This window comes from Pedobacter sp. BG31 (assembly GCF_042464845.1).
GTDB lineage: Bacteria > Bacteroidota > Bacteroidia > Sphingobacteriales > Sphingobacteriaceae > Pedobacter > Pedobacter suwonensis.
In genome coordinates, this window is the sequence record NZ_JBHNZK010000004.1 from 1 (window position 1) to 230,686 (window position 230,686).

Below are 230,686 nucleotides of genomic sequence, written 5' to 3' on the forward strand. Positions count from 1 at the left end.
AACTTCCAAATAAAATAATTTTTATTTTTCTGTTTGCTTTTTCTTCTCTCCCCCTGTTTCAATATGCCGGTGTTGACCAGCTTTCCGCTCTTCCGAACCGGGCTGCAAAGGTAGCAATCTTTTTCTCAACCGCAATATTTATTTTAAAATAAATCCTGCCCTCCATCTCTCTAAGCCATCTTTTCAACAAATCCCTTCCTCCGAAGCGGGATGCAAAAGTAGGAAAAATATCATTCCCCACAAAGATTTTGAAACGATTAATAGAGGTTTTAACGTAAGTTCATGGTTTTCAATGGGAAATATTTTTCGACTAGCCAAAACAATTATGCATTTTGCCTGTTTACAGCTATCTTTAACAGTTCCAGGATCTGATAAGCTCCGGTAGCCAGGACAACGAAAAGATCCTTCGGCTAAGCGTCCATTGACGTTATTTCAAAATCACTTATTAATGATCGACTGATGGAACTACGCATTTCCATCCAGCTAGGCCATATCACCGAATCTACGTTCTACTTAAATCCGGCCTAACAAATTTTTCGGGTTCCACTGACCAGGCCTTGCCACTGGCTTTGAAAGAAAACGGCGAAGCCCTCATGAATACCGATAAAAACCATCTCACACAATGAATAAATTTTCAGCCGGCATTTTATTAATGGTTTTCTATTGTTTTTATTTGTATTAATGAGCTCGGCAATGCCTCGGTTTTGTTACTTTTTGATGTCAAAAAGTAAGAGCCCTTCGGCGGCGGTGGACCTGTACCGATTTTTCATCGGTAGCCGAGGCAAGACCGCGCCGTAGAACAAAAAAACACAATTGTACGTCATTCATATTGATTTTTATACCACAAATTATCCCTCACTATGACGGATCAACTGGAGAAACCCATTAAAGCTTCCGAAGTTCCCCTGCGCCCGGCCACTTGAAACTTCGAAGAAACTGCCCACCTAAACCCGATAGCAGCGGAAAACCCGCAGCGCAGCGAGGATTTGGAGCAAATAGCGGGAACATGCTGATATAGTACCACTGACCCTGCTTTGCTAATAAACAACAGCACAATAAGTGAATAATTGAATTATCGGGATATTAAACAATAATTAATACTTTTACCTCTTAATAAACATCCTTATTAATGAAAATTGCGCTTAAAACATACTTACCGCTGCTCTTCATCTTTATGGCAAAGCTTAGCCAGGCCCAGAATTACAAAAATGAACTCGTGGTTATTACAGAAAATGACGCTTACATAGATATTACGAGCGATAAATATTACACTAATGGTTTTTTTATTAAATACAGGCATGCCTTAGATGGCAACAACCTGAAAACCGGACGTAGTAAGGAAGTTATTGGTTTCGAATTGGGCCAGAAAATATACAATCCTTATTATAGTTTTGCTCCGAACCCTGCCCTGCACGACCGTCCTTTTACGGCCTATCTTTATGGTGAGGCTAATTACAGCAGGTTCTATCAAAACAAACAACTCTTAAAGGTTTCGGCACAGGTTGGCCTAACAGGAAAGGATGCTCTGGGCGAAGAATTTCAGAAAACTTACCATAAACTCGTTGGCCAGAATCAAATTGCCGGCTGGGAATATGGACTGAATAGCGAACCCACGCTTAATCTTGGTATTGAATACAACAAACGCCTGCTGGCTACACCTAACGAAATATTTGATGTTACAGGAACTGCTTCGGCAGCAGCGGGCAATGTAATAACGAAAGCAAATGTTGGTGCATTATTCAGATTAGGAAAATTTAATGAAATGGATGGCTCAGCTGCATTTAACAGTTTGATAAGCAATCATCATAAAAATCATGCTAAACGTAAATATGAACTTTTCCTTTCGGTGGCACCACAGCTACACGCAATAGCCTATGATTCGAGCCTTCAGGGCGGTCTGTTCCTGAACGATAAGGGTCCGGTTACCTTTAAGCCGAAGCCCATGGTTTTTACCACGCAGGTGGGCCTAACTTTTAGCATCGCGCGCTGGACAGCCAATTATACCGCGACCTTTACTTCAAACGAGGTTCAACATAGTGCAAAAGGCTATCGTTATGCCTTTTATAGTCTTGCTTACCGTTTTAGTAAAAACTAATGAAAAAACAGCTACTCTTATTGTTGATTTTAGTCACCATAGGCTATTCATTTGCCAGGGCTCAGATGGCCCCAGAAAATCGTTCTATTATTTTTAAGCCCATATTTGGTACACATATCAATAACGATCAGGGACATTTGTTTCAGGATCAGATTACAGGTTTAGACGCGGCTTATTTTAAGGACATTAGCCAGAACGGCGATAAATGGATCGGATTCAGCGGGGCAAAATCTTACGGAATTGGCTTTGTTTTTAGGAATTTAAGTAAACTGAAAGGCACAAAAGATACATCGGCCAATGCCTTTGGGCAAATATATGGCTTAGTGGCCCAGATGGACTTTCAATTATTCAAAACCGGAAGGGCCAGATTTAACTTCACACCTGGTGTGGGCCTGGGTTACACAAACAAGTATTATTATAATAATACTAAAAACCGGTTTTTGGGAAGTGCGGTTAACGAAATCATTAAAGCAGATTTAGGTATGGAGCTGTCAGTCGGGAAGTACATTGATTTATTGGCTGGTTTCGGTTTTCTACATGCATCAAACGGAGGGGCTACTGTTCCCAATGGCGGATTGAATACCGGGAATGTTTACATCGGGCTTAAACTCAACAATCCAAAAACATTAACTGAGGAACGGAAAAGCACCTACACAACCTTACAGCGTAATTCGATTGAACTTAGTGTAGGGTTGGGCGCGAGGGGCGTATTTGAGAATAGAAATAAAAGCCTGTACAAAAGCGGGTTATATGCAGGTTATAACTTTTATTTGAATGATGTAATGTCGCTTAAGGCGGGTGCCGATGCCGTTTATTATTATACTACTTTCGATCCCAACAACTATGGTAATACATTTCAAAACTATGGCACTTCATATGATCAATGGCGAACCGGCATCAGTATAGGTGCTGACATTAACTTATGGCGGGTAACCGTTGCGGGACAGATCGGTAAATACATCCATTTCAATAGATTGATGGATAAAGCAACCTGGTATTGGACCTTTGGCCCAACTTTCAACATCACCCCACATTTGGGTTTACAGGCCAAAACCTATATGCATTTTGCCCAGGCCGATTTCGTAAACTGGGGTGTAGTTTATAGATTTTAATATTGCCCTGTGCTAAGCAAAACCAAGGTGCAGGCTTCAACAGGTTCTATACCGTGCAAGTCTAATAATTTCTCCAATTCAAAATTTTCGGTACCCGGATTGAAGATTACCCTTTTTGGTTTTGTAGATAAAATATAATCGTGGTATTGTGGCTGCAAAGCCGGACCGATGTACAAAGTGATGGTATCAATATCCTGATGGATTTCTCCAGGCTTTTCGATTTCAACACCTGCTACTTCCCCTTTTTTTATCCCAACATTAACAATGTCATGATTGAAACGCTTGAGCATATGGGCTGCCTTGTATGCATACCTGGATGGATCTGGCGATGCGCCGATAATTAAAGTCTTTTTCATAACAAAGGATTACACAGCCTAAAATTTCGATAATAAAGCAATCTGGCCGGAGTGATAGGCATGGTGCTGTGCCAGTCCACTTACAAGCTCCGCATTGGTTACCCCGGTGCCAAGCGCCGGATTTCGTTCATTTTTTACATCCTCATTCCACTGGCTGTCTTTTAAACTTTCGCAAAGGCGAATCAGTTCTTCGTTTGCGATCTTAAAATCAAAGATAATGCGTTCCCAAGCCTGGGCTGTGCGCTCTTCGGGTTCAGGCCAGTCACCCCTCTCAGGTTCAGCAGCTGGTTTGCCTATCAGTCTGGAAGAAACTTCTTCCGTCCATGCGGTTAAATGCAGGGCGATTTCAGCAATAGAATGCGCACCCGGAACAAAATGGCTAAACGCGCTTTCGGGATTAACATTATTGAGCGTTTGCATCACATGGTTACCATGCCAGGCATCGCCATTAAAAGCTTTTTTTATTTCGTTCGTAATATTAAACATACCCGGATAACAATTGGTACACTGTAAAAGTTTGTTAAGATGCGCTCAATATTGCATTTGCACAGTTGATTCCATCAATGGCTGCCGAAACAATTCCACCGGCATAACCCGCTCCTTCTGCACAAGGATATAAACCTTTTACCTGAGGATGCTGATAGGTTTCTTTATCTCTCGGAATCCTGACCGGTGAGGATGTCCTGCTTTCTACCCCAACCAGAATGGCTTCGTTTGTATAATATCCTCTAATTTTTTTCCCAAACAGGGGCAATGCCGCACGCAGACTATCAGATACGAAATTGGGCAGGATATTATCCAGCATCGAACTTTTGGTACCAGGCAGATAGGAGTTTTTTGGCAAATCGATTGATAATTTATTGTTCACAAAGTCGACCATTCGCTGTGCGGGAGCCACCAAATTACCGCCGCCGGCTTCAAAAGCAGCTTTTTCGATTTCAGACTGAAAATTTAACATTCTCAACGGATCATAACCCTGAACATCGTTTAATGTGACCTGAACCACAGTTCCGGAATTGGCGAAGGGATTATTCCGTTTAGATGGTGACCAGCCGTTAACCACAATCTCATTTTCACCGGTGGAACAAGGTGCAATGATTCCCCCGGGACACATGCAAAAAGAAAATGCGCCACGTGTACCAACCTGCTCAACCAAACTGTAATAAGCTGGCGGCAAAAATTCAGAGCGGATATCGCAATGGTATTGGGCCGAATCAATAATTGCCTGAGGATGTTCAATCCGGACACCTAACGCAAATGGTTTTGCTTCAATTAAGATATTTTTACTGTTCAATAATTCGTACACATCTCTTGCAGAATGACCTGTTGCCAAAATAATATCATCAGCAAACAACTTTTCTTCAAAATTTATCTCAACGCCTTTTACTTTTCCAAATTCGATCAAAATATCAGTCATCCTGCTATCGAACATCACTTCACCGCCGGCATTTAAGATCGTATTTTTTATAGATGTAATGATATGGGGAAGTTTATTGGTACCAATATGTGGACGGGCATCGATCGCAATATCGGCTTCTGCCCCATGGTTTACAAAAACCTGCAGTACTTTATTGATGTCACCACGTTTATTAGAGCGTGTATATAGTTTACCGTCAGAATAGGTTCCGGCACCACCTTCGCCATAACAGTAATTAGATTCGGTGTTAACCAAACCCTGCTTATTTATGGCAGCCAAATCTCTACGCCGCTGTTTAACATCTTTTCCTCTTTCGATAATAATGGGTTTTAATCCATTTTCGATGCATTGCAGTGCTGCAAACAAACCCGCCGGACCAGCGCCGATAATAATGACAGGTTTGGCTTCGCTTACGTTGGGATAGTTGATGTGATATACTTCGGGAACGGCTCCTTCATCTACAAAAACCCTTATCTGTAGACGAAAGATCACCTTTCTTGAACGGGCATCAATCGATCTTTTTAGAATTTCATAACCTTTTATCCTCGTTTCAGAAAGTTTTAAACCGGCCGCAAGTTTCTGTTTAATAACTTCAGTCTGCTCAACCTGATCAGGGAGCAAAGTAATTTCGATGTCTTTTTGCATAAATAAGTCAGGTTTTTATCCCGAACAGTTACAAAGATAAGCATCCGGAAAGAATATTTGTTGCTTTTGGAATGCTTCCTAAAACTTGTTGGATGATTAATGTTGATTTTTTCATTTTTTGAAAAGCAGTTCAGCATTCCATAGGTAAATCTCCTCCCGCTCTTCCTCCTGCCCCGGTGAAGGCCGGGGGCATCCGTTCGATCGGGTTTAGACGGGTTATTTCTGCTACTATTTTGGCTTTCCATGCTACGGGCATAATGTTATAGCCCTGATCGGAGCGGGCATTCTGATTAAGCACCAAGCTATATAATATTTTGGTGCGCTTGCTTGCTTCACAGGTTTTCATCCGGATAAAGCGGAGAGCAGGAACATCCGCTTAAAAACGTGGCACCTTGCGTTTCATAAAAAAGCTGTTAGATTGGATATTGGTTTAAAAGATGCTTGATGCTGTGGATGAATTCCGGTAAGTAGCTTGCCAACCTGTCATATAAATATACAAAGTGTAACAAAGGCATGCAATTTGATATCTAATTCGTAAATTGACCATCAATCAATTCTATTAAAAAGACAAAACCATAAAAATGAAAAGATTAATATTTGGATTTTTAGCTGCAGTTATTGCGGTGAGTACTTTAAGTTCATGCGGTTATAACAGCATGGTTAAACTCGACGAGAACGTTAAATCGAAATGGGGAACGGTGCAAACCCAGTACCAACGAAGAGCGGATTTGATTCCGAACCTGGTAGCAACTGTAAAAGGAGCTGCTAAATTTGAGCAGGGAACACTAACTGCAGTAACGGAAGCACGTGCAAAAGCAACACAGATGACGGTTAAAGCCGATGAACTGACTCCTGAGAATATCCAGAAATACCAGGCTGCTCAGGGACAATTGAGCCAGGCTTTAGGTAAATTATTATCAATTACAGAAAATTATCCTGAATTAAGGGCAACACAACAATTTAGTGATTTATCGGCGCAACTGGAAAGTACCGAAAACAGGATTACTGTTGCACGTAAAGATTTTAATGATGCAGTGCAGGAATACAATGGAAAAATCAGATCTTTCCCTACTAATTTAACAGCTGGGATGTTCGGATTTAAACCCAAAGGATATTTTGAGGCTGATGCTTCTGCCAAAGATGCACCTAAAGTAGAATTTTAATATTCCCGACACCACATACCAGGGTAGTGAATGTTTATGAATTGAACATTTATTACCCTTTTTACTTCATATAAAAATAAGTACATGTCGTTATTTTCAGATATTGAACAGGAAAAAATAGCAAATGCGATTTCCGATGCAGAAAGGGCAACCTCCGGAGAAATTAGAATCGCTATTGATAAACATTGCGCAGGCGATCCATACGAAAAAGCCACCGAATACTTTGCTAAACTGGATATGGATAAAACTGCAAAAAGAAATGGTGTGCTGATTTATCTGGCACATGCTGACCATAAATTCGCCATTATCGGCGATGTTGGCATTCACAAAGTAGTACCTGATAACTTTTGGGAAACGACTAAAATTGCCATGACAGCGCATTTTGCAAAAGGTAATCTGGCTGATGGTATTATTGCGGGTGTAGCATTGGCTGGAGAAAAGTTAGCCTTGTTCTTCCCTCCGCAAAAAGGTGATATCAATGAATTACCGAACGATATTGTTTTTATGGATAACCTTGAAAACAAATAAGAGATGAAGAAAATATTCCTTTTATCATTATTCAGTTTATTATTTGCTTTTGGTTTTGCTCAGGATTTTCCGGAAAAGCCTGGTACTTTGGTTAACGATTATGCCAATGTATTATCGGCCGATCAGAAACAGGAACTCGAAAATAAACTGGTAACCTTTAACGATTCGTCTTCTACACAGATTGCTGTTGCTATTTTAAAATCGGTAGGCGATTATGATATTAATGAGTATGCTGTAGAACTGGGCCGAAAATGGGGTGTTGGGCAAAGCGGCAAAAACAATGGTATTATGATCGTGGTGGCAGTTGGCGACCGAAAAATCTCTATACAAACCGGTTACGGCCTCGAAGGCGCCTTACCCGATATTTATGCCAAGCGTATTATCGATAATGATATTAAACCCAATTTTAGAGCAGGAAATTATTATGCAGGCTTAGATGAGGCTACTACATCCATTATAAAATATACCAGAGGAGAATATAAAAATGATAATCCGAAAGCTTCTTCAAAGAAAGGCGGCTCAGGTAGCATTGCCATCATTATCATTATTGTAATTGTGATTATCATCATCACGAGAAAAGGTGGTGGAGGCGGAAGCGAAGTTATTGGCGGACGAGGAGCATCTAACGCGCTTTTCTGGGCGATGTTGTTTGGAAGTGGCGGTGGCCGGAGCAGTGGTGGCTGGGGAGGCGGTTCTTCCGGTGGCGGAGGCGGCGGATTCGGTGGTTTTGGAGGAGGCAGTTTTGGTGGAGGGGGCAGCAGCGGAAGCTGGTAGCTTTAGTCCATAGTCCATAGTCCATAGTCCATAGTCCATAGTCCATAGTCCATAGTCCATAGTCCATAGATTGGAAAAGGTTTTGTTTTGAGTGTTACAGAACATTTTAAGTTTCCAACAAAATAACATTTCAACTTACATCCATGTACCGAAGAGATTTAATTACAGCTGAAATACAGAAACTGGCCCAGGTTTTAGCCCGCATCATGGGACTCAAATTAGAGGGTAAATTAACTGAAGCCGATCGACTTTTCGAAGAAACTATGGAAAGTGGTTTTCAATTGCCGAAAGAAATTTTAGAAAATGAAGATCTGTCTGTTTTTGAAAATTGGCTTGTGGCAAGCAACCTTCCTCCCGAAAAACTTGATTCGTTAAGCGAATTTTTATATTATGAGTTAGGCATAAGTCAGGAGCGTAACCAGACTGTTGCGCCAAAACTTAATTTTGTATATCAATACCTGTCGGATGAACATAAGATTGTACATTTGGTAAACCTGCACCGTCAGAAAACAATACAACAATACCTGCGCTAAACGCCAGCGCATGGCGCCAAACAAAATAAACAACATAAATTAAATGGTTATAGAAAAGTGGCAGAAAATTGCCTCTAAATATTTGGTACGCGAACAATGGGCTACCTTGCGCGTTGATGAAGTGAAACTTCCGGGTGGCGTAATAAAGGATGATTATTATGTTTTAGAATACCCGAATTGGGTAAATGCCATTGCGTTAACAGAAGAAGGAAAAATAATTATGGTACGCCAGTACCGCCATGCAGCCGATATCGTTTCCCTGGAAGTTCCAGGTGGCGTGATTGATGGTGACGAAGATCCAGAGTTTGCAGTAAAGCGTGAGCTGCTGGAAGAGACAGGCTACAGTTTTAAAACCTGTAAATTTATTGCCGAACTTTATCCCAATCCTGCAACATCGAACAACCGAACATTTACCTATTTTTTAACAGGGGGTATCAAAACCCATGAACAGCATTTAGATGAACACGAAATTTTAAATGTTGAAGAGTATACTGTTGATGAAGTAAAGCAACTGATTAATGAAAACAAAATAGCCCAGGCCTTACACGTTGCAGCTTTATTTTATGGGTTCCAGGAAATAGCCAAGGGCTTGTAAAATCTGAGACAGGCCCCTTATTCCCATCTCAAAAATTACAGGTAAAAAAAGCAGCCAGATGCTAAACGTCTGGCTGCTTTTATTATTAGCAATAAGCTCGTAAAAGTTTAGCTCATTTTCAATTTCTTTTGGATATCGTGTACGTAAGCTTTGAACTTTTTATCAGTATCGATTAAATCTTCAACGGTTTGGCAGGCATAGATTACCGTACTGTGATCCCGTCCACCAAAGAAAGCACCAATTGTTTTTAATGATGATTTAGTATGGCTTTTAGAGAGATACATTGAAATCTGACGAGCCTGAACAATTTCGCGTTTACGTGTTTGCGATTTCACCATATCAACAGGAACCTCAAAATACTCGCAAACCAATTTCTGGATGTACTCCATTGAAATTTCCTTTGAGGTATTTTTAATAAAGTTTTTCAACATCTGCTTAGCTAGCGCCAAATCAATTTCTTTTTTATTTAGCGTGGCCTGTGCCAAAAGAGATACCATAGCACCTTCTAATTCACGCACATTATTATCAATGTTGTGCGCAACATACTCCACCACCTCACCAGGTAACTCAATACCATCTGCATACATTTTCTTCCTTAAAATAGCGATACGCGTTTCCAGATCAGGAATTTGCAGATCAGCAGATAGACCCCATTTAAAACGACTTAACAAACGTTCTTCCAAACCGGCTAAATCTTTCGGTGCTTTATCAGATGTTAAGATTACCTGTTTGCCCGATTGATGCAAGTGGTTGAAGATGTGGAAGAAAATATCCTGTGTTTTTTCTTTACCTGCGAAGTTGTGCACATCATCCATAATGATTACATCCATTGCCTGGTAAAAGTTAACGAAATCGTTAATGGTGTTGTTTTTTAAGGAATCTACAAACTGCTGACAGAATTTCTCGCAGCTTACGTAAATTACCAATTTATCTGGCATACTCCGTTTAATCTCATTACCGATTGCCTGTGCCAGATGCGTTTTACCCAAACCAACTCCGCCATAAATCATTAAGGGGTTAAAAGATGTGCCACCTGGTTTAGCTGCTACAGCGTAACCTGCAGAACGCGCCAGGCGATTACAATCTCCCTCAATATAATTTTCGAAAGTATAGTTAGCGTTTAATTGCGGATCAACATTTAATTTTTTTAATCCAGGGATAATAAATGGGTTTTTAATATCCTTATTAATGGAAACCGGAATCGGCATCGATTGTACCTTTGCCTCCGCTCCATTTCCATTTGAGGGCATATTGGTAGTATAAGGATTACCGCTGTTTGATGATTTATCTACAACGATGTTATATTCCAACCTGCCATCCTCTCCAAGTTGTTTCTTTACGGTCTTGCGCAGCAAGCCCACATAATGTTCTTCAAGCCATTCGTAAAAGAACAAACTTGGCACCTGTATGGTTAAAACCTTGCCTTCCAATTTAAGAGCCGTTATCGGCTCGAACCAAGTTTTGAAACTTTGGCCCGGAATGTTATCCTTAATAATTTGAAGACAGTTCTTCCATACTTCTGTACAAGTTTTTTCCATTGCGATTTCTATAATTTATTGGTTAACAGTACCTATTCGAATTAAAGGGATGGTCCGTTTAGGGACTACGAATATTGACATAATTATCAACATTTTAAACAAAAATTTTAAATAAATCGTAACCTATTGATAGGTAATACAGTATACCTGTTAACCTCAATTTTTTATGTTGATAACTATTTATTAACACTGGTTATCCACATTATTCCCGATTTATCTCCAATATCCGTTCTTCACTTCGAACGGCTCCTGAAAAGCAAAATCTAAGCCATTTTTTAATCATGGTTAACCGTTTTAGCATTTTAGATTTTAAATAAACTGAGAATCAAAACCATAGCTTTGATAAATTAATATTGAATTAAAAATATGGCATAACATAGCTCCCGGCGTTTTATCACTGAATTAATTTTACAACAGTTTAGTGCTGATATTTTCATCATCGAAGAACGAAAATTTTTGTTACGTTGCGATTGTTTATCAAAAAGCAGAACACTTTAAAATTTACTTTCAAAGCAAAGCAAACACCAATGTGTTAAATATTCAGTTAATAAACGCCGAAAGTGGCTCTAAATACATCTGCAATTTCTCCAAGTGTAGCATATTTCTCAACGGCGTCAATGATCAATGGCATCAGGTTCGTTTCGCCTTTGGCCGCTTCTTTTAATTGCTGTAATGCTTGCTCAACCGCAAGCTGATCGCGGGTTGATTTTAAATGATCCAGCTTTTCGGATTGCAGCTTGCGGATGGAATCATCTATATTAAACACTTCGGTAAAACCTTCTTCCTCCTGGGTAAATTTATTTACGCCAACCGAAATCCTTTCGCCGTTTTCAATTTCCTTTTGATATTGATACGCAGCACCAGCAATTTCATTTTGCATATAATCATTTTCAATGGCATTAACTGATCCTCCCATAGCATCTATCGTATCGATATAAGCCCAGGCTGCAGCTTCTACCTCATCGGTTAGGCTTTCTACAAAAAATGAGCCTGCTAACGGATCTACCGTATCGGCAACCCCGCTTTCAAAGGCAATGATTTGCTGAGTGCGTAAAGCAATTTTCGCCGCCGATTCTGTTGGTAGTGACAATGCTTCGTCATAACCGTTGGTATGTAAGGATTGGGTCCCGCCTAAAACCGCAGCCATGGCCTGGTTGCTAACCCTGATTACATTGTTTAATGGTTGTTGCGCAGTTAAGGTTGAACCTCCGGTTTGGGTGTGAAACCTCAATATCTGGGCCTTTTCATCTGTCGCGCCCAGATCTTTGGTAATTTTTGCCCACATGCGCCTTGCGGCCCTAAACTTGGCTATTTCTTCAAAAAAATTATTGTGGCAGTTGAAGAAGAATGACAAACGTTTCGCAAAGATGTTAATATCTAAACCCTTATCTAAAGCAGCTTTTAAATAAGCTTTGCCATTGGCCAATGTAAAAGCAAGTTCCTGCACCGCGGTAGATCCAGCTTCACGGATATGATAGCCAGAGATAGAAATGGTATTCCACTTTGGCACTTCGTTACTGCAAAACTCAAAAATATCAGTGATCAAACGCATCGATGGCTTTGGCGGATAGATATATGTTCCCCTTGCTGCATACTCTTTAAGGATGTCGTTCTGTATTGTACCCGAAATCTGCTTTAAATCTGCACCTTGTTTTTTGGCCAGCGCAATGTACATGGCCAATAAAATTGAAGCCGTTGCATTGATCGTCATTGAGGTCGTGATGTCTTTCAGCTCGATACCATCAAATAAAATTTCAAGATCCTTTAATGAATCAATAGCCACTCCAACTTTGCCCACCTCTCCTTCAGCCATTTCGTGATCAGAGTCGTAACCAATTTGCGTGGGAAGATCAAAAGCAACGGACAAACCAGTTGTTCCCTGTGCCAATAAATAATGATAACGTTTGTTTGATTCTTCAGCGGTCGAGAAACCAGCATACTGCCGCATCGTCCATAAGCGCCCACGGTACATATCTTTCTGGATTCCCCTGGTAAAAGGAAATTCACCAGGCAGCTCTTTCATAGGCCTCGCTTCTGTATATAAGGCTTTTATTTCAATCCCCGAAGTAGTAGTATGCTTTTTCTCGCTCATTTGGTTAGTTTATTAGTTCAATGCTTCATTAGCCATTAGTCTTTTGTGCTTTACAGGCCCATAGCCAGCAGTTCGTGGTTACTTATCGAAACGGCTAATCGATAGCTGTAAAATCAGCTATGCACCAGATTTCATTTAACAACTAACCCTAAAACAGTTTATAAATATCTTTCTTGATCATCTCAATTGTTAAATCATACGGATTTTCATCTATACTGGCCATGTGCTGTAAAATTGCTTTACTGAGTTCGATCCCATTTGCATCGGCTGGTAAACCTGGCACCGCGTTATTGATCATGGCAATGGTATCATCTTTTAGTTTTCTTACCACTCCCCAGGTTACACTATCTATATACAGCTGTTGGGTAATGTTATGTTGATATTCTGCACGGATTTCATTTAAAATACCAGCTTGTAAAGTAGCGATGGCAATCCCTTGCTGATGCAACCGAACAAGCAAATTAGCAGGGTTAATACGGTCAACAAATATAATCAAACGTTCATGGGCCTGTAAGCGCAGGGGTAAAATCTGCGCCCGGCTCTCTTTGTTCAGTTCGATGGTTTTTAAGTTAAAAAAACGTTGAATATCGTTTCTTAAAATGTAATAAGTTGCCATTAAGGCCATAAAAATGCCTGCAAATAAGATTATTATATCAACTAAAATCTGTTGTGTATTCATAAGTATTGTTTAAGTACAGTAATATTAACCGCCTGCTAAAAGCAAAAATGTACATTATTATTTATATTTGTAACAGATTAAATTTAAATAACATGAGCACAACAGTTGATACAGCATTTGCACCAGTTAGTTTTTCCGAGGGGGCAGCCAAAGAGTTATATAAATTAAAAGATCAGCAGGAAATTGGCGATGATTACGGATTGCGCGTTGGCGTTGAAGGTGGTGGCTGTGCCGGCATGAATTACGTTTTAGGTTTTGATCAGAAAAAAGATGGCGATCAGGAATTTCTGATCAACGGCATCAAGGTTTTCATGAACAAAGCACACCAGATGTACTTAATGGGCATGATGATTGATTGGCAGGACGGCTTAAATTCGCGTGGGTTTACCTTCATTAACCCCAATGCAACCAGCACCTGTGGCTGTGGCACGAGTTTCTCGGCATAAATAAAATATTATTGTAACATATCATACAGTCCCCTTGTCTAAACATCGGGACTTTTTTTATTTTTACACATAAAGGTTTAAGGCAAAAGGTGTAGGGTACAAGGTTAAATCCCATCTCCATACTTAATACTCAATACCTGACCTGGCACTTACAATAAATGAATTACAGAGAAAACATCCGACTGGCATTAGAATCTATTAAAGCGAACCGCTTGCGTACCATGCTTACCGCCTTGATTATTGCCATTGGTTTAATGGCTTTGGTGGGGATTTTAACCACTCTTGATGCTGTAAAAAAAAGTATGACAGATGCTTTTAGTAGCATGGGAGCCAACTCATTTACCATCAGAAACCGGGGTACAGGAATTAGAATTGGAAACGGGAAAAGACCCAAACCTTTTAAAGCCATCCGTTACGAAGATGCCGTTAAGTTTAAAGATAGCCTGAATACCCCCGCTACCGTGGCAGTAAGTGTTTTTGCCAGTGGTGGTTCTACTATAAAATATGGTAGTTTAAAAACCAACCCAAATATTAACATTCAGGGAATTGATGAAAATGGTTTAGCCGCTCAGGGTTTAAACCTCTCACAGGGAAGAAATTTTAGCGTTTCTGAAATACAGTTGGGAAGTAATGTTTGTATAGTTGGTGGCGAAGTAGTTGAAAAACTCTTCAAAGATTCAGATCCCTTGGATAAGCTGATCAATGTAGGCAATAACCGATTTAAAATTGTTGGTATTTTGGAGAAAAAAGGATCGAGTATGGGCTTTAGTGGAGACAGGGCCGTTTATGTGCCGCTGTTGAAAGCAAAGCAGATTAATGCCAATGCCAATCCATCTTATACCATTACAGTAATGGTACCTAGTAATGACATGCAGGAAAACATTATTGGTGAATCTACTGCGCTATTCAGAAATATACGCAAAGTAAAGGTAAGCGAACCCAACAATTTCGAAATTACCAAAAGTGATGCCATTGCCCAAACCTTGTTCGAAAACCTGGCGTTTGTAGCCATCGGTGGTGTTGCAATCGGTATCATTACTTTAATTGGAGCCTCGATAGGTTTGATGAATATCATGCTGGTTTCTGTTACCGAACGTACGCGCGAAATTGGTATACGTAAAGCCATTGGGGCCAATCCAAAAGTAATCCGTCGCCAGTTTTTAATTGAAGCTGTAGTAATCTGCTTAATGGGTGGTGTATTCGGGATTTTTCTCGGCATTGTATTAGGAAACTTAATCTCCCTGGCCATGGGTGGTTCATTTTTAATCCCGTGGTTGTTTATCATTGGTGGTTTTGTATTATGTGTATTAGTTGGAATTTTATCTGGTTATTATCCCGCAAAAAAAGCTTCCAGACTAGATCCTGTAGAGGCGTTAAGGTATGAATAAACTGGTTCAGTAGTGCTGTAATCCGGGCCTAATGATAAGCTATAGCTTTAGACGATTTCTTTTGGTAAATTGCTGGCTTCTGCAGCACCAGCCAATTTAGAGGAGTAAATTTTATCAAGCAGCTGATTTAGGTTTTCCGCAAAGTCGAACTGCAGGTCTTCATGAAGTTTTTTGAATTTATTGATGGTTACCGCAACCGTTTTAATGTAATAAACACTAAAAAGCATCATAAAATCGCGGTAACCAAAAATTGACTTTTTATAGTCCAGAGGGATAGTATTTAGAATAAACAATTTTAGCTCAACCTCTCCAACAGGATCTTTTGTCACTTTGTAAAAATGATTTACAGCAGTGATCATCTTCCTTACTTTTACTAAGGCTTCTTTTGCATTCAGTTTTTTAAGCTCAGTAATCTGCTCCTCAACTTCAGCCTTAATCCTTTCTTTACGGTCTTCCAGATCCGTCTCATCCTCTAATAACTTATAATGAAGGTGTTCGGTAAGCACTTTATCTTTTGCTACCAGACGCAATAACAGCTTGTCTTTTTCTTTAACAGGCAATGCGGCAATAGCGGTTTTTAAATCTTTGTGCTCCGATAATTTCATTTAAAAAGGATTAGCCTTAATGTATTTTTCCCACTCCCAGGCAGAGCGCATCATTTCATTGATATCAAGGGCGGCCTTCCAGCCCAATTCGTTATTTGATTTCTCTACATCACCATAAATCTCCACAACATCTCCTGCCCTTCTTGGCCCGATTTTATAATCCAGTTTCTGTCCGTTTGCTTTTTCGAAAGCAGCAATAATCTCCAAAACTGAAAAACCTTTACCAGTACCGATATTGAACACATCGTAGTTACCGTTAGGATTCCCATCTTCTAATTTTTTTATAGCGGCAACATGTGCTTTTGCAAGATCAACCACATGGATATAATCGCGGATAGCGGAACCATCCGGCGTATCATAATCATTTCCGTGAACAGTAATCGGACCACGTTTTCCAATAGCTGATTGGGTAATAAAGGGAACAAGGTTTGCAGGCACACCATTTGGCAGCTCACCAATCAAAGCAGTTTCATGTGCACCAACCGGATTAAAATAACGCAAAGCGATTACACTTAGATCAGGCGTCACCGCAGCAGTTTCTGCCAGTATCTCTTCAGCAATCTGTTTGGTATTCCCATAAGGAGATTCTGCTTTTTTTACTGATGCCGCTTCGGTTACCGGCAAAGTATCTGGCTGACCATAAACTGTACATGATGAAGAAAACACAAAATTAATTTTCCTGTTAAATGAAGTAAGCAGGTTAATTAATCCGAAAAAGTTATTTTTATAATATTTTAAGGGTTGTTCTACCGATTCACCCACCGCCTTGTAAGCAGCAAAATGGATAATTCCATCTATATCAGCATGGTTTTCGGCAAATTCCCTTACTGCTTTTTCATCCTGTAAATCAATTTCATGAAAATCAAACCATTTACCGGTGATGGCATGCAGCTGGGTTAAAATCTTGATATTCGAATTAGAAAGGTTATCGATAATTACAACTTCGTATCCTGCGTTGTGTAATTCTACTACTGTGTGCGAACCGATATATCCTGTTCCGCCAGTAACTAATATTTTTGCCATTTTAACGGTTAAATGTGGTAAAATCTTTATGTTCTATTTTTTCCAAAGCCTCTGAAGACAAAGACTTAAAGTATTCGTATGTAATTTTTAATCCTTCTGCACGACCTATTTTTGGCTCCCAACCCAATAGCTCTTTCGCTTTTGAGATATCCGGCCTACGCTGTTTCGGATCATCCTGCGGAAGTTCCTTGTAAACAATTTTTTGTGTAGTACCTGTAAGCTTGATGATTTCCTCACAAAACTGTTTGATCGTGATTTCATCCGGATTACCAATGTTTACCGGCTGAGCATAGTCACTCATTAATAAACGGTATATACCCTCTATCAGATCATCAACATAACAAAAAGAGCGTGTCTGACTTCCATCACCAAAAACAGTTAAATCTTCCCCTCTTAAAGCCTGTCCGATAAAAGCAGGTAAAACACGTCCATCATTTAGTCGCATTCTTGGTCCGTAGGTATTAAAAATCCTAACAATTCTGGTTTCTACGCCATGGAAAGTATGGTAAGCCATAGTTATGGCTTCCTGAAAACGCTTGGCCTCATCGTAAACACCACGTGGCCCCACCGGATTTACATTTCCCCAATACTCTTCCGGTTGAGGATTTACATTCGGATCGCCATACACTTCTGAGGTTGATGCGATCAGCATCCTGGCGTTCTTATTACGCGCCAAACCCAAAAGATTATGTGTACCCAAAGAGCCTACCTTAAGGGTCTGGATTGGAATTTTAAGATAATCAATCGGACTTGCAGGTGAAGCAAAATGTAAAATATAATCTAGCTTACCTGGAATGTGAACAAATTTTGAAACGTCGTGGTTATAAAACTCAAAATTTTCCAGTTTAAACAGGTGTTCGATATTGGCTATATCTCCGGTAATCAGGTTATCCATCCCGATCACGTGATAATCCTCTTTTACAAAACGATCACAAAGGTGTGAGCCTAAAAATCCGGCTGCGCCTGTAATCAATATTCTCTTTCTACTCCCCAAACTTTCCGAAGGGAATTTTTCCTTTATTTCACTCATATTTTTTAATAATCTTATTCAATATATTTTTGATGTTATCCACAATAGTAAACAGGAGTTTATAGTCTTCTACCTTTGGCGTTATAATTATAGCCAAGATCGGTCATTTTTTTCAAATCGTATCAATTCCGCCCATCAAAAATGATTTTATTTTTCAGGCCGATTTCTCATTTTATTTTGATTAGCTAAAAGGCAGGCGGTGAAGTCTGTTTATCCATTAATATCAGTAAAACGCAAGGCTTTCATATATTTTAAGCTTTTTAAATATATTCCTTTTATCTTGGCACGAAGATATGAAATTACTTTACATCATCGGAATCTGGGGCTATACTTTACTCATCAGGATATTCTCATTATTTAATCCAAAGGCAAAATTGTTTATCAATGGCCGCAAAAATATCTTTACCTCGATTGCCCAGAAAGTTAATCCAGCAGAAAAACATGTATGGTTCCATTTTGCTTCTTTAGGCGAATTTGAACAAGGCCGGCCGGTTTTAGAAAAACTGAAAGCTCTTTACCCGACAAAGAAAATTGTAGTTACTTTTTTCTCACCTTCGGGATACGAGATTAGAAAAAATTATGCCTTGGCTGACGTATTTTATCTCCCGATTGATACTGCGGCTAATGCTAAACGTTTCATAGCAGCCATTAACCCTGAAATGGCGATTTTTACCAAATATGAATTTTGGCACTTCTATTTTAAGGAACTAAAAGCCAAGGGCATTCCTTTATATGTGATTTCCGGGATTTTCAGAGAAAGTCAGGTGTTTTTTAAATGGTATGGCAGTTTTTACCGGAACATATTAAAATCGGTCACCTACTTTTTCGTGCAAAATGAGGAAAGCGCAAACCTTTTAAAATCAATCGGATTAAATGATGTAACCATTAGTGGCGATACCCGTTTCGACAGGGTTTACGAAAATGCGCAATCACCAAAACAGCTCGATATTATTGAAAGCTTTATCGGTAGCGCCCCTACTTTAGTTTGCGGAAGTACCTGGCCCGAAGATGAAAAAATATTATCTGCATTACCTCGGCAATATCCGAATTGGAAATTTATCATTGCCCCACACGAGATCCACGAAAGCCATATAGAAAGTATTGAGAAACAGTTTTCAGTTGGCAGTGTACGGTTTTCAGTTTTCAGTTCCCAGTCAGAAGTCAGCAGTTCTCAACGCTCAAATCTAAAATCTCAAATCTTAATCATCGACAACATTGGTATGCTTTCGTCATTATATCAATATGGTAAGCTGGCCTATATCGGCGGCGGCTTCGGCATAGGTATCCACAACACTTTAGAAGCTGCGGCATTTGGGTTACCGGTAATTTTCGGACCTAAATACAATAAATTTCAGGAAGCAAAAGATCTTATTGCCATAGGTGCTGCGAGAAGCATAACATCAGCTGAAGAACTAATTGATGCCTTTAATGCTTTTGCAAGCGATCGACACGCAGCGAATGCGGCCAGCAAATATGTGGAGGATAAAAAAGGGGCAACAGGTCAGATTGTTTCTGTAATTACTAAACCAGATCAGCCTTAGCAATTTCTTCAACTATTTCGGATATACTTTGGTCAATAGAAACGGTAAATACATCCGGTTCATCTGCTTGTGGCTCTTCTAAGGTTTCAAACTGACTTTGTAATAAGCTGGAAGGCATGTATTGATGACTGCGTTTAACAATGCGATCGTGGATCAAATCGAAACTTCCTTTCAGATACACAAAATGTATGGATTTATTATCCGCTCTCAAGAGATCCCGGTAAGATTTTTTAAGTGCAGAACAAGCGATAATACAATTGCCTCCATTGTCAGCATGTTCACGGCCAACTTTAGCAATTAACTGTAGCCAATCTAAGCGATCAGCATCTGTCAATGCAATCCCAGCTGCCATTTTATCTACGTTCCGTTGCGAATGCAGGTTATCACCATCTATAAATTCTGCATTTATTTTTGGGGCCAGGGCTTTTCCGATTACTGTTTTACCACTTCCTGATACGCCCATTAAAATAATAAAACTTCCCATCGTTGATCTATTTTACCATTCCGGCCAAAGCCTCAATAAATACAGGACTATCGTTTAAACTTTCCACCAACTGAACATGTTCGCCACCCAACGCTTTAAATTCTTCGTGGTATTCTACCGTGATTTCGTAAAGCGTTTCCAAACAATCAGCCACAAAAGCCGGGCTAAAAACTAAAAGGCGTTTTTTGCCTTCGGCAGCCAGTTTCTTTAATACATCGGTAGTATAAGGCTGTACCCATGGTTCCTTACCTAAACGGGACTGAAAACAAACAGTATATTGATCTTTTGACAGGTTTAATTCCTGAGCGATTAACCTGGCGGTATCATGTCCCTGGGCAGAATAGCAGAATTTATTGGTATCATTTAATGTTTGGCAGCAATCGGCATTTTTTAAACAATAACTCCCGGTATGATCGCATTTTAAAAGCTGACGTTCTGGTAAGCCGTGGAAACTAAACAATACGTGGTCATAACTTTCTACGTTATGTTTCCTTGCATTTTCGGCAAAAACTTTTATCATTAATTCGTTATCGTGGAATGAATTAATGAAAGAAATGGGGGGAACTGTTGGCCATTTACTCACCAATTCCATCACCAGCTGCATTACCGAACCAGTACTGGCAGAAGCATATTGTGGAAACATGGGAATTACCTGTATACTTTCTACCAAACCTGCTTTTAAATTGGCCAGAGCAGAGGCAATAGATGGGTTTTGGTAACGCATAGCCAGTTCTACATGGTATTCATCACCTAATCTTTCCTGAAGCATTTTAGCCTGTATCCTGCTGTAAAACAGCAATGGTGAGCCATCTTCACTCCAGATTTCTTTATATAATTTTGCAGTTTTAGGACTACGGAAGGGAACAATAATACCTTTAACCAATAATGTCCTGTTCAGTTTGGGAATATCGATTACCCTTTCATCCATTAAAAATTGGTCTAAGTATCTTCTAACATCAGCTGTTGCCGGACTATCAGGTGTTCCTAAATTTACCAGTAAAATTCCCTTTTTGCTCATTTATACAAGAATATGTTTTGTGGCGCAAATATCGCCTTTTTATTGCTTTTTCCCTATGTAAAAATGTAATGGCCGCCATTTTTCGGTCAAAAAACTTGTATTGGCTACCTATTTATTAGAAAAGCGAAGATAGCACGTACATTTAAGTATTGCCCTACCTTCCCTACAATCTTTTTGTGGCAGGTAATGCTATTTAAACGTTCATACCTCAAAAAAGGATTTTCGTCCAGTCAGGTTTATGGACGCGGTTCTGTGCAAGTTTTTAACATTTTTAAACCTTATTAAAGGTGCTGTTTTTTAACGCTACTATCAATGTGCAGTCGGATTTTACCATCTGACAGTTGAATAAACAAGCAAAAGATTCTTTGGGAAATTAGAGGCTGTTTATTTGGTGTAAGATAATGGTGCTGTCAGATGTTTCCATCTGAAAGTTAAAATAAACAAAAGATCATTAGAAAAATCAAAAGATGGTTAATCTAGTGTCAGGCCGAAACATCTGACACTAAAACTAATTATATTACCTTTTCGTTTTATAAAGCTGCCACCATGGCATACCTGGCTTTTGATGGTGCTCAAAGTGATAACCAAAAAAGTAACAGGTTATAAAAGCTACAAAATGGTTTTTCTGTAACGTATTCGAATGGTATTCATTATCATGCTCTCCTTTATGAGGCAAATATGTTCCAAAATAAAAGAGTTGAAAAGTGCTTAACAAAGATGGCAGTACCCAAAATAGTAAGAGATTTTTTTCATTAATCCAGATTTTTAAAACATTAAAAGCTATGGCCATAATGGCCAATTGAATAATGGTAACATAATTTAACATAAAACGGAAATACCATTTCCAAAAGCCATGTGGCGCAAAATCCGGATCCTTTTCAGTATGTACATAACGGTGGTGTTGGTGATGTTTCGCGTACAAACGGTTATAAAAAAAACCGGCGTAGAGAAAAACAGATAGATAACCAATAAAATTATTTGCCTTTGTGTTCGGTGCTATTGTTCCATGCATGGCATCGTGGGCGGTTATAAACAAGCCGGTGTACAAGTGCATCTGAACAAAAACCATGAGATAAACCAAAGGATTGCTCCATTTAAAATCCCATATCAGCAAAAAATAAAGAGAAATAAACCAACAGGTAATTACGGTTAACGCAACCAATATTCCGGTATATGGATTTATCTTTTTCAATTTTTTATATCAAAATATGTGATCGTCATCTCGAGCGAAGTGCAACGAAGTCGAGAGATCTATCAAAGCAGATCTCTCCATTCCACTGCGTTACAGTAGAGATGACGATTCTACTATAGAATACTTATCAGATCTTCTTATAATCTAATACTGCTCCAAAGCGGCTTTAACATTCTCCATCAGCCACATTGGGGTAGAGGTAGCCCCGCAGATACCTACCTTATCGTTTTCAACAAACCACCCTTGCTCCAACTCTTCTACATTCGAAATGAAGTAAGAATTAGTATTATGTTTCTTACAAACATCATAAAGCACTTTTCCGTTTGAAGATTTCTTTCCCGAAACAAAAACGATCTTATCATAATGACTCACAAAATCTTCCAGTTCTTCATATCGGTTAGATACTTGTCTGCAAATGGTATCGTTGGCCTTAACTTCGTAACCACGACTCAATAATTCATCTTTAATGTGATAGAATTTATCGGTGCTTTTAGTAGTTTGGCTATATAAGGTAAATTTAGCCGGAAGCTCAACCTGATCTAATTCGGCCGAATCTTGAAAAACAATGGCTTTACCATCAGTTTGGCCTTGTAATCCGATCACTTCAGCATGGCCATGCTTACCAAAAATAAGAACCTGCTCATCATCATCATGCGAATTTTTAATCCTGTTCTGCAATTTAAGCACAACCGGGCACGAAGCATCTATTAATGTAAGGTTATTTTCTAAAGCCAGTTGATAGGTTGAAGGTGCCTCACCGTGTGCCCTGATCAAAACTTTTTCGTTCTTTAAGTTTTTTAGTACCTCATGATCGATGATTTTTAATCCGCGATTGGTTAAACGCGCTACTTCTTCATCATTATGCACAATATCGCCAAGGCAATATAAATAACCTTCGTTATCCAGAATGTCTTCTGCCATTTCTATAGCATATACTACGCCAAAGCAAAAGCCTGATGATTTATCGATGTTAACCTGTAAGTTTAGATTGCTCATTTTTTTCTAAGGATTAGTTATTTATCATGGTAGTGTCCCTTTGCAGAAATTACAAATACAGCAATAATCTCTTCATCAATTCTATAAACTAATCTATCTTTTTTATTTACTTGCCTTGACCAATAACCGGAAAATTCAAATTTTAACTGTTCAGGTGTACCTACGCCTGATTTTGGATGAATACTTAATTCTATAAAAATTCGCTGAAGTTTTTTAATGGAAGCTTTGTCTCCTGATTTAAAAATCTCAGCTAATTGCTTTTTAGCTTGATCTGTAATGTCTACAAAATACTTTCCCATATATTTTGAACATCCTTAACCCTTGTTAAACGTCCATGTTTTATATCTTCTTCTCCTTTGGCTATGTCATTTATGAATTCACGACTATAGCTCTTCTCTTTTTTAAAAGTTACATTTAATGCTTGTAAAACGGCCTCAACCGCCAAAAGCTGTTTTTTATTTTTAGGCTGTACGATTAGCGTTTCCATCATGCAAATTAATTAGAATTAACATACAAAATTAAGCAAAAATATTTGTTCCGGTTGTCATGTATAAGACAACAAAAAAGATTAGCTGTGAGGCAAACATAGTCACACCAATATATTTCTGCTGTTTCAAGCCTAAAGCATAATAAAACTTCAGCAAAATTACCGAAACAATAAACCAGGCCACATAATTCTGAACCGGAATTTCGTGCCAGTCCCAGTGCCAGTAATCGAACTTCATGGCCACCGGTTCTAAAAAGAAATCAAGCCCTACAAGTGCAAAGGCCCCTATAACCGATGCCAAAATACTATGCCTGATTTTTATACTTTTCATCATTTGTCCAATACTGAATATCAGGATCACCCAGTTTATACCCATTAGCAATGGAACTGCAGCAACTTTGTAACCCAGTGTATCGCCATAGTAGTAGCTGCCAAATATCTTTCCGGTATGTACGCCCAATACTTCGACTAAAAAGCCACAGAGAAATACTCCTGAAACGAACAATAATAATCTTTTTACATTGCCATTGTATGAAAAAACAATTATGGCAAACATCAGCAATAAATGAAAAGGGACTAGTTTTACAAAATAAGGCTGTGCAGCGGGGATTATGAAGCCAAACAAGCCAACTACATGAAAAACGACAATTATTGCAACTGCAATTCTTTTAACCTTTAAATCGTTTTGATCGTTCTGCCCTTCCATGTGCTCGTTTTAAAAATGTGTTTTTTTATAGAAATGAGTGAAATGATTAAGAAGAACAACATCTGTAACGGATGTAGAACCAGATTTATCAAAACACGCTGTCCGGATAAATAGGAAATCATCATTCTGCTTAATACTATTAAAGTTAATGGTAATACAAGTAAAGTAACATTAAAGTTTAAGATCAAAACCAATGGTCCTACCGTTACCAAAAGCTGGTAAAGTAATAATATTATGATGTTATTACCAAAACCTGCAAGTAAATTTTTACTAAAGCCATTTATGCTTTCGCTTAAATTCTTATACATCCTGCAATAAATCAATCCGTTGCCCAGAAGTGCTTCTGCATTAAATTTTTCCTGTTTTACCAGTTTCATAATTTCCACATCTTCCACAACATGATGTTTAACCCGCTCATGCCAACGGTTTTCTTTATAATTAAGGGCATTAAAAAACATACATTGCCCACTGGCTGCTGCAAAAGCCGGATTTTTAGAAAGCTTCACCAATCGCAAAGGCAATAAATTCAACAGGATAAAATGCATTAAAGGCACAGTTAACCACTCACCTATCGATTTCATTGTTTGGTTGGTAAAAACGCTGAGCAAGGTAAGGCTTCCAATTTCCATCCTGCTGATGAGGCTGTTGATCAATCCTCTTTTAATGGTTTCGTCAGCATCAATGAATAATAAGTATTTACCGGTGGCCAATTCGCTAAGCTGGTGACAGGCATAGTTTTTACCCAGCCAGTCCGGAGGTAACGCTCTACCACTTACCACCTTGAATTGCGGATTATCAAGGCAAAATTTTTCGACTACCCCGAAAGTATTATCGTTGCTGTTATCATCCAGAACAAAAACCTCATAATCGGTATAATCCTGATTTTTTATCGAAATAAGCAATTCTAAAATATTCTCCGCCTCATTTCTTGCAGGAATGAGAATTGAAACCAGGTCATGATGATGTTTAACAACCCTTGGCAACTTTGGGTTAGAAAGGAAATTGAAAACTGTAACCGAAACGCGGATGACCAGAAAAATTAAAACGGCGTAAATAAAAACTGTCATTCAATGAGTTGATTTTGTTTAACAACCGATTGATCGTAATGTTTATTATAGGCACTTTTTAGCAATTGCAAACTCACATACTCTTCAGTTTCCCAACGCTGTAAATAATTATAAACTGTAGGCTTTCTCCTGGCAAAATAATCGATAAAAGTAGCAGCAAAAATGATATTGATTTTTTTCTGGCTGGCATTAATGATCTGCATGACCCCTTTTTCAAAATTAATACCGTTTAAATGGTTAGAATACAATTTGCCTTGTGGAAATACCAGCACCAGGTTTGCAGGATTATCTAACAATTTGCCTGCATAGTTAAGCGTTTCCAGCACATCTTTACCTTTATTTTCGGCAGCAAAAGCACCTAAATACTTCAAAAAACCTATTTTAGTGTAGTTCTCGGCATTCACCAAAACATGAAACTGTTTTTTTAACACTTTTTTGTTGATGTAAAACAGAAAAAAACCATCCCACCAACTGAAATGATTGGCCAGGATCAAAATAGAAGAATCCGATTTTATTTCTACTGCATTATAATTGAATGCAGCAAAATCTTTTTTGATAATAAACTGAATATACCATGAGAAAAATTTGAAAATCAGATTATTTTTTCTGGGCTGATACATTTCGGAAAATTGCAAAAAATTGAGGTGAATTGCAAATGTGCGCTATATATAGATGATTAAAAAGATTGTTTTGATGAATTGATGGTCCTCCTTTTTAACAAGGATCAGCGAGATTCACATTTCTAATGCGATGAAAACTGTATAATAATTTCGCAATAAGCAATTTCACCACTTTTTTCATACATCCAAGTTCCAAACCAGGACTATAATCTTATTATACAAACGAATATTTGTTTATATTTACTGTAAATCTCCCAAATATTGCATTACCGATGGCATAATTTTATTGAAAGATTTAAATATCTGTTATTATGGGAGGAAGCAGATACATCATTACGGGTCAGCATCAAACTTATTTCATAACCTGCACAATAGTCGGTTGGATCGATTTATTTACGCGACCGGAATATAAAAACATAATTGTTGATTCGTTAAAGCACTGTATTGAGTGTAAAGGATTAATACTGAATGCTTGGGTTCTGATGACGAATCACATTCATTTTATTGGAAGATGTGAAGAGCCAAATAAAATGTCTGATTTTCTGAGAGACTTTAAAAAATTTACATCTAAAAAACTTGCAACAGCAATTAAGGAAATGCCTGAAAGCAGAAAAGATTGGCTTTTAGATAAGTTTAATTTTGAAGCTAGAAAAACCAATAGGGCCGAAAATTATAAAATCTGGCAAGATGACAATCATCCTATCGATTTGCAAGAAATAGATGCATATCAAAAACTACATTATATCCATGAGAACCCAGTTAAAGCTGGTATAGTTGAATCTCCTGAACAATATATTTACAGTAGCGCCAGGGATTATGTAGGAATTGAGGGTTTAATAAAAATTGAATTGATTTAAAGAGAGCGATAAAATCGCTCTTTTCACGCATCCTCGTTACAAACGAGGACGATATCGCAGTATAAAAAAACGCCAAAATTATGCTAAATCCAGGATAAAATTATGGTACTCGTTTGAAACGAGGATCAGAGAGATCCACATTTGTAATGTGGCGCAAGTACCTATAATATAAATAATTAAATAGGCGATAAAATCGCGTTTCTCATACATCCTCATTACAAATGAGGACGATATATCAATGTAAAGAAACGCCAAAATTATGCTAACTCCAGAATAAAATTATGGTCCTCGTTTGAAACGAGGATCAGCGAGATCCACATTTGTAATGTGGCGCAAATATCTAAAATATAAATAATTAAATAAGCGATAAAATCGCTCTTCTCATACATCCTCGTTATAAACGAGGACGATATTGAGTAGTTGTAGTACGCGTAACAATATCAGTTATATTATCCCATCGTCCATCCTACCTCTTCCATCTTACATCAATCCTAACTCAAATAAACCCGGTCTTCCTCACCTTCCACATCCATCACTACATCAACATGCTCTTTTAAAACGGTGGCAAGTTCAAGTCCAACAAAATCAGTAGCAATGGGAAAGATTTTATGGCTGCGGTCAACCAAAACCACCGTACGGATTTTTTTATGTGGCGTGTTTAAGAAAACACCTAAACCATAAGCAAGGGTTTTACCACTATTCAATACATCATCAACAATAATAATCACTTTGTTTTTCCAATGGCTTTCATCCAAATCTGTTGAAGCTACCAGTTTGCTGCTTTCCTTCTGCAGATCGATACGCAACAGGGTAAGTTTAAAGCCTGAAATCTTTTTAAGCACTTTCTCTAACCTTTGCGCTAATTTATAACCGCGGTCCCAAATACCGGCAAGTACCACTTCTTTTTCGTTCAGGTTATCTTCCAAAATCTGATAAGCGATACGATCTATTTTCTGCTGAATTTGTTTTTTGTTAAGAATAAGTAATTGCGATGCCATTGTATAATCGGATTGAATACAAAAAGAACGATTTTAAGGATGAAATTCAAACTATTTAAAAAATAATTTCGATCGTTTGCAACGTTTTCGCCAGAGATGCGTCTAATCTGTAACCAAAACGATAACCGAAGCTTGAGATGCAAATAATGCATTGCAACAGCTTCATAATCATTTAACGAAAAACAAATATGAAAATCCTTATCAAATCATCCGCCATCTTATTTATAGTGGCAGCTAGCTACATAGCTAAAGCACAGGAAACCAAAAGCTTCACAGTTAAAAACATCAACAGCATTGGGGTCAGTAGCGGAATTGATTTGTACTTAACCCAGGGTGGAAGCGAAAGTGTAAATGTAAAAGCTGATTCGGAAATATTAAAAGATATTGTTGTGGAGCAAAGTGGCAGCAATGTTACCATCAAATTTAAAGATGGTATCAACTGGGGAAGTATGTTTAAAAACCGTACCATTAAAGCTTACGTTAGTTTTAAAAGCTTAAATGCAATAGCAGCTTCGGGAGGTTCAGATGTTTTTACACAAAATCAGATCAAGACAGATAAACTTGCCATCCGGTCATCCGGTGGATCGGATCTGAAACTTAGTGTAGTTTGTAAAGATCTATCTATCCAATCAAGCGGAGGAAGCGACATTGATTTAAAAGGAAAAGCGGAAAATATGACCATTCAATCCAGTGGCGGTAGCGATATCGATGCTTATGAATTAATTGCAGATTATGCAAAGGTTCAGGCTTCTGGTGGTTCTGATGTAAATCTTTACGTAAATAAAGGCTTGGAAGCCAGTGCAAGTGGCGGTGGCGATGTAAGTTATAAGGGTAACGCGTCACTTAAAAAAACATCAAGCTCAAAAAGTGGGGATGTGCACCACGTAAATTAAAAGTTTAGTTTAGTTAATGATAGGCGCTGCTCTGTGGATGCAAGCAGCGTCTTCTTTATAAAAAATTCCCAGATACTCGAAGATTATACAGATTCTGGCTACTATTGCCATTGGCACATAAATCTTTACCCCTCCATCGTTCTACCCTCTACCTCTTTTATACGGATAATAAATAAAGTTAGCACCTTCAGGAACGATCACGAATACACACATAAAGTCTTCCGGTTTCTTATAAACTTTTAAGAATGGTTCTTTTTTCTCCTTGCTGATAATTCCTTTTTCTACAAATTCTTCTAAAGTAGAGGCTTGTATGGTCCAATTGGTATTGAGCTCTTCTTTATTTAAAATCACTTCACCAATATTTACCTCGTGCTGATGAGCAATGAAAATCGGATTCGCAGAAATCCCTTCAACCATAATCTCAATGGCTACTTCTTTGATCGCATCAGCATAAAACTCCAGGTCTTTTTCTAAACTTATCAGTGGACTTTCCTGTTTACGTTGTGGCGCCCCACTATCTTCTGGTGTTGCACTTAATAATTCTTCTCTATCCATTTCTTTGTTGTTGGAAGGTTTAAATGTTAGACCGTTTAAAGCCCATCAAACCTCTTCCATTTTACATTTTACGCCTTTAATCTCAAAAGTACCACATTCTCTACATGCTGCGTATGCGGAAACATATCTACCGGCTTAATGCGGGCTACATCATATTTTTCCTTTAACAGTTCGAGGTCTCTGGCCTGTGTTGCGGCATTACAGCTAACATAAACTATTTTTTCGGCTTCCATTTCTAATAATCTTTGCACCACATCTGCATGCATTCCCGCACGTGGCGGATCGGTGATTACTACATCAGGCTTACCATGGGCCAATATAAATTCGGAAGTAAGAATGTCTTTCATGTCACCGGCATAAAAGATCGTATTATCAATTCCGTTCAGTTCAGAATTGAACTTAGCATCTTCAATTGCGGTAGGTACATATTCTACGCCTACCACCTGTTTTACATTTCGGGCCACAAAGTTGGCAATTGTTCCTGCCCCGGTATACAAATCATAAACCAGTTCGTCGCCTTTAAATCCGGCAAATTCCCTGGTAATTTTATAGAGTTCGAAGGCTTGTTCAGAATTGGTCTGGTAAAAAGATTTTACCCCGATTTTAAAACGGATGCCATCCATCTCTTCGAAAATATGATCGCGACCAGAGAAAACCACGACATCCTGATCAAAAATAGTATCGTTTTTCTTTTGGTTAATAATATAAAGTAAAGAGGTAATTTGCGGGAATTCATTTTTTAGAAATCCCATTAAACCATCAACCTGTGTTTGTTCAGGATAAGCAAATACCACCGCCACCATTACTTCTCCCGTACTGGAAGTACGGATAATCAGGTTACGCAAAACGCCCTCATGGTTACGCAGATCGTAAAAAGACAAGTCATTTTCTAATGCATATTTACGGACAGCGTTTCTGATGGAATTGGAGGGTTCATCCTGTAAATAACAATGTTCGATATCTAAAATTTTATCGAAACGTAAGGGTACGTGAAAACCCAGTGCGTTCATATCAAAATCTTCATCGCGTTCTACATCAGTTTTCTCCAACCAACGTTTGTTCGAAAAAGTAAATTCTAATTTATTGCGGTAATATCTGTTTTTTGCAGAACCTAGAATCGGTTCTGTACCAGAGGTATCTATTTTGCCTAAACGTTGTAATGCCGCCTCAACATTTTTCTGCTTAAACTTTAATTGAGCATCGTAACCCATGTGCTGCCATTTACAACCACCACAGGTTCCGAAATGAGGACAAAAAGGATCAGTACGCAATGCTGATTTTTCATGCAACTGATCAATGATTGCTTCTGCAAAATTCTTTTTCTTTTTGGTCAACCGCACATCTACTACATCACCAGGAACAGCTTTATCCACAAAGATGACCAATTCATCAGCCTTACCAACACCTTTTCCTTCTTCAGCAATATCAATTATTTGTACGTTTGGAACAATAGTTACCGTACCAGGTTTTCTTCTACTCATTATTTTGCAAAGATAGGAAAAAAGAGGTTGAAGGTGTAGGATAGAAAGACAGAAGCTTAAAAACTGTCGGTCAAAAAGATTGAAACCAGCAATAAAGAGCGCGATAGACTGAAGAACCAGAAAAATCAAGCCATAACTTTCCACCAGGAAGCTGATGCTTCTTCAATAATTATGGCTTTAAAAAATTATTTTCCAAAAAATCTAAATGCTGCGTCCCAAAAGCCGCCCAACCAGTTAAATTTTAGGTCGAATTTTTCATCCACTTGTACAGAAAACTCTAGTATCTCCTTGCTCATGATAAAAAACGAATCTATTTAAGCAATAATACAAAATTCAGACCAAAAACCAAAACGGTATAGATTAATTTTCTGTTAATCTTTTATCAGAAAGATAAAGATTTTGCTTTCTTTCTTTTAATTTAAATATCCCACTGATTTCTAAATACTTATTTGATATTATAAACATAAATTCTTAACTTAATACATCATTTACATAAAAATGGAGGTTCAATATGAACGTTATCCGTAAAATTGAACATTGGGGAGATGTTCATCACGCAAAATGGCTGGATTATCTTCGGATTGTACTTGGCCTGATTATTTTTGGAAAAGGTGTTTCTTTTGTCAGCGACACTTCTGTGCTCCAGAACATGATTACACAAAACAACGTATTTGGTTTTTCAGGCATGTTGATCAGTGTTGCCATTCATGTTGTCGCATTTGCACATTTAGTCGGTGGTATTTTGATCACTTTAGGTTTAGTTACCCGCTTTGCAGTTGTTCTTCAGCTTCCAATTTTATTGTTTGCCGTATTTTTCGTTAACCTTACCCCAGGATTCTCACCCCTGAATTCAGAACTCTGGTTCTCCGTGTTAATTTTATTTCTTCTTATCATTTTTTGGGTAGTTGGCTCTGGACCACTATCGGTTGATGAAGGATTAAAACGTAAAATGGGAAAGCGTTACGACTAAACAACATTAAATTCTTAGTATCTTTCGTTTTTACTAATGATCATGAAAACTAAGATACTTTTTCTACTGCTTTTGGCGGGCGTTACCTGTTATGCGCAAAACACGACAGATGGATTTTTCAAAATGACTAGAGCAGGGTTTCAGGAAAAAAATGCCTACGAAACAACGGCCTTTGTAGAAAAATACTTTCGTGTACCTGGCAATACTGGCTTTAACGCCAGTATTCATTACGTCGAAAATATCCTTAAAAAGGCTGGTTTTGTAGAACAGAAAAAAAATGAGTTTGAAGCGCCCTTAACTTATCGGATTGAAAAAAGAGCGATGAAAAATAACACCTGGGAGCCTATTGATGCCAATATCGATATTATAGGTGAGACACAACCGCTTATTTCTTATAAAACTAACCGGAATATGATTCCCATCAACTGTGGCTCAACTGCTGCTGATGGTGTAACGGCTAACGTGGTTTACATCGAAAAAATAGTTTCAGCAGAAATAGAAAAGATGGATTTGAAAGGAAAAATTCTGTTTTCTGAAAATAATCCATCGCGTTTACTACAAATCGCAACTAAAGCAGGGGCCATTGGGGTTTTAGGCTATTCAATGCCAAAATATACCCAACCGGAAATTCATCAAACTTCCATTCAGTTTGGCAGTATGAAAGCCAATAGCGAAGTGTGGACATTGCTCCTTTCCTATGCAGCAAAAGAAAAGTTAAAAGCCGCTTGCCTAAAAGGTGATACTAAATTAAAGGTCAATATTCAGACTAAAATATATCCTTCCGAAGAATTAACCATTGTGGCAAATGTTAAAGGCAGTATAAATCCTAATGAACGTTTTGTTTTCAGTGCACATGTTCAGGAGCCTGGTGCAAACGATAATGCTAGTGGTGTCGGCACATTAGCAGAAATGGCAAGATTAACGGCAGAACTGTATCAGGCAAAAAAGATAAAACCTGAACGCAGCTTGACCTTTTTATGGGGCGATGAAATCGTATCAACAAGAAGATATATTACTGAAGATACCACGAGGGCGAGGGGCATTATGTGGGGAATGAGTTTGGATATGGTTGGCGAAAACACTAAAAAAACCGGTGGCTCTTTCTTAATCGAAAAAATGCCCGATCCATCAGCCATTTGGACAAGAGGCGCAGATAAACATACTGAATGGGGCGCTGGTGATGTGAGTGAGAAAGATCTTTTTCCGCATTATTTCAACGATTTTATTTTCGATATCTGTAAAGCACAGGGTAAATTTGCCAATTGGACGGTTAACTATAACCCTTTTGAAGGGGGAAGCGATCACACTCCGTTTTTACAAAATAAAATCCCGGGTTTGCTGATGTGGCACTTCACCGATGTTTTTTATCACACCGACAACGACAGAATCGATAAAGTTTCGGCAACGGAAATGAAAAACGTTGGTATAAGTGGTTTAACTGCAGCCTATACTTTAATTTCTGCAGATGAAAACACAGCTATTGCCACCGTTTCTCAAGTTAAAGGAGATGCGCTGATCCGCTTAAAAACAGAATTTGAGCTTAGCAAAAAAGCAATTGCGAATGGAAAATCGGCAGATGATGAGAAACATATTATTGAGGTTTGGGGCAAATGGTACGTTGATGCACTGGCAACAATCAACAAAATGGCAGTTAAAACAGAAACTACGAGAGTAGGTTCGTCCATTAAATTTGCCACTAATGAGATCGAAAAACAGACAAAAGCGTATCTGGAGGAATTGAGATAGGTTAATTTTTATAGTTGATTAAATTAATAATTACTTTAACCATCATTTCCTTTTCTTTAGGATCACTTTCTGCTATGAGTAAGGTGAGTGCAACCAACGCGTTATCGGCAATTCTTTTTGTGCCATCTTCTCGATAGAGCATTTTATTTTTATCTAGAAACCAAACAAATAAAAAGGCAGCAATCCGTTTATTGCCATCAGAAAATGAATGGTTTTTTACTACAAAATATAATAGATTTGCCGCCTTTTCTTCCATACTCGGATAAAGTTCTTCCCCATCAAATGTTTGATAAATGGTGTACAATGAACTTTTAAATGACTGATCTTTTTCATTTCCAAAAAGTTTGCTTCCACCAAATTTCACTCTCAAATCTTCTATTGCTTCAAGTGCAGAATTGTAATCTATTCTAAAATCACCCTTATGGCCAGAAACTTCATTTTCTAACTGCTGATGGTCGTAACGGTCAAGAACATCTAAAGCATAAACATAATCTGTAAGAATTTTAAAAGTATCTTTTAATTCTTCATTATTAAGCATGTGACTATTTTGAACAGCATTAACCAACTTAATGGCTTGCTTTAATTCAATGAGTTGCTGGCTTTGTTCTTGTAATCTTTTGTAATTTAAGGCATATCCATTTAGTAGATAATCTTTTAAAATCTGGTTAGCCCATATACGAAATTTTGTTCCCTCAACCGATTTTACCCGATAGCCAACTGATATAACCACATCTAAAGAATAAAATTCGATTTCTCTGCTAACTGACCTATTACCTTCTTTTTGAACTGTCAAGGATTTCTTGACAGTTGAACTTTTATCCAGTTCATTTTCAGTAAATATATTCTTAATGTGGAGACTAATATTTTGTTTAGTTTTGTTAAAAAGCAGTTGCATCTGCTGTTGAGTAAGCCAAACAGTATCATTACCGAAAACCACTTCTATTGCTGGCAGTCCTGCTTCATTTTTATAAATAATAATTTCATCCTTAGTCATTGCATCAAGTTAGTAAAATATTTATGCTATTTTCGTATTATGCCTAAACCAAAAGCCATAATTATCGGAGCCGGAATCGCGGGAATTGCTTCTGCCATTCGCCTCGCTATTAAAGGTTATCAAGTTGATGTTTTTGAAGCCAATTCAAAAGCCGGAGGTAAGCTAGGTGAAATAAAAATGAATGGTTTCAGGTTCGATGCTGGCCCAAGTCTTTTTACCATGCCACAATATGTGGATAAACTCTTTAAACTGGCCGGGAAAAATCCTGAAGATTATTTTAAATACACTAAATTAAACGAAATTTGCCGTTACTTTTATGAAGATGGTTTAAGGCTAAATGCTACCGCTGATATTGACAAATTTGCCCGGGATATTGAAGAAAAAACCCATTCAACCGCAGCAGAAGTAAAGCGTTATCTAAAAAAAAGCGAGACAATATACGAGGTTACACATCGCGTTTTTTTAGAAAGGAGTTTACATAAACTTAAAAGTTACCTGCATTGGGATACTTTAAAATCGATATTCCGTTTTGGTCAGATTGATGCTTTCAGAACACAGGCTAAGGCAAACGAATCATTTTTTAAAGACGGGCGTATTGCCCAGCTTTTTAACCGGTACGCTACATATAATGGTTCAGACCCCTATCAGGCACCAGCTACGTTGAATGTAATTCCGCATTTTGAATATTATTTTGGTGCTTTTATCCCAAAAGATGGAATGTATGGTATTGTAAGCGCTTTAGTAAAACTGGCCGAAGAACTGGGCATTAGGTTTCATTACAGCAAGAAAGTTGAAGAAATTCTATACACCGATGCAGGCAAACCTAAAATAAAGGGTGTTAAAGTTAACGATAAAACCTACAACGCAGACATCGTGATCTCTAACCTCGATATCTGGTTTACTTATAAAAATTTATTGAAAGGCATAGCAGAGCCGAAAAAACTATTAACGCAGGAACGAAGTAGTTCAGCACTAATTTTCTACTGGGGCATGGACAGCAATTATAGTGAGCTAGGCCTGCACAACATTTTCTTTACCGAAGATTATCAAAAGGAATTTAATGCCATCTGGAAAGATAAAACCGTGAGCAGCGACCCTACCGTTTACATTAACATCAGTTCTAAACACATCAGAACGGATGCACCAGCCCATGCTGAGAATTGGTTTGTGATGATTAATGTACCTGCCAATACCGGACAAAACTGGGATCAGTTGATCAAGGAAGCGAAGGTAAATATCATCAAAAAAATCAGCCGGATTTTAAACCGGAACATTGAAAAAGATATCCTTTGCGAACAGATTCTTGATCCTAGATCGATAGAAAGCAAAACAGGATCGTATCAGGGCGCTTTATATGGCAATAGCTCCAACAATCAGTTTTCCGCATTTTTAAGACACTCCAACTTCAGTTCTAAAGTGAAGAATCTTTACTTCTGCGGTGGTAGCGTACATCCAGGTGGCGGAATCCCATTGGCTCTATTATCTGCCAAGATTATTGATGATGATATTCGTTCAGTGGTTCAATAGTTCATTAGCCATTGGGTCAATGGTTTGATGGTCCATAGTTGATCGCTTACGACCTATCGCAGTATTGCTAAAAGCGATAAATCAACTGAAGACTAAAGACTATAGACTGCAGACTAACAACCTCTCTTAACGGCTTCCTCCAACTGCTCTCCATCAAGATCAAAAGCATCTACAATTATTTTCGCCCCGGTATAAAAAGGTTCACGTTCATGGAGTTTTTCTTTTATAAAGACCAGGAGTTGCTCATCATCCAAATCTTTAATCAACGGACGCTTTTGGCGGTTATGTAAGCGTGAAACCAAAGCAGCAGGTTCCATTTGCAGATAAACCGTAGTGCCATGTGCATTCATCCATTCCATATTATCGAAGAAACAAGGTAATCCACCTCCGGTAGCCACCACACAGCTTTCCGGATAGTTGAAGGTTTTAAGCATTTCACTTTCATAATCCCTGAAACCACTTTCCCCAAATTCTGCAAAATATTCTGCAATGCTTTTGCCTGTTTTCGTAACGATTTCGGCATCCAGATCAATCACCGGACATGCTAGACGGTGTGCCAGTTGTTTTGCTTTGGTACTTTTGCCGCAGCCCATATAGCCGATAAGGAAAATTTTCATGTGATTTCTGATTGCCGACCTAAAATAAATGGTCGCGTTTTAACATAATATAGTCGGTTACAGGTGGCGTAAACCCAGCCTTCTTTAATAAGGTTACCACCTGTCCGCGATGATAAGTAGTATGATTAAACAAATGAAATAAAATTTCATCTACACGGTTTTCATATTGATCCCCTCTGGAGTTCGAATATAAAACCCTTTGATCTAAAGTGTAATTATTCAATGCCTCTTTAATCAGTCTGAAATTTTCTAAAGAGATACTTTCAAAATTTTCTCTTGGATGAATATCCCAAACACCGTAAACCGCTTTTTTGCCAAAAATACGTTGCACCCAAATATGCTGTGCATTGAGCACATGGCTGAACAACCGTTCTGCATCAGGCAGTTCAATAGTTGCCTGCTTAAATATTTCGATAATCCGCCTATCGGCAAGTTCTGTATACTTAATGATTTCGTCTTCACTCATCGTACTTAGCTTAACTTAACCCTGGGATCAACATAAGCATATAAAATGTCGACCAGAATATTAATGACTACAAAAACAAAGGCAATAAAAAGAATTGATCCCATGACTACCGGAAAATCAGACATTTCTAGGGCGGTTACTGTTGTCCTCCCTAAACCGTTATAGCCGAAAATGTATTCTACAAAGAAAGAGCCTGCCAATAAAGATGCAAACCATCCTGAAATAGCTGTAATAACAGGATTCATGGCATTTCTTAAGGCATGCTTATAAATAATCGCATTTTTGCTTAAACCTTTCGCCTTTGCGGTTCTGATGTAGTCCTGCGCCAAGACATCCAGCATGGCGCTACGGGTTAACTGCACAATAATGGCCAATGGCCTTAACCCCAGTGTAATCATTGGTAACCACAAGTTCCTTAACGTTAGCACCTCTCCATTAAATGGATCGTAGGAATAAAGACTCCCATTCATTTTTAAGCCTGTAAAATCGCTCAGCACAAAGCCAAATAGCCAGGCAATAATAATTCCCGCGAAAAATGAAGGGGCGGATATTCCTAAAATAGCAAAGGCATTAGCTGTTTTATCAATCCACGAATCTCTATATACTGCAGACAGCACTCCCAGCAACACGCCTATTATGGTAGCAAAAATCATTGCTGTTAATGCCAGGATAAAAGTATTAGGCACCGTTTCGGAAAGAATCGCAGTAACATCTCGCTTAGTTTGGTAAGAACTACGCAGATAGGGCCATTTTAATGCCAGTACTTTTTGATCAAAAGTTATGAGTTTGGCGTAATGGTATTTCTGTTGACTGGCACTGTTATTATCCAAAATACTGACAGGCGATAAGTCGTTCAGATATAAAATAAACTGAACCGGCTTCGATCGATCTAAACCAAATTCTTTACGAACAGCCTCAAGTGACTGTACATCGGCCCGCTGACCCATTGTCATCCTTGCAGGGTCGCCGGGTAAAATGTTAAACAGCACAAAAACAACCAATATTACACCACCCATCACCAGCAGTCCATACATGAGTTTTTTTAGTGCATATCCGATCATGTTTATTTATCGAAATATTTCCGGCTGAGTTGGTCGAAAGTGGGTACATTATGGTAATGCCACTTATTGATCACTACTCCGTTTTTCATCAATAAAACACCAGGATTTGCCCTTACCATACTTTTTAGCGGAACGGCATCTGCAAAAAACACTTCTGAGAACAGGTTATTTTTTTTAATAAATGCTTGTGCATCCTGTGCCGAATTAGAAGTAAGCAATACTGTACGGATATTAAACTGTTGGGTGGCATTTAAGGCCAGTGCGTTTAATTTACCAATATCAGCTTCATTGGTTGTGTGCAGATCGTGAGCCACAAAAATTAAGTTATAGTATGGGTTTTCGATCAGTTCCTTTGTATAATCAGTTCCGGAAGCATCCGTAATGTTCAAATCTTTGATTTTAGGCTCAAATCCTTTTTTAACCAGCCTTTTTGCCGGTTCGCCGATAATTTCCCAATTGTTATCTTTCCAGATCTCCGTTTGAAGATAGGCTTTATCGCTCATGTCTTTTTCCTCTTTGGTTTTCTTATTTTTGAGGTGGTACATGATCTCAAATTCATCAGGCTTTTCTCCTGGAGGAATGACCATTAATGACGGAATATGTGCGCCAACTTTATAGGGCAGAAAATCAATAATCGGCAAAACATTGTAAGTATATAACCCAAAACCTAACGACACAAGTGTTACGGCAATGGCAATATTTCTTTGTGTTGCTTCTTTATTAAAAAGCGGCTGTATGTGGTGTTTATTTAAGAAAATTACCAAAATCAGCACCAAAAGCACCAGATCCTTGGTAAACGACTGCCATGGTGTAAGCGGGATGGCGTCGCCGAAACAACCACAACTGGTTACTACTTTAAATGCGGCAGATATAAAAGTAAGCAGGGTAAAAAAGATAATGAGCAGCAACAGGCCCCAGGCTACTTTTTTGCTCCAGAAACCCAATAACAATAAGGCACCGAGCACAATTTCTAAGGTACAAAGTAAAATGGCAATACCGGTGGCCATTCCACTCAGGAAATTCATATGAAAAACTTCAAAATATTCCTGTAGTTTATAGCCAAAGCCAAGCGGATCATTCGCTTTGATTAATCCTGAAAATATGAATAAAGCGCCGACAAAAATCCTGAAGAATCCTAAAACTATATTTCGCATCTATGTATCTATTTTAAAGGCTATTTTGCTATTTATTTCACGCCGAGTTTGATCAGTGCAAAAACAGAATAGTTCAACATATCCTGATAATTCGCATTAACACCTTCTGAAGCCAGCGTTTGGCCTTCATTATCTTCTATCTGTTTAACCCTAAAAATTTTCATTAAAATCAGGTCGGTTAACGAACTAATGCGCATATCTCGCCAGGCCTCTCCATAATCGTGATTCTTGGCAAACATCAAATCTTTGGTTTCCGTTACCTTATCGCCAAACCTTTTTTCAACTTCTTCAAAAGGCATTTCATTCGGGTCGCTTTCGGTTAATTCGAGTTGCATCATGGCAATCACGCAATAGTTTACAATCCCGATGTATTCAGATATCACACCCTCTCCCACCTTACTTACTTTTTTTTCTTCCAGGGTACGGATGCGCTGTGCTTTGATAAAAATCTGGTCAGTTATTGAACTTGGTCTCAAAATCCGCCATGCAGTTCCGTAATCTTTAGTTTTTTTTAAAAATAATGATCTGCAAACCGCAATCACTTCGTCAAATTCTGTAGAGGTATTTGTTTGTGCCAAAGCCAATAATTATTTAGTTTTTAGTGTATTTTTGTCGTGAAAAAACAAAAGCTAAAGATACATTTTTAAAGCGAAACCCAAATCCCGAAAGGGTTTATTATGGCAGAAAAAAACTTTTTTGAGCCCAAACAAAGCTTAAATATAAAAGGCAGACTTATCGACTTAAGCACGCCAAAAGTAATGGGAATTTTAAATATCACTCCTGATTCCTTTTATCACAACAGCCGTACAAAAACGATTGACGAAGCTTTGAGTAAAGCAGCACAATTTTTAAGTGAAGGGGCTACATTTATTGATGTTGGTGGTTACTCATCAAGGCCAGGCGCTCAGGATATCTCTACCAGTGAAGAAACAGACCGTTTGGTACCTGTGGTAGAAAGTTTGGTAAAAGCATTTCCGGAAGCGATTATTTCCATTGATACTTTCAGGGCAAAGGTTGCCCGGGAAACCATTGAAGCTGGTGCACATATCATTAACGACATTGCAGCTGGAAATCTGGACGGGCAGATGTTCGAAACAGTAGCCAGGCTGCAGGTGCCATACATCATGATGCACATGAAGGGTACACCACAAAATATGCAGCAAAATCCGGTTTATAATAATGTATTGCTCGAAGTGATCGATGATCTGGCAAAAAAAGTTGCTGCACTTAAAACCCTGCACATCCATGATGTGATTATTGACCCGGGTTTTGGCTTTGGGAAAACCACTGAACATAATTATGAACTGCTCAAACAAATGGAAGCGTTTAAAATCTTCAAACTTCCTGTTTTAGTGGGTTTTTCGAGAAAGGGAATGGTTTATAAAACACTTGGCATTACAGCAGCAGAGGCTTTAAACGGTACTTCAGTACTCAACACCATTGCGCTACAAAAAGGTGCGGGTATTTTAAGGGTACACGATGTGAAAGAAGCGGTAGAGTGTGTGCGGTTGGTGGAGAAGATAAAGGGTTAATCGGTCAATTGTTAAATCGGTTAATCGTACAAATAGCAAATTGCCTACGTCTGATAATTTCAATATCTTGTTAAATTGTAATTACACTCCAGTTCCTGATATAATCTAAACTAATTGTTATGCATATTTACTCATTTGAAAAATTAGAGACCTGGCAAAAAGCCAGGATATTTAGAAAAGATATTTATAATTTGACCAGGAAATTCCCGAAAGAGGAGGTATTTTGCTTAACAAGTCAGATCAAAAGATCTGCAAGCAGTATTGGTGATTGCTTAGCAGAAGGTTCAGCTAGAGTTACGCCTAAGGATAAAGCACATTTTATAACTATGTCTTATTCGAGTGCAATCGAAACGATCAACCATATTATTGGTGCGTATGACCTGGAATATATCAGTGAAGAAGAATATATTTCATTTCGACTAAAACTTGATGAATTAACCAATAAATTAAACGCTTTGCGTAAATCGATATTAAGAAATTAGGTTTTCTGCACCAGTTCTACAACTAACCGATTAACCAGTTTAAACAGTTAATCTATCCTGCTTGTAAACTGGAATCCGTTTTGCTATCTTGCCACTAATGAAAGGTTTTGATTTTGATTTCCTTAAAGTATCACCAACTGATATCGTTGATATCATTTTAGTGGCTTTATTAATTTACTATGTTTATACCCTGATCCGAAACACGTTAGCTGTTAACCTTCTGGTTGGGATGTTTATTATCACCGTTTTTTACTGGATAGTAAAGGCCCTGCACATGGAATTACTGACTGCCATTATAGACAGATTTATGAGTGTGGGGATTATTGCCCTTATTGTAATTTTCCACCCTGAAATCAGGCGCTTTCTTTTGCTGATCGGGAAAAATGCCTTTTTACAAAAAAACAAAGCCTGGTGGGGTTATTTATTTGGCCGGAAAGAAATTGAAAGAAACAATTTAACCCGTATAAAGCCTATTATCGATGCTTGTAAAAGCATGAAAAAAACGCGTACAGGAGCCTTAATCGTATTTGTTAAATTTTATGATGAACAGTTTTTTGCCAATAGTTGCGAATTTGTTGATTCCAAAATATCAAAACGCTTACTGGAAAGCATTTTCCAGAAAAACAGTCCGCTGCACGACGGCGCCGTAGTAATCTCTGAAAACAGAATTAAAAGCGCGAGTTGCATTTTGCCTTTAACAGATAATGACCAGTTGCCCCCTCAATTTGGCTTAAGGCACCGCGCAGGTATCGGCGTTTCGGAAACCACGGATGCGGTTGCCGTGATTATATCTGAAGAGACGGGAGAAATATCATATGCCAAACAAGGGCGTGTAAGAATGAATGTTTCTTTCGGCGAACTGGAAAAGTTGCTGAATAAAGATTTTTAAAGCACAAATTTTCACATTACTGTCATTCTGAACGCAGTGAAGAATCTTTAATCCTCTAGTCTTTCCGACTCTTCTCTAGTCTTAGCATCTCGCTAAGACCTGTTATTTATTTAATGTTATGGGGTTAAAGGAACAACCTAATTAAAGTCTTAGCGAGACGCTAAGACCAGCTGTGGGATTAAGGAGATTTTTGCTGAAATAAATCCGATAACTATCATCAGCATGACGATAAAGTAGAAGTCCCGTAAATAAAAAATAGTCATTTCATCAATTCATTAAACGCAAAATGGTGAATGTTGCCATTCACCATTTCATTATAATTTAAATCAGCTAATTACCGGTGTAATCCAATAATCTGCGCAATCATTTACTAGCAGTATTGTTCAAAAGCACCGATCAGGTTATCAGCAATCATTTGTGCTGGTCTGCCCTCAATCTGGTGGCGTTCAATCATGTGTACCAATTTACCATCTTTAAACAAAGCCATTGCGGGAGAAGACGGAGGGAAAGGCATCATATAACTTCTAGCCTGATCTACTGCTTCTTTTTCCATACCTGCAAAAACGGTAACCAATTTATCAGGATGTTTTTCGTGTGCTGCCGCTGCGCGGGCTGCCGGACGTGCGTTTGCTGCTGCACAACCACAAACAGAATTTACAACCACCAATACAGTTCCCTCGCCTTTAATCGCCTGATCTACGTCTGCTGCATTTTTTAACTCTTGAAAACCCACGTTGGTTAATTCCTTACGCATTGGCTCTACTAAATATTCTGGATACATTATCTTAGTTTTTTATTTACAATATCAATAGTACAAAAATAAGAAAATCGAATGGCATGCACCATCCGATTTATATTTTTAAGGTAAAATTAATAACCTATTTCATTCCTTTGATAAAATTATCAAACATTTGAGGGTTGGTAATCGCTCCCGCTATAATCAATATAAAGATCACAATAAATAATGCACTTAAAATAGTCGCAATCATTCCGCAGATCTTGCCTGCTTTTGCATTTTTATATGATGACTCGGTATATAAACCCGGATTAAGCTGATATTTTTTCATATCACCAGCACCTAATATCCAGGCTATTACACCAAATACTAATCCAAATATGCCGTAAAAACAACAGGCGGGGATAGCTATAATACCCAATACAAGTGCAGCTGTAGCATTTGGCAAATTCTGCTGACCAAAACCTCCACCTCCAAACTGGCCAAATGGTGGTGGCTGTTGAAAAGGCGGCGGGGTTACCGGCCCGTTCCCCAGGGGCTGAAATGGTGCAGGTTCTGACTGTTGACCTTTAGAAAGATCAATAGGTTTATTTTCTTGAGGGGTTTCCTGTTCTTCTGACATAGATATTTAGATCAATTGGTGAGTGTATATTTTGTAAATGTAATTGATTAAAATAATTACTGCAACCCCTGCAAAAACGATTTTTATCAGCTGCGCCCCAAATTTAAAGTCCAATTTTAAGTGAATCAAAGTAAATAATACCAGAAAAATAAGCGGGATTGTTGCAGGATAAAACTTAAATGATGCGGATAAATCACCTTTAAACAAAGCCAAAACGGAGCGCTGCAGGCCACAGCCAGGACAGTCAATACCGAAATGAGTTTTAAACGGACAACTAAAAAGATGTTCGCCCAACCATTCTAAAAAGGTTTTATGCGGTCGAGCCATTTATGTCAATTATTTTTCCCTGGCCATCTTTCCAGGCTTTATATCTTTCCAGATCTTTAAGCACCTGTCTGTACACCAGATTTAGAACGTATATGTCATCAATGAATCCCAGAACAGGCACAAAATCAGGAATTACATCAATTGGGGATAGGAAATAAATCAGTCCTCCTAAAATGGCGATGATCGATCTTTTAGGTATTTCAGTATAATCGCCATTTACATAATCTTTAGATACCGCAAAAAGTAGAACCAGTTTTGACCAGATTCCCTCCAATTCTCCTTTATTGCTTACGGCCTTACCTAAAGCATCTTTGATGGTATTGCTAGCTTTGGTTTTATCACTCAAGATTACCGAAGCTTTGCTTTGCGATTTCTTAAAGAAACCTAATATTTTTTCCCTGTTCAACTTCATGGTTTAGCATATTACAAATTAACGGCCAAAAGCATCATAGTTGTGTTCCGCATATCTGGTACAACGGCCTGATACTTTTCATCTAGTTTTATTAAAGCGCTTCAATAACTTTTTGTCAAAAGCGATGGCGATCAGTTTATCATTTAGTACATCCTCTTCGTAAAGCTGTTTCTTTTTTGGATCAAATACAAACCGGGCTAGAATTGGCATTCTATCTGCATAACTTTCGTGGAGGTTAAAATTATAGGTTTTGGAGTATCCATGCGATGGGTCGGTTTTAGGATTGGGGCTGCTCTCCAGCATAACACCATAAGAGGTACCACCATTTTTAACAATCCTTTCGTAGAGTCCTTTGGTAAGCTGTTTACACCGCGGAGAAGTTTCAACAATTTTATAGGCAATTTGTGCTTTGTAGCTTTCTTTTACCTGGGCTTTTGATTGGTATATTGATGATCCTAAAATAAAGAAAAAAAGTATGGTGTTTTTCATTTTGATTAGGTAATTTATAGCCGGTACACTAAAGAATAATTTATTTTATAAAAACCAATATTATTGAGAGCAACATCTATTGAAATAAACCTCTCCGAGGATCGTCATTGCGAGAAGGCTTTTTCAGCTGACGAAGCAATCTTTATAACAAGGATCATCAGCATGAAAGATTACATCGTCGTTCCTCCTCGCAATGACGACTTTTTAGGGTATCTGTCAATAATAGTATTCTGCAGCAGCGCTAAATGGTTTTCTACAGTTTCAGACTGTCATGTTTAAATCGAAGTTAAGCTGATTTCATCATCTCCAGAATATCATCTACATACTTACGCTCATTGGCTAACCGGGGCACTTTATGCTGACCGCCCAATTTATCTTTCGCCTTTAACCAGTTGTAAAAAGTGTGAGCAGGTGCATTATGTACTTTAGGACGGGCCAGCGCCATATCTTTAAAACGTTTGGCATCGTAATCTGAGTTTACCTCGCGCAGGGTTTGGTCCATCACATCCACAAATTTTTCAAAATCATCGGGCTGCTTATCAAATTCTATGATCCATTCGTGTCCGCCCGCCTTTTCATCCTTAAAGTAAATCGGCCCTGCGGTATAATCTTTTATTTCAGCGCCTGTTTGCTGGCAGGCTTTAGTTAAGGCCTGCTCCGCATTATCGATGATCACCTCTTCGCCAAAGGCATTAATAAAATGTTTTGTACGCCCGGTAATTTTTATGCGGTAAGGAGAAAGGGAGGTAAACTGAATGGTGTCGCCGATCATGTATCGCCATAAACCACCGTTTGTAGAAATAACTATCGCGTAATTTTTATGCAGCTCTACCTCTCCTAGCAACAGCGCCTTAGGATTTTCGTCTCCTATATTTTCCATCGGCACAAATTCATAGAAAATCCCATAATCAAGCATCAGCAACATTTCTTCTGAATGATCCTGATCCTGAATGCCGAAAAATCCTTCTGATGCGTTATAAGTTTCCAGATAATACATTTCAGCGGAAGGAATCAACTGTTTAAACTGTTCGCGATAAGGCGCAAAATTTACTGCCCCGTGGATATATAATTCAAGGTTAGGCCAAACTTCCAATAAATTTTGCTTTCCGGTAAGTTCGAGTACTTTTTTAGCCAATACGATGGTCCAGGTTGGTACGCCCGAAATACTGGTTACGTTTTCATTAATGGTGGCTTCTGCCATTCTGTCCATCTTGATTTCGTAATTGTCCATCAAAGCGATAGACATATCAGGTGTGCGGTAATATTCGGCCCAGATAGGAAGGTTTTTAATCAGCACAGCCGATAAATCACCATAAAAACAATCTTCGTTTAACTGGTTAACCTGATGGCTCCCACCCAAAACCAAACCTTTTCCGGTAAACATCTGGTTATCGGGACGGTTATTACAATAGATGGAAAGCATATCCTTTCCCCCTTTAAAGTGGCATTCTTCCAATGACTCCTCAGAGACTGGGATAAACTTACTCCTGTCGCTGGTGGTACCCGATGATTTTGCAAACCATTTAATATCAGACGGCCAAAGGATGTTCTGTTCGCCATTAAGCATACGCTCAATGTAAGGTTTTAGGGTATCGTAGTTCTGGATCGGAACACGCTGCTGGTATTGTTGCGGTGTTAATATTGATTTATAATCGTACAATTTACCCCACTCGGTATTTTCTGCACTATCAATCAGACTGTGAAACCACTCTTCCTGAACATCGTGCGGATATTTCATAAAAAGCTCGATCTGGTGGATCCGCTTTTTCATTAACCAGGTAAAAATTGAATTTACAATTGCCATTTTTAAATGCTAAAACAAACGGGTGTTAGGCCGCCACAGACTTTCACACCAGCCCTTTGGTTAAATGGGAATATACAGAGATTTTTATACACAATAAATTTAATAGCTTTTGGTTGTAACGTCGCGAGTAGGCAACACGCCAGGTTGAATTTTGTTTGTAACTATTTTAAATATCAAATTTCTTACGTTTCAATACAAAATTTGATCCCAAATATACTTTTCTCACCATTTCATTCTCAGCAAGCACTTCCGGAACGCCTTGTTCCAGAATTTTTCCCTCAAAAAGTAGATATGCCCTATCGGTAATGGATAGTGTTTCCTGTACGTTGTGATCGGTGATTAAAATTCCAATATTTTTATGCTTTAGTTTGGCCACAATACTTTGAATTTCCTCTACAGCAATAGGATCTACCCCGGCAAAAGGTTCATCCAATAAGATAAAATTAGGATTTGCAGCTAAAGCCCGGGCAATTTCGGTACGGCGACGCTCGCCTCCGGATAATAAATCACCCCGGTTTTTACGTACTTTGTGCAAACTAAATTCATTGATCAGTTCTTCGAGTTTATCACGCTGTTCTTCCTTGGTTAAGTTGCTCATTTCCAAAATGGCCAGGATGTTATCTTCTACGGTAAGTTTTCTAAAAACTGATGCTTCCTGTGCAAGATAGCCGATTCCTTTTTGCGCCCTGCGGTACATCGGATCTTCGGTAATATCCTCTTCTTCCAAAAAGATGCGCCCTTCATTTGGTTTGATCAAACCAACGATCATGTAAAAAGAAGTTGTTTTCCCTGCTCCGTTCGGACCTAAAAGCCCCACAATTTCCCCTTGGCTTACGTTAAAGGAAACGTTGTTTACAACAGTACGCTGTTTATATTTTTTAACCAGATTTTCGGCTTTTAGTATCATACTTATTAGCTAAACCTTACAGGTTTTAAAAACCTGTAAGGTTTCAATTAATTAACTTTTATTCCTTTAATATTTAACTGTAAGCGTTTCTTATCCCGCCACACATTTTCTTCTAACGTATAACAAACGGAGAACGGCACCCTGGGTTGTAAAAGATTTTGAAATTCTGCCAATCCAAATGCAATGCCCTCAAAAATAGGCGAATTTTGTTGTTTTATATTAATTTTTAGATGATTTTGGCCAACAGCCATGGCATGCTGTGCCAGATATACGTTATGGGTAACAAATATTGGCGCCATATTTTCCGGCCCGAAAGGTCCCATCTGTGATAAAACCCGGAAGAATTTACCGTCGATCTGTGCCAGTTCAATTTCGGCATCAATCCTGATCATGGGTGTTAGCAACTCTTCTGTAATACTCGCCGATACAATTTCTTCAAATTTATCGGCAAAGGCATTTACATTGTGCTCCTGCATGGTTAAGCCTGCAGCAAATTTATGCCCCCCGTACTGATCTAATAAATGTGCACAACCACTTAAAGCTTCATACAAATCAAAACCCACTACCGAGCGGCACGAGCCAGCTACATGTCCGTTAGATTTAGTAAGTACAATTGTCGGGCGGTAATATTTTTCTGTCAGGCGCGAAGCTACTATCCCAATGACCCCCTTGTGCCAGTTTTCGTTAAACACCACGGTGGTTTTTCTATTGATGAGAATTTCACTTTCCCCAATTAAAGCCAAAGCCTCGCGGGTAATGTCCTGATCATAGGTTTTGCGCTCGGTATTTTTAAGGTTGATGAGTTCACTTTGTTCCAGGGAATTGCTATCTACCTGACAAAGCAGCATGGCAACGGCATGTTTCGCATGATCGATCCTTCCGGCAGCATTAATCCGCGGACCTAATGTAAAAACCACATCGGTAATGGTGTAATTTTCGGTTTTGCCCGAAACCTCCATCAAAGCCCGTAAACCTTCGCAAGGATTAGCGTTCAATTTTTTCAGCCCGTAATAAGCTAAAATTCGGTTCTCGCCTACTACAGGCACAATATCTGCCGCAATACTTACCATTACCAGATCTAAATATTGCAGATAAGTTTCTTTTGGGAGCTGATGTTTTTGTGCATAAGCCTGCGCCAGTTTAAAACCAATTCCGCAGCCGGCTAATTCTTTAAAAGGATATGCGCAGTCAGAACGTTTAGGATCCAAAACGGCTATGGCCTGTGGAAGTTCATCTCCGGGTAAATGGTGATCGCAGATAATGAAATCGATCCCCAGGTTATTGGCATAATCAATTTTATCGATCGATTTTATACCACAGTCTAATGCAATGATAAGGGAGAACCCATTTTCATTGGCATAATCAATCCCGGCAGTAGAAATGCCATAACCTTCCAGATAACGGTCTGGGATATAATATTCTATATTTTTAGTGAGCTTTGAAAAGAAACTATAAGCGAGTGCAACCGAAGTGGTGCCATCCACATCATAATCCCCATAAATCAATATCTTTTCGTGGCTGGCCAGTGCGGTTTCGATACGGGCAATAGCAACATCCATATCCTTCATTAAAAAAGGATCATGAAGGTGATTAAGATCTGGTCTGAAGAAACTTTTCGCCTGATCAAAATCACAGATATTCCGCTGCACAAGAATCTGTGCCAATGAACGGTCTATGTTAAGTTGTTCTGCTACTTTTGCTACTGTATCATCATCACAATCTGATGCCAGCACCCATCTTTTTTCCATTTTATACTGTCTCCGAACAGTAAATATACATTTTAATTGGATATGATGGCGCTAAACTTGAGTGCGATGCCTTACAAAGCATTTAAATACAAAAAGTTAGATTTAACTTCAAACATTGAAGATTGTTTAATCATGACATGCTGAAAAGCCCTATCGAAATTGATTAGACCTGCCCTTATGATAAATACTAATGTTTAGATTGTTACCTTTGTACACACATTTAAAAGATTTTATATTTTGCAAGTTCACACCCTATTCGAAGGAACCTATTCTGTTGACGCATCAAAGAAATTTGTGCCTTTCGATTCCGCTATACACAGTTTTAAAGACAGACCTGCTTCATTATTTATCAATGTTCAGCCTTTTTTGGTTGAACTGAAAAACGACCTCGTACTTTTCGATACAGGTTTAGGTTTTAGTGATGACCATGGCGAACTGATTTTACACAAAAATATCCGCAATGCAGGTTTCGATCCAACTGATGTGACCAAAGTTTTAATGTCGCACTTACATTACGACCATTCTGGCGGGATGATCCACAAACAAAGCAATGATAAAATAGAACTGAGTTTTCCTGATGCTGAATATGTAATTAACCGGGGCGAATGGGAAACGGCTTTCAGCAGCACTTCGTCATCTTACCATACCGATATTTTCGATTTCGTACAACGTAATGCACAATTGAAATTTGTGGAGGGAGATGGCGCTTTGGATGAAACTATTGCATACGAATTTACCGGTGCCCACTGTCCGAACCACCAGGTTTTTCTTTTAACAGAAGGCAATCAAAAAGTATTTTTTGGCGGTGATGTTTTACCTGAACCCGAAGAGCTGGTTAAAAATTTTATTGCCAAATACGATTTCGACGGTCGCAAGGCAATGGAATTACGGAAAGAGTTTGGTAAAAGAGCAGCTGAAGAGAATTGGGAATGTTTATTCTATCATGGCAAAAGTGCAGCAACTGGTTTTGTGGATGTTATTGAAGGTGGATTTAGGATTAGATAGGTTTAGGGTTTAGGGTTTAGGGTTTAGGGTTTAGGGAAAACAGATCCTGAAGTGATTAGTATGATTTAAGTTTAAAAAATCAATTTATTTTATTTCGGTACGCACTTACATCGTTTCGTCATCTCGACCGGAGCAACGCGAAGTGGAGAGATCTTTGGACTTTGCAGCACCTTGTCGCCTGGTTTCTTGCATTATCCTGAGTTTTTAAAGTCTCTATTTTTTACCGCAAAGCACGCAAAGAAGAAATGCAAAGCACGCAGCGTTTTTACCACAGAGCTCACAAAGAAAGGCACAGAGGAACACAGAGCAACGGGTGCAAACTCTGTGTTCCTCTGTGTAAAAACTCTATGCGCTCGGTGGTTAGTCTTCGACTCCGCTCAGACTGACATCACTAAGCAGTTAAACGAAAAAAGCCCCAACTTTCGTCGAGGCCTTCCTTTTTCCGAGACCGGAAATTATTTTTTAGCGACCAATTTAACAGACAATTCGAAGTTATCGTCAATTGCTTTGTCGCCAATGCTATCAAAGAATGATTTTGAACCATATTTGATGTCATATTTAGTTCTGTCTACAATGATTTTACCCGCTAAAGCTGAAGCTGTACCATCTGCATTAACCGTTACAGTTGCAGGGAAGCTTAATGGTTTAGTGATACCTTTGATGGTTAAATTACCGGTTACGGTTACGTTAGCACCTGAACCTGCAACTTTGGTAATAACGAAAGTTGAAGTTGGGAATTTAGTTGTACCAAAGAAATCATCTGCTTTTAAGTGACCTTCTAATTTAGCACTACCATCAGCATCTTTAATTGAAGTCATATCGATTACAAAAGTACCACCTGTTACGCTTTTACCATTAACCGCTAATGTACCTGACTGTAGGGCCACTGTTCCGTTGTGAGAACCGGTTACTTTTTTACCAATCCAGGTAATGGTTGATTTTGCTGCATCTACAGTATAAGTTACTGGTTTAATAGTTGTAAAAGCTGATAAAGAAACAACTGCAACTAATAAAAAAATTGAAGAGATTTTTAATTTCATTTTCTGGTTTTTTAAAATTTGATACAAATATAGATGAACAACCATCTCTTGTTGTTGACCTATGTTAAGTTTTTTCAATAATAATCGTATTATTTAAATCATGCTATTGACTCCGGTTATCTTTAAGGGTTTAATCGATCAAGAAAAAGTGGAAATGGACGATCCAGGCCACCACCATTCATGCTAAACCTGACAGCAGCGAAAATCCTTTTTTTTGGCACTTACCGTGAAAGATTGCTTCGTCGTTCCTTCTCGCAAGGACGACAAAGAAGAGCAAACACCACAAAAAGATTAAAGCGAATGGCAGGGCTGCAGCCGCCGATGGAAAACCGACATTCATTTCCAAAAAAAATGCTTTTTATCTTCCATTCAAATATTCATAAGAAAAATCGTCATCTCGACTGAAACGCAGTGGAATGGAGAGATCTATCTTGAGATAGATTTAGCTTCGCTGAGCCTTCGGGTTCTCGACTTCGCTGCGCTACGCTCGAAACGATATCGCGATAGAAGATCTCTTCTTAACTTAAACAAAGTTCAGCATAACAATTAAAAAAGGTTTAAAATTTTCTGCTGTATGCTTTACGCACCCCGCAAAAAATCTTAAACCCTCTACCTTCCCGCCTTCTACCTCACTAAGGAACTATCTCTTCTAAATAACTCTCCACCGGTGGACAAGCACAGATCAATGATCTATCGCCATGACTATCGTTAACACGACCAACCGATGGCCAGAACTTACGTTCTAACACATAAGGAAGCGGGAACGCAGCAGTTTGACGGCTATAAGCATGCTCCCAATTGTCAGCAGTAATTACTGAAACGGTGTGAGGTGCATTTTTTAGCGGGTTATCCGTTTTATCGAAAGTTAAATTCTCTACCTGAGCTATTTCATTTTTAATCGCGATCAATGCATCACAGAAACGGTCTAACTCATGTTTAGGTTCCGATTCTGTAGGCTCAACCATTAAAGTACCTGCAACCGGGAACGAAACCGTTGGTGCGTGGAAACCATAATCCATTAAACGTTTTGCAATGTCAGTTACTTCAATTCCAAAGGCTTTGAAAGCACGGCAATCTAAAATCATCTCATGTGCGCAACGACCCTGAGCGCCTGAATAAAGCACCGGATAGTGTTGCTCTAAACGTGCTTTCATGTAGTTCGCATTTAAAATGGCATATTTGGTAGCATTCGTTAAACCTTCAGCACCCATCATCGCAATATAGGCGTGAGAAATGATCAGGATAGAAGCCGAACCCCATGGAGCAGACGAAACTGCAGAAATAGATTTTCCTTTGTCGATATCAACCACAGCATGACCTGGAAGATAAGGAACCAGGTGTTTAGCCACACCGATTGGGCCCATACCAGGACCACCACCACCGTGAGGGATACAGAAAGTTTTGTGTAAGTTTAAGTGACAAACATCGGCTCCAATATTGGCCGGACTTGTTAAACCAACCTGTGCATTCATATTGGCACCATCCATATAAACCTGTCCGCCGTTAGCGTGGATGGTTTCGCAGATTTCGATTATGCTTTCTTCAAACACGCCGTGAGTAGATGGATAAGTTACCATTAAACACGATAAGTTGTCTTTATGCAATTCTGCCTTCGCTTTTAAATCTTCAACATCGATGTTACCATTTTCTAAAGATTTAACCACTACAATTTTCATATCGGCCATTGCAGCAGAAGCAGGGTTTGTTCCATGTGCCGAAGCCGGAATTAACGCCACGTTACGGTGGAAATCGCCCCTATCGTGGTGGTAAGCGCGGATAACCATTAAACCAGCATATTCACCTTGGGCACCTGCATTTGGCTGTAAGCTCATGGCCGCAAAACCGGTAATTTCGCTTAACCATTTATCCAGTTCGTTAAAAACAGAATAATAGCCCAATACCTGATCGGCCGGGGCAAACGGGTGGATGCGACCGAAGTGAGACCAGGTAACCGGGATCATCTCTGCGGTAGCATTTAATTTCATGGTACAGCTACCCAAAGCAATCATCGAGTGGCAAAGCGATAAATCTTTTGCTTCCAACGATTTGATATAACGCAACATTTCGTGTTCCGAGTGGTGCGAGTTAAAAATCGGGTGTGTTAAATAAGCAGAAGTGCGTTGCAGCGGGGCTGGAATAACCGTTTCTACATTTTCAACTACCTCTACCTGATCTCCAGCAATGCCTTTTGCTCTTGCAAAGATTTTAGCAATTAAAGTAATGTCTTGAAAAGTAGTGGTTTCATCAACCGAAATGGTCACCGTATTACCCACATAATTTAAGTTGATTTCGTTATCTAAACAGTAAGCGTGAATACCACCTTTTAAATCGCCCAAATCGAAACGGATGGTATCGAAATAAGCTGAATTTAGTTGCTCATAACCTAAATTTTTAAGGGTTGATGCCAAACTGATGGCTAAACCGTGTGTACGCTCAGCAATGGCTTTTAATCCTTTCGGGCCATGGTAAGCGGCATAAAAACCGGCCATGATAGCCAATAATGCCTGCGCAGTACAGATGTTTGAAGTAGCTTTATCTCTACGGATGTGCTGCTCGCGCGTTTGCAAGGCCATACGTAAAGCATAATCGCCATGGCTATCGATGGTTACACCAATAATACGACCAGGGATATTACGTTTGTATTCTTCTTTAGTGGCAAAAAATGCAGCGTGCGGTCCACCAAAACCCATTGGTATACCTAAACGCTGTGTAGTACCTACCACTACATCAGCACCCCACTCGCCCGGAGGCGTTAATAAGGTTAAGCTTAAGATATCGGCAACTACGGTTAATTTAATATTTTGGCTGTGTAAAGCTGATGCGAAAGCTTCATAATTGAAAACTTCGCCATTTCCAGCCGGATACTGAACAATTGCACCGAAAAATTCTCCGCTAGCAGTAAAATCTAAATGGCTTCCGATTACCAGCTCGATACCATAAGGATTGGCACGTGTTTTTAAAATATCGATGGTTTGAGGAAAAAGTAATTCAGAAACGAAAAACTTTTTAGCTGCCTGATTTTTGCGTAAGCTGTATTGCATAAACATAGCCTCAGCCGCAGCTGTACCTTCATCCAATAAAGATGCATTGGCAATTTCCATTCCGGTTAAATCGATAACCATGGTTTGGAAATTTAATAAAGCCTGTAAACGGCCCTGTGCAATTTCTGCCTGATATGGCGTATATTGTGTGTACCATCCCGGGTTTTCGAATACGTTACGTAAGATAACACCAGGCGTAATGGTATCGTAATAACCCTGACCGATAAAGCTTTTGAAAACTTTATTCAACAATGAAGTTTGTTTTAAAGCACCAAGATATTCAGTTTCTGATTTCGCTGCAGGCAAGTTTAACGGTTGTTTTAACCTGATTGCCGTTGGAACAGTCTGTTCAATCAGCTCGTCGATAGAATTTACGCCAACAGTTTGCAACATTTCGGCTGTATCAGCCTCATTAGGAGCAATATGACGATTTTGAAAATCTTCCTTGTAGTGGATATTTAAGCTCATGCGGTATGAATAATAAATTTGCGTGCAAAGGTAGCAAAAATGAAGCTGTATTTCACTATCAATCAGTGTAAAAAAGGCGTCTTATTTACACTCAAAAGCGACAAAACAGATAGATTTTATGAGTAAAAAGCCTGACAAACGCTTGTCTAGTTTTAAGCTGTTTTCTTGATTATTTGGAAAGCAGTGGCTGCGCTAAAATTTAAGTCTGTTCCCGCCATTCGCTACAATCTTTTTGCTACTTTTTCGCACTGAGATACAAAGCATCTGCAGCAAAAAGGATTTCCACTCCTGTCGGGTTTAGGTACAATGGAAACTGCAATAAACCAAGGTGTGAAGAACTAAACTTTTGAATCAAATCCTAATAAAAAAAACATCAAACTCATTATCAGCAATTTACGCGAAAACATTTAATCAAAACAGCATATACATTGTTATACTATGTATTTTGTTATACCTTTGATCTATGAACGAAGATTTTATTCATAAATGGATATCGCAGGTTAAAAAGGGAACCTTATCCTTTATTGTGCTCAATGTTTTAAAGGGCGGAAAGGCTTATTACGGCTACGATCTGATCAATGAGATAAAAAAGATTACGGAAATTGAAATTGCGGAAGGAACCCTATACCCGCTGATGAACCGGCTTAAAGATGAAAAACTGATCCTATCAGAATGGGTGGAGCAAGAATCGGGTATCCCCAGAAAATATTACAGCATTACGCCGGAGGGGAAAAACACGGTAACCAAAATGGAAGAATACTGGCACAACCTAAACCACTCTATCTCAAAAATTACGAAATGAAATTAAAAGAAATACCATTTAACGATCAATCGGCTGAGCGGATTTACAAAGATTATCTGTACAGAATAAAAAAAGAGGTTAGAGGCCTCAATCAGCAAAATCAGGATGAAATATTGATGGAGCTGAACAGTCATATTTATGAAAACCTGCAGGCACATCCAACCGGAAATGAAGTAGAAAATCTTCTTAATATCTTAGAAAAATTAGGAAGACCTGAGGAAATACTCAAACCGTTGGTGGCTGACAAAAAATTGGCAGAAGCCACCAGAACATTTAACCCCATACATGTTTTTAAAGCTTTATTGCTTAATTTAACCAACGGCATATCATACATTATATTCTTTATTCTGTACCTGTTTCTGTTTGGTTTTGTGTTTTTGATCGGTGCTAAACTATGGAATCCATCACAGGTAGGTTTTTTTTATAAACCAGGTGAAGTTTTTATACTCGGTCTTTCAAAAGGCTTAGTAAACCCCGCAGATGAACTCCTAGGCAACTGGTTTATCCCTGCAATGGTTGTTACGGCTGTTGCACTTTACCTCATCATTACCCTACTTCTTAAATTAAAAAGAACAATTAACAAATAAGATCATGATCAAAAAATTAACACTCTTTATCCTTGTGATAATCCTGACCAATTCCGGCTTTTCACAAACTTTTGATAAAACGAAGCTAGATGCCTATTTCGATACGCTTGCTAAATACAATAAGTTTATGGGAAGTGTAGCCGTCGCTCAGAATGGCCATCTGATTTATAACCGCACATTGGGTTTCGCAAACATTGAAGAAAAGCTAAAAGCAAATGAAAACACGAAATACCGGATCGGCTCTATTTCCAAAACCTTTACCGCGACTTTAATCTTTAAGGCCATTGACGAAAAGAAGATCAGCGTCGATCAAACTATTCAGAAATTTTTCCCGGACATTAAAAATGCTGGTAAAATCACCATTGCGAATTTGCTTTATCACAGAAGTGGAATACATGATTTTACAGATGACAAAGAGGAATACTTGAAATGGCATACGCAATCCAAAACCGAAAAAGAAATGCTTGCCATAATAAGTAAGGGCGGGATTGATTTTGAGCCGGACACTCAATCTGATTACAGCAATTCGAACTATGTACTGCTATCTTATATTCTTGAAAAAACGTTTAAAATGCCTTATGCCAAAATATTGGATAAGTACATTGCTAAACCCCTCGCCCTGACCAACACTTTTTTAGGCAAAAACATTAATTCAAAAAATAACGAAGCCAGCTCGTACCGTTTTGAAGGGAATTGGAAATTAGCCGATGAAACTGATATTTCGATTCCAATCGGTGCCGGAGGGATTGTTTCAACCCCGATTGATCTGGTAAAATTCAGCACAGCATTATTTGAAGGAAAAGTGATTTCTCAAAATAGTTTAGCGCAGATGAAAACCGTTAACGGCAAATACGGCATGGGTATTTTGGCTATTCCGTTTTACGATAAGGCAGGTTTTGGTCATTCGGGAAGTATAGATGGTTTCAGCGCTACATTTTCATATTTCAGCGATGGAAATATAGCCTATGCTTTAACCAGTAATGGTACGAACTTCAACAATAATTCCATTTCACTGGCCGTGTTAAGTGCTGTTTTTAATAAGGAATATCAAATTCCTGATTTTAAAACAGCTGAGCAAAACACTACAGACTTAAATAAATATTTAGGCACCTATGCATCAACGGCAATCCCGATAAAAATCACCATTACGAAAGACAATACAACTTTAATGGCACAGGCAACAGGCCAACCTGCAATAAGATTAAGCTCCAAAGGTAACCATGAGTTTATATTTGAAGATGCAGGCATCATCCTGTCCTTCAACCCCACAGAAAACCAGATGACCCTTAAACAGGGCGGCAAAGAATTTAAGTTTACCAAAGAATAAAATAAATTAACTTTTGATGGCAGGTTAGTTTATTAAAGACTAACCTGCTATTTCTGCACTTTCCATCCTTCATCTTTACTCAACTTTAATTTATAGGTTTTGGTGATGAAGTTGCTGTTTTTGTTTGCATCCTTATCAAAAGGTTCGAAATCAGTAGTGGTCATTTTAAGTGATACGGTCACCTTTGCTGTGCTGGAGTTTACCTGCGCAAAATCAACCGGTTTCTCGTCTGATAAAACATATTCTACCACTTTTACCGTTGCCCTGTCGCGATCCTGTTTCAACACCAGTGGACTCGCTTTATCGGTTAAGGTAATCTGGTAAACAAAACTGCTGTCTTTAGAAAGAAATTTCTTTTTGGCTTCTTTTAAACTTAAGGTAACCAAACCTTTACTGGCTAAAGATTTATATTTTCCCAGTTCGAACATATCATTTGTACTATTGAATTTCATCTCTCCAAACTTAAACCTGGTGGTTTTATATTCCGGATTGGCTTTTAAATAGCTGGTAATTACTTCAGCAGCCTCATCCTGGTTGATGGTGGTTTTGGTTTTGCAACCAGCTATGCCGATAATGATCAGGGATAAGATATAAATGCTTATTTTTTTCATATGTAAATGCTATATGCTTTTTAAAGATATTTAATTTTAGTTTAACCGCAAAGAACGCGAAGTTAATTAATATTAAGGCTTAAACCACCAAGGCGCTAAGGTGCATTCAGGGCACAATAATAAATTTCAAAGCCCTGCTTTGTGCCCTCTGTGCCTTCTCTCTATGTACTTTGCGGTAAAAAAAACTAAATTAATCTCGCTTTAAATATTTCAGGTTTGGCAAAACCATTGCCGATAGAATGACTACAACACCGACCCATCTTAAAAACGAAACCTGTTCTTGCAATACAAAACCGGCCATCATCACAGCGACTGGCAATTCTGCAGCGCTCAAAATAGAACTAATAGCTGTGCCAATTCGTGGCACACCTTCGGCGTAAAACAGGGGCGGGATCACGGTACCGAAAACAGAGATAATCAATCCCCATTTCAGTAAGCTTCCACTCAAAGCTCCATTAAACAAAAATGCAGGAGGAAAGATGATGAAAATCAAAATACAGGCACCAGTAATCATCAGCGCACTTTTCTTTAGCGGCACATATTCATTACCGATCCTACCACTCAACAACAAAAAGCCGGCATAACATAATGCAGCCAGTAAACCAAAACCAATCCCTTTTAAATCCATGCTACCCATACTGGTTTCTGCCATTCCACTGGCCAAAACTGTACCTCCCAGAACCAACAAAATAGCGACCAATTGCAAACCAGTAGGTTTCTTTTTAAAAATGAGGTATTCCATTAAAATACTCATCCAGATAAACTGCATCAATAAAATAATGGCCACCGAATTAGGCACCAGCTTTACACATTGATAGTAAAAAATACTAACCATACCCGTACAGGTTCCTGCAATGACCATTTGCCACCAGGGTGTTTTAGCGGGCAAAGCCTTAGCTTTATAGGCTGTGGTTCTACTTTGAAAGAAAAATAATACCCATAAAATTACCGCTCCGAAAAAAGCCTGAGCGCCGGTAACATCACCCAAGGTATAACCTTCATGATAAGCCAGTTTAACAAAAGTAGAAAGGATGCCGAAACTACAGGCACCAAAAAAAACAAGGAGAATTCCTTTAAACATAAATTCCGATATTTAACCGCAAAGGACGCCAGGGTTTCGCAAAGCAGCGCAAAGACTAATAAAATCTATGCTCCTGCTTCGTGTTCTTTGCGGCCTTTTCCTTTGCAGTCTTAGCGGTTAAAAACTAAACGAGTTGTTGTAAATATTTCTGAATGGTCGTTTCTAAACCTAAATAAAGCGCATCACTAATTAAGGCATGACCAATTGATACTTCTAATAAGCCTGGGATGCTTTGTGCGAAATAATGCAGGTTGTGCAGATCCAGGTCGTGGCCGGCATTAATGCCTAAGCCTAATTTATTGGCATGATGTGCTGCAGCAATATAATTCACTACTGCCTTTTCGCGATCGGCAAAATAATTATGCGCATAAGCTTCCGTATATAGTTCGATCCGATCTGTTCCTGTTTCAGCCGCTCCTTCAATCATTTCTACCACCGGATCAACAAAAATCGAAACGCGGATACCCTCCTTCTGAAAAACCGAAACCATTTCTTTCAGGTAATCTCTATTTTTGATGGTATCCCAGCCATGATTGGAAGTGATCTGTCCTTCGGCATCTGGTACCAGGGTAACCTGGGCTGGTTTGTTGGCCAAAACCAGGTCAACAAATTTATCTTCCTTACAATTTCCCTCAATGTTAAACTCGGTAGCAATAACCGCCTTTAGATCGTAAACATCCTGGTAACGGATGTGGCGTTCATCAGGGCGCGGGTGTACCGTAATTCCCTGCGCACCGAAACGTTCGCAGTCTAACGCAACCTTTACCAAATCAGGGTTATTACCTCCGCGACTGTTGCGGAGTGTAGCAATTTTATTGATGTTAACCGATAACTTTGTCATAAAGCAAAGATAAGGCTTTGCCCCTGTTAATCTTAAACCTTAAAAAAATTTGACTTTTTTTTGCTCATATTTGCTTCCTGTAAAATGAACTTAAAAGAGACCACGTTATATAAAATTTTAATCGCTTTGGTTGCACTGCTTAGTGTGCCTGCACTTTTTGGCGGGATAATGGAACCAGATTCTGCACTTTATGCCTCCATAGCCAAAAACATGGTGCAGCGCAACGATTGGGTGAATATTTATGTCCGTGGTGCAGATTGGTTAGACAAACCACATTTAACTTTTTGGCTGGCCGCTGCTTCATTTAAGCTTTTTGGAATCACAGCCTTTGCCTATAAACTTCCTTCTTTCTTATTTGGACTATTAGGCGCATGGTACCTTTATAAACTGGCAAAAGACATTTACAATGAAAAAACAGGATTAATCAGTGCATTGATTTTTTTAAGTTCGCTGCACATCCTCATTTCTACTTTCGATGTTCGTGCTGAGGTTTATATCACCACATTTACTTTAGCAGCCATTTATCATTATTATAAAGCTCATCAGGGTTCTTTCTGGCATATTGTTACAGGCTCTTTTTTCGCTGCATGCGCCATCATGATCAAAGGCATATTTGTACTCATCCCCGTTTTTGGTGGCTTTATCATTTACTGGTTGCTCACCAGGCAATGGAAACAGCTGCTAAAGCTTAAATGGTGGATTGCCATTGCATTGATTTTTATTTTTATTATCCCCGAATTATATACTTTATATATACAGTTCGACTTGCACCCCGAAAAGGTAGTATTTGGAAAAACCGGCGTATCTGGTTTGAAGTTTTTCTTTTGGGACAGTCAGTTTGGTCGCTTCTTTAACAATGGCCCTATAAAAGGTAAAGGCGATATATCCTTCTTTTTGCATACCACGCTGTGGGCTTTTTTACCCTGGTCGATTTTGTTTTACACCGCCGTGGTTAACCTTTTCAAAAAGAAAAATAGAATAATGTTACCTGCAGCAAGCATCATGATCTGGACGAGTGCAGCCATTACCTTTTTATTGTTTTCTCTTTCGAAATTCCAGTTGCCGCATTACATCCTGATTATTTTGCCACAATTCGCCATCATTACGGCTTTATATATACAGAAATTGGAAGGCAAAAGCTTGAAAGTATTTTTTACCGTCCAAAATACACTGGCAATTTTAATTGTTTTGATTTTATCTACCGTTGCAATCTTTTTCAGGTTTACAAATCATTATATAGCGATTGCCGTTTTAGTTATTTTATTGGCAGTTTCGTTTTCAATCTTCAAAGGATTAAAAACCGAAAACCTACTGGCCAGAAGTGCGATGATTTCTGTTGGCTTGATGATTTTTCTATCGGTATTTTTCTATCCGTCGGTGCTGAAATATGAATCGGGCATGGAAGCGGGAAACTGGTTAAAAGAAAATTACCCTAAAGCCAAAGCTGCTGTTTTAATGTACCCTGACGCTTATTCTTTCGATTTTTATGCCAGTGGGGAACCGAAATACTTTTGGAGTTATGAGGAGCTGGATAAATCAAAGGATATAAAAGACCTCGTGATTTACACGCCAGAATCTGAACTGGCAAAACTGAAAAATGGATATGGCGCCCAAGTGCTAAAAACGTTCGATTACTATCACATCACCAAACTCACCCCAAAATTTATCAATGCGCAAACGCGTTCTCAGCTATTAGAACATTTTTACCTGGTTAAATTGCATTAAAATGGATTTATTCTTCCGCATTATAAAATTTGGATTGACAGGCCTGCTCGGAATGGCGATCGACTTTGGAGCAACCTGGCTGTGTAAAGAGAAAATCAAAATCAATAAATACATAGCTAATGCCATCGGTTTTACTTTAGCTGTAACCAATAATTACCTGATTAACCGGATATGGACATTCCAGAGTACCAACAGCCACTGGGGAACTGAATTCACTAAGTTTTTAATAGTGAGTTTAATCGGCCTAGGTTTAAATACCTTTATCATCTATCTTTTCCACCAACGGAAAAACGGAACCAATTTTTATGTGGCGAAATTTTTTGCGATTGTAATCGTATTTGTCTGGAATTTTTTGGCCAATATGTTGTTTACATTTAAGTAATTTTTAGAATATTTACCAGAAAGATCATGAAACAAATCCGATAGCAATTGGATCAGTATCACGGTCGGCTAAAGATTTTACACCACTGGCACGAACCAATGAACGAATGGCCAGTGACCTAATGAACTACCTAACTCACATTTTTGCCGATAAAGTAGAATACAACAAGCCATATTAATCCTTTAATCAGGAAGAATAAAAAACCAACCAGCCCTACCCGCTTAAACCATAATTTTAATTTTTCTTTGTTCATGGCGACGTTTGTAAAGATAATGGATTTGGGTTAAATTAGAAAGATTTTAAATAAGGAAATATGAAGTTAGCTAAACCCGCATTGCTCAGCCTTTTTTGTATCTGCTTTTTCTGCACTGAAATCTTTGCGCAAAATTTTGAAGATATTAAACGCTATAAAGTAAATTTTGCCCTGGCAACGCATGACAATGAGCGGTTGATTGCGCTTAGAAGCTTTTCTGCAAATAACCAAGAATACTTACTGCTGGTAAACCCTGAAACTTTAGATACCAAAGTAGATCTGGCCAGTAATTACAGCACCAGAGGTCTGCAATATTCCAACGTACTTGCCATTTTTAAAAACACAGCTTATATCAAATCAATTGAAGCCGCAGCAGCCAGAGATTTGCAACTTCAGAATGCTGGCATCGATCATGCCATTCCAAAGGAAAAGGGCATCACACTAACCATCGATCTTTGTCCTTCTCATAAGGCTTTAGACAGGATTATTTTTCAATCTGTTTTCGATGAATTTAAAAAAACAGAACAACCTGCACCATTAGCGATTTCTGTTTCCGGCAAATGGATGTTAAAACACCAGGATGATTTGAATTGGTTAAAAAGTTTAGTAAAGAATAAGGAACTGGATATTACCTGGGTCAATCATACCTACAATCACGAGGTAAATAAACTGCCATTGGCTGAGAATTTCCTGTTGGCACCCGGAACCAACCTAGATGTAGAGGTATTGGAAAACGAAAAACTCATGTTAAAAAACGGGCTAACCCCTTCAGTATTTTTCCGCTTTCCTGGACTGGTATCTGATCAAAAAATTGTTGAAAAAATCGAAGCTTATGGATTAATACCTGTTGGAAGCGATGCCTGGTTAGCCAAAGGACAACAACCTAACGCCGGCAGCATTGTACTGATCCATGGCAATGGCAATGAAGAAATTGGAGTGAAAGATTTTATCCAGTTGCTAAAAACGAAACAGGCTGATATAAAGAATAAACAGTGGTTACTTTTCGATTTGAGGCAGGGTTTAGGGAAAGAATTTGAATAATCTATCACGTTTTTAACCGCAGAGAACACAGAGAAAAGTCACAAAGAACACAAAGCTAGGTGCAGATCTTTTTGAATCAACCTGGGCGCATCTTTGCGGAAAACTTTGCGTTCTTTGCGGTAAAGCTACTTCTTAATTGTCAATAACTTTATTTCCTTGGCTTTAAAGCGGTTGTTCACAATCTCGCCAGTCACTTCTGCTTTACTTACGGCATTGCAGAAACCATGTTCGCCATGGGCGTCGCCAAAATCATCGATTCCTTTTCCATCCACAAAATAAGGTTTGCCATTAATTTTAACCGCTAGTTCGCAATCTTTTCCTTTCATTTTAAACTGACATTCGCCACAGGCAATATCAACCACCTGTTTAGTAATTACTTTTGCAGTTTTTTGAGGACCGGTTTGCGCATTCGCCGCAATTGAAAGTACACCAAGTATCAGCGCAAATATTAACTTTTTCATTGTTTTTATTTTTTCAAATGTAAGTTTTCAATAGCAAAAGAATCACAGCCCGCTGTATAATAAACCTGATAGAACGGAAAGACCGGAGCGAAGCATGAGTGAGGACTTGAAGGGATAGCAGGACTATAGCCTCCGAAGAGCATTGAACGTACGTTTTCAAAAAACTACAGGGATACCCTGCCTTACAGGCACCCCTCTGGGAGAGGGGAATAAAAAAGGGACATGCAAATATGCACATCCCTCTATACTATTTGTCTTATGTTAACTGCTAACTAAAAACTGTAAACTGAACTAGTACCTGTAAGTATCTGCTTTGAAAGGACCTTCAACCGGTACGCCGATATAATCAGCCTGGTGTTGATCTAAAACATCTAATTCTACACCGATTTTCTCTAAGTGTAAACGGGCAACTTTTTCATCTAAATGTTTAGGCAAAGTATATACTTTGTTTTCATACTTGTCAGTATTGGTCCAAAGTTCGATCTGCGCTAAAGTCTGGTTGGTAAAAGAATTACTCATTACAAAACTTGGGTGGCCAGTTGCACAACCTAAGTTAACCAAACGACCTTCGGCAAGAACGATAACGTCTTTACCATCTATCGTATATTTATCAACCTGAGGTTTAATCTCTACTTTGGTATCGCCATAAGCGCCGTTTAACCAGGCCATATCGATTTCATTATCGAAGTGACCAATGTTACAAACAATCGCTTTATCTTTTAACGCCCTGAAGTGTTGCTCGCGAACGATATCACAGTTACCTGTAGTAGTTACCACAATATCAGCTTCTTTAATGGCGTTAGCTAGTTTTTTCACTTCGTAACCTTCCATTGCAGCCTGTAGTGCACAGATTGGGTCAATTTCAGTTACAATAACACGTACACCTTGTGAGCTTAATGATTCTGCAGATCCTTTACCCACATCACCATAACCACAAACCACGGCTACTTTACCAGCCATCATTACATCGGTAGCACGACGGATCGCATCAACTAATGACTCACGACATCCGTATTTGTTATCAAATTTAGATTTAGTAACTGAATCGTTTACGTTGATTGCAGGCAAGTGCAAGGTTCCGTTTTTCATTCTTTCGTACAAACGGTGAACACCAGTCGTCGTTTCTTCTGATAAACCTCTGATACCTGCAATTAGCTCAGGATATTTATCGAAAACCATGTTGGTTAAATCGCCACCATCATCCAAAATCATGTTTAATGGTTGTTGATCCGGACCGAAGTGTAAAGTTTGCTCAATACACCAGTCGAATTCTTCTTCGTTTAACCCTTTCCAGGCATAAACCTGAATACCCGCAGCAGCAATTGCAGCCGCAGCATGATCTTGTGTAGAAAAAATATTGCAAGATGACCAGGTAACTTCAGCACCAAGAGCCACCAATGTTTCAATTAATACAGCCGTTTGGATGGTCATGTGCAGACAGCCTGCAATGCGCGCACCTTTTAACGGTTGTGACGGACCGAATTCTTTACGCAAACTCATTAAACCTGGCATTTCTGCTTCGGCTAATTCGATTTCTTTACGGCCCCATTCTGCCAGTGAAATGTCCTTAACTTTGTAAGGAACGTATGTAGTCTCTACTGATGACATAATTATTTGTTTTTAAATGTGATGCAAAGTTACGGCATCCCTTTGTGAAAGCCAAATAATTAAGAAGTGGGTGAGTTAGAGGATTGTAAAATAGTAATGTAATTTTTTATCCCTAAGTTCAAAACTTCATAGCTTTTTTGTTTTTTGGAAAGCAAGTTCTGTGGTTCGTAGGTCCGCTTCGGTCCTGCCATACATTATAGCTCCGATGAAGAATCGGAGGCTGCCATTCCTGTCAGGTTTAGATTACATAAAAAAACTGTGCGCTGTTTGTAAAGCCGAGAAAAAACTAAAATAAAAATTGATTTACAGCTAATTATGACAAACGGCAATTTAAAAAAGTAAATATAGTAAGCTAAGTAACGGAAGAATCGATAATGAATTCCTAAGTCAGCCTGGATTGGCCAATATTTTATGACTAATTTTGGATGTGAAAAAAATGTTGACGTCCCTCTTAATTGCAGTTTCACTATTCGGCTGCAAAAGAGACCCCTATGAATCAAGTTATGTAACGATAGCTTACGAAGTCCAGGTTGGGTACCTTGATGGACAAAACAATTGGGTAATACCTGCATCGCTTCCCGAAAATTACGAAGCTGAAGTAAGTTTTACTAAACCAGATGGATCAACTCAAACGAATAAAATTTCCGGAAGTACTACTAGTTCTGGCGTACAGCTTGATTTCGACAAAAATGGGCCAGTTAAAGATTTAAACCTTACCTGGTCTTCTAATTTTACTAATTCGAGACTGAGATTTAATTGCCTGATAAGGAGAGCTTTCTCCGTTGGTAAAATTACGACAGGACACCTTGCCTCAGCAAAGAATTCGCCTGGTGGTTCTTTGCATACCACTATTGATGCAAAACCGCTTAAAAATCGGTGAAACATATATTATTAGTTAGATAAAATTTATTTGAAAAGCAAAACCAGCAGTTCTCAGGTCAGGTTCCGCCCTGCCGTACACGATAGCTCCGATGAAGAATCGGAGGCTGCCGTTCCTGTTTTAGATTAATAAGACCCCTGACTTCTTTCAAAATACCAAAATAAAACTTTGATATCCAGCTAATTATTTCTTAAATTGTTATAACCAAATTAACAGTTATGAAAAGCGTAAAACAACTACTGGACACCAAACAGGCCATCGTTATTTCTGTACCCGAAAACATTTCTGTTCTGGATGCCTTAAAAGTAATGACAGAAAAAAATATCAGTGCCGTATTGGTGATGGAAGACGAACAACTTCGTGGCATTTTTACTGAACGCGATTATGCCCGCAAAATCATTCTGCAAGGGAAATCATCAAAAGATACGCTCATTAAAGAAGTCATGACCGCTAACCCTATTACCATCAGGTTGAGCAATAGTATTGATCATTGCATGGAACTGATGACGGATAAACACATCCGCCATTTGCCAATTGTGGAAAATGGCGAAGTAAAAGGTATGGTATCCATCGGTGATGTGGTAAAATTTATTATTGCCGATCAAAAACAGACCATTTCGCAACTGGAGAGTTATATTAGCGGATAGTGCTGATTTGGGTATGGTATTAGGTCTTTTACGCCAGGCTTCAGTCGGAACAACTCCGTGAATAAATTTATTTCCGTCATTTCGAGCGGAGCACAGCGGAGTCGAGAAATCTTTTAAGGCAGTTCTCCAAAGATTTCTCCACTACGGTCGAAATGACGACCCGCCGAACGACGGATTGATCTTAAATCTGTGCAATCTCTTAATCTGTGTAATCACCCGCGAAGCGAATCTAGCAAATCATTATTTCCATCTCCACTCGCCAGCAATAGTGAGGGGTTCTTTTAAATTCTGTGATTCCAGAAAAGCCCTCAACTCCTCTTCACCCTGAACACCTACCGGGATTTTCGGTGTATTAGCCAAAGCGTAAGTCAACATGGCACTATACCGTACCGTATTTTTGAGCTCATGCTCATCAACAAGTTTAAAACTATCGCCATCTGAATGGTAAAAAGGTCCTGAGTTATTGGGCAGTTTACCGCCAAATCCACCACCTGTAGGAATCCCTTCCAGCATAAATGGCTGATGATCGCTGTGCAAACCTGCGCCTGCATTAAACAGGTTTTTAAATCCGGTATCAATTTTTACGATATCAGCTCCCCAGGCCGTAAATAATTCTTTCATTTCAGCCCTTGAAGTGGAGAAGCCTTTCGGATCATTGGTCATATCATAGTTGAGCATAAACTTTACCTGGTTCAAGGTTTTGTCTTTTTTAGCTTGATCGATATAAGCTTTAGAGCCTAACAAACCTTGCTCCTCGCCCATAAACAATACAAATTCTACCGTACGTTTGGTTTTTAGATTTAGCTTTTTAAAAGTCCGGGCCATATCCATAATGGCGAACGATCCTATTCCATTGTCGATGGCACCAGTTGCCAAATCCCAGCTATCCAAATGTCCGCCAACTACAATTTTACCTTTAGGCAATGCTGTTCCTTTAAAAGTAGCGATTACGTTTCTGGCTTTGATCAAACCTGAGAAATTCGTCATCTCGATGTGCGCAATCTGTGTTTGCGATTGAATTTTGTCTTTCAAAGCCATTCCATCTTCCAAACCAATGCACACTGCAGGGATTGGAATCAATTTACCTGAGACTGAAGCCGTTCCGGTTAAGAGTACGCCATCTTTTACCGTATTGATAATGATTACCCCAATGGCGCCATACTTGGTAGCGATAGCGGTTTTTTCTGAGCGGTGTAATGATTTGGTTCCTGCTGCAGAGCCTGGTAATACCCCCAGATAAATCAGTGCAATTTTACCTTTAAATTTTTCCGGATTCGCCTGGTAATCTGCCTCCAAACCATTACCTGCATCAACAATTTCACCTGTAACATCAGCACTTACCGGCGAATGTGCAAGCGTAACAGCCTTTATTTTGGTCAGGCTACTTTTATCATTACCGATTGCTAAACTAATAGTCTTTCTTGCCCAGCTTTCGACTTCAAAAGGCTGAAATTTTACTTCACATCCGTATGACTTTAATAAGTCGAAGGCATATTGCTCTGCCTTTGCTCCATTTTCCGAACCTGTTAAACGGTGACCGATCGTCTCGGTTTCGTATTTAAGGGTTTGATAAGCTTTTGAGTTTTCTTGTACATCAGCATTGATTTTGGCAAAAACAGCTCCGAATTGATCTTGCGCATTAGCGAATAACGTGGAGTAAAGAAGCGCGGCAGAGAAAAGGTATTTCATTAGGTTTAGTTATATCTGCTGAAAGTACAAATTTTCAATAGAGATTACCAGCTGTAACGTTTATTTTGCTTTTCTCCCCGTATCCGTCATACTGAACTTGTTTCAGTATCTAATTGTTGTACCAAGACCCTGAAATAAATTCAGGGTGACGACCATTATAAAATAATTCCCATTAGGATTATTACTTATTAACATGTGCCTTTTTCTTCGGAAAAGCCAACGAAGCCACAATACTAATTACCAGGATACTTAAGATCACAATAAGCGAATGTTCGGTGGTAAAACCCCATTTTTCGAGATAGGTATGCCCTAACATTTTTACGCCGATAAAAGCCAGTAAAAAAGCTAGACCGGTTTTTAAGTAATGGAATTTATGAATAATATTCACCAATAAAAAGAACATAGACCTTAAGCCCATGATGGCAAAAATATTAGAGAAAAATACAATATAGGGGTCTTTGGTTACCGCAAAAATAGCCGGGATAGAATCCACCGCAAATAAAAGATCAGTGAACTCGACAATCAATAACACCAGAAACAATGGCGTAACCATTCTTTTATGGTTGATCTTAACAAAGAAGTTTTTACCCTCATATTTTGGATGAATGGAAAATATCTTTGAAGCCCATTTTACTACAGGATGGTTTTCGGGATCAATTTTATCATCTTCTTCTTTGCTGAAGAACATTTTCACCCCGGTAAATACCAAAAAGGCACCAAAAACATACAGGATCCAGGCAAATTTGGTAATCAGAGCCGCTCCCACAAAAATGAAGATAAAGCGCATAATAATAGCGCCCAATATCCCCCAGAACAATACTCTGTGATAATATTTTTCCTCAACCGCAAATGCCGAGAAGATGAGGACAATTACAAAGATATTATCTACCGAAAGGGCGTATTCAATAACATAACCCGTTAAAAATTCGAGCCCAAGATTTTGCTTATAAATTGCTAAACTGGCATCAAAATCATCAGGGATTAATTTAATATGGTGTTGGTGCAACGTTACAATTTCCTGCAGATGTGCAAAGTCCTTTATTCCATGCAACTGATGCCCCTCAACCAGCAGGATAAAATAAAACCCTATGGCCAGGGCCACCATAATCACGCTCATGATCCCTGCCTGTTTTAAGCTTACCACATGATCTTTCCTGCTGAATAAACCCAGGTCTAAAGCCAGAATCAATACAATAAAAAGTAGAAAACCTAAGCTAAAAAGTAATTCGTTACCCATCATTTTTTACGTTCAGTGGTATAGAGTACAAGTTGTTCTAAACCCGTTCTGGCTTCGCCTGCATCAAAACCGTGCAGTAGCTCAAATGCTTCATTTTGGTAATCCAACATTTTTTGGTTTGCATAATAAACGCCCTTATGGTTGTTTACGAAATCAATAATCTGCTGTATTTTAACCGGATCGTCCTGATGATTTTTCACCAGGTTGATCATTTTTTTACGTTCTGCTTTCTCCGCCTTGTTTAAGGCATAAATCAGAGGTAGCGTTACTTTCTTCTCTTTAATATCAATTCCCAGAGGTTTTCCTACGTCATCGGTTCCAAAATCGAAAGTATCATCTTTAATCTGAAAAGCAATGCCAACTTTTTCGCCAAACAGGCGCATTTTTTCTATCGTTTCATCATCAGCACCTGCCGAAGCTGCCCCAGCAGCACAACAGGAAGCAATCAGAGAAGCGGTTTTCTGACGGATCACGTCAAAATATAAATCTTCTGAAATGTCCATTCTCCGCACCTTCTCCACCTGCAACAACTCCCCCTCACTCATCTGTTTTACCGCTTCTGATACAATCTGTAACAAACGGTGCTCATTATTGTTTACCGAGAGCAATAATCCTTTCGCCAGCAGGTAATCGCCAACTAATACGGCAATTTTATTTTTCCATAAAGCATTAATAGAGAAAAAGCCGCGACGCTCATAAGCATTATCCACTACATCATCGTGCACTAAAGTGGCAGTATGCAAAAGCTCAACCAAAGCCGCCCCACGGTGGGTCGAATCTGTAATTCCACCGCATAATTTAGCCGCAAAAAATACGAACATCGGCCGCATTTGTTTGCCTTTTTGTTTTACAATATAATGGGTAATCCTATCCAGCAACGGTGCGTCGCTATGCATCGATTCCTTAAAGGTTTTTTCAAACGCTTTTATATCAGCAGCTATAGGTGTTTTTATCTGTTCAATCCCCGGCATTAAGTCGAAAAATTTTGATTGCAAACTTAAGCTAATTTCCCATAAAAAGGTAATCTATAGTCTTATTATTAAGGATTTGGAAAGCCACGGACAACGATATTTTACATCTTCACCCCTGCTATTGCCTATGGTCCTCACCCTCATGCTTCGGGCTGCGGGCTATTTGGCGCTATCAGGTTTATGTTGAAAGGGCTGTGCCAGTAAGGTTCTCCCCATGGCCTATCGTGTGGACACATCTTTTTTAATAATGGTTTGGGCATCCTGTTAGCTGGCTTTAATAACCCTCAGTCTTTACCGAAGGACGTCGTCAATCCCAAGTGGCGGGAGAATCAAAAAACAGGTGCACAATGGCTCAAATTGCACTGCCAAACCTGAAACGCAGTGGTTTTGTGTTCATCATTAGATTGAATTCAAAATTTAATATAAACTGAACACAAAACGAAGTGCCACTGTTTTTTGATGTGCGTGGGCGGTGTTTAGCCACATTGCTGGATTGACAAGGCGCTTTGGGTACTTTGGCGCTCCAAAGTACCATGCCCCGCGGCAAAGAGCGGAAAAAATCAAGATTTATCCCCAAAACTATTGCTTCTTAAGGAATGAGGAGCAGTTAATGGAAGGAAAGATGCTGAAATAAATCCGATAACTAACTATCGGATCAGCATGACTACCGCCTTAGAAATACGTCCTATAAAAAACAAATGCAGCTAATAGAAATGTGTCCACACGATAGCCATCGCATATAATAAATCTTCGAAATATTAGCATTATTTAATTTCAAGCTTTACATTTAAACCCGTTTAAGCTGGCATCAATGAAAAAACGCTACAAAATCATCCTTGGCCTATCTGTACTTATGGTTACGACCTACTTATTAGGTCCGAAGCCCAAAAAGCCATTATTTAGCAAAGAGTTGACTAAAGTGCCCGATCTTGGTGATCTGGATAACTACATCGCCAGCGTAGAATCCATGCATAAGATAAAACCAGGTAATGAAGCCGAAATTGTTTGGGCCGATACGCACCACCAGCAAACTGAATATGCCATTGTGTATTTACATGGTTTTTCAGCCTCAAAAACAGAAGGCAGTCCGGTACATTTAAACTTGGCTAAAGCGCTCCATGCTAATTTATACCTTGCCCGCCTGGCCGACCATGGCATTGATACTTTGGCGCCCATGCAGTATTTTACCGCAGACCGCCTTTGGGAAACCGGCAAACAGGCCTATGCCATAGGTAAAAAACTGGGCAAAAAGGTAATTCTAGTGGGTACTTCTACCGGTGGAACGGTTGCTTTAAAACTAGCAGCGACTTATCCTGAAATTAACAGCATAATTTTAATGTCGCCAAATGTAGCCATCAATGATAAAAACGCCTGGCTTTTGAATAATCCGTGGGGTTTGCAAATTGCGAGACGGGTTGTTGGTGCTGATGAACGTAAAGTAGACGACCGCACCGACGAATACAAAAAGTACTGGTACACCAATTACCGGCTCGAATCGTTAGTGGAACTGGAAGAGTTTATTGAGCGCAGTATGGTAAAAAAAACTTTCCAGAAAGTAAAGCAACCTGTTTTAATGCTTTATTATTATAAAAATGAACTCGAACAGGATCCTGTTGTTCGCGTAGATGCCATGCTGAAAATGTTTGATGAACTGGGTACACCAGACCATTTAAAAATAAAGTTAGCTATACCTGATGCAGGTAACCATGTAATGGGTTCTTACATTACTTCGAAAGATTTACCAGGCGTGGAAAAGGCAATTGAAAGTTTTGTAGAGCGTACGCTGAAGGTCTCCGTTCAATAAAACACGTCATCTCTGTCTGCAACGCAGTGGAATGGACCGAAGAAATCTATCTAATAGATTTAACTTAGCTGAGCACTTCGTGATTCTCGAGCTGCCTGCACACTCTATACCATTGCCAGAATCCACTAGTCTGGTCGTCATTCCCGCGCATGCGGGAATCTGAAAGCGCTTGTATTACGATTCCCAATCAAGTTGGGAATGACGAGCTCTCCAACATCCTACCATTACTAGAAAATGCTGAGCCAAATTAATCCAAGCTTAAAAGAAATCATTCCTAGCCTACAATATTCTTCACAATCATTTCAGCATGTACCCTCGAATTTTCGATAAACAATTTATGTGTATCTAATCCACCGCACACTACACCAGCCAGGTATAAACCCTTTACGTTGGTTTCCATGGTTTCTTCCTTGTAGACCGGGCAAAGGCTTTCTGGTAATTCAATACCGAATTTCTTCAACATCGAAAAATCGGGTTGGTAACCCGTCATGGCAATTACAAAATCGTTTGGAATGGTTTTTATTCCTTCGGGCGTTTTAATATCAGCCTCACCTTCTCGTATTTCAACCAATTCCGAATGGAAAAATGCCGTAATTTCGCCCTCTTTAATCCTGTTCTGTATATCCGGGCGCACCCAATATTTAACATGTGGACCTAGTTCACCACTTCTCACCACCATGGTTACGTTTGCCCCTTTACGATAGGTTTCTAAAGCCGCATCAACTCCAGAATTATTGGCACCAACTACCACTACATTCTGAAAGGCATACAAATGTGGATCTTTATAGTAGTGCGTTACTTTTGGCAGATCCTCGCCCGGCACGTTCATCAACAAAGGCACATCATAAAATCCTGTGGCAACAATTACATTCTTTGCTGTATAACCTGTTTTAGAAGTCTTAATTTCAAAAACATCAGATTCATTTTTAACCACCTGTTGCACACGCTCAAAAAGATTGATCTTTAAATCAAATTTTTCGGCCACACGGCGATAATATTCTACGGCTTCGTTACGATTTGGTTTCGGGCTAATGGTTACAAAAGGCACGCCCCCTATCTCCAATTTCTGTGAAGTAGAGAAGAAGGTCATAAATACCGGATAGTTGAACAAACTGTTTACCAAGGCACCTTTTTCTATAATTACGTAACTTAGGTTTGCTCTCTTGGCTTCAATTGCACAGGCCATCCCTATCGGGCCGGCACCGATAATTAATACGTCGTAATGATTCTGATTCTTGGTCATTGTCTTCTGCCTAAAAATGCAATTTGCTAATGTGGTAAATCAAAATAGTGTATTCCCCATTTATTAGTACGGGAGTTAAAGAATAGGAACTAAATCAACTCTTGCAAAAATAGACAATACAGGGTAATGCAAATGCAATTTTTTTATCGGGGTTGATGTTTTCAACCGCTACGGATTTATGCCTGTTGCAAACCATTTTAAATAAAATATACAGACATTAACATTTGATAATAAGTATATTTGAGCTATAAAACCAAATATCATGAAATTTCGTCTCAGCCTGCTGTTATTCTTCACATTAAATATGTCGGCATTTGCCCAGAAGAGCCTTTTTAACGGCAAAAATTTAGATGGCTGGCACACAGACGTGCCTACAATGGACAGCAAGCCAGACACCATCAACCCATTTATTGTTCGCAATGGCATGTTAGTGAGTTTAGGCACACCTGGCGGACATTTGATAACCGACAAAATTTATAAAAATTATCAGTTAACCATACAGTACCGTTTTGCCGGCAAACCAGGCAATTGTGGCGTTTTAGTACACGCCTCAACCCCACGCATACTGTATGGAATGTTTCCAAAATCCATGGAGGTTCAGATGCAACACAAAGATGCCGGCGATTTTTGGTGCATTGAGGAAGACATCACTGTACCGGACATGGTAAACAGGCGTGGACCAAAAGAAAACTGGGGTATAAATGGCGACAAGCTACGCCGTATAAAAAACTTAACAGACGATAGTGAAAAACCAGCTGGCGAATGGAATACCATGATTATACAATGTCTAAACAATGAAATAAAAGTTTGGGTAAACGGCATTCTGGTAAACCATGGCACCAATTGTACTGCAAGTAGTGGTCAAATTGCTTTACAGGCAGAAGGTAGCGAAGTAGAATTTAAACAACTAGATCTAAACCCCATTAAAGCACTCTCCAAATAAGAAAAGTAATTTATCTTAATCCTTAAAACACAAACAGATCAGATAGCCGATAAAGTAAGCAAGCAGGTCATAAACAGAAAAGTAAGTCCCTAAAACAATACTCCAGAACTTATTATCCTGCAGGCCCAGCCAGTTTACATAATGAACGGCCTGTAAGAATTCGATTATAAAAGAAAAAATCAATACACCTAAAGCAAGCCTTTTGTTATTGGTTACTAGAAATATTCTGAAGAATGCATAAATTAATACCACCACCAACACATCACCGCCAAAAGGCCTGATAAAAGCATCGTGAAGATATTTAGCAATTAGAACTTCAATCAGGAATATCGCTAAAAAAAAGAAGAGAAATTTTAAGTTGAACGTTAATTTCATTTTTGGTCATAAAAAAGAAGTCAAGTTTTTTATCGCACAATGGCTAATAAAACTTGACTTCTTCTATTAATACCGATTAATCGGGTTTTGGATTAAACACCTAGTAACAATCTTGCCGGGTCTTCTAATAATTGTTTCACACGAACCAGAAAACCAACAGACTCACGTCCGTCTATAATTCTGTGGTCGTAAGATAAAGCGACATACATCATCGGACGGATCACCACTTCACCTTTTTCAGCTACGGGACGCTCAACAATATTGTGCATACCTAAAATAGCCGACTGTGGTGCATTAATAATTGGAGTAGACATCATTGAACCAAATACACCACCATTGGTGATGGTAAATGTTCCACCGGCCATCTCTTCGATCGTCAATTTGCTATCGCGTGCTTTTAAAGCCAATTCCAATACCGATTTTTCAATCTGAGCCAATGTCATGCTTTCTGCATTACGGATAACGGGTACCACTAAACCTTTTGGTGCAGAAACGGCGATAGAAATATCAGCAAAATCATTAAATACCAATTCATCACCTTCGATGCGACCATTTACAGCAGGGAAATCTTTTAATGCTTCGGTAACGGCTTTGGTGAAAAAGCTCATAAAACCTAAACCAACACCAAATTTCTCTTTAAACTGATCTTTATATTTTCCGCGTAAATCCATAATTGGTTTCATGTTAACCTCGTTAAAAGTAGTTAACATTGCAGTTTCATTTTTAACGGCAACCAAACGTTTTGCAACGGTTCTACGTAATGGAGACATTTTTTCACGGCGCTCGCTACGGCTACCTGCAGGAGCAGCAGCTGCAACCGGAGCACTTGCTTTTGGAGCTTCCGCTTTTTTACCCGCTTCTGCCTTTACAGCATCGTCTTTGGTAATACGACCATCAACACCTGTACCTTTTACCGCGGCAGCATCAATGCCTTTTTCAGCAAGGATTTTACCCGCAGCAGGTGAAGGCGTTCCCGAAGCATAAGAATCTTTAGAAGCAACTGTATCCTGAGCCTTTGGTGCTTCCGCTACCGCGGCCGGAGCTTGTGCATCAGCCTTAGGACTTTCAACTTCGGCCTTAGGACCAGAAGCTGCACCACCTTCTTCAATTTGACAAACTACTGCGCCAATGGCTAAGGTATCGCCTTCGGCTGCTATGGTTTTTAAAGTTCCCGCCTGTTCTGCAGTTAATTCGAATGTTGCTTTATCCGATTCTAATTCGGCAATAACTTCATCCATTTCAACAACATCGCCATCGTTTTTTATCCAACGTGATAAAACAACTTCGGTGATCGATTCACCAACAGGTGGAACTTTTATCTCTAAACTCATATTTTTAAAATTGTAATTTTTGTTGTTATTATGTTTTAAGATTGAAAGTTTAAAATTGTGGATTACTTAAAACCTATACCTTAAACCCTGGAACCTTCTACTGCTAATCCGCTTCTGCCATTTTTTTGCTTGCCCTTTTGGTCGCTTCCTTTACTTCTTCCTGTTTAATAGGAAGTTCTAAAGCTTTTGCCAAAATATAAGCCTGTTGGTTAGCATGTTGTTTTGCAAAACCTGTAGCCGTACTGCTACTCTCTCTTCTCGAAATTACATCAATGCCTTTTAAACCGGTTTTATACAGCTTGCGGAACAAATATGGCCATGCGCCCATGTTTTCAGGTTCTTCCTGTACCCAGAAAATTTCTTTTGCGTTTTTATATTTCTTCTGAATGGCTTCCATCTGATCAACCGGAGTTGGATATAACTGCTCTACACGAACCAGGGCTACATGGTTAATTTTGTCAGCCTGTTGTTTCTCCAACAATTCATAATAAATTTTACCGCTACAGAAAACAATACGCGTTACATCTGCAACTTTAGCATTTGCATCGTCAATTACTTCTTTAAAACCACCTTCGGTAAATTCTTCTAATTTAGAAACACAGGCCGGGTGACGTAACAAACTTTTTGGCGTAAATACAACCAAAGGTTTACGGAAATCGCGTTTAAACTGGCGACGTAAAACATGGAAGAAGTTCGCCGGAGTGGTACAGTTGGTTACCTGCATATTGTAATCTGCACAAAGCTCCATAAAACGCTCAATACGCGCTGACGAATGTTCTGGTCCCTGCCCTTCGTAACCGTGAGGCAATAACATCACCAAACCATTTTCACGTTGCCACTTGGTTTCAGCACTTGCAATATACTGATCGACAACAATCTGCGCACCGTTAAAGAAATCACCAAACTGTGCTTCCCAAATGGTTAAAGCGTTTGGATTGGCCATGGCATACCCATATTCAAAACCTAAAACACCATACTCCGATAAGTGTGAATTGTAAATATCAAATGAAGCCTGTTGATCTGAGATATTGGCCAATGGCACATATTCTTCCTCGCTGTCTTCAAGTGTTAATACGGCATGACGGTGAGAGAAAGTACCTCGCTCCACATCCTGACCACTTAAACGTACGCGTTTACCTTCTGATAACAAAGTACCATATGCAAGCTGCTCGCCCATTGCCCAATCGAAAACCAGCGTTTCGTTTACCATTTTGGTACGTTCGGCAAATAGTTTTTCGATTTTCTTGAAGAATTTTTTATTTGACGGTAAAGTGGTAATGCGTTTACCGATTTCCAATAAAGTACTTTTTTTAACAGCTGTAACCGGCGAGGCTTCGAAATCTTTAGGTGTAGCCATCCGCAAATCTGCCCATGCTCCACCAAATTTAACTTCGCTGTTGCTGGCCACATATTCTTTAGCTTCATTTAAACGTTCCTGCAAAATGCCACGGAAATCTTTTTCCATCTCTTTTGCCAAACCAGCTTCCAGCTTACCTTCTTTGGTTAACTGATCAATATATATTTCCCTTGGATTAGGGTGTTTTTCGATCGTTTTATATAATAACGGCTGTGTAAATTTAGGCTCATCAGACTCATTATGACCGAAGCGACGATAACAAAGAATATCAATAAAAACATCGTTTTTATATTTCTGACGGTATTCCATGGCTAAATTAATGGCATAAACCAAAGCTTCAGGATCATCACCATTCACATGGAAAACCGGAGATAACGTTACTTTCGCAATATCGGTACAGTAAGTGCTGGTACGGGCATCTTTATAGTTGGTGGTAAAACCGATCTGGTTATTAATTACGAGGTGAATGGTACCTCCTGTTTTGTAACCTTCAAGGCCTGCCATCTGAATGACTTCATAAACAATTCCCTGTCCGGCAACTGATGCATCACCATGAATCAAAATCGGGGCTAAACGACTGTTGTCGCCACCATATTTGAAATCGATCTTAGAGCGGCTCATGCCTTCTACCACACCATCAACGGTTTCTAAGTGCGAAGGGTTAGGACATAAACTTAAGTGAACGCTTTTGCCTGAAACAGTAGCGATATCTGTAGAATAACCTAAATGGTATTTTACATCACCACCGTATGGGGTATCAGGACTATAACTTTTACCTTCAAACTCAGCAAAAATATCTTTATATGTTTTTTGCATGATATTGGCCAGCACGTTTAAACGACCGCGGTGCGCCATACCAATTACAAATTCTTCTATCCCCAATTCAGCACCTTTTTCGATGACCGAATCCAAAGCAGGAATCAAAGCTTCTGCACCTTCTAAAGAAAAACGCTTTTGCCCCAAAAACTTTGTACCCAGGAAATTTTCAAAACTTACCGCTTCGTTTAGTTTACGGAGGATACGTTTTTTCTCATCGATGGAAAAATTAGGGGTATTACGTGCGCTTTCCATTTTTTGCTGAATCCAGTTCAACACTTCCGGCGTACGTAAAAATTTAAATTCGGCTCCTATAGAACCTGCATATGTTTGTTTTAAAAAGGCTACAATGTCCTTTAATTTTGCCGCACCAATACCAATTTCTACACCAGAATTGAAAACAGTTTCCAGATCGGCATCGGATAATCCAAAATTTGCCAGATCCAATGTTGGTAGATGTTTACGCCGTTCGCGCACAGGATTAGTGTGCGTAAACAAATGTCCACGGCTACGGTAACCATCAATTAGATTTAAAACATTAACCTCTTTTAAAAATTGTTCTGGTGTTTCTGCTGTTACTGCAGGTGCTTCCGATCCTCTTCCAAAATCAAAACCTTCGAAAAATTTCTGCCATCCAAACTCAACAGATGACGGATCTTGCTGGTAGGATTGATATAAAGACTCTATATATTCGGCGTTTGCGCCGTTAAGATAAGATAATTTATCCATTATTAACTATTTACTATAAGCATTACAAAATTAGAATTTTACCTTATATAAACGGCAAAAATCTCGATTAAAATAAATGAGCGGGCTTTAAATTTGCGAGTGCGTAAATGAACCAGCCTGTTATACAAAATATGGGTAGAATCTGTTAAAATTCAATTACCCAAATGCGCTCATTTAACAGCCAGCAATTTTTAATCCAATACTCACAACTATGATGCCCAAGTTATGGAGTAGTTGCCTTTTGGGTCGAGATTTTTGATATTTTTATCAAGATCGAAAACACTTTTTGATTTTTGATCATTACCTACACCGGCAACATTGGCCCAATTGCCCCAATTACTTGCAGGATTATAATCAATCAATTTTTCTTCAAAATAGGCAGCACCTAAAACCCAGCTTACCTCTAAATTATTGATCAGATAAAGCGCTGCTGTTTGGCGGGCAATGTTCGAAATAAAACCAGTTTGGTTTAACTCTGTCATTACCGCATCTACCACAGCAAAACCAGTTTGTGCGTTGCGCCATTTATTAAAATTCTCCTGCTCATTTGCCACATCAACCAGGCCCTGGCTACCAAACCCATTCGGACTAAAAAACGTATTACCGTACTTTTTAAACATGAAACGGAAATAATCCCTCCACAGCAGGCCCAATAAAATATGATTGAACATTGCTTTGGTGTTGGGCACACTCTCCATCTTTTTTATTTCCCAGTACACTTTGCGCGGAGATAAACTTCCAATGGCTAACCAGGCAGAAAGTTTAGAAGCAAGAATTAAATTTTTTGTGGTGGCAGCTTGTTGCATGGCCAAAATCACCTTTTGAAGATGAGCCAGACCTTCGGCTTCCCCACCTTTAAATTCAAAATCAGCACGGAGGTCTTTTTGCTGGGGCAATAGATTAAGTTCTTCCAAAGAAGGTAAAGTACCCCAATCAATCACCTCCGCTACGTTAATCCGATCTGGTGCTGCAAAACATGGTTTGATAATCGAATCACGCTCAATTTTCTTTTTGAACTGGTTAAAAGCATCAGGAATATCCTTAATGGGAAAAGGCAAATCTTCCTTATTGTATAAGGTATGGCCGATAAAATGTTTCAGGTTGACCCGTAATTTCCAAAGTGCATTTTCTACCAGTGTAGAAATATGTGTTTCTTCACGTGCTACTTCGCGGTGATGGTAAACTTCAGTAATCTCATATTCCTGAACAAGCTGAGGAATAATATCTTCGGGCTTACCTTCAGCAATCAGCAAATTTCCGCCAATCTGTTTTAAAGCATTGCGCAAGCCCAAAACACTTTCTAAAATAAACTGCGCTCTGATATTACCTGTTTTTAAACTCCCGTACCTGGTTTCGCCAAAAGAACGGTGATCTAGAATGTAAACAGGTAAAATCGCATCAGATTTAGCAATCGCTTCCACCAGCATTTCGTTATCATGCAAGCGAAGATCATTTCTAAACCAGACTAGAATTTTTTTGGACATATTTTATCGAAAAGGGTATAAGAACGCTTTACAAATTTATCTTATTTTTATTCTTCATCCAACGGCTAAGTAATTCTTTACAAATAGGAAACAAAAGAATTAGAACCAGGTTAATGCATTTTAGGCGCCTCAATCAAACCCTTTTGTATCTTTGGTGTTTAAAAAAGATGGCAAAAAAGATTCTGATTACCGGCGCTACAGGGCTTGTGGGTACTGAACTGAAAAAACACTTGCTGAACAAGGGTTATGAGGTAAATACACTTTCGCGCAAGAAAGATAACGATGCAAATAATTTTGTATGGGATGTTTATAAGGGAACTATTGAGGCTGACTGTTTGAACGGTGTAGATGCCATCATCCATTTAGCGGGCGAGCCGGTTGCCAATAAAAAATGGACAGATGAACGCAAAAAGCAGATCATTGACAGCCGTGTAAAGTCGACCGAATTACTCTTTAAAACAATAAGATCAAAGCCTGAACTTCAGCTAAAATCGTTCATTTCGGCTTCTGCGGTGGGTTTTTATGGCGATTGTGGCGATGAAATCTTAACTGAAGAAAGCCCGAAAGGTTATGGATTTTTGGCAGATTGCTGTAAACTTTGGGAGGATGCGGTAGACCAAGGCAAAAAACTGAGCCTTCGGATTGTAAAACTTCGTACCGGGATTGTATTGAGCAATGATGGAGGCGCATTACCTCAACTGGATAAACCGGTAAAATTATTTGTTGGGGCTGGTTTAGGTACGGGAAAACAATGGACACCCTGGCTACACATTGACGATATGGTGGAAATGTATATCGAAGCCATCGAAAACCCGAAAATGGAAGGCTGCTACAACGCCTGTGCTCCATTTCCGGTAACCAACATTGCCTTAACCAAAGCTATTGCCAAACAGCTCCGCCGCCCGTTCTGGCCCATAAAAGTACCTAAAAAAGCATTGGAATTATTATTGGGAGAGCGTGTGGATGCCGTTTTGATGAGCAATAATACCTCTGCACAAAAGATTTTAGATGCAGGATTCAAATTTAAATTCACACATTTGGATGATGCCTTGAAAGATCTTTATAAATAGGTTAAATGATCAAATTTCGTCATCCTGATGCGATAGCTATCGGATTGATTTCTGGTCTTTCCAGGATAGATGCTGACCAGGCAGTAGCTACAAAGCAATAGGAAACAATATTTCTTCTTGTAAAACAAGTTCAGCATGGCGTAAAATAATTAATTTATAATTTCCCCGAATGACTCCAATATCCATCTTCTGGTTCCGTCGCGATTTACGCTTAACAGATAACGCCGCTTTATATCACGCCCTTAAAGGCGATTACCGGGTGTTGCCACTTTTTATTTTTGACCAGAATATACTGGATAAACTACCAAAAGATGATGCTCGTGTAACCTTCATTTATGAAACCATCGAAGCGCTAAAGAAAGAACTTCAGCAGCAAGGATCAGATTTACTGGTAAAATACGGGAAACCCGAAAAAATATGGCCGGAGATTTTAAAGGAATACCAGGTTAAACAGGTGTATACCAATCATGATTATGAGCCTTATGCCCGCGAACGCGATGATAACATGGCTGAGTTTTTAACCAGCGAAAAAATTGTGTTTAAAACCTATAAAGACCAGGTTATTTTTGAAAAAAACGAAATTTTAAAGGCAGATAAAACGCCTTATACCGTTTTTACGCCTTTTTATAAACAGTGGCACGCCAAACTAAACGATTTTTATGTAAAGGCTTATCCAACTAAAAAGTATTTTAAAAATCTTCTACAAACCAGGCACCTGCCAGGCCCGGGCTTAGAAGATATGGGCTTCGAAAAGAGCCAGCTGGATTTTCCGAAATTGAACTATACAAACAAGCTTGATAATTATGCTAAAGAGCGTGATTTCCCTGCTCTTGATGGCACCACACATGTTGGGCTGCACCTGCGTTTTGGAACCTTAAGCATTCGGAAAGCCGTTAAAGATGCATTGGAAGCAAAATCGAATGTCTGGCTTTCGGAACTGGCCTGGCGGGAATTTTACATGACTATAATCTGGCACTTCTCCTACGCTGCTTTCGATTCATTTAAAAAACAATACGATAAAATTAAGTGGCGCAACAACGAAGAGGAGTTTAAGGCCTGGCGAGAAGGTAATACAGGCTACCCGATTGTTGATGCAGGCATGCGCCAGCTGAACCAGACCGGATGGATGCATAATCGTGTACGGATGATTGTGGGCAGTTTTCTAAGCAAACATTTACTGATTGACTGGCGCTGGGGAGAAGCCTACTTTGCCGAAAAATTATTGGATTACGAAATGGCAAGTAATGTTGGTGGCTGGCAATGGGCCGCAGGATCAGGGAATGATGCGGCACCTTATTTCAGGGTTTTTAACCCCGAACTGCAGACCAAAAGATTTGATCCTAAACTTGAATATATAAAAAAATGGGTACCAGAATTTGGTACAAAAAAATATGCCCAACCAATAGTTGCGCATACTTTTGCAAGGGAAAGGGTTTTAAAAGTTTTTAAAGAGGCGTTAAGTTAATAATAAATCGTTGGAGCATCAGGAACACCTCCAGTAGTAAACCGAGCAGTTCCTGTGACTGAGGTACATTCACCATAAAAAGAAGGAAGATTATATAATACTGGTCCGGTTACGCCCTGAAAAGCCTGAAAACTACCGGCAAATCCAACCTCTGGAGAATTATAATAAGTAGTAGTAAACCTTAGATTATAACCGTTTGAGTAATAATCAGTTTCATTCGAACGCCATCCACCAAAAGTTTTTTTAAGCTCCTGGAGTACTACAAAATACATACGAAAGGAACCATAGGATACTAAATTTGGAGGAGAAGTATATTCGTACCACAATTCAATATATACACGTCTTTTATTATCGCCATTATAAAATAGTTTCTGGGATAACATGCCATTATTAAAGGTTTGTCCTGGTGGCGGTGCAAGAGAATGTGTATTCTTAGTAGCCATAAGCATTCTTTTTATAGGCACCACAGTTACATTAGAGGTACTTTTCAGTTCAGATTCATTTTTTTGAGTGCCTTTATAAAGCATCAAACTGTTTTCTTTCGTGTACTTTCTAAATTGATCTCCAACTTTGAATTCACCTTTGGTGTTCATAAAAATGGCAGAATATGGTGTACCTAGTTTAAAGGTAATTGAACTGTCAGGCCTTATTGTAATCATTTCAGAGTACTTTTTTTGAAATAATTTAAAAGCTTCAGAATCATCTACTGTTGCGTACTCTTCTTGAATTTTATTGTACAAATTTCTATAAGAGGTAAATCCTTTGAATGAATTTTCCCATTCGTCTAATTGTTTGGGGCTATAATTCGAAACAATAGTTCCGATTGAATCAAAAGCTTTTTGATCTCTGAATTTTAAATATCCGTTTTCAATGCTTACAGCATTTGTTAAAAGTTTTTCTTCTTGATTTTCGACATTAGCATCCTTTTTACAGGAAACGATTGATATACCAGCCAAAATAGGTAGTATTAAGTAGCGTAAATTAAATTTATTTATCATAATTAGATTGTATGTTTTCCCTTACACATCAAACATACAACTAAAAAATAAGTTAACAAACTTAAAGGCAAAAAAAATGCTCAACAATAGTGGAGCATACTTTTGCAAGGGAGAGGGTTTTAAAAGTTTTTAAAGAGGCGTTGTCTAATACATAAACCGTCGCCATTAATATACCTTTCAAGCTTAAAACAAAAAAGAGGCCGTAAAAAAACTCTTTTATAGGGGAAAATAATATTATTCTAATTGGTAACACTCACAATTTCGATGTCATAATCAAGTGGAGTAGAACCATAAGCTAAATCAGCTGGAATAATTAGACGCATTTTACCTCCCGCAGTTAATTTTCCGGGTATAACTAATTGCCAACCTTTTATTAAATCTCCTAAAGTACTGCTGTAAGATCCATCTGTTACTGATTGCACCTGAACACCATCTAAAGTTCTAAGTGTATAATTAACCGCAATTGTAGAGCTTAAATTAATAGCAACAGTTCCCGTGCCAGGTGTAATAATTGAGTACCGTGCCCTCGACGGATCTTTAGTTAATGTTAAATTATTATTGGTGATAAATTTATTGATTTCTAGCTCATCAATTTCGTGCCTTTTAGATTGGGCATACATTACCAGATCGACCAGAATATTTTCATTTGAACCGATATTCAAAGCACTAACCCCATTTTTACCAAAAGCTAAATGCGATGGCATAATTAAAGTAGCACTACCACCCCTATTTAATTTGGTTAATACTTCTCTTACCGGAGCAAAAACATAGTTTACAGTTTGGCTATTAATCCTAAATTGATCCGTATATCCTAAATAAGTACCTAGGATCATTAAATCAGAGGTTTGCTGTAAAACTTGCCCTGATAATGTTTTGAAAGTATAAGTATAATAAACCGAATCCTGATTTGCGACAGCACTGCCTGTACCTTGTGCTGTAATTTTATAATAATACCCTTTTGTTGGATCTTTGGTAAAGCTAAGATTATTCTGCTTCAAATATGTTTGAATAGCCGCATCATCTATGCTTTGGATGGACTCATACTCTTTTTTACATGAGCTGAAAATTATGGTAGCCAGTAAAATCGCGAATAGGCCAAGTTTAGTAAATTTGTTCATTTATTATTGTACGTCTGTAAGTGTTATGGTTAATATATCATATCAATAGAATAATATGTTTAATCTTAACCATTATCCGCAAAAATAAGCTTTTAATGTGGTTGCAACAATTTTTAACCTATTTTAACAATTGTAGCACTTAAAAAACATGCTTATGGTAAAAATAGATAAATCAAATCGCTGCTTTGGTCTTTTGCCTTTAATCTTATGCTTATTGTACGTTTGATAGCTGGATATTAAAATCCAACACGGAATTTCCGGGGATAGGACCTACCGAACTACTACCATAACCTAAACTTGGCGGAACAATTAACCTGATTTCGCCACCTTTCTGGATTTTGGGAATACCGATACGCCAGCCTTGAATCAGTTCTGCAAGGTTAAAGGTTTGTTCTTTGCCACCTCCATTATCAAATACATTTCCATTTAACAACCTTCCCTCATATTTAATGGTAATTTTGGTATTGCTTGGATAAGTAAATGAACCCGATCCAGGCTTAATGATCTCATAATATAAACCCGAGTTATCTCTAACGGCATTGATATTATTTTTTTTGATAAAATCTGTGATCTGTTTTTCGGGATCTTCGTCTTTTTTACAAGATGAAATAACAACTACACTTAAAAATAGTATCGTAAGTAATCTAAATTTAATCATATGCGAAAATATGATTTTTATACCATAAAGCTATTTTTATGTTTTTTGCTTTCTTTTAAGTTTCATTTTTATGAAAGAGAGGTTCTAATAGATAGATCGTCATTGCGAGGAGGCTTTTTCAGCCGACGAAGCAATCTTTATGGAAAGGATCATTTCATTAGCCATGATAGATTGCTTCGTCGTGCCTCCTCGCAATGACGACTTTTTTTGGACTCTATAAAAAAGAATAGGACAAAGCACGTGAAAACCGACAGAATATATATTTTTTTTCCCATAACATTTTATAGATTGCCGCCAGACTAAAAAAGGGTTTAAGGTATTGGTTACACACCCAATCCTTAAACCCTAAACCTTTAAGCACTAAACCTTAAAAAATATATTTATTTGCTTCAATCAACTGCTGTGCAACTCTTTGACGGGCATCTTTAACATTAAAAGGTTCAACTTTGGTAAAACGGCGTAAACCAACCTGCATCATGCGCAGTTCATCACCTTCTGCAAAAGCCCAAAGTGCTTCTTTACCCGCTTTGGCTATACCATCTACAGCTTCTACCATGTAAATCCGCAATAAATCCAGCTGGCCTGCACATGCTTCTTCACCACGTATATGCACCAATTTTTCCGTCCTCAGCAAAGCTGATTCCAGTACATAAACATAACTGGCCATATCGGCAATGTTCATTAAAATTTCCTGTTCTTTGCTCAGGGTCATCATCAATTTTTGAACCGCAGCACCAGCTACCATTAACGTTGCTTTTTTCAGATTAGAAAGTACTTTTTTCTCTTCAGCAAATAAGGTATCATCCTCTTCACCAAAATCAGGTATACTCATCAGCTCGGCGGCAACTGCTGTAGCAGGCGTCATTAAATCCAGCTCACCTTTCATGGCGCGTTTCAGCATCATATCAACCGTTAACAAGCGGTTAATTTCGTTTGTACCTTCAAAAATACGGTTGATGCGGGCATCGCGGTAGGCCCTATCCATAGGTGCATCGGCACTAAAACCCATACCCCCATAAATCTGCACACCTTCATCTACCGTATAATCTAAAGCTTCAGAACCCCAAACCTTTAAAATGGCACATTCTACTGCAAATTGTTCAACAGACTTTAATCTTGCTTTACCAGATTCCATTCCACCTGCAACCAATTGATCGTAAGTATCATCAATATTTTGCCCTGCACGATAGTTGGCCGAATCAACTGCATAAAGCTTAGATGCGATTTCTGCAATTTTAAAGCGGATTGCACCATATTTAGAAATCGGGCGACCAAACTGGATCCGCTCGTTTGAATAATTAATCGCCGTATTTAAAGTTGCCTTCGATGCTCCGATAGCTGCCGCAGATAATTTAATACGGCCAATGTTTAGAATATTTACTGCGATTTTAAAGCCGTTTTCGCGTTCGCTTAACATGTTCTCAACAGGCACCGGGCAATCGTTAAAGAAAACCTGACGGGTTGAAGAACCCTTAATCCCCATTTTGTGTTCTTCCGGGTTCATGGTAATGCCGCCGAAATCTTTCTCTACTATAAATGCAGTTAAGTTTTTATCGTCGTCTATCTTGGCAAAAACGATAAAAACATCAGCAAAACCACCATTAGTGATCCACATTTTCTGACCATTGATGATGTAGTGTTTACCATCATCGCTCAATTTAGCCTTTGTTTTTCCTGAGTTTGCATCCGAGCCTGAGTTTGGTTCCGTTAAGCAATAAGCTGCCTTCCATTCACCCGAACCAAGTTTAGGGATATACTTTGCTTTTTGTTCTTCGTTGCCATAATATAAAATCGGTAATGTACCAATTCCAGTATGGGCAGAAAGTGCAACGGCAAAAGAGTGGCCTGCACCTACCACATCTGCAACCAACATGGAAGTATTGAAATTTTTGCCGAAACCGCCATATTCTTCCGGTACTGAAACACCAAGAATACCCAGTTCGCCAGCTTTGGTTAACAATGTTGGCATGAGTTCAGGATCTTCCTGCTTGTCGATTTTTTCTAAATTGGGATAAACCTCAGCCGCCAGAAAATCGCGACAAGTTTGTGCAATCATCTGCTGCTCTTCGTCAAACTCTTCAGGGATAAATACTTCCTGATAAGTGGTATCCTTAATTAAGAATTCACCACCTTTAATTGTCTTTTTTTCAGTTGTTTCCATTGCTATGAGATTTGAGAAATGAGATTTGAGATTTGAGACCTGCCCAAATTCAAACTCAAATCATTTTTGTGTGAGTTTTTAGATATCAGATGTGAGATCTGAGTTCTCTTGATCGAACCACATTATCTCAAATCTAATATCTATCGTCTCATGTCTTTTTTATTAATTTTCTTTTCCAGCATCTGCTGAAAACCTTAAGTCATTTTTTGTAATTCATCAATTTGAGTGATTAAGAACCTAAAATTTTAGAATTGTGAGTTTATTAGCAATAACCAATTGAGTTTGTAATTCATAAAAAGATCCATTGGCTATGCCTAAAAAATTATTAAATTCCTTAGGCAAATTTCTGCCTGCTCCTTCTGCAATATTAGATGGATTTGATACAGCTGCTCTTCGAGATTGGCTAGTCAATCCAAAACGTTCATCTGACGGATATGTTGAAGTTGCTTTGTATACATCAACGGCCAAATCAATTGCTTTATTCCAGATTTTTAGCTCTTTCAAATTATTCATTTTGTAAAAATTATTTGTCTCAGGCATGTTCGTATACATTTTCTCAAATCTCACATCTAAGATCTCAGATCTAAAGAAGCTCAAAAATTCCAGCTGCACCTTGCCCGGTTCCTACGCACATGGTTACCATTCCGTATTTTTTGTTTTGCCTTTTCAGCTCGTTCATGATCTGCACAGTAAGCTTTGCTCCGGTACAACCAAGTGGATGGCCCAGGGCAATTGCACCACCGTTTACATTAATCACATCCGGGTTTAAATCCAATGTTCTGATTACCGCCAACGATTGTGAGGCAAAAGCTTCATTCAGTTCGATTAAATCAATATCTTCCTTTTTCAATCCAGCTTGCTTCAAAGCTTTTGGAATCGCCTCAATAGGACCAATGCCCATAATACGTGGCGGAACACCTGCAATACCGTAACTTACCAACCTCGCAATCGGTTCGGCATTTAATTCTTTCATTTTCTTTTCAGACACGACCAGAACGAATGCAGCCCCATCTGATGTTTGCGAGGAATTACCAGCCGTTACACTACCTACCGCATCGAATACGGGTTTCAGTTTCGCCAACTTTTCCAGCGTTGTATCTGCACGTGGCCCTTCATCGGTATCAACTACGTAAGAACGGGTTTTCTTTTTGAGGTTATCGTCAAGATAGTTTTCATTTACCGTAATTGGCAGAATGCCATCTTTCAAATGACCGTTTTTTATGGCGTGAATAGCTTTTTCATGAGATTTTAATGAAAAAGCATCCTGATCTTCACGGCTTACATTATATTCTTTAGCTACGGCTTCGGCAGTTAAGCCCATGCCCCAATACCAGTCTGGATTATTTTTTGCTACCTCTGCATTTGGCACCAGTTTCCAGCCACCAAAAGGCATTCCGCTCATTACCTCTACGCCACCCGCAATAATACAATCAGCCATGCCCGCTTTAATTTTGGCAACTGCTGTGGCAATGGTATCTAAACCAGATGCACAGTAACGGTTTACAGTAACACCTGGTACTTTATCAGTATCCAGGCCCATTAGCGAGATCATACGGCCAATATTTAAGCCTTGTTCTGCCTCTGGGGTAGCATTACCCACGATTACATCATCAATCTGTTCTTTATCTAAATTTGGGACTGATGCTACCAAAGCCCTGATTACTTCTGCGGCCAAATCATCAGCTCTTGTAAAACGGAATACGCCACGGGGTGCCTTACCCACTGCTGTACGATATCCGGCTATAATATATGCTTCCATTGTTTGAAATTTGAGATTTGAGATATTAGATGTGAGACTTAACCCAAACTAATAACTCAAATCGATTAGTATTTAGATTTAAAGCATTAAATGTGAGACACGAGATGATAATAGGCCTCAAATCTACTTCCTCACATCTTTTTCATATTAATTTTCTTATTCAGCATCTGCTGAAAACCATAAGTCATTTTTTGTAGTTCATCAATTTGATTCAGTAAAAGATCTAAAATTTCAGATTCGAGAATATCAAGTCTGTTAGCGATTACCAATTGAGTTTGCAATTCATAAGAAGATCCATTAGCTATCCCTAAAAAATTATTAAATTCTTTGACTGAATTTCTTCCGGCACCTTCGGCAATGTTAGATGGAATTGAGATAGCTGCCCTTCGAGATTGACTGGTTAAGCCAAAGCGCTCATCAGTCGGAAAGGTTGATGTTGCTTTGTAAACATCAACAGCTAAATTAATAGCCTTATTCCAAATTTTTAACTCTTTTAAATTATTCATATTCTATTATTGCTGATGCTATGAACGATGCAAACTGTCTCAAATCTAATGTCTACTGTCTCACATCTAATTCCTCAGCGGTTTCCCTTTTGTAATGATACTCTGAATCCGTTCTAACGACTTCCTTTCTCCTGCAAGGGATAAAAACGCCTCTCTTTCCAAATCTAATAGATACTGTTCGGTTACTTCTGTTGGTGCAGATAAATCACCACCACACATTACATAGCCCAGTTTCTCAGAGATTTTTTTATCATGTTCAGAAATGAAATGCCCGGCATACATACTATTTGCACCGGCATAAACAATTCCTAATCCCTGCTTTCCTAACACTTTAATATCATTCCGTTGTACAGGTTTGGTATAACCGGCATCAGCCAGTTCAATCGCTTTTGCTTTTGCATCGGCAAGTAAACGGTTGCGGTTCATGGAGATCGAAAATTTATCTTTTTGCAGATAGCCCAGTTCGTAAGCTTCGTAACCCGAAGTGGAGACTTTGGCCATACCGATAGTTAGGAAACGATCTTTCAGGGCATTCTGCACAATCTGATCGTCTTTAAACTCATCAGAAGCACGCAAAGCAAACTCTTTAGTACCACCACCGCCAGGAATTACACCTACACCAAATTCAACCAGGCCCATATAGGTTTCGGCAGAAAGCTGAACATGATCAGCATGTAAACTAAATTCACAGCCTCCGCCCAGGGTTAAATTATGCGGGGCTACCACCACCGGAATAGAAGAATATCGGATGCGCATTGACGTATTCTGGAACATTTTGATCGCCACGTTTAATTCATCCCACTCCTGTTCTACCGCCATCATAAAAATCATCCCAACATTGGCACCGGCGGAAAAATTTGCACCATCATTGCCGATAACTAAACCACGGTAATCTTTTTCTGCCATATCAATGGCCTTATTGATTCCCGAAATCACGTCACCGCCAATGGTATTCATTTTAGTATGAAATTCTACATTCAGAATGCCATCACCGAGATCAATAATGGAAACACCAGAGTTTTTCCAAAGCGTTTTATTTTCGCGCAGGTTATCCAAAATGATAAATTCCTCTGTCCCTGGTAGCGCTTTATAACTTTTAGAAGGGATATCGTAATATTTTTTAACCCCGTTTTCTACTTTATAAAATGACGTATTTCCAGCGTCCAGCATCTCTTGTACCCAGGCTGCAGCTTTATTGCCATATTGATCCATCCCCTCGATGGCTTCTTTTACGCCAACGGCATCCCACAATTCGAAAGGACCGAGTTCCCAGCCAAAACCAGCCCGCATCGCATCATCAATACGATACAATTCATCAGAAATTTCTGGGATCCTATCTGATACATATTCAAATAAACCAAATGAAGAATGGCGGAACAATTCGCCTGCCTTATCTTTTCCTTTGGCAAAAATCTTCATGCGCTCGCGAAGGTTTTCCACCGGCTTGGTCATTTCTAAAGTCGCCGATTTGACCTTCTGCTGAGGCTTATATTCTAATGTTTTTAAGTCGAGTGCAAGAATTTCGGTTTTTCCGTCAGCCGTTTTGGTTTTCTTATAAAAACCCTGTTTGGTTTTATCGCCCAGCCATTTATTTTCTTCCATTTTTTGCACGTATGCAGGAAGTTTAAACAAATCGTGTGCTTTATCATCAGGGCAGTTGTCATAAAGCCCTTTGGCCACTTTGATCATGGTATCTAAACCTACAACATCTGATGTGCGGAATGTGGCCGATTTTGGTCTGCCCAATGCCGGCCCTGTAAATTTATCAACCTCTTCTACCGTTAAATCTAATTTTTCGACCAGATGCAAAAGTGCCATAATCGAATAAACGCCCACCCTATTGGCAATAAAAGCCGGGGTATCTTTACATAAAACAGTTGTTTTCCCTAAAAACTTATCACCATATTGCATCAGAAAATCAACAATTTCCGGCTTGGTATGTGGCGTAGGAATAATCTCAAGCAACTTTAAATAACGTGGCGGATTAAAAAAGTGTGTCCCGCAGAAATGCGATTTAAAATCTTCGCTTCTTCCTTCAGCCATTAAATGAATGGGAATACCAGACGTATTTGATGTAACTAAGGTGCCCGGTTTACGGAATTGCTCTACCTGTTCGAAAACCTTTTTCTTAATATCTAGGTTTTCGACAACCACTTCAATCACCCAGTCGTAACCGGCGATTTTAGACATATCATCTTCGAAGTTTCCGGTTTTGATTTTATTTAAGGCTTTTTTTGAGTAGACCGGAGATGGATTTGTTTTCACGGCCGTTTGCAAAGCAGTATTTACAATCCGGTTTTTTACAATGGGGTTGTCCAATGTTAATCCTTTTGCCTGCTCCTCGGGGCTGAGTTCTTTTGGTGCGATATCCAACAACAATACCTCAACACCAATATTGGCGAAGTGGCATGCAATACGCGAACCCATAATACCCGACCCTAAAACTGCAACTTTATTAATGCTTCGTTTCATCATCTATTTGCTTTTCATTAGTCTGACGAACCGTTTTATACAGTCCTTGTCAAACAGATTTCATTACTATATTTATTAATCTACAGTATAGGCTACTGTTATGTCATTCAATTTAATCAGGAGGTTGATAAAGGTCTCTTTTTCTTTTTTTGAAAAATGCTCATCAAGATATTCGTTAAATTTCCGAACAACCCCCTTGGCCAACTGTTTTTTCTCTTTACCAAAATCAGTCAAAAAAACCTTTACCGAACGTTTATCCCCTACTGATGTTTCCCGAAAAATAAGGTTAGCCTCTTCCATGTTATTCAGCATACGCGATAAACTGGTTGCTTTAACCCCAAGCAAGCCAGCTAAATTTGAAACCGCAGTGCCCTCAACATCATCTATATTAATAAGCATATAACCAATAGCCTGAGTAATCCCGAAACTGGAAGCCATTTGATTATACTTATTAAACATATTTTGCCAGGCAAACTTAATATGGTAATCTATGGTTTGTTGTTGCTTCATTTTCACTAATTTATTATGCTTGCATAACAAAGCTAATGAATGTATTTTGTTAATGCAATAGAAAAATTCAAAATATTTGTCAATTTTTTCTTATCATAGCCATACACAAAATGAAACCGCAGAATATGTTTAAAGTAAAGCAAATACTCTTGTTTAGTTTTTTTATTTTATGGGCGGCTATTGCAAAAAGCCAGGTTGCCTATTTCGGAAAATCTCTTCTAAACAGTCAAGAGCTAGAGGTTTTCAAAAAAACAACCACTTTATTTACCTTTCAGTATAATGATTATGCTGAATTGGAAAAATTTGAGCTGGCCATTAAAAAAAACTGGAAAATCACACCATATAAAATCATTAAACCCGAAGAGTTGGCACGTTATGATACGCTTGCCAATTATTCACTTTTTTATTTTGATGCTTATACCGAAAAGTCAGACAGCATCAACAATACAAATATTATTTATGCGCTGAAGTTAATAACGCCGTCTAAAAAGCCTAAGGTAAAAGAAGAAATTTTATTGGCGGCAGTAGCGCTTTTTGCTGATCCGAGTACTAATTTCCTCGTTAAAACACAGGATCAGCAATATGGCACGAAACGAAGGATAAAAAATAATATTTTATCTCATTTCTATAATAAAGCCAGTTTCTATAATTGGTCGCCGGGCTTTTTAAGCGGTTATTTAAAACAAATAAACGATGGATTGCTCGCCAGCGAAAATTGTAATTTAGATTACCAATTTTACAATAGAGTGCGTTTGCCGGAACTGGCAAAAGAAACGCTGTATGTACCCGAATATATTAAGGAGGTTTTTTCTTCGAGATTAGCTCTTTTACCACCATCAGGAATTATTGCCGAACCTTATAATTATAAACTTAAGTTTGTATCGTATAAAGCATTGGATAGTTTAATCCTAAGTAACGCTGCTCCTATTAAATATGTGGTTTATACGCAACGCGATAACGATAAAATCATCAGTGTATACGACAGTAAAGATGATAAAATTATTTATCAACGCTTTTACCCGCAATCGCCGGATTTTGAGATGAACGATTTAAGCGAGATTAAGAAAGTGATTGTTTCGCTGAAATAAGTTGGATTCCAAATAATAATTATTAATCTGTCATTCTGAACGCAGTGAAGAATCCTTAAAACAAGGCCTGTGGTCTTGTGATTTCACAATCCAATAGTACCAAAACTAAGAAAGATCCTTCACTATGTTCAGGTTGACAATTTGCTTTTACAGTCTACCAATTAAGTTTATTTTGGGTTTTTTCTGCTAAAAAAGATGCTAAAATAAAATTGGCATAATAGAGATCCTTCACTGCGTTTCCATCGACAGAATCCACAATGGTCGTCATTCTCACGTATGCTGGGATCTTAAAACGTTTGCATTAAGATCCCCAATCAAGTTGAGAATGACGATTTCTAAAGGGATATCACCTAATTAAATGTATGGCATAAGAAAATCAGTTACGTCACTAATATTGGTTTTTATAAAATAAATTATTTCTCAGGATGACAATTCGTATTTATAGCCCTTAATCAAATTAGCAAGCGATGTTAAATAAAACCGCTTAAACCAAAAAAGTCCTGATTTTCACCAGGACTTTTTAATATTGTTTAAAAACAACTTAGTAAAGTGTAAACTCTACACGACGGTTTTGTTGACGTCCGGCTGCTGTTTTGTTAGTTGCAATCGGTTGACCCATGCCGTAACCTGTAGCTTCAATACGTGAAGCATTGGCACCTTGAGAAACCAAATATGCTTTAACAGATTCTGCTCTTTCTTTTGATAAACGCAGGTTTAGTTCTTTTGATCCTGTATTATCGGTATGACCAGCTAATTTTAAGCTAAAGTTTTTCTGTATCAATAATGCTGCAACCCTATTTAATGAAGCATAAGATTTAGAACGAATAGTAGCTTTACCTAAATCGAACTCTAAGTTTTTAATCGCTTCGTTAACTACTTTACGGTCTTCTTCCGTTACGATAACTTTTTCTACTACTTTCTCCGGCGTTTTTAACGGGCAACCAGCACCATCAACAACGGTACCTGATGGTGTATCCGGACATTTATCCAATTTATCAGCAACGCCATCACCATCTGAATCTTTCAATACATCGTTAAGTTCTGAGCGTAGCTTTGCATTATCAGCTTTTTGGGCATTCAATTCAGACCGTAAACCTTCTGCAGTTTGTTTTGCTTTTAGTGCTTCATCATAAGTTAAAGCTACCGGATTATGGAAAGCCAGTTGTTTCCCACTACCTAAAGCAAACTCTAAACCTGCATAAGCATAATTGTATTTATCGTTTCCATTTTGGTAATAACCGTCTAAGTTATCGCCATCAACAAAGTTGATTGTCCAACCCAGATCAAAGTTTACGGCATCAGAAATTTTAAATTTCGCACCTAAACCTACCGGAATAATCAATTCGTGGATGTTATCGCCACTACCAAATACTGAAGTTCCTGCTGCTGTAGTGATGGTAGGTTTGTAAGCAGCAATACCCGCTCCTGCAGAAGCATAAAGCTGTAAAGTATTTTCTTTTTTAAACATATCGATATTGAACATGTTTACAACAGCATTTAAACTTCCTGAATAAGATAAGTCTGTATCAAAAGACTTTACCGGAGCGTTGTTTACCAAACCGCTTTCATAGGGTTCGGAGTTATCACCTTTTAATTTACCGCGAACGCCGTCTAAGCGTAGAGAGAAATAAGGTGTAAACTGCTTTTTGATGTATAGGCCATATCCCAAACTTGATTTGTTATTACTGAAATCATTTTTTCCACCCAGTGGTGATAATGGCGTTAGCACACCAGCGTTTACTCCAATAGACCATGTTCTTAATGTTGTAGTTGAAGTTGCCGGACTTTCCTGAGCTGAAGCAACCGACCCGATTAATAAACCAGCAATTGCAACTGGTAGGGCTTTAGATAATTGTAGTTTCATAATTTTCTGTTTAACGTTGAATAGCGTCTCACAATCTTTACAATAGCCATACCAAAAATACAACACGGTAAAAATACTTATTAACTTATCAACACCTATTTGCGCTATTGAAACCTCTGTTAAATAACCTGAACTATGGATCTAAAAGATCATTTGCGATACTAAAAACTGTGTTTTTATATTAACTGAGCATTCTATTTGTCCTGGCCGGACGGGCTTCTTTCCTTTTGAAAGAAATAAAAAAAGCCGGCTGAAAATTTTTCTATTAAAGGCAGGGAGTGGGCTTTGACTGTACTTCCCGAATCCCGATAGCAATCGGGATGTTAGGCCGGTGATGCCGAGAACGAAGATTTTCTACTTTGGCTTAGCCAAACGTTCATGCATGTCGGCAAAATTAAGACCCATAGCTCACGTTAAATAGTCAAAAAGCAATTGTGAGGTCCAGTGTTGAGTATTACCATTATTAAGCATATCATGCACCAAATATGCCCAATTAATATGTAGCTAATTTGATACAATAGAAAATTAATAAATAGAGCCGAAATGGCTACCAGCCAATGGCTTTATCATCACCCCTTGGGTCGGCACCACCCTGATAATTTCCCCATTTGGTCCTTAAGATGGCATCAACTCTGCCGATTGGGCCTCTCTGTAAAATTTTATAACCTTTTGCCTTCAACTTCGATATTGATAGGCTGTCAATAGCATCTTTTTCTACATACACTTCATCTGGCAACCACTGGTGATGAAACTTTTTAGCATTAACGGCCGATTGCATAGACATATCGAAATCGATTACATTAATAATGGTTTGGAATACAGAAGTAATAATGGTGGAACCTCCTGGCGTACCTACCACCATAAATAATCTTCCGTCTTTCTCCACAATGCTCGGCGTCATGGAACTTAACATTCTTTTATTCGGGGCTATCGCATTGGCTTCGCCGCCAACCAAGCCGTACATATTTGGTGCGCCTGGTTTAACTGAAAAATCGTCCATTTCGTTGTTCAACAAAAAACCGGCTCCTTTTACGGCCACCAACGATCCATAAGAACCGTTTAAAGTGGTGGTAATGGAAACGGCATTTCCATCACGGTCTACAATAGAGAAATGCGTGGTTTCTTCATGTTCTTTGCCATTTATTTCACCGGCTGACACAACACTACTTGGAGTTGCAGAGGCCCAGCTAAAGTTTGCCATCCGGTTTTTATTATAGGTGGCATCTAATAACTGCTGTTGCGGAACGGCATAAAAATCAGGATCGCCCAAATGCTTTGCGCGATCGGCGTATACCCTTCTTTCTGCCTCAACCATTACCTGTATGGTTGAATCGGCATTATGTCCCCATTTTTTTAAAGGATAAGGCTCTACAGACTGAAGCAATTGGATGAGGGCAATGCCTCCGCTTGATGTTGGCGGCATGGTGATAATTTTATAGTCCCGGTAGTTGCCTGTTACCGGCTTACGCCAAACGGCATGGTAATTTTTTAAATCTTCTTTTGTGATAAGTCCTTTTCCGCGCTGCATTTCGGCTACAAGCGAATCGGCCACAGCCCCTTCATAAAAACCGGCTCTGCCTTTCTCCTGGATCAGCTTTAAAGTATTGGCCAGCTCTTTTTGTACCAACACATCATTTTCCTGCCAGGTGCTTTCCAAATTTACAAATGCTGTTCCATTTGGGTTAAACTCCATAAACTTTCTATGCAAACCGTTCAATTCAGCGGCCTGCCGTTTGGTAATTTTAAAACCAAGTTGAGCCAGGTCTATTGCTGGCTGCAGTACCTGCGCCCAGGAAAGCTTTCCATATTTCTTATGCGCCTCTACCATACCATCTACCGATCCTGGTACCCCCGCAGCTAAATGGCCATAAAGGCTTTTATCTACAATTGGATTGCCGGCTCCATCCAGATACATATCTCTGGCAGCAGCCTTTGCTGCTTTTTCCCTGAAATCCAGGGCATTTATTTCTCCGGTTGAACTGCGGTAAACCATAAAACCGCCTCCCCCGATATTTCCCGCATTAGGATAAACCACTGCCAGGGCAAACTGAACAGCAACAGCCGCATCAACTGCATTTCCTCCCTTTTTTAAGATATCTATACCTACCTGAGATGCTTCCGGATGAGCTGAAACCACCATGCCGTTTTTATATTCGCCACTATTGTTTTTACCCAATTGTCCGGTTACACAACCAGCCAATAAAAACATCATGCTTAGGTATATTGCTGATTTTTTATAATTAGTGAGGGGCTTTATAGTTTTCTGCATCCCGATAGATTTTTTCGATTATTTCACTGTTTTTTTCGGTAATCACTTTTCTTTTCAAACTTAATTTTGGCGTTAGCTCGCCCCCATCTATGCTCCACTCTTTAGGTAATAGTGCAAATCGCTTTACCTGTTCCCATTTACCAAAATCCACATTTGCCGTTTCAATAACCTCATTATATTTAGCGAGCACCTGCTCGTTTTTAATTATTTCTTCGTTTGAGCTGAAAGCAATGCCCTTTCTGCCTGCCCAGGTTTTTAAGGTTTCGAAATTAGGAACAATCAATGCAGAAGGAAATTTTCTATTTTCGCCCAGAACCATAATCTGCTCGATAAAAATCGATTCTTTATATTTATTCTCCAGCATTTGCGGGGCAACGTATTTACCACCAGCTGTTTTAAACATCTCTTTTTTACGGTCGGTAATTCTTAAAAAGCGGCCATCAACCAACTCACCAATATCTCCGGTATGAAACCATCCATCCTGATCTATAGCCTCCTGAGTTAAATCGGGCCGGTTATAATAACCTTTCATCACCTGGTGTCCACGGGTCAATACTTCCCCATCAGGGGCAATTTTAACTTCCACACCTTTAATTACCTCACCAACGGTACCAAACATGGTTCCGCCGAAATGATTAACGGTAATTACAGGCGAGGTTTCGGTCAATCCATAACCCTCAAAAACAGGCATACCAGCTGCCCAGAAGATCCTCGCCAATCGCGGATTGAGGGCAGCACCTCCGGATACGATGACCACGATTTCTCCGCCCAGCGCTTCTTTCCATTTTTTGAACACCAGTTTACGGGCAATACCCAGCTTGAAATTGTACCAGGCACCTGCATTGATGGTATATTTTTCGGCCAAGGCTACCGACCAAAAGAAAATTCCTTTTTTTATTCCGGTTAATGCCTTTCCTTTTTCCATGATCTTATCGTACACTTTTTCAAGAAGCCTTGGAACAGTAGAAAAGGCATTAGGTTTTACATGCTGGATATCGGCAACAATGGTTTCCATACTTTCTGCATAATAGATCCCTGTATAATTAAAGAGGTATAGATAAATGATCATCCGTTCAAAAATGTGCGATAAAGGCAGAAAACTTAAACTTTTATTGACCCCCTCAGGCATAACTACAGCCGAGTTTACAAAATTTGCGACTAAGTTATTATGCGTTAGCATTACTCCCTTGGGCGTTCCTGTTGTACCTGAAGTATAAATTAAGGTCAAAACATCATCTGGCTCCACACTTGACCGATAGGCTTCCAGGTCAATATCCGTACTTGCCTTACCGAGTTCAATTAAGGTATTCCAGTTTTCGGTTGCTGTAACCTCGTTAAAAGTATAAATCTTAATATCAGGATTTATGGCATCGGCACAAGGTTTAATTTTTTTATACAATTCTTCGTCAGCTACAAAAATTATGGCTATTTCTGCATCTTTTAAGATAAATTGAATATCATGCTCGGCTAAAGTTGGATATAAGGGGATCTGATAAGCCCCGATCTGGCTGGCAGCAAAATCAGCAATATTCCATTCAGGCCGGTTGTGAGACATTACAGCAACCCTGCCCCCTTTCCCAATACCTTGTTTAATTAGTCCACGGCTTAAGTTATCTACAGCATTGCAAAAATCTACTGTACTATAATTTATCCATTTCCCGTTAATTTTTCCGCTGATGAATTCCTGCTTAGGATTTTCGAGGCTGTACTTTAAAAGATCAAAAACCCGTTTAATTTCTGCCGCCATATGAATTGTATATTATTTGGTTAAATTAAAAAAATCAAACATAAAGATGCTTACTTTATGTGTATTTATTAATGAAAATAATACTTGGCAATGAGTGAAATGCCGTATTTACTTTCCGTTAAAATATTTTTAATAAACTTAGCGATTACAAAATTACTATGCAAGCATTGTTTTTTATCAGGTTAAAATTTTTACCGAAAAAACAGAAACGGCATTAAAGTTGTTAGGCTGATAATTATTTACAAAACATTTAAATTATGAAAAAGTTATTTACAATTTTAGGATGCATTGCATTATTTGCCCTTAGTACAACAAACGTTAAAGCCCAAAACTACAAAACCGGATTAGGCTTAGGTATTGACTTCGGAGACGGCGCTACATTGGTAGGTCCTTCAATCAGACACCATTTCAGTCCTAAGGCTGCCCTTCAGGGAGATGTATTGTTTGGTGGAAATTCAACCGTTATTCAAGGTTTCATCCAATACAATTCATCTATCCGCGGCGCAAAAGGTTTAGATTGGTATTTAGGTGGTGGTCCTTCCGTTCAATTGTACGATGGCGGTTCTAGTTTTTACCTTGTTCCAATGGTTGGTTTAGACTATAAATTCTCAGGTGCACCATTGGCATTGGCTTTAGATTGGAGACCAAGACTTTACATTGGCGACAACAACAGCGATTTTAATGCCGGAAGATTTGGTCTGGGATTTAGATATACTTTCTAGGTATAGCGTTTAGCGCTAAGCGCATGACGTTAAGCTTTGTATAGTAAAGCATTTAACATAAAAATCCCGTAAGATGAATTCCTTACGGGATTTTTTGTGCTTTATATATAGACTAAAGATTTACGATTAAAAATTAAACTCCTGTCCATTTTTTAAGTACTGCTTTCTGCGCCGGTGTGGCATTTTCGTTAACAGTTGCTTTTAGGCGTACATTTGGATTCTCTTTCAGGGTTAACGAAATTTCTTTCTCTAATCCATCACGTCTAACCTTAAGTTTCAATACATCACCAATATTCTTTTTACCTACCAACGGGATAACATCCAACGAAATCATCGGGCTTTTCAACCTTACTGTTGCTAGCGCATCACCTAATGAGGTATCATCTAAACTTAGTACAACGTCATTTACGTTCAATCCGCTGATCCAGGCCGCAGAATTTCTTGTTGTTGAAGTAATTACCAGACCATCATTGGTCAACTGTCCGGCAGCACCGGTAACCGGCTTACCTGGAGTTGCATTTTCTGTCGAAACATCTACACCGGCATAACCAAAGTACTTCACATATTCTACATCATCTACCCCATTTACATATTTAGCCCAAAAATTGGTAAAGCTGATTCCGGATATTTTCTCCACCATGGCTTTAAATTCGGCATCGGTATAACCTCGCTTTAAAGTTTTGCACTGCAGATACATGGCCTTCATTACATCATCCAGGCTTTTAGCACCTTTGGTGGCGTTGATAATTTCCAGATCCATTAAAATACCAATTACTTCGCCTTTATTGTAATAAGAGATTGAATTGTTTTTCGAATTTTCATTCGGTCGGTAACCAATAATCCAGGCATCATAACTAGACGAAGCTGCCGACTGGTATTTGGCACCCGGGGTATTTAAGACTGTGCCCACGCCCCCAACTAAATCTTTCAAAAATTCGTTCACATCGGTAAAACCTGCGCGGTGCAGGTATTTGTTCTCATAATATGAGGTAAAACCTTCAGCCACCCAAAGGTTGGTGGTGTAATTTTCGTTATCATAATCAAAAGGGCCTAAAGCAATAGGGCGCAAACGTTTCACATTCCACAGGTGATGATACTCATGCGCAACCAGGCTTAAAAAGCCTTTATAACCTTCAGGTGTATTGTAAGCATTTCTTGTAGCACCTAAAGTAGTGGAGTTGAGGTGTTCCAGACCACCGCCCCCTTTTAAGAAATTGTGAACAATAAACAGGTAATATTTATTAGGATTTTCGCCATAAACTGCAGTTTCCTTTTCTACAATTTTGGCCATATCAACTTTTAGTTTTTCTTTATCATAATTACCGCCTCCATACATAGCCACTTCATGGCGAACACCGGCAGCCGTAAATTCAAAAGTGTCCTGATTGCCTACCTCAATAGGGCTATCGTACAGAATATCGAAATCGCTGGCCTTATAAGTAAACTGCTCGCCAGCAACAGGAGCTAAGCCGGTAGAAACCTTACTCCAGGTATTAAACGGAACGATTTTTACCGTACTTGCCGATTTGATCATGCCGTCAGGGTGCATAAAAATACCTGTTGGTGATAAGAAAGCATGAGATTCATCAATAAATGGTGTACGCACTGAAATTTCAAATGCATAAACCCGGTAATTGACCTGAATGTTAGCAGCTTTTGCCGAGAAAATCCTCCAGGTGTTTTTGCTAACCTTTTCAACCTTTGCCGCTTTACCGCCCGCAGTAGCCTTAAATTCTTCAACACTTTTTTCAAACTCACGCACTAAATAAGAACCTGGTGTCCATACAGGCATTTTTACATCTACATAATCTTTTGTCAGTCCAGAAATATTCATCTGCACTTCTGCATAATGCGCTTGCGGTTCTTTGAAAGAAACCTCGAAGCCTATTTTTACCTGCGCCTTCGCTGCCATAATACACGTTAGTAGTAAAACTAAACTTAAAACTGATTTTTTATTAAACATATTCACTGTGTTTTGCTACAAATTTAGATTTATTGATGGGGTTTTAATATAAAATAGCTCAATGTGGTGTAAAATAGTTGTTTCTGTTTAATTTGTGTCTGGAGGTTGGCGATTTGTGAAAAACTCAGGGCGATTTAGCACCAAACGTCATCAGGCATTAACTGGTTGATTTATGAAGGAATAACAACTTAGTATAAACTATCATGCTGCAACCAAGCTGTGAACTTCGGACCGAGATGGTAACATCCTTAATACAACGAAATTAGGACTAAACTATTTGAATATTTTTACGCTCTAATTCCAAACATTAATATCATTTTAACGTTGGGAATACGCACTACACAAATCATAACATGAAGAAAAGGTATATTATCTATGCTGTTTTAGCAATAGGCCTGGCTTATCTGGTATATTACAGAATTAATGCAAATAAAAAACTAGAAGGAAAAGGTGGTGCATCTGCTGGTGCCGGAAAGGGTAAAGAGGCTGGTAAGGGAGGCGCCTCTGCTCCACTGGCAGTGGATGGAATTATTGTAAAGCCGGTATCGTTTGACAATGACCTGGAAATAACCGGCGCTATTGACGCAAACGAATCGGTTGTATTAAAAAGTGAAGTGTCGGGACTGGTGACCGGAATTTATTTTAAGGAAGGCACTATGGTATCAAAAGGAAGTGTACTGGTTAAAGTAAATGACCGGGATATACAAGCGCAATTGCAGGATGCACTGACGAAACAAAAACTTTCCGGCACAAATGAGAACAGGGCAAAACAATTGCTTGCAAAAGGGGCAATCAGTCAGGAAGAATACGATACTTCCTTAGCAGATTTAAAGTCGTTGCAGGCCCAGGCACAATTAGTACGGGCGCAATTGGCCAAAACCACTATCCGCGCACCTTTTACAGGCCGTATAGGTTTACGTAACATTTCTATCGGCACTTATTTAACGCCCACCACAGTGATTGCCAACCTGGTGAGTACAAATCCTGTTAAAGTTACTTTCTCGGTTCCGGAGAAATATGCAGGGCAGATCAAAGTGAACTCCGAAATCATATTTACTACTGATGGCTCTTCAAAAGAAAACAAGGGAAAAGTTTATGCGATTGAACCTGGGATTAATTCCGCTACCAGAACCTTGCAAATTAGGGCTTTAGCTCCCAATGCGGACAACGCTTTGTTACCAGGTTCCTTTGCGAAAATCAAACTGGCTTTAAGTACCCTTCAAAATGCTATTCTGATTCCTAACGAAGCAGTTATTCCGGTTTTAAAAGGTAAGATCGTTTATATCCAAAAAGATGGTAAAGCACAAGAGGTTAAGGTAGAAGCGGGTACGCGTACCGATGAAAACATTGTGATTACATCGGGATTAAAAGCTGGCGACACGGTATTAACCACCGGATCAATGGCTTTGAAAAAAGGTGCACCGGTTAAAGTTCATTTGGTTAAAGAATAATTATGAGTATCTCTACCACGAGTATAAAGAGGCCGGTGCTGGCCATTGTGATGAACCTGCTAATTGTTCTTTTCGGGATTATAGGTTACACTTTTTTGGGTGTCCGCGAGTACCCTTCCATTGATCCGACCGTAGTTTCGGTAAGAACCTCCTACCCCGGGGCCAACGCCGATATTATTGAATCACAAATTACCGAACCTTTAGAAAAATCGATCAATTCTATTGATGGGATCAGAAATATCTCTTCATCAAGTAACCAGGGAGCAAGTAATATCACCATAGAGTTTAACCTCGATAAAAATATTGAAGAGGCCGCAAACGATGTGCGTGACAAAGTATCGCAAGCGGCCAGAACTTTACCTAAAGACATTGATGGTTTACCGGTAGTGAGTAAAGCCGATGCCAACTCCGATCCGATTTTATCGATGACGATACAGAGTGATAAGCGCAATACGCTCGAATTAAGTGATTTTGCCGAAAACGTAATTGCCGACCGGATCCAAACCATTCCCGGGGTAAGCAGTGTGCAAATCCAAGGGCAAAGGAAATATGCCATGCGTATCTGGATGGACCCGAATAAGCTTAGTGCTTATGGCTTAACCTCACAAGATATTGTTACGGCCTTAGATAATGAAAACGTAGAACTCCCATCAGGAAAAATTACCGGTGCTACCACTGAACTAACGGTTAAAACCTTAGGGAAACTCACCAACGAAAGTCAGTTTAACAACCTAATCTTAAAAGCCGACAGCAACCAGGTGGTTAAACTGAAAGATGTGGGTTTTGCAGTTTTAGGACCAGAAAACGAAGAAACCATTTTACGCGAATCGGGCAAACCGATGGTGGCCATCGCTATTATCCCTCAGCCGGGCGCTAATTACCTTGACATCAGTAAAGAGTTTTACAAACGTTTTGATAAGTTAAAAGCCGATATACCGCAGGATATTAAACTAAAAGTGGCATTAGATAATACCCTTTTTATCAAACGTTCGGTAACCGAAGTGGCTGAAACGATTGGCCTATCGCTGGTATTGGTAATTTTAATCATCTATCTCTTTTTCAGGGATTGGGCCATCGCCTTCAGGCCATTGATCGATATCCCTGTATCATTGATTTTCACCTTCTTTATCATGTATGCCTTTGGCTTTTCTATAAACGTACTAAGTTTATTGGCCATTGTACTGGCCACGGGCCTGGTGGTAGATGATGGTATTGTAGTTACCGAGAATATCTTTAAAAAGGTTGAAGAAGGGATGTCGCCATTTGAGGCAGCCATTAAAGGATCCAATGAAATATTTTTCGCGGTAATTTCGATTTCCATTACCCTTGCAGCCGTATTCTTACCTGTAATCTTCTTACAAGGCTTTGTTGGTCGCTTATTTAGAGAGTTCGGTGTAGTAATCGGCGCTGCAGTATTGATATCTGCCTTTGTATCACTTACCCTAACACCGATGTTAAATGCCTATCTGATGAAAAAAGGGGGGCATAAGCCATCTAGATTTTACAACTGGACAGAACCCTATTTTGTAAAATTGAACGATGCATACGGATCGAACCTGAATAAATTTTTGGCTAAAAGATGGCTTTCTGTGCCGATTATATTAGTTTGTATGGGGCTTATTTTCCTTTTCTGGAAAATATTACCGAAAGAAACTGCCCCATATGATGACAGGAGTGCCATCAACATCAACGTATCTACACCGGAAGGCGCTTCATTTGCCTACACGGATAAGTTTATCATGAAGCTGAATCAGCTGGTGATTGATTCTGTTCCAGAAAAAAATGTGAACATTACCATTACTTCGCCAAGTTTTGGCGGCTCTGGCGCGGTAAACTCTGGGTATGTACGGATGGGCCTTACCGATCCGGAAACCCGTGAGCGTTCGCAAAAAGAGATTGCAGATATGCTTACCCGCGTAACTAAAAAATACACCGAAGGCAAAACCATTGTGAATCAGCAACCTACCATATCAGTAGGACGCCGTGGTGGCTTACCCATCAGCTACATCATCCAGGCTCAAAATTTCGAAAAGCTACGTGAGAAAATTCCATTGTTTATGGATGCTGTAGCCAAAGACCCCACATTTACCGTTTCGGATGTGAACCTGAAATTTAACAAACCCGAAATTAACCTGACCATCGACAGGGATAAGGCCAAAAATTTAGGTGTTTCTATTTCGGCCATTGCCCAAACCCTGAATTTAGGGTTGAGCGGACAAAGGTTCTCGTACTTTTTTATGAATGGAAAACAGTATCAGGTAATTGGGCAGTTTGACCGGGGTGATAGAAAAGATCCATTGGATTTAAGTTCAGTTTACGTACGTAACGACAAAGGGGAATTGGTGCAGCTTGATAACCTGGTAACCGCCAAAGAAGAAAGCAGTCCGCCGCAGCTGTACCGTAATAACCGCTTTATTGCCGCTACCGTTTCGGCAGGTTTAGCACCGGGCAAAAGTATTGGTGAAGGTATAGAAGCGATGGATGCCATTTCAAAAAAAGTATTGGATGAGACTTTCTCTACTGACTTAGGTGGAGAATCACGCGATTTTAAGGAGAGTTCTTCCAATACCGTTTTCGCGTTTGGTTTGGCCCTGCTTTTGGTTTATTTAATTCTTTCTGCGCAGTTTGAGAGTTTTAAAGATCCGGTTATTATAATTTTAACTGTACCAATGGCAGTTGCAGGGGCATTTTTATCGCTCTGGTTGTGTGGCCAAAGCTGGAATATCTTCAGTCAGATCGGTACCATTATGCTGATCGGTTTGGTAACTAAAAACGGAATTTTAATTGTAGAGTTTGCTAACCAACTTAAAGAAAAAGGCATTCCCATCCCAGAGGCCATCAGGGAAGCTGCGGTTTCGAGGTTACGCCCAATATTAATGACCAGTTTGGCCATTGCCATTGGTGCCTTACCTATCGCGCTCGCATTGGGTGCTGCGGCAAAAAGCAGAATGAGCATGGGAACCGTTATTGTAGGCGGAACTTTATTCTCTTTGGTATTAACCCTATTTGTAATACCGGCCATTTACTCTTATTGGGCAAAACCTTACCGGCCCAATCAAGAATTAAAAGAAGCACATCGTTTTGAACAGGAAGCTTTACATACAGAAGAATAAGATGAGCAAGAAATTAAAAATATTTATCATGCTGATAAGCTTATCGTTTTCAGGTTTTACACAAGAAAAGTTAACCCTGAAAGAAGCCATCACTATTGCTTTACAGCACAATTACGACATTAAAATCAGCAAAAATCAGATCGATATAGCAAAGAACAATGCCAATATTGGCAATGCTGGTATGCTACCCAGTATAACCGGAAATTACACCAATGGCGGCAGTATCCAAAATACCAGGCAAAGTCCTGTAACTGGTCCTGACCGGGTAATTACCGGGGCTAAGAGTACCAATAACAGTTATGGTGCAGAATTAAACTGGACCATTTTCGATGGCTTTCGCATGTTTGCCAATTACGATCGTTTAAAGGAATTACAAAAACAGGGTGAATTAAATTCGCGCTTAACCATTTTAACTACTGTTGCTGATGTAATTGCGGCCTATTATGATATTGTAAGACAACAACAACTGGTTAAAGCAGCGGATAGCGCCATGGATGTTTCGGTATTGCGCACCAATATTGCCAAAACGAAATTACAGCTTGGACGTGGTTCTAAACTGGACGTGCTGACGGCACAGGTTGATTACAATACGGATACATCAAATTACCTGCAAACCAAAAATGCGCTGCAGATCGCTAAAGTTCGCTTAAACCAATTAATGGTTAGGGACATTGGAACCACCTTTTCTGTTGCTGATAGTATTGATGTAGACAAAGGCATCTTATTTAGCAAGATGGCCGAAATGGCTGAAAAGCAGAACCCTGATGTGCAGAATGCATTTATCAATCAACGCATTGCTTCTTTGAATTTAAAGTCCATCCGTGGGGGCCGTTATCCGGCAGTTAGCCTGAACTCGGGTTACAGCAGGGCAAACAGTACCAGCCCCACGGGTTTTAACCAAAAATTTGCGGCCAATGGATTTACCTATGGCGTTACAGCAAGTATCAATTTATTTAATGGCTTTTTACAGCGTCAGCAAGAGCGCAATGCCAAAATCGAGATCGACAATTCGATTCTTAACCTGAACAAAACCAGATTGGATGTGAATGCGCAGTTACTTGCTGCCTATGAAAATTATAGTACTTATCTTGATCTGATTAGATTAGAACAGCGGAATGTAGATATAGCGAAACAGAATTTAGATATCACCCTGGCAAAATACCGTTTGGGCAGCATAGCTCCGTTAGAACTGAGAGAAGCACAGCGTAATGCCATCGACGCACAAAACCGTTTCATCGAAATGCAATATCAGGCAAAAATAGCCGAAAACACTTTAAAAACAATTAGCGGAAGTGTTGATTTGCTGAACTAAATAGTTTCAATCCCTTACCAAGAGCAATCAGACATAAGGTATACTATCAAACTTTCTAAAAATACCGCCATATCTAAAAGCGGCGCCAGTAAGCTTTAAAAGAAGTAACGAAATTATTTCAAATATAAAATGCTATAATTAATTTTTATATTTAGGGCCATGATACTTGTTGCAGATAGTGGCTCATCAAAAACCGATTGGATGGGTTATCATAATGGCGAAACCATTAAATTTAATACCCCTGGAATAAACCCATATTTTTTAAGTGAACAAGAAATTACCAAGCTGATTTCCAAAAACGAATCCTTATTGCAATACGCCGGTGAGGTGAAAGAGATTTACTTTTTTGGAGCTGGTTGTTCTTCGCCAGATAAACATGAGGTGGTTTCAAACGGTTTATCAGCTGTTTTTAGCCGTGCTTTTATTTCTGTAGACCACGACCTTCTGGGTTCAGTATACGCTACCTGTGGAAGCGCCGAAGGATTAAACTGTATTTTAGGTACCGGATCTAATATCTGTTATTTTGATGGCAAAAAAATTCATGATGGTCACCATGGTCTGGGCTATGTTTTAGGTGATGAGGGTTCTGGCACCTTCTTTGGAAAAAAGGTGCTCCTAAGCTATCTGTACGGAAAAATGCCATCAACATTGGCAGCAGAATTTAAAAAATCCTTCCCTGCCGAAAAAGAGCAGATTATTACCAATGTTTACCAGAAACCTTTCCCCAACATCTACCTGGCAAGCTTTAGCCGCTTCATGGCCAGCCATAAAGACCATCCTTTTATTCAGGAAATATTAAGAAATGGCTTCCAGGAATTTGTAGATACGAACGTTAAAGACTATCCCAGATACAAAAACGTACCTTGCCATTTCGTAGGCTCCATTGCCTATTATTATCAGGATGAACTCATTTCGGTATTACAGGAAAATGGCATCGAGGCTGGCAAAATTTTACAAAAACCAATAGATGAGCTGTTTAGTTTCATCTTAAACAAAGAGGGCATTGCACAACAGGCCAGTTAAGTTAAAATATACATTTACATCATAATTTGTTAAAATGTGCTTAATATGGTAAACATATCCGCGCAAACTTTTGTTATACTTTTAAAAGCATATAATTGCACACACATATGAAGAGAATATTGGTAGTAGATGATGATATTGAGGTTTTAGAAACCATACAATTGATCCTGGAAATTGGAGGGTTTAAAGTTTCGGCACTAAATGATGGTGAAGAAATTTTTAACAGAATTGAAAAATTCAGTCCTGATTTAATCTTACTTGATATTTCTTTAGGGCATATAGATGGTCGTGTATTATGTGAACAGCTAAAATCTATTGAAAGCACTTCTAAAATCCCTATCCTGCTTATCTCCGGCTTATATGATCAAAAAGATTTTACAACCTTAAATTATGGCCAGGATGATTTTTTGTCAAAACCTTTCCAAATGGATGTATTGCTAAAAAAAATCACTAAAATCTTATCGCTGGAAGAAGATAAGCCAAGTTTTCTTTTAAATTAAACTCATTCAGATTTAAATATTCAGCCAAGAAGATCTTAAATTTTCTTGGCTTCTTTATTTACAGCACAAAATCATCTCTCAAAAAATTAACCTGATCTTAATGATACCAAGCAATGAATGGTTAAAAACCTGGAACGAGAAGCGCGCATTATTAACCTGCCCCAACAACCTGAACGATTATTTTGAAGAAACAGCTGTGGCTGGCAAAAAGATAGATCGCCTTGAACTGGGAAGTGTATCTATCCCTACAGGAGAAATTCTGGTGAGAGATCCCCTGGTATATATCCAAAAAAATGCCCAGCCATATTTGATTAAGGTTCCTATTGGTGAATTTCCGGTAACGGCGGCTGTTATTATTCCTGACGACGATGATTGCGCGAGGCATGCTGCCGTTAAAGTGCAGTTTACAGCTTACGATGCCATTCGCTTTGAAGAAGCATTAATTGGCACAGAAAATCTGATTGATTTTAATGAAGGTGAATTTTTCGGTTTTAATGTGGATGCAGGCTTGGCTTGTGTACTGGATAAAGAAACTTTAAAACATTTCTGTGCGTTTCAGGATAAATTTCATAACGAACATCCAGGTAAAAACCTCTATGATGACTATTTCGCTGCACTTTTTGCAGCCAACTATGCTGAGAACCCTGATTACCAACGTAAAGATGGTGATTGGATTAACTGGAAAATACCAGAGACTAATTATCATATTCCATTTTTTCAAAGTGGCTTTGGTGATGGCACTTACCCTGTTTATTATGGTTTTGATATAGAAGGTAATGTATGTTCACTGATTATCCAGTTTATAGATATTGAATTGGCTTATGGTGACGAAGAGTAATTGTTGATCACTATGTGTGGTCTGTGAGACACAGACCACGGATTAGACCACCGGAATTACATTAAACTTTCTATTGTGTTGCACTCCGCCATAAATGACGATCATTTTTGAATCTTTTCTGAAAAACTAATCATTCTTTCTTCATCTCCCGTTTTCCATCTTACATCTTACTGTCATTTTGGCAAACAAATTCTTTTGGAACAACCCTTGATATGCAGGATGTAGATTAAACAATTTATTTACATATGAGCATACAGGAAAAAGGAAATATTTCTATACATACTGAAAATATTTTCCCGATAATTAAAAAGTTTTTATACTCTGATAACGAAATTTTTCTTCGTGAATTGGTTTCTAACGCAGTAGATGCTGTTCAGAAAATTAAAAGACTTGCTTCATTAGGCCAGTTTAATGGCGAAGTTGGCGCACCGTTAGTACAAGTTGCGATTGATAAGGATGCAAAAACCATTACCATTAGCGATAATGGTTTGGGAATGACGGCAGAGGAAATTAAAAAGTACATTAACCAGGTTGCTTTTTCTGGCGCAAGTGAGTTTGTAGAGAAATTTAAAGATGCGAAAGATGCCAACGAAATTATCGGTAAATTCGGTTTAGGTTTCTATTCGGCTTTTATGGTTGCTGATCTGGTTGAAATTCAAACTTTATCTTATCAGGATGGTGCTGAGCCTGCCCGCTGGGTTTGCGATGGAAGTACAGAATTTGAAATTACAGCAGGCACTAAAACTACCCGTGGTACAGATATTATCTTACATGTAAACAACGATTCGGAAGAATTTTTAGAAGAAAGTAAACTGCAGGAAATCCTTAATAAGTATGCTAAATTTTTACCGGTTCCAATTAAATTTGGCACTAAAACCGAATCGGTAGAAGACGGTACCGATGAAGAAGGCAAAACTAAATATAAAGATGTTGAAGTTGATAACATCATCAATACCACTAACCCGATCTGGACAAAGGCGCCTGCAGATTTGTCAGATGAGGATTATTTAAAATTCTACCGTGAACTATACCCATTTAGCGAAGAACCATTATTCTGGATCCACCTGAATGTTGATTATCCTTTTAATTTAACCGGTGTATTGTATTTCCCTAAGTTGAAAAACGATTTCGAAATGCAACGCAACAAAATTAAATTATACTCCCGCCAGGTATTTATTACCGACGAGGTTAAAGATATTGTTCCAGAGTTTTTGATGTTATTGCACGGCGTAATCGATTCTCCTGATATTCCTTTAAATGTATCACGTAGTTTCTTGCAGGCCGACAGCAACGTTAAAAAAATCAATAACTACATTACTAAAAAGGTTGCAGATAAATTAAGTGAATTATTTGCTAAAGATCGCAAAGCCTACGAAGATAAATGGAAAGACATTGGTCTTTTTGTTAAATACGGCATGATCAGCGAAGAGAAATTTTACGATAAAGCCAAGGACTTCGCTTTAGTTGGCAATACTAAAAATGAGCTTTATACACTTCCTGAATATAAAGAAAAAGTAACAGCCTTACAAACGGATAAAAATGGAAATGTTGTGTATTTATACACTAACGACGCTGCAAAACAGGATGCATTTATCCAATCAGCCAATAAAAAAGATTATGATGTTTTGGTGTTAGATTCGCCGATTGACAATCACTTTATTAATCAACTGGAGCAAAAATTAGAAAAAACATCAATTAAACGGGTTGACTCTAGTGTGGTGGATAAATTAATTGAGAAAGATGAGCAGAACGAGCATGTTTTAAGTGAGGATCAGGTGAAGGAGGTAACCGCTATTTTTGAAAAAGCCATTACCAAACCTGGCATGCACGTAGAAGTTGTAGCTTTGCATCCGGAGGAGTTACCAGTTACAATTACCATGGACGAATTTATGCGCAGGATGAAGGATATGGCTGCAATGGGAGGCGGAATGAACTTTTATGGTCAAATGCCCGACAATTACAAAGTTGCCATTAACGGAAACCATAAATTGGTAGGAAAAATTTTAAATGCTGAAGGAGAAGAGCAGCAAAACCTGGCTAAACAAGCAGTAGATTTAGCGCTTTTGGCGCAAGGTATGTTAACCGGATCAGAGTTAACTGCTTTTGTAAGCAGAAGTGTAGCATTAATATAGTTTTATTATATTATCATTTTCAAGGGAGAAATCGGATCGGTTTCTCCCTTCTTTTTGATATAAAGACACAAAAAAAGTCCTGATCAGATCAAGACTTTTAAAGCATTTTCGAGAACGCCTAAAATAGTTTTAATAGGCTTAGCCAGCTGTTACAACGTTAACTTTTTGATCTACATTAAAATAATCTTTGTGATCTTCGATCATTTTTGCAATGATAGCCGCTTTGGTATCGGTTATTTTAAACTCAAACAAAGGCTCTTGATTTTTCTTTGATCTCACCATTTTCTCCGTATAAAAGCGGTATACCAAACCATTGGTCAATAAACCATATTTGGCTTTGGTTTTACGGAAGTATTTAGATAAGCGCGAATCATGAATATCCAAATTGTCATTATGGTGTTTACATTCAACCAGAATTGTTGGCTCACCATCTTTCATAATGGTATAATCAACTTTTTTACTCTTTTTAACTCCGAAGTCTAGAACAGCGTCAGATTGAACCTCAGAAGGATCAAATCCTAAGATTTGGATAAAAGGCATAACCAACGCATTCCTGGTTAAATCCTCAGATTGAACTTGCGGAAGCATTTTTTTAATTCTTACGGCAAATTGCCCGATTTCGTCTTTCAATTCCATATTGTTACCTATTATAGATAGTTAATTTTTTAAATGATACTGGTTGAATACCGAATTTGCTGTAGCGATAATCTGATCTAAGCTTTGTTTATCAAAAAAGTTTCTGTCCAACATATCAACCATATAAGTCAATTTATTGATGTCATTTGTTTCCATCTTAAACTGAAAACTTCTCATACCGTCTTTTATTGCCTGTTGTACATAATTACGTACAACCAGGAAAGATTTCCTGAAGGCATATTCACGCTCCAATTGACCGCTAACAGGCTGCTGTCCGTTAAGATTGCTATATTCATTTTGCATTCTCTGGTACATGTCTGAGTTAATTCCTTGGTTTTTCAGAATCCCCTTATAGTAGATCTTATTAAGTAAATATTCGTATTCGTTGTTTTTCATTTGGAGGATGGGTAGATGTAGGGAATATTTATTTGGTTTTCCGGTATTTCTTTTTTTAGGTTTTCACTATCAAACCCAGTATTGTATGGCCTGTTTTTAATATTATTATCTACAGGCTACACAAGATTGGGCAGGCAGATGTTTTTGCAATTAGTAACTTTTAACTACTAATCATTTGTTTTTGGCAAACAGTATAAAGATTATAAAAAGAAGAAGCGCTGTTAATTTTTTTACATCAACCACCCGGAATATTACACGAAACCCAGGTTTTCAATAGACAAAACCGGGAGATAAGTTTTTTTAAGGCGCAATTGTTAATTCAACTCATTTTTATTTAACTTGCATTCAAATCAAATAAACCCACAAATTCTACACATGAATCTAAAATGCGTTGTTATAGACGACGAGCAACATGCGATTGAAGTATTAACTGACCACATTGCAGAAATGCCTGGTTTAACTGTTTTTAAAACTTTTACCAGTCCTGTCCAGGCACTTACCGAAATAAGTATCGAAGACGAAATTGATTTATTATTTATGGATATTGATATGCCAGGAATAAACGGATTAGAACTGGCCAAAAATATCAGGGAAAAGGCGAAGTATCTGGTTTTTACAACTGCGCATCCCGATTATGCCCTGCAAGCATTTGATGTACAATCAGATCAGTACCTATTAAAACCTATTTCATTTGCAAAATTTGCATTAGGTATTGATCGGATATTAAAGAAGGAATCAAACAATAGCAACAAGGCAACAACGAAAGAAGCTGATCAGGTTGCCGCCCTTTATATTAAAGGCGACCACAAATATGCTTTTTCAAATATTGCTATTGATGAAATACTTTATATCAAAGCACTACAGAATTATATACAGATTATTACGAAATCTGAGATCCACACCACATACCTTACGCTGAAGGAAATTGAAAAGGCCCTGGAAAATCATGCATTTATCCGTGTCAATAAATCAAATATTGTTGCCAAGGCAGCAATTAAAAAAGTAGACGGAAATATAATTAGGCTCATCAATAACGAGATGATACAAATAGGAGAAGGTTACAAAGAGGCTTTCTTCGCCTATGTACAGAGTAGTTTATTAAAATCGAACCGAAATTAATACCCTTCTGGTTTCTCATTATAGGATTAGTGATGAGGTTAAGAAACTACAATCCAAAGATGAAGCTAGTCATTACCGTGTGACTTTGGTCTCCTGTTGGGTTAGTGGAAAAGTTGTTTTTGGATTTAACGTTTTTATAAACAAAAACAGTCTTTTTAGCAAGTTTGCCTGTGTGTTGAGCTTTCATGGTAACGATGTTTAAATATGATGATATAATATTGAATATCTTATTAAGAATTAAAATTCGATAATAAAGCTGGTCATTACAGTGTGGCTTTGATCTCCTGTCGGGTTAGTAGAGAAGTTGTTTTTTGCTTTAACATTTTTATAAACAAAAACAGTTTTTTTAGCAAGTTTTGCAGCAGAATCAGTGTGTTGAACTTTCATGATGATGATGTTAAAAATGATGAGTTAACTATTAAAATGAGTTATTTTGAAATTAAAATTCGATAATAAAACTGGTCATTACCGTGTGGCTTTGATCTCCTGTCGGGTTAGTAGAGAAGTTGTTTTTTGCTTTAACATTTTTATAAACAAAAACAGTTTTTTTAGCAAGTTTTGCAGAAGGATTGGTATGTTGAGCTTTCATAATATATAGTATTTAAATTTTTGTTATTATCGTTGTGATTAATTTTCTGTAAAGATGCACCGCAAAATTAGCCTCAACTACTTTTTTACACCAACCCCTGTTTTTGGGAGATAAAAACCCCATTTTAATAGATTAAAAGAAAAAAATGAGCTTTTTACATTTAAAAAAATTCTACGAAAAGTATAAGTTTCACTTATTGGTATGGAGTCTTTATATCATTTATGAAGTATTTATTCTGGGTTTAGCTACCCATAGATTCAGAGAACCCGGTGCTTACCTTTTAGTTTATATTGTTAATATTTTTACCTTTTACGTTTACGGTTTTTTTCTAAAAAAAATGCTCAAAACCGGATCCTTTCCCATAAAACTTCTTAAGATTGCCGCCCTTATTACCATAATCATTTTTGCATACGTTGTTTCTACCTTTCTGCTTATAATTTTGTTTGAGCAGATCAGGTTAATTGAAATAAATCCATCTAGATCTTTTAACATGGAGTTTATACTTCCATGCATTTATCGCTCCATATTATATATTGGTTATTCTACCGGCTACATATACGTTGTTAAATCATTTCAGGATCAGAAAAAAGTAGAAGCCTTAGAACGGCAGAATCTGGTTACACAGATAGAAAAACAGGCTTTGGAAAATGATCTTGTTCAATCGCAAAACAATTATCTGCGTAGCCAGATCAATCCACACTTCCTGTTCAATACCTTAAACTTCATTTATAACGATGCCCGCAAAAAGGCGCCTATGGCAGCTGATGCCATTATGAACCTGGCAGAAATGATGCGTTATGCGCTAAAACGCCCATCAGCATCAGAGATGGTTCCGCTGAGTGAAGAAATCGAACAGATCGAACACCTGATCAACCTCCATAAGCTCCGTACAGCTAATACCATTAATCTGGAACTTAAAGTAACAGGCGATATGTTTGGGCTAAGATTTCCTCCGCTTATTTTATTAACACTGGTCGAAAATATATTTAAGCACGGAAATGTTTCACACTCTACCCAGCCGGCAATTATTAAAATTGCTTACGAAAATGATAAGTTGAATATCAGTACCATAAATATGATTAATGATAATAATGGCAAACAGACAGAAAGCCATCATGTAGGTATTGAAAATGTTGGCAAACGTTTAAGTAATTTTTATGGTAATGATTATGTATTCAAGTATTATCAAGATCCGCTTAACCGTTATATTACTGAAATAGAGGTAACGGTCAATAATCCATTGGCCAGGCTAAACCGTTAAGTTCTTGTCGCATTTTGGCGTTGAATATCTTTTAGCAGAAAATAGTACATCACCATTTCATGTGTTCGCTGATCTTTGTTGAAAAGCCGGTTTACGTGCATATGCATTAAATCGGTCAATAACTTTGGTGCATTTTCCGCGCCACATTGTTCAAGAGTTTTGATAAACGAATCAGAAAAAGCAGTAAACCACTGCTCCTGTTCTACAGTTAATGCTGTCCATTCGGTTTTCCGAAATTCCTGGTAATGAATATTTAGTTGTTTAAAATCGGCTGCATCCAACCTATGCTCTTCATTAAAGTTATCAGACATTAACCTCACGATCTTACTGATGGCCGAATTATCGATTATGTTAGATTTAATAACCTTAGAAAACAAAACACTACATAATCTATATTTATTAAAATCATCGGTTTGCGTTTCTAAAAGCGATAATACAAATCTACTGTCTATACCAAAGTGCTTCTCTACATCTTCGATTATATTACTGCCATAACGCTCCAGTTCGCGCTTATACGTTTTAAGTTGCACATCTGACACGAAACCCGAATTTACAAACACTTCCAGCTCATCCATCAACTTTGATATCAACAATTGCCCATCATTTGGATTTTTGAGTTGAACCCTAAACCTAATGTGGTTTCCATTTTCGTTGTAACGGATAAAAAACCATGATTTTACCTGATCTGCATAAGTAATCAGGAAAGGTGCAATTACTTCCATCAAAATCTCATCGCTCCTTTGCTGGTGGCAATAAATTTCAAAATACAGCCATTCTTTACCTGGCAGAAAAAAACGGGTAACACCTTCATCTGCGGATGTTTGGGGCAACCCCCTATAAATTTGTTCGCCATGGCTGACGCTTAAAACGAACTGTGCGAAATAGGGCTTAGCGGCTTCATCAACCACTATACTATTTTTAGGCATTATCACTTCTTCAACGTAAGTACTGCCCTGTTTTTGCACATACTGCAAAAAAGCATTTATATCATCGTCGTTGTTTAAGGCAAAGCACAAGGTTTGATCAGACATACCGGCTTTAAAATATTCACTTATGCCTAAATTTTTGAGGTATGATCTACACTCGGTGATGGAAAGCAATTTTTGACCGGTACCCAACAGCGCTTCTTTTTTAATTTTCCATTTGTTGCTGCTTAAAACAATATTCTGATATTGCAACCTTGGGTAGTAGTCAAGATCAGGAATGATGGCATCAAGCGGAAAGGAAAGACTGGTTTGCAAGCCCTGATGCTGCAAATCGCATAATAGCCTAAATACAGAAAGGTCTGAACGGATATAATTATAGGCAGAGGCCATTCTTGGCACCAACCTTTTATTTAATTGCCTGGAGCGAAGGATAATCTCCGTACCCTTAACTGAAATTTGTATATCATTTAATGTAAGTGGAACAGATGAGGTATCGAAATTTAATATTGACAACTGATGCCCATAGATTAATTTCCGCCGGTTTACATTATCTACATTAGCTTCTACCATATAAGCCACATCAAAAAACAAAACATCGGGATTTGCCTCCTGTTCTGCAGCGGCAATGGCTTTTGCATAATTCGCTACACTTTCATCAGCCATGGTAAATCTTCCGCTTAAGGCGTTGGATGTAACTCCACCAATCTGTTCTACAAAAATCAGGTCATCATGAACCGACATGACCATGCTAAATGAGTTAGGTAAGGGCACCAGCTTCTGATGCTGTGGTAAATCAAGTTTGTTCAGATAAATAGTTTTATCTTTTTCAAATCTCTGTCCGGCAAGATAACTTTTTAATGCTGTTTTCAGATTTTCTGTTTCTTCTTTTTTAGCCGGCTTATTAATGAAACGTGTTATAAAACCGCTGTTTTGACCAGCTTGCTCCAATTCGTCGTAGCCTACGCCCATTTCAGGGTCTAGCGCCAATAACAACGGTACTTCCTGATCTTCGAATTTCTTCTTAAACCTATTCCGAAACTGATCAAGCGCACCATGACCTTTTACCGGCATGATGTTATGTAACATACTGATCAAACCCGGAACAGACTGAAGCAAACGGTCATTGATGCATCCCGATACAGCTCTACGTTGCGCAATAAGGTACTTTGGCAGGTCTTCGGTGGCGGTTAGTCCCAAACGTTCAAAATAATCATCTCCTATAATATTGGGGTCGTAGTTGGTAAAAATGAGCTGCAAATCATGCATATCCTGCAGCAAGCCAAAGAAATTTTGCGTTTCAGTGTCAGTTAAGCTTAGTTGATTTAGCAAATCATTAAGTCGGATTGGCTTTAGGCAGGCAGCCAATATCTGTTGTACAAATTCGTTCTGGTCCAATTCAGCCAGTTCAAAAACACCATCAGTGCAGGCAATATAACGGATACTATCCGGTGTTAAATAATAACTGCTGTTACTAAATAGCAGACAGTTCTTTTGCAACAAATCTTGCAATGGCAGTTGAATATTATTCTTGTATGGCCAATCAATCAGCTCACGTATTTTCTGGTCTTCATCAATTACGATCCTGCTTTCAGATGGCTTAATGGCATCGTTTAACAAACTGAAACCTGCAAAAGTTCCATATGGAGTCGACCGGAATTTTGCACGGTTAAAATATTTCCAAATGGTAAAATAAACCTTAGGCGGAAGATCATGGAGTTCGTTTGCCTTCACTCCTTTGATGGTTTCGTAAAAAGCAGCTGACGATATGGAGATGGCAGACTTTAATTCCTCCCAACAATCTACCAGCTCGGATTGATATGAAAATTTAGGGGTTCTAAAAATTATGGTTGGTTGAATAGTCAGCTTCATCGCGTTAAAAGATAAGCCGAAAATTACAAAGATTAATTCAATTATTAATTTTCAGTTTCGAATTGGAGACGATCTGTTTCATTATTGATCTCCAAAACAACATCTGCAGGGATAATGAGCATTGAGTTATAATCATTTTTTGTTCATGGCGACTCGAGACTGAAACAACTTGGTGGCGAAATGGTAATCGGAAACTGTAACTTTTCTAAATAGTAAATTAAAGATGTTACGCATAATCGCATGGCTTACCAATAAATCAGGTGGCATAAAAAAGCCATCTCCATTTCAGAAGATGGCTCCATTGGGATGATAACAAGTCTTATTTTTTAATTACTTTAAACGCTGTTCTTCTGTTTTTTGCCCTTCCTTCAGGATTATCTTTTTTCTTGCGCTTTACAATAATTTCGTTCGGCTCAATAGGCATCGATTCTCCGTAACCTTTAGAAGTCATTCTAGCCGCAGCTATTCCTTTACTTTCCAGATAATCTGTACATGATTTTGCTCTTCTGTTCGATAAATCCAGGTTGTATTCTTCTGTCCCGATATTATCGGTATGGGAACTCAATTCGATTTCCATTTGCGGATTATCTTCCATAATCGGAATGAGGAAATCTAATACTTTTTTGGAAGGCTCTGTAAGTTCTGCACTGTTAAATTCATAATAAATATTCGCCAAGGTTATGGGTATGCCCAGTTTAAAAGGACTCAAACAATATTCTTTATCAAGCAGGGTATCTGCTTTTGCCAACTCCTCATAAAGGTAGTTTTTAGTAACCGCGAAATAATTATCTTTTGCAAAAAGTAACTTGACCGGTCTTTTAGAGTCTACTTTAAACGTATAAATACCGTCAGAACCTGTAATCATCTTTTGCGATCCTTCTGCATTGGTCAAAGTTACATCGGCATCTGCCAGCGGTAACCTGGTTTTACAATCAGTTAAAAGACCAGCTATAGAAAGGTATTCTTTTTTCACTTCAAATACTTCCAGACAACAAGATGATTCGCGATCAGAACTAATGTAGCCTTTGGTTCCTTGATCATCACTAGCGGTAAAGTAAAGATCATCTTTTGACGAATTGAATGGATAACCCAGGTTTTTTGGCTTAGACCAGTTTACCAGATCTCCTTCTGACTCAAAGAAATCGAGGCCACCAAAACCAACACGCCCATCGGTACTGAACAATAACTTTTTAGTTAGCGTATTATAATATGGCGCACGTTCATCATCTGCGGTGTTAATGTCTGGTCCAAAATTTACCGCCTGACCTAACGAACCATCTTCACGGATGGCACAATACCAAAGATCGAATTTACCGTAACCGCCACTTCTATCAGATGAAAAAAGCAGGAATTTACCATCGCTGGTAACAAAAGGCTGTGAAGAGCTGAAGTCTTTGCTATTTACCTGTAAACCAACCGGCTGTGGATCTGACCATTTTTCACCGGCTTTCCTTGACGAATAGATAGCATATTTTTCTTTATCCTTCCAGGCGGTAAAGTACATGGCATTTCCGTCAGGTGTAAAAGCAGCTGCAGCGATTTCAATATTTTTAGGAAAATTGATATCTACTTTTTTTACGTCAATATCAGCTGAACTGAGTTCTCCTTTAGCTGTATAAATGTTATTCATAAATGGATTGGCTTTAGTTGATACCTGAACTTCCCCGGTAGCTGTTTTAACCATATCTCTTTTACTTCCTACTGTAACCGGGCGGGATGAGGTGAAATATAATTCATTATTGATTTTAACAGGTGCGTAATTAGATCCCAGGCCATTTATACCAGCTGGAACTTTCTTAACCTGTATCATACGTGGGAAACGCATTTCTTCGATAGCAAACTTGCACGATTCTATTTCCTTTTGAGCATCTTTAACTAAAGGATCGTCAGGATTTTTCTGAATAAACTGCTGAAAGGCATCAATAGCCTGGTTAAATTTTTTATTTGCCCTTAAGCTCTCGGCATAATAAAATAATGCCTTTCTGTAACGTGTATTGGTAAAGGTTATGGCAATAGCATAATATTTTTCAGCCTCGCTAAATTCCCTGTAAAGCCTGCTGGATTCAGCAAGATTATATATCGATCCTTCATAATCTTCTATCACCTTATCATCAGCTGCCGATTTTCTTTCCTTCCCATAAGGCAAAACAACCTGACTGCTATCTCCAGTAATTTTTAATGCTTTTTTATAAAAGGTAGCTGCAGCATAATAATCCTTATTCTCAAAATAAGTATCTGCCACCTTTTTATAATTTACCACATACTGTGCGTTTGCAAAACTGCCAAATGCCAATAAAAAAAAGAATAATATTTTTCTCATCTTTCTAAACTTGTTTTCAATAGTGATAAAACCGTCATGATTTCCAAGTCATAACCATATTATCCTGAATAATTATAAACGTGGACAAAAGAAGTTCGGACCAATTATACCATTACGACCTATAAGCGATATGGAGAGTTCTAAACCACCATTACTGTTTGATGCACGATTAAAGGAAGAAGTATTTACGTCATAACTTAACCCGAAAACCATATTTTTTAACTGTAAACCAACAAAAGCAATGGCTGCGTCTTTAATACGGTAGTTACCTCCGAACAAAATATTAGCGGATGGATTGACATTAAGTTGTGCATAAGCACCTAATGATACTTCATTTGTATTACCCTGATACATGAACAAGGCATTAGGTACAATATCCAATAGCTCTGACGCCCTGATGCGCGCACCACCATGTCCGGTAAAACGCACCGGAACGCGTGAGTTTGTACCCGAGAACCGATCCATAGGCCTGGTTAAATGTGCCGCACTTGCACCCAGGAAAACGTTAATGTTTTTGTTGGGATCGCCATCAAAAAACATGATACCGGCGTTTACGTCAGGAACCAGAGATGATTGAGATGAAAGTGTTTCTCCACTCATCATGCCACCATCGTAACCCGTAATCGGATTAAACTGGTTACCAAACCTGGCCTGGGAGAAATCGAAACTACGGTTAATGATACCAGCCTGTAAGCCAAAGCTCACCATCTGCAGTCCTTCGGCACCAAACCTTAAACGGTACGAACCTGATACCAAAGCAGATAAATAGTTAAAATCCAACTCTCCCGCCCTTTGATTTAAAATGGTTGCACCAAATGCGAAGTTCTTTTTTGGAGCCATATCGAAAGATGCGCCGCCGGTTAAAAAAGAGCTGTTTAGTGCACTCCATTGTTGTTTAAAATTTACAGTTGCACGGTAATCGCCATCTATTACCCCTGTTAAGGCCGGGTTAAGGTATAATGGGTTTGCATAATATTGTGAAAAATGCGGATCAGTTTGTGCAAAGGACTTAGCTGTAAACAGCAACGATACCAGTACTGCAACATATATTTTTAAAGCCGATAGTATTTTCATGGTCTTTGATTTTATCTGTTTATTATTAATCCTTTTTCTTATCTAATCAGCGTTACTGTACCTTTTCTCATTGATGTTGTTCCGTTACTGAAGGTAATATCAACCATGTACACATAAACGCCATTCGGTTGATTTACCCCTTTGAAAGTTCCGTCCCATCCGTTTGCAACGTTGTCTGACTGAAATATCAACTGACCCCATTGTGTGTAAATACTCATTTTCGCGCTTGATATGGTATTACCGTAAATTAGAAATACATCGTTTTTACCGTCGTTATTTGGCGTAAATGCATTCGGTATATAAACCTGATCGCCAAAAGGATTAGCGGCTTTGCCGGTTGCCGAACCATTTTGGCTGGTCTGGCATTCGATCTGGCCTTTAGCCCTTACCAGGATACTTACACTTTGATCTGGTTTCAGGCCTGCTATAAGGTAAGTTGTTCCGGTTGATCCGCCAGTTGGGTTAACCCAGGTTAAACCATTATTTAGTGAAACCTCGTATGCTGTAGCACCTGCTACCGCGGTCCACGCAAACGTTACACTATTAGTTGTTGTAGTTTGTACAACTACGGTTGGTTTTGATAATACCGGCAACACAGTTATTGTAACAGCTGTTCTTGTTGCACTTGCACAGCCACCTGCTGCAATTGCTTCTACATAGTAGATTGTAGTCACATTTAAGTTTGGTGTGGTAAAAGCGGTGCCTTCTGCCAGCACTGTTCCACCCGAGCTTGCAGCATACCATCTGTATGCTAATCCCGCTACCGGATTATTTACTGTTAATATCGTTGAGCTACCTGCGCAAAGTGTTCCATTTGCCGCTGTTACCGATGCCGGCGCAATCGGTACCGGTAGTGCAATTACATTCACGGCTGTTCTGGATGATGATATACAAGTTCCATTTGCACCTTCAACATAATAAGTGGTATTTGCATTGACCGCTGGTGTTGTAAAGTTTATACCTGTTCCAGATACCGTTCCACCTGCCGGTGTAGTATACCAATTGTAGGTAACACCTGTTTGGGGATTTGTAACGGTTAATATTGCTGTACTTCCTGTACAAACGCTAACTGATGTAGCAGCCACCGTTGGAACCGCAGGTTTTGTATTGACGGTGACCGTTACTTTAACGCGGCCACCGTTGTTGGTACAACCGCCTGTTCCAATGGCTAAAACATAGTAATCTGTTGTTGCTGTTAAGGCTGTTACATTGAATGTTGCACCAGTAAACAGTAAATTACCCCCAACTGCTGCATTGTACCACTCGTAAGTAACACCTGCCTGAGCATTGGTTACGGTAAGTGTTGCTCCATCACCTGCGCATATCCCGCCATTTGGCACTGATACTACCGGATTATCTGGCGATGCATTTACCGTAATCGCTACGGCCCTTGCTGTTGCAGCCGTATTTTCACATCTGTTATCACCTTTAACAGTTACGTAATATGTTGTATTTGCCGATAATACCGGTGTCGTAAATACTGCCCCGGTAAATACCACCGTATTTAAAGTAGCATCGCTATACCAGGTAAATACCGGGTTGGTTACCGTTGTGCTTGTTGCAGCTAATGTTGCTGCAGTATTTCCACAAACTGAGGTTGATCCATTTACCGTAATATCTGCTGCTACAGCATTTGGGTTAACCGTTATGGTTACCGGTTTTGCATTAGCTGCTGTATTTTCACACTTATTGGTTCCTTTAACAGTTACATAGTAAGTAGTAGTAGCGGTTAATACCGGTGTATTAAATGTTGATCCGGTAAAGGCTACACTGGTTAATGAGGCATCGTTGTACCAGGTAAATACCGGATTGGTTACCGTTGTAGAACTTGCATTGATTACTGCGGAACCAGAACCACACAGCTTGGCCGGTACAGATAAGGCAATATCTGCAGCTGTTGCACCTTCGTTAACAGTTACCGTTACCACTTTAGCGGTGATTGCTGAGTTTTCACATTTGTTATCGCCTTTAACCGTTACATAATAATTAGTTGTTGCAGTTAATGCCGGCGTAGCAAATGATGCACCTACATAAGCTACCGAAGTTAAAGCCGCATCGTTGTACCAGGTAAATGTAGGGTTGGTTACGGTTGTTGTACTTGCTACCAAAGTTGTACCAGCCCCAGCGCATATTGTCGCATCAGCGGCAGCAACATCAGCAGCAGTAGCAACCGGGCTAACATTAATGGTGACTACTCTGGCTGTACCAGGCGCATTCTCACATTTATTATCACCTTTAACGGTTACATAATAAGTAGTGGTGGCAGTTAATGGTGGTGTGGTGAATGTTGCGCCAATAAAACTTACATTGGTTAAAGCTGCATCACTGTACCAGGTAAATACCGGATTAGTTACTGATGGAGATGTTGCGCTCAATACCGCTGATGATCCTGCACAGGCAATGGTACTTCCGTTGAGGATTATATCAGTAGTGGTAGCCAGTGGATTAACTGTTACGGTTACCGCTTCGGCATCTGCAGCACTGTTTTCACATTTATTAGCCCCCTTAACACTCACATAATAAGTAGTAGTGGCAGTTAAACCCGCTACCGTAAATGTTGGCCCGGTAAATACTGCGTTCGTTAATGAAGCATCGCTATACCAGGTAAATACCGGTTGAGTAACGGTAGTACTTGAAGCCATTAACATCACGGTAGAACCTGAACAGATTTGGGCATTGCTTACTGCAATATCGGCAGCTGTAGCAAATTCTTTAACGGTTACCGTAACAATCTTAGCGCTTGCAGCTAAATTCTCGCATTTATTATCCCCCTTTACAGTTACATAATAGTTAGTAGTTGCATTAAGCGCAGGAGTAGTAAAGCTAGCACCTACATAAGCTACTGTAGTTAAATTAGCATCGCTATACCAGGTAAATACAGGATTGATCACCGATGTTGCTGAGGCAGATAGTGCAGCTGTAGATCCTTTACAGATTGAAGTAACCCCGCTAATGGCAATGTCTGAGTCAGTGGCTGAAGGGTTAACGGTAATGGTGATTGATTTTGCATTAGCCGCTGTATTTTCACATTTATTATCTCCTTTAACCGTTACATAATAGGTGGTTGTTGCTGTAAGTACCGGAGTAATGAAATTAGCGCCGGTAAATGCTACTGTAGTTAAAGCTGCATCACTGTACCAGGTAAATACCGGGTTGATTACTGTTGTACTTGTTGCATTTAAGGTAACTGAAGCCCCACCGCAAACAGTACCTGTTCCGGCCAGGTTAATGTCAGTTTGGGTAGCTGCAGGGTTTACGGTTATCGTAACCTCTTTTGCGTTACCTGCAGTGTTTGCACATTTATTTGTTCCGGCAACCGTAACATAGTATTTAGTGGTTGTGGTAAGCGCTGGCGTATTAAATACCTGCCCTACATAAGCAACCTGTGTTAATGCCGCATCAGAATACCAGGTAAATACCGGATTGGTTACAGTTGTACTGCTAGCCGTAAGCACTGCAGTACCAGCAGCACATAGTGATGTCGTTCCGGTTACGCTTACATCAGTAGCTAATGCGGATGGATTAACCGTAATGGAGACTTTTGTACGCGTTGCGTTTGAACAACCTGTTCCACTTACCGCTTCAACATAATAATCATATGTTCCTGCTGCAAGAGATGCAGATGTAGTAAAACTACTGTTGTTTGTTACCAGCAAATTTCCAGCTACCGCAGCATCGTACCAGTTATAAGTTACCCCTGCAACGGCCTGTACGCTTAAAGTAGCAGATGAACCGATGCAGGTTGAGGTTGGATTGATAGTTGATGGAAGTGGTGGTGCCGGTGGCGTTACAATGATTACAGTTACTTTGGTTCCAGGGGTTTCACAACCATTAGCCGTAGCAGTTACTGAATAAACATAAGTTCCCGCAGCCAAAGCAGGGTCTGTTGTAAAAATTGCACCATCTTTGCCTGCCTGATAAGTGGTTCCCAGGTACCATTTATACACCACACCTGGCTGTGGGTTCTGCACACTTAAAGTTGCTGATGATCCTTGACAAGCACTAGCATTAGCTGCTGTGATGGTTGGCGCAGTGATTACCCTTTGGGCGTAATCTAGATTAACAGAAGTTAACGCACCAAGAAGTCCGGAGTTTAACCTCAGTTCCATGCCGTCAAATCTGCTGGTTGGTACGAAAGTTAATATCGCCGATGTTCCGCCAGATAATAATTGTAAGTTGATTAATGGGCTAGTTATTGAAACCGCATCATTATTGCTGGCTGACCCCTGGAAAGTGGTTACCGTTAAATTAGATAGCACACCTGCCGAAAGTAATGTACCAGGAGTGGTAATTTTCAACCTCAATGTATCGCCAACATTCGACAATCCTGTAAAACCAACCTGATGATAAACAGATGCACCTAAGAATCCCGCTGGAATAACCAGGCTGGATCCGGTATTGATGTCGTTATCGACCGCAAAGGTTGGGTTGAAAACTCCCGCCGATACGGCTACACCTGTTACACCAGTTGCAACTGTTGTTGTAGCTACCCCACAAGGAGTAGTTATCGGGTTACCGTTAGGAATTACCGTAACCGTTACAGTTGCCCTGCTGGTCGCAGGACAGCCACCCGGAATAGTTGCTTCTACATAATAGGTAGTGGTTGTACTTAATTGTGGTGTTACATAGGTTTCGCCTATAAATACCGGAACTGTTCCGTTTGCTGTAGTATACCAGTTAATGGTTGCTCCTGCTGTACTTGATGTTGCCTTTAATACGGCTACAGACCCTTCACTAATGGTAATTGATGGAGGTGTAATTACCGGAACATCGATGGTTCCTAAAATAATTTTGGCTTCAGTTCTTGCCGATGAACTGCCGCAGGCATTTACTGCGGCAACAAAATAACTTCTATCAGCCGCAATTAATGGCGTTGTAAAATTGTCACCAGTAACTAAGATGTTTGTTGAAGTTGCGGTATCGTACCAGTTATAGGTTGTGCCTGCAATTGGATTTTTAACCTGAAGCGTAACCGATGTATTCGGACAGGTATTAACAGATGCTGAAAGTAAATCAGGCGCTACCGGTGCCGGGTTTGTGGTTACATTAATTAAAGTTTTGTAGCTTATACAACCAGTAGCGGAAACCGCGGCAACGTAAAACTTCGTATCGCCTGTTAATACCGGTGTGGTGAATATGATACCATCTTTACCGGTTAAATAGGTACCCGCAGCATCGTACCATCTGTAAGTTAAACTTGCCGATGGGTTACTTACTTCAAGCTGCGCAGCCTGGCCAACGCAAGCGGTAACATTTGCTGATGCTACAGCAGGCGCGACAAGAATTCGCTGTGCATAATTTAAGTTAATAGATGTTAAGGCGCCCAATACACCTGAGTTTAACCTAACTTCTACCCCATCGAAAACATTTGTTGGAACAAAAGTAATTAAGGCCTGGGTATTACCACTCAACAATTGAATATAGAGCAGGTTATCATTTAACAATTTTGAATCGCCATTGCTGTTGGCGCCGATATAAGAAGTAATTGAAGCGTTTCCTAAGAGCGAAAGTGATAACAGTTTTCCTGGTGATGAGACCAAAACGCGTACTGTATCTCCAACTTTGGATAATGAACCAAAACCAACTCTTTGATAAACAGAGGCACCAAGTGCTCCAACAGGCATCACCAAAGAAGAAGCGGTTTGCGTATCATTATCAATAGCCAATGTTGGATTAAACACACCTGATAATAAAGCTACACCAGTAACGCCCCCAACTTGCGTTGTTGCTGCTTCACAAGGCACAGGATTTGGAGATCCGTTTCCGTCAACAGTGATGGTAATCTGAACACGGCTTGCTGAAGTACAACCGTTAGTAGAAACAGATTCCACGTAGTAAGTTGTAGTAGCCAGCAATGGTGGAGTAACATAAGTTGTGCCTACATAAACAGGTGTAGTTGAAGTATTTGAAGTATACCAATTGAAAGTATAGGTAGGATCTGCAGAACTGGCTGTTAAAATTGCAGTTTGTCCTGCGCTTACTGTTGATGAACTTGCGGTTACACCAGGTAAAGCCGGGCGAGGATTAACCGATACAGCTGCGGCAGCACGTGCGGCACTTGTACAGTTCCCTTGCGCAGCCTCTACATAATAAGTAGTAGCAGCTGTTAATGCCGGTGTTGAAAATACTGCACCTGTAAAAATCAGGTTTCCTCCTGTTGCAGCATCATACCATCTGTAGGTTATTGAAGCATCTGGATTAGCAACCGCTAACGTTGCTGACGAACCCTCACAAACATCTGCAATAGTTGCCAGCACCGGCGTTGGTAATGCTGGTGTAACGGTTACCGTTACCGGGATTCTGGCTGCATTAGGACAACCGGCTTTGCTTACCTGGATATAATAAGTTTTAGTAGCTGTTAACGCTGGTGTGGTAAATGTTTCGCCAGTGGCCAGTTGTGTCCCACGAGTTGCTGCATCGTACCAGGCCAATGTTGTACCGCCGTTTGCCGTTGCAGTTAATGTTGCCGTACTTCCCGAACAAATAGTTTGAGCACCGGCGGTTACTGTCGGACCAGGATAAATTACGGTAGCGCCATAAACATCTAAACTGGTTAAAACCGTAGCTAATGCACCGAAGCTAACCTGTACCCTATCGTAAGCACCGCCGGCTAATATCGTTGCAGCGAAGCGGTTACCTGACAATAGTCGGAGATTTAACAATCCGCCGTTTAATTGTACAGTTTTTACAACTGTAGTACCATTTAATACGGTAACAGTTACGTTATTTAACAAACCTACGTCTGCCAAACCGGTAGGCAAGGCTAAATCTAAACGAATACTATCAGTAGCTGTTCCGGCAGTAGGGAAAATCAATTGCTGGTAACCTGATCCAGTTACCCCTACTGCAAGCGATATTCTGGTAAAATTAGAAGGATCAGCATCAGTAGAATTTCCGGCGCCGGTTATACTACATAATAAACAAATTCCGTTTATACCAGAATTTTGTGCATTAGCGGCGTTACATGCCGTACCGCCACCATTATTCAATACGGTAACGGTTACCGGTACGCGGCTTGCGCTCTTACAACCGCTGGCATTTGTAGTTTCTACATAATAGGTTGTAGTAGCAGACAGTGTCGGTGTGGTAAATGAAGAACCCGCACCTACCTGTGTTCCACCTGTAGCAGCATCATACCATTGAATGGTATTTCCAGCATCAGCTGTTGCTAACAATACGGTAGACTGCCCGGCATTAATTACCTGGCTGTTGGTGGTTACCGTAGCCGCAGTTGCCGGTGGGTTAACCGAAACATTAACGGCAGTTCTCGAACTTACTGCAGTTCCAGACACTGCCTCAGCATAAAATACCGTTGCGGCGTTTACTGCGGGCGTTACAAAAACACCTGTATTATTGGTAACTAATGGTGTACTTCCGGTAGAAGCATACCAATTATAACTTACGCCGGCCTGCAAGTTACCAACGCTTAACGTCGCTGAACTTCCGGCACAAACCGTTGCTGCAGCAACTACAGGAGCATCAACCGTTACGGTTAAACTGTATGCAGTTGTAGCCTTGTTTCCGTTAGCATCTGTTGCCGTTAAAGAGATGGTAAAAGTTCCGCCTAAAGCTGGCGTTCCTGTGATTTCCCTTGTTGCAGTATTAAAACTTAAGCCCGGGGGAAGGTTGGTAGCCAGGTAAGTATATGGCGCTGTTCCACCTGTTACTGCTGGCAAAGTTTGTGTTGGGTAAGGTGTACCTACAATTCCGTTTGGTAAAGTTGCGCCTGGTAATGATAATACACCTATCACTTTAAGTGAATAATTATTACTTGCTGTTCTGCCCTCACTATCTGTTGCGGTTACACCGATTGAATAATTTCCTGCCTGTGTAGGTGTTCCTGCGATTTCTCTTGTTGCAGGATTAAAAGTTAATCCGGCAGGAAGGTTGCTTGCTACATAAGTATATGGACCAACACCACCGGTTGCCGATGGCAAGGTTTGCGTAGCATAAACTGTTCCTTCTGTTCCATCAGGTAAAGTTGCTGCTGGTAACAGTAGAGGATCAACAACTACTATAATATAGTTACTGGTTGCTGTTTTTCCATCAGCATCAGTAACTGTTACCGGTACTGTATAAGTTCCGGATTGTGTAGGAGTGCCTGTAATTTCTCTTGTTGCCGGATTGAACGTTAATCCCGGAGGAAGACCGGATGCGGAATAAGTATAAGGTGTTGAACCACCCGTTGCTGATGGAATAGTTTGTGTTGGATAAACTGTTCCTGTTGTTCCGTTAGCTAAAGTTGCTGCCGGTAGAACCAATGGATCAGTTACTTTTATTGTATAGTTAGCAGTAATGGTATTGCCATTGGCATCTGTTACGATAACCGGAATCGTAAAGGTACCAATCTGCGTTGGTGTGCCTGTAATTTCTCTTGTTGCCGGATTAAAGGTTAGACCGGGAGGAAGGCTTGTTGCCGAATAAGTATAAGGACCTGTTCCGCCAGTTGCTGCGGGAATTCCGTTTGTGCTATAAGGAGTACCTGTTACACCGTTTGGTAATGCTCCCGGAGCCAAAGCTAAGGCTGGTGTTACCGTTAAAGTAAATGTTGCTGTTGTAGTACAACCTTTTGTATCAGTTACTACAACATCGAATGTGGGGTTACCTGCAGCGGTTGGCGTTCCGCTCACCATGCCACTTGATGAAAGTGTTAAACCCGCCGGTAAAGTACTGCCACTTGCTAAAGCATAAGTATAGCCTGGCGTACCGCCGGTAGCAACCGGAAGTTGTTTACTATAAGGTGAAGCAATTGTTGCATTGGTTAATGTAGCGCCTGCAAATACAATCGCCGGATTAACAGTAATAACAACCGGAACCCTTGTGGTATTTGAACAATTTCCCTTACTTACCTGAACATAATAAGTTGTTGTAGCGGTTAATGCAGGCGTGGTGAAGTTTGCGCCTGTACCCACCTGGTTGCCGCCTGTCGCAGCATCAAACCAGGCTAAAGTAGTGCCACCATTTGCAGTTGCGCTAATTGTTGCCGTACTGCCTGCACAAATAGATTGTGCGCCGGCTATAAATGTTGGATTGGGATAAACTACTGTCGCTCCATAAATATCCAGGCTGGTTAAAGCGGATGCAAGTGCACCAAAGCTTACCTGAACCCTATCGTAAGCCCCGCCTGCTAAAACAGTTGCCTTAAAACGGTTACCTGATAACAGTTGAATACTCAGCAATGCACCATTTAATTGGACTGTTTTTACAACCGTGTTCCCATTTAATATGGTAACGGTTATATTATTTAAAAGACCAACATCAGCTAAACCTGTTGGTAAAGCCAGGTCTAAACGGATACTATCCGTAGCAACCCCGGCAGTTGGGAAAATTAATTGTTGATAGACTGTTGCCGTAACCCCCACAGCAAGAGCAATTCTCGTGAAGTTATTGGCATCAGCATCAGTAGAATTACCTGCACCATTTACAGCACACAATAAACAGATCCCATTAATACCCGTATTTTGACTGTTTGCTGTATTACAAGCTGTTGCGCCACCACCGTTAATTACCGTTACAGTAACGGGAACACGGCCTGCACTTTTACAGCCATTGCTGCTTGTGGTTTCTATATAATAGGTTTTTGTTGCCGTTAAAGCTGGTGTTGTGAATGAAGTTCCCGTTCCAACCTGCGTGCCTGCTGATGGAGCATCAAACCAGGCGATGGTATTTCCAGCATCAGCAGTAGCGGTTAAAGTGGTAGTTTGTCCGGAGTTGATGACCTGGTTATTAGTGGTAACGGTTGCTAACGTTGCCGGTGGGTTAACTGAAACGGTAACCGGTGTCCTGCTGCTAGTTGCTGTTCCGGAAACGGCTTCAACATAAAATACAGTCGATGAGTTTACTTCCGGTGTTACATAGGTACCGTTATTGCCAGTTACCAATGGTATACTTCCTGTTGATGCATACCAGTTATAAGTTACGCCTGTCTGCAGGTTACTTACCGTTAAAGTCGCTGCGCTTCCGGTACATACAGTAGCTGAAGCCACAACCGGCGCATTTACGGTTACAGTTAAGGCGTAAGTGGTAGTTGCCTTATTGTTGTCAGCATCTGTAGCCGTTAAAGAAATATTATAGACTCCACCCAATGTTGGTGTGCCGGTAATCTCTCTTGTAGTTGAATTAAACGACAGTCCCGGCGGAAGGTCTGTTACCGCATATGTATATGGAGAGGTTCCACCGGTTACAGCCGGTAAAGTTTGCGTTAGGTAAGAAGTACCGACAATACCGTTAGGTAAAGTTTTGGTTGGTAAGGTTAAGGTACCGTTTACTTTAACAGGATAATTGTTACTGGCTGTTTTACCCTGGCTATCAGTAACGGTAACAGCAATAACATAATTACCTGCCTGTGTTGGTGTACCTGTAACCTCCCTGGTGCCTGCGTTAAAAGATAGTCCGGCAGGAAGGTTGGTACCAGCATAAGTATAAGGCCCCACACCACCGGTGGCGGCAGGTAAAGTTTGCGTCGCATAAACTGCGCCCTCTGTTCCATCTGGCAGGGTTGCAGCAGGCAAAAGAAGCGGATTGTTAATGTTAATTGTATAATTGGTGGTAACCGTTTTTCCGTCAGCATCAGTTACCGTAACGGGTACAGTATAAGAACCAACAGTTGTTGGCGTACCGGTAATGGCCCTGGTTGATGAATTGAAAGTTAAACCCGGAGGGACACCGGTTGCCGAATAAGTATAAGGCGTGGTTCCACCTGTTGCGCCTGGTATAATCTGCGTAGTATAAACTGTTCCGGTAGTACCATCAGCTAAGGTTGCTGCCGGTAGTAATAATGGATCAGTTATTTTTACGGTATAATTAGATGTGAGTGTATTACCGTTTGCATCAACAACCGTAACTGGTATGGTGTACGTTCCAGGTTGGGTTGGTGTTCCGGTAATTTCTCTTGTTGTTGGATTAAAAGTTAAGCCTGGAGGAACCCCTGCTGCGGTATAAATATACGGTCCCGTTCCACCGGTTGCAGCGGGAATGGTTTGTGTTGGATAAATCGTTCCTGTTAAACCATCAGGCAATGCACCTGGGGTAAGAACCAATGCAGCCGTAACTGTTAAATTATACGTTGCAGTTGCTTTACAGCCCTTGGCATCAGTAGCAACTACAGAAAAACTATAGGTATTCGCTACCGTTGGGGTTCCGGTAATTGCGCCGGCCGATGATAAACTTAAACCTGCCGGCAACATACTGCCTGGCGCCAGGGCATAAGTATAGCCTGCAGTTCCACCTGTGGCGGCATCCAATTGTTTAGAATAGGCGAAACCTGGCGTGGCATTGGTTAAAGTAGCGCCATTGAAAATAATTTGTGGATTTACGGTAATCACAACTGGTATCCTCGCCGATTCGGCTGTACAGCCTACCCTTCTGGCAGCGACATAATAAGTTTTATTAGCGTTCAGCGCAGGTGTAGTAAAAGTGCCATCAAAAGCAACCGTTTGTAATGCGGTTCCGCCTTCTATTGTTTCATACCACCTCAATTCGTTAGTATTGGGCGTAGTAGCATTTAATGCCACAGTATTATTGAAGCATGCAGCAATCGCTGTGCTTACTGGCGTTGGCCTGCCTGCAGAGCGGATTACACCATATAAATTGATGGTTTGTGTAAGGTTTAAAGCAACAACTGAACCGAGCGTAACCTTCACCCTATTGTAAACTACATTGGCACCTGGAGAAAAAGGTATTGATACTGGCTGCCCACTATTGAGTAAGCCCAATAAATCCAGGTTTAATAAACTTGCGGCCGAACCGGTATATACCTGAGTACCGCCATTGTAGGCTGTTATAGAAATATTTTGTAGCAGCCCCGCCGTTAACAATGCAGGTGAAGCGCTGATCCTCAGGTTGATATCATCGCCAGGATTTGACGGTGTTGCAAAATAGAAATTTTGGCTGATGGATGATCCCACGCCAAGTATCCCTAAACTCAGTTGAGAAAAATTATCTGGATCTGAATCAATTGCTCTTTCGCTATTGGTCACGCCTGAGCTGCCTAACTGTAAGGCATCTAGTGTAATTCCGGTTCCTTCAAATCCTGTAGCAAATGCCTGTGCACAGGGATCGGTACCTGACGTATAAAAAGCATAGTAAACCTTTGTATTATTAGCCACCGAAACCAGAAGTGCATTAGTTACATCTTTAACAAACACCCGATCATAAGCCTGTGTAGGCGTTATTGCAATGTAAAAAAAACCATTTGCATCTTTCACCAACCGCAGATTTTCTGAAGAAAATCCATCAACACTGCTACCGCCTGTCGGAGGAACTGCCGAAGCACCATTTCTGGCACCTACCTGGAAGGAATGGTTTCCCAAAACCACCGTTCCGCCTACGTTAGCCAGCAAGGTACCTAAACTTCCCCCCAACAACCTGTTCAGCACATCTGCATCAAAATCTATCCTGATATAAGATGTAATTCCCGCAGCCACAGCAGCCGGATATTTTAATTCCAACTCGCCACTATATGAGCCAATTCCAACCGCAATTCCGCCATATGAGTTAACAGTAGCGAAAGTGTTATTGTCTAAAGTTGCATTGATTGCGTTATCTACCCTGCTTTGAGCAGATACGGTATTTGCAAAAATTTTAGTTTGCGCATACGATTGAGTAGAGAAGAGCGTTAATACAATGATGACTGCAATATATACATTGCGGATTATCCCTAAGCGGGACGAGAAAGTAAAAGTTTTCATCATATCAGGCGTTATTTAGGAGACTTACTATGTGCTCAATGCCCTTGTGTGATTGTTTTTCCCAAGTGCATTATATAATCATGACAAATCTAATTTTAGAATAGCTACCACCCTTATCCATTGCTATTCATTTTTATTATGCCTCATGTATTCATTTTATTCATACATGGCTTTCTTCGTGAATAGATTTCTTCAATTGTGAAATTATGATGACATTAGCAAAAGTCATCCTATAAGATAGTTCATGAATGCTAACGATCTCCTTATCGAACTCCGGAAGTTTGTTCTTCTAAAATCTGGTTTGAGAAATATCGACCCTGCCCATTGTAAGATAATTTCTGAGTATGTATATCAGGAAACCAAGAATTATGTAAGTGAAACAACGATCAAACGTTTTTTTGGCTTTGCAAACACCTTACATAAATTTTCTTTGTTCACTTTAAACAGCCTTTCGCAGTATGTTGGTTATAACGATTGGGATGCATTCTGTAAGGATAAGGAAAACCAAACCAGCTCAGCTCAAAGTATCTGGCAGGATTTAAAGTTAAAGGCATATGCCATTACAGAAGTGTCATTAATTGCCAAGAAAAATAATTCCGGGGTTCCATTTACGAGCACCGCCAACAGGAGTTTTTTTTATCCGGATTTTGATTATTTCTTAAAGAACAACTACCAGTTTACAACAATAAGCTCACAGCCGGGGCAAGGAAAATCAATACTTCTTGCCCATATGGTCGAGTATTTTTTCTTTTCAGAAAATGCCCTTTACAAAAACGATATCGTTTTATTGATTAATTCTACCAGTCTTAATACCATTATCCAAAACAGCGATACATTAAAAGAGTGGTTTTTAAAAGAATTTAAATTCGGAAGCCTTAGTGAGTTAATCAGTTTTTTCAAAAAAAATCCCGAAAAGCGCGAAGGTCGTTTTGTTATTATTGTTGATGGTATTGACGAGCATCTGGCCAAAAACAATTATTTTAAAATATTTATCGATTTTCTATATAGCATAGAAGAAAACAATTTTGTTAAGCTGGTATTTGGTATGCGGACAGATACCTGGATTAACATTCAGCCGGCCATTTATAGTTCGGCATCTTTAACAAAAGCCTGGTACACGGGTTTATTTTACGATGAGGAAACGCTAAGTAATGTACCATCGTTAAATGTTGATGAGATACTCTACACGTTAAGCCATTTAGAAAATAAAATTATCAATCGTGCTGACGTAAGTCCCTCACTTTTAACGCAGTTTAAAACGCCTTTTTGGTTACAGGTTTATTTCAAACTCAAAGACGAAAATCAGCAGCTTGAGCTGAACAATCCATTACTATGTTATGAACTAATTAATTATTTTCTGGAAAAGCGTGTATTCCTGGCAAAAAAAAGCACCGAAAAAATATTTTTGCTTAAAAAGATAAGTGATTGCATTTCAGAGGGAAATAAGAAGTTAAGGGTTTCCAAAGAAAAAATATTGAGCTACATTAATTGTTATCCTGATACCTATGAAGAACTTTTAAACGCTGGTATTATCATTGAAGAGAAAAGGTTGAGTACAACCATCCCTACAGAGATCGTTCGCTTTCTGAGTGACGATATTTATACCTATTTTATGTTTATACAGATTACTGATAAATTTGAATATAAACCTGATAAACCTTTTTTTGAGTACATCCTGAAGAGTTTCCGTTGTCAAAGCGCTCAAAGAGACCATATTCTGAACTGGTCGATCAGATTTTGTATCAACCGCAACGAAATTGCTGCTTTAAAAAACATCTTCAAACTGCCGTTCTCCAACCGCGAGAAGAATAATGCTTTCGATTTTATTTGTTATGTATCAAAATATGAGTTAAGCAAGCCTAATGCTAACTTCAACAAGCTGAGTATAGATACCGATTTTATTGATATTATGACTACAGGGCGCACGATGGGCAACCTGTACAAAGAAACCATCAGAACAATATCGAAAAACGTGCTGAACGAGGACATTCAAATTATCCTGCATGTAATAGAATCCAATGTTAATATTATTGATGTTGATAAATTGGCCCTTGCCAATTCAATGCAGTTATTGAAAAGGAATTATAAAAGATTAAACGAACTTTTTCCGATCAATCCTTACGATTTAATACTTTATTTCCATAATAACCTGATTAACAAACCTAATGAGAGCAAAAGCCTGGAAGATAAAATCATAAAACTTTGCCAGCAGATAGATCAGAGTAAACCAAAGAAAAATGAAGAAATCACTTCAGCCGAAATACTTTCTTACCGGTTAGTGTTAATGGTTTTGTTTTCTCAAAAAAGTTATGCAGAATGCCACCGTTTTATTATGGCTATACTGCATAAATATCCGAATATTTTTTACGTCAGATATTCAGTATTCTCTCCTTTTTTGTTGCTTCATTTAGGTCAAACCTATGTTAAGTTAAATTATTTTAAGAAAGCACAGCGTATTATACATTTCGTAGATAAAATTATAAGCAGCGATTATACCTATTATACCAATTTTATATTGGCCAGCTTTAATGTTTTTAAAGCAAACTTTTACAATGCTACACACCATTATGAACAAGCGCTTATAGAAGCCAATACAGGCTTGGCTGTTACCAAAAAGAATAATTTTAAGATGTATGAAATAACCTTACTGTTAAGTAAAATCGAGACCCTGAAACATACCGATGAATCGGAAGAAGTTTCAAATGTAATTAAAGAACTGCTGAACTTTTTAACAGCCCATAAACGGTCCATGCCCGATTATGCTAACTTTAGCAGCCACGAATTTGAGCATACTTTTAAGATCCTAAAATCTTATCGCCGACACCAAAATCTATAATATAGGTATTTAGGCATTTGTTTCGCATCTTTTTATACCGAAGCGCAAGGCCTGTGCTCAATACTAAACTCCCTCCCGTTTTTCGCTTTTACGCTCCGCTGCCTCGTACCTCGTTGTTGCAGGGTAACCGCTCCAACCGGGGCTAAACGGCAAGGGCAGTATTTCATTTTGTGCGGTTGCAGGGGGCCAACCTTTGTTCATAAACCCGACAGTAGCGGCAGCCTCCGGTTTTTCATCGGAGCTATAGCGCATGGCGGGAATGCAGGCCGCCAAGAACCAAAGACCTATAGTTTCCGAACCTTAAAACAAAATTATTTTTTTATCTGGAGCGCAAGGCCTGTGCAAATCACCAAATTTTTCGTCCCGTTTTCCGCTTTTACGCTTCGCTGCCTCGTACCTCGTTGCTGCAGGGTAACCGCTTCAACCGGGGCTAAGTGGCAAGGGCAGTATTTCATTTTGAGCGTTTGCAGGGCGCCAACCTTTGTTCCTAAACCCGACAGTAGCGGCAGCCTCCGGTTTTTCATCGGAGCTATAGCGCATGGCGGGACTGCAGGTCGCAAAGAACCACAGACCTATCGTTTCCGAACCCTAAAACAAAATTATTTTTTGATGAAACGCACACACATGGCAAAACACCGGGATTGCCCCAGTTTTCCGCTTATCATTCCCTGATCCTAAAATTGATCTTTAATTTGAAACCCAGGAACCTTTTAGTCCGTCCCATCAATTCCCTACTATTATTTTATCAAATTGTAAAGCTCATCCAGCTTAGGCGAAAGTACAATCTCTATCCTTCTGTTTTTGCTTCTTCCATCTGCACTTGCGTTAGTGCCCAGGGGCTGAAACTCTCCTTTACCGGTAGCTGTCATCCTTACACTTTCTACCTTCTCATTCTCTGTTAAATAACGCACTACAGAAGTAGCTCTTAATACACTTAAATCCCAGTTATCTTTAATCTGCCCCAGGTTATTTATTTTCTGGTTATCGGTATGGCCTTCAACTGCAATATTAATTTCTGGCTGCTGTTTTAATACATTGGCCAATTGTGTTAAAGCCTGCTTACCTTTTTCATCAATAATAATACTTCCTGATGGAAATAAAAGTTTATCAGTTAGCGAAACATATACCTTACCGTTTTTAATTTCAACCGTTAAACCGCTTTTGGTGAAGCCTAACAGGGCCTGCTGCAATTTTTCTTTGAGCGAGTTGGTTGCTTCATCGCGTTTGCGCAGCACCTCTTCCACCTCTTTCAAACGTTTCTCGCGGGCAGCCAGATCGCCTGATAATTTGGTGATTTCGCTGGAGGAATTACTTTTAAGCTTTTTGTAGTTCGCATCAACAGTATTGTAGCTATTTTGCAGGTCGCGAAGCTCCTCAGCCATCAATGTGGTATCCTTTTTTAATCCTGCCACTTCTTTTTCAAGGTTTTCTATTTTGATCAAACCTTCATTAAAAGCGGTGTAAAGCGAATCTTTAGTCCCTAGTAAAGCTTTATACTTTTTAGGGGATAACACTACGCAAGAAGTTAATGAAGAAATAAAAAGGAGAACGGCAAAAGCAAAAAAGGTATTTTTCATGTTTAAAGTTTCAAGAGTTTAGTTTTTAGTAGCAAGTAGCGGGTATTTAGTAGCAAGTATTTAGTAACAAGTAGCAAGACTGGTAATTAGTTTTTGGTTATTGACAACTGCTAACTGTCTACTGCTCTATCGCATTCCGTAAAAATGCAACTAATGGTTGTATTGTTTTGAAAGAACTTATCAACTTATTAACGAGGTTTGGTTTCAAAAATTCTTCGTCATCGATTTTCTGCGTGGCTTCGAAACTTTTCAGCTTCAAAAATTCGATGTTCGGATCCGCAGGATCATAACCTTTAGGCGCATTTTTAAGGGCATTATCAAATCCCAGTTTAAAATTTTTCTTAAAATCCTTTTCGTTTATAATTTCTTAAAAATCGCCTATATTGTAATCAATCTCCTGCCTGATCAATTTTAAATGCGGTGCATCAGGCATCCAGTAGCCGCCGGCAAGAAAACTCTTTCCTGGCTGGATATGCAGATAATAGCCCGGCTCATTGCCCCCTTTACTTTTTGCCGAAAACCAGATACCGAAGTTATTTTTATAGGGATCTTTATTTTTACTAAAACGCACGTCGCGGTAAATGCGCAACAGGCTTTTTTTAGGATCAGCCTCTGCTGAAAGCAATGGATCTACCTTCGCCAATTCGGGAATAAGCTTACCTACCAATGCCAAAACATCAGCTTTGGCCGCTTCGTACACATCTTTATTAGCAGCGAACCATTCGCGGTTGTTATTTTCCGTAACATCCTTTATAAAATTCAGGGTTTCTTTTTTAAGCATCATTCAGGGTTCATTGGTCATCAGCCATTGGTTTAAATGGCCCCTACATTTATGTTGTTAATCATCGCCAAACGCTTATCACTAAGCGCTAAACCAACAATTAACCGGTTTATACGATTTAAACAATTAACCCATACTACTTATCGTAATACGGCTTGTACTTAATATTTGGCGATAAAACATGAAGCAATATGATCCTGGAATAACGGTAATTAAACGGATACAGTACAAAACAACCAGTAAAAATAACAATCAGGTAAGGCCAGAACGTTTCATCGGTAAGCGGGCCAAAAACCAAATAGGTGAGGAAACTTGCGAAAAGCATTTCAATCACATTCATGGCGTAGCTTACATACATGGCTGCATAAAAGTAACCTGGTTCAATTTCTATCCGTTGTGCACAGTGTCCACAGATTTCTTTGGTGTGCTGAATGTTCCAGCCGTACATACTGCCTGTAAAAATATCTCCCCTGCGGCAATGCGGGCATTTACAATGCACAATGGCATAAAGTTTTGAGGTAGTTTGATCAGCCATGCTTTTAATTTAAATTAAAAGGTTCTTTTTTCATGTTCAGCTGGATATTCTTTTTACGATATTTTTTGTACCACACCACACCCACAATAACAGCCATTAAATAAGGAAGAGATAAAAGATACAATACACCTGTATTTAAGCCGGCAGTTTGTGTATTGCCATTTTTTACACCCTGCTCGGCATTAATGGTACACATGGAACATTGAGCATTAACATTGGCGCTTACAGCAAACGTAATTACCAATACAAACAGGATAAAAATTGCTTTCTTCTTCATGGTTTACAAATATAGGAATAAACGCATGGAGAGGTTTAAAAATTATGTCATAAAAAATCCCGCTGATAAGGCGGGGCTTAAAGTTAGCTTTTCCAATTAATCGATTGTTTTCGGTTCTTCAATTAATTGTTTCTCCCACCAGATAAAAGCGATTAATAAAATGATATTAATCATGATGAGAACATATGACCCTGCAAAAATCCACATCGTTATATTTAAGGAGATTAATAATCCCGGTGAAGTATTAAACTTCTTTGCTTTTTTATAATTAAACTGATAATCTAAAGCTCCTATGATCAAGACAATAACGCCTAAAATAATACCGATCAATTTAGCCTGTGAAGAATATATTTTTAAATCAAACAACATAAAGAGAAGGTGGTTTAAAATAAAAATCAGATAGCTTAACATTTGTCTATAAAGCATGGGAGATGTGATAAAAAATGTAAGGCCCCGACTATTTCGGGGCCTCAGTTAAGATGTTAATTTATTATAAAATAACCAATTTCAGGCTTTCATCAGCATTGGCATAATAACCATTTGGATATGTCGATGTTGCTGCTTTATAAGTTAATTGCTTGAATGTGATGCCATCGACAGTATATTCTTTGAAACCATCAATTCCAGTATCCGTTGGCCTGAACGAATAGTTGTTGCTTCCTGCCAACAAACCGTTAAATACTCCCCAAGTTACCGCGGTAGTTTTACTTGCTGTGACAAAACGGAAGGAATTTGCATTGTAGAAGCGATTAAATGATGTTCTGTAATTGCTTATTAAGGCAGGTATAGTTGCCGCATTTCCAGGTACAGGCACCATAACCAGGGTGGTGTTTCTTTTTCTGCCTTTTAAGATAACAGAATCGGCACTGGCTTTTACCACCAGGAATTCTATATCACCTCCTAAGCCAACATCAGAAGGGCCTTGATTGCCATTCCGTGCGCCTGGTAAAGCAAAGTAATCCAAAACAGAATTATAGGTATCAAAAGTTAATATCGGCCCGGCACCAGGATATACCTTATAAGAACTGGTCACATTCCCTTCTATATAATCAGCCTGAATATTTACATCTATAGCAGAGGTAAAATTCACAAATAAATTAACGCCTCCGTACGGGGCACTAGCGCCTGGAAAATATTGAAAAATCCATCCGTTGGGTTTACTTCTTAAAATAGTTTGCGCATTAGCCACTGACTGATTCAACCGTACGGTTGGGCTTTCGTCGAAAACCCTGTCTTTTTTCTTGTCGCATGCCGCTAAAAACAGAAAACAGATAATAGTTAACAGATAATAGTTTCTTTTCATAATATCTCGATTATAATGAAGTTTGATTAAAATTAGGCAGATCGGCTATACGAGCCTGGATATTTGCCCTTAATACATCCATGTCAATTTTCCATACTGTTAGCATGTAATTTTTCACCAATATCAACTTATTGTTAATGATTGTTCTGCCAGCAGCGGTACTGCCTGTTGCGTTTAACCTGGCATCCCATTGAGCAGCCGATAAGGTTACGTAAAACGAATACAACTCCGCAAAATCTTCTTTGTCAGAACTACTTGCGTAAGGTGAAATGAAACCTGCTGCAATTGCTGCGCCATCATTAGCCCAGGCCGTTACCCAAACATCATCAACATACGAAGTTCCGGAAATTGTTCTAAAACTACTTGGGAAATCGGTAGTTTGGTTTAGGATATGCTGAAACTCATGATGAATAGTGTGAAAATAACTATCAGTTAAAAAGTTTGCATTAACGCCGGTAGTAGCATTCAATCTGTTCACCTCATAAAGTGTAATTTTTCTGGCACCTTCAGCTGTACCCAATATTTTAGTGCCATTATTTCTATAGGCAGCTTCACCGATATAGTTGATCAGTTTAGGAAAATAACCCTTGATAAAAGATTTTCCACCTGTTACAGCATCATAAGGTTCAAAACCTAAATATTTTAACAACTTGGTCATTCTGATTGAGCTTTCATAACTAGCAGGAACCAAGTTATAATTCTGGTCAGATTCTTTATCTACATATTTATACAAAACATCAATATTATAATCTAATACTAAATTACCGTAGATATAATTGTCCAATGCATTTTTTTCGATCGTCGAATCAACAAAAACACTATTTGGATCCAACTTTTCCTTTTTACAGCCGTTAGCTACTAACGTTCCTGCCAAAAGAAATAAATAAATTTTATTAAATTTCATGTCTATCTTGGATTAGAGGTTAAACCAGAAGTGATTACATCTTGAGGCAATTGTATTGCTCTTCTATTATCTCTTACTACTAACTTATTGTTGCTTATTGGACCAGGTACACCGGCAACAATTGTACGTCTGGTAACTTCTATACCATAACGTTTAACATCAAACCAGCGTAAACCAGTAAGTAAGGTCTCTATTCTTCTATAATACAATACAGCCTGAAGCATATTTTCCTGGGTACCAGCTTCAATGGTAAATTCAGCATTGAATTTTTTTCTAGGTGTCGAAGCTGTAGGTGTCGAATAGGCAAATGATGTAGCCCATGCATCAATCCTTTCCTGTGTTACAGGTAGAGATGAGGTAAAAGTATTGCCTACAAAAAGATTAATATCGGCTAAAGCTGCAGTATAATTTTTCAATTGAATATAAGCTTCGGCGCGGGTAAGCAAAGCTTCTTCTAAGGTAAAAGGTGCAAAAACACTATGCGTATAGCCAATACCAGCAACCGGATCGGTATATTCAAATTGATAGGAAACATGCGGCAATAACACTTTATCTAAATTTGCACCAGCATAGCTATAGCTTCGAATGCGGTAACCCGGAGTACCTGTATAATTACCATGAGGTGTATTCTTTATTAAGATTGATTCATTACCCGCAATATAGGCGCCATGAGAGTACCTACTACCAGTATAATAATTACCAAAATTTAATGCCGCAGATGAAACAGGTGTGCTGATCAGAAAATTCGCCTTTATGCCACTTGAGTTATATTCTCTGGTGATATTAGCGAAGGTTGCACTAAAGGTAGAAATGTAAGTATAGTCGCGTAAGTAAGTAGATGGAGAATTGTTGAATGAAGCCGTAGCATAGCTTACCGCTTTAGCCCAATCGCCTTTATAAAGAAACAACCTTGCCGCAAAAGCATTTGCTGCCGATTTGTTAAAATGATATTTAGCAACATTGGAGTTTGAATAAGAGGCATCATTAATCAATGGAATCCCCTCTTCCAGATCTTTAACCATAAAGTCATAAACTTCAGCCACGGTATTGCGTTGATATTTAGGATCAAGGGTAGATTCTGGCTTAGTCATATAAGTTATGCCTAAATCTGTTGCCGATTTTGATGGTGAATAATGTTGCGCAAACATATTTACCAATATAAAATGACCGTATGCCCTTGCCACTAAGGCCTCTCCCCTTTGTGCAGCCAAACTTGCAGGGTTACCTTGCTCATTAATGGCATTTAGGGCGGCATTGGCACTGGCTATTGCGCCATAGCAACCACTCCATAACCTGTCAATACCATCATTATTTGTTTCAGTGATATCTTGCCAGTTAAATGCCTGAGTAGAAAACCGATCGTAGTATGGGTTTGATTCTCCATAATCGTCAACATTATCTGAAGATAATTCAGACACCAACACGTAAGAATTTGTTGGATATGCTGACACCAGCATTTTAGCTATTTTTTCTGTATTATTCAGCTCTGCCCTGTTATCTGGCAATTCATCCAAATATTTCTTACAAGAAGAAAAACCTGAAATAATAATTGCACTAAATGCGAGAAATAAATATTTATTTTTCATTGTAAGTTTCTTTTATTAAAATCCAACCCTTAAAGTTAAAGTATACTGTTTTGCTAGAGGCAATGCTACACCACCTGCATTTACGAACTCAGGATCTTGGCCATTCAGGTTTTTATCCGCATAGATTAACCATAGATTAGTAGCATTTACACGTAATGAAGCGGCATTTAGACCGATTCTCGACAACATTTTCTTATTAAAATCATAAGAAAGTGATATGTCTTTTAAACGAATGAAATCTCCCTTTGCAATATTTGCAGATGAATAATTATAAGAGTTATAAGCAATGCCATAATTACTGTTATTTCTGATATATCTGGTATCCAAAATAACAGGAACGTTTGTTTTTAACTCATCTCCAGGCACAGTCCATGCGTCATAAAATTCTCTTGTACTGGCATCAAGATCGGTATAACCCGTTTTGAAAGCCGGATTTAAGCGCACTACATTCCCATAAGAGTAGGTGACAAAAACATTTAATTTAAATGCTTTGTAGCCGAAGATGTTCCCCAAACTTCCTAAATGGGTAGGTTCGGTAGTTCCTTCGTATTTTAAGAAACCTACATTATCTCTATTTTGAAGATATACTCCTGTCACGGTCTCACTGCCATCACTATTGGTAAAAATTGGCAATCCATCATTTTGTAACCTCACAAAAGGTATGGAGAATAAAGAACGGGCTGGATAGCCTTGTAAACCATAACCCGTACCGGTAATCAAGTCAATAACACGAGCGTTGTTTTCAGAATTAGTTACTTCATTCTGGTTGTGTGTATAGATAAAATTCGCGGTCCAGGAGAAATCGTTCTTTTTAAGTATTGTACCAGCTACACTTACTTCAATACCGCTCGATTTCATATCAGCTACGTTACCATACTTTGTAATCTCACCGCCCAATCCTTGTGTATTGATAATACCGATCAAGTCAAAGTTATTTCTTTTGTACCAGTCTACATCAACTGCTAATCTATTTTTAAAAAGGCTGAAGCTGGTACCAAGGTTTAACTCATGTTTTTTCTCAAAGGTAAGTTCAGAGTTTTCTAAAGTATTGATTTCTAAACCTGTTTCCCTATCAGCAGCAGTTGGTCTCCAAGGATTGTAACTACTGTAAATGGCTTTTGAGTTCGTTACATAACTCGGACCTCTATCAGCTGATAAACCATATGAACCTTTGAATGATAAACTCGAAAACGGCGTATTTAAATTTTGAAAGAATTTTTCTTCCATAACGTTCCACAATCCGGATACACTCCAGGTTGGCAACCATCTTGCTGAAGTCGACCTACCTAATCTGTTACTTCCTTCGTATCTTCCCGTTGCTTTAACAGTATACCTTCTATCGTAAGTATAGGCCACCTCACCGAAGAAAGCAACCTCCTTACTTCTTGTATTACCTACAGTATAGTAATTGGTATTTTCTTCTGAAGCTCGTTTAAATACACGATAATCTGTGAATGGAATTTCACCTAAATCATATTGTAATCCCCAACCTCTAAAGAAATTATTATTTCTATAAATTTCACTTATAGTAGATCCACCAACGATATCGATATTATGCTTATCGGCAAAAGTTTCATTATACTGAGTAATAAAACGGAAATCGTTACTGGTAAGCTTATTATCTACACGGTTGTAAATACCTCCTGAAGGTAGGATTGAGACAGGCACAGCATATAAGATACTTGGATCCGTATACAAATATGGATTGTTGTCCCTAATGATAGTAGTCCCCATTGCCCGGTAGGCCGATGCCTGGTTTGAGCTATCTTTAATATAATGCTGTTGTGATGTTTGGTTGTATCTTGTTGAAGCAAGAAAACTAAAGTTTAAAGTTTTTAGTGCTTTCCAGCTCAATTCTCCTTGAAACTTAACATCAGCTACATTAACATCCATATAATTGTTTTCCAATTCATGCAAGATGTTAAATGGAGCATAGTTTCTGGTATAGAAAGTATTCGGATCCAATGTTCTTGACGTATTTAAAGCGTAAGAATATGGGTTAATATCGAACTGACGACCTACGGTTCCAAAAACCACATCGGTAGATTGGCCTAAGGTTCCCGGAGCTCTCTGATCTCTATATGATCCGTTTGACAAGAGCGTTAATTTTAGGTTATTGCGCAGGTTATATGTAGCATTAAAATTTGCAGTATATCTTTTCACCTTGCTTTGCTTAGTCCAGCCAGGATCGTAAACTGCACTTAGAGATGAATAGTATTGTGCCTTTTCTGTTCCTGATGACATGCTGATGGAGTGATTTTGCATCACGCTATTATTAAATAGCAAATCAAACCAATCCGTATTTCTATATTCTGCCTCTCGTAGATAAGCATTTTTGGCAGCTTCGGTATTTTGAAGTTGACCAGAGTTGATGAGTTGGTACATTTTACCATACACTCCACTGTTTGATGCGTTGGATACGCTCGAATTATTTAACCAACCTCTTTGATCCAGCATCTGATAAACCCCCATTTGTTCCTGAGAATTCATGATGTTAAAGTTATCATAAGAGAACTTAGAGCGAGTGGTCAGTTCTGATACATAATTAAAGCTATTTACGCCGACCCTACCTCTTTTAGTGGTAATTACAATCACACCGCCTTTTCCCTTAGCGCCATAAATTGATGTTGCTGCACCATCTTTTAAGATCTGAAAACTTTCAATATCATTTGAGTTTAAGCCGCCAACAGCAGAGCTAATCAGTGTCAGTGCATCTCCAGAAGATAAATCATCAGAACTGATATCGGCAACATCTTCCAGGATTACTCCATCTACAACCCAAAGTGGTTTTGAACTTCCATAAATAGAACTTGCTCCACGAATTCTAATTTTTGGAGCGGTACCGAATGTACCTGTTGTATTTTGAACGGTTACACCAGCAACACGTCCATCAAGCATCCTGCTCGGATCAGGCAAACCACCTATTTCAGCATCCGATACTTTAACATTTGAAGTAGCACCTGTAAATGTTCTTTTATCCACAGTAGTTCCCATACCTGTTACTACAACTTCATTTAACTGAGCTGCATCTTCTTCCAATGTAACATTAATATTGGTTCTGCCATTTAGTGCTACCTCAATGGTTTGGTAGCCAATGTAGCTAAAAACCAAAGTTGCACGGTCACCTACATTAATGCTATATTCGCCTGCTGAATTTGTTGAGACACCATTTGTTGCCCCCTTCTCTTTTACACTTACACCAGGCAGTTCATTACCATTTTTGTCCCTTACTTTACCCGTTACCCTAACTTGAGAGAAATAATCAACAACCTTACTAAATAACGACTTCTGTACAGGTGTAATCAGGATAGTTTTATCTTCTATTGTATAAGTAAGATCCATTCCTGAAATAATTTTACCCATTACTTCTTCAATGGTTGCATTATTGAAGTTGGCGTTAATTGTTGTGGTACTTTTTATCTTATTTGTAGATAATAATACATCATAACCAGACTGCTGTCTGATTTCCCTGAACATTTTTTCTAATGTTACATTTTTTTCTTTCAATGTAACCAGCTGGCCGAATGAAGCTGCACTTACCTGCATTAACGAGGCCAGCAGAACAACCGTAATTAACTTCATCATGAGTAGCAATTTAGGTATGTAGCGTCGGTGCGTACATAAAATTTCAATATAAATTTTGTACATTTAATAGTCTGTTTTTGGGCGAAGCGCAATGAAGTTTGGACGCTAAAGAGCGATTCGCGGTTATCCAAGAAATAATTTAATTTTGAGTCAGTTCCGTTTTACGGAATAGCTAAACAGATATAAAGGGGTGTTAGAAGCACTCCTTTTTTTATTCAGCCAGCATGTCAGGAGGTTTGTCGAAGTTTATTCATTAATTGTTAGGTTAGGTTGATTAATTTATTAGTTAATTTATTTTTTGAGATCAAGGTTAGTTATGCCTTAATCTTCTTATCGTCATTCTTTATATACAAATAATTTATTGCCTTTAATATCAAATCGCACTTCTCCTGTTTGCTCAAACTTGGTCAACATCTTTGATATTTTTTCGAAACGGTTTACTGTACCGTAATACATTACATTCTTAGCTTCAGGATCAACATATTCTACTTCTACATTATACCAGCGGGCCACCTTGCGTAAAATGCTTACCTGCTTTTCGTTGTTAAACATGAAATAGCCCTTTTTCCAGGCAACTGCTTCATCAACATCTACTTCTTTTACATCCATGCCTAAAAGGGTTACCAGCGATTGCTCTCCAGGTTTAAGCACCTCACTTTCATTGGTGTTTTTATGAGAAACCCGCACACTACCTTCCAATAAAGTAGTTTTGGTAACGCTTTCATCTTTATAGCTATTGATGTTAAAATGAGTACCCAATACCTCAACCGTTTGTTTATCGGTTTCTACAATAAAAGGATGTGTCGCATTTTTAGCTACTTCGAAATAAGCTTCACCATCTAATTTCACTACACGCTGTTTTGCGGTACCAATATTTAATGCGTATTGCAGTGAAGAGGCCGCATTTAGCCAAACTGTAGAACCATCTGGTAATTTGATTTGCCACTCACCTCCGTTTGGCGTAGAAATGGTATTTAACCGATCATCGTTTGTATTTTCAGATTCGGCAATATTATAAACCAGCTGGCCATCGTCCGTTTTGGTGATGGAGAAACCGGCTTCTTTTACGATATCGCCCTTTATTGCATCTGAAAGGGAGATTTTCCTCCCGTCAGCCAAAGTAAGAATAGCTTTATTTTTTCCGGGGGCTATATCCGTAGTAAAAACATGTTCTTTCTTTTTATGCAGAGATATGTAGGCCGTTAAAGAAAATACAACAAATACCACGGCAGCAGCAGCCCATTTTAAACTACTCATTAAAATCCGCTTAGTCGACCGCATTGGCTTATCTACTTTCAGAATTTTATCGAGAACCGGATTCCATTTTTCATCATCAACATTAACGGCATGTTCTTCCTCTGAGATAATCATTTTCACGATTTCGTCAGAAATTAATGACGTGTCGTTTTCTACTAAAACTAAAAGTTCCTCCTTTTCGGTCTGACTTAAGGTCTTAGCAGTAAACTGTTGTAATAGATAATGTATACGGTCTTCCATAAAGATTCTGATACTAAGAAGCAGCAAAAGAAAATTAGGACTATCGGAATATTATTTTTTTCTATTTAATTTTTAAAAAGAAAAAAACAATTGGATAAAAAAATACTATACCATGCTGCTCTAGGTGGGTACGTATAGATTTTAATGCAATTACAAGGGCATTTTTAACTGTATTGGGAGAAATATTAAGTATTTCCGCTATTTCAGGGATAGTTTTACCGTCGCGTCTGCTCAACTGGTATATATTTTTCCTTTGCTCAGGTAATTTATCTATAGCTACTGCAACAATCCTCGTTACCTCATTTAAATTGATGGTTTCTACCGTATTGTTATGACTGTTTAATTGTTTGGCTGTAAATGCATCAACAACACGATCTTCTTTTAATTTTTTACGCAGGTAACTTAAACATTCGTTAGAAACATATTTATACAGATAGGCCTTCACATTATCTACTTCCGACAATTTATCGCGATTTAGCCAGACCCTTAAAAATGCATCCTGAATAATTTCTTCTGCAGCATCATCTGACTTTGTAAATTTAGAGGCAAAAATGTGGAGTACAGGAAGGTATTTAAAGAACAATACAGAAAATGCTTGCTCGTCTCCTTCCACGATTTTATCAATCAGGGCGCGCTCTTTATCCACATTACTTACCGCCATAAATTTGTTTGTTAATTGCCCCGTAATTATACTACAAGACTTAATTGATAGATGAATAGATATGGAAAACTAAATTGATTTAGCTTAACCACAATACAACTTTATAACCAAATATACAGATTAGTAAATTTTGTGCACTAAAAAATGTATTAAAAAAAACAAAAGCCCTACTTTTTACAGTAAGGCTTCACTTGGAGTTTGAAAGTTTCCTAAAGCGATTAGTATTGGTAATAAGGCGAAATCATCAAATAAACCACCACACCAGTTATAGCAACATAAAGCCATAGTGGAAATGTAACCCGTGCAATTTTTCTATGACGATCGAAACGCTCGGCCAAAGCCCTTACATAAGTAACTAAAACCAAAGGAATGATAGCAATTGACAATAATATATGGGTTAACAAAATAAAAAAGTAAAGATATTTTATCGTTCCCTCACCTCCAAATTTAGTTGAGGGTGTAGTCATGTGGTAGGCAATATACATCACCAAAAACAATAAAGAGCAGCCTATGGCTGTTTTCATTAAATTTTGGTGTAGTCGTATCTTTCCATTTTTTATCGCCCAAACGGCAACCACTAACACTATCGCAGTAATTCCGTTAATGGTAGCGTATATTGGTGGCAAAAAAGGCAGGGTAGGCGCATCAATACCGAGATCTTTGAGCTTTACCACAAATAGAAAAGCTACGGCTACCGGTATAAAAATAGAAAGGATAATGATCCACTTGCTATATTTTTTCTCGATCGGACTATTTTCCATGAATATTAAATCTTTTATAATTATTATTTTGCTTTGTGTAGAGCGTTCGAACGCTAAGTCCTAAATACTAATCGCCAACCTTACTATCTGCCATCTTTAACATTTCTTAAGTATTCGGCAATAAGCACTTTTATTTCATCTTCTAATTTGGCATTTGCCTCGGCACTATCAGTATCGTAAATGCCACGTATTCGATGTAGGTTATCGATTAAAACTATTTTATTACTAAATATGAAGCTGTTTTCTCCTTTGGACTCATTGGCTACTACATCAAGTAATAAACCTTGCCTGATCAATGGATAAATTTGCGCGGTATCTCCAGCCAGAAGATCCCATTTACCTTCTTTGGCCTTAAAATTTGCAGCAAAATCTTTCAGCTTATTTACATCTGCAGGATCGACAGACAGACTTATAAATTTAACCAGAGGTTTTTGCTCATAGCCGTCAGATAGTTGCTTGATGTACTTATTCGCCTGCTGGCTTCTGGCCCCGGCATAGAATAAGTTGAGTACTACAATTTTATTCTCAAATGATTTCCAGCTGACGGTATCGTTATGCTGGTTGATAAGTTTAAAATCGGGAACCAGATGATAAATGGTATCCGGAATTTTCTTCCCCTTTACGCTATGAAAGGTAGCAGCTACCGTCTTTTTGCCGAAGATCGGTAAACTCTTATACCTATTTTTTGCAAAGTGTGGCAATAAGTAAAAAAACAAAAATCCCGGTATAGCTAAAATGCTTACCAGGATTAATACCTTTTTTATAGGGCTTCTTTTCATTAATGGCTCATCATGTGGATGTTTAAGAATCCACCTTCAATTAACATCAAAACAATAAAGTAAATAATAAAAATGAACGATACTGTTAGGGCTAACTGTAAGCCTAATTTTTCATATTTTAAGTGCATGAAATAGGCCACAATATAAAATGCTTTTACCAAAGTTAATGCGATATAGATATAGTTACCTACATGTTGCGGAATATGTCCGCCAGGAATTGCCCATAGTGCAATGATAAATTCGATTGCGGTGATTAAAGTTAAAATACCTGCTACTTTCCAGATTTTTGCTTTATCCATTCCAGCATGTTCGCCATGCTCGTGTCCTTCTTCTAAATGCGAATGTTGTGACATGTTAAATATTTTTATAAATTGAAAATTAAACCAAATAGAAGAATGTAAATACAAACACCCATACTAAATCTACAAAGTGCCAGTATAAACCCACTTTTTCAACCATTAAATAATGGCCTCTTTTTTCGAAAGTTCCGTTAATCGTCATAATCAAAATGATCACATTAATCATAACCCCACTAAATACGTGGAAACCGTGGAAACCGGTAATGGTAAAGAATAAGTTTGCAAACTGCTGAGCAGCAACCAAGGAAACAGGCCCATCAAATAAATGTTTCAACTCTTCAGCCGATGGAATAGTTCCCCACCAGAAACCTTCATGGTGCAGGTGACTCCATTCTAAAGCCTGGCAGCCCAGGAACATGAAACCAAAGATAATGGTAGCTACAAGCCATCCGATTACTTCTTTTTTAGCGCGACGGTGTCCAGCCTCAACTGCCATAACCATGGTTACAGAACTTAAGATCAGGATAAAAGTCATGATACCCACGAATACTAATGGAGCACCTGTATCTTTAATACCAGGTATAGACTGGAAAACCAAATCAGGATCTGGCCATGTTAATTTAGAAAAACGCTGAGCGCCGTAGTAGATCAATAAAGATGAAAAAGTAAAAGCATCTGATAAAAGGAAAAACCACATCATGATTTTACCATATTCTACCGACCACGGAGAACGACCACCATTCCATGGCCCGGTTTTAACTTGATCTAATTGTGATACTGCATTCATTTGGAAATAGTATAATAGTTTGTTAACAAATTTAACGGTTCAAAAGTAAAAAAACATACAGATATATCCATAATATATCTATAAAATGCCAAAAAATAGAAGCGATTTCCATTCTATACTGAACTTTGGCAACAGGCAGGCTTTTATAGCTACCGGCTAAAGCACTTATAATAAGGCCAACACCTGCAATAATGTGCAAAAGGTGCATTCCAGATACCACATAAATAAATGATATTGCGGCATTGTTTCCTACCAAAGTTGCTCCGGTTCTCACCATACTTCCCCAGGCATTGAACTGCATCACACCAAAAGCAACAGCTAATATTACGGTAATCCAAAGCATGTTACGCTGTAAGCTAAAATTCAGTTTCTTTAAAGCCCTGGAGGCTAACACCAAGGTAATACTGCTGGCTACAATAACCAAACTCGAATAAATAAAGGCGTCAGGCAATACCAAACCGTGTCCCTTCCCTTTTGAGGCGGCAAATACCAGGTAATAACTGGTAAAACCACCAAACATAATTGTTGATGATACGACAAATAACCAAACGATAAATTTTCTTGGTTTTGGGTCAAACGTATCCTGCATCTTTTCCATTGTTAGCACCATAAATTATTTTGCTATAAAATTTAATAATAAACCCAACTGTACCGCCGGGATGTAAAAAAAAGAACAGAACATTACTTTCCTGGCATCTGCCAGTTCTCTGCTCATTAAAAGTTTAAAAGCCAACCAGCTAAAAATGAGTCCGGCAATCAGGGATAAACCAGCAATGTAATAACCGCCAAAACCATAAATGGTTGGCAATAAACTCACCGGAATTAAAATCAGCGTACTTAAAAAAGTTAAAAGTGCGGTTAATTTATCTCTTTTTTTGGTAGGCAATAGCCTGAAACCCGCTTTCTTGTAGTCATCATCCAAAACCCAGGCAATTGCCCAGAAGTGAGGGAACTGCCATACAAACTGAATGAGGAATAAGATAACAGCGATATTATAGTCGATAGCCTGAAACATTTCAGCCTTTAAGCTCCCAAATGCAGCAAGATAACCAATGAGTGGCGGTAAAGCCCCTGGAATAGCGCCCACAAAAACAGCAATTGGCGATTTTCTCTTCAATGGTGTATACGCAAAAGCATATAACAAAATTGAAAATACCGACAGTAACCCTGTTTCCAGATTTAAATGCCCCAACAGCCAGGTACCTGAAAATGCCATAAAAACGCCCAAAATCAATCCCTGTCCGGTGGTCATTCTGCCTGCCGGCATCGGGCGGTCTTTGGTTCTAGACATTAATTTATCCAGATCTTTTTCAATAATCTCGTTAAAACAGTTTGCAGCAGCGGTTACCAAAAAACCACCAGCTATTAAAATCAACCAGTTTCCCCAGTTAATAGAATGAATGATGTCTGTTTCACCTAACGCAATCATTTTCTTTACCCAAGTAGGATCGTTACTCCTCGCTATCTGCATTTTCTGCCCGATCAAAAAAGAAATCGATGCCGAAAACACCACCGTAAACGATAGCCTGAATTTGATAAGTTTAGAAAAATCTGAAAGATATTGCTTCAATTTTCTTAAATATTATTGTTTATATGTACTTGTTCTGTAAACCAGTAAGTACAAATAAAACTGTAAACTAAACAACAGCGTGGAGAACAAAATGTGCAGTGCCTGCGCTGCTGGTGGAAAAGCAATATATGCCAAAGCTAAACCACTTAATAATTGAACAAAGAGCGTAACTAAAATAAACTTGGCTGTTAGCAACGGAGCCGCTTTACCACTAAAACGGTCGATAACCATTTTATAAACTACACCGTTGGTGATTACCACCAAAATGGCCAAATCACGATGATAAGAAAAAACATTTCCCACCTTCGAAATCCATGTTGCCTTCTCACTATAGCCTAAAGATTTGGCAATTACATCTATTGCCTCCCTTACATCGGTGCCCAAAATAATCTGAACAATGCTCACCACTAGTGTAAAGAACAAAAAGCCTTTAAGCCATAATATTTTATACATAATTACCGAAGGCGCTTTATTGAGCTGTTTTGCGTAATTATACGTATATATTGAGATGGCCAATATTACCAATGCTAAAAGCATGTGTACGGTTACCACCCATTGTGCCAGATTGGTTGATACTACAATAGATCCCAGCCAGGCTTGATAGCCCACAACAAAAATATTAAGTACACTCAGTACAATGATTCGTTTAGCCGTTTTCCGATAGGTAAAGGAATAAATAGCAGTAAGCAATAGAAAGATGCCTGCAGCTACGCCTACTAAGCGGTTCAGGTACTCTGTCCATGTTTTGGCTGGATTAAATTCTTCTGGTATAGTTATACTTCTATCATTCCTGATGCTATCAGCAAGGGCAACTTTGCCCATACTTTCCAGGTATTTAGCGAATTTTTCATTCTTCTTCAAGCGACCAGCTACATATTTCTCCTTATAATTGGCAGGAAGTTGAGATACATCAGTTGGCGGAATGTAACGGTCGAAACATTTTGGCCAATCCGGACACCCCATGCCAGATCCGGTACTACGTACAATACCTCCGGCAAGTACAACCAATAGTGTGACTATGATGGTTATAAGATTAATTCTAATGAAACACTGTTCTGATCTGCTGACCATATATCTATAAGATGAAAAGGGTATCCGGATAAGCAGAAACTTAATCAGATACCCCTTTGAAATTTTATTTAAAGCTTAAACTATCCCTTGTTTTCTGTAACAGGATTAGCTAATTCCCAATCTTGCTGAATTTTTTCTGCTTCCTCATTTCCTTCAAAATCATGAGGTAAGTTAGAGCTCATCGTTTGAGAGAAAGGAACAGTTTGCGGAATAAAATCTGCGTCATGTCCTGGCTTGCTATAATCATATGGCCATCTGTAAACCGTTGGGATTTCACCTTGCCAGTTACCATGTAAGTGTTCAACAGGTGCAGTCCATTCTAAAGTATTCGCTTCCCAAGGATTTTGAGGGGCTACTTTTCCTTTAAAGATGGAGTAAAAGAAGTTAAATAGGAACGCTACCTGAGCCAGAGCCGCCATAATAGCTGCCCAGGTTACAAATACGTTAACAGTTAACCACTTCTTCATAAATTCAAACTCGGTAAACGCATAGTAACGACGTGGTACCCCATCTAAACCTAAGAAGTGAAGTGGAAAGAACACCAGGTAAGCTGCAATGAAAGTTAACCAGAAATGCAAGTATCCCAATTTAGCATTCATCATTCTACCGAACATTCTAGGAAACCAGTGATAAACCCCTGCAAGCATACCAAAAATTGCTGCAGATCCCATTACCAGGTGGAAGTGGGCAACAACAAAGTAAGTATCGTGTAAGTTAATATCCAAAGAAGCATTTCCTAAGAAGATACCGGTTAAACCACCAGAGATAAAGAACGAAACTAAACCAATGGCGAATAACATGGCCGGTGTAAAACGGATATTACCTCTCCATAGTGTAGCCAGATAGTTAAATGTTTTTACTGCAGATGGTACCGCAATGATTAACGTAGTAATCATAAACACACCACCTAACAACGGGTTCATACCTGTTACAAACATGTGGTGACCCCAAACGATAAATGATAATACGGTAATACCGATTAGTGAGTAAACCATTGCATGGTAACCAAAAATTGGCTTACGTGCATTTACTGAAATTACTTCAGATGAGATACCTAACGCCGGCATAATTACGATATAAACCTCAGGGTGACCTAAGAACCAGAATAAGTGTTGCCATAAGATTGGTGAACCACCTTCATTTGGTAAAATATCAGTACCCATTACGATATCTGATAAATAGAAACTGGTACCGAAGCTGCGGTCAAATACCATTAATACTACACCAGCTACTAGAACCGGGAAAGATAGGATACCTAAAATTGCGGTTAAGAAGAAAGCCCAGATCGGCAATGGCATTTTCCAAAGATCCATCCCTTTAGTACGCATATTTAAAATGGTACTTACGTAGTTAATACCACCCATTAAAGATGAAGCTACGAAAAGCACCATACTAATTAACCACAAAGTCATACCCAAGCCTGAACCTGGCATAGCCTTAGCTACAACAGATAATGGCGGATAAACCGTCCAACCTCCTGATGCTGGTCCCGTTTGAATGAAGAATGATGACATCATGATCACACAAGCCATAAAGAAGAACCAGTAAGATAACATGTTCAAGAATGGCGAGGCCATATCTCTTGCACCTATCTGAAGTGGGATTAATAAGTTACTAAACGTTCCACTTAAACCAGCTGTAAGTACAAAAAATACCATAATGGTCCCGTGAATGGTAACCAAAGCCAGATAAAAGTCGGGCTTTATACGACCGCCTTCAGCCCATTTGCCTAAGAAAGTTTCTAAGAAAGGGAAGTTTTGATCTGGCCATGCCAATTGGATACGGAATAGGATTGATAAGCCCATTGCAATTACCGCCATGATAATACCGGTAATCAAAAATTGCTTGGCAATCATTTTATGATCCATACTAAAGATATACTTTGAAATCAAAGTCTCTTTATGATGCCCATGATCAGCGTGATCGTGATTGTGTTCGTCGTGTAATGCTATTGTTGACATAATTCGTTCGCTCCTGCTTAATATTATTTATTTAAAGCCATTTGGTTAGTTTTTACAGCTGCTGAATCTTTAGCTGCTGAATCTGCTTCTGATTTTACAGGTGCAGGTGCCACTGGCAAATTAAATTGTTTTCTTAAATCGTCATTTAAGTATGTTTTCTGTTCTGCAATCCAGGTTTTGTATTCAGCCTCTGATACTACACGAACAACTTTTTGCATGTTATAATGACCAGATCCACAGATTTTTGCACATAAGAAAAGGTAATTAAAATTCGGATCGTTGGTTTCCTGCTGCATTTCTGCAGTCGTTTTTGTAGGCGTAAATTCAAAAACCGTTCTCATACCCGGTACGGTATTTAACTGTACCCTGAAGTGTGGCATATAAAAACTGTGAATTACATCTTTACTCGTCAGAATAAGTTTAACTGGTTTGCCCACAGGAAGCACCATCTCATCTGCCATTTCATCATCACGAGAATTAACATCTTTAAAATCAATACCCAATGTATTGGTTGCTGTAGTTAACTTATAATTCTTTTTACCTACAATTCCGTCAGCCCCAGGATAGCGGATAGACCATTTGAACTGCTCAGAAGTAACCTCAATCTGCAATGGCTTGTTATTTGGATCCTCAACTTTGAAGAAAATAGATCTCCAGGTTAAGAAACCCATTAAAACCAAAACAGTTAATACTAAAGCCGGAACGATGGTCCAGATTTTTTCGATGGTATTATTGTGTGGATAGTAGTAAGCTTTTCTCTTTGCAGAATATTTATAGATGTAAGAAAATCCGAACAACAGGATGTGTGTTGCTATGAAAACGATTGTGGTAATGATTAATGTTAAATTAAACATTCTGTCAATTTTCTTTCCATGCTCAGATGCAGCATCAGGAAGTAACATTGACCCATGTACCGTATATTCCCAATATACCCCATATAAACCGATCACAAGAAACAATGCAAACAAACTTGCATGTACCCTGTTCCAGTTGATACCAACAGGTTTACCTTGTGCTTCGCGGCTTAACTCATATACTTTTATTGCTTTACCAATAATAGCAATGAATAAGCATACCGCAAGGAAAACCAGAATATAAAATATTACCGATTTATAAACCTCGCCCATATCAACTTTCGGTGCCGCGGCAGCACCTGCTGCTGCATCTTGCGCAAATACGCTAGTGTTTGCAAAAGCAGTAATCAATACTGCCAAAGCTGCGGTCGTTTTATTCGTTATAAACTTTCTTAAACTCATTTTCTTAAAAGTAGTACGCTGTACTGCTAATTATAATAATAATTAAATATTTGCTCTATCTTATCACCACTAAAGCTGATGATGCAAACTTTCTTGTAATAATGGGTGATTCTTCGCGATTAAAGGCTTTTTGCTTAATGATGATAAAACCGTAAAGGTAAACAATCCTACGAAACCTAATGCAATACCGATTTCTACAATTCCAAAACCATTATGACCATCTTCAACCGCACCTGGCATAATCATCTGGTAATAATCTACCCAATGACCTAACAATACCACGATAGAAACGAATAATAATTTGGCATCTGTTCTTTTGTTATCTCTATCCATTAATAATAATACAGGCGCTAAGAAATTCATGGCCAGGTTTAAGAAAAACCAGAACTTATAATATTCAAAACGTTTATAGAAATATACAGTCTCCTCAGGCATATTTGCATAGTAGATCAATAGGAATTGAGCAAACCATACATAAGTCCAGAAGATAGAGAAACCGAAAATAAACTGGCCTAAGTTATGCAAGTGGCTATTGTTAACCCATTGCATATACCCAGCTCTTCTTAATAAGATCAGGATAACAGCAATAGTTGCCAAACTACTTACCCACATTGCAGCGAAGTTATACCAGCCAAACATGGTAGAGAACCAATGTGCCTCTAAAGACATGATGGTATCAAAAGCAAATACCGGGGTAGTAAAACCGTAAATTACCAGGAAGATACAAGCATTTTTGAAGCTTTTTCTGTATGAATTTAAACCGCCTGCCAAGTCTTCATTGTAAGAAAACTTAACAAACATGATCGAAAATATACTGTAAATACCTAAGAATACCACCTGGCGGCCTAAGAAAAAAGGCACATTTAAGAATACCGATTTACCTGCGATAATAGCATCATAATTAGGGCTGTTCTGATCGGTTAAACCTTCAGCATGCCAGTGGTGATATAAATTGTGCGAGTATAATCCTGCTGAAATAACCACTACAAGTATTACAGCCGCTATAGGCAAAGTTTTGGCCATAGCTTGTGGTACACGTAAAATTGATGCAGACCAACCTGCCTGCGCTACATATTGAACAGCCAGGAAAAATGTACCAGACATACAAACGCATGCAAAGTAATATGCCATAAGCAACAGGTTAGCAAAAGTACGCTCATGCATTACTTTATCGCCCGCCAAAAAACCGAACAATACAGCCGCAATACCGATAACGATACCAACAATGCTTAACGTTTTTACTTTCCCTGTAAACTCAAACTGTTCACTAAAATTAATATTGTGAGTTCCCATTTATATTTGCTTTACTATTGTCCTTTTTGTAATTGTTGAACATACATCACCACTTTCCAACGATCTGTTGGTGAGATTTGCGAAGCATGCGAGCCCATGTTATTTACACCGTATGTAATGGTATGATAAATTTTACCTGCGGTAAGATCAACCATGTTACCACCTCTGGATGATGAACCGGTTTGATAAGCAGGTACACCACTAAATTTCTCAATTTTAACCAGGTGTCCCTGTCCATCACCTTTATCTCCGTGGCAAGGGCTACAGAAAACGGTAAATAAGTGTTTACCCTGGGCCAAATTAACAGTATCAACTGGTAAAGGATTTACCATACTCACTCCTGCTGCTTCATATCCTTCTTTAGTATTAGGATACTCATCATATTCAGTAAAACCTACCGGTTTGGTATGTGCAGGTGGTAACTGAGCGGTTTTACCATCCTTAAAATTTTTGTTTGGCTGATCCGGATTGTAAGCAATCGGATCATACATGTTTCTGGCATATTCTAAGCCAGTACTGCGTTTATCTTTACAAGCAGAAAAGGTAGCTGCAAAAGCGATAGCTAAAAACGCTGTGTAAACAAATTTATTCTTATTCATAGCTAATGTACTTCCTTTCATTATACTTTATTTCTAAAGCACCTGCGTCTTTTAATAATCCATCAATTACAGTATGTTCTACATTGTCTTTTGCATCAACTGCAATAACAAAACGATCATCAGTAGCACGTAGGTCCATCACTCTTGGTGCTCTTCCTGGAAATAAGTGGGTAGATGCATAATAAGTTAACACCATACCGAAAGCACAGAATAATACTGTAAGCTCGAACATTATCGGAATAAAATCCGGCAATGCGAATGATGGTTTACCACCTATGTTTACTCTCCAATCGATTACTGCGCAGAAATAAATTAAAGCGAATGCACAGCAGGTACCAGTAATACCAAAGCAAAATGCCGCGATATCGATTCTAGATCTTTTAATTCCTAATTTGGCTTCTATTCCGTGTATAGGCATCGGTGTATATACATCATAAATACTGATGTTATTTTCCTGAAGCTTTTCGATGCCATGCATCATTTCGTCAGGATCGCCAAAGCTGCCTAAAATATATTTGATATCACTCATTGTTATATTTTTGCGTAATCTTCTTGTTTAACACTATCAAATTTTTCTAAAGACTCTATGTACTCTGCTACATATTCTTTATTCTCATGCCCTTCTTTAATCTGTTTCATTTTAGCTTGCTCACTCGCAGATTTTAATAATAATTTAACCTCTGCAATAGCGATTGACGGCAATACCCTTAAGAACAATAAAAATAAGGTGAAGAATAATCCAATTGAACCAACGAATACACTGATATCAACCCAGGTTGGATAGAACATGGCCCAGCTTGACGGAATATAATCGCGGTGTAAGGAAGTAACGATAATTACAAAACGCTCAAACCACATACCTACGTTCACCACGATCGATAAAATCCAGGTTGCTTTAATGCTTAGGCGGATTTTCTTGAACCATAACAATTGTGGAGAGATTACGTTACAAGTCATCATCATCCAATACGACCACCAGTAAGGACCAGTAGATCTGTTGATAAATGCATACTGCTCATACTCTGAACCTGAATACCATGCGATAAAGAACTCGGTTAAATAAGCTACACCTACGATTGATCCAGTTAAGATGATGATTTTGTTCATCGACTCGATGTGGAACATGGTGATGTAATTCTCTAAGCCCAGTACTTTACGTGCAACCAATAATAGGGTTAATACCATCGCGAATCCAGAGAAAATCGCACCTGCCACGAAGTATGGAGGGAAGATGGTGGTGTGCCATCCTGGTATTACGGATGTTGCAAAGTCCATTGATACAATGGTGTGTACCGAAAGTACAAGTGGTGTAGAAATACCGGCTAAGATTAAAGACACCGCTTCGAAACGTTGCCAGGTTTTTACACTTCCACTCCATCCAAAAGAAAAGATAGAATAGATTTTTCTACGGGTACCAACGGCACGGTCGCGGATGGTTGCGATATCTGGTAATAAACCGGTGTACCAGAATAATAATGATACAGAGAAGTATGTAGAGATCGCAAACATATCCCATACCAGTGGTGAGTTAAAGTTTACCCAAAGTGATCCGAATTGATTTGGTAAAGGTAAAACCCAATAAGCTAACCAAGGACGGCCCATGTGAGACACCACATAAGTTGCGGCACAGATTACGGCGAAAATAGTCATCGCCTCTGCCGAACGGTTGATGGAGTTACGCCAGTTCTGACGGAAAAGTAAAAGTACTGCTGAAATTAGTGTTCCGGCGTGACCGATACCTACCCACCATACGAAACCGGTGATATCCCATGCCCAACCAACTGTTTTATTTAAGCCCCATGCACCGATACCATTCCAAAAGGTGTAACTAACAGCTACCACCCAAAGTAAAGCACCCAATGCTGAAACGATGAAACCAATCCACCAAGCCTTATTTGGCTTATTTTCTACCGGCATCAAAATATCATCCGTAATTTTTGCGTACGTGATATTATCGCCGGTAATTAATGGTTCTCTAAGTATTGATTCGTTATGTCCTGACATAATTTGTATTTTCTATATACTAAAGCTTACGCTTGTACTGTTGTATCTGTATTTCTAATTTTTGTCATGTAGCCGATACCCGGTTTCACATTGATCTCTTCCAATACGTAGTAGATACGCTCAGAACGTAATGCTTTTGAAACCTCTGAATTTGGATCGTTTGCATCTCCAAATACGATCGCATTTGCTGAACAAGCTTCCTGACAAGCCATTTTAATATCGCCATCTTTTAATGGACGTTTCTCCAGTTTAGCTTGCAATTTGCCACCTTGTATACGTTGAATACACATTGAGCATTTTTCCATTACCCCTCTTGAACGTGTAGTTACATCAGGGTTTAAAACCAATTGGGTAAACTCGTTATTTAAATAGTTATCGAAACGTGAATCGTTCCAGTAGTTAAACCAGTTGAAACGACGTACTTTGTATGGACAGTTATTTGCACAGTAACGTGTACCTACGCAACGGTTATAAGCCATATGGTTTAAACCATCACTTGAGTGTACAGTAGCTAATACCGGACAAACCGTTTCGCAAGGTGCATGATCACAGTGTTGACACAACATTGGCTGGTGAACCACCGAAACATGATCTAAGTCTTCTAACTTAGCAATCTCTTTCTCTTTGGTTACATCACCATTCTTGGTTTCATAACTGTAATAACGATCGATACGGATCCAGTGCATTTCACGACGACGGCGAACCTCGTCACGGCCTACAACAGGGATGTTGTTTTCTACGTTACAGGCAACAATACAAGAACCACAACCTGTACAAGCATTCAAATCGATTGCCATTACCCAGTTGTTACCTGGTTTTTCGTACTGATCCCACAGATCGTAATTTTTATGCTCACCTTTTTCGTTACCAGCACCGGCATTTTTTAAGTATGCCGCAAATGTAGCTTCTTTAATTACTGCACGGCCTTCGAAAGAGTGGTGCGTTTGTGTTTGTGCAAGCTCGTAGTAACCTCCTGTTGGGGTAATGGTTACGTTTGTAGCATATTGCATGGTTCCATTTGCAAAAGATACAAATGGGAAAGCATTTTTACCCACATCGTTACCAGCTTTACCTGCTTTGGTACGGCCGTAACCTAATGCTATAGATGCAGTTCCCTGTGCTTGTCCTGGCTGGATCAATACCGGAAGATCTACTGAATATCCGTTGCTTCCTTTAACAGAAACCACATCAAACTCTTTAACTTTTAATCTCTCTGCAGTTTTAGGGGCAAGGGCAACAAAGTTATCCCAGGTCACTTTAGACACCGGATCTGGCAATTCTTGTAGGAATGCGTTATTGGCATTCTTACCATCCCGCATAGGTACGTTTTCGTAAACCTGTAACTCAATCTGATCGCCACCTTTAAAAGCTTTGCTGCTATTTGCAATTGAAGTAGCAACCTGAGCTAAAGATTGTGTAAATGAATAACTAGCAGCTGGTTTAGCGGCTGAAGTAACCACACCTTTTTCTAAAACCTCTTCCCATTTCAAACCAACAGCTGGTAACATTTTAGCTTCCCAGTTGCTGCGTACAAACTGATAGTAATCTTTAACAGGAGCATCAGCCCAGGTTAATAAACTTTCTTCAGCCTGGCGGCTGTTGAAAACAGGGTTAATTGTTGGCTGAACGATAGAATAATATCCTTCGTAAGCATTTGCATCACCCCATGATTCTAAATAGTTATGGTTAATGGCAATAGCATCACAAGCCGTAGCCGTTTCATCTGCACGATCTGAGAATGAAATTTTAGCAGGAACCTTAGCTAACGCATCAGTAAATGCTTTTGCATTTGGGGCATCATAAACCGGATTAGTGTTTAAGAATAAAACAGCTCCAACTTCGCCGCGGTTCATTTCAGCAACCAGGCCACTAAATTCGGCATCGTTACCTGCATATAAATAACAAGGGTTATCTAAATCAATGGTAGTACCATAACTTCCGATAGCGGCGTTAATGGCATTTACTAAAATCTGAGTAGAAACATCGTTCGAACCACAAACCACAAGGCCTTTACCTTTAGCTTGTACCAATTCTTTAGCTACCAGTTTAATTACTTTATCAGCAGTAGCATTGTTACCCAATGTTCCGCCTGGTAAAGCATTACCTGTAATGGCATTATATAAAGCAATTAAAGCAGGTCCTTCTTCCGATAATTTAACCGGAACACGGGTATCTGCATTGGTACCTGTTAAGCTCATTCCACTTTCGAACTGGATGTGGCGGCTCATTTTTTTATTTTCTAACGATTTGTAGTTACGGTTAGCCGTATATTGAGCAGTAAACTCTTCTCCGCTAATCCAGGTACCTAAGAAATCTGCACCGAAACTTACAATTAAATCAGCCTTATCAAAATTATACTTAGGTAAAACTGCTTTACCGAAACTATTCTGGTTGGCCTGGATCATACCTGTATAAGATACAGCATCATACTGTACCAATTTAGTTGCAGGGTATTTTGCAATAAAAGTTGCAATCACCGCATTGGTCGACGGGCTGTTTACGGTTGATGATACCAAACGGATTTTTTTGCCACCAGCCTGTGCTTTTGCCAACTCGCCTTTTACAAAGCTGTCGATTTTTGCCCAGGTCGTTTCTTCAACTCTTCCATCTTTTACTAAAGCTGGTGCTTTTAGTTTAGATACATCATATAAATCTAAAACCGACGCCTGCGCTCTCGCATCTGTACCACGGAAAAATTGACCTGCATTTGGATTTGGTTCAATTTTAATTGGGCGGCCCTCTCTGGTTTTAACTAAAATACTCTGGCCATTAAAGCTCGAAGTATAATAGTTAGGAATACCTGGAGTAACCTCTTCAGGTTTTACCAGGTAAGGAATAGATTTATGAACAGGAGCAGTTTGACAGGCTGCTAAAGTTACAGCACCTAAACCAAAACCTAACGCCTTTAAAAAGTCGCGGCGTGGGGTAACGGTACTTAACCCTGCTTCATTTAAAACATCTTCTATTGGAAGTGGCTCGGCGAATTCGTTTTTGTTATTTTTAACAAAATCGGGTGTATTGTTATACTCCTCTAAGCCTTTCCAGTATTTTTTGTTGCTTTCCATTTAAGCTATATTACTGTTTATTCGAACGTTCTTACTAAACTCTAATCTATTAATAGTGGCATTTACCACACTCTAAACCACCCAATAACGCTGGTGTAATTTTCTCGCCTTTTTTAATCTTTTCATGCGCTTCGATCACCTTAGCGTAGAAAGCATTATTTTTCTGACCAGAAATATCTGTTTCTTTATGGCAGTTGATACACCATTTCATGGTTAATGGAGAATATTGATAAATTTCTTCCATGGTATTAACCGGGCCGTGACAGGCGAAACATACAGGCTCTGTTGGTTGTAATCCTTTTGCTTTGCGGATGGCATCTTCGGCAACAACTACGTGCTGAGAGTGGTTGAAGTAAGCAAAATCAGGAAGATTGTGTACACGTACCCACTCCATTGGTTTAGCTTTACTCTCATCATATTTCTGTGTTTCAGGATCGTAACCCAAAGCATTATAGATTTTCTTGATCTCAGGAGAAACTTCACCATCATATTTATCTCTTGCCTGTACTGCTTTATGGCAGTTCATACAAACATTTAATGATGGGATAGATGCATTTTTAGATTTAAATGCACCCGAGTGGCAGTACTGACAATCGATCTGATTGATACCCGCATGCAGCTCATGTGAAAATTTGATTGGCTGAACCGGTTGATAACCAGTATGAACACCTGTGTTCCACATGCCCATCCAACCGAATGAACCTAAACAGATGATTAAACACAAGATAAAGAACATCACAAATTTCTTGTTCTTGAACATCTTGCGCACACCAACCTTTAATGGCACATCTTCCTCAATCTCGATACCTTGTTTCTGTAGAATCAAACGCTCTAATAATTTAGAAGCACGACCTAAGATCACTAAAATAACAATGGCCAATACAACGATGGCAACAATACCTGCAATTGATAAACCTGAAGTAGACTCGTCTTTCGCTGCAACAGCACCACCTGCTGGAGTAGCTGCTTTTGGCTCACCCTCTTTAATGTAGGCTAAGATATCTTTTACCTTGGTTTCGTCTAACTCAGGAAAAGACGTCATTGGCACTTTTCCATTTTCGTTAAAAAGTTTAACAGCTTCAGGGTTACCAGAAGCTACGAGGCCTTGCGAATTTGGAATCCATTTTAAAAGGAACTCTTCCGAGTGGCGATCACTTACACCCTTTAAGGCCGGACCAACTAATTTAGCATCTAATGCGTGGCACGAAGAACATTTTGCTTTGAAAAGCGTTCTTCCTTCTTTAGCATCCTGCGCATTTACGGTAGAAACCGCTATTACGGAAATTGCTGAAAATACGAATAACGACTTCCAAACGCTTTTTAAAATCATCGAGATATCTCTCATAATGAACACTTTATACTTATTTAATTTACTTTTTGTTGTGAAATTGATGCTGAACTAGGGGTAGCCCCACCAAAACTTGAACAAAAGTATAACTTATTAATAAATCCCATGACATAATAGTGACTTGAAATACAATTTATAATCATTCTAAACAAATGCCATTTCAAGCCATTCCGGCAATAAAAATGCCCATTTTGATGAAGAATCTTCAATGGGCATAATACAAACCAATTTGGTTTATTTATTTTTTCTGGTTATTGTTTTAATATCCAGGCAAACATTAATGGCGCTACAATAGTAGCATCACTTTCTACAATAAATTTAGGTGTGTGGATATCGAGTTTACCCCAGGTAATCTTTTCGTTTGGTACGGCGCCAGAATATGAACCGTAAGAAGTGGTCGAATCCGAAATCTGGCAGAAATAACTCCAGAAAGGAATATTTTCCATTTCCATATCCTGATAAAGCATAGGAACTACACAGATCGGAAAATCGCCGGCAATACCGCCACCAATCTGGAAGAAACCGATTCCTTTACCTCCACTGTTTGCAATATACCAATCAGCCAGCCAGCCCATATATTCAATACCGCTTTTCATCGTAGTGGCTTTCAATTCATTTTTCATCACGTATGAGGCAAAAATATTACCCATAGTAGAATCTTCCCATCCTGGTACCACGATTGGCAAATTCTTTTCTGCCGCAGCAAGCATCCACGAGTTTTTAGGATCGATTTCATAATATTGCTCTAAATCACCACTTAAAAGCATCTTATACATAAATTCATGTGGGAAATATCTTTCACCTGCATCATCTGCATCTTTCCAGATTTTGTGGATATGTTTTTGTAAACGGCGGAAAGCTTCTTCTTCCGGAATACAGGTATCGGTAACACGGTTGTAATGGTTCTCTAAAAGATCCCATTCATCCTGCGGACTTAAATCACGATAATTTGGTACACGTTTATAATGAGAATGTGCTACCAGATTCATAATATCTTCTTCAAGGTTCGCACCTGTACAAGAAATAATGGCCACTTTATCCTGGCGGATCATTTCTGCAAGTGAAATGCCCAATTCTGCAGTACTCATTGCACCAGCAAGTGTGATCATCATTTTACCACCTTCATCTAAATGCGTTTCGTATCCTTTAGCCGCATCCATCATTGCAGCAGCATTAAAATGGAGGTAATTACGCTCCATAAACTGAGATATCGGTCCTCTTGTATTGCTCATTTCGTTTTGTATTGTTTGCCGCAAAAATAGGTATTTAGGTCGAAAGTGAAAACATTAAAAGCGTATAGCGTTTGGAGTGTGGCGTTTGGGGCATAGTGCATGTTGCCAATTAACCGATTCCCCCAATTGTCATCCTGAACAGCGTCGAACAGTCTATCGTTTAGAAAGTAAGTCAGCATACAAATGCAACATTCCCCTCGCAAACATCATCCTGAACCTGTTTTCAGGATCTTTCATGCAGATAAGTGATCACATCTTTTTGGAAAGCAATGACAGTAGCTATTGTTAAAGTCAGCCCGGCTTTACGGTACAAGTCCTCGGCTCGTGCCTCACCTGCGGGCTTTCCACTCCAATCCGGTTTAGGTGGCGGTAGTTATTGAATTAATTCCCAGCGACCGTCATCCGGAACAGAATCGAAGAACTCGTTTATTAAAAGGCAATAGCAGTATAAAAATGCAACATTCTCCTCGCAAGCGTCATACAGATAAGTGATCATATCTTTTTTTGGAAAGCAATGACAGTAGCTATGTTTAAAGTCAGCCCGGCTTTACGGTACAAGTCCTCGGCTCGTGCCTCACCTGCGGGCTTTCCCCTCCAATCCGGTTTAGTTGGAGGCGGTCATTGCATCAATTCCCCTAGCGACCGTTATCCTGAGCGGAATCGAACGGTCTATCATTTGGAAAGTAATGTCAGCATACAAATGCAACATTCTCCTCGCAAGCGTCATCCTGAACTTGTTTCAGGATCTTTCATGCAGATAAGTGATCACATCTTTTTTTGGAAAGCAATTACAGTAGCTATTGTTAAAGTCAGCCCGGCTTTACGGTACAAGTCCTCGGCTCGTGCCTCACCTGCGGGCTTTCCACTCCAATCCGGTTTAGGTGGCGGTAGTTATTGAATTAATTCCCTGGCGACCGTCATCCTGGACGGAGTCGGAGGATCCTTCATTTGGAAAGTAAGTCAGCATACAAGAGCAACATTCTCCTTGCAAGCGTCATCCTGAACTTGTTGCAGGATCTTTCATGCAGATAAATGATCACATCTTTTTTTTGGAAAACAATGACAGTAGCTATTTTTAAAGTCAGCCCGGCTTTACGGTACAAGTCCTCGGCTCGTTCCTCACCTGCGGGCTTTCCCCTCCAATCCGGTTTAGCTGGCGGTGGTTATTACATTAATTCCCAGGCGACCGTCACCCTGGACGGAGTCGAAGGATCTTTCATTTGAAAAAGCAATTACGGTAGCCATTATAAATGCTATCCGGTTTAAGTGAGCTATATTATACTGCTATTAAAACTTCCCCTATTCCATTTTAATAAACAGTCTCATTATGCGCGTTGCAACCCCAAATGATTGCATATGCCAGGCCACCTAAACCCGACCTTAGCGAGATGCTCCAATTTCTTCAATTGGAGCAGAAGCGGGGGCGGGACTATACAAACCCAAATGCTACAGTATCTGCTTTCCAAAAATTTATACTTTTCAGCAATTTGCATTCAAATATAACCAATGAACGAATGACTATTGAACTAATGAACTATAATTAAATTTCCTTTTCTTTGCGGTAATGAAAAAATATTATCTGGTTATCTTACTTGCGCTTGTCTCAGGAAGTTCTTTTGCACAAATGAAACTGATCAGGAAGATGCTCTCGAACGAAAAGGATACTACACGTAAAGCCAGCTTTTTACCTTTGCCAGCTTTTGGATACAGTCAGGAAACCGGGTTTGAATTTGGTGTTGGCGCAATTTATTCCTTTTATGTAGACCGTAAGGATACCATGAACCGAAGTTCCAATTTCGCATTGAACACGACTTATTCCACCAAAAAGACCGCAAACTTTATGCTAAAAGGCGATATGTGGACAAAAGGGAACAAATACCATTTTATTGGCGACATCCGTTTTAAAAACCAGCCTTTTAATTTTTATGGCATTGGCAACTACACAACAAAATCAGATGAAAACAAATTGGATCAGCGGATTTTTAAAACACTTTTCGATGCCGAAATGAATACTTTACCAAAGGCTTATACCGGTGTTTCAATGGGTTTTGAAAATCATCATTTTACAGACCGTCAGCCAGGAGGCATTTATTCCACTAATCCGCAAATAATAGATAGAGATGGTGGTTCTGTTGCCTGGATTGGTGCATCGCAAAGTTATGATACCCGCAATAGCAACAACTATCCTACCAAAGGTTTTTTCGGAAGGGCAACCTATCAATATGCCCCTGATTTTTTTGGAGGAGAAAATTTCAATGGCTCACAGGTCAAAATCGATCTCCGAGGTTTCTTTAGCATCGCCCCAAAAGTGGTTTTGGGCGTCCAGGGGATTTATTATACCATCCAAAGTAAAAACACGCCATTTTATTTGTTGCAACAATTAGGAAACGACCAAATGATGCGGGGCTATTACAGCGGCCGCTACCGCGATGAGAATTTAATGGCAGCACAGGCTGAAATCCGCTACCGTTTTATGAACCGCTTTGGTATTGTAGCTTTTGCAGGTACAGGTAAGGTATTTAGCAATGGCCAGTTCAGTGCCGATGGACTAAAGCCCAATTATGGCCTTGGCGGCCGCTATTTTTTCGATCCGGCAAAAGGTTTGAGTGTGCGCCTTGATTACGGTATTGGCGAAAAACTGCCAAATGAAAAACGCCAGGCAGGATTTTATATCAGTTTAGCGGAAGCGTTTTAGGGGATGAATGAGGTAACGAAAAGAGTTGATGGCATAGTGGTCTTATAGTGTCCATCCTGAGCGGAGTCAAAGGATTTTTTAGCGACTAACCCTCACAGACGGTTTATTGCCACGGAACACAGAATGCACTGAAAATGAAAATCCAATAAAAGTTTAAAAATTTTCACCGAATAATGTAGTTTCCGAAGTTTTCAGATTGAGGTAAATACTGTCTGCTTTAATCAGCCCATCAATTTTATTTGAAGAGACCATAGCCTTACTAGCTGAAATCGTGTTATTCGTTTTGTTATAGGTGATTTTTGAACCACTAAGTTTAACACCATTATAAATAACCATCGCATCACCAAATAAATAAATGATACTTTTATCCTTACTCATCTTAACAGAATCTTTAGCAAGATATTCTACCTTCGCGTCGGCTTCGTTAAATGGCTGAACTAAAAGGGCATTTTTTAACTGCCGCTCTAAGCCAGGTTTCTTTGGATCCGCTGCTTTTCCGTTATCAGATGTCACTTTAAAATTTCCATTTTTCAAATCAAAAACAATAACCGATGCTGTTAATGAATTTCCATCTTTGGTTTTTAATACCGCATTTTTAGCTATCATTTTATTGTTTGGTTCATCCAGCTGTACATACTTAGCATTTAATCTGCAATCAACAATATCAATTACTGCATTTTCCATAAAAGAAACTTTCTCTTTTATGTCCCCGGTTATTTTAGTAAAAGAGATAATTCGGGGTTTAACCGGTCGCGCTGATTCTTTTGAGTCCTTAAAACCAGGAAATTTTACACCTTGTTTACCAGGTACCACATCAGGCCTTTTTATATTTTTAACAGATCCCGGCATTAAATGCTTCGCAATAGTATCAGTATCATTTACTAATGATTGTCCAGGCTTGACAAAGCCTTTTTGAGATTTATTTTCAGGCCGGATTTGCCTAACAGCATACACAGATTTAACAGCAAATAGCCACAACAGCATTAAAACCATAGGCAACATCAGGAGATAGACATTTTTTTTCTTATCCGGAGATTTTGAACTAAACAACATTTTAATGCGAGCTTTAATCGGGCTTTTCACAAAATTATGGATCAAGGGCATATCACTTTTGGCAATGGCCAGTTTCAATAACAGACTGGCATAAGCCTCACTTCCATAAGCTGCTGAAGTAAATTCATCTGCCTCATATTCATGCACCTGCTCTAAAGCTTTATCATACAGGTAAACTATAGGATTAAACCATAAAACGGATTTAAAAACCATTAAAAGAATTTTATCTATCGAATGGTATTGCCTGGCATGCACCAGCTCATGTTTAAGTAAAACAGCTAAATCAGCATCACCTAATTTATCTCCATCAATAAAAACATAATTAAAGAAAGAGCAATTGGTAAAGCCAGCAGTTTTGTTGATCAGTTTCAAACCCTCATCACTTTCAGTATAGTTTCCAGTATATTTAATCAAGCCGAACAACCGCCAAATGCAAATAAGCAGCAAAACCAAGGTTATGGCGCCATAAGCGAAAGGAACTAAACTTAACCAATCCATTTCGGGCTTTGTTTCTGGTTGATGTTCGACCGCTAAGGGTTGAATAAGCTGTGATGGTTTTTCAGCCATTTTCACTTCAGGCAAGTTGACCACAGGATCTGTATCCACTGTCACCACTTCGTGCTTAATCTCAAATTGCAAAGCTGGAATTACAAAACTCAGTAGTAAAGTGACCAGCAGATAAAAACGATTGATTTTGAAGAAGGTAAGTTTTTGTAAAACCAATACATAAAATCCGAAGAATAATATAGTGCAGGCCGTAACTTTGAGCAGATAGAATAAAATCATGGTTTTGTATCCTGGTTAATGATTTTCTTAATTTCTTCTATATCTTTTTCACTTAGTTTTTCCTCTTTTACCATAAATGATAACAAGCTGGTTGGAGAATTATCAAAATAACCTGAAAACAATTTGGAGAAGGTAGTTTTAGCATACTCATCCTTAGAAATGGCCGGAAAATATTCATAGGTCTTACCGTAAGCTTTATAGTTTACGTAACCTTTCTTTTCGAGCAAACGCACAATAGATGAAATGGTATTATAAGGCGGTTTAGGATCCTCTTCCAATTCATCTATCATGTCTTTCACGAATGCTTTCTGCAGTTTCCATAAAACCTGCATGATGCGTTCTTCAGCTTTGGTTAATTCTTCCATATCCAAATCTATAACTTATTTTTCAGTTAAACAACTAAAAAATAAGTTATACTACTGAAAAATCAGTTTATAAATATAAAACTCTGACTAACAGACAAATAAAATAATAGTTTTATTTCTTCCCTAAAGGCATCTATCCTTAATACCTAAACCCGATCGAAGCGGAATGCCGATTCTTCATCGGCAGAAGCGGGAGCGGGACCAAAGACCGCCAAAAGAAATGGACTGTTCGTTTCCTAATCCCAAAATTAATTTCTATCTGAAAAATGAATGTGCTTTGGTGCTTCGCTAGTATAGCTCTACACTTACTTCTCTTGCTTACGCCTGAAGTAGATAGAGCGTGTTCTCATTAATTCAAACGCTGCTTTCAACAATATTGATTAAACAATGATTTCTTCTAATTTTGAAAAACATACACTATCCATTCCGTCGAGTAATGCTGGGTACTCATTATCAAGCTGTTTTTTAAATATATTCCTTAAATCATCAGTCATTCCAAAAACTTCATCTGCTTTAAGCGAATCAAACCATACAATCTTGGCGTTTTGTATATCAGAAGAGATTACCTGCTTCACATAGGTTCCTTTTTTAAATTCCAGAATAAAGGTATATTTTTTCATATTTGATCTCTTCTGAATTCTACTGATAATGATTCTTTATCTTTAAAGCCCAACCTTCCTGGCAGTGGTACTCACAAAAGTCATTATGAATGTCTAAAAGTAGCAATTAAAGAAATCACCAACTTTTCGTTTTAGCATTTTTTAATCGCTTCGCAATTGCTTCATATTCTTCAAACAGGATGGGTCCAATCAAACCGGTACTGTTTTGTTGACCAGGATTTATCATATACGCTTTTTTATCTATCAAATAATAAACATATCTCGATTTATCTAATCGGGTGTCTCCATTGCTATATAAATATCCACGAAGTAATATCTTATCCTCATTATAAATGATTTGATTTACGCCTAAAGAAGAGAAAATTCCCTGTCGTTTGTAGTATAAATTTCTGTTATCTGGTATATCTACAGAGGAAACCTCAAAGTCGTCCCCCAATGAGATACTGTTACTGCAGCCTATAATTGTTATTCCTGAAGAAATTAGCAGCATTAAAATAACATGTAGTTTTATCATATCATAAAGATTAGGACTAGATCATATTGATCATTTATCGCAAGTGTCGAAAATTTTCCTGATCATGACGACTCAAAATCGATTTTGTTAATCTAAGAGCATAATAACCCAGGTACAGCCAAGGTCATTAGCTTAAAATGATAGCTTCGAAGATCATCCCTCTTCAGCCAATCTTTTAATTAATCCTTCGTTTTCTTAGGCCCAATCATCAGACTTAAAACTACGGACAGATGGGGATCGTATTACATCCTATCACTTTCATCGACTATCGTATCGTAAGCTAAATCATTTGAATAAACAGTCTCAAAATACCCTATTTCAGAAAAAATCAATTCAAAAAAACCGTTAGCTATAATTTTTTCTATAGATTTTTTAATAGTTATTTTTTTTTAATCCTTAATAATAAACATATCAGTGGACCAAAAGTACACATCTTGCTCTTTTTCAATAAGGTACTGAACATTTATAATCGTAAAAGCTGTTGCAAAAAAAACTCTATTATCTGGTAAAATTACATGTAAATCAATATTGTCATTGAAAAAATCTGCGATCTCATAACCACTAGGAAATTTTATTTTAAATTGCTGCATATTAAATATGAATCTTAAGAATTCGATTAGTTACTTGTTGCTGATCGCCTTTATGTAAATAAGCATTCAATTATGCTTCGCGTAGAGCTAGTTTTCTTTTTGCTCAGGAATTTTTCTTTTTGGAGGGCCATCCTACTATTCCTGTGTTTCCTTTCCAGCCATTCTTTTCAACCGGTCATCACCATCCTGCATCGCTACCTGCATCCGAGCCCAGGCAATCAGTTCTGTTGCTCGTGCAATCGGTTCCATTCCGTCCGGATCAATTAATCTAATTAAATTATTAAAAACGTATTATATGGGGAATGCCTCCGCATTTTTTTCTGAAAGTAGATCGATTGAATTCCACCTCCCAATTACAGGATCATAGAACCTTGCCCCGTAACTGAAGCGTAGCTGAACTCATGAGCACCGCTTAAAAACTAACATAAATGGCGAATAATCATAATGTTCCAGACCATCCTGCAATTCCTTTCCGTTATAAAGATATTTATTCTGTAAAGAAATTGTTCCGATATTATTCAGGATCGATTACCGTAACCCGAAAGCATGACAATTTAATAATCAGTAGTCTCCTTACACCAAATCCACAGGCTCGAGACTACAGATAGATGGGTTCCTTAACTTAACACAAAAGCATATATTAATAATCCGTAGTCTCCTTACGCCTAATCTTAGGGTTCAAGACTACGGATAGATAGGTGCTAACATATCGAACAATAAGCTATACAATCAGCTCAGAATAAGGAAGCTTTGCAATTTTTTTTTCCTTCTTATTTTGTTCTATTACTTCTAAAAACAAATCTCTTTCTTTAATCACATCCTGTAGGCTTTGATGCCATTTATTAAAGTCGACACCACAGGCTTCAAAGTGATTTATATCCCAATTTATCCCATTTATTTTTTTCAATATACCTTCTGCTTCTTGAGTGTTAACATATAGTGCTATTTTTAATCTCATCTCATAGAGGGATGCCTGAAGATAAGACTTAGGCGCCGCACTTAGTGGAGGTTGTTTAGAGTACTTATCGAAAACCAGCAACAAGCTGCTCAATGAATTATTATTACCAAACGATAAAGGTGTCTGGTTATAGATACTTTCGATCATATCTTTAAACAATATGCTATGTTTTTCGAACGAGACATCATACTGACTACCTTTTTCATTTAAATAAGATTGTAATAAAATCGGCCCAGATAAACAAGCTCTTATATCTTTACCCATTCTATTTCCGAATAAAGGATAGATAACAAAATGCGGTCTGTAATCGGCAGTTCTTGGTAGCTTTATCAGTTCTATACCTATAACTAAGGGACCTAATACTTTATAAAATTTATCTTTTGCAAATAAGGCTAATTGAGGGAAGGCATTCTTCCAATCTTCGGTCACTTTATTTTTTAAATTATCATCTATTTTCATTTTATTTTTTTTGTTTTACTAGTTGGATTGAATATCCTGGAAAGTTATTTGAATATTTTTGATATTGACTGTTACCCATAGTCGCATTACCAAACTTAAAGTCGTATATAGTCTTTGTCTTTTGATTAATTACATCCAAGAAACCTCTGTTTCCATTTCCTAAGGTCCAATTATTATTGAAGTATTGATTAAACCTAAAACCTCTATCTCCATAAATTCTTTGGTAACGATTTAGTAGGTTGATAGCGTAAGTATGTTTCGCCGTCCCTGCAAATCTACCAGTACCTCCAATTGCAGCTTCAGCTTTATCTGCGGCCTTACTTACAAGTTCTAAATCACTCGTTCCTCTCTTCGTAAATTTAAATAAGTTACCAAGAGACATATTAGTATTTTCCCAGGGGTTGATATATTGCCCATTCGAAAATTCCATTCCGATTTCACGATGGGCATTACCAATGCTTACATTTATGTATCCGTTTATTCCTTCTTCGTCATAAGCATCAAGTGCTCTACCCGCTCCCATAACCGCCTGTCCTGCAAATAGTCTAAAAAACCAATTACCATTTAATACTTGCTTAGCGGCATCTACGCCACTCATCGGCTTTTTAGTTTTTGGAGGGGCGTCCTGCTCTTCCTGCGTTTCCTCCCCAGACATTCTTTTCAACCGATTTTCACCATCCTGCATAGCTACCCGCATCCTTGCCCATGCAATCAGCTCTGTCGCACCCGGTATAGGTTCCATTCCATCAGGGTCTACGAATCTGATTGGATTATTAAAGCCATAATTATATGGTGAATGTCTCCGCATTTTTTCTGAAAGTGGATCGATTGAATTCCATCTACCAATAACCGGATCATAAAATCTCGCACCATAGTCATACTGCTCCATACCATCCTGCAACTCCTTACCATTATACAGGTATTTATTGTTTAAAGAAATTGCTCCGATATTATTCGGAATCGATTTCCGTAACCCGAAAGCATAATAGTCATCTCGCTGCAGCATCCGCACAGCGCCGTTATAAATATCAAAAGTATAACGCACATTTCCTAAATGATCTGATAAATTATAATGATACGTATAAGTGCCACCATTGTTCTGCGCCACGCCTTCTTCTGTATGAATCAAATCTATAGTGGCATCCGGATTATATTCGATGCCTCCGATGTAGTTTCTGATGGTTTCATTGTCGATTTTAGACAACTTGTTTCCCTCGGCATCATAAGTATAGGCCAGATTAATGGCCGTACCTTTGGTAGCCGTTTTTGGCAGATTCAGGTAATTATAAGTGAGCTGAATACCCTTGTTACCATCTATGGTCGCATTGCCATTGGCATCATACTCATAATCTGATACCGTAAGACCACTTACACTTTGTAGCCGGTTACTGGCATTGGTGTTAACATAAGTGTAATTTTTCAGGCCACTATTATCACGGTTTAAACTCTTGATATTGCCCATTACGTCATAAGTCAGGCTTTCGCTCATGGCCGTTCCTGTAGTTTTCACTGCGTTAACCAGACGGTCCAAGGGATCATAACCGTAATTGAAGGTATTGGCTACGGGATTTAAATTATTCGACCAGTCCCAATATTGCTTGGTAATATTTCCGTTAAAGCCCTGGTCTGTACCATTTTCATAATCCAGTTTTATACTAAACTGATCGGAATAGCTATTTTTTAACCAACCCCGCTCGTTAAAGGCAAAACCGGTGGTTTGCAGCTCATCGTGTAGTTTTTTACTACTCAATTGCCCCAACTCATTATATTCCAGGTGACTCAGGATGATCTCTCCCTTATCATTGATGTTTTCGAAAGTAGCCAGTTTACGTCCTACATGGTCATATTCATGCCGGGTGGCAATGGTGGTACTTAACGGATTGCCAGTTGGTGTCGCCTTCACGATGATGGACCGCGTACTGGCTTGCAGGCTTCCATCAAAATTCCACACGTTGTCAACCACATCTGTACCATTCAGATGGTTTTCGCTTTTGCTTTGTACAATACGCCCCTCTGCATCGTAATAGTTCACCGTGAGGAGCATTTGTGAAGTACCTAAAATTTTCACTTTAGATCCTGTGGCGAAACCACGCGTGCGTGTTTTGGGCATCTGGTTAACACCGGGCTGACCAAAAGTATTACCAGGGAAATCATAATCATCATAATAACTGAAGGTATAATACTCCCCGATACTTCCCTGTGGGATGGCATCATTCGTATAACCTGTTGTACTATTGCTGTTGTCCCTTCGCTCGTAAGGTGCAATTGCATTTGCCAGTTGTTGAAAATATTCCTGGTAATTGGTATTGGCCTCACCGTTGTGCTGGTCATCCACATAACGCCCGGTGATGACAACCCGCCCGAAGCGATCATATTTGGTAAATGTCCATTCCTGCGGGCTTTTTCCCCTTTGCACCGCATCCTGTACCATTACAGGTTGATCCAGCTTATTATACACGGTTAGTTCCCATCCCTTACCTGGTACCTTTTTCTCTTTTACCCGGTTAAGATTATCATAATGGTAGGCATAAATGAATTCTTTAAAAACATCCTGACTTTCATCAAAATAATTGATGGCAGCAGGTAATTTATCAGTATTTTCATTTACAGCTGGCGGCAATACATAACGGGTATTACCCAGATCGTCGTACACATAATAGGTGGCTAGACTTTTGGTATTGCTTTCCCAAATCCTTTTTAAAACAACATGTCCTTCAAAATCCTTAAATTCTTCTACCATGCCCGTTTTATCATTGAGGTTTGTATGGTTCTCATCTCGAATGGTGGTCTTTAGCAATTTACCTGCCGGATAGTAGCTGGCTTGTGCACCATAAGTAACAACCCTCCAAAGCAATACTTCATTGGTACTGTTACTGGCATAATCCGTACGGACTGTATGTCCTGCCCCCTGCAAATTAGCCGCAGCAGGTTGCCAGGGTAAGCCGGGGAAACCCTGCTCAATGGTTCGGTTAAGGGGGCTGGCTTCAAAAATGGTTTTACTGAAAGGTGCTTCATTACCTTTTACACCGGCAACATTACCATTATAAAAATTCAGTTGTTCGGTCAGCGGATCTGTACGAAAGGTACCCTGACCACCTGCAACAGTATAAGGATCATATTTGGTAGATTCACGTCCGAAAGCATCATATTCTGTCGGTTGGACAATATCTTTTAACGCCGGGCTCCCCTGCACCTGGATGTTTTGTACAATCCGGCCTAAGCCGTCAAAATACTGGATATTTTGGTTCTCCTCACAGACATCCCGGGCATTGCCAATATTTTGATCATTTACGCCTGGTTTTCTGAAAATGTGAGTACGGATAAAATTATGATTGGTACTTGGATTGGCACTCAGCGGCTGGCAATTCACAAAGCTGGCCCCTGTGGTAAAAACACGTAAGGTACAACCTGTGGCGTGGAAGCCATCTTTCAGGGTGACACTTAATGGTGCACTGATTTCACTTTCGCAGTTATAAACGGATACTTCTTTGCGCAGCACCTGTGCAAAGGCGCCGTGGCAACAAAAGAGGATTGTGAAAAGCAGACAATAATGATATATTATTTTCATATTACGTTAATTCTTATTGGCGTAAACATTTATCTGATTTGCTGAATACATTTAGTCGTTAAATAAAATAACGGTATGTTCACTGCCGGGTTGTAGTGTAATTACATCACCACTTTTAATCACCTGGCTATCCAGCATCAGCCTGGATAAGCTGCCATTAAAGTTCTGGGCAAAACGGATCCCTACCTTATATTGCCCGGGAGCGATATACAGATCTTCCAGATTAGAGGTTGGAGTATTATAAGGAATACGTTTACTTACCACAATCGAATTTTCCTGAATCAGGTCAAGGTAAACCGTACCGGGTACCAGGGCATTTGAAGGCCAGGTATTCATACGGATTTTCACATTCGCTTCTGCACCAGGATTATCGGCGACCAATAAGTTATTACTCCAATTGGAATTAAGATTTGATTCCGCAAAATTATTGGCAGCTAGTGAAGAAGAAGGGTTAAAGTAAATTCCTGCAGTCAAATAAGCATTCGCCATTCTGCGAAGATTATCCCCATTGTGAACATAATTGTAGGTAAGCATCATCGGATTGTTCACCGTGAAAAGAGAGCCGGCGATGCTGGATGCGGGTGCCAGTGCATAATCATGCTTTTTAAGCATATTACCCTGATCATCCTTTACTGTAGCCAAACGACCATAATCATCATAACGGAAAAGTTTAGAATTACCATCGGCACTGGTCATACGGGTTACACCAATCATGGGCGAATACGCAAAAGTGCTCACCATACTGTTCGGTAAAGCATTACTAATCGTATTTCCTGTGGATTTGATTTGCGCATCATTATTATAATCAACGGAGTTATAAGCGAATGCTGCGGTAACATCATAATAGTTAGCGCCTTTCACTTCAACTACCGGATATAAATCATTATATCCCCATAGATACGTTTTAAATAACCAGCCTTTTTCCGTAAGCTGAAAAACATTTTCATGATCGCCATACAGATCAAAAGTAAGCTCTGTCTGCAGGGCTGAACCATTAACTGATTTTAATACTGCAGATGGTAAGATATGCATATTGGCATGCCATAGGGCAAACTCGGTTCTGGATCGGCTGCTTTCGCTCTCGTCGTTCGTAGCAGAAACTGTAGCGTTAATCTCTTCAATGACCTGACTGGTCATGTTCCGGTTTTTCATGGCATCATAAACGGCCACACCGGGATAATCATAGGCATATTTAAAAGTCTTGCTGATCCGCTTCCCATTTACACCGGCTGTAATAATTTTACTTACTTGCGGATAAATATCATTCTCATAGGCATAACTGGTATATTTTTCGGAAATGTCGTTATCCTTAAACCATTTTTCTGTTTCAGAAGTCAATAGTAACTTGCCTACCTGTATCCCATATTCGCCGGCATAAAACGGGCGCCCCAAATCTCCTGATGAGAATGAAAAGTTCTCATCATATATGGTTTGATCTGTAAGCCCAGGTGGCCGGTCTAGAAAAGCATAGTCTATCGCAGGATAGACAAAAATAACACGAATCTGGTCTTGCTTGCTGTATTTGCTATAGGTAAATTCTTTACTGTGGATTAATTTGAATTTACCGTTACCTGTGTTAAAAGCATAATCTTCTATAGAACGCTCTACCCCCATTAAACCGTCAGTATGCAAGATCGGCACATTCGTTCCTTCTATATAACCCTGGTTACTGGAGAAATTATAAGGTTGAAAAGCATCAGGTGCAAAATAATTATAAACTTTTTTGCCGGTAAGTTGCCCCAGGTCACTGTTGTATTCGGTTACCTTGGTATAATAAATAGGCGCACCATTCGGATAACTGTAATCTACGCTGGATGCAGGTACATAACTGGTTCTGGTTTCTACAAAGGGGATGCTTAAGCATTGTTTACTATTGCAGTTTAAAGCGATAGGATTACCGTCGTGTCCCATATTTGCAGTGCCAGGACCTCTGATATACGCAATTTTTTGAATAAAGCTATAAGGTTTAAAAGTCCGGCTAGCCACGTCATACCCCCGGTAAGGCGTATTCATCAGCAAACCCGTCCCATCTTCCGTTTCGCCATAACGATAATACTTGTAACTTTTAGGTTCCCAGCTTTTACCATCACCATAACTAATAGTCTTGATCCGTAAGCCACCCGTCATGGCATAGAGATCGGTTTGTCCGCCCACAGACTGACGTGCCGCATTAGACTCAAATTCAAAATCGACGTATCCGCCGGTAGGATAGATCAATCTCCGGAGCATTCCCGCATTAAGCGGTACTTCATCAACCATTTCACTATTCATGTGAAGGCTATTGGAGGTACCAAAGGTGAAAGTGGCATTTGTACCATAAGCATGGCAGGCATCATCAGCAGTACGAAAATACATTTGGTTAATTTTGGTTTCCGGTATTCCGGTAAACCCGTTGCTGTTAGAGATCGCCTGTGTAAGTATATTAGGATAACCCCAGGCATCTTTACCTTGTAATTGCGTGCCAAAAGCATATTTGTTCCCGTAAATGAATTTATAAGTTTCTACAGCATCATTGGTCGTACCTGAACACCTGACAGAATCCAGATAATTGGTAGAGAAGAGATTAATGTTACTGCTTGTATGCTCAGCCAGATTTCCATTGGTTACCACCGACTGGAAAAAATCAAAACCTTTAATTTGCTGATTTTTGTAATCCTTTATCTTAATGGAATTTAACTGTTCAGCACCATTAAATTCGACTGCGCCTGTACGAAAGTCAATTCTAGATAGTGCTACCCCATAAACCGTTGCCGTTTTAAAATTAGGCATCTGCAGGGGATACGTTGCTTCCAAGACTTGGTTGGAGGAGTTGAGATATGGAAAGTGAAATACAGACTGCCCGTTAGACATATTTTCGATATACCTGGGTGAAGACAGCCTGAACATGGGATATACTGATATCAGGTCTTCAAACGAACTATATGTTGATGTAATCTGATCGGCTCTATAAAAAGGATTGATACTACACACATTATCTGTCGTAGTGTATTGTATAGATTGATTAGTAGTGTTGAATGTTAACGGACTTTTGGTTTCGTAAGTAAAATTGATTGTTTCCGTTTTATTGGCATTTTGTATTTTAAGGCATTTAAAGGTTGTTTTAACATTGCTTGTAAATTCTACTCCCTTAGCAGCTCTGTCATCTATATGCATGGCACCTTTACTGCCAAAATAGTAAGTTGTCCCATCATTATCTACAATGGTAAATTCTCCATCCGAAAAAATAATCCTGATATTATCAAAGGGAACGGGAACAATCGTATAACCTTCACCAGAACCATCCTTACGAAAATAAAAAGAACCCGATTTATTCAGTAGTTTATAATTAAACTTATCGGGCATACCATCCAGCTCACCTATAGCAATTTTATGACAGTCCATACCATTACCAATATTGATGGGATAACGGTAATATTCCTCACCTGCCCTATACACTTTTATTTTACTGTTATGAATATAACCATACTGATCCAGGTCATCAACCCCATTTACACTTCTGGTAATTTGTATATCAGAACTCAGCGACCAACCCATACCGGAGCGGGTTGCGCGTTCGTGGATTTTAAAACCACCGGAATGATAGCTCAGTTTAATGGGTAAACTCAGGTTTCCTGCCTGAACGGTATATAAGGGAACCGAAATATCCGGGATCCCGGTATTAAAATTAACCGGATAGTTGACCATCTTGGTAAGGGCGGCAGCCTCTGGCGATACCGGTACTTTAGGTTGCTGCTGCGCTGTTGCAAAGTGGTGCATCAATACAAGCACCACTAAAGGAAATAGTTGTTTGATTTTCACAAGCATTCAGATTTTAGTTTGATTTATTTTTCTTCTGTTTAACACTATTTTTTATCACTTTTTGTTGATTTATTTCCTGTTTTAAATCCTGGATGGTACGACTTTGTATTTGGAGTTGGTCCTGCTGCTGCCTGATGGACTTATGCTGGTCAATGAGATGTAAAGTCAACTCTTCTATCTTTTTCAGCAGAATCTTATTCATTTCACCCAATGCAATACCTTCTTTTTCAACAATTGCAGCTGCAGGTACACCAGGCAGGTGTTTGTGGGTATTGATGTAGTTTTCGGTTTCATGCAAATTGAGGAGCTGGTAACCGGCTTTAAAAACGTAATCGGGCCAATCAGTAGCTTCTACTTTTATTTCCTTTGCCCTGATGTTGCCGTTTACCGAAAATTTATAGCCATGGGAAAGTGTTGTTCCGATCATTACATCACCATTTGAAGCAATCCGCATTCGTTCAATTGGAATAGAAGTAAATGGATTTTGCGTCTCACCTGTATAAAATGCAAGATGAGCCTGAGCATATTGGTTCGGGCCTCCGGCATGCAAAAGTTTAATGGCTGCGGCGTGGGCTATTCCATAATGCTTATAAAAATTTATACTGCCAATCACTTCATTATCAGCCATAATTTCGGTGTATTTACCGGATGAGATACTCAGCGCCGGAATCCATTCTTTCACCTCCAGACGCGAACGCGGTGTTAGCGTTCCAATACCGACCTTTCCGGTATCCGGAAAAACATTCTGGGCATAGGAGATATAACTACCAAACAGAAGTAGAGAGATTAACACGATGTGTTTCTGTTTACGCTTTAAAGAGCTGCAGAGCGATTTCATCATTTTATTTTTGTTTTAGTTTTCTGGATTTTTTGTCAGTGTGTTGCAATACTCTGACCTATATGGCCCGCAAATCGGGAAGACTAACGTGCCTACCCAGCAAATGCAAATACCATAAAGTGCTGATCATATTCTAGCATCCAAGACTACGCCCTTAACCTATTACAGGTTCAAAAGAATAAGGAATGAATTTTCTAATGCCGTACTGGAAAAAAATAGGCAAAGTACTTTCCTCCTATTTTATCGGAATTGATTTGACTATCCAAATAGTCAGAATTTTCAGAGAAATTCTTAGATAAGAACAATGTAGAAAAGCCACACATGGGCTTACAATTGTTATTTAGCATGAGATCGTTTATTAAGTTTCGACTAAGATATTATAACCAAGTGAAAAAGTAAAATCTTTTTGACGAACATGCATTTTTGAGTGATATTCTGGCCTTTTGGAGTGACGAAATTTTCGTAGCAAATAAAAATGAATCATGTAAAATAGATAATAAACCTAAAAGTCATTACGATCGTCTGGATGTAAATCGATCGAACACTACCCGTTAAAAGGTAGCCTGCTCCCGGCATGTAGCCAAAGGAACTTAACCGCTCTAACTAAACCCATTCCTGCTGCAGGCGGGCAATCGAAATGGTTCCGGTTTTTCACCGGAAGTAATGGAGAGCGGAACCAAAGTCCGCCAAAGGAACCGAACTGTTCATTTTCTAAACTTCAACATTTTTATCTGAAAACGAATGTGTTGTAGTTTTTGGCTGTTGCAACCTAGTCATCCGCTTTATTTCGTTGCACTTCGTGTTAGCTGCTGTCAGGTTTATAACCGAACGGCATTCTACCAGCATGTAGCCTAAAGCGCTAAACCTTGGTACCTAAACCCGATCAAAGCGGAATGCCGATTTCATCGGCAGAAGCGGGAGCGGGACTAAAGACCGCCAAAAGAAATGGACTGTTCATTTCCAAAAACTGCTATCTCCTAAAGAATCTGCCAAGACCAAATCAAATTTCGTAAGTCTTTTAAAAAGAATTATTTGCTTAAACCCGCCAGCGCATTGATCGTTAATGCTACAATTACGGTATTAAATATGAACGCAATTAAACTATGCAAAAGAGACAGCCGTCTGATTTCTCTATCCGAAATTTCAATGTCCGAAACCTGAAAAGTCATGCCCAATACAAAAGAAAAATAAGCAAAATCGATAAAATCAGGTTCATCATTGCCCGGAAACTCCAATCCTGAACCACCCTTTTCCGATTTTTTTTTCCGTTTGTCACCATAATATAAATGGGCATAACGCATCGTAAAAGTAGTATGCACCAAAAACCAAGATAAAAACATACCCAGTATCGCGATAACCAGATCAAGAGGCTCAACATCTTTATTAATAAGCAATAAAACTACGGCCAGTAAACCAGCAAAGGTAGATACCACCACAATGGCGAAAATTTCTCCTCGGGTTTCATCCTGCATTTTTGCTTTTAAATGCGTTTCGGCAGCAGAAGTATGGAAAAACATGTACCAATGCAGGGTATTGAGTACTAAACAAAAAACATCCCACCCAAACATAATATGCGTAAGGGCGTCCATTTTACTAAGAAACGAAAGCAGGTAGGCTGCAATGCCAGAGAAAAGGCTAATCAGCAAAACAAATAATGCCGATCGCTTTTGAATACCTGCCAGTTTTGGTTCCTGCATGGATAGTTAAAACTTAAGTTTAAAATGCTCTTTAGCCTGCCCCTTTTTGAAATACACCAAGCCGATCCAAAACAAATCGATCGTCACGGTAACATCAGGGTGATTCTTAATTTCGGTCCAGGCTTCTTTCATGCCTTCGCTCCAGTAAATATCATCAAAAATCAGCAACGAATTTTCCGTTACTTTTGGCAGGCACCATTTAAAATAATTTAAGGTAGCATCTTTACGGTGGTTCCCATCAATGTAAACAAAATCCAGACTAGGCTGCCGGGCGATAATATCCGGCAAAATCAAATCAAAGTTCCCCACATGAAGTTCGATATTTTCTAAATTCAGGTCCTGAAAGTTTTTTCGGGCAACCTCTGCGGTTTGTGGACATCCTTCTATTGTAATTACCTCGGTTTGGGCATCTGTTTTTGCTAAATAAGCAGTTGTAATTCCCAAACAAGTACCCAATTCGATCGCACTTTTTGCTTTGGTATTTTTAGCCAGCCGATAAATGAGTTTGGCTAATCTTGGGCTTTTTAACGCATTTTTAGCAATCTGACTTACCTTCTTTGTTCGGTTCTTATTGAGCTGAGACCCTGCACCGAGGTCGGTAACAGTGATGACGGAATCGTCATTAAAAAGTTTTTTTCGCTGCTCCTCTATATTTTTATATTCAGATTTATCGTTAAAATCGTAAATTACCTCATCAGCGAGCTTATACACAAATGGCGAATGCGTTCCGTGCCGGCTCTTAGCTGTTAAACGGTGTTTAAGGTAATCTTTAATAAATTGAAATAACATAATATTGCAAAAGTAATTAAACACCGCAAACGTATGTATGTTTTATGGAAAATATCGCAGAGATAAGTGCTTTAGTTAAATTATTGGACGATCCCGACGAGGAAGTGTATCAACATGTGGAGAAAAAGCTGCTTGAATATGGTGGCGAAGTTATTCATTACTTAGAAAATGCATGGGAACAATCCTTCGATGGACTGATGCAGGAACGCATTGAAAACATTGTTCATCAAATCCAGTTCAAAACGGTTAAAGAAGATCTAAACCTTTGGTATTTAAGTGGTGCTTTTGATTTATTGCAGGGCGCTTTGATCATAAACCGCTACCAATATCCTGACTTAGACGAACAAAAGGTAATTAATCAGATTGAAGAGATTAAAAGGGATATCTGGCTGGGCCTGCAATACGAAATGAGTTCGGTTGAAAAAGTAAAACTAATCAACCACGTTTTATACCAGCAATATGGCTTTAGTGGCAATACCAAAAACCACCATGATCCGCAAAACTCCTACTTAAACCAGGTTTTAGAAAGCAAAAAAGGCAACCAGATCTCTCTAGCCATTATTTATTCTACCCTGGCCCAAAAGCTAGACCTGCCCGTGTACGGGATCAATTTGCCGCAGCACTTTATTTTGGGTTATATTGATGACAGTAAGCAAGAGGGTACCGAGTATGGTGTACTCTTTTACATCAATGCTTTTAATCGGGGCAACATTTTTGGCAAACACGATGTAGATCAGTTTTTGCGTCAGCTTAACTTAGAAGCTTTGCCCGAATATTATAAACCGTGCAGCAATACTGATATTATCCGCCGGGTAATCAGAAACCTGATTTCGGCTTATGAAAATGCCGGAGCCACTGAAAAAGTAGCCGAATTAAACGAACTTCAAGACATTTTAGCAGAAAAATAGTCCGTAAATACCGCCACCTGTGTTTAAAAATATCGGAAATCTATCCTTAATCTGTCTTTTAACAGCCTTCTCACTTTTCGCGGGCAATTTACAGGCACAAAAAACAGTTAAGCCAAATGTTATTGCTTACTATACAGGCCAGGGTTCAGTTATAGATAGTTTTCCGATTGAAAAGATCAGCCACCTGATCTATAGTTTCGGACACTTAAAGGGCGATAGTTTGAACATCAGGGCAGCCAAAGATTCGGCTTTGATTTCGAAAATGGTGGAGCTGAAAAAACGGAACCCCGATTTAAAGGTAATGATTGCCATGGGTGGCTGGAGTGGGTGCGCTACTTGTTCGGAAGTATTTGCCAGAAATAAAGGACGAAAGACTTTTGCCAAAACAACCAAAGCGCTTTTAGATTTCTTTAAGGCGGATGGGATAGACCTTGATTGGGAATATCCGGCAGTGTTGGGTTATCCCGGGCATCGGTATATGCCAGCTGACAAGCATAACTTTACTTTATTGGTTAAAGAACTGAGAAATAAACTCGGTAAAAAAGCAGAGATCAGTTTCGCGGCGGGTGGCACTCAAAACTGCATTGATTCTTGCTTCGAATGGGACCGGGTAATGCCACTGGTAAACCGCGTTAATGTAATGAGTTACGACCTGGTAAGTGGATATGCAACACAAAGTGGTCACCATGCTCCTTTATATTCTACTCCGCAACAAACACTATCCGGAGATTATGCTGTAAAAGCTTTAATTGGTTTAGGTGTACCTGCACGGAAAATTGCTTTAGGCGCAGCATTTTATGCCCGTATTTTTGAAAACACTACAGATGCCGACCATGGATTATATCAGCCAACCAAGTTTTTAAAAGGCGTCTCTTTTAAAGATTTTGGCAAGCAATTTTCAACCGAAAATGGCTATACGTATTTTTGGGACGGGACTGCCGAAGCGCCCTATTATTATAATCCACAAACCCGGTATTTTGCTACTTTTGATGACCCTAAATCAGTTTCATTAAAAACCAAATATGCAATTGATCAGAAATTAAATGGCATCATGTTTTGGGAGTTAACTGACGATAAATATAATAATGGCCTGTTAGATGTAATTGACCAGACGATAAAAGATTATTTAGGACTCCCGAAATTTACTACCCAATAATTTTTTGCCGTTCCTACCCCTACCTCTTTACTTTTGGCATCCATCATGGCTTTACAATGGCTTACACTATTTTTCCATGCATTAATAACCTGATCCGCATCCGGATATCCTTTGGCTAAGTTTTCTGCCCTAAAATCGCCTTTGTAACCTGCGCTTGTTGCTCGTTCGGCCGGAGTACCGCCATCTGGAGACAAATGATCAAAATAGTTTTGCTCAGCCATATCTGTTGCATGTATGATTGCCGCATTTTGCAGCTGATTATTCACCGATAAATCAGCCACCGGAGGCATATATTCAACACCACAATTGCATCCGCGCTGTCTTACCAGATTAATTTTATTCACCAATGAGGCAAGACTATTTACCGGGGCTGTTATTCCATCTTTTTTGCACTGCACAAATAAAACGCAGAGTAATACAACGGCAAACATGGTCGAATATCTGTTCATATATGATATGCTACAACGGAGGCAGCTTTACAGCTGCCTCCAAATTAGTTGTTGTTTAATTGACTAAAACGCCCGTTCTCTGCCCAGATAAATGTTTCGACCAGTATAAATTGTATTGCCAGATGGACCAGGAGAGCCGCTGTCGCCTTCCATCTGCATATTGATGATTAACCACATCGGTTTATTTACCGAATTGCTCATGGTATGTTTGGCTACCCAAACATTATCGATATAATAATGGCAATCTACATCAGTTGCACTTACTTTGTTATACCAGCATTTGTAATTATGGTAAGAACCTGCATTGGAAACTGTTGTAAGTTTATTTTCCCAACCACCATCATAAGTGTTTTGCCAATTGGTGCTGTTGCCTTTAAATTCCATAATATCGCTTTCCGGAGGCCAGGAATTAACACCTGTAATCCAGAAGGCAGGCCAGGTACCTTTACTTGTTGGCACGGCAAAATCTCCTGAGATGGTATAACTCGGGAACTGATCGTTAATGACCACCTGCTGCTTGGCATGGCAAGCACCAGAGTTATACCAAATGGCCACATTGGTAAATCCATTAGCGGTACTGTTTCCGGGCGATGAAGCCAAACGGGTAGCCTTAATAGTTAATACACCGCCGCTTAAGGAGATTTGATTATGGTTAGAAGAGCTCCCTACCATACGTGCCGAGCCATTATGATCGGTACCCCATGGATAATTGTAATTCCATTGCGCCTCAAAATTAGCATAACTTGCAAAAGAGTTACCGTCAATTAACGTCTCCCAGGCCTTAACCTGACCATTTTCAGATTTAATTTTAGTTTGATCTTTTTTACAAGATAAGAGGCTGGTAAACAGGCATACCAATAGCAGCCACCGTTTCATTGTTTCTGTTCTCATTTTTTTTAATTAGGTAAATATTTGGTTAATTATTTAAGTCTATACATGCCTAACCTTAAAAAACCTGAAATACTAATGCATGTACAGCTAAAAATTAAGCCCATTTGCAATTTACAGGTTTAGTCTTATTAGATCATCTATATTGTACTACAATAAAATCACATCGATGTAATCAAATATATACACATCATTTCTAAAAAATAAGGGGCGAAATCGTAAAAATAGAGTGGTAAAATGGGATTTACATATTTTGGCTTGAAGAATCAAAAAACATTTTATTCAAAAAAACCTGACCAAAAATCATGATCAGGCTCTTATTCAAGTTAAAGCTATCTGCAGTTGTATGTCAATAGGAATTTTCCGGCGTAGCTTTCGGTTTCAGCAGGTCCACCTGACGGATAAAACGTAGAAGTATTGACGTAATTTAAAGAGGTGGCATTTCCTTTGGCATCATATTGATAAGTATAGGCCATGGTTTCATTGCTAAAAGGGCTACCATCCTGATCTACAGTTTTAGAAACGCTTTTAATCAATACATTTTTAGATTGCCTGCCAAAATATCCTCCGGGAAAATAATCAACATGATAAGAAAGAGGATCGGAGATTTCGTACACGTTCATTGCAATTTCATTCGAGTAACTGTAGGTTGTAGTTTCCTTATAACCTCCATGCGCTGCCAGTGAAACTGCACTTACCAGATTACCATTTGCATAGGTCAGGTTATCAGTTGTGCTTAATTCGTTATTCAAATAATTCTTTACCTGAATTAAATATCCTTCAGCATTGTAGGTATATTTTCGGGAATAAGCATAAGAAATACCACCTACTGTAACGATACCTTCAGCACCGCTGGAAATTGCCCGGCCATTCTCAAGCACAATTTCTGCTAAGCGGCCAGTTTCATCAGTAGCCGTAATTTTATTTGCGGCATAAACATAGGTATTGGTCTCAGCTCCACTGTTTAGCTTTGAAACACGACCTTGAGCATCATACTTAAAGGTAATCGTATAGCTTCCCAATAAATCGATATCAGCCTTTAAACTCGCCAGCTGACAGCCATTCCCGTTAGGATTAAGCCTGGCATTCCAATTAATTTCTTTTTTACAGCCTGCCACAGCAATAATAGCAACCAGGGCCACCATTACATACTTGATTGTTTTTTGCATTAAAATTCCGGTTAAGAGGTTAAAATATCTGCAAAGATATTAAAACTTCTCCTTTTTTAACCAGCTGATCAACAAGTCAAACCAATCCACATCAGAAGTTTTATTAATCAAACCAAATCCATGCCCACCGTTTTCGTATAAATAAATATCGGTATCAATATCGTGTTGCTTTAATGCCTCATTCATCAGTATACTGTTTTCGTAAGGAACAGTTTTATCATCTTTAGCATGTACAAAAAAAACAGGAGGTGTTTTTTTAGTTATATTTTCATTGGCCGAGAAATAACGTTTTAAACTATCGGCAGGATTTGAACCCAATAAATTCTTCATGGTGCCGGTATGTACCGATTCTTCGAAACTGATTACAGGATAAATTAATGCGGCAAAGTTTGGTCTCAGATTAATCTTTTCAGGATTAGAAATTTTAAGATCTTTATAATGCGCCACTAAAGTTGAGGCAAAATGCCCACCGGCAGAAAAACCCATAATTCCAATCTTATTGGCCTTAATTCCATATTGTTTTGCATTTTTTCGAACCAGATAAATGGCCTGCTGTGCATCCTGCAGCGGACCATAGGTTTTATCAACCATAATTTCATCGCTCGGCAAACGGTATTTTAATACAAATGCAGTAACGCCAATGGCATTGAAGCGTTTAGCTACATCTGTTCCTTCATGGCTAAATGCTAAACCACTATAACCACCGCCAGGGCAAATAATTACTGCCGTTCCGTTGGCAATTTCCTTTGGCGCAACAAAAACTGTCATCGTTGGTACCGATACTTTGGTAATGATTAGCGTACCATTGTTACGAACTTCGGTATGCTCCACGTAGGTTGCCGGAGTAGGTTTTGCACCTGGAATGTCGCCTTGGTATAGTGGCACAATTTGTTGTGCATTTGCTGTTATGAAAAAAAGAAACATTATTATTAAAAAAAGTTTATTCATAACTATAAAATACTCGGATTAATACATTTTAAAGATTTAACTTTAGCAAAGTCTCTATCATTATCTGCTATCAGCGTAAGGTTATTTACTAAACAAGTTGCAGCTATTAATGCGTCAGGTAGCTTTAAGTTGTAAGTCTTTCTAACTCTAATTGTTTCAGCAATAATTCCATCCTGTAAACCTAAAACAATGGAAATTGATACAAATTTTTGATACACAAAAATATCATCAGGATTTGTTGGCCTCCACACTTGTAATTCTATTTCTGAAATAAACGATATAACAGATTCTACATCCACAATATCATCCATATATTTCAAACCTTTTGGAGAGAAGGTTCCATTTAAATATTTTATTACAGCCGAAGTATCAATCAAATATCTCTCTGCCATTCTCCACGCAAATCATTTAATTGTGCATCAATGGTTTCAGCATTCATCTGATTTTTAATTTGATTACGAAGTTCAGAAATTTTAACATTTTTTTTAATCACCCGGATAAGATGCAATTCTTCCAGCTCCTTCAAAAGTTTATAAGCTTTTTGGTTGGTTAGTTCTATGATCAATGTATCCATAAAGGTTGAATTAATAAATCCTCATTCAATCAAATATACAAAATTTACATTTAATAGAGCGGAACGTTCAATTTAAAACTCCATTAAATATGCCTTTAAAAAGTCGTTAATATCACCGTTTAACACGGCATCAGGATTAGAGGTTTGGTAATTGGTACGATGGTCTTTCACGCGTCGGTCATCCAGCACATAACTCCTGATCTGCGAGCCCCACTCTATCTTTTTCTTCGATCCTTCTACTGCAGCAATGGCTTCGTTGCGCTTTCTTTCTTCTATTTCAAATAACTGAGATTTAAGCAAACGAATAGCATTTTCTTTATTCTGCAACTGCGACCGCGACTCCTGGTTTTTGATGATAATGCCAGATGGTTTGTGATATAAACGTACTGCCGTTTCAACTTTATTTACATTTTGTCCACCGGCACCACCAGCCCTGAATGTTTCAAATTCAATATCGGCAGGATTAATATCAATCTGAATGGTATCATCAACCAAAGGATAAACATATACGGAGGCAAAAGAAGTATGCCGGCGGGCATTTGAATCAAATGGTGATATCCTAACCAAACGGTGAACGCCATTTTCACCTTTGAGGTAGCCGTAAGAAAAATCGCCATCAAACTGGAGGGTTATCGATTTAATACCTGCAATTTCCCCCTCCTGGCTATCCTGTTCAGTAATTTTGTAGCCATTTTTTTCACCCCACATCAAATACATACGCATCAGCATATAAGCCCAATCGCAACTCTCGGTACCACCGGCACCGGCGGTAATCTGCATGACGGCCGAAAGCTGGTCTTCTTTACTACGCAGCATGTTTTTAAGCTCCAGATCTTCTACAGCTTGTTTACCGATTTCGTACTGCTCTTTCATTTCAGCTTCCGAAGCATCTCCGGATTGAAAAAAATCGAACATCACAGCTGCATCCTCAACCGCGTTATCGGTTTGGTTAAAACCATCAGTCCACTTTTTCTTTGAACTAATTTCTGCCAGAATTTTTTCTGCTTTTTTCGGATCGTCCCAGAAATCGGGCGCCATGGTTAATTTTTCTTCTTCGCGAATGGCGTAAAGTAGCTCATCAACGTCAAAGATACCTCCTCAGAGACGTTACTCTGTCTCTTAAATCCTGAATCTGTTCTTTCGTCATGAAACAAATATAGGAAATCGCTTTGAGCATAGCGCATGGCGGAAAGCGATTTCAATTAAAACTATCCGCCGACAGCTAACGGACTAGTTGATTTTCCCTGATCAATTATGCATCTAACAAATGAACTAACGCTTATCTCTTCATGGTCATATAATCCAGCGTAAGATTGGAAAGTAATTTAACGCCTAATACGAAACCACTTTCATCAAGGTAAAAATCAGGGGTATGATGTGAAGGCGCCTTTAAAGGATCTTTACCTTTAGGCATACCACCTAAAAAAACAAATAGGCCTGGTACTTTTTCCTGAAAGAAAGAGAAATCTTCTGCGCCGGTAACTGGCGGTTTTAATTTTACATGTTCTTTCCCTGCCGTTAACTGCATACTGGGCAGCATTTTTTCGGTAAGCGCAATATTATTGAAAGTAACCGGGTAATGGTTGCTGTATGGAATTTTTACTACCGCGGTTGCGCCCCCTGCCTCTGCAGTTTTGGTAGCGATGGTTTTGATCCGTTCAATAAACATGGCTTCATCTTCTTTGCTGAAATTGCGAACGGTACCCAGCATTTCTACTTTTTCAGGTATAATATTCGACCGAACACCACCGTTAATGGCACCAATGGTAACTACCCCTGGATTCTCGGTTACATTTAAATTACGGCTAACAATGGTTTGCAGGTTATTGATAATCTGGGCAGAAACCACCACAGGATCAATACTGCTCCATGGATATGCGCCATGCGCCTGCCTGCCGGTAACCGTAATCTTCATGTCGTTTACAGCGGCCATGGTACCACCAGGACGGTAAGTTATATCGCCAACCTCAGTTTGTGAATTGATATGCAGACCGAAAATGACATCCACTTTAGGATTTTCGAGTACGCCTTCTTTGATCATTAAGGCTGCTCCGCCTTCCTCTCCCTCGGGCACTCCTTCTTCCGCAGGCTGAAAAATAAATTTAACCGTACCTGGGATATCTTTTTGTATCGCGGCCAACACTTCTGCTACGCCCATTAAAATAGCCACATGACTATCGTGTCCACAGGCGTGCATTACCCCAACTTCCTGACCGTTATATTGTGTTTTCACTTTAGAGGCAAAAGGAACATCAACCCGCTCGGTAACGGGCAACCCATCCATATCAGCCCGAAGTGCAACAACAGGTCCGGGCTTACCTCCTTTTAATATGCCAACTACTCCGGTTTTTGCAATACCTGTTTTCACTTGTATACCTAAAGATTCTAAATGTTTCGCAATAATACCAGCTGTTCTTACTTCAGTATTTCCCAATTCGGGATGTTGGTGAAAATCACGTCTCCAGGTAATTACTTTTTGTTCTATGGCATCTGCTTTCTTCGAGACTAATGGCCTTAAATCTGATTTTTGAGCGAAAGCATTTAATGCCAGAAATGAAAAACCGATCAGGTATATCTTCTTCATAAAATGGTAGTTTAGTTTAGGTGTTCTAAGCTAAACAATTTTATGGAGAGATAGAATTGAAACATAAGTCAGGTAGCTGGAAAATATTGAGAAGCAATATCAAATATTGGAAGGTCATCCTTGAGCCTGTTGAAGGACTTACCATAAATTAAAAAATTCTTAATGATTTAACACATTAAAAAGATCATTTTAAATTTTTGCTTTATTACTTTTACAAAAAACAAAGATTATGTTACCTAAAATAAATTTTACAGAAACTGAGGCCTACAAGTATTTAGCCGACCATTTTATAGATATTAATCAAAAGAGCATTAAAGATCTTTTTGCAGAAGATGCAGATCGTTTCAGTAAGTTCTCTGTTTTTTTTGAAGATATCCTTCTGGATTATAGCAAAAACCGCATCAGCGATGAAACATTAGCCCTCCTGATTCAGTTGGCACGTGAGTGTAAATTAGATGAGGCCATAAAGTCGATGTACAACGGAGACAAGATCAACGAAACCGAAGACCGTTCAGTACTTCATATCGCTTTACGTAATTTGAGCAATACCCCGATTTTAGTTGACGGAAAGGATGTGATGCCCGAAGTAAATGCTGTACTGGCTAAAATGGAGAAGTTTAGCAACAGTATCATCAGCGGTGAATGGAAAGGTTATACCGGTAAAGCCATTACTGATGTGGTAAATATAGGTATTGGTGGATCAGACTTAGGTCCAGTAATGGTTACCGAAGCTTTAAAACACTATAAAAACCATTTAAATATTCACTTCGTTTCGAATATCGACGGTACGCACATTGCTGAAACTTTGGCCAACGTGAATGCTGAAACCACTTTATTCCTGGTAGCATCAAAAACTTTTACCACACAGGAAACCATGACGAACGCGCACTCTGCCCGTACCTGGTTTTTAGAAAACGGTGGTAAAGAAAACGATATTGCCAAACACTTCGCCGCATTATCTACCAATACTAAAGACGTTTCTGATTTTGGTATCGATACCGAAAACATGTTCGAATTTTGGGATTGGGTGGGCGGTCGCTACTCATTATGGAGCGCTATTGGCTTGTCTATCTCGTTAAGTATAGGTTTCGACAATTTTAAGCAACTACTAGCTGGTGCCCATGCTATTGACAACCACTTTAAAACTACAGAATTTGAAAGTAATCTTCCTGTAATATTAGGTTTACTAGGCGTTTGGTACATTAATTTCTATAATGCAGAAACGCAGGTGATCTTGCCTTACGACCAATACATGCACCGTTTTGCGGCATATTTTCAACAAGGCGATATGGAAAGTAATGGTAAACATGTGGATAGAAACGGTAATGACGTTGATTATGAAACCGGACCGATTATCTGGGGGGAGCCAGGGACAAATGGCCAACATGCTTTTTATCAATTAATTCACCAAGGCACCCGGATTATTCCTGCTGACTTTATTGCACCGGCACAAAGTTTAAATCCACTGGGCGATCATCACCCTATCTTATTATCGAATTTCTTTGCACAAACTGAAGCGCTAATGAACGGCAAGACCGCAGAAGAAGTAACTGCCGAGTTAAAGAAAGAAGGTAAATCTGATGCAGAAATTGAAAAAATCGCACCATTTAAGGTTTTCGAAGGAAACCGTCCGACAAACTCCGTATTATTAAAGAAAATAACTCCTTATACATTAGGGAGTTTAGTAGCCATTTACGAACATAAAATATTTGTTCAGGGTATTATATGGAACATTTTTAGTTTCGATCAATGGGGAGTGGAACTGGGTAAACAACTGGCCAAAAAGATTCTTCCAGAACTGGCGGGCAACGAAGAAGTTTCGAGTCACGATAGTTCTACCAATGGCTTAATTAACCAGTATAAGGCCTGGAGATAAGCTTTTAATTAAATATTATCCTGAAAGCCGTTCTGATGTAAAATCAGAACGGCTTTTTTTATTTTTTTATTACGGGCAACCATTCTGGATAAAGCCACGTAACGGTTAATATTTCAACTGTACCAAAATCAAACATCAGGATATAGAAAAATGAATCCATCACTAGTTTTACTAATCGATTAACTATGAAAAAACAAAATGTAATCTTTTCGTTAGCCGCAATTACGGCCCTTCTTTTTGCCTGTTCTAAAAAACAAGCGGAAGAATTAAAACCAGCAACACCAACGGATCCAACCCCGGTAACGACAGCCAATGTAACCTATAGTAATTTTGCAGGCGCACTTTTTCAAACCAAATGTAGTAGCTGCCATGGTTCAAACGGGGCAATTGCATCAGTTTGGTTATTCAACGGCATAGCCTCCATTAAAAATGATGCGCGCGTAGCGAATGCTGTTCTGGTTACCAAAACAATGCCAAAAGGTGGATCAATAACCGCCAGTGAAAGAGCATTATTACAAGCCTGGGTTGATAAGGGTATGCCAGAATAATTCATCGAAATAACTCCGGTTTTTATTAGCAATTAAACATATTACAGATGCAAAAATTATTTTTCACATTAATAGCCCTGGTATTATGTACAGGTACAAAGGCGCAGATTCTGGTAAGTAAAAGCGTTAATTCTTCGTTTTTTTCTTCAACACCTGTAGAAGATATTGATGCCCAGAGCAAAACAGGCGCTTCGGCCCTTAATACCCAAACCAGCGATATCATTTTTAAAATTAACAATACTTCTTTTCAGTTCAAGAAAAAACTCATGCAGGAGCATTTTAATGAAAATTATATAGAAAGTGATAAGTATCCGACTTCTGATTTCAAAGGAAAAATTGTAGAACAGATCGATTTTTCAAAACCTGGCACTTATCCGGTAACGGTTAAGGGTAACCTGCAGCTCCATGGTGTAACCAAAGCATATACCACAAAAGGATTAATCGTCATTACCGCCGACGAGGTGAAAGCTACTTCTGCATTTAATGTAAAACTGGCCGATCATGATATCAAAATCCCAACGATCGTGTTTAAACAGATTGCAGAAACTATCCAGGTAAAAGTAACCGCCATTTATCAACCCAAAAAATAAAATTTATGAAATTTCGTCTAAAATCTCTTTTATATCTATCCGTTATTTTTCTGCCTGCTTTGGCTTCTGCACAAGATTCGCTTGAGAAAGCATTGGAGCTACCTACCGAAAAAAGTAATGTAAAGGCAACTTTTAAAGCGCCCAAACTCATCAACATACAAACCAATGAAACCATTTATAAAAATGAGCTTGATTTTAGGGTAGATCACCGTTTTGGCGATATTGCGGGTAGTGCAGGTGGTACCAAAAACTTTTTCGGACTGGATCAATCGACAGATATCCGCATTGGTTTTGAATACGGGATCAGTGATAGACTTTCCGTAGGTTTAGCAAGAGCAAAAGGAGCTGGTGTAGTTACGCAGCTTTACGAAGGAAACTTAAAATACCGCTTGCTGGAGCAAACCGCTGATGATAAAATACCTGTGGCGGTAACTTTATTCGGGAGTACTACCGTTTCAGCAGCGAAAGCTTCAACAGATCCTACGGCTGCAAATGCATTTGACGGATTTAAAGACCGCTTGACTTATGTGGTGCAGGCGGTAATTGCACGCAAGTTTAACTCAAACTTTTCAATGCTGGTGATGCCATCGTATGTACACCGCAATTTTACCGTTTTTGGCGACCAGAACGATATGCTTGCCCTATGTGTTGGCGGACGTATCAAAATTACCAAACGTATGGCTTTTGTGGCAGATTACACCATTCCATTCAGGGATAAAAATAAAGAGGCATATCTTGAAAGCACATTGGGGACCAAATACTACAAAACGCTTGGTGCCGGATTGGAATTCGAAACCGGTGGACATATTTTTCACCTTAATTTCACCAATGCAACCGCCATTCAGGAATCGCAATTTATTACCGACACCAATACTTCGTGGCTGAAAGGTCAATACCGCTGGGGCTTCAGTATAGCGCGAAGATTTTCATTTGATAAGAAAAAATCAAAATAGACCAAATTAAACAAAACTAAACAATTATGGAACGTAACGAATTTATTAAATCATTGGGACTAGGTGTTGCCATGGTTTGTACCGGAGCTTGCTTTTCTGCTTGCGGAAAAAAAAGTGATACACCAGAACCCAACCAGCCAAATGGTGGTGGTGTTGCTTCAGGCACTACAGCAAGTGTTGACCTGAGCACGCAATTATTAACTGTTGGTGCCTCTGTCACGGTAAACAGCATATTATTTATCCGTACTGCAACAGGAAATACCAGTACTTCATTTGTGGCTACACAAGCGGTTTGTCCGCACCAGGGAGGTGCATTAACATTTATTCAGGACAGTAATTACATTCAATGTGGTTTACACAGTTCGAGGTATACCACGTCAGGCAGCGTTTTAGCCCAACCGATTGGCGGTGGAACCACCAGCGCTTTAAAAGTTTATCCGCTTACTGTTTCAGGAAATAAGCTGACCGCAACAGCTTAATTCGTTTTAAGGGAAAAGGGTTGTATCATAAATTGTAATTACTTGAATTTGTCACGTTGAGCCTGTCGAAACGCCTTGTAAAATATTTAAAATGGGTGCTTCGACAAGCTCAGGGATGACAATTCTATATTTATTAGCAAGTCTCTTTTTTTATGGAAGAACCTTAGACAGTTACATTTTGTCCTTTAACATCAAAGGCATCACGTAAACCTATTGCAAGTACGTTAAAGGCATAAACCGTAAACATAATGGCTAAACCTGGTAAAACGGCGAGGTACGCAGCATCCATAATAATATAGCCATAGTGTTCTTTAATCATGCTTCCCCAGCTTGGCATAGGTGGCTGTGCACCAAAGCCTAAAAAGCTTAATCCGGTTTCGAGTAATATGGCCGATGCAAAATTAGATGAAGCCACAACCAATATAGGTCCGGCGATATTGGGCAATATGTGTTTGATAATGGTTCTGGCTGTGCTAAAACCCAGGGCCCTTGCCGCTTCTACAAATTCTACTTCTTTTAAAGCCATTACCTGCCCTCGCACCAGTCTGGCCACATCTACCCAGGTTGATAAACCTACAGCGATAAATATCTGCCAGAATCCTTTCCCTAAAGCAAATGATATGGCAATAACGAGCAGAAGTGATGGCAGCGACCAAACCACATTCATAAACCAGCTGATGGAGGCATCTACCCGGCCTCCAAAATACCCTGCAATGGCACCTAAACTTACCCCAATAAAAAGTGAAATCAGCACCGCCATCAAACCTACAGATAACGACACACGGATGCCCAGAATCAATCGGCTTAACAAATCGCGGCCATAAATATCAGTTCCTAAAATATAGGTGCGAGTGTAGATGTTATTTTTTTCAAAAACTGCTTCTGGCGATCCTATTTTCGAAGGCAAAACACAACTTGGACATAAATCTTTAAGCTTGTATATCGTTTCCTTTGCTTTTTCATCATCTCCAATGTACTCCTGCACATAAACCGCATCACCTTCTATTTTATATGACGTGATCGGAATACCTTTAAAAGCAGGTGCTTGCCCATAGAACATCCGCTCCAAAAGGTTAACCTTCTCTACTTTTGGATTTCGGCTGGTAATTAAGAATGTAAAGGTACTGCCTGGCTTCTTTTTGTTTAACTGGAGTGTTTGTACATTCGCATTTGGAGAATCATCAGGCATAATCAGATAGCCCAAAATGCCCATCAGCATCAAGAGTAAGATAAAGATCAGACCGCCAAAGGCCAGCTTATTCTGCTTAAACTTTAACCAAACTTTTTTTGATGGGCTATTATCCATTACCTAACCATTCTGCCTTTCCATTTGTATTTTCCACTATTTCCCGCAATGCCGATATACACCATGTAAATTACATGGAGCACATTTAAAACAGGTATTAAAATGAGTAAGCTGCGCCGCTTTGCAAAGCCTGTTACATCCCATAAAAATAGGGTTTCTAAAACCATTTTAACCAATAATTGATAAAATGTAATAACCAAAAAGCCAGGAATAAAAAGTCCGGTTATAAAATTTGCAAGAATAGAAAGATTAAAAATCCAAATCAGCACCCCTAATACGATAATGGCCTTATTTTTATAACGGGTACTCTTCGAAGCCCAGCGTTTACGTTGCTGGATAAATGCTCCCAGGTTTTCTTTTGCATGGGTATACACAATGGCCTCTCTGTTTTTAAGGAAACCGATCTGATCCGGATATTTAGCTGCAATTTTATGCAGCAATAGCTCATCATCGCCTGATGCCAGATCATCTATCCCCTGAAAGCCCCCGACTTCATAAAAAGTTGTTTTTTCATAGGCCAGATTTGCACCGTTACAAGTTGAAGGCTGTTTATTTCCAATGGTAGAAGCGCCTAACCCTATAAGATAGAGAAATTCTAAAGACTGTAACCGCTCAAAAAAACTCTTCTCCTGAAAATAAGCAACGGGAGAAGAAATCATTTTATAGTTTTTCTCTTCATACAACTTTACAATCGTGGTCAACCAATTAGGCCCCATCCGGCAATCTGCGTCAGTAGTAATAATCAAGTCTCCAGTGCAGGTGCCAATAGCGGTTTGGATAGCTTTTTTCTTGTAAGAATTTAATGCCCGATCCTCATTCAACTTAATTAGTTTTACATTACGATCGGCATAACTCAGCACAATTTCTGCGGTCCTGTCAGTAGAATGGTCATCAATAATAATAATCTCCGTTAAAGCTTTTGGATATTCCTGAGCAATCAGATCATCAATCGTTTTGTTGATATTCTCCTCTTCATCTCTTGCAGCAACAATAATAGAAACCTTGGTTCGAGGATCAGATTTTTGTGGGCTAAAATATGTGAGGTTATGCCACCCCCTGATGAAATTGAGCACCAAAAAACCATAAATTAAGGTTAGCGCAGCAGAAAATAAACTAGTTAGATTTAAGATTTCCAAAAAAATTGAGTTTAAAAACGAAATAAGTGCCTAAGATAGCAGGAATTATAATATTAATGAGCCAAATGCTGGCGGTACATGCAATAACGGCCGCGTGCTGATCTGTTACATGTTTAAAAAGCTCAACCGCAGTAACACTTCTGATGCCTACGTCAAAAAGATCAAGCGAAGGTAATGCCGACTGTACCAAAAATAGCAAACAGGTCATCATTACAATATCAGCATATTGCAGTCCCGGCACCAGCCAAACAAAAAGAATAAAGTACTGCGAACTGAATATCAGGTAACGGGCAAAACAATAAGTTATAATTTTAAAGAGTTCTTTTTTTCTGTACCGGGCTAAAATGCTATAAAATTTTTTGTATTTCCGGGTGAATTTGAAAGACAATAAAATCCCGTTCAACCAACGGATATTAAAGTAAAAGACCAGAAAAAACAGACAAAAAATTAAAGCAAAGAAAACCAGAACGATAAACAGTACCCGATCAATCGGTATAAATCGATATACGAAAAAGCAGGTTGCAATAGCCCCAAAAACGTTGGTTAACACCAATTGACCGATGCTCCCTACGCTCATGGCCACTATTCCAACAATTCTTCTCCGGGGAGAAAGAAAAAATACGCGACCACCATATTCGCCTAGTCTATTTGGCGTAAAAATCGCCAATGTTAACCCACAAAAAACAGATTCGACGGCCCTGTAAAAACCAATGGGCTCAATATGGCTCATCAGGTATTTCCATTTGCCAGCTTCTAAAAACCAGTTCACAAACATCAGCAGTACCACTACTCCGATCACCGTGATCATTTCTGCCTGGGGGATTCCCTCTAATAAGGTACTAAAATCATGAAGATTTTTATTTGCAACCAGTTTATGGTAAATAAACCAAAAGGCAAATATTACAATTGCAACTTTGATAAGAAGTGATATTATTTTTTTTTGCCCGCCAGTCAAGATTCTGTTTTTATTTGCAAATATGCTTAATATTGCCGTAATGTTGAACGAAAAAAAGGAACGGGTAATTATGGGCATCGATCCGGGCACTGCGGTGATGGGTTATGGCGTAATTCTGGAGAAGGGTAATAAAACGGAACTGATCAGTTTGGGCGTAGTTAAAATGACTCATTTAGACGATCCTTTTCTCAAGCTTCAGCGAATATTCGAAAAAACGGTAGTATTGATGGAGCAATATAAACCTGATGTATTGGCCATAGAAGCTCCATTTTATGGTAAAAATATCCAGGTGCTGTTAAAACTTGGCCGTGCTCAGGGCATTGCCATTGCAGCCGCGTTATCCCGAAATGTGCCAGTAACCGAATATTCTCCACGCAAAATCAAACAATCCATTACGGGCAGCGGAAACGCCACCAAAGAACAGGTAGCGGCCATGCTGCAACGTTTGCTCAACTTTAAGGAAACACCTGAGTTTTTAGATGCTACCGATGGCTTAGCCGTTGCTGTTTGCCATTCCTTTCAGAAAATTACCGCAGGGGGTAAATCTAAAACCTATTCGGGCTGGGAATCTTTTGTAAGCGATAATAAAACAAAAGTGACCGGAATAAAAAAAGTAAATACTAAGCTAAAAGGTTAACCATAGCGTCTCAATCGTCATTGCGAACCGAAGCGCGGCCTATGGTAAAGCGTGAAGCAATCTTTCTGGGTAGAAAAACAATAACATGGTTCGTGCAGACACGAACCATGAAAAAATTTAAATCTGATTATTTCTAATTAGATTTTTTGTGGCCATTTCCCTGGCCATTTTGTCCTTTCTGATAAAATGTTTTATCACAACAAATATTAAAACACCTACTATTATCAACATCCAAAGGTTAGATACAGCAATAATAATCTCTTTAAAAATTGTCCAGCCATTTACAATTCCTAACCAAAGCCTGTTTATAAATGCCGGACGGTAATCATACAGGTTATCATTCGCCACAATCATGGTTTTTACCGTGTTATCCTGATAAAAATTAAGGGTAATGGTACTGAATTTAACCCGGTTATCAATCTGCATATTATCGATTCTCTTATCCACATAATCATCTTTGATGTAAAGCGATGATTCTACGTTGGCACTTTTCTTAGATGCTACTTTATTGATTTTTTCAATCGCATCTACTCTATTCTGCGCCTTTAGTTTATTGGCCAAATAAGCAATACTCTGATCATCCATTTTCATCGACTGATGATCGACAAAGACGGCGATTTTTGCAATAGTATTTGTAAATTCATCCAGCTTCTCAGATGGCACCTTCGCAACCAGATAACCCTGAGTGCGATAAGAAGTGATTTCTTTTAACGAATCGGTAGATTGTTTAATCTTATCAGTTTCCTGAATAGTGCTTTCTATAGAAAACTCAGCAACCGTTCCGCCTTCTGCTTTAATGGTTTGGCTAAGCTGCTCTTTGGTATGCTGGACATCCTTAACCCTAAAACGCATATCTGCAGTTTTGATGATTTTTTCAGCCGTAATACTATCTGTAGGTACTCTTAATTCATTTGCATCGATAACGTCAGCGCTAGCATACTTTTCGTTCGATTTTTGGCAGCCAAAAATTGTCAAAACTATGGCTATAGCAATAATATTCCTTTTCATGATTGTGTGGTTCTAAATAAATAATCATTTTAAATATTTGCTTCAAATGGCCATCAGAAGTTTTGTGTTTTGGGTTGGTTTGTAACCCTCTTTTTCATTTAATACTATAATCTGCTTTAGGTAACCCAAAAACAAATGTTTATATAACGATGTTACATAACCTGTATTTCCATAAAGTAAAAAAATACAACAGTAACCGATTAATAATCACAAATTTACAAGACTATTTTCCTTTGTTTGCTTTAGCCCTGATGAAAAATCAGGGGCTGCCGCTGCAGTCGGGTTTAGGATAGAAAGGTCTACCTAAGTAATTTAAACCTGACAGGAGCGGGCACGAACGCAGTGAAGTAAAGCGGATGGCAGGGCTTTCGGAACCAATAGCCACAGGAACCTGCTTTTCAACAAAAGAAGATTGTAATTTCAGCAACCTTACTGTTGATGCCTGAAACTATGCGTTATTTTTTGGAAAGCAAATGCAGAAGCAGTTGGGTTATAGCAGTCCCGCCTTTTACTTTAGCCCTGATGAAAAATCAGGGGCTGCCGCTGCAGTCGGGTTTAGGATAGAAAGGTCTACCTAAGTGATTTAAACCTGACAGGAGCGGGCATGAACGCAGTAAAGTAAAGCTGATGGCAGGGCTTCGGAACCGATAGAAACAAAAACCTACTTTTCAAAAAAAGAAGATTGCATTTTCAACAACACAACTATGGATACCTGAAACTATGGGTTATTTTTTGGAAAGCAAATGCAGAAGCAGTTGGGTTATAGCAGTCCCGCCTTTTGCTTTAGCCCTGATGCTATTTTAGTGCCGATTCATCGGTAAAGAATCAGGGGCTGCCGCTGCAGTCGGGTTTAAGATAGAAAGGTTTACCTAAGTAATTTAAACCTGACAAGACCGGGCACGAACGCAGTGAAGTAAAGCGGATGGCAGGGCTTTCGGAACCGATACCCACAGGAACCTGCTTTTCAAAAAAAGAAGATTGTATTTCAATAACCTTACTGTTGATACCTGAAACTACGTGTTATTTTTAGGAAAGCAAATGCAGAAGCACTTGGGTTACAGCAGTCCCGCCCTTTGCTTTAGCCCTGATGCTATTTTAGTGCCGATTCATCGGTAAAGAATCAGGGGCTGCCGCTGCAGTCGGTTTAGGATAGAAAGGTATACCTAAGTAATTTAAACCTGACAGGAGCGGGCACGAACGCAGTGAAGTAAAGCGGATGGCAGGACTTTCGGAACCGATAGCCACAGAAACCTGCTTTTCAAAAAAAGAACACTACTTTATTTAACAACAAAAAAGCCGATTATGAATGAACATAACCGGCTTTATATTTTGATAGCAGATCGCTTATGCGTCTAATATTTTGAATACACCTTTAATGGCAATAATTGCACCTATGAACAAAACAATCCAGGATGCTAAAGACACTTGCCACGAATCATAAGTGAAACGTGCGTAAGTACCCACTATGCAAACCAGTACACCAAAAATCATTAATTTATAAATTCCTGGCTGGTTAGCCGTTTTCATACTTTCTGTATTGTGCTTTAATTCGTTGTTCTCCATAATGTTTATTTTTATGATGCAGCAAAAGTAATACTTATTGCTGAATATTTATAAAACTTAGTAACTTTTTAATCGTTCTAATCTTTGCTTTGCCTTATCCTTATCGCTTAGTTTTTCTCCCTGATACAAAGGCTTTTCCCAATCCCCGTACATTGGGTTTGGCAACATAATATATTTTGTCCCAAATAGGTTCTGGCTGGCGTTTACCTGATCGAAGGTATTTTTATTTTCGCGATAAAAAATGTTGCTAAAATCACTTAAATTGTCGCCACATAACAATAAAATATGGTGTGTTTCGCTAATCTGTTGGCGCCTTGGTTCTTTATTTGAAGTTCCTTTCGAAACCACTAAATGCGCATCATCAGCATAAGGGAAACCAAAATGTTGCAGATTTTTTAAAGTAGCTGCATAATCCTTTTCATCGCGGTTACTCACATAAAAAGTTTCAATGTTTTTTGATGCAGCAAATTTTAGAAAAGCCAATGCACCCGGAACCGTATCGGCCTGTGCCAGGTTGGTCCATTCGGTCCAGTCTGCAGGCACATAACTTAGTCCCTTTTTAATTTCATGGCCCTGAAAAGCAGAATTGTCTAAAACGGTTTCATCAATATCAACAATCACACAGTTTGGCTTTTTACTTGTATCCGCCCATAGTGCTTCTTTTAATGATAAACGAGCAAAGTTATAAGCCTGGAAACATAAGGCCCTGTATTCACCTGAAGTTTGCTGCCAAAGTACTGCATTGGTATAATCCCTTGCCGGGTTTTGAGCTTTAACAAAAAATGGAGCAGTGAATAAGATGAGGAGGATGTATTTTTTCATAACCTGAAATTAGGTTACAAAGATATGAAAAGGCAATAATTAAGCTGAAGATAAAATAGCCATCAGTCACGAATTTAAAGAGATAAAAATGGAAAAAAATACAAGCGAGTACATATCGGCCGACATCTACAGCTAATTATCCGGGTATATTTTTCATCAATTAAACCATTAGTTAAAGAATTTCGATAGCTTTGGAAACACACAAATAAAATCGCTACAATTATGAAATCTAAAAGCTTTTTAGGGCTAGCTGTTGCCCTATTTTTCTTCGCGGCTTGCAAGAAGAACGATCCAGTTACCGAGCCACCAGTTAAGCCACCTATAGAAAAACCAGTGCAAGATCCATTAGAACTTTTAAATGATTCTGCATCCTTTACTATCGATGATCAAAAAATTGTTTTAACAACCATTGCCTCAAGAGGTATCTCAAATGGAAAAGCCAATAAAAAACTAGATTCTGTTGTTAAAAATGTGGAATATATATCTGAAGACAAAAATCTATTTATGTTTGGACGATTTTTCAAATTATCAAATGAAAATAGAAATTCGATAACTGTCACATTCCTAAAAAAATACAACAAACATGAAATTGAAAAGAATCAAAATACCACATTGCTGGTTCCAAACAACAAACTAGATTTATTATCAACTGGGGAACGCAAATTTGCACTTGATTTTACCCGAGACAACGCTCAGGATGGAGTTGCAATAGAGTTGGAGGGAGGCTATAGTGGTTTGCAAACCTTTGGCTATAGCAGTTTAGCTTATCATTCTGCGCTTAACCCAGAACTACAGAAAGATTCTAAATTTGAAATAATAAGCCTCCAAAAGCTAAAATCGGGTAAATATCTACTTGAAGCGAAGTTTAATGCTTCTGTTTACCACGGAGACGGGAGTAACATTAAAAAAATTGAAAATGGTTATTTAAGATTGAAATTAAATACAGAATTCTTGTATTTCTAACATATTTTAAGCCTGCTTAGCTATCTATGAACAATGTAGTGCCCATTTCTTAATAGAGATGGGCTTCTTTTTATAATACATTATTAAATGCTCAAAAAACTTCCCCTATCGGTTTTCGATACCAATAATGTCTCTGCATCAGGGTAAGCATGTGTAAAGGTAAGCGGAATTTTATTTTTTCCCCTTTCGCTCCATTTAAATTCAACAGCCAAAAATTTCTCTCTAGTTTTTTCCACGTAATCTATTTCCTGCTGTTGCGTGGTACGCCAGAAAAAGCATTCAGCCTCGATCTGGTTCTGATGCAGAAACTTCATCCTTTCAGCAATCATATAATTTTCAAACAGTGCGCCAACGTCATTCCTATTGGCTAAGGGATTGAAATTTCGGGTAATGGCATTCACAATACCCGTATCGTAAAAATAGATTTTCTTATTTTTTTTAATCTCATTGCGTACATTGCCAGCAAAGGCAGGTAAACTAAACACCACAAACGCTTTTTCAAGCAGACTGATGTACTTATCAACTGTTTTCTGATCGGCCTTTACCAGCTGCGCCAGCTCCGAAAAGTTCATTTCACTGCCTACCTGCAGCGCTAAAGCTTTTACAATTTTTTCGAAAAGGAGTGGCTTTTTAACATCTTCTAAAGTAAAAAGATCCTTATACAGGTAACTATCTGCAAGTAACTTTAAATGTTCTTCTGCATTTTGTGGGTCATTAATAATTTCGGGATAAGAACCATAAATTAAACGTTGTTCCAAGGATCGTTCTTCAGTTATAAAATCTGTGTCACTTACCAGCTCCGCATACGAAAAAGGCAAAAGCATCATCTCGTACTTTCTACCGGTCAGCGGCTCGTTTATTTTACCCGATAGTTCAAATGCTGATGAACCTGTAGCAATCACCTGAACAGACTTAAAACGATCTACAATAATTTTGATCAGCAAACCGACATCATTGATCCGTTGAGCCTCATCAATAAAAAGTACTTCGTAGCCAGCGAGCATCTGTTGAATTTGTGCGGCATTCGGTTTGGCCAAAGTTTCCCTAACGTCTGCATCGTCTCCGTTTAGATATAATGTTCTTTTATCAACTTTTGTCAATAACAGTTCTACAAAGGTAGTTTTGCCGGTTTGTCTGGGTCCATATACAATAAAGGCCTTACCTTTAAAAAGCCTTTCAAGCGCATAAGCCAGCTGTTTCCTAACAATCATAAGTTAAAAGTGTTTCACAAAAATATAATAATTTTGGATTTAAATCCATAAAAAACATAATAATTTTGGATTTGAATCCATAAAAAACATAATAATTTTGGATTAAAAAATGATTAAAAAGAAAAAAGCCCATCTCAGTTAAGAAATGGGCCTATACTTTATTCAATTGCGTACTGTTATCCGTTCAATGCTGCTGCACCGCTTACAATCTCGGTTAACTCAGTTGTAATGGCTGCCTGACGTGCCTGGTTGTATGAAAGTTTTAAAGCTTTTAATAACTCACCTGCATTTTCAGTTGCCTTATCCATTGATGTCATACGTGCACCATGTTCAGAAGCATGTGAATCCAATACCGCTTTGTACAACTGAATTTTAATAGATTTAGGAATCAATTGTTCTACAATTTCTTCTTGAGAAGGCTCTAAGATATAATCAACGTTAGTTGTTTTCTTATCTACTTTTGTTTCAGTTACAGGTTCAGCTTTTGGCAAAGGCAATAACTGTTCTGTAGTAATAAACTGTACAGCTGCGTTTCTGAAACGGTTGTACACCACCTCTACTTTATCAAACTCGCCTTTAACGAAACCAGCCATAATGGCATCGGTAATTTTGGTTACATTTTCGAAAGTTAAATCTGAAAATATTTCGTTATTGTTACCGATAACGTTGTACTTGCGCTTCTCGTAAAAATCCTGTGTTTTCTTACCGATAGAAATAATGCTCACATTACCGTTTTTCAACTGTTCACTATACTTCTCAGCAATTAAATTATTGGCCGCTTTAATTACGTTCATGTTAAAAGCTCCAGCCAAACCACGGTTTGATGAAACAGTAACAATTAAAACCTTATTGGGCTCACGCTCCTGAATAAAAGGTGATGAAGAGCCCTCTAAACTCGCAGACAGATTACCTAAAATCTCTTTTAGTTTAGTTGCATAAGGACGTAAAGCGATAATTGCATTAGTGGCACGTTTTAACTTAGCTGCCGAAACCATTTTCATAGCCTTGGTAATCTGCTGCGTTGATTGTACCGATGCAATCCGGTTTCTTACTTCTTTTAAATTAGCCATTCTTTAGTTTTGCGTGGAGCGAAGGGCGTTGAGCGTCCGGCCATCGCCTAACGCTTAGCGCCCTGCACTTAGCTTATTAATATTTACTTGAAATCTCTTTTGCTACGGTATCCAATACACCAGTAATGGTATCATCAAATTTACCAGCTTTTAATGCCGCTAAAGTTTCCGGATGACGTAATTCCAATTGGGTTAAGAATTCCGTTTCAAATTCTTTTACCTTGTTAACCGGAACGTTACGCATTAAGTTTTTAGTACCAGCGTAAACAATGGCAACTTGTTTCTCAACAGTAAACGGAGAGAACTGTGCTTGTTTCAGCATTTCTACGTTACGTGCACCTTTATCCAATACCGATTTAGTTGCAGCATCTAAGTCAGAACCGAATTTAGAGAAAGCCTCTAACTCACGGTATTGAGCCTGGTCTAATTTTAAAGTACCTGCTACTTTTTTCATCGATTTGATCTGCGCATTACCACCCACACGTGATACCGAGATACCTACGTTAATTGCCGGACGGATACCTGAGTTGAACAAGTTCGACTCCAAGAAGATCTGACCATCTGTAATCGAAATTACGTTGGTTGGAATATAGGCAGAAACGTCACCCGCTTGTGTTTCGATAATTGGTAAAGCCGTTAATGAACCACCACCTTTAACGATATGTTTAATCGACTCTGGTAAATCGTTCATTGCTTTAGCGATATCATCGTTAGCGTTGATTTTCGCGGCTCTTTCTAACAAACGGCTGTGCAAGTAGAAAACGTCACCTGGATAAGCTTCACGGCCCGGTGGACGACGAAGTAGTAGAGATACCTCACGGTAAGCTACAGCCTGTTTAGATAAATCATCATAAACAATTAAAGCTGGTTTACCTGTATCGCGGAAGAACTCACCAATTGCAGCACCTGCGAAAGGAGCATAGAATTGCATCGGAGCAGGATCTGCAGCCGAAGCAGCCACAACAACGGTATATGGTAAAGCGCCGTTTTCTTCTAGTGTACGTACAATGTTGGCAACGGTAGAGTTTTTCTGACCGATAGCTACATAAATACAGAACACAGGCTGGCCTGCTTCGTAAAATTCTTTTTGGTTTATAATGGTATCGATACAAACAGCAGTTTTACCAATCTGACGATCGCCGATAACCAACTCACGTTGACCACGACCGATCGGAATCATTGCATCGATTGCTTTAATACCAGTTTGTAAAGGCTCGTTTACCGGCTGACGATAAATTACCCCTGGTGCTTTACGCTCTAAAGGCATTTCGTAAGTTTCACCCAGGATCGGACCTTTACCATCTAAAGGCTCACCTAAAGTGTTCACTACGCGGCCAAGCATACCTTCACCAACTTTAATAGAGGCAATTTTTTTGGTACGTTTAATGGTATCACCTTCTTTGATCTCGTCAGAAGCACCTAAAAGTACCACACCCACGTTATCTTCTTCAAGGTTTAATACGATCCCCTGAAGTCCGTTTGCAAATTCAACCAACTCTCCCGATTGAACTTTAGTTAAACCGTAAACACGGGCAATACCGTCGCCCACTTGCAACACGGTACCAACTTCTTCCAGTTCGGTTTCTGATTTGAAGCCCGCCAATTGCTGTCTGATAATTGCCGATACTTCGTCTGGTCTTACCTCTACCATAATTTTACTTTATATCTTTTTATAAATGTTTAGTGCTTAGCGCATGGCGCTTGGCGTTTTCCGTGCCATACGCTTATCGCAATATTTGTTTTTTGCTTAGCGTTAGGAGCCTGGCGTTTATATCGCCTACACCTATGCTTCACCATATTTTCAGGCCATTTGCGAATCAACGCTTAACGCAAAACGCTATTCGCTTACTGCGCAAATTCTTTTTTAAGTTTACTTAAACCGCTGGCAATACTGGCATCAAATTGCTTATCTCCAACTTTTAATATAAAACCACCAATCAGTTTCTCGTTAATTTTTTCGTTAACTATAACCTGGTTGGCGCCTAATTCTTTTTTTACAATTGTTATAATCTGCTCTTTGGCCTCAGGACTTAAAGTCGCTGCAGTAGTTACATCAGCAGTAACAATACCTTTAATTAAATTATATTGTTGTATAAACTGTTTTGCTGTTGCAAATAAAATCGCCGAACGACCTTTGCTTACCACAACCTTGAAAAAAGAGATGGTTAGTTTGCTTACTTTATCCGTAAAAATTCCGTTTAAAATACCAGTTTTCTTATCTAAAGGTACAATCGGGTTTTTTAATATTGCTTCTAGTTCAGGGGTTTCATCAACCACTTTCTCAAACAAAACCATATCATTATAAGCTGATTCTAACGCATTGTTTTCAACGGCTAGGTCTATTAATGATTTGGCATATCTGCCTGCAACTTTAATTTCTGACATATTTTTAGGTGTGAGATGGAAGATGTGAGATGTGAGATGTGAGATTGAGTATTCAGAGTAATCTCCTCTCTCATATCTAATGTCTCAAATCTAGTATCTCCTATCTATTTTCTCAAACTAGTTTAATTCAACGTCTTTTAACAAGTTAGCCACTAAAGCTTCCTGTTTGGTTTTATCATCTAACTGCGTACGTAGTACACGTTCAGCAATTTCTAATGATAAAGTAGAAACCTGGTCTTTAACTTCAGCTAAAGCAGCTTTCTTTTGGTTTTCGATCTCGATTTTAGCTTTCTCGATCAATTTAGCACCTTCAACCTGAGCCTGTTTTTTAGCCTCATTTAAGATGCTATCTTTTAAGGTTTTAGCTTCCTTTAAAATCTCATCACGCTCCGCACGGGCCTGCTGCATTAAATCCTGATTCTGGCTGGTTAAACGAGCCATCTCCTGTTTAGCCAATTCAGCTTTGTTTAAAGCCTCATCAATGCTTTGCTCACGCTCGTGAATTGCACCTAAAATAGGTTTCCATGCAAATTTTCTAAGTAAGATCAATAAGCAGATGAATGCTAGCGATGTCCAAAAAACCAAACCTATGCTTGGGGTTACTAATTCCATTTTATCTAATTTTTTATTCTTAATACTTTAATAAGGCGGGGTAAATAACCAATCGTTAAATACCCTGCCAGAGTTTTTCAGATTGAATTATTGAGGATTGTTACCTAATAATGCAACTACAACACCGAATAAAGCAGCACCCTCAATAAGGGCAGCAGCGATAATCATTGCAGTCTGAATTTTTGATGCAGCTTCCGGTTGACGAGCAATACCTTCCATTGCTTTACCACCTACTTGACCGATACCGATACCTGCACCGATTACTGCTAAACCGGCACCGATTGCCGCGATTGAACCTACCATAACTAATTTAATTTATATTAATTTGCAAAAAATAGTTTTCTGTTAATGATGTTCTTCTACTGCCATGCCAATAAACAGGGCAGTTAATAAGGTAAAAATAAAGGCCTGTAAAAATGCCACCAATAATTCCAATACATCCATAAACAATACGAACGCAACTGAAACCGGGGCAATAGCCAGTGTTTCGAAAATAAAAATTAAGGATATTAAACTTAATACGATAATGTGACCAGCTGTAATGTTTGCAAACAAACGCACCATCAAAGCGAAAGGCTTAGAAATGATACCGATCAATTCCACAGGGATCATAATCGGATATAACCAAAAAGGAACATCCGGTCTGAAAATGTGTTTCCAATAATATTTGTTACCATTGATGTTAACGATAATCAAAGTACCTAAAGCCATTACAAAAGTTAGGGCAATATTACCGGTAACGTTGGCACCACCTGGAAAAATCGGAATCAAACCGAATAAGTTATTAAATAGGATAAAGAAAAAAGTAGTCAACAAATAAGGCATAAATTTCGCGTATTTATGACCAATGTTGGGCTTAGCAATATCATCTCTTACAAAAAGAACAACAGGCTCAATAAAAGATTGCAGACCTCTTGGTGCTTTACCGGCACGTTTTTTATAAGCTCCGGCAACCGAAATAAATACAATAAGGATAACCAGAATAGCCACAAACATCGCAGCAACGTTTTTAGTGATCGAGAAATCTAAAACAGCTTTACTTGCTTCCTCATCCACTTTACCATCAGCACCAACTACTTTAACATGATCCTCTTCTAAACGATAGTTATTGTATTTACCATTATAATCGTGTTCACCATGGTGAAAATTACCTGAAGAGAAAACCTCTAAACCATTAGGCGTATATAAAATTACCGGAAGAGGCAACGAAGTATGTCCCCAAAGATGCCACATGTGCGAATCAGCAATGTGTTCCATAATTACTTTGGTAGGCTCGAATTTTTCTTTACCATGATTGGCCTCAGATCCATGTTCTCCTGAAACAGCATGAGCAGATTCTGCAACAGCACTATCAACAGGTACAACAGTGCTATCAACTTGAGCGAAAGTATCAATCTTGATAGATAAAAACGCGATTAAAAGCGTAAAAACAATAGTTAGCCTTTTAACTTTAGACACAAAAACTCGGTTACAATCCATTTATTGGCAGTTTTTTACTTTAAATTTTGGTGGCGCAAGTTACGTAACAAACAGTAAACTTCAAAGACCGTAAACAATAAATATAAAGAAAAAAAATTAAGCAGAAACACAGACCCAATTCCCTTTGCTTTTATACTGTAAATCAACACGAAAGCCATACAAAAAATCATTTTCACAGCAATTGATCCCATAATGGCCATAATACCTACTTCAGGATCACGTTTTATACCAATATCAACCAGCATGTAAGCGATATAAGTGATACCAGCCAAAAAACCGAACATCACCCAAAAATTGTTCACCAAAAGCTGCTTATCAGGAAATACTAAAGGTAACACGGCAACAACGCCTATTAATAAGCCTACGAAAATAAAATAGATACTGGTAAATTTGGCTAGCGTCAATGTATAATTTCTTAGCAGATAAAACTTTTTGCAAAGATAAGGTTTTTAGTATCAAGTAAGTAGTAACATAAGAAATATTGCAAAAGTGCTTTGTTGTTTAACCGTTTAATTGGTTAATCGTTTAATTGAAACCTGCTAACTGAAAATTGAAAACTGAAAAACTGCCAACTAACCCCTGGTAACCTGTCTGATCGCCTGATAAAGTGCAATCCCTACACCGGCCAGGGCAAAAGCTGCAGTGATGAAATTGGTTTTGCTGTTTCGGTGTTCATCAATTTTATAACCTATAAAAGTAAGCAGGCCTATGGTAGCGATCATCTGGAAACCAATGGCAGAATACTTTGCTGCTGCATTTACCTTTTTCTTTGTATCTTCTCCTCGCTGATTTTCCATTTTTTAATGCAATAATTAAATTAACTTTGAATAATTAAAATTTGTTACCAATTAAAATATTTTTCTATCTATATTGTTTATTATACATTACCTAAGAGATTGATCATACTTGAAAAATTACGCTAACAAAAACTTAAATCCCTTCATTATTCTCATCAGTATTTTTATTTATGGCTGCGTTGCAAATAAAGATACTGCAGTTGACCGTAGGTTTCAGAACTTAACCGCAAAATACAATTATATCTATAACGCCAATGTTTTACTAAGCGAATACAATGCGGGTTTGCTGCAAAGTTATGCGGATAATTACGAAAAGATTCTACCGGTTTACCTTGATCCTGAGCCACAGATAAATTTAGTACTCACACCCGGGGCTGCCAATAAACAGCTTGATGATGTGATTGCCAAAGGACAAACCATTATCAACGATAAAAGTTTCAGTAACTATATTGACGATGCCTACATGCTTTTGGGCAAGGCAAATTACCTTAAAGGGAATTATTTTATCGCATCAGAGTATTTTGATTACACGGCGAAAACTTACAATAGCGACCTGAAGACATTTATCATGGCTATGAACTGGAAAGCACGTAGCCAAATGGAACTTAACAATATGGTACTGGCCGATAAAATTATTGATACCATGCTACGCGCGTCTGATGAGTTAAAAAAGGACCTGGCCGAACCCCTTGCTACGGCGGCCCAAATACGAATCTATCAAAAACGGAATAAAGAAGCCATCTTGTTATTAGAATCGGCCATCGCTTTACCTGCAGAAAAACAGCTACGCATCCGTTGGCGATTTATATTGGCGCAGTTACAGGAAAAAGAAAAAAATATTCAGGATGCTTATGCCAATTTCACCAAAGTTGAAAAAAGCAATGCACCTTTTGAGATGTATTTCCATGCCAATTTAAACCGGATTAAACTAAAAGCACTATTAAATGGAGAAAAACTTAATAAGGAACAGCAACTTTTAGCTTTATTGAAAGACGATAAAAATACTGATTATACCGATCAGATTTATTATCAGGTTGGGGAGCTTTTCTCGGCAGAGGGAAATTTTTTAAAGGCAGAAGAAAACTACCATAAGTCGGTTTTAAAAAGCACCAGAAACCAAACGCAAAAGGCGCTATCTTACTTAAGAATTGCAGATTTAAACTTTAAAGAATTTAACAACTATGTTAAAGCAAAGCTGTACTACGATAGTACTGTGATGATTTTACCTAAAAACTTCCCTGATTATCATAACATTGTTAAAAAGGCAGATAACCTGCAATATTTAACAGACCGGTATACCATTATCGCCAAAGAAGATACTGCTCAGGCTTTTGCCAAACTTCCGGCTGCGGAGCGGGAGGCTAAAGTAAAAGCTTATTTAACACCAAAGGTTGAAGTGAGTAATACAGGTGGCGTAATGAATAGCCAATTTTTAAATGATCCGGATTTTCCAAACAGGAGCTTGAATACGCCAAACAGTATTACAGGAAATACTTTCTATTTCAATAATAATGCAGCAATTAGTAATGGTTTTGCCGATTTTAGAAAAAGGTGGGGAACAAGACAGCTGGAAGATAACTGGCGCCAAAGCATCCGGTCGTCAGCACAGGAAACCAATCAGGTTTTAGCGGGAGGAAAGGTAGCTACCGAAATTATACCAGCAAATGGCCAAACCAACCAAACGGCAGCAGATCAAACCTCGCTGGAAAAACAGTTTTTGGATGCTTTACCCACCACACCAGCACTATTGGCATCATCGGATCAAAAAATTATTGATGCCTATTTCGAAATGGCCAGTTTCTACCAACAAGAACTGAATGATAAGCAGGAAGCAAATAAAATATATCTGGAACTGATTAAACGATATCCGGAAAATAATCATTTAGTTGCCATTTACTATAGTTTATATCTCAATTATAAAGGCATTGATGAAGTAAAATCTGAGCAGTATAAGCAATTGGTGCTGACCAAATTCCCAGAATCAAACTTTGCGAAGAATATTTTAGATCCATCGTACTCGGCCAAGCAAACACAGATGGAAAATATGGCCATTAACAATTACAACTCAACTTTCGATGCTTATATAAAAAAAGACTATGCCACCGTGGTAAAACAGGCTGATGACAATATCATCACTTTCCCTGAAAATGATCTGGCACCGCAATATGCCTATTTAAAAGCCATCGCTGTTGGACGTACAGCAAAGGTTGATCCGCTACTCACCGAATTTAACCTCATCACCAATCGCTATCCTAACGACAAAATTATTACGCCTTTGGTACGCGACCACTTGAAGTATATTGAGGCCAATCTTGACGAATTTAAACAGCGCCCTGTAGCCCTTGTTGATTTTGACGCAAATACGCCGCGTTTTGTGAGCCAGGCCGCCACAGTTTCAGTTCCAAAAAAACCGCTGGTGGTTGAAAATCCTGTAGCAAAAATAACTGAACCAACTCCTGTAGCCAAACCAGTTGAGGTTAAGCCGGTTGATCCAACTAAACCTGCTGGTATTTTCAGTACGGCCAAATCAGAAGAATATTATTACGTAATAGACGTTGCCGACGCCACTTTAACCTTAAGTTCATCACGCTTCGGCATTGGTCAGTTTAACCGCGGAAATTATCCGGACAACGATCTGGAACATAAATTGGTAGAGTTGGATAACGATCAGTTGATTTACATTACCAGTTTTATCGATTTAGAGGATGCCAAACTTTACGAATCGAGCATTGTTGGTCAGTTAAAGAATATTATGAAAGTTCCGGCCAACCTGTATAAAGGTTTTATCATCAGTAAAGAAAATTTTCAAAAACTGACAGACAGAACAAGGATTAATGAATACCTGGAGTTTTTAAACGAAAATTATAAATAAGCGAAAGTAAAAGAACAAAGCTCAAACACCAAAGCAAAAGGCATAAACACCAAAGCTTAAATTTGATTCTATAAAAAATTAATAAATTTGCATCCAAAATCACCTATCCCGGTGTTTTGCAAAATAAAAACACAAAATGAACAAATCCCTTTCCCCACAGGATACAAAAAGATACAGCTTACTCATCTGGAAATTATTGATTGGAGGAATTGCCCTATTTGCTATTTTCATTTCGATGATTGGATTTGGGCTATTTGGTGCTTTACCCTCTTTCAGGGACATTGAGCACCCGAAAAGCAACCAGGCATCAGAAATTATTGCCGAGGATGGCCGTCCTTTAGGTACTTATTTTGTGCAAAACAGATCGAATGTTACTTATAAAGATATTTCTGAAAATGTAATCAATGGATTAATTGCAACAGAAGATACCCGCTTTAAAGAACATTCAGGAATAGATTTTAAACGTACCTTTACCATTATCGGTTACAATTTGATCGGCAAAAAACAAGGTGCCAGTACCATTACCCAGCAATTGGCTAAAAATCTTTTCCCACGCGAATCGAACCTTAATTTTTTCTCGCTGGTATTAACGAAATTTAAAGAGTGGATTGTTGCCGTTAAACTGGAGCGTAACTATACCAAAGAAGAAATTATTACCATGTATTTAAATACAGTAGATTTTGGTAACCAGGCTTATGGGATTAAATCTGCGGCAAGGGTTTATTTCAATACCACTCCCGATAAGTTGAATTTAACACAGGCTGCAACCCTGGTGGGTATGCAAAAAGGGATTACCATGTATTCGCCCACCCGCCATCCTGAGCGTTCCAGAGAACGTAGAAATACCGTTATGGCCCTCATGGTCAAAGCTGATCTCTTAAGCCAGTCAGAATTTGATCAGCAAAAGGAAAAACCTTTGAACCTGCATTTCAATGCCGCAACCGTTAATGATGGAATTGCACCGTATTTCCGTTCGGTATTGAAGAACGATATCAAAAATATTTTCCAGGAGCAATCCATTACCAAACCTGACGGTACGCCATACGATCTGGACCGTGATGGTTTAAAAATTTATACCACCTTGAATTATGATATGCAGGTATATGCCGAGGAAGCGCAAAAGGAATATATGAAAGTGCTACAGGCGCAGTTTATCGCGAGTTGGAAGGGCAGAAACCCGTTTAAGGATAAAGCTTTACAGATTGAACAGGGAATAAAACGCTCTGATCGTTATAAAGCCTTAAAACTGGAAGGAAAATCGGATGAAGAAATTAAAGATGATTTCAACACCAAAACAGAAATGACCATTTTTACCTGGAAAGGTAATATCGATACGGTAATGAAACCGATCGACTCGGTACGTTATTATAAAATGCTGCTCAGGAATGCCATGATGACCATGGACCCGACCAACGGACATGTGAAAGCATGGGTGGGTGGAATTAATTACGAGCACTTTAAGTACGACCAGGTTAAGATGGGAACCCGCCAGGTAGGTTCAACAGCAAAACCATTTACTTACGCTGTAGCCATAGAAAATGGTTATTCGCCTTGTTATACCGTACCCAACGTTCCGGTAACGATTGAAGGTTATGGTGAGCCGTGGACACCCAGAAACTCGGGCAAACCCCTACCAGGTAGTATTACCTTACAAAAAGCACTGGCCTACTCACAAAACTTTGTTACCGCCTATTTAATGAAACAGGTTGGCCCTGTGGCTGTATCTACCCTGGCTACAAAAATGGGTATTCCAAATGTTCCAGCGTTTCCGTCGATTTGTTTGGGCACATTCGATTCTTCTGTTTATAACATGGTGGGTGCTTATGGAGCTTTTGCCAATAAAGGAATTTATACCAAACCCATTTATTTATTAAGAATTGAAGATAAAAACGGTGTGGTATTATTTTCTCAAAAGGAAATACCAAAGCCCATTATGAGCGAAGAAGTGGCTTATGTAATGACACGGATGCTTAAGGGTGTGGTAACCAACGGAACCGGATCGCGATTGAACTATAAATATAAAGTGAATGCACCAATCGGAGCGAAAACAGGTACTACCCAAAATAACTCCGATGGTTGGTTTATGGCCATTACCCCACAACTGGTAACCGGTATCTGGACGGGTTGTGAAGACCGGGCTTTCCACTTTATCAGCACCAGTCAGGGTGAGGGTGCGAATACAGCTTTACCAATTTTTGCAGGATTTATTAAAAGGGTGTACGCCAATCCGGCTTTAAAAATCAGTCATGCTGATTTCAAAGCACCAAAGTCTGGTGTTTCGATTACTTATGATTGTAACCAATACCAGCAACAAGAAGAAGGCACCAGTGAACTGGACGAGAAGTTGGGATTTTAATGAATACATCCCAACCTAAAGTTTTCGGCAAAAAATAGGAGATAAATATTAAATTTGTAATAGAAAATTGAAATATATGAGAGTTACACTAGAAATATCAGATTTTGATGAAATGAAAAAACTCCTTTCTTTATTTCAATCTATGAAATTAGAAAATATTAAAATCATTTCTCCACAGAGCAATATTAAGTCTAATATTTTAAAAGGTAATAAAACACTTAATCCCAAAGAACTTTTTGGCATTTGGAAGGATTCGCCAAGAAATATAGGAGATATAAGAGATAAAGCATGGGATCGTAAAAAATAATTATGATTTTGAGCGATACCAATATTCTCATACATGCTTTCAATGGCAATACCTCAACCATTGAAGTATTGGAGGAAATAGGCTTCAAAAACATTCTGCTCTCATCGATTACAACGATGGAACTTTTACAGGGCATGGGAAATAAAGCAGAACTGGAACAGATGAAGAAAAAGATTAAGTATTATGACATTATTCATTTTGACAGCTACATATCCCAGAAATCTATCGAACTTATCGAAAACTTCAGACTAAGCCATCATCTTCAAATACCAGATGCAATTATCGGGGCAACTGCAATTGTAAATAAAATTGAATTGTTTACTTACAACAAAAAAGATTTCGATTTTATGCCAAATATAATTCTTTATTAAAGTTACCCTAATTTTGCTCTTTTAATTCCTATGAGCAGTTTCGACCATAAAACAGCATTAACCGCAATTCCACATAAACCCGGCGTATACCAGTATTGGGACGCCGATGGAAAGCTCATGTACATTGGTAAAGCGAAAGACCTTCGTAACCGGGTAGGTTCATATTTCAATAGCGACAGGAATCAGTTTAATGGCAAAACCAGGGTGTTGGTATCCAAGATCCGTAAAATTACCTTTACCATTGTTGATACGGAAATTGACGCCTGGTTATTGGAAAACAGTCTGATCAAAAAGCATCAGCCTAAATTCAATATCAACTTAAAAGACGATAAAACCTACCCATGGATTATCGTAAAAAATGAAAATTTCCCACGCATTTACTGGACTCGTAAAGTGATCAAAGACGGCTCTACCTATTTCGGCCCTTATGGCTCGATAGGCATGATGCATACCATTCTGGATCTGATTAAAGAAACTTATCCTTTACGCACCTGTAATTTACCTTTAACGGAAAAAAACATAGATGAAGGCAAATTTAAAGTCTGTCTCGAATATCAGATTGGTAACTGTAAAGGGCCATGCCAAAACTATCAGACTGAAGCGGACTATGACAAAAACATTGGTGAGATCAAGGAAATCCTAAACGGTAAAATCGGAAATGTTATCCGCGATGTTAAAGGGGTTATTAAATCAGCATCAGAAAACCTGAACTTCGAACTTGCGCATCAATACGCAAGGAGATTAGAAGTACTGGAAAAATACCAGAGCAAATCGACGGTGGTAAACAGTGCCATTACCAATGTGGATGTAGTGAGTATTGCTTCAGATGAACGTTATGCGTTTGTGAATTACCTGAAAGTGATGAACGGAACCATTATCCAAACGCAGACCATTGAGGTTAAAAAGCAACTGGATGAAAGTGATGACGAGATTTTGACCCTGGCGATGTTAGAGTTCAGAACTAAGTTCAATAGTACCTCTAAAGAAATTATTGTTCCTTTCGAACTTTCATTGGAAGACGAAAGTTTAAAATTTACAGTCCCAAAACTGGGCGAAAAGAAGAAGCTTTTAGAGCTCTCGCAAAAGAATGTACTATTCTTCAAAAAAGAGAAGCTTAACCAATACGAAAAACTGAATCCTGATTTACGCACTGATCGGATTTTAACCACTATGCAAAAAGATCTACGCTTAACGCAGCTTCCGAAACACATCGAATGTTTTGATAACTCTAACTTTCAGGGAAAATATCCGGTTTCTGCAATTGTGGTTTTTAAAGATGCCAAACCTTCTAAAAAAGATTACCGCCATTTTAATGTGAAAACGGTTGAAGGCCCCAACGATTTTGCCACCATGGAAGAGGCCGTTTTCCGTCGCTACAGGAGAATGTTGGATGAGAACCAGTCTTTACCTCAGCTCATCATTATTGATGGTGGTAAAGGACAGCTTTCATCAGCAGTGAAAAGCTTAAAGTTATTAGGTATCGAGAATAAGGTAACTGTTATCGGAATTGCCAAAAGATTAGAAGAATTGTTCTATCCGGGCGATTCTTTTCCGTTATACCTGGACAAAAAATCGGAAACCTTAAAAGTGATACAGCAACTGCGTGATGAGGCTCACCGCTTCGGTATTACCTTTCACCGCAAGAAACGCGACCAGGGCACACTTAAAACCGAGCTTGAACAGATTGAAGGTATTGGAAAAACGACTGCAGATAAACTGTTAACGCATTTTAAATCGGTTAAAAAGATTAAAGAAGCTACAGAAAAAGAACTGTCAGCAGTACTCAATAAAAAACAGGTGATTGCCTTACTTACCCATTTTAACGAAGTATAAATTCTTTAAAATAAGCACAGTACAGCTGTAAAAATGTTAACATTTTGTTAATCTACATTGCACAATATTCAAATCCTTTTCCTCTAATTTAGGGCTGTTAATACGCTCGTAAAAACATCCCTATTTACATGAATAATGAAATTTTGGCTACCATAAGCAAACTTTTGTTGGGCGTATGGTATTTTACTGAGTCTGAAAGCCCTTTTAAAGCAGCAGATTGGGGCGAAATTACACCTTCAGGGCTATTGCAGAAAATTGCTATCCAATATCATGCTGATCCTTCCGATTTAAAACAAATCGATCAAGCTGCATTTTTTGATAGTTTAATATCAAAAGTCGATAAAGCAGATGCACCAATGGTTGAAAATGCAGGCAAAATCGCCACTTGGTACACCTTTTTAAAGCAAAACCTATCCAATATTACAGTGGTTAGAGTAGAAGGCGCCAGCCGGATTCCTGTGCTCATTGCTGGTTATTTACCAGATGGTACCTGTATCGTGATTGAAACTTTTGCTATCGAAACCTAAAACCCCTTACATCCTTAAATAATCCTAAAAAAAATGAAAGCATTAAAAAAATTAAGCTTATTGGCCGTATTATGCCTTGGCCTTGCTGCCTGTAAAAAAGACAACCCAACGCAGCCGGGCAACAGCCAATTTGAGCAAAAGTTAAACAGTAAAGCAGCTACCGCTGGTACCCAGGCTGTAGTTGCTGGTTTCCCCGAAACATTCGAATCTGGCGGCAAAGGAAGTTACACAGTTGGGTCGGTAACTTTAAGTAGCGGAAGCTGGAGCCTTGAAGATGCATTAATTGGAAATCTCGCTGGAGATGCTAAGAATGGCAGTCAATCAGTACGTATCCGTAACACGGGCACACTGAGCATGAATTTCAACGTCGCTGGAGCCGATGTGGTAACGGTTGCCCACGCCAAATATGGTAGCGATGCCAATAGTACCTGGCAGCTTTGGTACTCTACCGATAGCGGTTCGAGCTGGCAACAAACCGGTAGCACCATTAGCACCAGCTCAACAACTTTAACTACCGCAACATTTAATATATCCATTTCGGGAAATGTTCGTTTCCAGATCCGTAAAATAAGTGGAGGTACTGCCCGCATCAATATCGACGATTTTAGTATTTCAACCGGCGACGGTGGAACAACTCCTCCACCAACCACTTCTGGCGATGATAGTAACCTTTTACTGGGTAATCCGAGTAATGCTGTTGCCAGCACATCTTCCCCTGAAAATTACCTGATGGATCACACTTACTATACAAGTTCTTACAGTAGAAGCAGGGCTACACCAAACTGGGTCAGCTGGCATATTGGATCGTCTGATTTAGGTTCAAATTCACGTCAGAATGATTTCAGAGCCGATACTGCTTTACCTTCAGGTTGGTACGAGGTATCGAACAGCAGCTATTCGGGTTCAGGTTTCGATCGTGGCCATAACTGCCCATCTGCTGATCGGACTGCTTCCATAACTTCTAACTCGTCCACATTCTTAATGAGCAACATGATGCCACAGGCACCTAACAATAACCAGGGTCCTTGGGCCGACCTGGAAAATTACACACGCTCATTGGTTACAGCAGGTAACGAAGTTTATATCATTTGTGGTTCTTACGGTTCTGGTGGTACAGGAAGCAATGGAGGCGTTACCTATACCATTGATAATGGTCGTATTAATGTACCTTCAAATACATGGAAAGTTATTGTGGTATTATCAAACGGAAATAATGATTTAAGCAGGATTACATCTTCTACGAGAGTAATTGCAGTAAATATGCCCAATACAAATGGTTTAAATACCAACTGGAAAACATTCCGCACCTCGGTTAATTCAATTGAATCTGCCACAGGATATGATCTTTTATCGAATGTACCTACATCAATTCAAAATGTAATAGAAGCAGCTACTGATAACCAGTAGACTAATTAGTCAAATTTAAAGCGGTAATCCATCGATTTGGATTACCGCTTTTTTATTTCATGTAATCCATATGTATCCTTTATCGTGATCAGATAGATACCCGATGAATGCATTGCAAAGAGACTCCGATCGAAATGACGGCAAAGAGAAAGGGATTCATTGTAAACAAAAAGGCTCCGATGAAAATCGAAGCCTTTTTTTATGAGATTAATATTCCCAAAGACCTTGTTCGTAATCCAGAACAGATTTTTTAATCCTTTCTGATTCATATAAACGCTCCTTAGGATCTGCGATAATATCTCTGATTTTATTATCACCAGGATTCGATTCTTTTACAATATAACTGCTAAACAAGCGGCGGATAAAGAAATCATCGAAACTTAATGATGAAGCATCATTATTGGTATTAATCAGACGTTTCTTTGTCAAAATTTCTCTAGCTTCAGGATAGTACACCCAAAATACAGGCTGCCATTGTTTAGAAACTTCATTGTACTTTAATGGTGCGATGCCCACAATACGTGGTTCAAAAATAGAACGTTTTGTGTCGAAAATCCAGTCTTCCTTTATTCTGAACTTTAAAAATAACTCCGGGTTAAAATCATTAACAACTGTAGTAACAGTTCCGGTTTTATTGTTCGAAACCTCCGCTGTACCTAAAGCTGATTTCGCAGCAGAATCTGCAGACATCGGATTATTAAAAGCATCATCTTCATTTAAGGCACTATCAATTGGCGAGTATGCAGTTAGTTCATCTTTTTTAATTGCAGCAATCAAAACATCAATTAATCTTGATTTAGGCGATCTTAAAGCCGAGTTAACCGTATCACGTAAATCAATCTCTCTCCAGATCCGTTTTGCATAAAAAACATCCTCTTCCCTTACATCGGCCAAAGGAACCATTTCAGTACTGTCAATGTCCTTGCGGGCATAAAAACCATCTTTAGGTGGCACTTTGAGTTTCTTCTTAGCCGTTTTAACAGGAGCTTTCACCGTATCTGCTGCAGGAGCAGCAGCCACCGGTGCAGCTTTTTTCGGTGCTAACTTCGTTGGCTTTTTTTGTGCATAAGCAAACGCGGTTAATAAAACTAAAATGGCAATACTTAAAATCCTTTTCATTTCTTTTATTTTACACTAAACGCTAATGAAGGCAATATCCTTTGACGCCCATCCGGCCCTACAGAAACAATATCTTCAAAAAACACCCTCGTACCAGGCGTAATTGAGTTCATGGCACCTTTAACTGCACCTGCAAAACTTCCGCCGCTACCTGCAATGGTAACTGCATCTGAACGTGGTTTGATAATGGTTAATTTATAACGTTGTATTTTAAACTTAACATCAAAAGGAAAATCATCCAGATCTGCTTCAATCTCGGTTTCGCTTTTTAACTGCACCGAAGCAATATCGCCTCCCGCACGTCCGCCAACTTTTGCTACAGGTGCCGGAATGGCTTTTACCCTGAACTTTTGTGAACCAAGACTAACGGTTTTGCCTGCATTGTTTGCGGATACATTAATGGATACTTCCTGGCCTACCATGCTGCCCGGAACGTTCACATTGTAATTCCCGTTACTACCAGACATTGAACCTCCTGAAATGGAAGCACGAACACTTTCTAATGGAAAGCCTGCCGCTGATACGGTAAAGGGATTAGCAATACCTGCATAAATTACATTCAATTTCGTTGAAGAAACAGATGCGGAAGGTTTCGCTACCTGATAAGTTTGTGGCTGAGTTTTGTATTCCTTCACCTGGCCATCAGTCTGGCGAACCCTGATCGTACCTACCCAGGTAAACTGTCCAACACTACCGGTACCACCGGTATAAGTTCCTTTACCATCTTTAACGGATAATTTATTTCCGTTAACCGTAATATCGGGCGTCGACCTCGAATCGCTGGCTGTTAAAAATACTTCGGCAGTATAAGGCTGCCCCTGAATTACGTAAGAAGTAGGTGCTACTGCAACCGCCGCAAACTGATCCAGGTTAACCTGGGCCTTATCCATATTTCCGAACAATCTCTTCACTACTTCTGCCTCAGCATTTTTAGTATCTGTTTGTAGTTTGGTTAAAATGGTCATGGCCGCGGTAAGTGGCGTTCCCTCACCAAAGTAAGTTTCCTGCCAATTTCCTTTTTTTTTGCTTACCGGGTCCTTAGCTTCAAGAGAGAACGAAACGTTCGCACGATCGGCCGGATCTAATAAAGAGATTAATTTCTCCCTGGTGGCATTGATTCTCTTCTTTAATTCATCCGCTTTTTTTTGATTAATCATGATATTCTGTGCAATATCCTGATTGGACCTATTCACCAGATCTTCCGTTTCAGGGTCGATCCCGTCGCCCGCCTGAGTAAATTCTTTTTTAATGCTTTCGATGTAATTATTTAAATCGTCAGCTGCCTTCTGCGCTTGCTTAGCCTTGTCGTAAATAGGCTGAGCACGTGCCGGCTCTTCTTTCAACTTCGAATTCTCGAAGGCAGAAAACAACTGATTAATACTTGTATTTACATTGTTTTTAGAAGTATCCAAACTATCGTTGATATTTTTGAATGCATCTAAAATGGTATCTGATACGTTTAAGGCGAGCATGGCCAACAATACCAAATACATGATATTGATCATCCGCTGCCTTGTTGTTTCTTTTCCGCCTGCCATGTTTGAGTAGCCTTTCCTTTAAAATTTAAAAACTAAACAAATTATACACGCGGACCGTTCATGGCCGATAACATATTGCCATAAATTGCATTAAGCGATGACAGGTTTTTAGCCAGCTTATTCACCTCTTCTTTAAACTGTTTCGAATCTTCCATCGATTCGTTAAAGTTTTGCATGGTTAATGATAAGTTTGAATAGA

The 230,686-nt window shown here is 38.9% G+C and carries 195 protein-coding genes and 1 pseudogene (1 of these 196 cut by a window edge); 60 read left to right on the forward strand and 136 right to left on the reverse strand.

Annotated elements, in window-relative coordinates; genetic code table 11:
- Nucleotides 1-1,129 precede the first annotated feature (1,129 nt).
- Together ACFE6N_RS06765 and ACFE6N_RS06770 are read left to right on the forward strand one after the other, a co-directional pair.
- Nucleotides 1,130-2,095 (forward strand): lipid A deacylase LpxR family protein, encoded by a 966-nt coding sequence (locus tag ACFE6N_RS06765; protein WP_378935028.1) that lies wholly within the window; start codon nt 1,130-1,132, stop codon nt 2,093-2,095.
- Nucleotides 2,095-3,207 carry an acyloxyacyl hydrolase gene (locus ACFE6N_RS06770; protein ID WP_378935030.1) on the forward strand — a complete coding sequence of 371 codons (1,113 nt, stop codon included), beginning with the start codon at nt 2,095-2,097 and terminating at the stop codon, nt 3,205-3,207. The genes ACFE6N_RS06765 and ACFE6N_RS06770 overlap by 1 nt, the downstream gene beginning before the upstream one ends.
- Here the strand turns inward: ACFE6N_RS06770 and ACFE6N_RS06775 are convergent.
- The 4 genes from ACFE6N_RS06775 to ACFE6N_RS06790 form a co-directional block, all read right to left on the reverse strand.
- Nucleotides 3,204-3,563, reverse strand: a complete 360-nt coding sequence (locus ACFE6N_RS06775) for a CoA-binding protein (protein WP_378935032.1) — start codon at nt 3,561-3,563, stop codon at nt 3,204-3,206. The genes ACFE6N_RS06770 and ACFE6N_RS06775 overlap by 4 nt on opposite strands.
- An 18-nt stretch (nt 3,564-3,581) precedes the next feature.
- Nucleotides 3,582-4,049, reverse strand: coding sequence for a DinB family protein (locus ACFE6N_RS06780; RefSeq protein ID WP_378935033.1), 468 nt, complete (start codon nt 4,047-4,049; stop codon nt 3,582-3,584).
- Between the two features lie 34 nt (nt 4,050-4,083).
- Nucleotides 4,084-5,625 (reverse strand): NAD(P)/FAD-dependent oxidoreductase, encoded by a 1,542-nt coding sequence (locus ACFE6N_RS06785; RefSeq protein WP_378935035.1) that lies wholly within the window; start codon nt 5,623-5,625, stop codon nt 4,084-4,086.
- Nucleotides 5,626-5,755: 130 nt separating this feature from the next.
- Entirely contained in the window at nt 5,756-5,971 is a 216-nt protein-coding gene (locus ACFE6N_RS06790; protein ID WP_378935037.1) for a hypothetical protein, read from the reverse strand.
- A gap of 235 nt (nt 5,972-6,206) precedes the next feature.
- Between ACFE6N_RS06790 and ACFE6N_RS06795 the strand changes: the two genes are divergently transcribed.
- The 5 genes from ACFE6N_RS06795 to ACFE6N_RS06815 all read left to right on the forward strand — a co-directional run bounded on the left by ACFE6N_RS06795 (nt 6,207) and on the right by ACFE6N_RS06815 (nt 9,218).
- Complete coding sequence (locus tag ACFE6N_RS06795) at nt 6,207-6,788, forward strand: LemA family protein (RefSeq protein ID WP_090502080.1); 582 nt, start codon at nt 6,207-6,209, stop codon at nt 6,786-6,788.
- A gap of 84 nt (nt 6,789-6,872) precedes the next feature.
- Nucleotides 6,873-7,316, forward strand: a complete 444-nt coding sequence (locus ACFE6N_RS06800; protein ID WP_090986542.1) for a TPM domain-containing protein — start codon at nt 6,873-6,875, stop codon at nt 7,314-7,316.
- 3 nt (nt 7,317-7,319) lie between these two features.
- Entirely contained in the window at nt 7,320-8,090 is a 771-nt protein-coding gene (locus ACFE6N_RS06805; RefSeq protein WP_378935039.1) for a TPM domain-containing protein, read from the forward strand.
- A gap of 143 nt (nt 8,091-8,233) precedes the next feature.
- Complete coding sequence (locus ACFE6N_RS06810) at nt 8,234-8,623, forward strand: hypothetical protein (RefSeq protein WP_378935041.1); 390 nt, start codon at nt 8,234-8,236, stop codon at nt 8,621-8,623.
- Between the two features lie 43 nt (nt 8,624-8,666).
- Nucleotides 8,667-9,218, forward strand: coding sequence for an NUDIX hydrolase (locus ACFE6N_RS06815; protein WP_378935043.1), 552 nt, complete (start codon nt 8,667-8,669; stop codon nt 9,216-9,218).
- 107 nt (nt 9,219-9,325) lie between these two features.
- On the opposite strand, the gene dnaA is transcribed toward ACFE6N_RS06815, so the two are convergent.
- The 3 genes from dnaA to ACFE6N_RS06830 all read right to left on the reverse strand — a co-directional run bounded on the left by dnaA (nt 9,326) and on the right by ACFE6N_RS06830 (nt 13,527).
- A complete protein-coding gene (dnaA, locus tag ACFE6N_RS06820) occupies nt 9,326-10,756 on the reverse strand; it encodes a chromosomal replication initiator protein DnaA (protein WP_090502090.1) in 1,431 nt (476 codons plus the stop codon).
- A gap of 544 nt (nt 10,757-11,300) precedes the next feature.
- On the reverse strand, nt 11,301-12,848 hold the full coding sequence (locus tag ACFE6N_RS06825) for a methylmalonyl-CoA mutase (RefSeq protein WP_378935045.1): 1,548 nt from the start codon (nt 12,846-12,848) through the stop codon (nt 11,301-11,303).
- A 148-nt stretch (nt 12,849-12,996) separates the two neighbouring features.
- Nucleotides 12,997-13,527 carry a hypothetical protein gene (locus ACFE6N_RS06830; protein WP_378935047.1) on the reverse strand — a complete coding sequence of 177 codons (531 nt, stop codon included), beginning with the start codon at nt 13,525-13,527 and terminating at the stop codon, nt 12,997-12,999.
- A gap of 92 nt (nt 13,528-13,619) precedes the next feature.
- On the opposite strand from ACFE6N_RS06830, the gene ACFE6N_RS06835 reads away from it, so the two are divergent.
- A complete protein-coding gene (locus ACFE6N_RS06835) occupies nt 13,620-13,973 on the forward strand; it encodes an iron-sulfur cluster assembly accessory protein (protein WP_090986779.1) in 354 nt (117 codons plus the stop codon).
- A 158-nt stretch (nt 13,974-14,131) separates the two neighbouring features.
- Nucleotides 14,132-15,361 carry an ABC transporter permease gene (locus ACFE6N_RS06840; protein ID WP_378935049.1) on the forward strand — a complete coding sequence of 410 codons (1,230 nt, stop codon included), beginning with the start codon at nt 14,132-14,134 and terminating at the stop codon, nt 15,359-15,361.
- Nucleotides 15,362-15,408: 47 nt separating this feature from the next.
- Here the strand turns inward: ACFE6N_RS06840 and ACFE6N_RS06845 are convergent, their stop codons facing one another.
- Genes ACFE6N_RS06845 through ACFE6N_RS06855 form a run of 3 tightly spaced genes read right to left on the reverse strand, consistent with a single transcriptional unit; the run spans nt 15,409 to nt 18,019 of the window.
- On the reverse strand, nt 15,409-15,966 hold the full coding sequence (locus ACFE6N_RS06845) for a hypothetical protein (protein WP_145859577.1): 558 nt from the start codon (nt 15,964-15,966) through the stop codon (nt 15,409-15,411).
- Nucleotides 15,967-16,989 (reverse strand): UDP-glucose 4-epimerase GalE, encoded by a 1,023-nt coding sequence (gene galE / locus ACFE6N_RS06850; protein ID WP_378935051.1) that lies wholly within the window; start codon nt 16,987-16,989, stop codon nt 15,967-15,969.
- 1 nt (nt 16,990) lies between these two features.
- Nucleotides 16,991-18,019: a UDP-glucuronic acid decarboxylase family protein gene (locus ACFE6N_RS06855; protein WP_090986558.1), complete on the reverse strand. Its 1,029-nt coding sequence runs from the start codon at nt 18,017-18,019 to the stop codon at nt 16,991-16,993.
- A 293-nt stretch (nt 18,020-18,312) separates the two neighbouring features.
- Here ACFE6N_RS06855 and ACFE6N_RS06860 point away from each other — a divergent pair, with 293 nt between their 5' ends.
- Nucleotides 18,313-19,560 (forward strand): 3-deoxy-D-manno-octulosonic acid transferase, encoded by a 1,248-nt coding sequence (locus ACFE6N_RS06860; protein ID WP_378935053.1) that lies wholly within the window; start codon nt 18,313-18,315, stop codon nt 19,558-19,560.
- Here the strand turns inward: ACFE6N_RS06860 and ACFE6N_RS06865 are convergent.
- The 9 genes from ACFE6N_RS06865 to ACFE6N_RS06905 form a co-directional block, all read right to left on the reverse strand.
- On the reverse strand, nt 19,541-20,044 hold the full coding sequence (locus tag ACFE6N_RS06865; protein ID WP_145859569.1) for a gluconokinase: 504 nt from the start codon (nt 20,042-20,044) through the stop codon (nt 19,541-19,543). The two genes, ACFE6N_RS06860 and ACFE6N_RS06865, sit on opposite strands and share 20 nt — an antisense overlap.
- A gap of 7 nt (nt 20,045-20,051) precedes the next feature.
- A complete protein-coding gene (gene hemH, locus ACFE6N_RS06870) occupies nt 20,052-21,062 on the reverse strand; it encodes a ferrochelatase (protein WP_378935055.1) in 1,011 nt (336 codons plus the stop codon).
- A gap of 517 nt (nt 21,063-21,579) precedes the next feature.
- Nucleotides 21,580-22,254 carry a fatty acid desaturase gene (locus ACFE6N_RS06875; RefSeq protein WP_378935057.1) on the reverse strand — a complete coding sequence of 225 codons (675 nt, stop codon included), beginning with the start codon at nt 22,252-22,254 and terminating at the stop codon, nt 21,580-21,582.
- A 144-nt stretch (nt 22,255-22,398) separates the two neighbouring features.
- A complete protein-coding gene (locus ACFE6N_RS06880; RefSeq protein WP_378935059.1) occupies nt 22,399-23,250 on the reverse strand; it encodes a 4-hydroxy-3-methylbut-2-enyl diphosphate reductase in 852 nt (283 codons plus the stop codon).
- Between the two features lie 17 nt (nt 23,251-23,267).
- Complete coding sequence (locus ACFE6N_RS06885) at nt 23,268-23,549, reverse strand: Txe/YoeB family addiction module toxin (protein WP_378935061.1); 282 nt, start codon at nt 23,547-23,549, stop codon at nt 23,268-23,270.
- Nucleotides 23,531-23,740, reverse strand: coding sequence for a DUF2683 family protein (locus ACFE6N_RS06890; RefSeq protein ID WP_378935063.1), 210 nt, complete (start codon nt 23,738-23,740; stop codon nt 23,531-23,533). The genes ACFE6N_RS06885 and ACFE6N_RS06890 overlap by 19 nt, the downstream gene beginning before the upstream one ends.
- Nucleotides 23,741-23,768: 28 nt before the next feature.
- On the reverse strand, nt 23,769-24,443 hold the full coding sequence (locus ACFE6N_RS06895) for a carotenoid biosynthesis protein (protein WP_378935065.1): 675 nt from the start codon (nt 24,441-24,443) through the stop codon (nt 23,769-23,771).
- Nucleotides 24,413-25,510 carry a glycosyltransferase family 2 protein gene (locus ACFE6N_RS06900; RefSeq protein WP_378935067.1) on the reverse strand — a complete coding sequence of 366 codons (1,098 nt, stop codon included), beginning with the start codon at nt 25,508-25,510 and terminating at the stop codon, nt 24,413-24,415. The genes ACFE6N_RS06895 and ACFE6N_RS06900 overlap by 31 nt, the downstream gene beginning before the upstream one ends.
- Nucleotides 25,507-26,130 (reverse strand): 1-acyl-sn-glycerol-3-phosphate acyltransferase, encoded by a 624-nt coding sequence (locus ACFE6N_RS06905; RefSeq protein WP_378935069.1) that lies wholly within the window; start codon nt 26,128-26,130, stop codon nt 25,507-25,509. The genes ACFE6N_RS06900 and ACFE6N_RS06905 overlap by 4 nt, the downstream gene beginning before the upstream one ends.
- Before the next feature lie 311 nt (nt 26,131-26,441).
- Between ACFE6N_RS06905 and ACFE6N_RS06910 the strand changes: the two genes are divergently transcribed.
- Nucleotides 26,442-26,987 (forward strand): REP-associated tyrosine transposase, encoded by a 546-nt coding sequence (locus ACFE6N_RS06910; protein WP_378935071.1) that lies wholly within the window; start codon nt 26,442-26,444, stop codon nt 26,985-26,987.
- Nucleotides 26,988-27,478: 491 nt separating this feature from the next.
- Here the strand turns inward: ACFE6N_RS06910 and ACFE6N_RS06915 are convergent, their stop codons facing one another.
- Nucleotides 27,479-27,985 (reverse strand): phosphoribosyltransferase family protein, encoded by a 507-nt coding sequence (locus tag ACFE6N_RS06915; protein ID WP_090986580.1) that lies wholly within the window; start codon nt 27,983-27,985, stop codon nt 27,479-27,481.
- A gap of 188 nt (nt 27,986-28,173) precedes the next feature.
- Here ACFE6N_RS06915 and ACFE6N_RS06920 point away from each other — a divergent pair, with 188 nt between their 5' ends.
- Nucleotides 28,174-28,878 carry a head GIN domain-containing protein gene (locus ACFE6N_RS06920; RefSeq protein ID WP_378935073.1) on the forward strand — a complete coding sequence of 235 codons (705 nt, stop codon included), beginning with the start codon at nt 28,174-28,176 and terminating at the stop codon, nt 28,876-28,878.
- A gap of 141 nt (nt 28,879-29,019) precedes the next feature.
- Here ACFE6N_RS06920 and ACFE6N_RS06925 read toward each other — a convergent pair whose 3' ends face one another.
- Both ACFE6N_RS06925 and rlmD read right to left on the reverse strand, forming a co-directional pair.
- Nucleotides 29,020-29,433 carry a hypothetical protein gene (locus ACFE6N_RS06925; protein ID WP_378935075.1) on the reverse strand — a complete coding sequence of 138 codons (414 nt, stop codon included), beginning with the start codon at nt 29,431-29,433 and terminating at the stop codon, nt 29,020-29,022.
- 68 nt (nt 29,434-29,501) lie between these two features.
- Nucleotides 29,502-30,914: a 23S rRNA (uracil(1939)-C(5))-methyltransferase RlmD gene (gene rlmD, locus ACFE6N_RS06930; protein ID WP_378935077.1), complete on the reverse strand. Its 1,413-nt coding sequence runs from the start codon at nt 30,912-30,914 to the stop codon at nt 29,502-29,504.
- Between the two features lie 511 nt (nt 30,915-31,425).
- Between rlmD and ACFE6N_RS06935 the strand changes: the two genes are divergently transcribed.
- Both ACFE6N_RS06935 and ACFE6N_RS06940 read left to right on the forward strand, forming a co-directional pair.
- Complete coding sequence (locus ACFE6N_RS06935) at nt 31,426-31,884, forward strand: DoxX family protein (RefSeq protein ID WP_378935079.1); 459 nt, start codon at nt 31,426-31,428, stop codon at nt 31,882-31,884.
- Between the two features lie 42 nt (nt 31,885-31,926).
- Nucleotides 31,927-33,630 carry a M28 family peptidase gene (locus ACFE6N_RS06940; RefSeq protein WP_378935081.1) on the forward strand — a complete coding sequence of 568 codons (1,704 nt, stop codon included), beginning with the start codon at nt 31,927-31,929 and terminating at the stop codon, nt 33,628-33,630.
- A gap of 1 nt (nt 33,631) precedes the next feature.
- Here the strand turns inward: ACFE6N_RS06940 and rhuM are convergent, their stop codons facing one another.
- A complete protein-coding gene (gene rhuM, locus ACFE6N_RS06945) occupies nt 33,632-34,624 on the reverse strand; it encodes a virulence protein RhuM/Fic/DOC family protein (protein ID WP_090986593.1) in 993 nt (330 codons plus the stop codon).
- Nucleotides 34,625-34,663: 39 nt separating this feature from the next.
- Between rhuM and crtD the strand changes: the two genes are divergently transcribed.
- Nucleotides 34,664-36,151 (forward strand): 1-hydroxycarotenoid 3,4-desaturase CrtD, encoded by a 1,488-nt coding sequence (crtD, locus tag ACFE6N_RS06950; RefSeq protein WP_378935083.1) that lies wholly within the window; start codon nt 34,664-34,666, stop codon nt 36,149-36,151.
- A 113-nt stretch (nt 36,152-36,264) separates the two neighbouring features.
- Here the strand turns inward: crtD and ACFE6N_RS06955 are convergent, their stop codons facing one another.
- Genes ACFE6N_RS06955 through ACFE6N_RS06975 form a run of 5 tightly spaced genes read right to left on the reverse strand, consistent with a single transcriptional unit; the run spans nt 36,265 to nt 40,027 of the window.
- Nucleotides 36,265-36,768 (reverse strand): shikimate kinase, encoded by a 504-nt coding sequence (locus ACFE6N_RS06955; protein WP_378935085.1) that lies wholly within the window; start codon nt 36,766-36,768, stop codon nt 36,265-36,267.
- A gap of 19 nt (nt 36,769-36,787) precedes the next feature.
- Entirely contained in the window at nt 36,788-37,234 is a 447-nt protein-coding gene (locus ACFE6N_RS06960) for a DinB family protein (RefSeq protein ID WP_378935087.1), read from the reverse strand.
- A 5-nt stretch (nt 37,235-37,239) separates the two neighbouring features.
- Complete coding sequence (locus ACFE6N_RS06965) at nt 37,240-38,295, reverse strand: ABC transporter permease (RefSeq protein WP_378935089.1); 1,056 nt, start codon at nt 38,293-38,295, stop codon at nt 37,240-37,242.
- A gap of 2 nt (nt 38,296-38,297) precedes the next feature.
- Nucleotides 38,298-39,449 (reverse strand): BT_3928 family protein, encoded by a 1,152-nt coding sequence (locus tag ACFE6N_RS06970; protein WP_378935091.1) that lies wholly within the window; start codon nt 39,447-39,449, stop codon nt 38,298-38,300.
- A gap of 32 nt (nt 39,450-39,481) precedes the next feature.
- A complete protein-coding gene (locus ACFE6N_RS06975; RefSeq protein WP_378935093.1) occupies nt 39,482-40,027 on the reverse strand; it encodes a DUF1599 domain-containing protein in 546 nt (181 codons plus the stop codon).
- A gap of 99 nt (nt 40,028-40,126) precedes the next feature.
- Between ACFE6N_RS06975 and folP the strand changes: the two genes are divergently transcribed.
- The 3 genes from folP to cdaA all read left to right on the forward strand — a co-directional run bounded on the left by folP (nt 40,127) and on the right by cdaA (nt 42,352).
- A complete protein-coding gene (folP, locus tag ACFE6N_RS06980) occupies nt 40,127-40,981 on the forward strand; it encodes a dihydropteroate synthase (RefSeq protein WP_378935095.1) in 855 nt (284 codons plus the stop codon).
- 119 nt (nt 40,982-41,100) lie between these two features.
- Nucleotides 41,101-41,463 (forward strand): four helix bundle protein, encoded by a 363-nt coding sequence (locus tag ACFE6N_RS06985; RefSeq protein WP_145859522.1) that lies wholly within the window; start codon nt 41,101-41,103, stop codon nt 41,461-41,463.
- Nucleotides 41,464-41,560: 97 nt separating this feature from the next.
- Complete coding sequence (gene cdaA / locus ACFE6N_RS06990; protein WP_090986607.1) at nt 41,561-42,352, forward strand: diadenylate cyclase CdaA; 792 nt, start codon at nt 41,561-41,563, stop codon at nt 42,350-42,352.
- A gap of 370 nt (nt 42,353-42,722) precedes the next feature.
- On the opposite strand, the gene ACFE6N_RS06995 is transcribed toward cdaA, so the two are convergent.
- The 8 genes from ACFE6N_RS06995 to recJ form a co-directional block, all read right to left on the reverse strand.
- Entirely contained in the window at nt 42,723-43,133 is a 411-nt protein-coding gene (locus tag ACFE6N_RS06995) for a BrxA/BrxB family bacilliredoxin (protein WP_293786290.1), read from the reverse strand.
- A gap of 97 nt (nt 43,134-43,230) precedes the next feature.
- Nucleotides 43,231-43,710, reverse strand: a complete 480-nt coding sequence (locus tag ACFE6N_RS07000) for a CCC motif membrane protein (RefSeq protein WP_208864428.1) — start codon at nt 43,708-43,710, stop codon at nt 43,231-43,233.
- Between the two features lie 6 nt (nt 43,711-43,716).
- A complete protein-coding gene (locus ACFE6N_RS07005) occupies nt 43,717-44,037 on the reverse strand; it encodes a DUF2752 domain-containing protein (RefSeq protein WP_090986609.1) in 321 nt (106 codons plus the stop codon).
- Entirely contained in the window at nt 44,021-44,449 is a 429-nt protein-coding gene (locus ACFE6N_RS07010) for a YkvA family protein (RefSeq protein WP_145859515.1), read from the reverse strand. Before ACFE6N_RS07010 ends, ACFE6N_RS07005 begins: the two co-directional genes overlap by 17 nt.
- A gap of 78 nt (nt 44,450-44,527) precedes the next feature.
- Entirely contained in the window at nt 44,528-44,938 is a 411-nt protein-coding gene (locus tag ACFE6N_RS07015; RefSeq protein ID WP_378935098.1) for a hypothetical protein, read from the reverse strand.
- Nucleotides 44,939-45,224: 286 nt separating this feature from the next.
- Nucleotides 45,225-46,742 carry a GH3 auxin-responsive promoter family protein gene (locus tag ACFE6N_RS07020; protein WP_378935100.1) on the reverse strand — a complete coding sequence of 506 codons (1,518 nt, stop codon included), beginning with the start codon at nt 46,740-46,742 and terminating at the stop codon, nt 45,225-45,227.
- Nucleotides 46,743-46,908: 166 nt separating this feature from the next.
- The gene (gene lptB / locus ACFE6N_RS07025) at nt 46,909-47,649 is read right to left on the reverse strand and encodes an LPS export ABC transporter ATP-binding protein (protein WP_090986617.1); all 741 of its coding nucleotides are present in this window, start codon (nt 47,647-47,649) and stop codon (nt 46,909-46,911) included.
- Nucleotides 47,650-47,696: 47 nt separating this feature from the next.
- A complete protein-coding gene (recJ, locus tag ACFE6N_RS07030; RefSeq protein WP_378935102.1) occupies nt 47,697-49,397 on the reverse strand; it encodes a single-stranded-DNA-specific exonuclease RecJ in 1,701 nt (566 codons plus the stop codon).
- Nucleotides 49,398-49,634: 237 nt separating this feature from the next.
- Between recJ and ACFE6N_RS07035 the strand changes: the two genes are divergently transcribed.
- Nucleotides 49,635-50,402: an MBL fold metallo-hydrolase gene (locus tag ACFE6N_RS07035; protein ID WP_208864429.1), complete on the forward strand. Its 768-nt coding sequence runs from the start codon at nt 49,635-49,637 to the stop codon at nt 50,400-50,402.
- Between the two features lie 455 nt (nt 50,403-50,857).
- Here the strand turns inward: ACFE6N_RS07035 and ACFE6N_RS07040 are convergent, their stop codons facing one another.
- Both ACFE6N_RS07040 and gcvP read right to left on the reverse strand, forming a co-directional pair.
- Nucleotides 50,858-51,442: a YceI family protein gene (locus ACFE6N_RS07040; RefSeq protein WP_090986623.1), complete on the reverse strand. Its 585-nt coding sequence runs from the start codon at nt 51,440-51,442 to the stop codon at nt 50,858-50,860.
- A 632-nt stretch (nt 51,443-52,074) separates the two neighbouring features.
- Complete coding sequence (gcvP, locus tag ACFE6N_RS07045; RefSeq protein ID WP_378935105.1) at nt 52,075-54,951, reverse strand: aminomethyl-transferring glycine dehydrogenase; 2,877 nt, start codon at nt 54,949-54,951, stop codon at nt 52,075-52,077.
- 463 nt (nt 54,952-55,414) lie between these two features.
- Here gcvP and ACFE6N_RS07050 point away from each other — a divergent pair, with 463 nt between their 5' ends.
- From ACFE6N_RS07050 to ACFE6N_RS07060, 3 genes are read left to right on the forward strand one after another with little or no spacing between them, the layout of a single operon-like run.
- Nucleotides 55,415-55,753, forward strand: a complete 339-nt coding sequence (locus ACFE6N_RS07050; RefSeq protein WP_378935107.1) for a PadR family transcriptional regulator — start codon at nt 55,415-55,417, stop codon at nt 55,751-55,753.
- Nucleotides 55,750-56,340, forward strand: a complete 591-nt coding sequence (locus ACFE6N_RS07055) for an HAAS signaling domain-containing protein (RefSeq protein WP_378935109.1) — start codon at nt 55,750-55,752, stop codon at nt 56,338-56,340. The genes ACFE6N_RS07050 and ACFE6N_RS07055 overlap by 4 nt, the downstream gene beginning before the upstream one ends.
- A 4-nt stretch (nt 56,341-56,344) precedes the next feature.
- On the forward strand, nt 56,345-57,667 hold the full coding sequence (locus tag ACFE6N_RS07060; RefSeq protein ID WP_378935111.1) for a serine hydrolase domain-containing protein: 1,323 nt from the start codon (nt 56,345-56,347) through the stop codon (nt 57,665-57,667).
- A 47-nt stretch (nt 57,668-57,714) separates the two neighbouring features.
- Here ACFE6N_RS07060 and ACFE6N_RS07065 read toward each other — a convergent pair whose 3' ends face one another.
- The 3 genes from ACFE6N_RS07065 to ACFE6N_RS07075 all read right to left on the reverse strand — a co-directional run bounded on the left by ACFE6N_RS07065 (nt 57,715) and on the right by ACFE6N_RS07075 (nt 60,200).
- Entirely contained in the window at nt 57,715-58,278 is a 564-nt protein-coding gene (locus tag ACFE6N_RS07065) for a hypothetical protein (RefSeq protein WP_378935113.1), read from the reverse strand.
- Between the two features lie 190 nt (nt 58,279-58,468).
- Nucleotides 58,469-59,359, reverse strand: a complete 891-nt coding sequence (locus ACFE6N_RS07070; protein ID WP_378935115.1) for a DMT family transporter — start codon at nt 59,357-59,359, stop codon at nt 58,469-58,471.
- A gap of 124 nt (nt 59,360-59,483) precedes the next feature.
- Nucleotides 59,484-60,200 carry a pyridoxine 5'-phosphate synthase gene (locus ACFE6N_RS07075; protein WP_378935117.1) on the reverse strand — a complete coding sequence of 239 codons (717 nt, stop codon included), beginning with the start codon at nt 60,198-60,200 and terminating at the stop codon, nt 59,484-59,486.
- Between the two features lie 84 nt (nt 60,201-60,284).
- On the opposite strand from ACFE6N_RS07075, the gene ACFE6N_RS07080 reads away from it, so the two are divergent.
- On the forward strand, nt 60,285-61,925 hold the full coding sequence (locus tag ACFE6N_RS07080; protein ID WP_378935119.1) for an ArnT family glycosyltransferase: 1,641 nt from the start codon (nt 60,285-60,287) through the stop codon (nt 61,923-61,925).
- A gap of 1 nt (nt 61,926) precedes the next feature.
- Nucleotides 61,927-62,307, forward strand: a complete 381-nt coding sequence (locus ACFE6N_RS07085; protein WP_090986641.1) for a GtrA family protein — start codon at nt 61,927-61,929, stop codon at nt 62,305-62,307.
- A gap of 130 nt (nt 62,308-62,437) precedes the next feature.
- Here ACFE6N_RS07085 and ACFE6N_RS07090 read toward each other — a convergent pair whose 3' ends face one another.
- Nucleotides 62,438-62,560 (reverse strand): hypothetical protein, encoded by a 123-nt coding sequence (locus ACFE6N_RS07090; RefSeq protein ID WP_262987388.1) that lies wholly within the window; start codon nt 62,558-62,560, stop codon nt 62,438-62,440.
- Between the two features lie 60 nt (nt 62,561-62,620).
- Between ACFE6N_RS07090 and ACFE6N_RS07095 the strand changes: the two genes are divergently transcribed.
- Nucleotides 62,621-63,601 (forward strand): polysaccharide deacetylase, encoded by a 981-nt coding sequence (locus tag ACFE6N_RS07095; protein WP_378935121.1) that lies wholly within the window; start codon nt 62,621-62,623, stop codon nt 63,599-63,601.
- Between the two features lie 125 nt (nt 63,602-63,726).
- On the opposite strand, the gene ACFE6N_RS07100 is transcribed toward ACFE6N_RS07095, so the two are convergent.
- Nucleotides 63,727-64,062, reverse strand: a complete 336-nt coding sequence (locus ACFE6N_RS07100; protein WP_378935123.1) for a DUF6370 family protein — start codon at nt 64,060-64,062, stop codon at nt 63,727-63,729.
- A 291-nt stretch (nt 64,063-64,353) separates the two neighbouring features.
- The gene (gene ahcY / locus ACFE6N_RS07105; RefSeq protein WP_090986646.1) at nt 64,354-65,670 is read right to left on the reverse strand and encodes an adenosylhomocysteinase; all 1,317 of its coding nucleotides are present in this window, start codon (nt 65,668-65,670) and stop codon (nt 64,354-64,356) included.
- A 436-nt stretch (nt 65,671-66,106) separates the two neighbouring features.
- On the opposite strand from ahcY, the gene ACFE6N_RS07110 reads away from it, so the two are divergent.
- The gene (locus tag ACFE6N_RS07110) at nt 66,107-66,550 is read left to right on the forward strand and encodes a hypothetical protein (protein WP_378935125.1); all 444 of its coding nucleotides are present in this window, start codon (nt 66,107-66,109) and stop codon (nt 66,548-66,550) included.
- A 218-nt stretch (nt 66,551-66,768) separates the two neighbouring features.
- Complete coding sequence (locus ACFE6N_RS07115; protein ID WP_378935127.1) at nt 66,769-67,197, forward strand: CBS domain-containing protein; 429 nt, start codon at nt 66,769-66,771, stop codon at nt 67,195-67,197.
- 240 nt (nt 67,198-67,437) lie between these two features.
- Here ACFE6N_RS07115 and ACFE6N_RS07120 read toward each other — a convergent pair whose 3' ends face one another.
- The 3 genes from ACFE6N_RS07120 to ACFE6N_RS07130 all read right to left on the reverse strand — a co-directional run bounded on the left by ACFE6N_RS07120 (nt 67,438) and on the right by ACFE6N_RS07130 (nt 71,094).
- Nucleotides 67,438-68,886 (reverse strand): M20/M25/M40 family metallo-hydrolase, encoded by a 1,449-nt coding sequence (locus ACFE6N_RS07120; RefSeq protein ID WP_378935129.1) that lies wholly within the window; start codon nt 68,884-68,886, stop codon nt 67,438-67,440.
- A gap of 181 nt (nt 68,887-69,067) precedes the next feature.
- Nucleotides 69,068-70,123, reverse strand: coding sequence for a TerC family protein (locus tag ACFE6N_RS07125; RefSeq protein ID WP_378935411.1), 1,056 nt, complete (start codon nt 70,121-70,123; stop codon nt 69,068-69,070).
- Nucleotides 70,123-71,094 carry a polyprenyl synthetase family protein gene (locus ACFE6N_RS07130; protein WP_090986653.1) on the reverse strand — a complete coding sequence of 324 codons (972 nt, stop codon included), beginning with the start codon at nt 71,092-71,094 and terminating at the stop codon, nt 70,123-70,125. Before ACFE6N_RS07130 ends, ACFE6N_RS07125 begins: the two co-directional genes overlap by 1 nt.
- An 811-nt stretch (nt 71,095-71,905) precedes the next feature.
- Here ACFE6N_RS07130 and ACFE6N_RS07135 point away from each other — a divergent pair.
- On the forward strand, nt 71,906-72,898 hold the full coding sequence (locus ACFE6N_RS07135) for an alpha/beta hydrolase (protein WP_378935131.1): 993 nt from the start codon (nt 71,906-71,908) through the stop codon (nt 72,896-72,898).
- A 274-nt stretch (nt 72,899-73,172) separates the two neighbouring features.
- Here ACFE6N_RS07135 and ACFE6N_RS07140 read toward each other — a convergent pair whose 3' ends face one another.
- Nucleotides 73,173-74,141 (reverse strand): YpdA family putative bacillithiol disulfide reductase, encoded by a 969-nt coding sequence (locus tag ACFE6N_RS07140; protein WP_378935133.1) that lies wholly within the window; start codon nt 74,139-74,141, stop codon nt 73,173-73,175.
- 262 nt (nt 74,142-74,403) lie between these two features.
- Between ACFE6N_RS07140 and ACFE6N_RS07145 the strand changes: the two genes are divergently transcribed.
- Complete coding sequence (locus ACFE6N_RS07145) at nt 74,404-75,084, forward strand: DUF1080 domain-containing protein (RefSeq protein WP_378935135.1); 681 nt, start codon at nt 74,404-74,406, stop codon at nt 75,082-75,084.
- A 15-nt stretch (nt 75,085-75,099) separates the two neighbouring features.
- On the opposite strand, the gene ACFE6N_RS07150 is transcribed toward ACFE6N_RS07145, so the two are convergent.
- From ACFE6N_RS07150 to ACFE6N_RS07165, 4 genes are all read right to left on the reverse strand, one after another.
- Entirely contained in the window at nt 75,100-75,459 is a 360-nt protein-coding gene (locus tag ACFE6N_RS07150; protein ID WP_378935137.1) for a DUF2809 domain-containing protein, read from the reverse strand.
- Nucleotides 75,460-75,551: 92 nt separating this feature from the next.
- On the reverse strand, nt 75,552-76,790 hold the full coding sequence (gene odhB, locus ACFE6N_RS07155) for a 2-oxoglutarate dehydrogenase complex dihydrolipoyllysine-residue succinyltransferase (protein WP_378935139.1): 1,239 nt from the start codon (nt 76,788-76,790) through the stop codon (nt 75,552-75,554).
- A 103-nt stretch (nt 76,791-76,893) separates the two neighbouring features.
- Nucleotides 76,894-79,692, reverse strand: a complete 2,799-nt coding sequence (locus ACFE6N_RS07160; protein ID WP_378935141.1) for a 2-oxoglutarate dehydrogenase E1 component — start codon at nt 79,690-79,692, stop codon at nt 76,894-76,896.
- A gap of 209 nt (nt 79,693-79,901) precedes the next feature.
- A complete protein-coding gene (locus ACFE6N_RS07165) occupies nt 79,902-81,176 on the reverse strand; it encodes a DASH family cryptochrome (RefSeq protein WP_145859435.1) in 1,275 nt (424 codons plus the stop codon).
- 167 nt (nt 81,177-81,343) lie between these two features.
- Between ACFE6N_RS07165 and ACFE6N_RS07170 the strand changes: the two genes are divergently transcribed.
- A complete protein-coding gene (locus ACFE6N_RS07170; protein WP_378935143.1) occupies nt 81,344-82,246 on the forward strand; it encodes a TIGR01777 family oxidoreductase in 903 nt (300 codons plus the stop codon).
- A gap of 169 nt (nt 82,247-82,415) precedes the next feature.
- A complete protein-coding gene (locus tag ACFE6N_RS07175) occupies nt 82,416-83,711 on the forward strand; it encodes a cryptochrome/photolyase family protein (RefSeq protein ID WP_378935145.1) in 1,296 nt (431 codons plus the stop codon).
- Here the strand turns inward: ACFE6N_RS07175 and ACFE6N_RS07180 are convergent.
- From ACFE6N_RS07180 to ACFE6N_RS07220, 9 genes are all read right to left on the reverse strand, one after another.
- Nucleotides 83,708-84,709, reverse strand: a complete 1,002-nt coding sequence (locus ACFE6N_RS07180; RefSeq protein ID WP_378935147.1) for a hypothetical protein — start codon at nt 84,707-84,709, stop codon at nt 83,708-83,710. The genes ACFE6N_RS07175 and ACFE6N_RS07180 overlap by 4 nt on opposite strands.
- A gap of 239 nt (nt 84,710-84,948) precedes the next feature.
- On the reverse strand, nt 84,949-85,827 hold the full coding sequence (locus ACFE6N_RS07185) for an FKBP-type peptidyl-prolyl cis-trans isomerase (RefSeq protein ID WP_378935149.1): 879 nt from the start codon (nt 85,825-85,827) through the stop codon (nt 84,949-84,951).
- A 211-nt stretch (nt 85,828-86,038) separates the two neighbouring features.
- On the reverse strand, nt 86,039-86,485 hold the full coding sequence (locus ACFE6N_RS07190; protein ID WP_378935151.1) for an FKBP-type peptidyl-prolyl cis-trans isomerase: 447 nt from the start codon (nt 86,483-86,485) through the stop codon (nt 86,039-86,041).
- Nucleotides 86,486-86,852: 367 nt separating this feature from the next.
- Nucleotides 86,853-88,646, reverse strand: coding sequence for an acyl-CoA dehydrogenase family protein (locus ACFE6N_RS07195; protein WP_378935153.1), 1,794 nt, complete (start codon nt 88,644-88,646; stop codon nt 86,853-86,855).
- Nucleotides 88,647-88,883: 237 nt separating this feature from the next.
- Complete coding sequence (locus ACFE6N_RS07200) at nt 88,884-89,186, reverse strand: four helix bundle protein (protein ID WP_378935155.1); 303 nt, start codon at nt 89,184-89,186, stop codon at nt 88,884-88,886.
- 43 nt (nt 89,187-89,229) lie between these two features.
- Nucleotides 89,230-90,405: an acetyl-CoA C-acyltransferase gene (locus tag ACFE6N_RS07205; RefSeq protein WP_090986680.1), complete on the reverse strand. Its 1,176-nt coding sequence runs from the start codon at nt 90,403-90,405 to the stop codon at nt 89,230-89,232.
- A 131-nt stretch (nt 90,406-90,536) separates the two neighbouring features.
- Nucleotides 90,537-90,911: a four helix bundle protein gene (locus tag ACFE6N_RS07210; protein ID WP_090986682.1), complete on the reverse strand. Its 375-nt coding sequence runs from the start codon at nt 90,909-90,911 to the stop codon at nt 90,537-90,539.
- Nucleotides 90,912-90,977: 66 nt separating this feature from the next.
- Nucleotides 90,978-93,383, reverse strand: a complete 2,406-nt coding sequence (locus ACFE6N_RS07215; RefSeq protein WP_378935413.1) for a 3-hydroxyacyl-CoA dehydrogenase NAD-binding domain-containing protein — start codon at nt 93,381-93,383, stop codon at nt 90,978-90,980.
- 75 nt (nt 93,384-93,458) lie between these two features.
- Nucleotides 93,459-93,893 carry a MarR family winged helix-turn-helix transcriptional regulator gene (locus tag ACFE6N_RS07220; RefSeq protein WP_090986686.1) on the reverse strand — a complete coding sequence of 145 codons (435 nt, stop codon included), beginning with the start codon at nt 93,891-93,893 and terminating at the stop codon, nt 93,459-93,461.
- A 110-nt stretch (nt 93,894-94,003) separates the two neighbouring features.
- Here ACFE6N_RS07220 and ACFE6N_RS07225 point away from each other — a divergent pair, with 110 nt between their 5' ends.
- Entirely contained in the window at nt 94,004-94,981 is a 978-nt protein-coding gene (locus ACFE6N_RS07225) for a hypothetical protein (RefSeq protein WP_378935158.1), read from the forward strand.
- Between the two features lie 541 nt (nt 94,982-95,522).
- Here the strand turns inward: ACFE6N_RS07225 and ACFE6N_RS07230 are convergent.
- The 3 genes from ACFE6N_RS07230 to ACFE6N_RS07240 form a co-directional block, all read right to left on the reverse strand.
- The gene (locus ACFE6N_RS07230; protein WP_378935160.1) at nt 95,523-96,845 is read right to left on the reverse strand and encodes a DUF6089 family protein; all 1,323 of its coding nucleotides are present in this window, start codon (nt 96,843-96,845) and stop codon (nt 95,523-95,525) included.
- Nucleotides 96,846-97,392: 547 nt separating this feature from the next.
- Complete coding sequence (ggt, locus tag ACFE6N_RS07235; RefSeq protein ID WP_378935162.1) at nt 97,393-99,114, reverse strand: gamma-glutamyltransferase; 1,722 nt, start codon at nt 99,112-99,114, stop codon at nt 97,393-97,395.
- Nucleotides 99,086-100,861 (reverse strand): AMP-dependent synthetase/ligase, encoded by a 1,776-nt coding sequence (locus ACFE6N_RS07240; RefSeq protein ID WP_378935163.1) that lies wholly within the window; start codon nt 100,859-100,861, stop codon nt 99,086-99,088. The genes ggt and ACFE6N_RS07240 overlap by 29 nt, the downstream gene beginning before the upstream one ends.
- Nucleotides 100,862-101,118: 257 nt before the next feature.
- On the opposite strand from ACFE6N_RS07240, the gene ACFE6N_RS07245 reads away from it, so the two are divergent.
- Nucleotides 101,119-101,583 carry a hypothetical protein gene (locus ACFE6N_RS07245; protein WP_145859397.1) on the forward strand — a complete coding sequence of 155 codons (465 nt, stop codon included), beginning with the start codon at nt 101,119-101,121 and terminating at the stop codon, nt 101,581-101,583.
- Between the two features lie 133 nt (nt 101,584-101,716).
- Here ACFE6N_RS07245 and ACFE6N_RS07250 read toward each other — a convergent pair whose 3' ends face one another.
- Nucleotides 101,717-103,546, reverse strand: a complete 1,830-nt coding sequence (locus ACFE6N_RS07250; protein ID WP_378935165.1) for a M61 family metallopeptidase — start codon at nt 103,544-103,546, stop codon at nt 101,717-101,719.
- A gap of 353 nt (nt 103,547-103,899) precedes the next feature.
- On the opposite strand from ACFE6N_RS07250, the gene ACFE6N_RS07255 reads away from it, so the two are divergent.
- From ACFE6N_RS07255 to htpG, 7 genes are all read left to right on the forward strand, one after another.
- Nucleotides 103,900-104,997: an efflux RND transporter periplasmic adaptor subunit gene (locus ACFE6N_RS07255; RefSeq protein WP_378935167.1), complete on the forward strand. Its 1,098-nt coding sequence runs from the start codon at nt 103,900-103,902 to the stop codon at nt 104,995-104,997.
- A gap of 2 nt (nt 104,998-104,999) precedes the next feature.
- Nucleotides 105,000-108,110 (forward strand): efflux RND transporter permease subunit, encoded by a 3,111-nt coding sequence (locus tag ACFE6N_RS07260; protein ID WP_090986703.1) that lies wholly within the window; start codon nt 105,000-105,002, stop codon nt 108,108-108,110.
- Nucleotide 108,111: 1 nt separating this feature from the next.
- Nucleotides 108,112-109,422, forward strand: coding sequence for a TolC family protein (locus ACFE6N_RS07265; RefSeq protein ID WP_378935169.1), 1,311 nt, complete (start codon nt 108,112-108,114; stop codon nt 109,420-109,422).
- Between the two features lie 159 nt (nt 109,423-109,581).
- Nucleotides 109,582-110,445 (forward strand): N-acetylglucosamine kinase, encoded by an 864-nt coding sequence (locus ACFE6N_RS07270; RefSeq protein ID WP_244278870.1) that lies wholly within the window; start codon nt 109,582-109,584, stop codon nt 110,443-110,445.
- A gap of 107 nt (nt 110,446-110,552) precedes the next feature.
- Nucleotides 110,553-110,945 carry a PleD family two-component system response regulator gene (locus ACFE6N_RS07275; RefSeq protein WP_090498477.1) on the forward strand — a complete coding sequence of 131 codons (393 nt, stop codon included), beginning with the start codon at nt 110,553-110,555 and terminating at the stop codon, nt 110,943-110,945.
- Between the two features lie 100 nt (nt 110,946-111,045).
- Nucleotides 111,046-111,783 (forward strand): DUF4241 domain-containing protein, encoded by a 738-nt coding sequence (locus ACFE6N_RS07280; RefSeq protein WP_378935171.1) that lies wholly within the window; start codon nt 111,046-111,048, stop codon nt 111,781-111,783.
- A gap of 245 nt (nt 111,784-112,028) precedes the next feature.
- The gene (htpG, locus tag ACFE6N_RS07285; RefSeq protein ID WP_378935173.1) at nt 112,029-113,915 is read left to right on the forward strand and encodes a molecular chaperone HtpG; all 1,887 of its coding nucleotides are present in this window, start codon (nt 112,029-112,031) and stop codon (nt 113,913-113,915) included.
- Nucleotides 113,916-114,053: 138 nt separating this feature from the next.
- On the opposite strand, the gene ACFE6N_RS07290 is transcribed toward htpG, so the two are convergent.
- Entirely contained in the window at nt 114,054-114,551 is a 498-nt protein-coding gene (locus ACFE6N_RS07290) for a type I restriction enzyme HsdR N-terminal domain-containing protein (protein ID WP_090986709.1), read from the reverse strand.
- A gap of 21 nt (nt 114,552-114,572) precedes the next feature.
- Nucleotides 114,573-114,947: a hypothetical protein gene (locus ACFE6N_RS07295; protein ID WP_378935175.1), complete on the reverse strand. Its 375-nt coding sequence runs from the start codon at nt 114,945-114,947 to the stop codon at nt 114,573-114,575.
- 375 nt (nt 114,948-115,322) lie between these two features.
- Between ACFE6N_RS07295 and ACFE6N_RS07300 the strand changes: the two genes are divergently transcribed.
- A complete protein-coding gene (locus tag ACFE6N_RS07300; RefSeq protein WP_090986714.1) occupies nt 115,323-116,066 on the forward strand; it encodes a LytTR family DNA-binding domain-containing protein in 744 nt (247 codons plus the stop codon).
- A gap of 237 nt (nt 116,067-116,303) precedes the next feature.
- On the opposite strand, the gene ACFE6N_RS07305 is transcribed toward ACFE6N_RS07300, so the two are convergent.
- Complete coding sequence (locus ACFE6N_RS07305; protein WP_159435287.1) at nt 116,304-116,453, reverse strand: hypothetical protein; 150 nt, start codon at nt 116,451-116,453, stop codon at nt 116,304-116,306.
- A gap of 52 nt (nt 116,454-116,505) precedes the next feature.
- Nucleotides 116,506-116,655: a hypothetical protein gene (locus ACFE6N_RS07310; protein ID WP_159435288.1), complete on the reverse strand. Its 150-nt coding sequence runs from the start codon at nt 116,653-116,655 to the stop codon at nt 116,506-116,508.
- 145 nt (nt 116,656-116,800) lie between these two features.
- Between ACFE6N_RS07310 and ACFE6N_RS07315 the strand changes: the two genes are divergently transcribed.
- The gene (locus ACFE6N_RS07315; protein WP_378935178.1) at nt 116,801-117,916 is read left to right on the forward strand and encodes a sensor histidine kinase; all 1,116 of its coding nucleotides are present in this window, start codon (nt 116,801-116,803) and stop codon (nt 117,914-117,916) included.
- On the opposite strand, the gene ACFE6N_RS07320 is transcribed toward ACFE6N_RS07315, so the two are convergent.
- The 4 genes from ACFE6N_RS07320 to ACFE6N_RS07335 all read right to left on the reverse strand — a co-directional run bounded on the left by ACFE6N_RS07320 (nt 117,913) and on the right by ACFE6N_RS07335 (nt 136,797).
- A complete protein-coding gene (locus tag ACFE6N_RS07320) occupies nt 117,913-120,711 on the reverse strand; it encodes a thiopeptide-type bacteriocin biosynthesis protein (RefSeq protein ID WP_378935180.1) in 2,799 nt (932 codons plus the stop codon). The two genes, ACFE6N_RS07315 and ACFE6N_RS07320, sit on opposite strands and share 4 nt — an antisense overlap.
- A 319-nt stretch (nt 120,712-121,030) precedes the next feature.
- Nucleotides 121,031-123,031: an OmpA family protein gene (locus tag ACFE6N_RS07325; RefSeq protein ID WP_378935182.1), complete on the reverse strand. Its 2,001-nt coding sequence runs from the start codon at nt 123,029-123,031 to the stop codon at nt 121,031-121,033.
- A gap of 72 nt (nt 123,032-123,103) precedes the next feature.
- Nucleotides 123,104-124,105 carry a PorP/SprF family type IX secretion system membrane protein gene (locus tag ACFE6N_RS07330; protein WP_134204719.1) on the reverse strand — a complete coding sequence of 334 codons (1,002 nt, stop codon included), beginning with the start codon at nt 124,103-124,105 and terminating at the stop codon, nt 123,104-123,106.
- 38 nt (nt 124,106-124,143) lie between these two features.
- Entirely contained in the window at nt 124,144-136,797 is a 12,654-nt protein-coding gene (locus ACFE6N_RS07335; RefSeq protein WP_378935184.1) for a putative Ig domain-containing protein, read from the reverse strand.
- 241 nt (nt 136,798-137,038) lie between these two features.
- Here ACFE6N_RS07335 and ACFE6N_RS07340 point away from each other — a divergent pair, with 241 nt between their 5' ends.
- The gene (locus tag ACFE6N_RS07340; RefSeq protein ID WP_378935186.1) at nt 137,039-139,630 is read left to right on the forward strand and encodes a hypothetical protein; all 2,592 of its coding nucleotides are present in this window, start codon (nt 137,039-137,041) and stop codon (nt 139,628-139,630) included.
- A 737-nt stretch (nt 139,631-140,367) separates the two neighbouring features.
- Here the strand turns inward: ACFE6N_RS07340 and ACFE6N_RS07345 are convergent.
- The 27 genes and pseudogenes from ACFE6N_RS07345 to ACFE6N_RS07475 all read right to left on the reverse strand — a co-directional run bounded on the left by ACFE6N_RS07345 (nt 140,368) and on the right by ACFE6N_RS07475 (nt 170,361).
- Entirely contained in the window at nt 140,368-141,207 is an 840-nt protein-coding gene (locus ACFE6N_RS07345; protein WP_378935188.1) for an OmpA family protein, read from the reverse strand.
- A 118-nt stretch (nt 141,208-141,325) separates the two neighbouring features.
- Nucleotides 141,326-141,991, reverse strand: a pseudogene (locus ACFE6N_RS07350) (DUF2461 domain-containing protein).
- A gap of 133 nt (nt 141,992-142,124) precedes the next feature.
- Entirely contained in the window at nt 142,125-142,523 is a 399-nt protein-coding gene (locus tag ACFE6N_RS07355) for a DUF983 domain-containing protein (RefSeq protein ID WP_378935190.1), read from the reverse strand.
- A 4-nt stretch (nt 142,524-142,527) separates the two neighbouring features.
- Complete coding sequence (locus ACFE6N_RS07360; protein ID WP_090986734.1) at nt 142,528-142,800, reverse strand: hypothetical protein; 273 nt, start codon at nt 142,798-142,800, stop codon at nt 142,528-142,530.
- 96 nt (nt 142,801-142,896) lie between these two features.
- Nucleotides 142,897-143,169, reverse strand: coding sequence for a hypothetical protein (locus tag ACFE6N_RS07365; protein WP_378935192.1), 273 nt, complete (start codon nt 143,167-143,169; stop codon nt 142,897-142,899).
- A 121-nt stretch (nt 143,170-143,290) separates the two neighbouring features.
- Nucleotides 143,291-144,103, reverse strand: a complete 813-nt coding sequence (locus ACFE6N_RS07370; protein ID WP_378935194.1) for a DUF4302 domain-containing protein — start codon at nt 144,101-144,103, stop codon at nt 143,291-143,293.
- A gap of 10 nt (nt 144,104-144,113) precedes the next feature.
- Nucleotides 144,114-145,007: a putative zinc-binding metallopeptidase gene (locus tag ACFE6N_RS07375; RefSeq protein ID WP_145859360.1), complete on the reverse strand. Its 894-nt coding sequence runs from the start codon at nt 145,005-145,007 to the stop codon at nt 144,114-144,116.
- Nucleotides 145,008-145,009: 2 nt separating this feature from the next.
- Nucleotides 145,010-146,593, reverse strand: coding sequence for a RagB/SusD family nutrient uptake outer membrane protein (locus ACFE6N_RS07380; protein WP_378935196.1), 1,584 nt, complete (start codon nt 146,591-146,593; stop codon nt 145,010-145,012).
- 15 nt (nt 146,594-146,608) lie between these two features.
- A complete protein-coding gene (locus ACFE6N_RS07385; RefSeq protein WP_378935197.1) occupies nt 146,609-150,178 on the reverse strand; it encodes a SusC/RagA family TonB-linked outer membrane protein in 3,570 nt (1,189 codons plus the stop codon).
- A 336-nt stretch (nt 150,179-150,514) separates the two neighbouring features.
- Nucleotides 150,515-151,675: a FecR family protein gene (locus tag ACFE6N_RS07390; protein ID WP_378935199.1), complete on the reverse strand. Its 1,161-nt coding sequence runs from the start codon at nt 151,673-151,675 to the stop codon at nt 150,515-150,517.
- Nucleotides 151,676-151,736: 61 nt separating this feature from the next.
- A complete protein-coding gene (locus tag ACFE6N_RS07395) occupies nt 151,737-152,336 on the reverse strand; it encodes an RNA polymerase sigma factor (RefSeq protein WP_378935201.1) in 600 nt (199 codons plus the stop codon).
- A 218-nt stretch (nt 152,337-152,554) separates the two neighbouring features.
- Nucleotides 152,555-153,097 carry a DUF420 domain-containing protein gene (locus tag ACFE6N_RS07400; protein WP_378935203.1) on the reverse strand — a complete coding sequence of 181 codons (543 nt, stop codon included), beginning with the start codon at nt 153,095-153,097 and terminating at the stop codon, nt 152,555-152,557.
- An 83-nt stretch (nt 153,098-153,180) separates the two neighbouring features.
- Nucleotides 153,181-153,876 (reverse strand): SCO family protein, encoded by a 696-nt coding sequence (locus ACFE6N_RS07405; RefSeq protein WP_378935205.1) that lies wholly within the window; start codon nt 153,874-153,876, stop codon nt 153,181-153,183.
- Nucleotides 153,876-154,229 carry a cytochrome C oxidase subunit IV family protein gene (locus tag ACFE6N_RS07410; protein ID WP_090986750.1) on the reverse strand — a complete coding sequence of 118 codons (354 nt, stop codon included), beginning with the start codon at nt 154,227-154,229 and terminating at the stop codon, nt 153,876-153,878. Before ACFE6N_RS07410 ends, ACFE6N_RS07405 begins: the two co-directional genes overlap by 1 nt.
- 25 nt (nt 154,230-154,254) lie before the next feature.
- Entirely contained in the window at nt 154,255-154,962 is a 708-nt protein-coding gene (locus ACFE6N_RS07415) for a cytochrome c oxidase subunit 3 (RefSeq protein WP_025144059.1), read from the reverse strand.
- A gap of 31 nt (nt 154,963-154,993) precedes the next feature.
- Entirely contained in the window at nt 154,994-155,560 is a 567-nt protein-coding gene (locus ACFE6N_RS07420) for a cytochrome c oxidase subunit 3 (protein WP_293790242.1), read from the reverse strand.
- 15 nt (nt 155,561-155,575) lie between these two features.
- Nucleotides 155,576-156,532 carry a heme o synthase gene (gene cyoE, locus ACFE6N_RS07425; protein ID WP_378935208.1) on the reverse strand — a complete coding sequence of 319 codons (957 nt, stop codon included), beginning with the start codon at nt 156,530-156,532 and terminating at the stop codon, nt 155,576-155,578.
- A 12-nt stretch (nt 156,533-156,544) separates the two neighbouring features.
- Entirely contained in the window at nt 156,545-157,603 is a 1,059-nt protein-coding gene (locus tag ACFE6N_RS07430; RefSeq protein ID WP_378935210.1) for a heme A synthase, read from the reverse strand.
- Between the two features lie 80 nt (nt 157,604-157,683).
- On the reverse strand, nt 157,684-159,564 hold the full coding sequence (locus tag ACFE6N_RS07435; protein WP_378935212.1) for a cbb3-type cytochrome c oxidase subunit I: 1,881 nt from the start codon (nt 159,562-159,564) through the stop codon (nt 157,684-157,686).
- A 23-nt stretch (nt 159,565-159,587) separates the two neighbouring features.
- Nucleotides 159,588-160,820 carry a cytochrome c oxidase subunit II gene (locus ACFE6N_RS07440; protein ID WP_090986758.1) on the reverse strand — a complete coding sequence of 411 codons (1,233 nt, stop codon included), beginning with the start codon at nt 160,818-160,820 and terminating at the stop codon, nt 159,588-159,590.
- 69 nt (nt 160,821-160,889) lie between these two features.
- The gene (locus ACFE6N_RS07445) at nt 160,890-162,113 is read right to left on the reverse strand and encodes a quinol:cytochrome C oxidoreductase (RefSeq protein WP_378935214.1); all 1,224 of its coding nucleotides are present in this window, start codon (nt 162,111-162,113) and stop codon (nt 160,890-160,892) included.
- Nucleotides 162,114-162,127: 14 nt separating this feature from the next.
- On the reverse strand, nt 162,128-162,733 hold the full coding sequence (locus ACFE6N_RS07450) for a cytochrome c (RefSeq protein ID WP_090986762.1): 606 nt from the start codon (nt 162,731-162,733) through the stop codon (nt 162,128-162,130).
- A complete protein-coding gene (locus ACFE6N_RS07455; protein WP_090498415.1) occupies nt 162,705-163,241 on the reverse strand; it encodes a DUF3341 domain-containing protein in 537 nt (178 codons plus the stop codon). Before ACFE6N_RS07455 ends, ACFE6N_RS07450 begins: the two co-directional genes overlap by 29 nt.
- A gap of 2 nt (nt 163,242-163,243) precedes the next feature.
- A complete protein-coding gene (gene nrfD, locus ACFE6N_RS07460; RefSeq protein ID WP_090765459.1) occupies nt 163,244-164,716 on the reverse strand; it encodes an NrfD/PsrC family molybdoenzyme membrane anchor subunit in 1,473 nt (490 codons plus the stop codon).
- A 26-nt stretch (nt 164,717-164,742) separates the two neighbouring features.
- The gene (locus tag ACFE6N_RS07465; protein WP_378935217.1) at nt 164,743-167,781 is read right to left on the reverse strand and encodes a TAT-variant-translocated molybdopterin oxidoreductase; all 3,039 of its coding nucleotides are present in this window, start codon (nt 167,779-167,781) and stop codon (nt 164,743-164,745) included.
- Between the two features lie 49 nt (nt 167,782-167,830).
- Nucleotides 167,831-169,126 carry a c-type cytochrome gene (locus ACFE6N_RS07470; protein WP_378935219.1) on the reverse strand — a complete coding sequence of 432 codons (1,296 nt, stop codon included), beginning with the start codon at nt 169,124-169,126 and terminating at the stop codon, nt 167,831-167,833.
- A gap of 254 nt (nt 169,127-169,380) precedes the next feature.
- A complete protein-coding gene (locus ACFE6N_RS07475; RefSeq protein ID WP_378935221.1) occupies nt 169,381-170,361 on the reverse strand; it encodes a deoxyhypusine synthase family protein in 981 nt (326 codons plus the stop codon).
- A 1,564-nt stretch (nt 170,362-171,925) separates the two neighbouring features.
- Here ACFE6N_RS07475 and ACFE6N_RS07480 point away from each other — a divergent pair.
- Nucleotides 171,926-173,056, forward strand: a complete 1,131-nt coding sequence (locus tag ACFE6N_RS07480) for a BamA/TamA family outer membrane protein (RefSeq protein ID WP_378935223.1) — start codon at nt 171,926-171,928, stop codon at nt 173,054-173,056.
- Nucleotides 173,057-173,209: 153 nt separating this feature from the next.
- Here the strand turns inward: ACFE6N_RS07480 and ACFE6N_RS07485 are convergent, their stop codons facing one another.
- The 10 genes from ACFE6N_RS07485 to ACFE6N_RS07530 all read right to left on the reverse strand — a co-directional run bounded on the left by ACFE6N_RS07485 (nt 173,210) and on the right by ACFE6N_RS07530 (nt 189,091).
- Nucleotides 173,210-174,895: a M56 family metallopeptidase gene (locus tag ACFE6N_RS07485; protein ID WP_378935225.1), complete on the reverse strand. Its 1,686-nt coding sequence runs from the start codon at nt 174,893-174,895 to the stop codon at nt 173,210-173,212.
- Nucleotides 174,892-175,260 (reverse strand): BlaI/MecI/CopY family transcriptional regulator, encoded by a 369-nt coding sequence (locus ACFE6N_RS07490; RefSeq protein WP_293745166.1) that lies wholly within the window; start codon nt 175,258-175,260, stop codon nt 174,892-174,894. The genes ACFE6N_RS07485 and ACFE6N_RS07490 overlap by 4 nt, the downstream gene beginning before the upstream one ends.
- A gap of 380 nt (nt 175,261-175,640) precedes the next feature.
- On the reverse strand, nt 175,641-175,880 hold the full coding sequence (locus tag ACFE6N_RS07495) for a hypothetical protein (protein WP_378935227.1): 240 nt from the start codon (nt 175,878-175,880) through the stop codon (nt 175,641-175,643).
- 115 nt (nt 175,881-175,995) lie between these two features.
- Complete coding sequence (locus ACFE6N_RS07500) at nt 175,996-176,394, reverse strand: hypothetical protein (RefSeq protein ID WP_378935229.1); 399 nt, start codon at nt 176,392-176,394, stop codon at nt 175,996-175,998.
- Between the two features lie 1,311 nt (nt 176,395-177,705).
- Nucleotides 177,706-178,401: a hypothetical protein gene (locus ACFE6N_RS07505; protein ID WP_378935230.1), complete on the reverse strand. Its 696-nt coding sequence runs from the start codon at nt 178,399-178,401 to the stop codon at nt 177,706-177,708.
- Nucleotide 178,402: 1 nt separating this feature from the next.
- Nucleotides 178,403-181,969, reverse strand: coding sequence for a DUF6443 domain-containing protein (locus tag ACFE6N_RS07510; protein WP_378935232.1), 3,567 nt, complete (start codon nt 181,967-181,969; stop codon nt 178,403-178,405).
- Between the two features lie 51 nt (nt 181,970-182,020).
- On the reverse strand, nt 182,021-185,767 hold the full coding sequence (locus tag ACFE6N_RS07515; RefSeq protein ID WP_378935234.1) for a hypothetical protein: 3,747 nt from the start codon (nt 185,765-185,767) through the stop codon (nt 182,021-182,023).
- Between the two features lie 13 nt (nt 185,768-185,780).
- Nucleotides 185,781-186,608 (reverse strand): hypothetical protein, encoded by an 828-nt coding sequence (locus ACFE6N_RS07520; RefSeq protein ID WP_378935236.1) that lies wholly within the window; start codon nt 186,606-186,608, stop codon nt 185,781-185,783.
- Nucleotides 186,609-187,633: 1,025 nt separating this feature from the next.
- Nucleotides 187,634-188,302: a DUF1345 domain-containing protein gene (locus ACFE6N_RS07525; protein ID WP_378935238.1), complete on the reverse strand. Its 669-nt coding sequence runs from the start codon at nt 188,300-188,302 to the stop codon at nt 187,634-187,636.
- Between the two features lie 6 nt (nt 188,303-188,308).
- Nucleotides 188,309-189,091 (reverse strand): O-methyltransferase, encoded by a 783-nt coding sequence (locus ACFE6N_RS07530; RefSeq protein ID WP_378935240.1) that lies wholly within the window; start codon nt 189,089-189,091, stop codon nt 188,309-188,311.
- A gap of 44 nt (nt 189,092-189,135) precedes the next feature.
- Here ACFE6N_RS07530 and ACFE6N_RS07535 point away from each other — a divergent pair, with 44 nt between their 5' ends.
- Nucleotides 189,136-189,999: a transglutaminase-like domain-containing protein gene (locus ACFE6N_RS07535; protein WP_145859305.1), complete on the forward strand. Its 864-nt coding sequence runs from the start codon at nt 189,136-189,138 to the stop codon at nt 189,997-189,999.
- 19 nt (nt 190,000-190,018) lie between these two features.
- A complete protein-coding gene (locus ACFE6N_RS07540) occupies nt 190,019-191,155 on the forward strand; it encodes a glycoside hydrolase family 18 protein (RefSeq protein WP_378935242.1) in 1,137 nt (378 codons plus the stop codon).
- Here the strand turns inward: ACFE6N_RS07540 and ACFE6N_RS07545 are convergent.
- The 8 genes from ACFE6N_RS07545 to ACFE6N_RS07580 all read right to left on the reverse strand — a co-directional run bounded on the left by ACFE6N_RS07545 (nt 191,122) and on the right by ACFE6N_RS07580 (nt 197,767).
- The gene (locus ACFE6N_RS07545) at nt 191,122-191,604 is read right to left on the reverse strand and encodes a CAP domain-containing protein (RefSeq protein WP_378935244.1); all 483 of its coding nucleotides are present in this window, start codon (nt 191,602-191,604) and stop codon (nt 191,122-191,124) included. The genes ACFE6N_RS07540 and ACFE6N_RS07545 overlap by 34 nt on opposite strands.
- A 63-nt stretch (nt 191,605-191,667) precedes the next feature.
- On the reverse strand, nt 191,668-192,495 hold the full coding sequence (locus tag ACFE6N_RS07550; RefSeq protein WP_378935246.1) for a glycoside hydrolase: 828 nt from the start codon (nt 192,493-192,495) through the stop codon (nt 191,668-191,670).
- Between the two features lie 329 nt (nt 192,496-192,824).
- Complete coding sequence (locus ACFE6N_RS07555) at nt 192,825-193,661, reverse strand: hypothetical protein (protein ID WP_378935248.1); 837 nt, start codon at nt 193,659-193,661, stop codon at nt 192,825-192,827.
- Between the two features lie 39 nt (nt 193,662-193,700).
- Nucleotides 193,701-194,585, reverse strand: coding sequence for an alpha/beta hydrolase (locus ACFE6N_RS07560; RefSeq protein WP_378935250.1), 885 nt, complete (start codon nt 194,583-194,585; stop codon nt 193,701-193,703).
- A 26-nt stretch (nt 194,586-194,611) separates the two neighbouring features.
- Nucleotides 194,612-195,001: a type II toxin-antitoxin system VapC family toxin gene (locus tag ACFE6N_RS07565; protein ID WP_378935252.1), complete on the reverse strand. Its 390-nt coding sequence runs from the start codon at nt 194,999-195,001 to the stop codon at nt 194,612-194,614.
- Nucleotides 194,983-195,183, reverse strand: a complete 201-nt coding sequence (locus tag ACFE6N_RS07570; RefSeq protein WP_378935254.1) for a hypothetical protein — start codon at nt 195,181-195,183, stop codon at nt 194,983-194,985. The genes ACFE6N_RS07565 and ACFE6N_RS07570 overlap by 19 nt, the downstream gene beginning before the upstream one ends.
- 72 nt (nt 195,184-195,255) lie before the next feature.
- Nucleotides 195,256-196,330, reverse strand: a protein-coding gene (gene prfB, locus ACFE6N_RS07575) for a peptide chain release factor 2 (RefSeq protein WP_378935255.1) whose coding sequence is annotated in 2 segments (ribosomal slippage) — nt 195,256-196,269 and nt 196,271-196,330 — 1,074 coding nt in all. Because the reading frame shifts where the segments join, the coding sequence is not laid out codon by codon here.
- Between the two features lie 132 nt (nt 196,331-196,462).
- Nucleotides 196,463-197,767 (reverse strand): amidohydrolase, encoded by a 1,305-nt coding sequence (locus tag ACFE6N_RS07580; protein ID WP_378935257.1) that lies wholly within the window; start codon nt 197,765-197,767, stop codon nt 196,463-196,465.
- Nucleotides 197,768-197,996: 229 nt separating this feature from the next.
- Between ACFE6N_RS07580 and pgi the strand changes: the two genes are divergently transcribed.
- The 5 genes from pgi to ACFE6N_RS07605 all read left to right on the forward strand — a co-directional run bounded on the left by pgi (nt 197,997) and on the right by ACFE6N_RS07605 (nt 202,213).
- Nucleotides 197,997-199,643: a glucose-6-phosphate isomerase gene (gene pgi, locus ACFE6N_RS07585; protein ID WP_378935259.1), complete on the forward strand. Its 1,647-nt coding sequence runs from the start codon at nt 197,997-197,999 to the stop codon at nt 199,641-199,643.
- 185 nt (nt 199,644-199,828) lie between these two features.
- Complete coding sequence (locus ACFE6N_RS07590) at nt 199,829-200,191, forward strand: hypothetical protein (RefSeq protein WP_145859276.1); 363 nt, start codon at nt 199,829-199,831, stop codon at nt 200,189-200,191.
- A gap of 47 nt (nt 200,192-200,238) precedes the next feature.
- On the forward strand, nt 200,239-200,781 hold the full coding sequence (locus ACFE6N_RS07595) for a YceI family protein (RefSeq protein ID WP_378935261.1): 543 nt from the start codon (nt 200,239-200,241) through the stop codon (nt 200,779-200,781).
- A 5-nt stretch (nt 200,782-200,786) separates the two neighbouring features.
- Nucleotides 200,787-201,734 (forward strand): DUF5777 family beta-barrel protein, encoded by a 948-nt coding sequence (locus ACFE6N_RS07600; protein WP_378935263.1) that lies wholly within the window; start codon nt 200,787-200,789, stop codon nt 201,732-201,734.
- A gap of 26 nt (nt 201,735-201,760) precedes the next feature.
- The gene (locus ACFE6N_RS07605) at nt 201,761-202,213 is read left to right on the forward strand and encodes a ubiquinol-cytochrome c reductase iron-sulfur subunit (protein ID WP_378935265.1); all 453 of its coding nucleotides are present in this window, start codon (nt 201,761-201,763) and stop codon (nt 202,211-202,213) included.
- A 163-nt stretch (nt 202,214-202,376) separates the two neighbouring features.
- On the opposite strand, the gene ACFE6N_RS07610 is transcribed toward ACFE6N_RS07605, so the two are convergent.
- The 3 genes from ACFE6N_RS07610 to ACFE6N_RS07620 are packed head-to-tail and all read right to left on the reverse strand — an operon-like array spanning nt 202,377 to nt 205,610.
- Nucleotides 202,377-203,519 (reverse strand): ABC transporter permease, encoded by a 1,143-nt coding sequence (locus ACFE6N_RS07610; protein WP_378935267.1) that lies wholly within the window; start codon nt 203,517-203,519, stop codon nt 202,377-202,379.
- Entirely contained in the window at nt 203,519-204,655 is a 1,137-nt protein-coding gene (locus ACFE6N_RS07615) for a glycosyltransferase (RefSeq protein WP_378935269.1), read from the reverse strand. The genes ACFE6N_RS07610 and ACFE6N_RS07615 overlap by 1 nt, the downstream gene beginning before the upstream one ends.
- Nucleotides 204,633-205,610: a lysylphosphatidylglycerol synthase domain-containing protein gene (locus tag ACFE6N_RS07620; RefSeq protein WP_378935271.1), complete on the reverse strand. Its 978-nt coding sequence runs from the start codon at nt 205,608-205,610 to the stop codon at nt 204,633-204,635. The genes ACFE6N_RS07615 and ACFE6N_RS07620 overlap by 23 nt, the downstream gene beginning before the upstream one ends.
- Nucleotides 205,611-205,650: 40 nt before the next feature.
- On the opposite strand from ACFE6N_RS07620, the gene ruvC reads away from it, so the two are divergent.
- Complete coding sequence (gene ruvC, locus ACFE6N_RS07625; RefSeq protein ID WP_090983357.1) at nt 205,651-206,247, forward strand: crossover junction endodeoxyribonuclease RuvC; 597 nt, start codon at nt 205,651-205,653, stop codon at nt 206,245-206,247.
- 117 nt (nt 206,248-206,364) lie between these two features.
- Here the strand turns inward: ruvC and ACFE6N_RS07630 are convergent, their stop codons facing one another.
- The 3 genes from ACFE6N_RS07630 to ACFE6N_RS07640 all read right to left on the reverse strand — a co-directional run bounded on the left by ACFE6N_RS07630 (nt 206,365) and on the right by ACFE6N_RS07640 (nt 209,640).
- Complete coding sequence (locus ACFE6N_RS07630) at nt 206,365-207,255, reverse strand: DUF4349 domain-containing protein (RefSeq protein ID WP_378935273.1); 891 nt, start codon at nt 207,253-207,255, stop codon at nt 206,365-206,367.
- Between the two features lie 1,344 nt (nt 207,256-208,599).
- A complete protein-coding gene (locus tag ACFE6N_RS07635; protein ID WP_378935275.1) occupies nt 208,600-208,818 on the reverse strand; it encodes a hypothetical protein in 219 nt (72 codons plus the stop codon).
- 57 nt (nt 208,819-208,875) lie between these two features.
- Nucleotides 208,876-209,640, reverse strand: a complete 765-nt coding sequence (locus tag ACFE6N_RS07640) for a 5'-nucleotidase, lipoprotein e(P4) family (protein ID WP_145859250.1) — start codon at nt 209,638-209,640, stop codon at nt 208,876-208,878.
- A 222-nt stretch (nt 209,641-209,862) separates the two neighbouring features.
- Here ACFE6N_RS07640 and ACFE6N_RS07645 point away from each other — a divergent pair, with 222 nt between their 5' ends.
- Nucleotides 209,863-210,603, forward strand: a complete 741-nt coding sequence (locus ACFE6N_RS07645; protein WP_378935277.1) for a hypothetical protein — start codon at nt 209,863-209,865, stop codon at nt 210,601-210,603.
- Between the two features lie 83 nt (nt 210,604-210,686).
- Here ACFE6N_RS07645 and ACFE6N_RS07650 read toward each other — a convergent pair whose 3' ends face one another.
- The 9 genes from ACFE6N_RS07650 to ACFE6N_RS07690 all read right to left on the reverse strand — a co-directional run bounded on the left by ACFE6N_RS07650 (nt 210,687) and on the right by ACFE6N_RS07690 (nt 218,157).
- On the reverse strand, nt 210,687-211,814 hold the full coding sequence (locus ACFE6N_RS07650; protein WP_378935279.1) for an ATP-binding protein: 1,128 nt from the start codon (nt 211,812-211,814) through the stop codon (nt 210,687-210,689).
- Nucleotides 211,815-211,990: 176 nt separating this feature from the next.
- The gene (gene atpG / locus ACFE6N_RS07655) at nt 211,991-212,884 is read right to left on the reverse strand and encodes an ATP synthase F1 subunit gamma (RefSeq protein ID WP_145859245.1); all 894 of its coding nucleotides are present in this window, start codon (nt 212,882-212,884) and stop codon (nt 211,991-211,993) included.
- 76 nt (nt 212,885-212,960) lie between these two features.
- Nucleotides 212,961-214,535, reverse strand: a complete 1,575-nt coding sequence (gene atpA / locus ACFE6N_RS07660) for a F0F1 ATP synthase subunit alpha (protein ID WP_378935281.1) — start codon at nt 214,533-214,535, stop codon at nt 212,961-212,963.
- A 194-nt stretch (nt 214,536-214,729) separates the two neighbouring features.
- On the reverse strand, nt 214,730-215,269 hold the full coding sequence (atpH, locus tag ACFE6N_RS07665) for an ATP synthase F1 subunit delta (protein ID WP_378935283.1): 540 nt from the start codon (nt 215,267-215,269) through the stop codon (nt 214,730-214,732).
- Between the two features lie 117 nt (nt 215,270-215,386).
- Nucleotides 215,387-215,881 (reverse strand): F0F1 ATP synthase subunit B, encoded by a 495-nt coding sequence (locus tag ACFE6N_RS07670; protein WP_090983248.1) that lies wholly within the window; start codon nt 215,879-215,881, stop codon nt 215,387-215,389.
- Nucleotides 215,882-215,968: 87 nt separating this feature from the next.
- A complete protein-coding gene (gene atpE / locus ACFE6N_RS07675; protein WP_056087863.1) occupies nt 215,969-216,184 on the reverse strand; it encodes an ATP synthase F0 subunit C in 216 nt (71 codons plus the stop codon).
- A gap of 42 nt (nt 216,185-216,226) precedes the next feature.
- Nucleotides 216,227-217,360, reverse strand: a complete 1,134-nt coding sequence (gene atpB, locus ACFE6N_RS07680; protein WP_378935286.1) for a F0F1 ATP synthase subunit A — start codon at nt 217,358-217,360, stop codon at nt 216,227-216,229.
- A 14-nt stretch (nt 217,361-217,374) separates the two neighbouring features.
- Nucleotides 217,375-217,764 (reverse strand): hypothetical protein, encoded by a 390-nt coding sequence (locus ACFE6N_RS07685; protein WP_378935288.1) that lies wholly within the window; start codon nt 217,762-217,764, stop codon nt 217,375-217,377.
- Between the two features lie 168 nt (nt 217,765-217,932).
- Nucleotides 217,933-218,157 carry an AtpZ/AtpI family protein gene (locus ACFE6N_RS07690; protein ID WP_378935290.1) on the reverse strand — a complete coding sequence of 75 codons (225 nt, stop codon included), beginning with the start codon at nt 218,155-218,157 and terminating at the stop codon, nt 217,933-217,935.
- A 109-nt stretch (nt 218,158-218,266) separates the two neighbouring features.
- On the opposite strand from ACFE6N_RS07690, the gene ACFE6N_RS07695 reads away from it, so the two are divergent.
- The 7 genes from ACFE6N_RS07695 (at nt 218,267) to ACFE6N_RS07725 (ending at nt 227,830) form a co-directional block, all read left to right on the forward strand.
- Nucleotides 218,267-221,029 (forward strand): gliding motility protein, encoded by a 2,763-nt coding sequence (locus ACFE6N_RS07695; protein ID WP_378935291.1) that lies wholly within the window; start codon nt 218,267-218,269, stop codon nt 221,027-221,029.
- 136 nt (nt 221,030-221,165) lie between these two features.
- Complete coding sequence (locus ACFE6N_RS07700) at nt 221,166-223,385, forward strand: transglycosylase domain-containing protein (RefSeq protein ID WP_378935293.1); 2,220 nt, start codon at nt 221,166-221,168, stop codon at nt 223,383-223,385.
- 76 nt (nt 223,386-223,461) lie between these two features.
- Nucleotides 223,462-223,692 carry a hypothetical protein gene (locus tag ACFE6N_RS07705; RefSeq protein WP_378935295.1) on the forward strand — a complete coding sequence of 77 codons (231 nt, stop codon included), beginning with the start codon at nt 223,462-223,464 and terminating at the stop codon, nt 223,690-223,692.
- Nucleotides 223,693-223,694: 2 nt separating this feature from the next.
- Complete coding sequence (locus ACFE6N_RS07710) at nt 223,695-224,063, forward strand: type II toxin-antitoxin system VapC family toxin (protein WP_378935297.1); 369 nt, start codon at nt 223,695-223,697, stop codon at nt 224,061-224,063.
- A gap of 30 nt (nt 224,064-224,093) precedes the next feature.
- On the forward strand, nt 224,094-225,896 hold the full coding sequence (gene uvrC / locus ACFE6N_RS07715) for an excinuclease ABC subunit UvrC (RefSeq protein ID WP_378935299.1): 1,803 nt from the start codon (nt 224,094-224,096) through the stop codon (nt 225,894-225,896).
- A gap of 128 nt (nt 225,897-226,024) precedes the next feature.
- Complete coding sequence (locus ACFE6N_RS07720; protein ID WP_378935301.1) at nt 226,025-226,423, forward strand: nuclease A inhibitor family protein; 399 nt, start codon at nt 226,025-226,027, stop codon at nt 226,421-226,423.
- Nucleotides 226,424-226,456: 33 nt separating this feature from the next.
- The gene (locus tag ACFE6N_RS07725; protein WP_378935303.1) at nt 226,457-227,830 is read left to right on the forward strand and encodes a DNA/RNA non-specific endonuclease; all 1,374 of its coding nucleotides are present in this window, start codon (nt 226,457-226,459) and stop codon (nt 227,828-227,830) included.
- A 207-nt stretch (nt 227,831-228,037) separates the two neighbouring features.
- On the opposite strand, the gene gldN is transcribed toward ACFE6N_RS07725, so the two are convergent.
- The 3 genes in view from gldN to gldL are tightly spaced (at most 41 nt apart) and all read right to left on the reverse strand, a layout consistent with a single transcriptional unit that may run on beyond the window.
- Nucleotides 228,038-228,949 (reverse strand): gliding motility protein GldN, encoded by a 912-nt coding sequence (gldN, locus tag ACFE6N_RS07730; RefSeq protein WP_378935305.1) that lies wholly within the window; start codon nt 228,947-228,949, stop codon nt 228,038-228,040.
- Nucleotides 228,950-228,954: 5 nt separating this feature from the next.
- A complete protein-coding gene (gldM, locus tag ACFE6N_RS07735; RefSeq protein WP_378935307.1) occupies nt 228,955-230,487 on the reverse strand; it encodes a gliding motility protein GldM in 1,533 nt (510 codons plus the stop codon).
- A 41-nt stretch (nt 230,488-230,528) separates the two neighbouring features.
- Nucleotides 230,529-230,686, reverse strand: the 3' end of a protein-coding gene (gldL, locus tag ACFE6N_RS07740) for a gliding motility protein GldL (RefSeq protein ID WP_378935309.1). Its footprint extends 649 nt past the window's final position; the window shows 158 of its 807 coding nt (coding positions 650-807); the start codon falls outside the window, past its right edge; it ends in the stop codon at nt 230,529-230,531.

Excerpts from the sequence above, each read along its gene's own strand:
- ACFE6N_RS06765 (WP_378935028.1), top strand. The coding sequence starts at position 1,130 with ATGAAAATTGCGCTTAAAACATACTTACCGCTGCTCTTCATCTTTATG.
- ACFE6N_RS06770 (WP_378935030.1), top strand. The coding sequence starts at position 2,095 with ATGAAAAAACAGCTACTCTTATTGTTGATTTTAGTCACCATAGGCTAT.
- ACFE6N_RS06775 (WP_378935032.1), bottom strand. The coding sequence starts at position 3,563 with ATGAAAAAGACTTTAATTATCGGCGCATCGCCAGATCCATCCAGGTAT.
- ACFE6N_RS06780 (WP_378935033.1), bottom strand. The coding sequence starts at position 4,049 with ATGTTTAATATTACGAACGAAATAAAAAAAGCTTTTAATGGCGATGCC.
- ACFE6N_RS06785 (WP_378935035.1), bottom strand. The coding sequence starts at position 5,625 with ATGCAAAAAGACATCGAAATTACTTTGCTCCCTGATCAGGTTGAGCAG.
- ACFE6N_RS06790 (WP_378935037.1), bottom strand. The coding sequence starts at position 5,971 with ATGAAAACCTGTGAAGCAAGCAAGCGCACCAAAATATTATATAGCTTG.
- ACFE6N_RS06795 (WP_090502080.1), top strand. The coding sequence starts at position 6,207 with ATGAAAAGATTAATATTTGGATTTTTAGCTGCAGTTATTGCGGTGAGT.
- ACFE6N_RS06800 (WP_090986542.1), top strand. The coding sequence starts at position 6,873 with ATGTCGTTATTTTCAGATATTGAACAGGAAAAAATAGCAAATGCGATT.
- ACFE6N_RS06805 (WP_378935039.1), top strand. The coding sequence starts at position 7,320 with ATGAAGAAAATATTCCTTTTATCATTATTCAGTTTATTATTTGCTTTT.
- ACFE6N_RS06810 (WP_378935041.1), top strand. The coding sequence starts at position 8,234 with ATGTACCGAAGAGATTTAATTACAGCTGAAATACAGAAACTGGCCCAG.
- ACFE6N_RS06815 (WP_378935043.1), top strand. The coding sequence starts at position 8,667 with ATGGTTATAGAAAAGTGGCAGAAAATTGCCTCTAAATATTTGGTACGC.
- dnaA (WP_090502090.1), bottom strand. The coding sequence starts at position 10,756 with ATGGAAAAAACTTGTACAGAAGTATGGAAGAACTGTCTTCAAATTATT.
- ACFE6N_RS06825 (WP_378935045.1), bottom strand. The coding sequence starts at position 12,848 with ATGAGCGAGAAAAAGCATACTACTACTTCGGGGATTGAAATAAAAGCC.
- ACFE6N_RS06830 (WP_378935047.1), bottom strand. The coding sequence starts at position 13,527 with ATGAATACACAACAGATTTTAGTTGATATAATAATCTTATTTGCAGGC.
- ACFE6N_RS06835 (WP_090986779.1), top strand. The coding sequence starts at position 13,620 with ATGAGCACAACAGTTGATACAGCATTTGCACCAGTTAGTTTTTCCGAG.
- ACFE6N_RS06840 (WP_378935049.1), top strand. The coding sequence starts at position 14,132 with ATGAATTACAGAGAAAACATCCGACTGGCATTAGAATCTATTAAAGCG.
- ACFE6N_RS06845 (WP_145859577.1), bottom strand. The coding sequence starts at position 15,966 with ATGAAATTATCGGAGCACAAAGATTTAAAAACCGCTATTGCCGCATTG.
- galE (WP_378935051.1), bottom strand. The coding sequence starts at position 16,989 with ATGGCAAAAATATTAGTTACTGGCGGAACAGGATATATCGGTTCGCAC.
- ACFE6N_RS06855 (WP_090986558.1), bottom strand. The coding sequence starts at position 18,019 with ATGAGTGAAATAAAGGAAAAATTCCCTTCGGAAAGTTTGGGGAGTAGA.
- ACFE6N_RS06860 (WP_378935053.1), top strand. The coding sequence starts at position 18,313 with ATGAAATTACTTTACATCATCGGAATCTGGGGCTATACTTTACTCATC.
- ACFE6N_RS06865 (WP_145859569.1), bottom strand. The coding sequence starts at position 20,044 with ATGGGAAGTTTTATTATTTTAATGGGCGTATCAGGAAGTGGTAAAACA.
- hemH (WP_378935055.1), bottom strand. The coding sequence starts at position 21,062 with ATGAGCAAAAAGGGAATTTTACTGGTAAATTTAGGAACACCTGATAGT.
- ACFE6N_RS06880 (WP_378935059.1), bottom strand. The coding sequence starts at position 23,250 with ATGAGCAATCTAAACTTACAGGTTAACATCGATAAATCATCAGGCTTT.
- ACFE6N_RS06885 (WP_378935061.1), bottom strand. The coding sequence starts at position 23,549 with ATGGGAAAGTATTTTGTAGACATTACAGATCAAGCTAAAAAGCAATTA.
- ACFE6N_RS06890 (WP_378935063.1), bottom strand. The coding sequence starts at position 23,740 with ATGATGGAAACGCTAATCGTACAGCCTAAAAATAAAAAACAGCTTTTG.
- ACFE6N_RS06895 (WP_378935065.1), bottom strand. The coding sequence starts at position 24,443 with ATGGAAGGGCAGAACGATCAAAACGATTTAAAGGTTAAAAGAATTGCA.
- ACFE6N_RS06900 (WP_378935067.1), bottom strand. The coding sequence starts at position 25,510 with ATGACAGTTTTTATTTACGCCGTTTTAATTTTTCTGGTCATCCGCGTT.
- ACFE6N_RS06905 (WP_378935069.1), bottom strand. The coding sequence starts at position 26,130 with ATGTATCAGCCCAGAAAAAATAATCTGATTTTCAAATTTTTCTCATGG.
- ACFE6N_RS06910 (WP_378935071.1), top strand. The coding sequence starts at position 26,442 with ATGGGAGGAAGCAGATACATCATTACGGGTCAGCATCAAACTTATTTC.
- ACFE6N_RS06915 (WP_090986580.1), bottom strand. The coding sequence starts at position 27,985 with ATGGCATCGCAATTACTTATTCTTAACAAAAAACAAATTCAGCAGAAA.
- ACFE6N_RS06920 (WP_378935073.1), top strand. The coding sequence starts at position 28,174 with ATGAAAATCCTTATCAAATCATCCGCCATCTTATTTATAGTGGCAGCT.
- ACFE6N_RS06925 (WP_378935075.1), bottom strand. The coding sequence starts at position 29,433 with ATGGATAGAGAAGAATTATTAAGTGCAACACCAGAAGATAGTGGGGCG.
- rlmD (WP_378935077.1), bottom strand. The coding sequence starts at position 30,914 with ATGAGTAGAAGAAAACCTGGTACGGTAACTATTGTTCCAAACGTACAA.
- ACFE6N_RS06935 (WP_378935079.1), top strand. The coding sequence starts at position 31,426 with ATGAACGTTATCCGTAAAATTGAACATTGGGGAGATGTTCATCACGCA.
- ACFE6N_RS06940 (WP_378935081.1), top strand. The coding sequence starts at position 31,927 with ATGAAAACTAAGATACTTTTTCTACTGCTTTTGGCGGGCGTTACCTGT.
- rhuM (WP_090986593.1), bottom strand. The coding sequence starts at position 34,624 with ATGACTAAGGATGAAATTATTATTTATAAAAATGAAGCAGGACTGCCA.
- crtD (WP_378935083.1), top strand. The coding sequence starts at position 34,664 with ATGCCTAAACCAAAAGCCATAATTATCGGAGCCGGAATCGCGGGAATT.
- ACFE6N_RS06955 (WP_378935085.1), bottom strand. The coding sequence starts at position 36,768 with ATGAAAATTTTCCTTATCGGCTATATGGGCTGCGGCAAAAGTACCAAA.
- ACFE6N_RS06960 (WP_378935087.1), bottom strand. The coding sequence starts at position 37,234 with ATGAGTGAAGACGAAATCATTAAGTATACAGAACTTGCCGATAGGCGG.
- ACFE6N_RS06965 (WP_378935089.1), bottom strand. The coding sequence starts at position 38,295 with ATGATCGGATATGCACTAAAAAAACTCATGTATGGACTGCTGGTGATG.
- ACFE6N_RS06970 (WP_378935091.1), bottom strand. The coding sequence starts at position 39,449 with ATGCGAAATATAGTTTTAGGATTCTTCAGGATTTTTGTCGGCGCTTTA.
- folP (WP_378935095.1), top strand. The coding sequence starts at position 40,127 with ATGGCAGAAAAAAACTTTTTTGAGCCCAAACAAAGCTTAAATATAAAA.
- ACFE6N_RS06985 (WP_145859522.1), top strand. The coding sequence starts at position 41,101 with ATGCATATTTACTCATTTGAAAAATTAGAGACCTGGCAAAAAGCCAGG.
- cdaA (WP_090986607.1), top strand. The coding sequence starts at position 41,561 with ATGAAAGGTTTTGATTTTGATTTCCTTAAAGTATCACCAACTGATATC.
- ACFE6N_RS06995 (WP_293786290.1), bottom strand. The coding sequence starts at position 43,133 with ATGTATCCAGAATATTTAGTAGAGCCAATGCGTAAGGAATTAACCAAC.
- ACFE6N_RS07000 (WP_208864428.1), bottom strand. The coding sequence starts at position 43,710 with ATGTCAGAAGAACAGGAAACCCCTCAAGAAAATAAACCTATTGATCTT.
- ACFE6N_RS07005 (WP_090986609.1), bottom strand. The coding sequence starts at position 44,037 with ATGGCTCGACCGCATAAAACCTTTTTAGAATGGTTGGGCGAACATCTT.
- ACFE6N_RS07010 (WP_145859515.1), bottom strand. The coding sequence starts at position 44,449 with ATGAAGTTGAACAGGGAAAAAATATTAGGTTTCTTTAAGAAATCGCAA.
- ACFE6N_RS07015 (WP_378935098.1), bottom strand. The coding sequence starts at position 44,938 with ATGAAAAACACCATACTTTTTTTCTTTATTTTAGGATCATCAATATAC.
- ACFE6N_RS07020 (WP_378935100.1), bottom strand. The coding sequence starts at position 46,742 with ATGGCAATTGTAAATTCAATTTTTACCTGGTTAATGAAAAAGCGGATC.
- lptB (WP_090986617.1), bottom strand. The coding sequence starts at position 47,649 with ATGATACTAAAAGCCGAAAATCTGGTTAAAAAATATAAACAGCGTACT.
- recJ (WP_378935102.1), bottom strand. The coding sequence starts at position 49,397 with ATGGAAAAAAGATGGGTGCTGGCATCAGATTGTGATGATGATACAGTA.
- ACFE6N_RS07040 (WP_090986623.1), bottom strand. The coding sequence starts at position 51,442 with ATGAAATTAAAAATCTCTTCAATTTTTTTATTAGTTGCAGTTGTTTCT.
- gcvP (WP_378935105.1), bottom strand. The coding sequence starts at position 54,951 with ATGAGCTTAAATATCCACTACAAGGAAGATTTTCAAAATCGTCATATT.
- ACFE6N_RS07050 (WP_378935107.1), top strand. The coding sequence starts at position 55,415 with ATGAACGAAGATTTTATTCATAAATGGATATCGCAGGTTAAAAAGGGA.
- ACFE6N_RS07055 (WP_378935109.1), top strand. The coding sequence starts at position 55,750 with ATGAAATTAAAAGAAATACCATTTAACGATCAATCGGCTGAGCGGATT.
- ACFE6N_RS07060 (WP_378935111.1), top strand. The coding sequence starts at position 56,345 with ATGATCAAAAAATTAACACTCTTTATCCTTGTGATAATCCTGACCAAT.
- ACFE6N_RS07065 (WP_378935113.1), bottom strand. The coding sequence starts at position 58,278 with ATGAAAAAAATAAGCATTTATATCTTATCCCTGATCATTATCGGCATA.
- ACFE6N_RS07070 (WP_378935115.1), bottom strand. The coding sequence starts at position 59,359 with ATGTTTAAAGGAATTCTCCTTGTTTTTTTTGGTGCCTGTAGTTTCGGC.
- ACFE6N_RS07075 (WP_378935117.1), bottom strand. The coding sequence starts at position 60,200 with ATGACAAAGTTATCGGTTAACATCAATAAAATTGCTACACTCCGCAAC.
- ACFE6N_RS07080 (WP_378935119.1), top strand. The coding sequence starts at position 60,285 with ATGAACTTAAAAGAGACCACGTTATATAAAATTTTAATCGCTTTGGTT.
- ACFE6N_RS07085 (WP_090986641.1), top strand. The coding sequence starts at position 61,927 with ATGGATTTATTCTTCCGCATTATAAAATTTGGATTGACAGGCCTGCTC.
- ACFE6N_RS07090 (WP_262987388.1), bottom strand. The coding sequence starts at position 62,560 with ATGAACAAAGAAAAATTAAAATTATGGTTTAAGCGGGTAGGGCTGGTT.
- ACFE6N_RS07095 (WP_378935121.1), top strand. The coding sequence starts at position 62,621 with ATGAAGTTAGCTAAACCCGCATTGCTCAGCCTTTTTTGTATCTGCTTT.
- ACFE6N_RS07100 (WP_378935123.1), bottom strand. The coding sequence starts at position 64,062 with ATGAAAAAGTTAATATTTGCGCTGATACTTGGTGTACTTTCAATTGCG.
- ahcY (WP_090986646.1), bottom strand. The coding sequence starts at position 65,670 with ATGTCATCAGTAGAGACTACATACGTTCCTTACAAAGTTAAGGACATT.
- ACFE6N_RS07110 (WP_378935125.1), top strand. The coding sequence starts at position 66,107 with ATGTTGACGTCCCTCTTAATTGCAGTTTCACTATTCGGCTGCAAAAGA.
- ACFE6N_RS07115 (WP_378935127.1), top strand. The coding sequence starts at position 66,769 with ATGAAAAGCGTAAAACAACTACTGGACACCAAACAGGCCATCGTTATT.
- ACFE6N_RS07120 (WP_378935129.1), bottom strand. The coding sequence starts at position 68,886 with ATGAAATACCTTTTCTCTGCCGCGCTTCTTTACTCCACGTTATTCGCT.
- ACFE6N_RS07125 (WP_378935411.1), bottom strand. The coding sequence starts at position 70,123 with ATGGGTAACGAATTACTTTTTAGCTTAGGTTTTCTACTTTTTATTGTA.
- ACFE6N_RS07130 (WP_090986653.1), bottom strand. The coding sequence starts at position 71,094 with ATGCCGGGGATTGAACAGATAAAAACACCTATAGCTGCTGATATAAAA.
- ACFE6N_RS07135 (WP_378935131.1), top strand. The coding sequence starts at position 71,906 with ATGAAAAAACGCTACAAAATCATCCTTGGCCTATCTGTACTTATGGTT.
- ACFE6N_RS07140 (WP_378935133.1), bottom strand. The coding sequence starts at position 74,141 with ATGACCAAGAATCAGAATCATTACGACGTATTAATTATCGGTGCCGGC.
- ACFE6N_RS07145 (WP_378935135.1), top strand. The coding sequence starts at position 74,404 with ATGAAATTTCGTCTCAGCCTGCTGTTATTCTTCACATTAAATATGTCG.
- ACFE6N_RS07150 (WP_378935137.1), bottom strand. The coding sequence starts at position 75,459 with ATGAAATTAACGTTCAACTTAAAATTTCTCTTCTTTTTTTTAGCGATA.
- odhB (WP_378935139.1), bottom strand. The coding sequence starts at position 76,790 with ATGAGTTTAGAGATAAAAGTTCCACCTGTTGGTGAATCGATCACCGAA.
- ACFE6N_RS07160 (WP_378935141.1), bottom strand. The coding sequence starts at position 79,692 with ATGGATAAATTATCTTATCTTAACGGCGCAAACGCCGAATATATAGAG.
- ACFE6N_RS07165 (WP_145859435.1), bottom strand. The coding sequence starts at position 81,176 with ATGTCCAAAAAAATTCTAGTCTGGTTTAGAAATGATCTTCGCTTGCAT.
- ACFE6N_RS07170 (WP_378935143.1), top strand. The coding sequence starts at position 81,344 with ATGGCAAAAAAGATTCTGATTACCGGCGCTACAGGGCTTGTGGGTACT.
- ACFE6N_RS07175 (WP_378935145.1), top strand. The coding sequence starts at position 82,416 with ATGACTCCAATATCCATCTTCTGGTTCCGTCGCGATTTACGCTTAACA.
- ACFE6N_RS07180 (WP_378935147.1), bottom strand. The coding sequence starts at position 84,709 with ATGATAAATAAATTTAATTTACGCTACTTAATACTACCTATTTTGGCT.
- ACFE6N_RS07185 (WP_378935149.1), bottom strand. The coding sequence starts at position 85,827 with ATGAACAAATTTACTAAACTTGGCCTATTCGCGATTTTACTGGCTACC.
- ACFE6N_RS07190 (WP_378935151.1), bottom strand. The coding sequence starts at position 86,485 with ATGATTAAATTTAGATTACTTACGATACTATTTTTAAGTGTAGTTGTT.
- ACFE6N_RS07195 (WP_378935153.1), bottom strand. The coding sequence starts at position 88,646 with ATGGAAACAACTGAAAAAAAGACAATTAAAGGTGGTGAATTCTTAATT.
- ACFE6N_RS07200 (WP_378935155.1), bottom strand. The coding sequence starts at position 89,186 with ATGCCTGAGACAAATAATTTTTACAAAATGAATAATTTGAAAGAGCTA.
- ACFE6N_RS07205 (WP_090986680.1), bottom strand. The coding sequence starts at position 90,405 with ATGGAAGCATATATTATAGCCGGATATCGTACAGCAGTGGGTAAGGCA.
- ACFE6N_RS07210 (WP_090986682.1), bottom strand. The coding sequence starts at position 90,911 with ATGAATAATTTAAAAGAGTTAAAAATTTGGAATAAGGCTATTAATTTA.
- ACFE6N_RS07215 (WP_378935413.1), bottom strand. The coding sequence starts at position 93,383 with ATGAAACGAAGCATTAATAAAGTTGCAGTTTTAGGGTCGGGTATTATG.
- ACFE6N_RS07220 (WP_090986686.1), bottom strand. The coding sequence starts at position 93,893 with ATGAAGCAACAACAAACCATAGATTACCATATTAAGTTTGCCTGGCAA.
- ACFE6N_RS07225 (WP_378935158.1), top strand. The coding sequence starts at position 94,004 with ATGAAACCGCAGAATATGTTTAAAGTAAAGCAAATACTCTTGTTTAGT.
- ACFE6N_RS07230 (WP_378935160.1), bottom strand. The coding sequence starts at position 96,845 with ATGAAACTACAATTATCTAAAGCCCTACCAGTTGCAATTGCTGGTTTA.
- ggt (WP_378935162.1), bottom strand. The coding sequence starts at position 99,114 with ATGCAGAAAACTATAAAGCCCCTCACTAATTATAAAAAATCAGCAATA.
- ACFE6N_RS07240 (WP_378935163.1), bottom strand. The coding sequence starts at position 100,861 with ATGGCGGCAGAAATTAAACGGGTTTTTGATCTTTTAAAGTACAGCCTC.
- ACFE6N_RS07245 (WP_145859397.1), top strand. The coding sequence starts at position 101,119 with ATGAAAAAGTTATTTACAATTTTAGGATGCATTGCATTATTTGCCCTT.
- ACFE6N_RS07250 (WP_378935165.1), bottom strand. The coding sequence starts at position 103,546 with ATGTTTAATAAAAAATCAGTTTTAAGTTTAGTTTTACTACTAACGTGT.
- ACFE6N_RS07255 (WP_378935167.1), top strand. The coding sequence starts at position 103,900 with ATGAAGAAAAGGTATATTATCTATGCTGTTTTAGCAATAGGCCTGGCT.
- ACFE6N_RS07260 (WP_090986703.1), top strand. The coding sequence starts at position 105,000 with ATGAGTATCTCTACCACGAGTATAAAGAGGCCGGTGCTGGCCATTGTG.
- ACFE6N_RS07265 (WP_378935169.1), top strand. The coding sequence starts at position 108,112 with ATGAGCAAGAAATTAAAAATATTTATCATGCTGATAAGCTTATCGTTT.
- ACFE6N_RS07270 (WP_244278870.1), top strand. The coding sequence starts at position 109,582 with ATGATACTTGTTGCAGATAGTGGCTCATCAAAAACCGATTGGATGGGT.
- ACFE6N_RS07275 (WP_090498477.1), top strand. The coding sequence starts at position 110,553 with ATGAAGAGAATATTGGTAGTAGATGATGATATTGAGGTTTTAGAAACC.
- ACFE6N_RS07280 (WP_378935171.1), top strand. The coding sequence starts at position 111,046 with ATGATACCAAGCAATGAATGGTTAAAAACCTGGAACGAGAAGCGCGCA.
- htpG (WP_378935173.1), top strand. The coding sequence starts at position 112,029 with ATGAGCATACAGGAAAAAGGAAATATTTCTATACATACTGAAAATATT.
- ACFE6N_RS07290 (WP_090986709.1), bottom strand. The coding sequence starts at position 114,551 with ATGGAATTGAAAGACGAAATCGGGCAATTTGCCGTAAGAATTAAAAAA.
- ACFE6N_RS07295 (WP_378935175.1), bottom strand. The coding sequence starts at position 114,947 with ATGAAAAACAACGAATACGAATATTTACTTAATAAGATCTACTATAAG.
- ACFE6N_RS07300 (WP_090986714.1), top strand. The coding sequence starts at position 115,323 with ATGAATCTAAAATGCGTTGTTATAGACGACGAGCAACATGCGATTGAA.
- ACFE6N_RS07305 (WP_159435287.1), bottom strand. The coding sequence starts at position 116,453 with ATGAAAGTTCAACACACTGATTCTGCTGCAAAACTTGCTAAAAAAACT.
- ACFE6N_RS07310 (WP_159435288.1), bottom strand. The coding sequence starts at position 116,655 with ATGAAAGCTCAACATACCAATCCTTCTGCAAAACTTGCTAAAAAAACT.
- ACFE6N_RS07315 (WP_378935178.1), top strand. The coding sequence starts at position 116,801 with ATGAGCTTTTTACATTTAAAAAAATTCTACGAAAAGTATAAGTTTCAC.
- ACFE6N_RS07320 (WP_378935180.1), bottom strand. The coding sequence starts at position 120,711 with ATGAAGCTGACTATTCAACCAACCATAATTTTTAGAACCCCTAAATTT.
- ACFE6N_RS07325 (WP_378935182.1), bottom strand. The coding sequence starts at position 123,031 with ATGAGAAAAATATTATTCTTTTTTTTATTGGCATTTGGCAGTTTTGCA.
- ACFE6N_RS07330 (WP_134204719.1), bottom strand. The coding sequence starts at position 124,105 with ATGAAAATACTATCGGCTTTAAAAATATATGTTGCAGTACTGGTATCG.
- ACFE6N_RS07335 (WP_378935184.1), bottom strand. The coding sequence starts at position 136,797 with ATGATGAAAACTTTTACTTTCTCGTCCCGCTTAGGGATAATCCGCAAT.
- ACFE6N_RS07340 (WP_378935186.1), top strand. The coding sequence starts at position 137,039 with ATGAATGCTAACGATCTCCTTATCGAACTCCGGAAGTTTGTTCTTCTA.
- ACFE6N_RS07345 (WP_378935188.1), bottom strand. The coding sequence starts at position 141,207 with ATGAAAAATACCTTTTTTGCTTTTGCCGTTCTCCTTTTTATTTCTTCA.
- ACFE6N_RS07355 (WP_378935190.1), bottom strand. The coding sequence starts at position 142,523 with ATGGCTGATCAAACTACCTCAAAACTTTATGCCATTGTGCATTGTAAA.
- ACFE6N_RS07360 (WP_090986734.1), bottom strand. The coding sequence starts at position 142,800 with ATGAAGAAGAAAGCAATTTTTATCCTGTTTGTATTGGTAATTACGTTT.
- ACFE6N_RS07365 (WP_378935192.1), bottom strand. The coding sequence starts at position 143,169 with ATGTTGTTTGATTTAAAAATATATTCTTCACAGGCTAAATTGATCGGT.
- ACFE6N_RS07370 (WP_378935194.1), bottom strand. The coding sequence starts at position 144,103 with ATGAAAAGAAACTATTATCTGTTAACTATTATCTGTTTTCTGTTTTTA.
- ACFE6N_RS07375 (WP_145859360.1), bottom strand. The coding sequence starts at position 145,007 with ATGAAATTTAATAAAATTTATTTATTTCTTTTGGCAGGAACGTTAGTA.
- ACFE6N_RS07380 (WP_378935196.1), bottom strand. The coding sequence starts at position 146,593 with ATGAAAAATAAATATTTATTTCTCGCATTTAGTGCAATTATTATTTCA.
- ACFE6N_RS07385 (WP_378935197.1), bottom strand. The coding sequence starts at position 150,178 with ATGATGAAGTTAATTACGGTTGTTCTGCTGGCCTCGTTAATGCAGGTA.
- ACFE6N_RS07390 (WP_378935199.1), bottom strand. The coding sequence starts at position 151,675 with ATGGAAGACCGTATACATTATCTATTACAACAGTTTACTGCTAAGACC.
- ACFE6N_RS07395 (WP_378935201.1), bottom strand. The coding sequence starts at position 152,336 with ATGGCGGTAAGTAATGTGGATAAAGAGCGCGCCCTGATTGATAAAATC.
- ACFE6N_RS07400 (WP_378935203.1), bottom strand. The coding sequence starts at position 153,097 with ATGGAAAATAGTCCGATCGAGAAAAAATATAGCAAGTGGATCATTATC.
- ACFE6N_RS07405 (WP_378935205.1), bottom strand. The coding sequence starts at position 153,876 with ATGAAAAGAAGCCCTATAAAAAAGGTATTAATCCTGGTAAGCATTTTA.
- ACFE6N_RS07410 (WP_090986750.1), bottom strand. The coding sequence starts at position 154,229 with ATGTCACAACATTCGCATTTAGAAGAAGGACACGAGCATGGCGAACAT.
- ACFE6N_RS07415 (WP_025144059.1), bottom strand. The coding sequence starts at position 154,962 with ATGAATGCAGTATCACAATTAGATCAAGTTAAAACCGGGCCATGGAAT.
- ACFE6N_RS07420 (WP_293790242.1), bottom strand. The coding sequence starts at position 155,560 with ATGGAAAAGATGCAGGATACGTTTGACCCAAAACCAAGAAAATTTATC.
- ACFE6N_RS07430 (WP_378935210.1), bottom strand. The coding sequence starts at position 157,603 with ATGGTCAGCAGATCAGAACAGTGTTTCATTAGAATTAATCTTATAACC.
- ACFE6N_RS07435 (WP_378935212.1), bottom strand. The coding sequence starts at position 159,564 with ATGTCAACAATAGCATTACACGACGAACACAATCACGATCACGCTGAT.
- ACFE6N_RS07440 (WP_090986758.1), bottom strand. The coding sequence starts at position 160,820 with ATGAGTTTAAGAAAGTTTATAACGAATAAAACGACCGCAGCTTTGGCA.
- ACFE6N_RS07445 (WP_378935214.1), bottom strand. The coding sequence starts at position 162,113 with ATGGGAACTCACAATATTAATTTTAGTGAACAGTTTGAGTTTACAGGG.
- ACFE6N_RS07450 (WP_090986762.1), bottom strand. The coding sequence starts at position 162,733 with ATGAAAGGAAGTACATTAGCTATGAATAAGAATAAATTTGTTTACACA.
- ACFE6N_RS07455 (WP_090498415.1), bottom strand. The coding sequence starts at position 163,241 with ATGAGTGATATCAAATATATTTTAGGCAGCTTTGGCGATCCTGACGAA.
- nrfD (WP_090765459.1), bottom strand. The coding sequence starts at position 164,716 with ATGTCAGGACATAACGAATCAATACTTAGAGAACCATTAATTACCGGC.
- ACFE6N_RS07465 (WP_378935217.1), bottom strand. The coding sequence starts at position 167,781 with ATGGAAAGCAACAAAAAATACTGGAAAGGCTTAGAGGAGTATAACAAT.
- ACFE6N_RS07470 (WP_378935219.1), bottom strand. The coding sequence starts at position 169,126 with ATGAGAGATATCTCGATGATTTTAAAAAGCGTTTGGAAGTCGTTATTC.
- ACFE6N_RS07475 (WP_378935221.1), bottom strand. The coding sequence starts at position 170,361 with ATGAGCAATACAAGAGGACCGATATCTCAGTTTATGGAGCGTAATTAC.
- ACFE6N_RS07480 (WP_378935223.1), top strand. The coding sequence starts at position 171,926 with ATGAAAAAATATTATCTGGTTATCTTACTTGCGCTTGTCTCAGGAAGT.
- ACFE6N_RS07485 (WP_378935225.1), bottom strand. The coding sequence starts at position 174,895 with ATGATTTTATTCTATCTGCTCAAAGTTACGGCCTGCACTATATTATTC.
- ACFE6N_RS07490 (WP_293745166.1), bottom strand. The coding sequence starts at position 175,260 with ATGGAAGAATTAACCAAAGCTGAAGAACGCATCATGCAGGTTTTATGG.
- ACFE6N_RS07495 (WP_378935227.1), bottom strand. The coding sequence starts at position 175,880 with ATGAAAAAATATACCTTTATTCTGGAATTTAAAAAAGGAACCTATGTG.
- ACFE6N_RS07500 (WP_378935229.1), bottom strand. The coding sequence starts at position 176,394 with ATGATAAAACTACATGTTATTTTAATGCTGCTAATTTCTTCAGGAATA.
- ACFE6N_RS07505 (WP_378935230.1), bottom strand. The coding sequence starts at position 178,401 with ATGAAAATAGATGATAATTTAAAAAATAAAGTGACCGAAGATTGGAAG.
- ACFE6N_RS07510 (WP_378935232.1), bottom strand. The coding sequence starts at position 181,969 with ATGAAAATAATATATCATTATTGTCTGCTTTTCACAATCCTCTTTTGT.
- ACFE6N_RS07520 (WP_378935236.1), bottom strand. The coding sequence starts at position 186,608 with ATGATGAAATCGCTCTGCAGCTCTTTAAAGCGTAAACAGAAACACATC.
- ACFE6N_RS07525 (WP_378935238.1), bottom strand. The coding sequence starts at position 188,302 with ATGCAGGAACCAAAACTGGCAGGTATTCAAAAGCGATCGGCATTATTT.
- ACFE6N_RS07530 (WP_378935240.1), bottom strand. The coding sequence starts at position 189,091 with ATGTTATTTCAATTTATTAAAGATTACCTTAAACACCGTTTAACAGCT.
- ACFE6N_RS07535 (WP_145859305.1), top strand. The coding sequence starts at position 189,136 with ATGGAAAATATCGCAGAGATAAGTGCTTTAGTTAAATTATTGGACGAT.
- ACFE6N_RS07545 (WP_378935244.1), bottom strand. The coding sequence starts at position 191,604 with ATGAACAGATATTCGACCATGTTTGCCGTTGTATTACTCTGCGTTTTA.
- ACFE6N_RS07550 (WP_378935246.1), bottom strand. The coding sequence starts at position 192,495 with ATGAGAACAGAAACAATGAAACGGTGGCTGCTATTGGTATGCCTGTTT.
- ACFE6N_RS07555 (WP_378935248.1), bottom strand. The coding sequence starts at position 193,661 with ATGCAAAAAACAATCAAGTATGTAATGGTGGCCCTGGTTGCTATTATT.
- ACFE6N_RS07560 (WP_378935250.1), bottom strand. The coding sequence starts at position 194,585 with ATGTTTCTTTTTTTCATAACAGCAAATGCACAACAAATTGTGCCACTA.
- ACFE6N_RS07565 (WP_378935252.1), bottom strand. The coding sequence starts at position 195,001 with ATGGCAGAGAGATATTTGATTGATACTTCGGCTGTAATAAAATATTTA.
- ACFE6N_RS07570 (WP_378935254.1), bottom strand. The coding sequence starts at position 195,183 with ATGGATACATTGATCATAGAACTAACCAACCAAAAAGCTTATAAACTT.
- ACFE6N_RS07580 (WP_378935257.1), bottom strand. The coding sequence starts at position 197,767 with ATGAAGAAGATATACCTGATCGGTTTTTCATTTCTGGCATTAAATGCT.
- pgi (WP_378935259.1), top strand. The coding sequence starts at position 197,997 with ATGTTACCTAAAATAAATTTTACAGAAACTGAGGCCTACAAGTATTTA.
- ACFE6N_RS07590 (WP_145859276.1), top strand. The coding sequence starts at position 199,829 with ATGAAAAAACAAAATGTAATCTTTTCGTTAGCCGCAATTACGGCCCTT.
- ACFE6N_RS07595 (WP_378935261.1), top strand. The coding sequence starts at position 200,239 with ATGCAAAAATTATTTTTCACATTAATAGCCCTGGTATTATGTACAGGT.
- ACFE6N_RS07600 (WP_378935263.1), top strand. The coding sequence starts at position 200,787 with ATGAAATTTCGTCTAAAATCTCTTTTATATCTATCCGTTATTTTTCTG.
- ACFE6N_RS07605 (WP_378935265.1), top strand. The coding sequence starts at position 201,761 with ATGGAACGTAACGAATTTATTAAATCATTGGGACTAGGTGTTGCCATG.
- ACFE6N_RS07610 (WP_378935267.1), bottom strand. The coding sequence starts at position 203,519 with ATGGATAATAGCCCATCAAAAAAAGTTTGGTTAAAGTTTAAGCAGAAT.
- ruvC (WP_090983357.1), top strand. The coding sequence starts at position 205,651 with ATGTTGAACGAAAAAAAGGAACGGGTAATTATGGGCATCGATCCGGGC.
- ACFE6N_RS07630 (WP_378935273.1), bottom strand. The coding sequence starts at position 207,255 with ATGAAAAGGAATATTATTGCTATAGCCATAGTTTTGACAATTTTTGGC.
- ACFE6N_RS07635 (WP_378935275.1), bottom strand. The coding sequence starts at position 208,818 with ATGGAGAACAACGAATTAAAGCACAATACAGAAAGTATGAAAACGGCT.
- ACFE6N_RS07640 (WP_145859250.1), bottom strand. The coding sequence starts at position 209,640 with ATGAAAAAATACATCCTCCTCATCTTATTCACTGCTCCATTTTTTGTT.
- ACFE6N_RS07645 (WP_378935277.1), top strand. The coding sequence starts at position 209,863 with ATGAAATCTAAAAGCTTTTTAGGGCTAGCTGTTGCCCTATTTTTCTTC.
- ACFE6N_RS07650 (WP_378935279.1), bottom strand. The coding sequence starts at position 211,814 with ATGATTGTTAGGAAACAGCTGGCTTATGCGCTTGAAAGGCTTTTTAAA.
- atpG (WP_145859245.1), bottom strand. The coding sequence starts at position 212,884 with ATGGCTAATTTAAAAGAAGTAAGAAACCGGATTGCATCGGTACAATCA.
- atpA (WP_378935281.1), bottom strand. The coding sequence starts at position 214,535 with ATGGTAGAGGTAAGACCAGACGAAGTATCGGCAATTATCAGACAGCAA.
- atpH (WP_378935283.1), bottom strand. The coding sequence starts at position 215,269 with ATGTCAGAAATTAAAGTTGCAGGCAGATATGCCAAATCATTAATAGAC.
- ACFE6N_RS07670 (WP_090983248.1), bottom strand. The coding sequence starts at position 215,881 with ATGGAATTAGTAACCCCAAGCATAGGTTTGGTTTTTTGGACATCGCTA.
- atpE (WP_056087863.1), bottom strand. The coding sequence starts at position 216,184 with ATGGTAGGTTCAATCGCGGCAATCGGTGCCGGTTTAGCAGTAATCGGT.
- atpB (WP_378935286.1), bottom strand. The coding sequence starts at position 217,360 with ATGGATTGTAACCGAGTTTTTGTGTCTAAAGTTAAAAGGCTAACTATT.
- ACFE6N_RS07690 (WP_378935290.1), bottom strand. The coding sequence starts at position 218,157 with ATGGAAAATCAGCGAGGAGAAGATACAAAGAAAAAGGTAAATGCAGCA.
- ACFE6N_RS07700 (WP_378935293.1), top strand. The coding sequence starts at position 221,166 with ATGAACAAATCCCTTTCCCCACAGGATACAAAAAGATACAGCTTACTC.
- ACFE6N_RS07705 (WP_378935295.1), top strand. The coding sequence starts at position 223,462 with ATGAGAGTTACACTAGAAATATCAGATTTTGATGAAATGAAAAAACTC.
- ACFE6N_RS07710 (WP_378935297.1), top strand. The coding sequence starts at position 223,695 with ATGATTTTGAGCGATACCAATATTCTCATACATGCTTTCAATGGCAAT.
- uvrC (WP_378935299.1), top strand. The coding sequence starts at position 224,094 with ATGAGCAGTTTCGACCATAAAACAGCATTAACCGCAATTCCACATAAA.
- ACFE6N_RS07720 (WP_378935301.1), top strand. The coding sequence starts at position 226,025 with ATGAATAATGAAATTTTGGCTACCATAAGCAAACTTTTGTTGGGCGTA.
- ACFE6N_RS07725 (WP_378935303.1), top strand. The coding sequence starts at position 226,457 with ATGAAAGCATTAAAAAAATTAAGCTTATTGGCCGTATTATGCCTTGGC.
- gldN (WP_378935305.1), bottom strand. The coding sequence starts at position 228,949 with ATGAAAAGGATTTTAAGTATTGCCATTTTAGTTTTATTAACCGCGTTT.
- gldM (WP_378935307.1), bottom strand. The coding sequence starts at position 230,487 with ATGGCAGGCGGAAAAGAAACAACAAGGCAGCGGATGATCAATATCATG.